Source organism: Xanthobacter autotrophicus, assembly GCF_005871085.1.
In the GTDB taxonomy this organism is placed as follows: domain Bacteria; phylum Pseudomonadota; class Alphaproteobacteria; order Rhizobiales; family Xanthobacteraceae; genus Xanthobacter; species Xanthobacter autotrophicus.
Window position 1 is genome coordinate 55,865 of sequence record NZ_VAUP01000041.1, and the last position, 192,060, is coordinate 247,924.

Annotated in this window: 183 protein-coding genes, 1 tRNA gene and 3 riboswitches (1 of these 187 running past the window's edge); of the genes, 92 read left to right on the forward strand and 92 right to left on the reverse strand. The window is 68.5% G+C overall.

What is annotated here, in order from left to right:
* On the forward strand, positions 1 to 453 hold the 3' end of the coding sequence (locus tag FBQ73_RS20780; protein WP_138401406.1) for an ATP-binding protein. The gene continues 1,083 nt to the left of window position 1, outside the view; only the last 453 of its 1,536 coding nucleotides appear in the window; its start codon lies off the left edge, out of view; its stop codon occupies positions 451 to 453.
* Positions 454 to 688: 235 nt separating this feature from the next.
* On the opposite strand, the gene FBQ73_RS20785 is transcribed toward FBQ73_RS20780, so the two are convergent.
* From FBQ73_RS20785 to FBQ73_RS20800, 4 genes are all read right to left on the reverse strand, one after another.
* On the reverse strand, positions 689 to 1,081 hold the full coding sequence (locus FBQ73_RS20785) for a hypothetical protein (protein WP_138401407.1): 393 nt from the start codon (positions 1,079 to 1,081) through the stop codon (positions 689 to 691).
* Positions 1,082 to 1,306: 225 nt separating this feature from the next.
* Positions 1,307 to 1,966 carry an imm11 family protein gene (locus FBQ73_RS20790; RefSeq protein WP_138401408.1) on the reverse strand — a complete coding sequence of 220 codons (660 nt, stop codon included), beginning with the start codon at positions 1,964 to 1,966 and terminating at the stop codon, positions 1,307 to 1,309.
* Positions 1,967 to 2,090: 124 nt separating this feature from the next.
* A complete protein-coding gene (locus FBQ73_RS20795) occupies positions 2,091 to 2,339 on the reverse strand; it encodes a hypothetical protein (RefSeq protein ID WP_138401409.1) in 249 nt (82 codons plus the stop codon).
* A 204-nt stretch (positions 2,340 to 2,543) separates the two neighbouring features.
* A tRNA-Arg gene (locus tag FBQ73_RS20800) sits at positions 2,544 to 2,620 on the reverse strand.
* Positions 2,621 to 2,835: 215 nt separating this feature from the next.
* Between FBQ73_RS20800 and FBQ73_RS20805 the strand changes: the two genes are divergently transcribed.
* The 4 genes from FBQ73_RS20805 (at position 2,836) to rpsA (ending at position 8,131) form a co-directional block, all read left to right on the forward strand.
* A complete protein-coding gene (locus tag FBQ73_RS20805) occupies positions 2,836 to 3,747 on the forward strand; it encodes a hypothetical protein (protein WP_138401410.1) in 912 nt (303 codons plus the stop codon).
* A gap of 107 nt (positions 3,748 to 3,854) precedes the next feature.
* On the forward strand, positions 3,855 to 5,330 hold the full coding sequence (locus tag FBQ73_RS20810; RefSeq protein ID WP_138401411.1) for a M48 family metalloprotease: 1,476 nt from the start codon (positions 3,855 to 3,857) through the stop codon (positions 5,328 to 5,330).
* 116 nt (positions 5,331 to 5,446) lie between these two features.
* Positions 5,447 to 5,962 carry a universal stress protein gene (locus tag FBQ73_RS20815; RefSeq protein ID WP_138401412.1) on the forward strand — a complete coding sequence of 172 codons (516 nt, stop codon included), beginning with the start codon at positions 5,447 to 5,449 and terminating at the stop codon, positions 5,960 to 5,962.
* Between the two features lie 441 nt (positions 5,963 to 6,403).
* The gene (gene rpsA / locus FBQ73_RS20820; RefSeq protein WP_138401413.1) at positions 6,404 to 8,131 is read left to right on the forward strand and encodes a 30S ribosomal protein S1; all 1,728 of its coding nucleotides are present in this window, start codon (positions 6,404 to 6,406) and stop codon (positions 8,129 to 8,131) included.
* Between the two features lie 112 nt (positions 8,132 to 8,243).
* Here rpsA and FBQ73_RS20825 read toward each other — a convergent pair whose 3' ends face one another.
* The 6 genes from FBQ73_RS20825 to thiO all read right to left on the reverse strand — a co-directional run bounded on the left by FBQ73_RS20825 (position 8,244) and on the right by thiO (position 13,878).
* The gene (locus FBQ73_RS20825) at positions 8,244 to 8,993 is read right to left on the reverse strand and encodes a carbonic anhydrase (protein WP_138401414.1); all 750 of its coding nucleotides are present in this window, start codon (positions 8,991 to 8,993) and stop codon (positions 8,244 to 8,246) included.
* 176 nt (positions 8,994 to 9,169) lie between these two features.
* The gene (locus tag FBQ73_RS20830) at positions 9,170 to 10,828 is read right to left on the reverse strand and encodes an FAD-dependent monooxygenase (RefSeq protein ID WP_138401415.1); all 1,659 of its coding nucleotides are present in this window, start codon (positions 10,826 to 10,828) and stop codon (positions 9,170 to 9,172) included.
* Between the two features lie 64 nt (positions 10,829 to 10,892).
* The gene (locus FBQ73_RS20835; RefSeq protein WP_246089818.1) at positions 10,893 to 11,534 is read right to left on the reverse strand and encodes a thiamine phosphate synthase; all 642 of its coding nucleotides are present in this window, start codon (positions 11,532 to 11,534) and stop codon (positions 10,893 to 10,895) included.
* A gap of 7 nt (positions 11,535 to 11,541) precedes the next feature.
* Positions 11,542 to 12,351, reverse strand: coding sequence for a thiazole synthase (thiG, locus tag FBQ73_RS20840; RefSeq protein WP_170218996.1), 810 nt, complete (start codon positions 12,349 to 12,351; stop codon positions 11,542 to 11,544).
* Between the two features lie 109 nt (positions 12,352 to 12,460).
* Positions 12,461 to 12,670 (reverse strand): sulfur carrier protein ThiS, encoded by a 210-nt coding sequence (gene thiS / locus FBQ73_RS20845; protein ID WP_138401417.1) that lies wholly within the window; start codon positions 12,668 to 12,670, stop codon positions 12,461 to 12,463.
* Positions 12,671 to 12,675: 5 nt separating this feature from the next.
* Positions 12,676 to 13,878, reverse strand: a complete 1,203-nt coding sequence (gene thiO / locus FBQ73_RS20850) for a glycine oxidase ThiO (protein ID WP_210236849.1) — start codon at positions 13,876 to 13,878, stop codon at positions 12,676 to 12,678.
* Positions 13,867 to 13,966, reverse strand: a riboswitch (TPP riboswitch). Its footprint overlaps the gene before it by 12 nt.
* Positions 13,967 to 14,067: 101 nt before the next feature.
* On the opposite strand from thiO, the gene FBQ73_RS20855 reads away from it, so the two are divergent.
* From FBQ73_RS20855 to FBQ73_RS20875, 5 genes are all read left to right on the forward strand, one after another.
* Positions 14,068 to 14,691, forward strand: a complete 624-nt coding sequence (locus FBQ73_RS20855; protein ID WP_138401418.1) for a glutathione S-transferase family protein — start codon at positions 14,068 to 14,070, stop codon at positions 14,689 to 14,691.
* 81 nt (positions 14,692 to 14,772) lie between these two features.
* The gene (locus FBQ73_RS20860) at positions 14,773 to 15,213 is read left to right on the forward strand and encodes an NUDIX domain-containing protein (protein ID WP_138401419.1); all 441 of its coding nucleotides are present in this window, start codon (positions 14,773 to 14,775) and stop codon (positions 15,211 to 15,213) included.
* 199 nt (positions 15,214 to 15,412) lie between these two features.
* The gene (sppA, locus tag FBQ73_RS20865) at positions 15,413 to 16,384 is read left to right on the forward strand and encodes a signal peptide peptidase SppA (RefSeq protein WP_138401420.1); all 972 of its coding nucleotides are present in this window, start codon (positions 15,413 to 15,415) and stop codon (positions 16,382 to 16,384) included.
* Positions 16,385 to 16,484: 100 nt separating this feature from the next.
* The gene (gene ihfB, locus FBQ73_RS20870) at positions 16,485 to 16,769 is read left to right on the forward strand and encodes an integration host factor subunit beta (RefSeq protein WP_012114247.1); all 285 of its coding nucleotides are present in this window, start codon (positions 16,485 to 16,487) and stop codon (positions 16,767 to 16,769) included.
* 6 nt (positions 16,770 to 16,775) lie between these two features.
* Positions 16,776 to 17,096 carry a lipopolysaccharide assembly protein LapA domain-containing protein gene (locus FBQ73_RS20875; RefSeq protein ID WP_138401421.1) on the forward strand — a complete coding sequence of 107 codons (321 nt, stop codon included), beginning with the start codon at positions 16,776 to 16,778 and terminating at the stop codon, positions 17,094 to 17,096.
* Positions 17,097 to 17,242: 146 nt separating this feature from the next.
* On the opposite strand, the gene cysW is transcribed toward FBQ73_RS20875, so the two are convergent.
* From cysW to FBQ73_RS20890, 3 genes are all read right to left on the reverse strand, one after another.
* On the reverse strand, positions 17,243 to 18,115 hold the full coding sequence (cysW, locus tag FBQ73_RS20880; protein WP_138401422.1) for a sulfate ABC transporter permease subunit CysW: 873 nt from the start codon (positions 18,113 to 18,115) through the stop codon (positions 17,243 to 17,245).
* 1 nt (position 18,116) lies between these two features.
* Positions 18,117 to 18,986: a sulfate ABC transporter permease subunit CysT gene (cysT, locus tag FBQ73_RS20885; RefSeq protein WP_138401423.1), complete on the reverse strand. Its 870-nt coding sequence runs from the start codon at positions 18,984 to 18,986 to the stop codon at positions 18,117 to 18,119.
* Between the two features lie 206 nt (positions 18,987 to 19,192).
* Complete coding sequence (locus FBQ73_RS20890) at positions 19,193 to 19,528, reverse strand: hypothetical protein (protein WP_138401424.1); 336 nt, start codon at positions 19,526 to 19,528, stop codon at positions 19,193 to 19,195.
* A gap of 236 nt (positions 19,529 to 19,764) precedes the next feature.
* Between FBQ73_RS20890 and FBQ73_RS20895 the strand changes: the two genes are divergently transcribed.
* Entirely contained in the window at positions 19,765 to 20,799 is a 1,035-nt protein-coding gene (locus FBQ73_RS20895) for an aspartate-semialdehyde dehydrogenase (protein WP_138401425.1), read from the forward strand.
* 84 nt (positions 20,800 to 20,883) lie between these two features.
* Here FBQ73_RS20895 and FBQ73_RS20900 read toward each other — a convergent pair whose 3' ends face one another.
* Positions 20,884 to 21,804 (reverse strand): DMT family transporter, encoded by a 921-nt coding sequence (locus FBQ73_RS20900; RefSeq protein ID WP_138401426.1) that lies wholly within the window; start codon positions 21,802 to 21,804, stop codon positions 20,884 to 20,886.
* 284 nt (positions 21,805 to 22,088) lie between these two features.
* On the opposite strand from FBQ73_RS20900, the gene FBQ73_RS20905 reads away from it, so the two are divergent.
* Entirely contained in the window at positions 22,089 to 22,301 is a 213-nt protein-coding gene (locus FBQ73_RS20905; RefSeq protein WP_138401427.1) for a Trm112 family protein, read from the forward strand.
* A 415-nt stretch (positions 22,302 to 22,716) separates the two neighbouring features.
* On the opposite strand, the gene FBQ73_RS20910 is transcribed toward FBQ73_RS20905, so the two are convergent.
* Positions 22,717 to 24,018 carry a ubiquinone biosynthesis hydroxylase gene (locus FBQ73_RS20910; RefSeq protein ID WP_138401428.1) on the reverse strand — a complete coding sequence of 434 codons (1,302 nt, stop codon included), beginning with the start codon at positions 24,016 to 24,018 and terminating at the stop codon, positions 22,717 to 22,719.
* A 186-nt stretch (positions 24,019 to 24,204) separates the two neighbouring features.
* On the opposite strand from FBQ73_RS20910, the gene tesB reads away from it, so the two are divergent.
* The 15 genes from tesB to FBQ73_RS20985 all read left to right on the forward strand — a co-directional run bounded on the left by tesB (position 24,205) and on the right by FBQ73_RS20985 (position 43,516).
* Entirely contained in the window at positions 24,205 to 25,077 is an 873-nt protein-coding gene (gene tesB / locus FBQ73_RS20915; protein ID WP_138401429.1) for an acyl-CoA thioesterase II, read from the forward strand.
* Between the two features lie 315 nt (positions 25,078 to 25,392).
* Positions 25,393 to 25,731 carry a P-II family nitrogen regulator gene (locus FBQ73_RS20920; protein ID WP_012114237.1) on the forward strand — a complete coding sequence of 113 codons (339 nt, stop codon included), beginning with the start codon at positions 25,393 to 25,395 and terminating at the stop codon, positions 25,729 to 25,731.
* 29 nt (positions 25,732 to 25,760) lie between these two features.
* Positions 25,761 to 27,257: an ammonium transporter gene (locus FBQ73_RS20925; protein WP_138401430.1), complete on the forward strand. Its 1,497-nt coding sequence runs from the start codon at positions 25,761 to 25,763 to the stop codon at positions 27,255 to 27,257.
* A 369-nt stretch (positions 27,258 to 27,626) separates the two neighbouring features.
* Positions 27,627 to 30,719 (forward strand): isoleucine--tRNA ligase, encoded by a 3,093-nt coding sequence (gene ileS / locus FBQ73_RS20930; RefSeq protein WP_138401431.1) that lies wholly within the window; start codon positions 27,627 to 27,629, stop codon positions 30,717 to 30,719.
* Positions 30,720 to 30,726: 7 nt separating this feature from the next.
* Positions 30,727 to 31,260 carry a signal peptidase II gene (lspA, locus tag FBQ73_RS20935; protein ID WP_138401432.1) on the forward strand — a complete coding sequence of 178 codons (534 nt, stop codon included), beginning with the start codon at positions 30,727 to 30,729 and terminating at the stop codon, positions 31,258 to 31,260.
* A 92-nt stretch (positions 31,261 to 31,352) separates the two neighbouring features.
* Positions 31,353 to 32,102: a hypothetical protein gene (locus FBQ73_RS20940; protein WP_138401433.1), complete on the forward strand. Its 750-nt coding sequence runs from the start codon at positions 31,353 to 31,355 to the stop codon at positions 32,100 to 32,102.
* A gap of 212 nt (positions 32,103 to 32,314) precedes the next feature.
* A complete protein-coding gene (locus FBQ73_RS20945; RefSeq protein ID WP_210236850.1) occupies positions 32,315 to 33,724 on the forward strand; it encodes a M16 family metallopeptidase in 1,410 nt (469 codons plus the stop codon).
* A 77-nt stretch (positions 33,725 to 33,801) separates the two neighbouring features.
* Positions 33,802 to 35,094 carry a M16 family metallopeptidase gene (locus FBQ73_RS20950; RefSeq protein ID WP_246089820.1) on the forward strand — a complete coding sequence of 431 codons (1,293 nt, stop codon included), beginning with the start codon at positions 33,802 to 33,804 and terminating at the stop codon, positions 35,092 to 35,094.
* A gap of 204 nt (positions 35,095 to 35,298) precedes the next feature.
* Positions 35,299 to 36,216: a hypothetical protein gene (locus tag FBQ73_RS20955; protein WP_138401435.1), complete on the forward strand. Its 918-nt coding sequence runs from the start codon at positions 35,299 to 35,301 to the stop codon at positions 36,214 to 36,216.
* Positions 36,217 to 36,306: 90 nt separating this feature from the next.
* Positions 36,307 to 36,403: riboswitch (glycine riboswitch) on the forward strand.
* Between the two features lie 3 nt (positions 36,404 to 36,406).
* Positions 36,407 to 36,520: riboswitch (glycine riboswitch) on the forward strand.
* Between the two features lie 97 nt (positions 36,521 to 36,617).
* Positions 36,618 to 37,763: a glycine cleavage system aminomethyltransferase GcvT gene (gene gcvT, locus FBQ73_RS20960; RefSeq protein ID WP_138401436.1), complete on the forward strand. Its 1,146-nt coding sequence runs from the start codon at positions 36,618 to 36,620 to the stop codon at positions 37,761 to 37,763.
* Between the two features lie 3 nt (positions 37,764 to 37,766).
* Positions 37,767 to 38,144: a glycine cleavage system protein GcvH gene (gcvH, locus tag FBQ73_RS20965; protein WP_012114228.1), complete on the forward strand. Its 378-nt coding sequence runs from the start codon at positions 37,767 to 37,769 to the stop codon at positions 38,142 to 38,144.
* A 2-nt stretch (positions 38,145 to 38,146) separates the two neighbouring features.
* Positions 38,147 to 38,620, forward strand: coding sequence for an OsmC family protein (locus tag FBQ73_RS20970; protein ID WP_138401437.1), 474 nt, complete (start codon positions 38,147 to 38,149; stop codon positions 38,618 to 38,620).
* Between the two features lie 12 nt (positions 38,621 to 38,632).
* Positions 38,633 to 39,973 carry an aminomethyl-transferring glycine dehydrogenase subunit GcvPA gene (gene gcvPA / locus FBQ73_RS20975; protein ID WP_138401438.1) on the forward strand — a complete coding sequence of 447 codons (1,341 nt, stop codon included), beginning with the start codon at positions 38,633 to 38,635 and terminating at the stop codon, positions 39,971 to 39,973.
* Positions 39,973 to 41,544: an aminomethyl-transferring glycine dehydrogenase subunit GcvPB gene (gene gcvPB, locus FBQ73_RS20980; protein WP_138401439.1), complete on the forward strand. Its 1,572-nt coding sequence runs from the start codon at positions 39,973 to 39,975 to the stop codon at positions 41,542 to 41,544. Before gcvPA ends, gcvPB begins: the two co-directional genes overlap by 1 nt.
* An 88-nt stretch (positions 41,545 to 41,632) precedes the next feature.
* A complete protein-coding gene (locus FBQ73_RS20985; RefSeq protein WP_138401440.1) occupies positions 41,633 to 43,516 on the forward strand; it encodes an ABC-F family ATP-binding cassette domain-containing protein in 1,884 nt (627 codons plus the stop codon).
* Here the strand turns inward: FBQ73_RS20985 and FBQ73_RS20990 are convergent.
* The 21 genes from FBQ73_RS20990 to FBQ73_RS21090 all read right to left on the reverse strand — a co-directional run bounded on the left by FBQ73_RS20990 (position 43,485) and on the right by FBQ73_RS21090 (position 65,554).
* Positions 43,485 to 44,426: a LysR substrate-binding domain-containing protein gene (locus tag FBQ73_RS20990; RefSeq protein ID WP_138401563.1), complete on the reverse strand. Its 942-nt coding sequence runs from the start codon at positions 44,424 to 44,426 to the stop codon at positions 43,485 to 43,487. The genes FBQ73_RS20985 and FBQ73_RS20990 overlap by 32 nt on opposite strands.
* 132 nt (positions 44,427 to 44,558) lie before the next feature.
* Entirely contained in the window at positions 44,559 to 45,629 is a 1,071-nt protein-coding gene (locus FBQ73_RS20995) for a YeiH family protein (RefSeq protein WP_210236851.1), read from the reverse strand.
* 193 nt (positions 45,630 to 45,822) lie between these two features.
* Positions 45,823 to 46,596 carry a ferredoxin--NADP reductase gene (locus tag FBQ73_RS21000; RefSeq protein ID WP_138401441.1) on the reverse strand — a complete coding sequence of 258 codons (774 nt, stop codon included), beginning with the start codon at positions 46,594 to 46,596 and terminating at the stop codon, positions 45,823 to 45,825.
* Positions 46,597 to 46,606: 10 nt separating this feature from the next.
* Complete coding sequence (fdxA, locus tag FBQ73_RS21005; protein WP_138401442.1) at positions 46,607 to 46,969, reverse strand: ferredoxin FdxA; 363 nt, start codon at positions 46,967 to 46,969, stop codon at positions 46,607 to 46,609.
* 295 nt (positions 46,970 to 47,264) lie between these two features.
* Complete coding sequence (locus FBQ73_RS21010) at positions 47,265 to 48,140, reverse strand: ABC transporter ATP-binding protein (protein WP_138401443.1); 876 nt, start codon at positions 48,138 to 48,140, stop codon at positions 47,265 to 47,267.
* 68 nt (positions 48,141 to 48,208) lie between these two features.
* Complete coding sequence (locus FBQ73_RS21015; RefSeq protein ID WP_246089822.1) at positions 48,209 to 49,198, reverse strand: ABC transporter permease; 990 nt, start codon at positions 49,196 to 49,198, stop codon at positions 48,209 to 48,211.
* Between the two features lie 5 nt (positions 49,199 to 49,203).
* Complete coding sequence (locus FBQ73_RS21020; RefSeq protein ID WP_138401444.1) at positions 49,204 to 50,658, reverse strand: ABC transporter substrate-binding protein; 1,455 nt, start codon at positions 50,656 to 50,658, stop codon at positions 49,204 to 49,206.
* A 181-nt stretch (positions 50,659 to 50,839) separates the two neighbouring features.
* Entirely contained in the window at positions 50,840 to 51,619 is a 780-nt protein-coding gene (locus FBQ73_RS21025) for a Crp/Fnr family transcriptional regulator (RefSeq protein WP_138401445.1), read from the reverse strand.
* Positions 51,620 to 51,844: 225 nt separating this feature from the next.
* Positions 51,845 to 52,264 carry a F0F1 ATP synthase subunit epsilon gene (locus tag FBQ73_RS21030; protein WP_138401446.1) on the reverse strand — a complete coding sequence of 140 codons (420 nt, stop codon included), beginning with the start codon at positions 52,262 to 52,264 and terminating at the stop codon, positions 51,845 to 51,847.
* 153 nt (positions 52,265 to 52,417) lie between these two features.
* Positions 52,418 to 52,654 (reverse strand): hypothetical protein, encoded by a 237-nt coding sequence (locus FBQ73_RS21035; RefSeq protein ID WP_342780542.1) that lies wholly within the window; start codon positions 52,652 to 52,654, stop codon positions 52,418 to 52,420.
* A 135-nt stretch (positions 52,655 to 52,789) separates the two neighbouring features.
* Complete coding sequence (atpD, locus tag FBQ73_RS21040; protein ID WP_138401447.1) at positions 52,790 to 54,226, reverse strand: F0F1 ATP synthase subunit beta; 1,437 nt, start codon at positions 54,224 to 54,226, stop codon at positions 52,790 to 52,792.
* A gap of 48 nt (positions 54,227 to 54,274) precedes the next feature.
* On the reverse strand, positions 54,275 to 55,150 hold the full coding sequence (locus FBQ73_RS21045; protein ID WP_138401448.1) for a F0F1 ATP synthase subunit gamma: 876 nt from the start codon (positions 55,148 to 55,150) through the stop codon (positions 54,275 to 54,277).
* Positions 55,151 to 55,186: 36 nt separating this feature from the next.
* A complete protein-coding gene (gene atpA, locus FBQ73_RS21050; RefSeq protein WP_138401449.1) occupies positions 55,187 to 56,716 on the reverse strand; it encodes a F0F1 ATP synthase subunit alpha in 1,530 nt (509 codons plus the stop codon).
* Positions 56,716 to 57,321 (reverse strand): F0F1 ATP synthase subunit delta, encoded by a 606-nt coding sequence (locus FBQ73_RS21055; protein ID WP_138401450.1) that lies wholly within the window; start codon positions 57,319 to 57,321, stop codon positions 56,716 to 56,718. The genes atpA and FBQ73_RS21055 overlap by 1 nt, the downstream gene beginning before the upstream one ends.
* Before the next feature lie 185 nt (positions 57,322 to 57,506).
* Positions 57,507 to 58,232 carry an amino acid ABC transporter ATP-binding protein gene (locus FBQ73_RS21060; protein ID WP_138401451.1) on the reverse strand — a complete coding sequence of 242 codons (726 nt, stop codon included), beginning with the start codon at positions 58,230 to 58,232 and terminating at the stop codon, positions 57,507 to 57,509.
* Positions 58,210 to 58,869, reverse strand: a complete 660-nt coding sequence (locus FBQ73_RS21065; protein ID WP_138401452.1) for an amino acid ABC transporter permease — start codon at positions 58,867 to 58,869, stop codon at positions 58,210 to 58,212. Before FBQ73_RS21065 ends, FBQ73_RS21060 begins: the two co-directional genes overlap by 23 nt.
* Entirely contained in the window at positions 58,866 to 59,540 is a 675-nt protein-coding gene (locus FBQ73_RS21070) for an amino acid ABC transporter permease (RefSeq protein WP_138401453.1), read from the reverse strand. Before FBQ73_RS21070 ends, FBQ73_RS21065 begins: the two co-directional genes overlap by 4 nt.
* Before the next feature lie 144 nt (positions 59,541 to 59,684).
* Complete coding sequence (locus FBQ73_RS21075; protein WP_138401454.1) at positions 59,685 to 60,494, reverse strand: transporter substrate-binding domain-containing protein; 810 nt, start codon at positions 60,492 to 60,494, stop codon at positions 59,685 to 59,687.
* Positions 60,495 to 60,760: 266 nt separating this feature from the next.
* On the reverse strand, positions 60,761 to 62,122 hold the full coding sequence (locus FBQ73_RS21080) for a S41 family peptidase (RefSeq protein ID WP_138401455.1): 1,362 nt from the start codon (positions 62,120 to 62,122) through the stop codon (positions 60,761 to 60,763).
* Positions 62,119 to 63,540, reverse strand: coding sequence for a murein hydrolase activator EnvC family protein (locus FBQ73_RS21085; protein ID WP_138401456.1), 1,422 nt, complete (start codon positions 63,538 to 63,540; stop codon positions 62,119 to 62,121). The genes FBQ73_RS21080 and FBQ73_RS21085 overlap by 4 nt, the downstream gene beginning before the upstream one ends.
* Before the next feature lie 106 nt (positions 63,541 to 63,646).
* Positions 63,647 to 65,554 carry a M3 family oligoendopeptidase gene (locus FBQ73_RS21090; RefSeq protein ID WP_246089824.1) on the reverse strand — a complete coding sequence of 636 codons (1,908 nt, stop codon included), beginning with the start codon at positions 65,552 to 65,554 and terminating at the stop codon, positions 63,647 to 63,649.
* 218 nt (positions 65,555 to 65,772) lie between these two features.
* Between FBQ73_RS21090 and FBQ73_RS23570 the strand changes: the two genes are divergently transcribed.
* The 3 genes from FBQ73_RS23570 (at position 65,773) to FBQ73_RS21105 (ending at position 70,566) form a co-directional block, all read left to right on the forward strand.
* Positions 65,773 to 66,549: a response regulator gene (locus tag FBQ73_RS23570; protein ID WP_138401457.1), complete on the forward strand. Its 777-nt coding sequence runs from the start codon at positions 65,773 to 65,775 to the stop codon at positions 66,547 to 66,549.
* A 149-nt stretch (positions 66,550 to 66,698) separates the two neighbouring features.
* Positions 66,699 to 68,675, forward strand: coding sequence for a L,D-transpeptidase family protein (locus FBQ73_RS21100; protein WP_138401458.1), 1,977 nt, complete (start codon positions 66,699 to 66,701; stop codon positions 68,673 to 68,675).
* Positions 68,676 to 69,039: 364 nt separating this feature from the next.
* Positions 69,040 to 70,566: a DUF882 domain-containing protein gene (locus FBQ73_RS21105; protein WP_246089826.1), complete on the forward strand. Its 1,527-nt coding sequence runs from the start codon at positions 69,040 to 69,042 to the stop codon at positions 70,564 to 70,566.
* A 135-nt stretch (positions 70,567 to 70,701) separates the two neighbouring features.
* On the opposite strand, the gene FBQ73_RS21110 is transcribed toward FBQ73_RS21105, so the two are convergent.
* Complete coding sequence (locus FBQ73_RS21110; RefSeq protein WP_138401459.1) at positions 70,702 to 70,965, reverse strand: DUF2312 domain-containing protein; 264 nt, start codon at positions 70,963 to 70,965, stop codon at positions 70,702 to 70,704.
* 330 nt (positions 70,966 to 71,295) lie between these two features.
* Between FBQ73_RS21110 and FBQ73_RS21115 the strand changes: the two genes are divergently transcribed.
* Together FBQ73_RS21115 and FBQ73_RS21120 are read left to right on the forward strand one after the other, a co-directional pair.
* On the forward strand, positions 71,296 to 72,264 hold the full coding sequence (locus tag FBQ73_RS21115) for a DMT family transporter (protein ID WP_246089829.1): 969 nt from the start codon (positions 71,296 to 71,298) through the stop codon (positions 72,262 to 72,264).
* Positions 72,265 to 72,299: 35 nt separating this feature from the next.
* Positions 72,300 to 72,857: a DUF1036 domain-containing protein gene (locus FBQ73_RS21120; RefSeq protein WP_138401460.1), complete on the forward strand. Its 558-nt coding sequence runs from the start codon at positions 72,300 to 72,302 to the stop codon at positions 72,855 to 72,857.
* Positions 72,858 to 72,908: 51 nt separating this feature from the next.
* Here the strand turns inward: FBQ73_RS21120 and FBQ73_RS21125 are convergent, their stop codons facing one another.
* From FBQ73_RS21125 to FBQ73_RS21175, 11 genes are all read right to left on the reverse strand, one after another.
* Positions 72,909 to 73,478 (reverse strand): tetratricopeptide repeat protein, encoded by a 570-nt coding sequence (locus tag FBQ73_RS21125; protein WP_246089831.1) that lies wholly within the window; start codon positions 73,476 to 73,478, stop codon positions 72,909 to 72,911.
* A 320-nt stretch (positions 73,479 to 73,798) separates the two neighbouring features.
* Complete coding sequence (ykgO, locus tag FBQ73_RS21130; RefSeq protein WP_012114086.1) at positions 73,799 to 73,924, reverse strand: type B 50S ribosomal protein L36; 126 nt, start codon at positions 73,922 to 73,924, stop codon at positions 73,799 to 73,801.
* Between the two features lie 126 nt (positions 73,925 to 74,050).
* The gene (gene rlmH / locus FBQ73_RS21135) at positions 74,051 to 74,533 is read right to left on the reverse strand and encodes a 23S rRNA (pseudouridine(1915)-N(3))-methyltransferase RlmH (RefSeq protein WP_138401462.1); all 483 of its coding nucleotides are present in this window, start codon (positions 74,531 to 74,533) and stop codon (positions 74,051 to 74,053) included.
* Between the two features lie 30 nt (positions 74,534 to 74,563).
* Positions 74,564 to 74,926 carry a ribosome silencing factor gene (gene rsfS, locus FBQ73_RS21140; RefSeq protein ID WP_041575393.1) on the reverse strand — a complete coding sequence of 121 codons (363 nt, stop codon included), beginning with the start codon at positions 74,924 to 74,926 and terminating at the stop codon, positions 74,564 to 74,566.
* Positions 74,927 to 75,035: 109 nt separating this feature from the next.
* Entirely contained in the window at positions 75,036 to 75,719 is a 684-nt protein-coding gene (locus FBQ73_RS21145) for a nicotinate-nucleotide adenylyltransferase (RefSeq protein WP_246089832.1), read from the reverse strand.
* A complete protein-coding gene (locus tag FBQ73_RS21150; RefSeq protein ID WP_170219013.1) occupies positions 75,716 to 76,957 on the reverse strand; it encodes a glutamate-5-semialdehyde dehydrogenase in 1,242 nt (413 codons plus the stop codon). Before FBQ73_RS21150 ends, FBQ73_RS21145 begins: the two co-directional genes overlap by 4 nt.
* Positions 76,958 to 77,214: 257 nt before the next feature.
* The gene (locus FBQ73_RS21155; RefSeq protein WP_138401464.1) at positions 77,215 to 78,156 is read right to left on the reverse strand and encodes a hypothetical protein; all 942 of its coding nucleotides are present in this window, start codon (positions 78,154 to 78,156) and stop codon (positions 77,215 to 77,217) included.
* A 169-nt stretch (positions 78,157 to 78,325) separates the two neighbouring features.
* Complete coding sequence (proB, locus tag FBQ73_RS21160; protein ID WP_138401465.1) at positions 78,326 to 79,501, reverse strand: glutamate 5-kinase; 1,176 nt, start codon at positions 79,499 to 79,501, stop codon at positions 78,326 to 78,328.
* Positions 79,498 to 79,635: a type II toxin-antitoxin system VapC family toxin gene (locus FBQ73_RS22970; protein ID WP_210236853.1), complete on the reverse strand. Its 138-nt coding sequence runs from the start codon at positions 79,633 to 79,635 to the stop codon at positions 79,498 to 79,500. The genes proB and FBQ73_RS22970 overlap by 4 nt, the downstream gene beginning before the upstream one ends.
* Before the next feature lie 51 nt (positions 79,636 to 79,686).
* Positions 79,687 to 80,721, reverse strand: coding sequence for a GTPase ObgE (obgE, locus tag FBQ73_RS21170; RefSeq protein ID WP_138401466.1), 1,035 nt, complete (start codon positions 80,719 to 80,721; stop codon positions 79,687 to 79,689).
* 48 nt (positions 80,722 to 80,769) lie between these two features.
* Positions 80,770 to 81,774, reverse strand: a complete 1,005-nt coding sequence (locus tag FBQ73_RS21175) for an amidohydrolase family protein (protein ID WP_246089833.1) — start codon at positions 81,772 to 81,774, stop codon at positions 80,770 to 80,772.
* A gap of 158 nt (positions 81,775 to 81,932) precedes the next feature.
* Between FBQ73_RS21175 and FBQ73_RS21180 the strand changes: the two genes are divergently transcribed.
* The 3 genes from FBQ73_RS21180 to pdeM all read left to right on the forward strand — a co-directional run bounded on the left by FBQ73_RS21180 (position 81,933) and on the right by pdeM (position 85,380).
* The gene (locus FBQ73_RS21180) at positions 81,933 to 84,116 is read left to right on the forward strand and encodes a primosomal protein N' (RefSeq protein ID WP_138401467.1); all 2,184 of its coding nucleotides are present in this window, start codon (positions 81,933 to 81,935) and stop codon (positions 84,114 to 84,116) included.
* Between the two features lie 20 nt (positions 84,117 to 84,136).
* Positions 84,137 to 84,598 carry an NUDIX hydrolase gene (locus FBQ73_RS21185; RefSeq protein ID WP_138401468.1) on the forward strand — a complete coding sequence of 154 codons (462 nt, stop codon included), beginning with the start codon at positions 84,137 to 84,139 and terminating at the stop codon, positions 84,596 to 84,598.
* Positions 84,599 to 84,672: 74 nt separating this feature from the next.
* Positions 84,673 to 85,380 carry a ligase-associated DNA damage response endonuclease PdeM gene (gene pdeM, locus FBQ73_RS21190; protein WP_138401469.1) on the forward strand — a complete coding sequence of 236 codons (708 nt, stop codon included), beginning with the start codon at positions 84,673 to 84,675 and terminating at the stop codon, positions 85,378 to 85,380.
* A gap of 3 nt (positions 85,381 to 85,383) precedes the next feature.
* Here the strand turns inward: pdeM and FBQ73_RS21195 are convergent, their stop codons facing one another.
* The 3 genes from FBQ73_RS21195 to FBQ73_RS21205 form a co-directional block, all read right to left on the reverse strand.
* Entirely contained in the window at positions 85,384 to 85,974 is a 591-nt protein-coding gene (locus FBQ73_RS21195; protein ID WP_138401470.1) for a Smr/MutS family protein, read from the reverse strand.
* Positions 85,971 to 87,206: a murein transglycosylase A gene (gene mltA / locus FBQ73_RS21200; RefSeq protein ID WP_246089834.1), complete on the reverse strand. Its 1,236-nt coding sequence runs from the start codon at positions 87,204 to 87,206 to the stop codon at positions 85,971 to 85,973. The genes FBQ73_RS21195 and mltA overlap by 4 nt, the downstream gene beginning before the upstream one ends.
* A gap of 89 nt (positions 87,207 to 87,295) precedes the next feature.
* Positions 87,296 to 88,006: a Tim44/TimA family putative adaptor protein gene (locus FBQ73_RS21205; protein ID WP_246089877.1), complete on the reverse strand. Its 711-nt coding sequence runs from the start codon at positions 88,004 to 88,006 to the stop codon at positions 87,296 to 87,298.
* Positions 88,007 to 88,667: 661 nt separating this feature from the next.
* On the opposite strand from FBQ73_RS21205, the gene FBQ73_RS21210 reads away from it, so the two are divergent.
* Positions 88,668 to 89,609, forward strand: a complete 942-nt coding sequence (locus FBQ73_RS21210; RefSeq protein WP_170218999.1) for a glucokinase — start codon at positions 88,668 to 88,670, stop codon at positions 89,607 to 89,609.
* Between the two features lie 200 nt (positions 89,610 to 89,809).
* A complete protein-coding gene (locus FBQ73_RS21215) occupies positions 89,810 to 90,607 on the forward strand; it encodes an alpha/beta fold hydrolase (protein ID WP_138401473.1) in 798 nt (265 codons plus the stop codon).
* 32 nt (positions 90,608 to 90,639) lie between these two features.
* Here the strand turns inward: FBQ73_RS21215 and FBQ73_RS21220 are convergent, their stop codons facing one another.
* Entirely contained in the window at positions 90,640 to 91,503 is an 864-nt protein-coding gene (locus tag FBQ73_RS21220) for a LysR family transcriptional regulator (protein WP_246089836.1), read from the reverse strand.
* Positions 91,504 to 91,627: 124 nt separating this feature from the next.
* On the opposite strand from FBQ73_RS21220, the gene FBQ73_RS21225 reads away from it, so the two are divergent.
* On the forward strand, positions 91,628 to 92,557 hold the full coding sequence (locus tag FBQ73_RS21225) for a DMT family transporter (protein ID WP_138401474.1): 930 nt from the start codon (positions 91,628 to 91,630) through the stop codon (positions 92,555 to 92,557).
* 2 nt (positions 92,558 to 92,559) lie between these two features.
* On the opposite strand, the gene FBQ73_RS21230 is transcribed toward FBQ73_RS21225, so the two are convergent.
* Entirely contained in the window at positions 92,560 to 93,354 is a 795-nt protein-coding gene (locus tag FBQ73_RS21230) for a hypothetical protein (protein ID WP_138401475.1), read from the reverse strand.
* 310 nt (positions 93,355 to 93,664) lie between these two features.
* On the opposite strand from FBQ73_RS21230, the gene FBQ73_RS21235 reads away from it, so the two are divergent.
* The 4 genes from FBQ73_RS21235 to FBQ73_RS21250 all read left to right on the forward strand — a co-directional run bounded on the left by FBQ73_RS21235 (position 93,665) and on the right by FBQ73_RS21250 (position 97,266).
* On the forward strand, positions 93,665 to 94,450 hold the full coding sequence (locus FBQ73_RS21235) for a Bax inhibitor-1/YccA family protein (protein ID WP_138401476.1): 786 nt from the start codon (positions 93,665 to 93,667) through the stop codon (positions 94,448 to 94,450).
* A gap of 304 nt (positions 94,451 to 94,754) precedes the next feature.
* Entirely contained in the window at positions 94,755 to 95,648 is an 894-nt protein-coding gene (locus FBQ73_RS21240; RefSeq protein WP_138401477.1) for a transketolase, read from the forward strand.
* Between the two features lie 18 nt (positions 95,649 to 95,666).
* Entirely contained in the window at positions 95,667 to 96,659 is a 993-nt protein-coding gene (locus FBQ73_RS21245; protein ID WP_138401478.1) for a transketolase family protein, read from the forward strand.
* Between the two features lie 58 nt (positions 96,660 to 96,717).
* On the forward strand, positions 96,718 to 97,266 hold the full coding sequence (locus FBQ73_RS21250) for a 2,4'-dihydroxyacetophenone dioxygenase family protein (protein ID WP_138401479.1): 549 nt from the start codon (positions 96,718 to 96,720) through the stop codon (positions 97,264 to 97,266).
* Positions 97,267 to 97,332: 66 nt separating this feature from the next.
* Here FBQ73_RS21250 and FBQ73_RS21255 read toward each other — a convergent pair whose 3' ends face one another.
* Positions 97,333 to 98,085, reverse strand: coding sequence for an SDR family oxidoreductase (locus FBQ73_RS21255; protein WP_138401480.1), 753 nt, complete (start codon positions 98,083 to 98,085; stop codon positions 97,333 to 97,335).
* Between the two features lie 138 nt (positions 98,086 to 98,223).
* Complete coding sequence (gene ribA / locus FBQ73_RS21260) at positions 98,224 to 99,336, reverse strand: GTP cyclohydrolase II RibA (RefSeq protein WP_138401481.1); 1,113 nt, start codon at positions 99,334 to 99,336, stop codon at positions 98,224 to 98,226.
* Between the two features lie 132 nt (positions 99,337 to 99,468).
* Between ribA and FBQ73_RS21265 the strand changes: the two genes are divergently transcribed.
* The 4 genes from FBQ73_RS21265 to ptsN all read left to right on the forward strand — a co-directional run bounded on the left by FBQ73_RS21265 (position 99,469) and on the right by ptsN (position 102,522).
* Positions 99,469 to 100,284, forward strand: a complete 816-nt coding sequence (locus FBQ73_RS21265) for a RibD family protein (protein ID WP_246089838.1) — start codon at positions 99,469 to 99,471, stop codon at positions 100,282 to 100,284.
* Positions 100,285 to 100,300: 16 nt separating this feature from the next.
* On the forward strand, positions 100,301 to 100,801 hold the full coding sequence (locus FBQ73_RS21270) for a cytochrome b (protein ID WP_246089840.1): 501 nt from the start codon (positions 100,301 to 100,303) through the stop codon (positions 100,799 to 100,801).
* A gap of 181 nt (positions 100,802 to 100,982) precedes the next feature.
* The gene (hpf, locus tag FBQ73_RS21275; protein WP_138401483.1) at positions 100,983 to 101,564 is read left to right on the forward strand and encodes a ribosome hibernation-promoting factor, HPF/YfiA family; all 582 of its coding nucleotides are present in this window, start codon (positions 100,983 to 100,985) and stop codon (positions 101,562 to 101,564) included.
* Between the two features lie 493 nt (positions 101,565 to 102,057).
* Positions 102,058 to 102,522: a PTS IIA-like nitrogen regulatory protein PtsN gene (gene ptsN / locus FBQ73_RS21280; RefSeq protein WP_138401484.1), complete on the forward strand. Its 465-nt coding sequence runs from the start codon at positions 102,058 to 102,060 to the stop codon at positions 102,520 to 102,522.
* 127 nt (positions 102,523 to 102,649) lie between these two features.
* On the opposite strand, the gene FBQ73_RS21285 is transcribed toward ptsN, so the two are convergent.
* The 6 genes from FBQ73_RS21285 to FBQ73_RS21310 form a co-directional block, all read right to left on the reverse strand.
* Positions 102,650 to 102,919 carry a BQ00720 family protein gene (locus FBQ73_RS21285; RefSeq protein ID WP_138401485.1) on the reverse strand — a complete coding sequence of 90 codons (270 nt, stop codon included), beginning with the start codon at positions 102,917 to 102,919 and terminating at the stop codon, positions 102,650 to 102,652.
* Positions 102,920 to 102,959: 40 nt separating this feature from the next.
* The gene (locus FBQ73_RS21290; protein WP_012114056.1) at positions 102,960 to 103,385 is read right to left on the reverse strand and encodes an Hsp20 family protein; all 426 of its coding nucleotides are present in this window, start codon (positions 103,383 to 103,385) and stop codon (positions 102,960 to 102,962) included.
* Between the two features lie 149 nt (positions 103,386 to 103,534).
* On the reverse strand, positions 103,535 to 105,274 hold the full coding sequence (locus FBQ73_RS21295) for an FMN-binding glutamate synthase family protein (protein ID WP_138401486.1): 1,740 nt from the start codon (positions 105,272 to 105,274) through the stop codon (positions 103,535 to 103,537).
* 174 nt (positions 105,275 to 105,448) lie between these two features.
* Positions 105,449 to 106,372, reverse strand: coding sequence for a sugar phosphate isomerase/epimerase family protein (locus tag FBQ73_RS21300; protein ID WP_138401487.1), 924 nt, complete (start codon positions 106,370 to 106,372; stop codon positions 105,449 to 105,451).
* A 126-nt stretch (positions 106,373 to 106,498) separates the two neighbouring features.
* Positions 106,499 to 107,347: a glutamine amidotransferase gene (locus tag FBQ73_RS21305; protein WP_210236855.1), complete on the reverse strand. Its 849-nt coding sequence runs from the start codon at positions 107,345 to 107,347 to the stop codon at positions 106,499 to 106,501.
* The gene (locus FBQ73_RS21310) at positions 107,331 to 107,810 is read right to left on the reverse strand and encodes a tellurite resistance TerB family protein (protein WP_138401488.1); all 480 of its coding nucleotides are present in this window, start codon (positions 107,808 to 107,810) and stop codon (positions 107,331 to 107,333) included. The genes FBQ73_RS21305 and FBQ73_RS21310 overlap by 17 nt, the downstream gene beginning before the upstream one ends.
* Positions 107,811 to 108,142: 332 nt before the next feature.
* Between FBQ73_RS21310 and FBQ73_RS21315 the strand changes: the two genes are divergently transcribed.
* Positions 108,143 to 108,652 (forward strand): PRC-barrel domain-containing protein, encoded by a 510-nt coding sequence (locus FBQ73_RS21315; protein ID WP_138401489.1) that lies wholly within the window; start codon positions 108,143 to 108,145, stop codon positions 108,650 to 108,652.
* Positions 108,653 to 109,212: 560 nt separating this feature from the next.
* A complete protein-coding gene (locus FBQ73_RS21320) occupies positions 109,213 to 112,221 on the forward strand; it encodes a PAS domain-containing protein (RefSeq protein ID WP_138401490.1) in 3,009 nt (1,002 codons plus the stop codon).
* Between the two features lie 145 nt (positions 112,222 to 112,366).
* Here the strand turns inward: FBQ73_RS21320 and FBQ73_RS21325 are convergent, their stop codons facing one another.
* Both FBQ73_RS21325 and FBQ73_RS21330 read right to left on the reverse strand, forming a co-directional pair.
* Positions 112,367 to 112,666 carry a DUF883 family protein gene (locus FBQ73_RS21325; protein WP_138401491.1) on the reverse strand — a complete coding sequence of 100 codons (300 nt, stop codon included), beginning with the start codon at positions 112,664 to 112,666 and terminating at the stop codon, positions 112,367 to 112,369.
* A 216-nt stretch (positions 112,667 to 112,882) separates the two neighbouring features.
* Positions 112,883 to 113,674: a response regulator gene (locus FBQ73_RS21330; protein ID WP_138401492.1), complete on the reverse strand. Its 792-nt coding sequence runs from the start codon at positions 113,672 to 113,674 to the stop codon at positions 112,883 to 112,885.
* A 347-nt stretch (positions 113,675 to 114,021) separates the two neighbouring features.
* Here FBQ73_RS21330 and FBQ73_RS21335 point away from each other — a divergent pair, with 347 nt between their 5' ends.
* The 3 genes from FBQ73_RS21335 to FBQ73_RS21345 all read left to right on the forward strand — a co-directional run bounded on the left by FBQ73_RS21335 (position 114,022) and on the right by FBQ73_RS21345 (position 117,398).
* A complete protein-coding gene (locus FBQ73_RS21335) occupies positions 114,022 to 115,785 on the forward strand; it encodes a sensor histidine kinase (protein ID WP_138401493.1) in 1,764 nt (587 codons plus the stop codon).
* A gap of 404 nt (positions 115,786 to 116,189) precedes the next feature.
* Positions 116,190 to 116,480 (forward strand): con-10 family general stress protein, encoded by a 291-nt coding sequence (locus FBQ73_RS21340; RefSeq protein ID WP_138401494.1) that lies wholly within the window; start codon positions 116,190 to 116,192, stop codon positions 116,478 to 116,480.
* A gap of 372 nt (positions 116,481 to 116,852) precedes the next feature.
* On the forward strand, positions 116,853 to 117,398 hold the full coding sequence (locus tag FBQ73_RS21345; protein WP_138401495.1) for a sigma-70 family RNA polymerase sigma factor: 546 nt from the start codon (positions 116,853 to 116,855) through the stop codon (positions 117,396 to 117,398).
* Positions 117,399 to 117,530: 132 nt separating this feature from the next.
* Here the strand turns inward: FBQ73_RS21345 and FBQ73_RS21350 are convergent, their stop codons facing one another.
* Both FBQ73_RS21350 and gloB read right to left on the reverse strand, forming a co-directional pair.
* Positions 117,531 to 117,998, reverse strand: a complete 468-nt coding sequence (locus FBQ73_RS21350) for a cupin domain-containing protein (protein WP_138401496.1) — start codon at positions 117,996 to 117,998, stop codon at positions 117,531 to 117,533.
* A gap of 3 nt (positions 117,999 to 118,001) precedes the next feature.
* On the reverse strand, positions 118,002 to 118,775 hold the full coding sequence (gene gloB, locus FBQ73_RS21355) for a hydroxyacylglutathione hydrolase (RefSeq protein WP_138401497.1): 774 nt from the start codon (positions 118,773 to 118,775) through the stop codon (positions 118,002 to 118,004).
* A 168-nt stretch (positions 118,776 to 118,943) separates the two neighbouring features.
* Here gloB and FBQ73_RS21360 point away from each other — a divergent pair, with 168 nt between their 5' ends.
* Complete coding sequence (locus tag FBQ73_RS21360; RefSeq protein ID WP_138401498.1) at positions 118,944 to 119,681, forward strand: class I SAM-dependent methyltransferase; 738 nt, start codon at positions 118,944 to 118,946, stop codon at positions 119,679 to 119,681.
* Positions 119,682 to 119,799: 118 nt separating this feature from the next.
* Here FBQ73_RS21360 and FBQ73_RS21365 read toward each other — a convergent pair whose 3' ends face one another.
* The gene (locus tag FBQ73_RS21365; RefSeq protein ID WP_170219014.1) at positions 119,800 to 121,503 is read right to left on the reverse strand and encodes a heparinase II/III family protein; all 1,704 of its coding nucleotides are present in this window, start codon (positions 121,501 to 121,503) and stop codon (positions 119,800 to 119,802) included.
* 208 nt (positions 121,504 to 121,711) lie between these two features.
* Positions 121,712 to 123,142, reverse strand: a complete 1,431-nt coding sequence (locus tag FBQ73_RS21370; RefSeq protein WP_246089852.1) for an RsmB/NOP family class I SAM-dependent RNA methyltransferase — start codon at positions 123,140 to 123,142, stop codon at positions 121,712 to 121,714.
* A gap of 182 nt (positions 123,143 to 123,324) precedes the next feature.
* Between FBQ73_RS21370 and FBQ73_RS21375 the strand changes: the two genes are divergently transcribed.
* A complete protein-coding gene (locus FBQ73_RS21375) occupies positions 123,325 to 124,620 on the forward strand; it encodes an adenylosuccinate synthase (protein ID WP_138401500.1) in 1,296 nt (431 codons plus the stop codon).
* A 154-nt stretch (positions 124,621 to 124,774) separates the two neighbouring features.
* Positions 124,775 to 126,157 (forward strand): hypothetical protein, encoded by a 1,383-nt coding sequence (locus FBQ73_RS22975; protein WP_210236856.1) that lies wholly within the window; start codon positions 124,775 to 124,777, stop codon positions 126,155 to 126,157.
* Between the two features lie 34 nt (positions 126,158 to 126,191).
* Here FBQ73_RS22975 and FBQ73_RS21385 read toward each other — a convergent pair whose 3' ends face one another.
* Positions 126,192 to 126,821, reverse strand: a complete 630-nt coding sequence (locus FBQ73_RS21385) for a 2-hydroxychromene-2-carboxylate isomerase (protein WP_138401501.1) — start codon at positions 126,819 to 126,821, stop codon at positions 126,192 to 126,194.
* A 346-nt stretch (positions 126,822 to 127,167) separates the two neighbouring features.
* On the opposite strand from FBQ73_RS21385, the gene FBQ73_RS21390 reads away from it, so the two are divergent.
* Entirely contained in the window at positions 127,168 to 127,704 is a 537-nt protein-coding gene (locus FBQ73_RS21390) for a phosphatase PAP2 family protein (protein WP_449353884.1), read from the forward strand.
* A gap of 45 nt (positions 127,705 to 127,749) precedes the next feature.
* Entirely contained in the window at positions 127,750 to 128,979 is a 1,230-nt protein-coding gene (locus tag FBQ73_RS21395) for an argininosuccinate synthase (protein ID WP_138401503.1), read from the forward strand.
* Between the two features lie 123 nt (positions 128,980 to 129,102).
* Here the strand turns inward: FBQ73_RS21395 and FBQ73_RS21400 are convergent, their stop codons facing one another.
* The gene (locus tag FBQ73_RS21400) at positions 129,103 to 130,992 is read right to left on the reverse strand and encodes a heavy metal translocating P-type ATPase (RefSeq protein ID WP_138401504.1); all 1,890 of its coding nucleotides are present in this window, start codon (positions 130,990 to 130,992) and stop codon (positions 129,103 to 129,105) included.
* A gap of 97 nt (positions 130,993 to 131,089) precedes the next feature.
* Between FBQ73_RS21400 and mbfA the strand changes: the two genes are divergently transcribed.
* Both mbfA and FBQ73_RS21410 read left to right on the forward strand, forming a co-directional pair.
* Positions 131,090 to 132,067 (forward strand): iron exporter MbfA, encoded by a 978-nt coding sequence (gene mbfA / locus FBQ73_RS21405; protein WP_138401505.1) that lies wholly within the window; start codon positions 131,090 to 131,092, stop codon positions 132,065 to 132,067.
* 191 nt (positions 132,068 to 132,258) lie between these two features.
* Positions 132,259 to 133,242 (forward strand): zinc-dependent alcohol dehydrogenase family protein, encoded by a 984-nt coding sequence (locus tag FBQ73_RS21410; protein WP_138401506.1) that lies wholly within the window; start codon positions 132,259 to 132,261, stop codon positions 133,240 to 133,242.
* A gap of 19 nt (positions 133,243 to 133,261) precedes the next feature.
* On the opposite strand, the gene FBQ73_RS21415 is transcribed toward FBQ73_RS21410, so the two are convergent.
* The 7 genes from FBQ73_RS21415 to FBQ73_RS21445 all read right to left on the reverse strand — a co-directional run bounded on the left by FBQ73_RS21415 (position 133,262) and on the right by FBQ73_RS21445 (position 140,813).
* Positions 133,262 to 135,016 carry a PHA/PHB synthase family protein gene (locus FBQ73_RS21415; RefSeq protein WP_246089881.1) on the reverse strand — a complete coding sequence of 585 codons (1,755 nt, stop codon included), beginning with the start codon at positions 135,014 to 135,016 and terminating at the stop codon, positions 133,262 to 133,264.
* 354 nt (positions 135,017 to 135,370) lie between these two features.
* Entirely contained in the window at positions 135,371 to 136,246 is an 876-nt protein-coding gene (locus FBQ73_RS21420; RefSeq protein WP_170219001.1) for a CHAD domain-containing protein, read from the reverse strand.
* A gap of 33 nt (positions 136,247 to 136,279) precedes the next feature.
* Positions 136,280 to 137,425 (reverse strand): thiolase family protein, encoded by a 1,146-nt coding sequence (locus tag FBQ73_RS21425; RefSeq protein ID WP_138401508.1) that lies wholly within the window; start codon positions 137,423 to 137,425, stop codon positions 136,280 to 136,282.
* A complete protein-coding gene (locus FBQ73_RS21430; protein ID WP_138401509.1) occupies positions 137,422 to 138,912 on the reverse strand; it encodes an AMP-binding protein in 1,491 nt (496 codons plus the stop codon). The genes FBQ73_RS21425 and FBQ73_RS21430 overlap by 4 nt, the downstream gene beginning before the upstream one ends.
* A complete protein-coding gene (locus tag FBQ73_RS21435; protein WP_138401510.1) occupies positions 138,909 to 139,460 on the reverse strand; it encodes a biotin transporter BioY in 552 nt (183 codons plus the stop codon). Before FBQ73_RS21435 ends, FBQ73_RS21430 begins: the two co-directional genes overlap by 4 nt.
* 10 nt (positions 139,461 to 139,470) lie before the next feature.
* Positions 139,471 to 140,118 carry an energy-coupling factor transporter transmembrane component T family protein gene (locus FBQ73_RS21440; protein WP_138401511.1) on the reverse strand — a complete coding sequence of 216 codons (648 nt, stop codon included), beginning with the start codon at positions 140,116 to 140,118 and terminating at the stop codon, positions 139,471 to 139,473.
* Positions 140,115 to 140,813 (reverse strand): energy-coupling factor ABC transporter ATP-binding protein, encoded by a 699-nt coding sequence (locus FBQ73_RS21445; protein WP_170219002.1) that lies wholly within the window; start codon positions 140,811 to 140,813, stop codon positions 140,115 to 140,117. The genes FBQ73_RS21440 and FBQ73_RS21445 overlap by 4 nt, the downstream gene beginning before the upstream one ends.
* Before the next feature lie 298 nt (positions 140,814 to 141,111).
* On the opposite strand from FBQ73_RS21445, the gene FBQ73_RS22870 reads away from it, so the two are divergent.
* The 5 genes from FBQ73_RS22870 (at position 141,112) to denD (ending at position 146,097) form a co-directional block, all read left to right on the forward strand.
* Entirely contained in the window at positions 141,112 to 141,465 is a 354-nt protein-coding gene (locus FBQ73_RS22870; RefSeq protein WP_170219003.1) for an STAS domain-containing protein, read from the forward strand.
* Positions 141,466 to 141,662: 197 nt separating this feature from the next.
* The gene (locus tag FBQ73_RS21455; protein WP_138401514.1) at positions 141,663 to 143,477 is read left to right on the forward strand and encodes an IlvD/Edd family dehydratase; all 1,815 of its coding nucleotides are present in this window, start codon (positions 141,663 to 141,665) and stop codon (positions 143,475 to 143,477) included.
* A 12-nt stretch (positions 143,478 to 143,489) separates the two neighbouring features.
* Positions 143,490 to 144,236: a GNAT family N-acetyltransferase gene (locus FBQ73_RS21460; protein WP_138401515.1), complete on the forward strand. Its 747-nt coding sequence runs from the start codon at positions 143,490 to 143,492 to the stop codon at positions 144,234 to 144,236.
* A gap of 41 nt (positions 144,237 to 144,277) precedes the next feature.
* Positions 144,278 to 145,021 carry an SDR family oxidoreductase gene (locus tag FBQ73_RS21465; RefSeq protein ID WP_138401516.1) on the forward strand — a complete coding sequence of 248 codons (744 nt, stop codon included), beginning with the start codon at positions 144,278 to 144,280 and terminating at the stop codon, positions 145,019 to 145,021.
* A gap of 98 nt (positions 145,022 to 145,119) precedes the next feature.
* Positions 145,120 to 146,097, forward strand: coding sequence for a D-erythronate dehydrogenase (gene denD, locus FBQ73_RS21470; RefSeq protein ID WP_138401517.1), 978 nt, complete (start codon positions 145,120 to 145,122; stop codon positions 146,095 to 146,097).
* Positions 146,098 to 146,166: 69 nt separating this feature from the next.
* Here denD and FBQ73_RS21475 read toward each other — a convergent pair whose 3' ends face one another.
* Entirely contained in the window at positions 146,167 to 146,631 is a 465-nt protein-coding gene (locus tag FBQ73_RS21475) for an arsenate reductase/protein-tyrosine-phosphatase family protein (RefSeq protein WP_138401518.1), read from the reverse strand.
* A 453-nt stretch (positions 146,632 to 147,084) separates the two neighbouring features.
* Between FBQ73_RS21475 and FBQ73_RS21480 the strand changes: the two genes are divergently transcribed.
* A complete protein-coding gene (locus FBQ73_RS21480) occupies positions 147,085 to 147,897 on the forward strand; it encodes a transcriptional regulator (protein ID WP_138401519.1) in 813 nt (270 codons plus the stop codon).
* A gap of 152 nt (positions 147,898 to 148,049) precedes the next feature.
* On the opposite strand, the gene FBQ73_RS21485 is transcribed toward FBQ73_RS21480, so the two are convergent.
* The 4 genes from FBQ73_RS21485 to FBQ73_RS21500 form a co-directional block, all read right to left on the reverse strand.
* Positions 148,050 to 148,679 carry an OmpA family protein gene (locus FBQ73_RS21485; RefSeq protein WP_138401520.1) on the reverse strand — a complete coding sequence of 210 codons (630 nt, stop codon included), beginning with the start codon at positions 148,677 to 148,679 and terminating at the stop codon, positions 148,050 to 148,052.
* A gap of 14 nt (positions 148,680 to 148,693) precedes the next feature.
* A complete protein-coding gene (locus tag FBQ73_RS21490; protein WP_138401521.1) occupies positions 148,694 to 149,128 on the reverse strand; it encodes a cysteine rich repeat-containing protein in 435 nt (144 codons plus the stop codon).
* A gap of 124 nt (positions 149,129 to 149,252) precedes the next feature.
* Positions 149,253 to 150,611: a multidrug effflux MFS transporter gene (locus tag FBQ73_RS21495; protein ID WP_138401522.1), complete on the reverse strand. Its 1,359-nt coding sequence runs from the start codon at positions 150,609 to 150,611 to the stop codon at positions 149,253 to 149,255.
* Positions 150,608 to 151,099, reverse strand: a complete 492-nt coding sequence (locus FBQ73_RS21500) for a MarR family winged helix-turn-helix transcriptional regulator (protein WP_138401523.1) — start codon at positions 151,097 to 151,099, stop codon at positions 150,608 to 150,610. The genes FBQ73_RS21495 and FBQ73_RS21500 overlap by 4 nt, the downstream gene beginning before the upstream one ends.
* 268 nt (positions 151,100 to 151,367) lie before the next feature.
* Between FBQ73_RS21500 and FBQ73_RS21505 the strand changes: the two genes are divergently transcribed.
* Together FBQ73_RS21505 and FBQ73_RS23580 are read left to right on the forward strand one after the other, a co-directional pair.
* Entirely contained in the window at positions 151,368 to 152,483 is a 1,116-nt protein-coding gene (locus FBQ73_RS21505) for a site-2 protease family protein (protein WP_138401524.1), read from the forward strand.
* Between the two features lie 147 nt (positions 152,484 to 152,630).
* Positions 152,631 to 153,167 carry an NMCC_0638 family (lipo)protein gene (locus tag FBQ73_RS23580; protein WP_449353883.1) on the forward strand — a complete coding sequence of 179 codons (537 nt, stop codon included), beginning with the start codon at positions 152,631 to 152,633 and terminating at the stop codon, positions 153,165 to 153,167.
* Positions 153,168 to 153,384: 217 nt separating this feature from the next.
* On the opposite strand, the gene rpoH is transcribed toward FBQ73_RS23580, so the two are convergent.
* On the reverse strand, positions 153,385 to 154,287 hold the full coding sequence (gene rpoH / locus FBQ73_RS21515) for an RNA polymerase sigma factor RpoH (RefSeq protein WP_138401526.1): 903 nt from the start codon (positions 154,285 to 154,287) through the stop codon (positions 153,385 to 153,387).
* A 138-nt stretch (positions 154,288 to 154,425) separates the two neighbouring features.
* A complete protein-coding gene (locus FBQ73_RS21520) occupies positions 154,426 to 155,547 on the reverse strand; it encodes an RluA family pseudouridine synthase (RefSeq protein WP_246089854.1) in 1,122 nt (373 codons plus the stop codon).
* A gap of 42 nt (positions 155,548 to 155,589) precedes the next feature.
* Between FBQ73_RS21520 and FBQ73_RS21525 the strand changes: the two genes are divergently transcribed.
* Entirely contained in the window at positions 155,590 to 155,937 is a 348-nt protein-coding gene (locus FBQ73_RS21525) for a hypothetical protein (protein ID WP_138401528.1), read from the forward strand.
* 147 nt (positions 155,938 to 156,084) lie between these two features.
* Here the strand turns inward: FBQ73_RS21525 and FBQ73_RS21530 are convergent, their stop codons facing one another.
* Both FBQ73_RS21530 and trxA read right to left on the reverse strand, forming a co-directional pair.
* Positions 156,085 to 156,756: an LON peptidase substrate-binding domain-containing protein gene (locus tag FBQ73_RS21530; protein WP_138401529.1), complete on the reverse strand. Its 672-nt coding sequence runs from the start codon at positions 156,754 to 156,756 to the stop codon at positions 156,085 to 156,087.
* Positions 156,757 to 156,784: 28 nt separating this feature from the next.
* Positions 156,785 to 157,723 (reverse strand): thioredoxin, encoded by a 939-nt coding sequence (trxA, locus tag FBQ73_RS21535; RefSeq protein WP_138401530.1) that lies wholly within the window; start codon positions 157,721 to 157,723, stop codon positions 156,785 to 156,787.
* Between the two features lie 499 nt (positions 157,724 to 158,222).
* Here trxA and FBQ73_RS21540 point away from each other — a divergent pair, with 499 nt between their 5' ends.
* From FBQ73_RS21540 to FBQ73_RS21585, 10 genes are all read left to right on the forward strand, one after another.
* Complete coding sequence (locus tag FBQ73_RS21540) at positions 158,223 to 161,675, forward strand: chromosome segregation SMC family protein (RefSeq protein WP_138401531.1); 3,453 nt, start codon at positions 158,223 to 158,225, stop codon at positions 161,673 to 161,675.
* A 238-nt stretch (positions 161,676 to 161,913) separates the two neighbouring features.
* Positions 161,914 to 162,297 (forward strand): AtpZ/AtpI family protein, encoded by a 384-nt coding sequence (locus tag FBQ73_RS23440; protein ID WP_138401532.1) that lies wholly within the window; start codon positions 161,914 to 161,916, stop codon positions 162,295 to 162,297.
* A gap of 220 nt (positions 162,298 to 162,517) precedes the next feature.
* A complete protein-coding gene (locus FBQ73_RS21550; protein WP_138401533.1) occupies positions 162,518 to 163,270 on the forward strand; it encodes a F0F1 ATP synthase subunit A in 753 nt (250 codons plus the stop codon).
* 54 nt (positions 163,271 to 163,324) lie between these two features.
* Positions 163,325 to 163,552 carry a F0F1 ATP synthase subunit C gene (locus tag FBQ73_RS21555; RefSeq protein WP_138401534.1) on the forward strand — a complete coding sequence of 76 codons (228 nt, stop codon included), beginning with the start codon at positions 163,325 to 163,327 and terminating at the stop codon, positions 163,550 to 163,552.
* 185 nt (positions 163,553 to 163,737) lie between these two features.
* Positions 163,738 to 164,358, forward strand: coding sequence for a F0F1 ATP synthase subunit B (locus tag FBQ73_RS21560; RefSeq protein WP_138401578.1), 621 nt, complete (start codon positions 163,738 to 163,740; stop codon positions 164,356 to 164,358).
* A gap of 158 nt (positions 164,359 to 164,516) precedes the next feature.
* Positions 164,517 to 165,008 carry a F0F1 ATP synthase subunit B family protein gene (locus FBQ73_RS21565; protein WP_210236857.1) on the forward strand — a complete coding sequence of 164 codons (492 nt, stop codon included), beginning with the start codon at positions 164,517 to 164,519 and terminating at the stop codon, positions 165,006 to 165,008.
* A 504-nt stretch (positions 165,009 to 165,512) separates the two neighbouring features.
* The gene (locus tag FBQ73_RS21570) at positions 165,513 to 166,799 is read left to right on the forward strand and encodes an SGNH/GDSL hydrolase family protein (RefSeq protein ID WP_138401535.1); all 1,287 of its coding nucleotides are present in this window, start codon (positions 165,513 to 165,515) and stop codon (positions 166,797 to 166,799) included.
* Positions 166,800 to 166,957: 158 nt separating this feature from the next.
* Positions 166,958 to 167,860 carry an HpcH/HpaI aldolase/citrate lyase family protein gene (locus FBQ73_RS21575; RefSeq protein ID WP_012113997.1) on the forward strand — a complete coding sequence of 301 codons (903 nt, stop codon included), beginning with the start codon at positions 166,958 to 166,960 and terminating at the stop codon, positions 167,858 to 167,860.
* Between the two features lie 26 nt (positions 167,861 to 167,886).
* Positions 167,887 to 168,579: a DJ-1/PfpI family protein gene (locus FBQ73_RS21580; RefSeq protein ID WP_138401536.1), complete on the forward strand. Its 693-nt coding sequence runs from the start codon at positions 167,887 to 167,889 to the stop codon at positions 168,577 to 168,579.
* A 32-nt stretch (positions 168,580 to 168,611) separates the two neighbouring features.
* Positions 168,612 to 168,815 carry a DUF1737 domain-containing protein gene (locus FBQ73_RS21585; protein ID WP_138401537.1) on the forward strand — a complete coding sequence of 68 codons (204 nt, stop codon included), beginning with the start codon at positions 168,612 to 168,614 and terminating at the stop codon, positions 168,813 to 168,815.
* An 89-nt stretch (positions 168,816 to 168,904) separates the two neighbouring features.
* Here FBQ73_RS21585 and FBQ73_RS21590 read toward each other — a convergent pair whose 3' ends face one another.
* Positions 168,905 to 169,813, reverse strand: a complete 909-nt coding sequence (locus FBQ73_RS21590; protein ID WP_170219004.1) for a cation diffusion facilitator family transporter — start codon at positions 169,811 to 169,813, stop codon at positions 168,905 to 168,907.
* Positions 169,814 to 169,973: 160 nt separating this feature from the next.
* Here FBQ73_RS21590 and FBQ73_RS21595 point away from each other — a divergent pair, with 160 nt between their 5' ends.
* Positions 169,974 to 171,035 (forward strand): MaoC family dehydratase, encoded by a 1,062-nt coding sequence (locus tag FBQ73_RS21595; protein WP_138401539.1) that lies wholly within the window; start codon positions 169,974 to 169,976, stop codon positions 171,033 to 171,035.
* On the opposite strand, the gene FBQ73_RS21600 is transcribed toward FBQ73_RS21595, so the two are convergent.
* Positions 171,011 to 172,096, reverse strand: a complete 1,086-nt coding sequence (locus FBQ73_RS21600; protein WP_170219005.1) for an alpha/beta hydrolase family esterase — start codon at positions 172,094 to 172,096, stop codon at positions 171,011 to 171,013. The genes FBQ73_RS21595 and FBQ73_RS21600 overlap by 25 nt on opposite strands.
* Before the next feature lie 336 nt (positions 172,097 to 172,432).
* Here FBQ73_RS21600 and FBQ73_RS21605 point away from each other — a divergent pair, with 336 nt between their 5' ends.
* The 6 genes from FBQ73_RS21605 (at position 172,433) to FBQ73_RS21630 (ending at position 177,368) form a co-directional block, all read left to right on the forward strand.
* Positions 172,433 to 173,122 carry an OmpW/AlkL family protein gene (locus tag FBQ73_RS21605; protein WP_170219006.1) on the forward strand — a complete coding sequence of 230 codons (690 nt, stop codon included), beginning with the start codon at positions 172,433 to 172,435 and terminating at the stop codon, positions 173,120 to 173,122.
* Between the two features lie 257 nt (positions 173,123 to 173,379).
* On the forward strand, positions 173,380 to 173,781 hold the full coding sequence (gene sdhC / locus FBQ73_RS21610) for a succinate dehydrogenase, cytochrome b556 subunit (RefSeq protein ID WP_138401541.1): 402 nt from the start codon (positions 173,380 to 173,382) through the stop codon (positions 173,779 to 173,781).
* A 10-nt stretch (positions 173,782 to 173,791) separates the two neighbouring features.
* Positions 173,792 to 174,199, forward strand: coding sequence for a succinate dehydrogenase, hydrophobic membrane anchor protein (gene sdhD / locus FBQ73_RS21615; protein ID WP_138401542.1), 408 nt, complete (start codon positions 173,792 to 173,794; stop codon positions 174,197 to 174,199).
* Between the two features lies 1 nt (position 174,200).
* Entirely contained in the window at positions 174,201 to 176,036 is a 1,836-nt protein-coding gene (gene sdhA / locus FBQ73_RS21620; protein WP_138401543.1) for a succinate dehydrogenase flavoprotein subunit, read from the forward strand.
* A 105-nt stretch (positions 176,037 to 176,141) separates the two neighbouring features.
* A complete protein-coding gene (locus FBQ73_RS21625) occupies positions 176,142 to 176,927 on the forward strand; it encodes a succinate dehydrogenase iron-sulfur subunit (protein WP_138401544.1) in 786 nt (261 codons plus the stop codon).
* 192 nt (positions 176,928 to 177,119) lie between these two features.
* Positions 177,120 to 177,368, forward strand: coding sequence for a hypothetical protein (locus FBQ73_RS21630; protein ID WP_138401545.1), 249 nt, complete (start codon positions 177,120 to 177,122; stop codon positions 177,366 to 177,368).
* A 22-nt stretch (positions 177,369 to 177,390) separates the two neighbouring features.
* On the opposite strand, the gene FBQ73_RS21635 is transcribed toward FBQ73_RS21630, so the two are convergent.
* Positions 177,391 to 177,774, reverse strand: a complete 384-nt coding sequence (locus FBQ73_RS21635) for a hypothetical protein (RefSeq protein ID WP_138401546.1) — start codon at positions 177,772 to 177,774, stop codon at positions 177,391 to 177,393.
* A 523-nt stretch (positions 177,775 to 178,297) separates the two neighbouring features.
* Between FBQ73_RS21635 and FBQ73_RS21640 the strand changes: the two genes are divergently transcribed.
* The 7 genes from FBQ73_RS21640 (at position 178,298) to FBQ73_RS21670 (ending at position 187,500) form a co-directional block, all read left to right on the forward strand.
* Positions 178,298 to 179,605 (forward strand): lipopolysaccharide biosynthesis protein, encoded by a 1,308-nt coding sequence (locus tag FBQ73_RS21640; RefSeq protein WP_138401547.1) that lies wholly within the window; start codon positions 178,298 to 178,300, stop codon positions 179,603 to 179,605.
* A 144-nt stretch (positions 179,606 to 179,749) separates the two neighbouring features.
* Positions 179,750 to 181,864, forward strand: a complete 2,115-nt coding sequence (locus tag FBQ73_RS21645) for a GumC family protein (RefSeq protein WP_138401548.1) — start codon at positions 179,750 to 179,752, stop codon at positions 181,862 to 181,864.
* A 365-nt stretch (positions 181,865 to 182,229) separates the two neighbouring features.
* Positions 182,230 to 183,090, forward strand: coding sequence for a polysaccharide biosynthesis/export family protein (locus FBQ73_RS21650; protein ID WP_138401549.1), 861 nt, complete (start codon positions 182,230 to 182,232; stop codon positions 183,088 to 183,090).
* 143 nt (positions 183,091 to 183,233) lie between these two features.
* Positions 183,234 to 184,043: a WecB/TagA/CpsF family glycosyltransferase gene (locus FBQ73_RS21655; protein ID WP_138401550.1), complete on the forward strand. Its 810-nt coding sequence runs from the start codon at positions 183,234 to 183,236 to the stop codon at positions 184,041 to 184,043.
* A complete protein-coding gene (locus FBQ73_RS21660) occupies positions 184,040 to 185,458 on the forward strand; it encodes a hypothetical protein (RefSeq protein ID WP_138401551.1) in 1,419 nt (472 codons plus the stop codon). The genes FBQ73_RS21655 and FBQ73_RS21660 overlap by 4 nt, the downstream gene beginning before the upstream one ends.
* A 29-nt stretch (positions 185,459 to 185,487) precedes the next feature.
* Positions 185,488 to 186,516, forward strand: coding sequence for an acyltransferase family protein (locus FBQ73_RS21665; protein WP_138401552.1), 1,029 nt, complete (start codon positions 185,488 to 185,490; stop codon positions 186,514 to 186,516).
* Positions 186,517 to 186,660: 144 nt separating this feature from the next.
* The gene (locus FBQ73_RS21670) at positions 186,661 to 187,500 is read left to right on the forward strand and encodes an FkbM family methyltransferase (protein ID WP_246089865.1); all 840 of its coding nucleotides are present in this window, start codon (positions 186,661 to 186,663) and stop codon (positions 187,498 to 187,500) included.
* Positions 187,501 to 187,597: 97 nt separating this feature from the next.
* Here FBQ73_RS21670 and FBQ73_RS21675 read toward each other — a convergent pair whose 3' ends face one another.
* A complete protein-coding gene (locus tag FBQ73_RS21675) occupies positions 187,598 to 188,407 on the reverse strand; it encodes an FkbM family methyltransferase (RefSeq protein WP_138401554.1) in 810 nt (269 codons plus the stop codon).
* 215 nt (positions 188,408 to 188,622) lie between these two features.
* Here FBQ73_RS21675 and FBQ73_RS21680 point away from each other — a divergent pair, with 215 nt between their 5' ends.
* Complete coding sequence (locus tag FBQ73_RS21680) at positions 188,623 to 189,180, forward strand: HAD family hydrolase (protein WP_138401555.1); 558 nt, start codon at positions 188,623 to 188,625, stop codon at positions 189,178 to 189,180.
* A gap of 191 nt (positions 189,181 to 189,371) precedes the next feature.
* Here the strand turns inward: FBQ73_RS21680 and FBQ73_RS21685 are convergent, their stop codons facing one another.
* The 3 genes from FBQ73_RS21685 to FBQ73_RS21695 all read right to left on the reverse strand — a co-directional run.
* On the reverse strand, positions 189,372 to 190,346 hold the full coding sequence (locus FBQ73_RS21685; RefSeq protein WP_246089867.1) for a glycosyl hydrolase family 18 protein: 975 nt from the start codon (positions 190,344 to 190,346) through the stop codon (positions 189,372 to 189,374).
* An 8-nt stretch (positions 190,347 to 190,354) separates the two neighbouring features.
* Entirely contained in the window at positions 190,355 to 191,773 is a 1,419-nt protein-coding gene (locus tag FBQ73_RS21690; RefSeq protein WP_138401556.1) for an exopolysaccharide biosynthesis polyprenyl glycosylphosphotransferase, read from the reverse strand.
* 177 nt (positions 191,774 to 191,950) lie between these two features.
* Positions 191,951 to 192,060 (reverse strand): NAD(P)(+) transhydrogenase (Re/Si-specific) subunit beta (locus FBQ73_RS21695; RefSeq protein WP_138399652.1); only part of this gene is annotated, 110 nt, incomplete at its 5' end.

Below are 192,060 nucleotides of genomic sequence, written 5' to 3' on the forward strand. Positions count from 1 at the left end.
CTCTATCAGGATTTCCTGGTGCGCTGCCGCATCCACCGCATCGGCGGCGACGCCCTGAGCCTCTCGGCCTTCCGTCGCCGTCTGGCGGTGGCCCATGCCGGCATCGATGCCGCCGAGGCGGAAGCGGAAGACTCCCCGTGGGCGGAGGTTCTGGCCATGGCCGGCACCCTGCCGGAGGACATGCAGGGCGTGTTCCTTTCCCTGGCCCGCGCCGCTTTCGACCACCGCACCTGCCCCTCCGACGCCGACGTGGCCCGCGCCTATGGCAGCCGCTCCCCCGGCCGGGCGCGGCGGCTTCTGGCCTATATGGAAGAGCGCCAGGTGATCGTCTGCCGGCTCGACAGCCAGGGCCGACGGATCGTGGCCATCCCCGGCCTCGCCTGGGAAACCGAGCCCGGCGACCCCAACGCCGCCACCAGCGCAAGTGAGACTGAGGCGACGCCGGCGGATTGAAGCGGGTGGAGAGCAATATTAATCGCGAGATCCCGTACAAATGTTGCGACATACGCAGTTCAAAGCAATCTATACCAACGCGTAGCGTTACGAAAAACAATATTTACCGAAAACAATTGTTTTAAATATATTATATTATTTATAGACTTATATTCTGAAATTTATATTTATTTCATTTTCATAAATTTATAATTACGATAGAATTGTTAATTATATAAGTTTATTTTCCAATTATCTACACGAGCCTAATCCAACCATTTCGAAATCTAATATTTCCGTCGAAAATAGACCTTTCAGTATCAAATATATACAATATCTTACTCTTAGACTCTCTGATAAAAAAATTATGTATAATATTTTCAATATTTTCTTTTTCAGCTGCCCTAAATTCCACGAGATGCTCACTCGAAGTTCCGCCAACTAATTTTTCTGTCTCAAACCCAAACTCATGTATATATATGCAAAAATACTCGCTATAGTCGTATATTTGCTTAAAAGAACCATATAGTTTTTTTCTATTACTTAATTTTATCCAGAATTCGTGAACATCTCCAAATTCTTCACTTCTAACCGTTCCGTTGTAGGCCATTTTTCCATTGTCGAATTTCACGGGGGTAAACGGATCCATCGAAAGTATCCTTTTGTTCAGCTGTATCATTGCACACTAAGTTGCGTCTCCACTATAATTTCGGTCATCCTATTCGGATATCCGCTATGCGTTCACTTTCATTGTCGTATAATTGAAGTCGGAGGTTGCAGACGCTGACGCCTCCCTCACCTCCCCCTCCCCGCATCACGCCTGCACTTGAGCAGTGATTTTTACATTTTGACCTCTGTATTTTATTAACTTCTACTAAACTAAGTCGACCACCATGTATGGGAGTGGCGACAATTTTTGCGACAATAATTTTCCAACAAGCCTTTGAGAGAAAAATAATCTATTTATATCGCTTGTTGATCCGTACCACATGTTTGCATTCCCAATATTATTACGAAAAAATGAAAATTTGAACGGGTCAAGAATATGAATTTTTGTCGCAAAAACGTCATTAGTAGCGCTTTGTACTTTTCTTCTCTCTAGCCTAACATTAGAATTTTCTATATCTATGGCATCTATAGTCTTTACAACATTCATGATGTAGTATGTTTTTTCTATTTTTACTCCGCCTTTTATGTAAGTTTCTGGAATTCGTATGAACTGATGCATTCCGGGATCGAGATTTTCGACAATGTCCACAAATGATTCCGAGACGAGCTGAAATCCACCCCACGGCCCATAACCGAAATCGGGTGGCGATTTTGAGCGGCTGTTTATAGTCAGTCGGAAAGGGGCGGATGCTTCGAGACCGGCCGGCGCCCAAATGCGGAATTGAAAGCAAAGGTCAAGATCAAATTTTCTAATAATTCCATCATACTCGATTTCCTCAACGCAACCTTCATCGCCGCCCGTGAATACGCCGTAAACATAACGCTTTATGTCGACTAAATGATCGATCATATAGGCATGGTCCATGTTATTGGCCCTATTTCTAGCGAACGACAGTCTCGTTGTTCGAGGATTGCATGCTATAATAATAGTGCAGGTTCGTCATGTTGGTTGCGGTCGATGTGCGTGGCATGGCTGCATGAAAAAACTCTCATCTCTCCCTCCCCGGATCATGCCTGTACCTGAGCAGCGGCGACAGCAGGAACTCGATGATCCTGCGCTGCCCGGTCTTGATCGCCGCCGTCACCGCCATGCCCGGTTCGATCGTCCGCCAGCCCTGCTCGGTGTCCATGCCGTCCTCCCGTACGGTGATATGGGCCACATAGGCCGGCTGGCGCGCCTGGCGCTCGGCATCATCGGCTGGCGCCTCGGCATCCGGCGACCTGCTCGTCCTGGCCAAGGCTCTCCACCCGCCCATGCCTCAGCCGGTGAACATGAACGTCCGGACGGAACGGACGCAAGCCGGTCCCGCGCCCCGCACCAGCCAAGCCACCAGCCAAGCCACCAGCCGGGTGGCGCCCGGCCCCACTTGCAGTCGGCAGCAGTGCCCCTACGACAAGCCCCTCGGCGAACCGGCATCCAAGGCCCTGATAAACAAGGATAATGGTGTCCCGGAAGGGATTCGAACCCCTGACCTGCGGTTTAGGAAACCGCTGCTCTATCCTGCTGAGCTACCGGGACACAGCCTCCTTCTAGAACGAGCCGCAGCGGGAGGAAAGAGCGTCGGGCGGGCGGGGGAAAGGGGGCGGTGGAAAGAGGGTGTAAGCAGAGTTGATCGCCGGCACCTTCATGGGCACGCCCCCATGGGCTATCGTTTGGCCATGCTCCTGCGTCCCCACGACACTCCCTTCGACCGCAGCCGCGCGCAGGTACCGGACACGACACGGGGACGGGGCATGCGCCGGAAGGCGACCGGTCTCCTCGCCGTCGCCGCGATGGCGAGTGCCCTTGCCGGGGCCTCCACCGGAGCGGGGGCGCAGGATGGGGCCTGTGCGCAATCAGCCCGGAGCGGTGCGAAAGAGACCGGCTCGAAAGAGGCTTCCGGACCCGGCGGCGCCACCGGTCCTGCTCTGGGCCTTGCGGCAATCTGGTCCGATACGGGTACCCTCCTCCTCTCCGACGGGCGGCGGTTCATGCCGGAGGGCATCGCCCTGCCCTCCCGGCTCGCGAGCGACGCGGCGCTGCCCCGCGCGGCTGAATCCGCGGCATGGGCGGTCCTCGACACCTGCCTCGTGGGGATCGGCAGCGCGCACGTGGATCGGCACGGACGCTTGTCGGGGCCGGGATGGCTCGCCTGCCCGGCACGCAACGCGCCGGCCGAGGAAGATCTCGCCACGGCGCTGCTGCAGGCGGGCGCCGGATATGCCCAGCCAACCGGTCAGGATCGGCAATGCCTCGCCCAAAGGCTCGCCGCCGAGACGCAGGCCCGGACCGCCCGGCGCGGCATCTGGGCAGAGCCGTCAGCCGTAGCACCGGCCGGCGACGAGGAGGCCATGGCCATCCGCGCGGGCCTGTTCACCGTAGCAGAAGGTCGGGTGCTTGCGGCTGGCGGCACACGGGATCGGATTTTTCTCAATTTCGGATCAAGCTGGCGGCAAGATTTCACTGCGATGATGGAAAGGGAGGATTTCGCCACAATCATGGGCGATAGCCTTGAACCAGCCATGTTGCGCGGCACCCTGGTGCAGGTCCGCGGCGTGGTCCGTGCGGAAGGGGGCCCTGCCATCATGCTGCGGCGGCCGGGTGAGATTGCCCTTCTGGCTGGCGCGCAGGCGCGGGCAGCGCGCGGAAAGCGCGGCGGCGAGTGACACATTTGCATGAGGTTTCGGTGCGAGACGTGAGGCAACAACGGCCGGGCGGCAAGACGGAGCGGGCGAGACAGCCTGCGGCCGGGCGCGCTACATGCCGTTGGGGCATGTTCCGCTTGAGCCGCCTTGCACGGGCGCTTCCCCTCCTGTTCCCGCTGTGGCTGGCGGCCTGCGCCGGTCTCGACCTCGATCAGGCGAGCGTGCCCCTGACCTCGGCCGCGCCGGCGTCCGAATACGCCGACATGTCGCCCAACCAGCGCCGCGAGCACGAGCGCCTGGTGGCAAGCTACGGCGGTGCCTACAACGATCCCGAGCTAAAGGCCCTGATCCAGCAGGTGGTGGAGCGCCTGGTCGCTGCCTCCGAGCGGCCGGACCTGAAATATCGCGTCACCGTGCTGAACTCGCCGGCCATCAACGCCTTCGCTTTGCCGGACGGCTCGCTCTACGTCACCCGCGGCCTGCTCTCGCTCGCGAACGACACGTCCGAGCTGTCCTCGGTGCTGGCCCACGAGATGGCCCATGTCATCGCCCGCCATGCCACCATCCGTGAGGACCAGGTGAAGCAGGCGGTGCTGGTGAGCCGCGTCATCTCCGACGTGGTCAACGATCCCGACCTCGGCGCGCTGGCCATGCAGAAGAGCCGGCGGACGCTCGCCTCGTTCTCGCGCGGGCAGGAGCTGGAAGCCGACGCCATCGGGGTGGGCATCGCCGCGCGGGCGGGCTTCGATCCCTATGGCGCCTCGCGCTTCCTCACCGATATGGGCCGCTTCGGCGACCTGAAGAGCGCGGCCTTCTCCGGCTCGTCCTCCACCACGCCGGACATGGACTTCCTGTCCTCCCATCCGGCGACGCCCGAGCGCATCTCCATCGCCATCGCCAATGCCCGGCAATATGCCAACGGCGCCCCCCAGGGCGACGGCGAGCGCGACCGCAACGCCTATTTCTCGGCCATCGACGGCATGGTCTATGGCGACGATCCCAAGGAAGGCTTCGTGCGCGGGCGCAAGTTCTTCCATCCCAAGCTGGGCTTCACCTTCACCGCGCCCGAAGGATTCTCGCTGGAGAACACCTCCCAGGCGGTGCTGGGCGCCACCCAGAGCGGGCGGGAGGCGCTGCGCCTCGACGCGGTGCGGGTCGCCCCGGACCAGTCGCTGGCGCAGTACTTGTCCTCCGGCTGGGTCGAGGGGGTGGAGATCAACACGGTGGAAACCCTCACCGTGAACGGATTTACCGCCTCAACCGCCATCGCCCGCGGCGACCAGTGGTCGTTCCGCATGTTCGCCATCCGCTTCGGTTCGGACGTGTACCGCCTCATCTTCGCGGCGCGGGAACTGACCCCGGAGCTGGACAAGCAGTTCCGCGCCGCTGCCGATACCTTCCGGCGGGTCTCCTCCGGCGAGGCGGAGACGGTGAAGCCGCTGCGCGTGCGCATCGTCACCGCCGGGCTCGGCGACAACGTGGAGAAGATGGCCGCCCGCATGCAGGTGCCGGACCGGCCCACGGAACGCTTCCTGATCCTCAACGGCCTCGATGCCTCAGCCAAGCTCAAGTACGGCGAGAAGGTGAAGATCATCGCCGAATGAGGCCGGGCGCAGGGACGGGCGTTGAAATTCGCCCGCTCCCGCCAAGTTGATCAGCCTCAAGCCGCAGCCGATCCCACGTTTGCTATCATTCTCTCTCCCGAAAGGGGGAGAAGACGATGTACAAGACCCTCCTCGTCGCAACCGACGGCTCGGCCCTTTCCGATCTCGCCGTTGCACAGGCCGTGGACCTCGCCGCAGCGCTGCGCGCCCGCCTCGTCATCCTCACCGCCAGCGAGCCGTTCCATCTGCTCACCACCGAGGCCGAGCAGATCGCCGACACGGAAGACATCTATCGCCGCACCATGCAGCAGCGCGCCGACCGCGTCCTCGGTGCGGCGGCGGAGAAGGCCGCGGCCAGCGGCGTGGCGGCCGCGACCGTACATGTGGAGAACGACCACCCCTTCGAGGCCATCATCGCCACCGCCGCGCGGGAAAAGTGCGATCTCATCGTCATGGCCTCCCACGGCCGGCGAGGCTTCTCTGCCCTGGTTCTCGGCAGCCAGACCACCAAGGTGCTCACCCATTCGACCATTCCCGTGCTGGTCGTCCGGGCCGAAGCGGCAGCGGCCGAACATGTGGCGGCGGCCGGACATGCCTTTCCCGGTGCCGCCTTGTCGACACGCCGGGATTGACCGATCCCGATCCCTCTCGGGGATCTGGATCCTTCCCTTCCCCACTGTCCCCGCAGGTGGGGAAGGGGAGACACGGCTCTCGATCCGGCGCGGGACGGCCGCTCATGTCGCCCCCCGCGCGGTCATCTGGCACCAGCCCTTGCGCTGGAGGGGCTTTTGGACTATCTCAGCGCCGGTCCGAGGCTGCGCTCCTTCAAAAGCAGGAAGCCGCCCGGGCGGGCAGGGGTACGCGGGATACGCGGCCCTGATCGTCGGAGGCAGCCCGCCCTGGCTTTCGCTGAGCGCACAGCGTGACACCCAATTCATCGTCCGTACCGCCCGGCTCATGCGCCGGCCCGCCGCTTTGCCGGCGGCCGTTCGTCCTTCCTCATGGAAAGACGGACACCCGAGCGGTTCGGACCTCGCAACGCGAGATGCCGGCGCAAGAAGTCTGGAGCGTGAATGTCCGCCGTAGAAACCACCCGTGAAGATTTTGCCGCCCTGCTCGACGAGAGCTTCGGCCGCGCCGACATGCAGGAAGGTGCCGTCGTCAAGGGCATCGTGGTCGCCATCGAGAAGGATCTGGCGATCATCGACATCGGTCTAAAGACCGAAGGCCGCGTGGCGCTGCGCGAATTCGCCGGCCCCGGCCGCGAGAACCCCATCCAGGTGGGCGACGAGGTCGAGGTCTATCTCGAGCGCGTCGAGAACGCCATGGGCGAAGCCGTCCTCTCGCGCGACAAGGCGCGCCGCGAGGAAAGCTGGATCAAGCTCGAGAAGGCGTTCACCGCCAACGAGAAGGTCTTCGGCGTGATCTTCAACCAGGTGAAGGGCGGCTTCACCGTCGATCTCGACGGCGCCGTGGCCTTCCTGCCGCGCTCCCAGGTGGACATCCGCCCGATCCGCGACGTCGGCCCGCTGATGCACAACCAGCAGCCGTTCCAGATCCTCAAGATGGACCGCCGCCGCGGCAACATCGTGGTCTCCCGCCGCACCGTGCTGGAAGAGACCCGCGCCGAGCAGCGCCACGAGCTGGTCCAGAACCTCGAGGAAGGCCAGGCCATCGACGGCGTGGTGAAGAACATCACCGATTACGGTGCGTTCGTTGACCTCGGCGGCATCGACGGCCTGCTGCACGTCACCGACATCGCCTGGCGCCGCGTGAACCACCCGACCGAGGTGCTCAACATCGGCCAGACGGTCAAGGTCAAGATCATCAAGATCAACCACGAGACCCACCGCATCTCGCTCGGCATGAAGCAGCTTCTGGGCGATCCCTGGGAGGGCATCGAGGCCAAGTATCCGGTGGAGGCCCGCTTCAAGGGTCGCGTCACCAACATCACCGACTACGGCGCGTTCGTGGAACTGGAGCCGGGCATCGAAGGCCTGATCCACGTCTCCGAAATGTCGTGGACCAAGAAGAACGTTCACCCCGGCAAGATCGTCTCCACCTCCCAGGAGGTCGAGGTCCAGGTGCTGGAAGTGGACAGCGCCAAGCGCCGCATCTCGCTCGGTCTCAAGCAGACCCTCCAGAACCCCTGGGAGGCCTTCGCCGAGAAGTATGCCCCCGGCGCGGTGGTGGAAGGCGAGGTCAAGAACAAGACCGAGTTCGGCCTGTTCCTCGGCCTCGACGGCGATGTGGACGGCATGGTCCACCTCTCCGACCTCGACTGGAACCGTCCGGGCGAGCAGGTGATCGACGAATACCGCAAGGGCGACATGGTCAAGGCCGTGGTGCTCGACGTGGACGTCGAGAAGGAGCGCATCTCGCTCGGCATCAAGCAGCTTGCCGGCGATCCCTTCGCCGAGGCTGGCGAAGTCAAGAAGGGCGCCATCGTCACCTGCGAAGTCACCGACGTGAAGGACGGCGGCATCGAGGTGAAGCTCACCGGCACCGACCTGTCGGCCTTCATCAAGCGCTCCGAGCTGGCCCGCGAGCGCAACGACCAGCGCCCCGAGCGTTTCTCGGTCGGCGACAAGCTGGACGCCCGCGTCACCCTGTTCGACCGCAAGGCGCGCAAGGTGCAGGTCTCCGTCAAGGCGCTTGAGATCGCCGAGGAGAAGGAGGCCGTGGCCACCTACGGCTCGCAGGACTCCGGTGCCTCGCTCGGTGACATCCTCGGTGCCGCGCTCAAGCAGCGTGCCGCCGGCGGCGAGACCGACGAGAAGGAAGAGACCAAGGAAGACTGATCGCATTCTTGCGATCGGCAGAAATGGAAAGGGCCGGCGCGCTGCGCCGGCCCTTTTCTTTTGCATTGGCGCGGCCTGACGACCGATGTCCTTGAGCCTTGGGGCATCAGCCTCAGTTGAGCCGCAGCAGGAAGCGGCGGTTCACCGCCTGCAGCGGCCGGGCGTTCATGGGGAAGATGGCGCGGAAGGCGGCAATGTCGGCCTCCGCCACGGTGATGGGTTCGGCAAAGACGTTCCAGTCCACCACCTCCGAGCAGGGCGGCGTGGTCAGCGAGCCCTCGTAGCGATAGGTGGCCCGCTGCGCCGGCAGCAATGCCGTGGGATCGAGCGGCGCCTTGAGTGCAGCCGCACCCTCGGAACGCGGTGCCGTCGCCATCAGTTCGGAGAAGGCGGCATTGGGCGCGCCCGGCTTCAGGAACACCCCTACCACGAGCAGCCCGCCTCCGGGCAGGTCATGGACGAAATGCGCCTCCATGGCCGTGCGCTCCCCGTTCAGGGCATGCTCGCTCGGCGCGTGGAAATGGAACTGGCGCAGGGTGTAGGTCTTGCCGCCCATGGTGGCGGTTCCCGCATCGCCCACCACGTCGGCCTGGATGGTGTGGCCGTTGTTGACGATTCTGAAGGCGTCCGGCTTCCACGCCAGCGTCGGCCCGTCGCCGGCGGCCTGCACGGCGCCTTCCAGATTGATGGGTGACTGCTGGCTTCCGACCGCGCAGGCTTGGAAGCCGCTTTCGAGCGAACCCCAGTCCTGCGGGCCGCCGTGGCCCTCATACGTCCAGTGCGCACCGGCCGCGTGCGCGGCGCTGGCACAGACTGGGCACGAGACAAGGCCCGCAAGCAAAGTACGACGTGTAACGGCCATGGCGTTTCCCCCTTACGACATCCGAATTCCATCGGTGTCCGAAAGCTAGAGCACGAAAGGTCGGGATGGAAATAGTGTCGGTGCCATGTTGGCGGCAAATCACGCTCGAAATCTTGGCCTGAAGCCGGATACGCTTCGTTGCAGCCCGAAATGGCGCCAGAAGCACCTGCGTTAACCTACCCCGCTCCTACCGCCTGCCGCAGGGCGGCGGCGACCTCCTCCGCATTGCCTCGCCAGGCGAGATAGCCGTCCGGACGCACCAGCACCGCCTCGCCCGTGCCGAGCCCGTAGGCGGCGGCAAAGGCCCCCGCCTCGTCCGCCACCAGGCTTACCCCATAGGGATCGGAAAGGCCGGCTCCCGCCGGCGCCACCGCCACCACCCGGACCGACACGCCGCTTCCGGACAGTTCCGCGCTGAGGGCCTCCGCAGCCGCGAGGGCGTCGCGCGTCCCGTCGAGAGCGACGACCGCCACGAAATCCGTGCCGCGCAGGAGGTCGAACATCCTGAGCGGCGTACCGACCCCCCGACGCCTCAGGCCCAAAGCATCCGGCGCCCGGTCGCCGGCCACCGGCAGCCGGTCGCCGGGGAGCCCTTCGAACGCCGCAGCGCCGCCCGCCAGCGCCGCGCCGGCAAGGCCGGCATAGGACACCCGGATCTGGGTATCGGCCAGCCGGTCACGGGCGCCGCCCGAGCCGCCGATATTCATGCTTTCAGCGACGGTGCGGGCGATCACGTCTTCCGCCACCGGCCGGCGCTCGGCCTCGTAGCTGTCGAGGAGTGATGCGGGCGCCTTGCCCCGCATCACCAGCGCCAGCTTCCAGGCGAGGTTGTAGGCATCCTGGATGCCGGTATTCATCCCCTGCCCGCCGGTGGGCGGATGGATGTGGCTGGCATCCCCCGCCAGGAACACCTGAGCTTCGCGATAACGCGCCGCCAACCGCATGGAAATGCGGAACTGGGATGACCAGCGCAGGTCGCTGGCGATGATCTGCCCCGGCGCGATGCGGTCGGCCACCTCCTGAAGGTCCGCGAGCGAGGGCCCCGGCCGCTCGGACTGGATGCCGTGGGTCTCGCCCGACCCCGCACTCGCCAGGTTCTCCGGCGCCAGCATGGAGACCCGGTAGCGCCCGTGCTCCGGCAGCGGTATGGCGATGAACAGGTCGGGCGCCGTATCCTCGCGCAGGCGCATGAGACGCAGGGCGATGCCGCGCGCCGGCTTCAGGTCGCCCGGAAAGGCGAGATGCACATCGCCCAGCATGAAGGGATAGGGAAAGGCATCGCCCTCGAACGGGATGCCGAGGGCATGGCGCACGAAGCTGTGCGCACCGTCGCATCCCACCACGAAGCGGGCATGGGCGAAATCCTCCCGCCCGTCCGGGCCGACGAGGTCGAGCCGCACCTTCTCCCCCGCCTGCACGAGGCCGTTCACCGCGATGCCCCGCTCCACTTCAATGCCGAAGCCGGCGAGATGGTCCGACAGGATGCGCTCGGTCACGGGCTGGGGGATGCCGAGGGTGCCATAGGGCAGATCGGACAGGTCGGGGGCGATGGTCCGCGCCGGTGCCCCGTCCACCGCCAGGCAGAGCCCGTCGAGCCAGAGACCGGCGTCGATCATGGCGCGGACGACGCCCATGTCCTCATAGACTTCCAGGGTCCGGGGCGTGACGCCCAGCGCGCGGCAGTAGATGGACGGGGCGGCGGCCTTTTCCAGGATGCGGCAGCGCACCCCGTGGCGCGCCAGCTCCGCCGCCAGCGTGAGCCCCACCGGGCCTGCGCCGACCACGATCACATCCGCCGGTGCCTGCGCTGAATCCTGTCCCGATCGCTGCCCCATGCCCGCCTCCCCCGTTTTCGGCAGGGTTCAGCTTTTGGCCCGCGCACGCAAGGGCGTGCCGGGATCAGGCAGGCGCGTTGTTCGGACCCTTGCTGCCCCATGCCGCAAGCAGGGCCGAAAATTCCGCAGCCGGATCCTCGGCCCGCATCACCGAGCCCATGACCGCGAGCCCCGCGGCACCGGCATCGCGGCAGGTGGCGGCATTGGCGGGCGTGATGCCGGCAAGGGCGATCACCGGAACCGGCGAGGCGGCGGCGAAGGCGGCGAGACCACCAGTCCCCAGCGCCGGACCGTAGCCGGGCTTGGACGCAGTCAGAAAGACCGGGCTCACGGTGATGTAGTCGAGGCTGACCCCATCGGCAGCTCGCGCCTCGGCCAGGGTATGGATGGAGAGTCCCACCAGCGCATCCGCACCCAGCATCGCCCGCGCCGCGCCCGCATGCCCGCCGCCGGACAGGTGCACCCCGTCCGCCCCGGCGGCGCGCGCCAGTTCAGCCGGGCCGTGGAGCGTCAGGCGGGGGCTAAAGGCGCGTGTCGCCTCGCGCAGATGGGCGAACTGGACGATCTGCTCCGCCGCCGGCAGGTCCTTTTCCCGAAGGCTGATCCAGCGGCATCCGCCGGCGCAGGCCTCCACCGCCACCTGCGCGAGGCCCCCCCGCGCCAGCGCGCGATCCGTAATCAGCAGCAGGGGCGGCTCGGGCAGCACGCGGCGCTCAGCTCCCCACCAGCCCGAACTCGGGGCTGGAGGCCTCCGCGTGCAGCTTCTTCGGAATGCGGCCCGAGAGCCGGGCGAGGCGGCCGCCCTCCACGGCATAGCGGAAGGCGGTGGCCATGCGGACCGGATCGTGCGCCTTCGACACCGCCGTATTGAGCAGCACGGCGGAACAGCCCAGCTCCATGGCCAAAGCCGCATCGGAGGCGGTGCCGATGCCCGCATCCAGCACCACCGGCACCGGCGAGCGGGCGCAGATCAGCTCGATCATGTGCGGGTTGGCGATGCCGAGGCCGGTGCCGATCATGGAGCCCAGCGGCATCACGGTCGCGGCGCCGAGATCGGCCAGCTTCTGGCAGGTGACGGGATCGTCGTTGCAATAGGGCAGCACCACGAAGCCGCGCGACACCAACTCCTCGGTGGCCTTCAGCAACTCCTCCACATTGGGATAGAGCAGTTCACGGTCGCCGATCACCTCCAGCTTCACCCAGTCCGTCTCCAGCGCCTCGCGGGCCAGCTCTGCGGTGAGCACCGCATCCTTGGCGGTCTGGCAGCCGGCGGTGTTGGGCAGGATATGGACGCGGCCGGAGAGCAGGTCGGTCAGGCTCTCCTCATAGCCGGCGAGGCTGATGCGGCGGATGGAGGCGGTGGCCATCTGCGATCCCGACGCTTCCAGCGCATCCAGAAACACCTTCTGGTTGGGATAGCCCGCCGTGCCGAGGAACAGGCGCGAGGAGAAGGTGCGCCCGGCAATGACGAGCGGATCCCTGGGAGAGGTGGAATCCTTGGGAGAGGTGGAAAAGGCGCTCATGGTGATGCTTCCCGGCGCCGCCGGGGGGCGCCTCTTGGAGTTTCGTCCCGGCGTCGTCCGGCGACGCCTGTTTGTTTTGGCGGGGCGGGCGCGGCAGTCAGCCGCCTGCTTAGCCGCCCTGCTTGGCCTCGATGATCTCCACCGCGTCGCCAGCGGCAAGCGCCGCCTCGCCCCAGGTGCGGCGCGGCACCACGGCGCCGTTCACCGCCACCGCGATGCCCTTGCGCTCGGGATCAAGGCCTTTGGCGCGCAGCAGGTCGGCGACCGTCGCCGCCTGATGATCCTCGGGCGTTCCGTTCACCTTCAGGGCGAGCACCATAATGCTCACTCCGCCGCCGCGCGCGGGGCGAAGCGCGCCGCGCCGAACGGCGCCGCCACGTCCGCCATGCGGCCCGACAGGACATAGTCGGCGATGACCTGCGTGGTTACCGGCAGCAGCAGGATGCCGTTGCGGTGGTGGCCGGTGGCGTAGATCAGGCCGTCCACCTCCTCGCTCGGGCCGAGGATGGGGGCATCGTCCCGGCTGCCGGGGCGAAAGCCGACCCATTGCTCGATGATGGTCAGTTCCTCGAGCGTCGGCAGGGCCCGCCACGCATTGGTGAGCAGCGCGAGTTGTCCGCCGGCGGTGAGGTCGGTGTCGAAGCCCTTCTCCTCGGTGGTGGCGCCGATGATGAGGCGGCCATCGTGGCGCGGCACCAGATAGGCGCCCGGTGCCCACAGCACGTGGGAGAGGATGGGCGCGGCGGGGTCCATCCGCAGCGCCAGCATCTGGCCCTTGATGGGCCGCACCGGCAAAGGCGCGGCGGGGGCGATGTCGATGCCCCGGCTCCAGGCCCCGGCGGCCAGCACCACCACGTCGGCGGGATGAACCGCATCGCCCGCCACCAGGCCGGTGACGCGGCCGCCGACAGTCTCCACCCGCGACACGGGCGTGTGCTCGTGGATGCTTACGCCAGCCTTCAGCGCCGCCACCTTGAGCGCGGCGGCCACCTTGCGGTTGTCCACCTGATGATCCTCACGGGTGAGGATGCCGCCCGCAAGCTTGGGCGAGAGATAAGGCTCGCGCCGCCGCACCTGCGCCGCCGTGAGCCATTCCACCGGCAGGCCAAGGGACTGCTGGAGGGCGAACAGGTGCCGAAGCCGCGCGAGGTCGTCGGCCGTGAGGGCGATGGTGAGGGTGCCTTCGGTGCGCAGGTCCACGGGCGACCCCGCCGCCTGCTCCAGCTCCGCGGCGAATGCGGGCCACAGCACCTGGCTGGCGCGGTTGAGGGCGAGAAGGCCCTCCTCCCCCGGCTCGGCCTCGGCGCAGGCGGCCAACATGCCGGCGGCGGCGCGGCTGGCGCCCTGGCCGGTTTCGCCCGCCTCGAAGACCTCCACGAGGCAGCCTGCCTCGGCGAGCCGCCAGGCGAGGGCGAGGCCGATGACCCCGCCGCCGGCGATGGCGACGCGCGGGCGCGCAGCGCCGTGGCCCGCCGCTGAGCCGGCTGAAGAAGAACTGGACGTAAAGGTCGACAAGCTGGCGCTCATCGGCGTCTCCCTACGCTGGAATGACCCAGACAGGTTCGATGGGTGTGATCTCAGCCGCGCATGATGCGTGGCACCCCAGGCCGTTCTGGTATTATCCATGCCTGAGCCGGGATCGCAAGGCCCCAAAACCGACTCGACGCCGCTATTTGTTCCCTTTATGTTCCAGGTCAACACTAGCGGAGGAGCAGCATGAAACTCTATTGGGCGCCCCACACCCGGGCCTTCCGCATCCTCTGGCTGATGGAGGAGGCCGGCGCGCCCTATGAGCGGCAGTTGGTGGATATCCGCACGGGCGAGCAGGACGATCCCGCCTTCCGCCGCATCAATCCCATGGGCAAGGTACCGGCGCTGAGCGATGGCGATGCCCATCTCGCCGAGAGCGGTGCCATCTGCGCCTATGTGGCGGAGCGGGTGCCGGCGGCCCATCTTGCCCCGCCCGTGGGCGATCCGCTGCGGGCGCGCTATCTCCACTGGATGTTCTTTTCCGCCGGCTGCATGGAGCCGGCCTTCCTGCAGAAGATGAAGGGCATCGAGCTGCCCAAGAGCGCCGCCGGCTGGGGCAGCTTCGACCTCGTGATGGAGGTGGTGGAAGAGGCACTGAAGGACGGCCCCTATCTGCTGGGCGAGGCCTTTTCCGCCGCCGACGTGATGCTGGCCATGGACCTGTGGTACGCCATCCACCTGCTCAAGGTGGTCTCGCCCACGCCGCGGGTGGCGGCCTATGTGGCCCGCTGCACTGCCCGCCCCGCCTTCCAGCGCGCCGAGGCCATCGAGGCAGCGGAACTGGCGGCCCGGGCGGCAGCGGCCTTATAGGCCCATCGGCCCCGCAAGCCCTCTCGCATGCCGTGTGCGAATCGCGAGGCGCACTGAGCCGGCTTCGGCTATGCTTGGATCATGCTTCCGCTCTTCCACTTCCTCCGGCGCCTGCGTCACGGCATGACGCTCGGGGTGCGCGTGCTCGCCGTGGACGATGCGCAGCGGGTGCTGCTGGTGCGCCATTCCTACGTGGCGGGCTGGCACCTGCCGGGAGGCGGCGTCGACGTGGGCGAGAGCGCGGAGGCGGCGGCGCGGCGGGAGCTGAAGGAAGAGGCCAATGTGGAGGCCGACGGGCCGCTCGCCCTGGCCGGCGTCTTCTTCAACCCCCGCGTTGGCGGGCGCGACCATGTGGTGCTGTACCGCACGTGCGGGCTCATCGTCGGGCCCCGGCCGGAGCGCAACATGGAGATCGTTGCCGCCGAGTTCTTTGCGCCCGATGCCCTGCCGGAGGACATGTCCCCCGCCACCGGGCGGCGCGTGGCCGAGTGGCGCGGCGCGCCGGCGGGCGACCGCTGGTGAGCGTCCCGACCACGGTGACGGGACGCCACGCCGCGGGAACTGCTTTGCCGATATGGGGTTCCGGCAGGGTCGCCGACGGACGGCTCGCCAAGGAGTGCCCCGACCACGAGTGCCTTGCCAACCCCGGGCCACCTGCTTAAGTGCGGCCCATCGGTCCTGTCCGCCTCCGGCGGCCGGTGTGCCCTGAAGGAGCTGAGTCATGTCGCTCGACGCGGACCAGATCGTCGAACGCCGCCGCCTGCGGCGGAAGGTCACTTTCTGGCGCACCCTCGGCGTGCTCGCCGCCGTCGCCGCCCTCGCGGTGGGGGCGGCCTCGGTGGCGGGCGACAGCGTCTCGGCCTCGTCCCCCCATGTGGCGCGGGTGACCATCGGCGGCATCATCCGCAACGACCGCGCGCGGGTCGAGCTCTTGGAGGAGATCGGCCGCTCGCGGGCGCGGGCGGTGATCCTGTCCATCGACAGCCCCGGCGGCACCGTCACCGGCTCCGAGCAATTGTTCGACGCCCTGCGCCGCCTTTCCGAGAAGAAGCCGGTGGTGGCTGTGGTGGAAGGCATCGCCGCGTCGGGGGCCTATATCGCGGCGCTGGGCGCCGATCACATCGTGGCCCGGCGCAACGCACTGGTGGGCTCGGTGGGCGTGATCTACCAATATCCCAACGTCACCGAGCTGATGAAGACCGTGGGCGTGACCATGGAGGACATCAAGTCCTCCCCGCTCAAGGCCTCGCCCAATCCCTACACCCCCACCACGCCGGAAGCGCGGGCGGCGGTGGAGTCGCTGGTGAAGGACAGTTACGCTTGGTTCAAGGGCCTGGTGAGCGAGCGGCGCAAGATGTCCGACGACAAGCTTGCCACGGTGACGGACGGGCGCGTCTTCACCGGCCACCAGGGCCTCGACCTTCAGTTGGTGGACGAGCTGGGCGATGAGCGCACCGCCCGGGCCTGGCTTGCCCGCGAGAAGGGCGTGCCGGAAAGCCTGCGGGTGCGCAGCTGGCGCACGCGGGAGGTGGATTCGGAGTTCGGCTGGCTGCTCGGCGCCGCGCGGGGCACGGTGGCGGCGCTGGGCTTCCCCCAGGCGGCCGAGTTCCTCACCCAGACCGCCCGCGGCGCGCTGGAGCGCGCCCAGCTTGACGGTCTACTGGCCCTCTGGCACCCTCGCACCGACGGGTGACAAGAGCTTGAGGCTCCTGCATTAAACGCGGCAATCCGTCGCCGGAAGGCGGCCTTTCCGCCAAACCCAGCGGATCGTTCTCAAGGGACATGCGGCCATCATGATCAAGTCGGAACTCGTCCAGAAGATTGCCGAGGCCAACCCGCATCTTTACCAGCGCGATGTGGAGAACATCGTCAACGCCATCCTAGAGCAGGTGGCCTCCGCCCTTGAGCGTGGCGACCGGGTGGAGTTGCGCGGCTTCGGTGCCTTCTCGGTGAAGAAGCGCGACGCGCGCGTCGGCCGCAACCCGCGCACCGGCAAGCAGGTGGACGTGAGCGAGAAAACCGTTCCTTACTTCAAGACCGGCAAGGAGATGCGCGAGCGTCTCAACACCGGAAAGTAGGCGCCCGTGGCCCGCATCCTCTCCATCCTCATCGGCCTGCCGCTCTCTATCGTGGCGGTGGCCCTCGCCGTGGCGAACCGCAAGAGCGTCACCCTGTCCCTCGACCCGTTCTCGCCGGATGCGCCTGCGCTGTCGGTGACGCTGCCTTTGTTCGCGCTGGTGTTCGCCGCGCTGATCGTAGGCGTGCTGGCCGGCGGCATCGTGGTATGGGCCCGGCAGGGCCGTTTCCGCCGCGCGGCGCGCGAAGCCAAGCGCGAGCTGAAGCGGGTGACACCCGTCCAGCAGCCGTCCTCCACCACCCTCGGCCTGCCGGCCCCGCGCGGCTGAGGCCCAACGGCACCCCGCTCGGACGACGCCGCACTCGCCCCCGCGATCACAGGAATGGCCTTGGTCTGCGACAGAGGCCGGAGGGCATGCTCGGGCGCGGCGCCGGCTCGGACCCAAGGCGGAGCATTCGGCTCAGGGCAGCGGATTCAGTGCCCCGGCCGCCGGGCCGGGGCTCGCTCCCCGCGGGCCCGCTCGGCGCGCTCGATGAGATATTTTGCAACCAGCGTGAACAGTGCCACGCCGGCAAGAACCGTCGCGGCGGCGAAGGCGGCGAGCACGTGGCTGTCCTGGTACAAAAGCTCGATCTGCAAAGCCAGCGTCGAGGTCTGCCCGCGGATATTGCCCGACACCACCGAGACCGCGCCGAACTCGCCCATCACCCGCGCGTTGCACAAGGCCGCGCCATAGAGCAGGGCGAAGCGCACGTTGGGCAGCGTGACCAGCCGCAGCACGTCGAAGCCGTTGGCGCCCAGGCTCACCGCCGCCTCTTCCTCGTCGCGCCCCTGCGCCATCATCAGCGGCACCAGCTCGCGCACCACAAACGGCGCGGTGACGAACATGCTGGCGAGGATGATGGCCGGCAGCGCGAACACGATCTTGATGTCGTGGGCCTGCAGGAACGGGCCGAACAGCCCCTGCCCGCCATAAACGAACAGATAGGCGACGCCGGCCACGATGGGCGAGATGGAGAACGGCAGCTCCACCACCGCCAGCAGCAGGTTGCGGCCGGGAAAGCTGAACTTGGTGACGGCCCAGGCCGCCGCGATGCCGAAGCCGATATTCACCGGCACGCAGACCAGGGCGGTGATGAGGGTGAGACCGATGGCATGCAGCGTATCCGGCCGCACCAAAGCCTCGGCATAGGCTGAAAAGCCGCGCGCGAACGCCTCGGAGAAGATGACCGCGAGCGGCGCGATGAGCGCCAGCGCCGTGGTGGCGAGCACCAGCGTGAGCAGCACCGCCCGCGTGCGCAGCCCATCCCCCACGCGATGCCGATTGCGGTTGACCGGAGCCGCCATCTCAGCCCTCCCCCATGGCGCTGCGCTGGTGCCAGGTCTGCACTGCGTTGACCACCAGCAGCATGAGGAAGGCCAGCCCCAGCATGGTCACCGCGATGGCGGCGGCGGCGGCATAGTCATATTCCTCCAGCCGGATGAAGGTGAGCAGGGCCACGATCTCGGTGCGGAAGGGCTGGTTGCCGGCGATGAACACCACCGCGCCGAACTCCCCCAGGGAGCGGGCGAAGGCGAGCGAGGTGCCGGCGAGGAAGGCGGGAAACAGGGTGGGGAAAATCACTCGGCGGAAGATGGTGAAGTCCGTGGCGCCGAGCGTCGCCGCCGCCTCCTCCAGCTCCGGCTCCATGTCTTCCAGCACCGGCTGCACCGTGCGCACCACGAAAGGGATGGAGGTGAAGGCCATGGCGCAGACGATGCCCGCCGGCGCATAGGCTACCTGGATGCCCCACTGGGCCAGCGGCGCGCCGAACCAGCCGTTCTTCGCGAACAAGGCAGTCAGCGCGAGGCCCGCCACCGCCGTGGGCAGGGCGAAGGGCACGTCCACCATGGCGTCCAGCAGGCGCTTGCCGGGAAACTCGTAGCGCACCAGCACCCAGGCCAGGCCCAGGCCGTAGACCGCATTGAACAGGGCGGCCGCGGCAGCGGTGGTGATGGTGATCTGGAACGACGCCAGCGTGCGCGGCGAGGTGATGATGGCGATATAGCCCCAGAAGCCCACATCCGCCGCCTTCAGCAGCAGCGCGCCGATGGGCAGCATCACGATCAGGCCGAGGTAGAGCAGCGTCAGCCCTAGGGAGAGGCGGAAGCCGGGAATGACACTGCGCGGGGCCCGGCGGCCGGCCCCGGCCGGAAACGCGAAACGAAGGCGGGGCATGAACGCGGCCCTGTCGGCTGTCTGGCTGGGAGAGCGCGGCACGGCCGCAATCGAACGCTCGTTATGGCGTGGCGTGCGCCAAATGTCATTCCGCTACGGGAGAAAAATCATCTCACGTAAGATTCATGTGTTTATGAGGCCTAAAAAAGGGCCGCGTCCTTGCGGCCCTCCTTCCGCGCATCCCAGCCGGATGGCGTTACGCCGGATCAGTAGCCCGGCAGATCGAACGGGCCGGGCAGCGGTGAGCGGATGCCGCTGATGGGGCCGGTGCCGGAAGCGCCGCCGCCGTCATAGGTCGGGTAGAACCAGCCGGGGGGCAAGGCGTAATCCAGGTAGGACTTGGAGCCGGGCTTCACCACGGTGCCGGGATCCAGGTAGGAGCGCCGGGTAATCTCGATGCGGCTGCGCTTCTTGACGGTGGTCTGCGCCGATGCGCTGTCCGCCGACATGACCGAAGCAACGCCCGTCAGCGCCACGGCGCACGTCAACGCAAGCGCAACCCGGAACGCCGCGGCGATGGTGAAGTACGGCGCGACACGCATGACATCCTCCCGAAACGGCACAGCCGCCGCCCCTGCCTGAATTAGGACACTCCCGCCCGTCGCGCAAGGAAACGCGGAGGCGGCAGGGGATGTTCCCCGAGCGTGGGGCGCCGCGCGTTGCGCTGGCGCAACAGTTCGCCGTGCGCATGCACGCGATCTTGAGATTTGCAAGCGCGTGCCGTTCGGCCTAAAACCCCCGTTCCGGCCAACAGGGCCGGCAGATTCCGAGGACTATCATGGGTTACAAGGTCGCCGTCGTCGGCGCCACGGGCAACGTGGGCCGGGAGATCCTCTCGATCCTCGCCGAGCGGGGCTTTCCCGCGGACGAGGTTGTGGCGCTTGCTTCGCGCCGCTCGCAGGGCGTGGAAGTCTCCTTCGGTGACAAAACCCTCAAGGTGAAGGCGCTCGAAACCTACGACTTCTCCGACACCGACATCTGCCTGATGTCGGCGGGTGGAGCCGTGTCGAAGGAATGGTCGGAGAAGATCGGCGCGCAGGGCTGCGTCGTCATCGACAATTCGTCCCAGTGGCGCATGGATCCCGACGTGCCGCTGATCGTGCCCGAGGTGAATGCGGACGCCATCGTCGGCTTCACCAAGAAGAACATCATCGCCAATCCCAACTGCTCCACGGCGCAGCTGGTGGTGGCGCTGAAGCCGCTGCACGATGCCGCCACCATCAAGCGCGTGGTGGTCTCCACCTACCAGTCCGTCTCCGGCGCCGGCAAGGATGCCATGGACGAGCTGTTCTCCCAGACCCGCGCCATCTTCGTCTCCGATCCGGTGGAGCCGAAGAAGTTCCCCAAGCGCATCGCCTTCAACCTCATTCCCCAGATCGACGTCTTCCTCGATGACGGCTCGACCAAGGAAGAGTGGAAGATGGTGGTCGAGACCAAGAAGATCCTCGATCCGAAGATCAAGCTGACGGCCACCTGCGTGCGCGTGCCGGTGTTCATCTCCCACTCGGAATCGGTGAACGTCGAATTCGAGAAGGAGTTGTCGGCCGAAGACGCGCGCAAGATCCTGCGCGAGGCCCCGGGCATCATCGTCATCGACACCCGCGAGCCGGGCGGCTACGCCACCCCGCACGAGGCCGCCGGCGAGGACGCAACCTTCATCTCGCGCCTGCGCGATGACCCCACCGTGGACAACGCCATCAACTTCTGGTGCGTGTCCGACAACCTGCGCAAGGGCGCCGCGCTCAACGCGGTGCAGATCGCCGAGGTGCTGGTGAACCGCAAGCTCATCACCGCCCGCAGCAAGGCGGCCTGAGCCCACACGCTGAGCCAGCCTTGCGCTTTCAGGCAAAACCGTGAACGGCCCTCCCCCGGAGGGCCGTTTTCGTTTGGACAGCCGTCAGGGGATCGGATCTCTGGCAACAGGAGCCGGCCCCCGCCGACCCAGCCGCTGAGCCAGCGCCACCACCACCGCCACGGCGCCGGCAAAGAGCAGCGTCTCGGCATCGGGCCGCTCGCCGTTGATGGGCCAGGCAAGGCCGACCGTTACGAAGGTCTGGAGCAGTTGCACCTGCCCCACCCGCGCGATGCCGCCCAGCGCCAGCCCGGCATTCCAGAAGAAGAAGCCGATGAACTGGCTGAACAGCCCGAGATAGAGCAGCGCCGCCCACGATTCACCGGCCACCGTCCGCCCCCACGGAAAGGTCAGGAGCGCCGCCGGCGCCGTGACCGGCAGGGCGAGGATGAGCATGAAGGCGATCACCTCCCAACCCGCCATGCGCCGGGCCAGCCGCCCCGAGACCGCATAGCCCGCGGCGCAGACCACCACGCCCAGGAAGAGCAGCGTGTCGCCGTAGCCAAACCCGCCGGCCGCGCCGTTGCGCAGGGCGAAGGCGGCCACCAGCCCGGCGCCGACAGCGCTCGCCGCGAACAGGCCAAGGCCGGGACGCTCCCCGGCGAGCACGGTGGCGGCGATGGCCGTGCATAGCGGCAGGAGGCCGAGCACGATGCCGCCGTGTGCCGCCGGAACGGTCTGCGTGGCGATGCCGATCAGGATGGGAAAGCCGAACACCAAAGCGAGGGTGGCCAGCAGCAGGTCGCGCCGGGTCTGGCGCGACCCGAACGGCCACGGCCGGCGCAGCACCAGCACCACCGCGAGGGCACAGAAGCCGGCCAGCGCCGCGCGGCCGAAGCTGATGAACCAGGGACTGAGATCGTGCAAGTCGAGCCGCGTCATGGGCAGCGTCGCGCCGAACATGACCACGGCGACGAGGCCGAGGACGAGCCCGAGGGACGATCGGCGGTGGGGGCGGCGGTCCATGGATGCCTTCGAGCGGTTGATGTCACCCCGCTGCTTAGGCGACCGGCCGCCCCGGCGACAACGAATCCGGCTGATGGCAGCATCAGCGCGCCTGATGGATGGGCGAGAAACAGGGTGAAACAGCCGCTTGCCCCCGCTATGGTGGCGCCGCCTCGCCCAGACGCGGGGCGACCCGGCGTAGCGGCGTGGTTCCGTGAATCGCAAGCGCGCGCCGGCGGGTTTCCAACGCGGTTTCGCGCGAGCCGGTCTGCGCCGCGCCTGAAAACGCCCTGACGAGTGATGCGATGATCCAAGCCCAGCGCCCCGGCCACGACGTGGACCCAAAGCTGCTCGAAATCCTGGTGTGTCCCCTCACCAAGGCGCCGCTGGAGTATGACCGCGACCGCCAGGAACTGGTCTCGCGGGCCGCGCGGCTTGCCTATCCCATCCGCGACGGCATCCCGATCATGCTCGCGGACGAGGCCCGCAAGCTCGACGAGAGCGAACTCACCCGCTGAGGGCACGTTGGCCGTTCAACCGAACGGCAGACTGAACGGGTCGCGCTCCGGCGCACGACCCGTTGTCCTTGCGACGGGCTGGGCGCTCAGCGCGGCCCGCAATTGTCCGGCGCGGGCTGGCCGGCGAATCGCGCGGCCATCCAGGCCACCGCATCGGCTGCGGTGCGACTTTGACTGGCATGAGAATGACCCGCGCACCCGAAGGCGCAATTCTCATATGGATTTCCCTGCCGGAGGCGCGCGCCCGCACCAACACACGGCAACCCGCGCCGACGCGCGTTCGCCGCTTGAGCGCGATCTCGCCAGGTGGAAGCAATCTGACCGGTGAAACGCCCTCTCACTCCAAGATGGCGCCCGCGTTTTCTGAACGCGAACCGGTATTCGCTTCGCGCGAAATCGCCCTCTCGAAAACGCGCTACAGCGCCTCGCCGCGCAGCAGCTTCGGCACCTGGCCGGTGAGGCCTGCCGCGTCGCGGATGAACAGGCCCTTGAGGCGCGGCATGCGGTCCACCAGACCCAGGCCCAGGTCCCGCACCGCGCGCAAGGCGTCGGAGCGGTTGGAGAACAGGCGGTTGAGCCCGTCTGTCGCGACCCCCATGGCCAAAGTGTCGAACCGGCGCCAACGCTGGTAGCGCTCCAGCACTGCCGGGCCGGCGAAATCGAGCCCGACCCGCGCGGCATCCGTCACCGCCTCGGCCAGCGCCGCCACGTCGCGCAGGCCCATGTTGAGCCCCTGCCCGGCGATGGGGTGAATGAGATGGGCCGCGTCTCCCACCAGAGCGAGGCGCTCGCCGATGAAGCTGCGGGCCATGGCGAAGCCCAAGGGATAGGCACGCGGCTTGGTCACCGGCTTCACCCAGCCGAGCCGGTGGCCGAAGCGCTGCTCCAGCTCCTCCTGGAAGATGATGGACGGCAACGCCACGATGCGGTCGGCGTCTTCGGTGCGCTCGGTCCACACGATGGACGAGCGGTTGCCCGGAAGCGGCAGGATGGCGAACGGGCCGGGGGGCAGGAAATGCTCTTCGGCCCGGCCCTCGTGGGGGCGCTCGTGCTCCACCGCGAAGGTGATGCCGCTCTGGCCATAGCCCCAGGCCACATTGGCGATGCCGGCCATGCCACGGATGCGCGATTTCGCGCCGTCGCAGGCCACCAGAAGCTGGGCCGAAAGTTGCGGCGCGCCGGCGGCGGACAGGCTCACGCCGGAGCGGTCGGCGGTGAAATCGTCCACCGACTGGGCGCGCAGGTCGATACCGGCGGAGCGCGCCGCATCGATGAGGGCATATTGCAGGTCGGCGTTGGGCACCATGTGGGCGAAGGCCTCGCCCGGCTCCACATCACCGTCGAAGGTGAGGAAGGTGGGCCGCGCCACGTCCTTGGTGCGGCTGTCGGTGACCACCATGGTCTGGATGGGCTGCGCCTTGGCGCCCACATGCTGCCAGACGCCGAGGGTGGTAAGCATGCGCCGCGCGCCGGCGGCGATGGCCGAGCAGCGACCGTCATCCACCGTGGCGTGGGACAGATAGGGGTCGAACAGTACGATGTCGGCATCCGGCCCGAGCCCCTGGCGCAGGGCCAGCGCGAGGCTGAGGCCGGCGAGCCCGCCTCCGACGATGGCCACATCCGCTCGGGCCACATCCGCCCGCGGCACGGCCGTGGCGGCGGAAAAGCCGGTTCCGGTGTGCCCGGCCTGGGGCTCGGACATGTTCAGCCCGGTCATCGCTTCACTCCCTGATCCTATGGTCCGGCCTGCGCCGATCCCGTATCCGCTTCGTCCCGGCTCCCACCCTATACGGAAGGCACCTGACCAAAAGGGTCTTGACGCAATCCGCGCGAGCATGGCGTGTTCGGACGACCCCTTCCCTCCGGAGCGCGCCGCGCGCCGGCCTTCAGCGAGCCAAGCCCTATGACCGGATCACCGTCCGACGTGGATGCGCTTTTGGGCATCCTCGACCTCGAACCCCTTGAAATCAACCTGTTCCGCGGTCGCACCATCACCCCGGACGGGGGACGGGTGTTCGGCGGACAGGTGGTGGCGCAGGCGCTGGTGGCAGCGCGGCGCACGGTGGAGGCCGAGCGAGTCACCCATTCCCTCCACGGCTATTTCCTGCTGGGCGGCGATCCCCGCGTGCCCATCATCTTCGACGTGGACCGCATCCGTGACGGGCGCTCCTTCACCACCCGCCGGGTGGTAGCGATCCAGCACGGGCAGGCCATCTTCAGCATGTCGGTGTCGTTCCAGGTGGTGGAAGAGGGGCTGCAGCACCAAGGCGCCATGCCCGACGTGCCGGCGCCGGAGGACCTGCCCTCCGACGATGCATGGCGCGACAAGCTGATGGCGCGTTTTCCTTCCGCCGCCAAGCGCGACTGGATGGCGCTGCGGCCGCTGGAGGTGAAGCCCACCAGCCTCGACCCCGCCTACCTGGGCGCGCCCGGCGCGCGGCCCAGCATGTGGCTGCGCACGCGCGGCCCGCTGCCGGACGATCTGCCCACGCATCAGGCGGTGCTTGCCTATGCTTCGGACCTTGCCCTGCTCCAGGCCGCCCTTTTGCCCCACGGCAAGTCGGTGTTCGACCGCGACTTGCAGGTGGCCAGTCTCGACCACGCCCTGTGGTTCCACCGCCCGTTCCGGGCCGACGACTGGCTGCTCTACACCCAGGAGAGCCCCACGGCCGCCGGTGCACGCGGCTTTTGCCGGGGTGAAATCTTCACCCGCGACGGCGCACTGGTAGCTTCAGCGGCACAGGAAGGCCTGATGCGGCCCGTCAGTCCTCGCTGAAGGCTCTAGAATGGTATTATAAAACCCTATTTCGCGACCGCGAAGTCGCAATGCTGCTATATTGCTCATGACGATTAATAGATAGGCAAAAATAACGGCAAGGCGGCGGCAAACCGACGGCCTTCCGTTGCGTGGCCTAAAAATAGGCACGCCGATTGCCCGCCCCTATGACTTGGCACGGTACTTGATTCCCTCCTGCGCAGGCTTGCCAGCCGCGGCGTGGATCTCCTCGACCCGCTCAGCGAAGCCGCCGCGAGAAAACAGCCGAAACGCGTCATCTGCGGCGCATCGGCATCAGGGAACAGGGACCGATCCATGAAGATCGTCATGGCCATCATCAAGCCATTCAAGCTGGAGGAGGTGCGCGACGCCCTCACCGGTATCGGTGTGCACGGTCTGACCGTGACCGAGGTGAAGGGATACGGCCGTCAGAAGGGCCACACCGAGATCTACCGCGGCGCCGAATACGCCGTGAGCTTCCTGCCGAAGCTGAAGATCGAGGTCGCAGTGTCCGCCGACCAGGTCTCCAAGGTGGTGGAAGCCATCACCGCTTCCGCCAAGACCGGCCAGATCGGCGACGGAAAGATTTTCGTGCTGCCGATCGAGCACGCCGTGCGCATCCGCACGGGCGAGACCGACGCCGACGCGCTTTGAGCCTTTCTCATTCGACGGAGCTTTCATCCATGACGTCCAAGACGTGGTCCCGCGTGGGCATTCCCGCGCTTCTTCTGGCAACGGCATTTGCCTTGCCGGTGCTGGCCCAGACGGCCGCACCTGCTGCCGACGCCACCACGACCGCCGCAGCCGCCGCGGCGGCCCCCACCGTGAACAAGGGCGACGTGGCGTGGATGCTCACGTCCGCAGTCCTCGTTCTCATGATGTCGGTCCCCGGCCTGTTCCTGTTCTACGGCGGCCTCCTGCGCGCCAAGAACATGCTGTCCATGCTCATGCAGGTTGGCTACTGCGTGGCCATCGTCGGCCTCATCTGGGTGCTGTACGGCTACTCCCTCGCCTTCACCGGCGGCTCGCCCTTCATCGGCGGCTTCTCCAAGGCCTTCCTGTCGGGCGTGACCGGCGAATCGCTGGCCGCCACCTTCTCGGTGGGCGTCGCCATCCCCGAGTTCGTCTACATCGCGTTCCAGATGACCTTCGCCATGATCACGCCCGCGCTGATCTTCGGCGCGTTCGCGGAGCGCACCAAGTTCACCGCCGTGGTGCTGTTCGTGCCGCTGTGGGTAACCTTCGTGTACTTCCCGGTCGCGCACATGGTCTGGTACTGGGCCGGCCCGGATGCCATCGACGCTGCCGCCAAGGCCGTGGCTGCCGCCGCTGACGGCGCCGCCAAGACCGCCGCCCAGGCCGCCCTCGACGGCGTGCTCGCCGACGCCGGCTACATCTTCTCCCTCGGCGCCATCGACTTCGCCGGCGGCACCGTGGTGCACATCAATGCCGGCATCGCCGGCCTCGTCGCCTGCCTCATGGTCGGCAAGCGCCTGGGCTACGGCAAGGAGGCGCTCTCGCCCCACTCGCTGACCCTCACCATGGTCGGCGCCTCCCTGCTGTGGGTCGGCTGGTTCGGCTTCAACGCCGGCTCCAACCTCGAGGCCAACGCCGTCACCGGCCTCGCCATGATGAACACCTTCATCGCCACCTGTGCCGCGGCCGTCTCCTGGATGTTCGTGGAATGGCTGGTGAAGGGTAAGCCCTCCATGCTGGGCCTCGCCTCGGGCATCGTCGCCGGCCTCGTGGCCGTCACGCCGCCGTCGGGCTTCGCCGGCATCATGGGTTCGCTGGTGCTGGGCCTCATCGTCAGCCCCATCTGCTTCATCTTCTGCACGGCCATCAAGAACGCGCTCGGCTATGACGACGCGCTCGACGTGTTCGGCGTGCATGGCGTGGGCGGCATCGTCGGCGCCATCGCCACGGGCATCCTGGTGAGCCCGGCCCTCGGCGGCACCGGCATCTTCGACTACACCACCGGCGCCGTTGCCCCCTACGACATGGCCACCCAGGTCATTGCCCAGCTCAAGGCCGTCGGCGTCACCGTCGTGTGGTCGGGTGTCGGCACCGCGGTGATCCTGTTCATCATCTCCGTGGTCGTCGGCCTGCGTCCCACCACCGACGTGGAGCGCGAGGGCCTCGACATCAACGAGCACGGCGAGCGCGCCTACCACTCGTGATCTTTCCGGGGCGACGCGCCTTCGGGTGCGCCGCCCCGCCGGACTAAAAAGAGGGGAACGAAGAAGAGCCTCGGCACCTTGGTGCCGGGGCTTTTTTCGTTGCCGTGAAGGGGACCCGGACGGGGCGCCGCTTAGGCCGAGCCCCTTCGCCGGCTCCCGCTGCGCTCATCTGCGGGCTTTTCGCGGCGCGGGGCGCCTGCTAGAAGCCCGACCATGTGTGGATCTTTTCAGTGCGGCGGGGTGCCTCCCCGCCCTGGCGCGCGCCGTGTGGCGCGAATTATCGGCCCGGCCCCCCGCCGGCGCGCCTGAGCGCGCGGGGGCCGCCGGGTTTGTTTCGCCTGATCCGACATTTCATGCCCCGAGCATTCCATGACCTCACCTGACACTTCCGTATCTGACACTTCCGCGGCCGAGGCGTCCGCCGCTCCGGACTATTCCAAGACCCTGCTGCTGCCGCAGACCCCATTCCCCATGCGCGCGGGCCTGCCCAAGCTGGAGCCGGAGCTGCTCGCCCGCTGGGCCCGCACCGACCTCTACGGCCGCCTGCGCGAACAGGGTCGCGGCCGCGCCCGCTTCGTGCTGCACGACGGCCCGCCCTATGCCAACGGCAACATCCATATCGGCCACGCGCTCAACAAGATCCTGAAGGACGTGGTGACGCGCTCCCAGCAAATGCTGGGCTATGACTCGAACTACGTGCCCGGCTGGGACTGCCACGGCCTGCCCATCGAGTGGAAGATCGAGGAAGACAATTACCGCAAGAAGGGCAAGACCAAGCCCGACTTCACCGACGCCGCCGCCATGGTGGCCTTCCGCCAGGAATGCCGCGCCTATGCCGAGCACTGGCTCGACAAGCAGCGCGAGGAATTCAAGCGCCTGGGCGTGGAAGGCGACTGGGACCACCCCTACACCACCATGGCGTTCGCCGCCGAAGCCCAGATCGCCCGCGAGATCATGAAGTTCGCGCAGAACGGCCTGCTTTATCGCGGCTCCAAGCCGGTGATGTGGTCCGTGGTGGAGAAGACGGCGCTGGCCGAGGCCGAGGTGGAGTATCAGGATTTCACCAGCGATACGGTGTGGGTGAAGTTTCCGCTGAAGAATAATCCCGGTGCTTTTGGCGTGCACGGGGACTCAGAGCAGGTGCTCAAGGACAATGATCTTTGGGCTGCTATGCGTGGCGCTTCTGTGGTCATCTGGACCACCACGCCCTGGACGCTCCCCGGCAACCGCGCCATCTCCTATTCGTCCAAGATCTCCTATGGCCTGTATGAGGTCACGGACGCTGCCGCTGACAATTGGGCCAAGGCCGGCGACAAGCTCATCCTCGCCGACAAGCTGGCGGAAGATGTGTTCAAGCAGGCGCGCGTCACCACGTTCGAGCGGCGCGGCGACGTGCCGGCGGACGTGCTCGGACGCCTCATCACCGCCCACCCTCTCTCCGCCCTCGGCTACAGCTTCCAGGTCCCCCTGCTCGACGGCGACCATGTCACCGACGACGCGGGCACCGGCTTCGTGCACACGGCGCCCGGCCACGGCCGCGAGGATTTCGAGATCTGGACCCACCACCGCCGCTGGCTGGAGGAGCGCGGCATCAGCCCCGCCATCCCCTACACGGTGGACGCGGATTCGTTCTACACCGCGCAGGCCCCCGGCTTCGAGGGCAAGCGCGTCATCACCGAGAAGGGCGAGAAGGGCGATGCCAACCCGGCCATCATCGACGCCCTGATCGCGCAGGGCAACCTGTTGGCGCGCGGGCGGGTGAAGCACCAGTATCCCCACTCCTGGCGCTCCAAGAAGCCGGTGATCTTCCGCAACACGCCGCAATGGTTCATCGCCATGGACCAGGACATCCGCTCGGCGGACGGCACCCTCGCCCCGCGCCCGGCGACGCTGGCCGGCAACGCGCCCGACACCCTGCGCGAGCGCGCGCTTGCCGGCATCAAGACGGTGGAATGGGTGCCGGCGGCAGGCGAGAACCGCATCACCGGCATGATCGCCAACCGGCCGGACTGGGTGGTCTCGCGCCAGCGCGCCTGGGGCGTGCCCATCGCCGTGTTCGTGAAGGACAAGGGTGACGGCACCGTCGAGATCCTCAAGGACGCAGCAGTCAACGCCCGCATCGCCGAGGCCTTTGCCTCGGAGGGTGCCGACGCCTGGTTCAAGGAAGGCGCGAGCGCCCGCTTCCTGGGCGAGCGGGCCGGCGAGGGCTGGGCCAAGGTGGACGACGTGCTGGACGTGTGGTTCGACAGTGGCTCCACCCACGCCTTCACGCTCGAAGTGCGCGCGGACCTGAAGGCGAACCGGCCGCCCGAAGGCAACGACCGGGTGATGTATCTGGAAGGCTCGGACCAGCATCGCGGCTGGTTCCATTCCTCGCTTCTGGAGAGCTGCGGCACCCGCGGCCGCCCGCCCTACGACGTGGTGCTGACCCACGGCTTCGTCCTCGACGAGGACGGCCGCAAGATGTCCAAGTCGCTGGGCAACGTCACCTCCCCGCAGGATGTGATCAAGCAGTCCGGTGCCGATATCCTGCGCCTATGGGTGTGCGCCTCCGACTATGCAGACGATTTGCGCATCGGCCCGGAAATCCTGAAGACCACCGCCGACACCTACCGCAAGCTGCGCAACACCATCCGCTGGCTGCTGGGCTCCCTGCACCATGACCGGCCGCAAGAGCATGTGGCCTTCGCCGAGATGCCGGCGCTGGAGCGCTACATCCTCCATCGCGTCGTCGAGCTGGACGGCGAGATCCGCGCCGCCTACCGCGCCTTCGACTACAAGAAGGTCAATGCGGCGCTCACCCAGTTCATGAACATCGAGCTGTCGGCCTTCTATTTCGACATCCGCAAGGACGCGCTCTATTGCGATCCCCTGTCCTCGGTGACGCGGCGGGCCTGCCTCACCGTGCTGGACGCGGTGTTCGCGCGGCTCATCACGTGGCTCGCGCCCATCCTGCCCTTCACCTGCGAGGAGGCCTACATCGCCCGCACCGGCGATGAGGAGGGCTCCGTGCACCTGCTCGGCTTCCCGGACACCCCGGCCGACTGGCGCGACGACGCGCTGGCGGACCAGTGGCGCCGGGTGCGCCTCATCCGCCGGGTGGTGCTGGGGGCACTGGAGGTGGAGCGCGCCGCCAAGCGCATGGGCTCCTCGCTGGAAGCGGCGCCGGAGGTCTATGTGAGCGATTCCGCGCTGGCCGATGCCCTCGACGGGCTGGACCTTGCGGAAATCACCATCACCAGCGCCGCTACCCTTATTCGGTCCGAGGGGCCGGCGGACGCCTTCCGCCTGCCCGACGTGCCGGGCGTGGCGGTGGTGCCGGTGCGCGCCGAGGGCCGCAAATGCGCCCGCTCCTGGAAGATCTCCGCCGAGGTGGGCACCGACCCGCAATTCCCGGACGTGACCCCGCGTGATGCCGACGCCTTGAGGGAATTCTACGCCGCCCAGGCCGCGGCTCAGTGAGGTGACGATGGGCCGACGCCACATCCTCTTCGGCCTTTTCGTCGCGGTCCTCGTCCTGGTGGCGGACCAGGCGACCAAGAGCCTTGTCCTTTCCTGGTCGCGCCAGTGGGTGGATCCCCTCCACCCGGTGGCGCCGGGGGTTGATTTCGTGGCGCTGTGGAACAGCGGCATCAGCTACGGCCTGTTCCCGCAGGGCGAGACCGGGCGCTGGGTGCTGGTAGCCATCAAGGTGGCCGCCGCCCTGCTCTTCACGGTCTGGCTGACGCGATCGCGGGGGCGGCTGGAGGCTTTCTCCCTCGGCCTCCTCATCGGCGGCGCCATCGGCAATGCGGTGGACCGGGTGGTCTATGGCGCGGTGTTCGACTTCGTCTCGCTCCATGCCATGGGCTACCGGTGGTACGTGTTCAACCTGGCCGACGTGGCCGTGGTTGTGGGGGTGGGGCTGCTTCTTTATGATGCGTTTTTAGGTCGCGCCTCAAAATCGCCGCCCTCGGTCTCGCCAATGGCGTCGAAATCCGAAGCCGAGCGTGAGCGAGGCTGAGCGCGGGCTCGATGGCCAGTTCTGAAAGCCAGTTCAGAAAGGCCGCCAGGGACCTCGGGGAAACAGGACATCGGGGAACAGGAACCATGCACGTGAGCCCGAATTTTTCACGCGGCATCGCCGCCGAGCGGGCCGCAGGCGATCCTTCCGCCTTCTCTCTTTCCACTCCCGCCGGTGATGGCGCGCGGACGCTGTTGCGGCATGCCCGCCTTCTGGCTGCGGCCCTGCTGGGCGCGGGCCTCCTCACCACGGTGGCCCACCGGCCGGCAGCCGCCCAGACCTTCGACGGGTCTTCCAGCCTGATGGAGAGCACCATGCAGCTCCTCGGCCTGAAGGACGAGGAGCCCAAGCCCGAGATCGACTATCGCGAGCGCGCGCCCCTGGTGGTGCCGCCCAAGGTGCCGGAAATCCTGCCCCCGCCCCAGGCGAGCGCGGCGGACGCCCATCCCAACTGGCCGAAGGATCCCGACGTCCAGCGCCGCAAGCGCGAGGCGGAGACATCCAAGACCCCCATCGTGCGCGACGATCCGGGCCGGCCGCTGCTGCCGTCCGAGCTGAAGGGCGGCAAGCACAAGAACCTCGGCAACTCGTCCTCGCCGACCGAGCCCGTCGGGGCGGAATCCAAGCGCGACGTTCTGCTGCCGTCCCAGCTCGGATTCACCAGCTGGATGGGCGGCCTGGGCGGCAAGCAGGAACAGCTCTCCTTCAACGGCGAGCCGGAGCGCGAGAACCTGATCCAGCCCCCGCCGGGCTACCAGACGCCGGCCCCCAACGCCCCCTACGGCGTGGTGGAGCCGAAGAAAGAGACCTTCAAGCTCCCGACCCTGTTTGATCGCCAGTGACGCACCAGCCGTGTGGTTCGACCGGAACAGATGGAACTCATCCGTCCCGGTCGGACCACAAGACTTTGATCTGGTGGATCAACTTTTCAAAGCGGATGGGGACCACCGGTTTCGGTCGATCCACCAGGCGGGGCGATCTTGACGGGCGCCGCCTTTGCGTCCGCGCCCGGCTTCCTATCTTTCCTTGACGTGCCCGTCGTTCGGCGCGTCGAATGACGGAAGATCGCCACGTGTTCATGAGCCGCCTCACCATGATTGCTATTCTCGCCGCCACCGCGGCCACAGCCGCCCCCCGCATTGCTGACGCGGCGGGGCCGGAAGTTGCCCAGTTCCAGCTCGACAACGGCCTTCAGGTCATGGTCATCCCCGACCACCGCACCCCGGTGGTGACCCATATGGTTTGGTACAAGGTGGGATCGGCCGACGAGCAGGCCGGCAAGTCCGGCATCGCCCATTTCCTCGAGCACCTGATGTTCAAGGGCACCGACGCCCACCCGCAAGGCCAGTTCTCGGCCGAGGTGGCGCGTCTCGGCGGCCAGGAAAATGCCTTCACCTCGCAGGACTACACCGCCTATTTCCAGCGTGTCGCCAAGGAGCACCTGGAAAAGGTGATGGGCTTCGAGGCTGACCGCATGACCGGCCTCAAGCTCTCCGACGAAGTGGTGCTGCCCGAGCGCGACGTGGTGCTGGAAGAGCGCCGCATGCGCACCGACAACGATCCCGGCGCGCGCCTCTCCGAGGTGCTGCAGGCCACCACCTACATGAATCACCCCTACCAGCACCCCATCATCGGCTGGGAACACGAGATCAAGGGGCTGAACCGCGAAGACGCCCTCGCCTTCTACCGCCGCTATTACGCGCCCAATAATGCGCTGCTGGTGGTGGCCGGCGACGTGGACCCGGAGGCGGTCCGCACCCTCGCCGAGAAGACCTACGGCAAGGTGGCCCGCGCCGACACCCCGCCCCGCAACCGGCCGCAGGAGCCCGAGCCCCAGGCCCACCGCCGGGTGGCGCTGTCCGACCCGCGCGTGGCCCAGCCCAGCCTGCAGCGCTCCTACCTGGTGCCCTCCTCCCGCACCGCCCAGCCCGGCGAGGCCGAGGCGCTGGAAGTGCTCGGCCAGATCCTCGGCGGCGGCCAGACCAGCCGCCTCTATCGCACCCTGGTGGCCGAGAAGGGCATCGCCGCGGGTTCCGGCTCATGGTATCAAAGCACCGCATATGATGCGACCCGCTTCGTCACCTACGCCTCGCCCCGCCCCGGCGTGAGCCTGGAGGACCTTGAGGCGGCCGTGGACGCGGTGATCGCCGAGTTGCAGGAGAAGGGCGTGGACGACCTGGAACTGGCCCGCGCCAAGACCAGGCTCACCGCCGACACCATCTATTCGCAGGACAACCAGGCCACCCTCGCCCGCATCTATGGCGCCTCCTGGGCCACCGGCATGTCGGCCGACGATGTGCGGGCCTGGCCCGATCGCATCAAGGCGGTAACCGCCGAGCAGGTGAAGGATGCCGCGCGCCGGTATCTGATAACCGATCGCGCTGTCACCGGCTACCTGAAGCAGGCCGAACCGAAAAAGGACGCCGCCCCGAAAAGCGAAACCAAGAAGGACGACCGCTCGTGAGGGCTGGCCCCGCCCCCCTTTCCGACCGGACCGGCAGCGCCATGCGCGCCGGTCGTCTCCTCTTTGCGATGGTAACCATGGCCCTTTCCCTTCTTTCCGCCACCGCGGCCCAGTCCCAGTCGAGCCGCATCACCGAGGTGACGAGCCCCGGCGGCATCAAGGCGTGGCTGGTGCATGACACCACCCTGCCCCTGATCGCCGTGGAATTCGCCTTCATCGGCGGCGCCTCCCAGGACGGCAAGGAGCTGCCCGGCCTCGCCAATCTCACCGCCTCCCTTTTGGACGAGGGCGCCGGCTCCCTGGACGCCGCCGCCTTCCAGACCGCCCTCGCCGACCACGCGGTGGAGCTGCATTTCGATGCCGGCCGCGACGAGATCCGCGGCTCCCTGCGCACCTTGTCGGAGAACCGGGAAAAGGCGTTCGACCTGATGCGCCTCGCGGTCAGTTCGCCGCGCTTCGACAGCGAAGCGGTGGAACGCATCCGCGCCTCGCAGATGGCCATGTTGCGCCGCCGGTCCACCGAGCCCAACGCCATTGCCAACGACCGCTGGTTCGCCCTTGCCTTCCCGGACCATCCCTATGGCCGGCCGGTGGACGGCACGCTGGAGACCGTCGCCCGCATCAGCCGCGACGACATCGCCGGCTTCGCCAAGCGCGCCATCGCCCGTTCCAACCTGCGGGTGGCCGTGGTGGGCGACATCAGCGCGGAGGAACTGGGCAAGCGGCTCGACGCCGTGTTCGGCACCCTGCCGGCCACCGCCACGCTGGTCCCCGTGCCCCAGGTGGAACCGCAGAAGATCGGCACCGTGGAGGTCATCCCCCTCGACGTGTCCCAGTCGGTGGTGGTGATGGGCACCGGCGGCCTGGAGCGGCGCGACCCCGACTTCATCCCGGCCTTCGTGCTCAACCACATCCTCGGCGGTAGTGCGTTTTCCTCGCGCCTGTTCAAGGAAGTACGCGAGGCCCGCGGGCTGGCCTATTCGGTCTATTCCTACCAGGTGGCCCTCGGCCATACTGGCCTGTGGTTCGCCGGCACCGCCACCAAGAACGAGCGGGCGGGTGAATCCATCGCCATCATCACCGACGAGTTCCGCAAGATCCTGAAGGACGGGCCGAGCCAGACCGAGCTGGACGAAGCCAAGAGCTATCTGGTGGGGAGCTATGCCCTGCGCTTCGACACCTCCTCCAAGGTGGCCGGGCAGTTGCTCCAGATCCAATTGGACGAGTTGGGCATCGATTATGTGGACCGGCGCAACGCCCTCATCGGCGCTGTCACCCTCGACGACCTGAAGCGCGTGGCGGCGCGCCTCGCCACCGCCCGCGACGCCCTCGTTGTGGTGGTGGGCAAGCCGGTGGGCCTGGGCGGCTAGCCTTCGTGGTGGCAGGGATGCCGGGACTTCCCGGCATCCGGTCGCCGTGCGATCCGCCCAGCCGCGGCGGACGGGTTCGCTGGGTAACCTTAATCCGCACGAGAACCGGTCGCACCCGCCTGAAACGCCGGGGGGCGGTTCCCGAGCCCTTGCCCCCTTTGCTATAAGGCAATCTGATCGGGGGCGCCCACGGAGTTGATGGACATGGTGCGCGCACAATTGGCCGGTGCATACGGAACGGCTGCGGACACTCGCGCGGCGGATGGCGCGCGCGCCCGCCGCTTTTCGCGCCTGCCTCAGCTCGCGCTGCCGGCGCTGCTCGCCATGGCACTCGCCGGCTGCGCCGGGGGCGAGGGGCTGGACGGCGCGTTCGGCGCGCAGGACACCGGCGTCGCCCGCACCGGCACCTCCTCCGCCGGCGTGGTCAACAGCGCCACCACCGACGCCCTCGTGGTGGGCACCGGCCCCGAAGCTCTGACCTATGACTGCCCGCCGGTGACCGTGCGCACCGGCGCCGGCTCCTGGCAGGTCACCGCCGGCGGCGGCCTGCGCTACCAGGGCACGCTCGGCCGCCTCGCCCGGGAATGCTCGATCTCCGGCGGCACCATGATGGTCCGCGTCGGCATCGAGGGCCGCGTCCTGATGGGCGAGAAGGGCACGTCCGGCCAGGTCAAGGTGCCGATCCGCATCGCCGTGGTGCAGGAGGGGCCGTCCCCCAAGACCATCACCACCAAATTCTTCAACGTGGCCGTGGACGTGCCCGCCGATCCGGGCCACGCCGCCTTCACCGTGGTGGAGGAACAGATTGCCTTCCCGCTGCTGAAGCCGGGGGAGATGGAGCGCCACGTGATCTATGTGGGCTTCGACCCGCAGGGGAGCGAGGTGAAGGAGCGCAAGCCCGCTCCGGGCGCCAAGCCGAAGCCCAGACCCAAGCCGGCTGCAGACACCTCCGAAGCGCCGGCGGCCACCCCCGCCAAGAAGCCGGCCGCCACCAGCGGCGCCCCCCAGGGCGACGTGTTCGGCCCGCCGCCCGGCAGCAGCGGCACCCTGACGCCGGCCCCCTCCACCGGTGGCTTCGAGGCGCCGCCCTCCACCAGCACCTTCTCGCCGCCACCGCGTTGAGGTTGGGCGCGTTGAGGTTGGGCGCGTTGACGCCCGTCGCTATTGGCTTATGCTGCACGCACGCCCAGGCTTCGGCTTGGGCGTGATCGGACGATCCCTGCGGGAGAGACCGGCGGCCGCAAGGTACGCCGGCGCCGAAGGCGCAACCGCCCCGGAACCGCTCAGGCCAAAGGACCGCAGGGGGACGAAACTCTGGAAAGCAGCGCGGGTGCTGCGCGGCAGCGCGCGTCCCTGGCGCTCACCGAAGGAGTAAGCCGTGCCCTTCCACGAGGCGCGGTGAAATCTCTCAGGTCCTAAGACAGAGGGGGCGCCGCGCGGACCCGCGTCTGTGTCGCGACGACGTGATGTGTCGTGGCGCAGGGACCGGTCCGGAAATTGGCGCTGTCGTCCGGGAGTCCCCCTTGGATCATTCCGAGCCTCTGCTCGAAACCCCGCTGTTCTCTGCCCATCGCGCCCTCGGCGCGCGCATGGTGCCCTTCGCCGGCTACCAGATGCCGGTGCAATATCCCGATGGCATCCTCGCGGAGCACGGCTGGGCCCGCATCCATGCCGGGCTGTTCGATGTCTCCCACATGGGCCAGGCCCTGCTGAAGGGGCCCGACCACGCCACCACCGCCCGCGCCCTCGAAGCCCTCGCCCCGGCGGATTTTCTGAACCTCTCCCCCGGCCAGCAGCGCTATTCCCAGTTGCTGGCTGAGGACGGCGGCATCATCGACGACTTCATGGTGACGCGGCCGCTGGCGCCGGAATGGGACGGCACCCTCATCCTCGTGGTCAACGCCGCCTGCAAGGTTGGCGATTTCGCCCACATCGCGGCCCACCTGCCGGCGGGCGTCACCCTCATCGAGCGCCCGGAACGCGCGCTGCTCGCCCTGCAGGGGCCTGAGGCAGCGGCCGTGATGGCTCGCCACTGCCCGCAGGCGACGGCGCTGGACTTCATGACGTCCATCCCCACGGATTTCGACGGCATCCCGGTGGAGGTCTCCCGCTCCGGCTATACCGGTGAGGACGGCTTTGAAATCTCGGTTGAGAACGAAAGCGCCCCCCTGCTCTGGGCCGCCCTGCTCGCCGAGCCGGAGGTGAAGGCCATCGGCCTCGGCGCCCGCGACAGCCTGCGCCTGGAGGCCGGGCTCTGCCTCTATGGCCACGACATCGACCTGTCCACCTCCCCCATCGAGGCGGTGCTGAACTGGTCCATCCAGAAGCGGCGACGCAGCGAGGGCGGCTTTCCCGGCGCCGCGCGCATCCAGGACGAGCTGACGCAAGGCCCGGCCCGCGTCCGGGTGGGGCTGAGGCTTGAGGGTCGCGCCCCGGCCCGCGAGGGGGCCGAGATCGCATCCGATGGCGCCGTGGTGGGGCGCGTCACCTCCGGCGGCTTCGCGCCGACGCTCGGTGCCCCCATCGCCATGGGCTATGTGCCGCCGGCCCTGTCGGCGCCCGGCACCCGCCTCGACATCCTGGTGCGCGGCAAGGCCCTGGCGGCCACCGTCGCATCCCTCCCGTTCGTGCCGACGCGCTATGCGCGCAAACCTAAAACTGGGGCCTGATCCATGACGAGCGTGCGCTACACGAAGGACCACGAATATGTGCGCGTCGAGGGCGACGTGGCCGTAGTGGGCATCTCCGACTACGCCCAGCAGCAGCTGGGCGACGTGGTGTTCGTCGAGCTGCCGGAGATCGGCAAGGTCGTGACGAAGGGCGGCGAGGCCGCCGTGGTGGAGAGCGTGAAGGCGGCGAGCGAGGTCTACGCCCCGCTCTCCGGCGAGGTGGTGGAGGTCAACAGCGAGCTGGAAGGCGCCCCCGGCCTCGTCAACGAGGCTCCGGAGGGCAAGGGCTGGTTCATGAAGCTGAAGCTCTCCAACCCCGCCGAGCTGGACGAGCTTTTGAACGAGCACGCCTACAAGGACTTCCTGGACACCCTGGCCTGACCATGGCGAGCGACCACAAAGCGACCATACGCTGGGCGCGGGGCGATGCCGTCTTCACCGATGGGCGCTATGCTCGCGCCCATGTCTGGGCCTTCGACGGCCTCGAAGTGCCCGGCTCGTCGGCGCCGTCCTCCGTGCGCGTGCCGCTCTCCCGTGAGGACGCGGTGGACCCGGAAGAGGCGCTGGTAGCCTCGGCCGCCAGCTGCCACATGCTGTTCGCTCTGGATTTCGCCCGACGCGGCGGCTTCCGCGTGGACAGCTACGAGGATGCCGCCGTGGGCGAGATGACGCCCAACGAGAAGGGCAAGCTCTTCATCTCCCGCATCACCCTCACGCCCGTAATGGTCTTCTCCGGCGACAAGCTGCCCACCGCGGCAGATGTGGAGGCCATCCATCACAGGGCGCACGAGGAATGCTTCATCGCCCATTCCGTGCGCGCGGACATCGTCATCACGCCGCGCTTCACCACCGCCTGACCCGGGATTCCCATGCGCTATCTCCCCCTCACCCCCGAGGACCGCGCCGAAATGCTGGCGCGGATCGGCGTCGCCTGCGTGGATGAGCTGTTCGCCGATATCCCCGCCGACAAGCGCGAGACCGCGCTGCCGCGCCTCGCCCTCCACAAAAGCGAGCTGGAGGTGGAGCGGACGCTGGCCCGCCTCGCCGGGCAGAACGTGACGGCGGGCTCCGTGCCGTTCTTCGTGGGCGCGGGGGCTTATCGCCACCATGTGCCGGCCACCGTGGACCACCTGATCCAGCGCTCGGAATTCCTCACCTCCTACACGCCGTACCAGCCCGAGATCGCCCAGGGCACGCTGCAATATCTGTTCGAGTTCCAGACCCAGGTGGCCGAGCTGACCGCCATGGAGGTGGCCAACGCCTCCATGTATGACGGCTCCACCGCCGCCGGGGAGGCGGTGCTGATGGCCCACCGCGTCACCAAGCGCCGCAAGGCGGTGCTGGCAGGCAACCTGCACCCGCACTATCGCGCCACCATCGAGACCCTGTCGCGCTACGCCGCCGACGCCGTGGTGGCGCTGCCCCCCGCCCCGTTCGGCGAAGAAGACCTCCTCACCCCCATCGACGACACGGTGTCCTGCGTGGTGGTGCAGTCGCCGGACGTGTTCGGCAATCTCGTCGACCTGAAGCCCATCGCCGAAGCTGCCCACAAGGCCGGCGCGCTGCTGGTGGCGGTGTTCACCGAAGCGGTGGCGCTGGGCCTCATCGAGCCGCCGGGGGCGCAGGGCGCCGACATCGTGGTGGGCGAGGGCCAGTCCATCGGCAATGCGCTGAATTTCGGCGGGCCCTATGTGGGCCTGTTCGCCACCCGCCAGAAGTTCGTGCGCCAGATGCCGGGGCGGCTTGCCGGCGAGACGGTGGACGCGGAAGGCCGGCGCGGCTTCGTGCTGACGCTCTCCACCCGCGAGCAGCACATCCGCCGCGAGAAGGCCACCTCCAACATCTGCACCAATTCCGGCCTGTGCGCGCTGGCCTTCACCATCCACATGAGCCTGCTGGGCAAGGCCGGCCTCACCCGCCTCGCCCGCGCCAACCACGCAGCGGCCTCCGACCTCGCGGACCGGCTGGCGGCGGTGAAGGGCGTGAGCGTCATCAACGACACCTTCTTCAACGAATTCACCCTGCGCGTGCCCGGCTCGGCGGCGGACGTGGTGGAGAAGCTGGCGGCGAAAGGCATTCTCGCCGGCGTGCCCTATGCGCGCCTCGCGCCGACATCGGGGCTCGACGACCTCATCCTCGTCGCCGCCACCGAGACGACCACGCAAGACGACCGCGCCGCCTATGCCGCCGCCCTGAAGGAGGTGCTGTGATGAACCGCGAAGGCCGCGGCGCCACCACGCCGCATTCCATTGCCCTCTCCGGCCCCGAGACCTTCACCGGCAACCGCGCGCTGGACCTGGAGGAAGGCCTCATCTTCGAGATCGGCCGCATAGAGGTGACCGGCGTCGACATCGCCGAGCCTGCGCCGTTCCGCGACCGCCTCGGCACCCAGGCGCGCACCGCGCCGCTGGACCTGCCCGGCCTCAGCGAGCCCGAGGCCATGCGCCATTACGTGCGCCTGTCGCGCATGAATTACGGCATCGACAGCGGCCTGTTCCCGCTCGGCTCGTGCACCATGAAGCACAATCCGCGCCTCAACGAGAAGATGGCGCGCCTGCCGGGCTTTGCCGATATCCATCCCCTCCAGCCGCAATCCACGGTGAAGGGCGCGCTCGGCCTGATGGCGGAGCTGTCGCGCTATCTGCTGGAATTGACCGGCATGCAGGCGGTGGCGCTCACCCCCAAGGCCGGCGCCCACGGCGAACTGTGCGGCATGATGGCCATCAAGGCCGCTCATGCCGCCCGTGGCGATGGCGACGCGCGCCACGTGGTGCTGGTGCCCGAGAGCGCCCACGGCACCAATCCCGCCACCGCCGCCCTCATCGGCTATCAGGTGCGCGCCATCCCCGCCCGCGCCGACGGCACGGTGGACCCGGAGGCGGTGAAGGCGGCACTCGGCCCCGAGGTGGCTGCGCTGATGCTCACCAATCCCAACACCTGCGGCCTGTTCGAGCGCGACGTGGTGGCCATCGCCGAGGCGGTGCACGCGGCGGGCGCCTATTTCTATTCGGACGGCGCCAATTTCAACGCCATCCTCGGCAAGGTGCGCATCGCCGACCTCGGGGTCGATGCCATGCACATCAATTTGCACAAGACCTTCTCCACGCCCCATGGCGGCGGCGGGCCGGGCGCGGGGCCGGTGGTGCTCTCCGACGCCCTCGCCCCCTTCGCCCCGGTGCCGGCTTTGGTCGCCACAGCGGACGGGCTGGTGCTGGTGGAGGACGAGGGCGCGGACGGTGCCGAGCAGGCGCTGGGCCGCATGAGTGCCTTCCACGGCCAGATGGGCATGTTCGTGCGGGCGCTCGCCTGGATGCTCTCCCACGGCGCCGACGGCATGCGGCAGGCCTCGGAAGACGCGGTGCTGTCGGCCAATTATATCCGTGCCTGCCTCATGGACCTCATGAGCGCGCCCTTCGCCGAGCGGCCGGCCATGCACGAGGCCCTGTTCGACGACACCTGGCTCGCCGGCACCGGCCTCACCACCCTGGACGTGGCCAAGGCCCTCATCGACGAGGGCTACCACCCGATGACGGTCTATTTCCCGCTGGTGGTGCACGGGGCCATGCTCATCGAGCCCACGGAGAGCGAATCCAAGGCGTCGCTGGATCTGTTCATCGCGGCGCTACGGGATCTCGCCATGGCTGCCAAGGCCGGGGACAAGGAGCGCTTCCTCGGCGCTCCCTATTACGCCCCGCGCCGCCGCCTCGACGAAACCCGCGCCGCCCGCGCCCCGGTGCTGCGCTGGGTGAAACCGGCCCAGGTGGCCGACGCGGCGGAGTGATAGGACGCAGAACAACACAGGTGCATTGCAAGGGGCGGCGCTCCCCGCCCCTTGCCCCCGGTGCCCGCGCCTGCGAAAAGGCGCGACCATGATCGTTCTCGACGATATTTCCCTGCGCCTCGCCGGGCGCCTGCTCATCGACCATGCCTCTGTCGCCATTCCGGAGAATGCGCGGGTGGGCGTGGTGGGGCGCAACGGCTCGGGCAAGACCACCCTGTTCAAGGCCATCGTCGGCGAGCTTGAGCTGGAGAGCGGCGCGGTGCGCCTGCCCAACCGCACCCGCATCGGCCGCGTGGCGCAGGAAGCGCCCGCCGGTCCCGACAGCCTTCTGGAGCGCGTGCTCGCCGCCGACACCGAGCGCGCCCAGCTGCTGCACGAGCGCGAGACCACCCATGACCCCATGCGCATGGGCGAGATCGAGATGCGGCTCCTCGACATCGACGCCCATTCGGCGCCGGCGCGGGCGGCCACCATTCTCGCCGGCCTCGGCTTCGACGAGAGCGCGCAGCAGCGGCCGTGCTCGGAATTTTCCGGCGGCTGGCGCATGCGCGTGGCCCTCGCCGCCCTGCTCTTCACCGAGCCGGACCTGCTGCTGCTCGACGAGCCCACCAACTATCTCGACCTTGAAGGCACCCTGTGGCTGCAGGACTACCTGGCGCATTATCCGCGCACGGTGATCCTCATCTCCCATGACCGCGACCTGCTCGACGAGAGCGTGGACCACATCCTCCACCTCACCGGCAAGAAGCTGACCCTCTACAAGGGCGGCTTCACCGGCTTCGACCGCCAGCGCCGCGAGCGGCTGCTGCTCGACCAGAAGGCGCGCAAGAAGCAGGAGATGCAGCGCGCCCACATGGAATCCTTCGTGGCCCGCTTCCGCGCCAAGGCCACCAAGGCCAAGCAGGCCCAATCGCGCCTGAAAGCCCTCGCCCGCATGGAGCCTTTGGCCGCCCAGGTGAGCGAGGAGGCGGCCGCCATCTCCATCCGCCACCCGGAGCGGCTGCTGTCCCCGCCCATCCTGGTGATGAACCATGTGTCGGTGGGCTATGTCCCGGGCAAGCCCATCCTGCGCAATCTCGATCTTCGCATCGACGAGGACGACCGCATCGCCCTGCTCGGTCCCAACGGCAACGGCAAGTCCACCTTCGCCAAGCTCATCGCCGGCCGGCTGGAGGCCGAAAGCGGCAGCGTGGTGCGCGCCGACAAGCTGGAAGTGGCCTATCTCGCCCAGCACCAGATCGACGAATTGATCCCCGGCGACAGCCCGGCCCAGCATGTGCGCAAGCTCATGCCCGACGCGCCAGAGGCGCGGGTGCGCGGGCGGGCGGCGGAGATGGGCTTTTCAGGCGGTGCCGCCGACACCAAGGTGTCGGCCCTCTCGGGCGGCGAGAAGGCGCGGCTGCTGCTGGGCCTTGCCACCTTCCACGGGCCGCACCTCCTGATCCTCGACGAGCCCACCAACCATCTGGACATCGAGGCCCGCGCCGCCCTCATCGAGGCCATCAACGACTATCCCGGCGCCGTCATCCTGGTCTCCCACGACCGGCACTTGCTGGAAGCCTGCGCCGACCAGCTCTGGCGGGTCTCCGGCGGCACCGTGAAGGCCTATGACGGCGACCTCGACCAGTACAAGCGCGAGGTGCTCTCCAAGTCCGACGGCGACCGCATGACCGATGCCGGCCGCAAGGACAAGGCCGAGCTGAAGAAGGACGGCACCCCGGCCGACGGCAAGCGGCGTGTCGCCACCGGACCCTTGAAGAAGCGCATCCGCGAGCTGGAAGCGGCCGTGGAGAAGCTGGAGAAGGAGATCGCCGGCATCGACGTTAAGCTTGCCGTGCCGGACCTCCACGCCAAGAAGCCCCTGGACGCCGCCCGCTTCGCCAAGGCCCGCGCCGAGGCGGTGGAGAAGCTGGCCCAGGTGGAAGAGGAATGGCTCGCCGTCAGCGCCGAGCTCGAGACCGCGGGCGGCTGACCGGCGCCGCCGCCGCGGCTTGCGCCCCCTCCGGTTCGCGGATCAGCGCCATCAGCGCCTGCGCCGCCCGCGAATGATAGCGGTCGGCATGCCGCAGCACATAGAAGCGCCGGGCCGGAAAGGTCAGGGGCAGCTGGCGCAGGGTGCCGGTGGCGAGGCCCGCCGCCGCCACGAGATCGGAGATCACGGTCGCCCCCGCTCCCGCCGCCACCGCGCTCACCACCGCCTCGTTGGAGGGCAGCTCAAGCACCACCTTCAGCCCGCCGGGGTCGAGCCCGGAGGCCCGCAGCGCATCCTCGAACACCTGCCGCGTGCCCGAGCCCGGTTCACGGAGCACGAACGGCATGTCGAACAGATCGGCCGGGGCGATGGCGCGGCGTTCGGCGAAGGGACTGTCCGCCGCCACCACCAGCACCAGCCGGTCGCCGGGCACCGCGGTGCGGGCGAGCAGGGGCTCTTCCACCTCGCCCTCCACGAAGCCGAGGTCGGCGGCGCCCTCCCGCACTGCCGCGGTCACCTGCGTGGTGTTGCCGATGACCACCGACAGGGTGATGTCGGGATAGAGCGTGTGGAAGCGGTTGAGCACCGGCCCAAGCCAATAGTTAGCGATGGTCTGGCTGGCCTCCAGCGCCAGCCGCCCCCGCCGCAGGCCCGAGAGATCCGCGAGCACGGTCTCGGCGGCGGCGGCGCGGGCGAGCACCGCCTCGGCTTCCGGAACGAAGGCTTGGCCGGCCTCGGTCAATTCGATCCGCCGCCCCACCCGGTGGAACAAAGCGACGCCGCAGGACGCCTCCAGCGCCGCCACCGAGGCGCTCACCGCCGACTGGGTCATGTTCAGCCCTTCGGCCGCGCGCGTCATGTGCAGGGCGCGGGCGACGGCGACGAAGACCTTCAACTGCTCCAGCGTCATGGACGCGCTCACTTTGCTTCGCTCAGCCGCCGCGCGGGCTCTTGCCTCGCTCAAGCGCCGCGCGGGCTATCTTATGCCAACGGCCCCGGTCTGCGACCGCGCCGAGAGGGCACGCTCAGGCGCCGCGCGGGCTCACATGAGCGTCTTGATGAGGATAAAGCTCAGCGCCGAGATGAACAGCCAGGCCACGGCGCCGAGCAGCAGGGGCTTTGCCCCCTTGAGGCGCAGCTTGGCGATGTCGGTCTCCAGCCCCATGGCCCCCAGCGCCACCGCCAGCAGGAAGGTGGTGACAATGGCGATGTTGGCCTTCACCTCCTCCGGCACCACGCCGGTGGAATTCAGCATGACCATGCCGATGAAGCCGAACACGAACCACGGCATGGGCGGGCTGGCGTGGCCGGCATCCTTGTCGCCGCGGGCGCGCCAGATGGCGGCGGCGCCGAGGCCGATGACGAGGGGCGCCAGCAGCATCACCCGCGAGAGCTTGGCCACGGTGCCGAACTCGCCGGCCTGCTGGCCGCCCTGGAAGGCGGCGGCCACCACCTGCGCCACCTCGTGGATGGAGGCGCCGGTCCACAGGCCGAAGGCGTGGGCATCGAGGCCGGTGTAGGGCAGCAGCGCCGGCATGATCAGCATGGAGAGCGAGCCGAACACGGTCACACAGGCCACCGCATAGGCCACATCCTCGTCCGATCCGCGCGTCACCGTATTGGTGGCGATCACCGCCGAGGCGCCGCAGATGGCGGTTCCGGCCGCGATCAGTTCCGACAATTGCCGGTCCACGCCCATGAGCTTGCCAAGCCAGCGGGTGGCGAAGAAGGTGGCGAACAGCGTTCCGGCCACGATGGAAAAGCCGACGAACCCGACCGAACGCACCTGCGCGAAGGTGAGTTGCAGGCCCAAAAGCACGATGGCGAAGCGCAGGATGCGGCGCAGCGCGAACTTCACCCCCGGCCTGGCGATGGCGGGCGTGCCGAAAATGTTGTGAAGGCCCATGCCGATGACGATGGCCAGCACCAGCGGGCTCACCAGCCCCATGCCGGGGATCTGCCGCAGGCCATAGGCCGCCGCCGCGATGAGCACCGTCAGCCCCAGCCCCGGGAGGATGCCACCGAACGCTCCGGTCAGGAAATGGGGCGCGCGGGGAAGCGGCGGAGCAGCTTCCACGATGGCGGCGGGATCGGACAACGGCTTGTCGGTCATGACGGGCTCCTCGGACGCCGCGAGGATCGCGCCGCAGCAAGCATCGATCAAATGAGTTATATTTCTACAATTAATCGAAATTAATGGTTATTCCAGCATCGCTCCGAGATGCCTGACGGCGCGCAGGCACCGCCGTCATCCCCGGACAAGCCGGGAGTATGACGGCGGTATCAAAGCGCAAAGCGCCAGGCCCTCACCGCTCGGCGAAGGCCTTCTCCACCACGAAGGTCTCGGGCCGGTGCCCCGCCCCTTCCGCAAAGGCGCGGCGCTCCAGAAGGTCGCGGGTGTCGGCGATCATCTGCGGCGAGCCGCAGAGCATCACCCGGTCAAAGGCCGGGTCGAGGTCGGGCAGGCCGAGGTCGGCGAAGAGTTGGCCGCTCTCCATCAGGTCGGTGACGCGGCCACGGTTGCGGAACGGCTCGCGCGTCACAGTGGGATAGTGCAGCAGCTGGGTTGAGGCATAGTCGCCGAGGAAATCGTGGGCCTTCAGCGCCGCCACCACGTCCTCGCCATAGGCCAGCTCCGCCACCTCGCGGCAGCCGTGCACCAGGATGATGTGCTCGAAGCGCTCATAGGCCTCCGGATCCTTGGCGATGGAGACGAACGGCGCCAGCCCGGTGCCGGTGGCCAGAAGATAGAGCCGCTTGCCCGGCTTCAGATTATCGAGCAGCAGCGTGCCCGTGGGCCGCCGCCCCACCAGGATGGGATCGCCCGGCTGCAGCATCTGCAGGCGCGAGGTGAGCGGGCCATCCGGTACCTTGATGGAGAAGAATTCCAGCTGATCCTCGTGGGGGGCGCAGGCCAGCGAATAGGCGCGCAGCAGCGGGCGTTCGCCCTCCGGCAGCCCGATCATGGTGAACTGGCCGCTCTTGAAGCGGAACGCCGGATCGCGCGTGGCGGTGAAGGAGAACAGGCGGTCGGTCCAGTGGCGAACCTCAAGGACGGTCTCGGTGTTGAGAGTGCTCATCGCCGCCCCCTCACGCCGCACCGGACGCGGACGGGCTGGTCGCCTGCCCCGGCGCGGGCGAGAACGCGCTCTCGAACTTGTCGGCCACGTCCATCCACCGGGCGGCGTCCGCCGGCGGCTCCTTCTTCTCGGCGATGTTGGGCCACAGGGCGGCATACTGCGCGTTCAGCGCGATCCACGGCCCGGCCTCCGGCGCGGTGTCGGCAGCGATGGCGGCGGCAGGGCATTCCGGCTCACAGACGCCGCAGTCGATGCACTCGTCCGGATTGATGACAAGCATGTTCTCGCCCTCGTAGAAGCAATCCACCGGGCAGACGGCGACGCAATCCATGAATTTGCAGCGGATGCAGCTGTCAGTAACGACATAGGCCATGGGGCAGGTCCTGTTAAGTCTGCAACAAGACTAGCCCGGCGGCGGCGCAAGACTGAGTGTTAAGGCCCTGCGGGGTCAATTAATTGCAGTCTTTTATCTTGGGACAAACCGGACGGCCGTCATCATCCGGCGCAGCCGCCGCGTCCGGCGCGCAAGAGCTGAAGAGGCGCAGCAAGCGGAGGGGTGGACCCTCCGGTCGAGCCGGAGGGTGACGGAGGGATAGGGGAATAGGGGATTTGGGGGGCGGCAGGCGGCCGCGCCCCCCCAATCGCGGCGGCGCACGCCAACCCTGCCCTCACACCACCTGGGCGAGGTTCGAGCCGTTCAGGTTCACCGCGAGGCCCTTCAGGGCATCCTCGTTCAGCTCGCCACCCATGGCCTTCAGGCTTTCCTCGCGGATCAACGCCCCGAGATCGGCCCGCAGGCGGATGAATTCCGGCGAGAGCTGCAAGGCCGCATCGCGCGGGCGGGGCAGCGGAACCGTCACCTCGGCCTTGATGCAGCCGGGGCGCGCGGTCATCACATAGATGCGGTCGGAGAGGAAAATCGCCTCGTCGATGTCGTGGGTCACGAACAGCACCGAGATGCCCAGCCGCTGCCACAGGTTGGTGAGGATCTGCTGCATGATCACCCGGGTCTGGGCGTCGAGCGCGCCGAACGGCTCGTCCAGCAGCAGCACCTTCGGCCCCGTGGCGAGCGCCCGCACGATGCCCACCCGCTGCTTCATGCCGCCGGACAGCCGGTCGGGATAATGGTTCTCGAAGGCCGACAGGCCGGCGAGCCCCAGCAGGGTGCGCGCGGCCACCGCCCGCTCGGAGCGGCCCATGCCGCGCATCTTGAGTCCGAATTCCACATTCTCCCGCACCGTCTTCCACGGAAACAGGGAATATTGCTGGAACACCATGCCCCGGTCGGCGGAGGGGCCTTTGACCGCTTCCCCGTCCACGGTGACCTGGCCGGCGGTGGGCTTCAGGAAGCCCGCCACCGCATTGAGCAAGGTAGACTTGCCACAGCCCGAAGGGCCGATGATGGACACGAACTCGCCGGGGTTCACCACCAGGTCGGCGTCGCTCACCGCGATCACCGCGCCGTCGATGGTGTCGTAGGCCAGCTCGAAGCCGGTGACCTCGATGAGCCCAGTCTGGGTGGGGGCCGTTGCGGGAATGGCCATGGCGCGCCTCGCTTTCAAAGAACTCGCGTCTGGAACGCTCATCCGGGGAGCGCTCATGGGGGTGGCGCTCATTTGGTGCGGGACCACGGCGTCACCGCCCGCCCGGCCAGCCGGATGAGGAAGGAGGAGGCGAGCCCCAGCACGCCGATGGTGATCATGCCCAGCGCGATGTCCGGATACTGCACCAGGGAGTAGGCTTCCCACGTGAAGTAGCCGATGCCGAACTGGCCGGAGATCATCTCCGCCGCGATCAGCGACACCCAGGCCACCCCCATGCCCACGGTGAGGCCGGTGAAGACCTGCGGCAGCACCGCGGGGAAATAGACCTCGCGGAAGGTGGCGCGCTCGCTGGCCCCGAGACAGCGCGCGGCGCGCACCAGCACCTCGTCCACATTCGCCATGCCGTGCAATGTGTTGATGAGGATGGGAAAGAACGCGCCGAGGAAGGTGATGAAGACGATGCTCTGCTCGTTGGTGGGCCACAGCATGATGGCCATGGGCACCCAGGCGATGGCCGGAATGGGCCGCAGCACCTCGCACACGGGGAATACGAACGCCTTCAGCAGCGCGAACCGTCCCATGAGCATCCCCAGCGGCACCGCCACCAGCGCCGCAATGGCGAAGCCGATGAAGATGCGGCGGCACGACATGGCGATGTGCTCGAAGAACGCACCGGTGGAGAAGGCGGTGCGCGCGCTCTCCAGCACCTGCTCCGGCGAAGGCACGTTCAGGAAGCGCACGTACAGGTCCATGCGGTTCACGGTGACCACGTGCCAGGCGAGGATGAACAGGCTGATGGCCAGCGCCCCGAGCAGCGTCGCCCGGATCGCCGGCATGTTCAGCCTCAGCCAGCGCCGGGCAAGGCCGGGCAGCGAGCCGTCCGCCGTCACCACCTGAGCGACCGGCGCACGCTCCGGCCGCAGCAGGATGGCCCCCGACGCCGTGACCGGCGCCGACGGCGCGGCGGAAGGCACGCAGGGTGCGCCGTCCGCCGGGGTACCGGCAACATGCAGGGGCGTGTGCATCTTCACGTTGGATTTCACCGCTGCGCGCGTCATGGCGCTCACCCGCGCCCGGCGGTGGCGGCCTTCAGCGCATCGCCGAAGCTCATCACCTTGCCGCCGCCCTTGGCCGCCGCCGCTTCCGCGTCGACCTTGAGCATGAAGGGCTTGATGTCGCTCTTGCCGTCCTTCGCGGTGACCGCATAGAAGGCGTCGGACGCGAACAGCTTGATGCCGCGGGCGGTATCGAACAGATAGGTCATGTTGGCCTTCTTGCCCTGGGCGGTCAGCTCGGCCAGCGCGCCCAGCGTGCAGGCGGCGCTGGAATAGGGCTTGATGCCCTCGCCCTCGATCCAGATCTCACCGGCCTGGCGCGGCTCGGTGATCTTCACCTTGCAGAAGCTGTCGTCCCCGCTCACCTCGTAATTGGCGAGGCTCTTGAGCTGCGCCTCGTAATCGAGGCCCAATTCCTTGAAGGCCTGGCGCACATAGGTGTCGTTGACCCAGGCGTTGACGTCGAATTCCTTCATGCGGCCAAGCTTCTGCAGCACGGCGGCATCTTCGGCCGCGTCGGCCACGAGCTGGGGCTTGATGGTGGGATCCATGGTCATGATGCCACCCGGGCCGAGGAAGATGTAGACCACTTCCTTGTCGATGCCGGTCCACTTGGCGATCTTCTCGGCAGCGCCCTGCGGATCCTTGCGGACCCAGTCATTGGCCTCGATGACCGCCTTGAGATAGGCCACCACGACTTCCGGATACTTCTGCGCGAAATCGGTGCGCACCACCACGCCGTGCCAGGTGGGGGCGTTGGTCTCCACCCCGTCGAAGATCTTGCGGGCGAAGCCGCGGAACGGCAGCAGCTCGGCGAAGGGGACGAAATCGGCGTGGGCGTCGATCTTCTTTTCCTGGAGGTTGGTGGAGCCCACCTCCGGCGACTGGCTCACCAGCTTGAAATAGTCGTTGGGCCAGCCCTTGTCCTGCATGGCCTTGAGAACCATGCCGTGGGCCGCCGAGCCGAACGGCACACTCAGCACCTTCCCCTTCAGGTCGGACAGCTCGTAATAGGGCGAATCCTTGTGCACCACCACGCCGTTGCCGGAGCCATGGATGTTGTAGGCCGCCACCGCGATGAGCTGCGACTTGGACTGCGGATTGGACTGGAAGGTATAACCGTTCACCACCAGCGGAAAATCGCCCATGCCGCCGAACTGGAGCTTGTCCGCCATCATCCCGTTGGTAACGGGCGGGCCGGAGGTGAAATTCTGCCAGTCGATGGTGTAGGCGACGTTGGCGTACTTGCCGTCCTTCGGCAGGTACTTCTCCAGCAGCTTGAGCTCCTTGATGACCACGCCCGTGGTCACCGTGTTGGTGGTGGTGTCCTGGGTGCCGATGCCGAAGCTGATGGCGGTCTGGGCCTGGACGGGGGCAGCAGCAAAAGCGCAGCTCGCGGTGAGGGCGAAGGCAAGGGTGCGAAGCAGGCGGGAGCGAAAAGGATTGGCGCAAAATGGGGTCATCGGATCCACCTCTTGGGGCAAAGACGGCTCTCGACGGTGATCTTCGGGCGCCAGCTTCCATTCATTCAAAGGAAGAAGCGGCCGGGCTGTCGATTAGTTGCCTCCTTTAAGGACCCGCCTCTTTCTTCATCACTGGATGCCTGCCTGACCGGCTCAGTGTCCGCACACCGAGGCCGCGCCCTCAGCGATCGCCGCGCATGGCGTGGAGCGCCGCCACGTCGTAGATCACCATCCGGGCCTTTTCGGCCTTCAGAATCCCCTGCTCTTGCAAACGCTTGAGGCTGATGGTGACCCATTGGCGCGTCGCCCCCACCATGTGCGCGAGGTCGGCATGGGTGAAGGCCGACCCGATGACGATGGCGCCATCTTCCCGCACGCCATAGGCGTCCGTGAGATGCAGAAGCAGGTGCGCGAGGCGCTCCGTCACCGAACGGGTGCCCAGCATCTGGGCAAGGGCCGAATAGCATTTTCCCTTGAAGGTGAGCCCCTCAATGAGGCCGATGGCGAAGGACGGGATCTGCGCGATGAGGCGGCGCAGGGTCTTTCCGGTCAGATGCACGACCACGGAATTGGTGGCGGCGACGCCGGACCACACATGATGCCCCTGCCCGAACAGCTCGGGCCCACCGACGAAATTGCCCGAATTCCAGTAAGCCAAAGTGATCTCGCGGCCCGAGGGCGCGATATAGAAGACACGGATGCGGCCGCTCTCGATCAGGAAGATGCCGTCGTGAGGCGTGCCCTGCGAGAACAGCATCTTGCCGCGATAGACCACGCGCTTCTGGCCTTCGCGCAGAACCTCCTCCCGCTCCTTGGCGGTGAGGCGCTGGAACAACAGTGGCGGCCCGTTGGTGAGGGCAGCATTTTCCGTGAGCAGGAGCGCCTGCGCGGGCGCGGCGCCCGCCAGCAGCGGCGACGTGGCGACGACGGGAAGCTGCCCGTGGGGCGGTGCATTCAGCATGGCATCTCTCCCGGTTGGATCAATTCTCAACCGCAAGAAGCGTACCATTACATATTTAAGCTAATCCATAGTTTTAATTAATTTTAGTGCGATGCCTCGAAACGAGAAACGGCGGCCCTGCGGCCGCCGTCCGACTGTTCTGGTGTATCGCCACGCCGATCCCCCGCCATGAGGCCGCGTCCGGTTATCCGGCCCGCAAAACCCAACCGCGGAGCGCGAATGGCCTCAATGGCCGCCGGCGGCCCGTCCGCCCTCAAGGACGGCATAGACCTGCTCGAGATCAGCGAGCTGCCGCGACGCGCGCTGGCGGGTCTCGTCGGTGGTGGCGTCGGCCACGTCTTCCTTGGCATCCTGGATCTGCTGGTGAAGGGCGCCGAGATCCAGCTCATCCAGCGGTTTCGCCTCTTCCGCAAGGATGGTAAGGCCGGCCGGGTTCACCTCGGCAAAGCCGCCCCGCACGAAATAGGCGCGCGGCGCCCCGTCACCCTTGATGGTGAGAATGCCGGGCTTGAGCATGCCGATGAAGGGGGCATGGCCCGCCAGCACGCCGAATTCGCCTTCCGCGCCGGGCACGATCACCTCGGTCACGGCACCGGAAAACACGAGCCGCTCGGGCGAGACCAGCTCAAAGGGTAAGGTCGCCATAATTCTCGTCTCCGGGTCGTCCCGAAAGGGAGGCGCCCCAAGATCGGGTGCTCCTCCGGGCGCCATCCAGCCTGGATGGACGCCCCCACTCCATGAAGGAAGACGGCTTCACCGCACAGGCCGATCAGCCCGGGCGCAGCCGCTTCCGTGACATCAGCGCCGACGATCGGCCACGAAGCCGACGCCGAGCCCGATGATCGCCCCTACCACGGCGGCCAGGCCAATGTGCCGGCCCTGCTCCGAGGTCAACCCGCCGCTCGGGCTTTCACCCTGCAGCTCGATGTTGAGGCCCGGCAGCCGGATCTCGGCGACCTGCGGCCGGGTGAGCCAGCCGGTGATGCCGCCGGCCAGAAGTCCCAGCACAAGGCCCAGGACCTTAATGTTCATCATTCCCCTACCCCTGATTCAAATTTGCCACGTGAGGACAACACTCTGAGCGGCAAATTCGTCTCAACCCCTGGCAGGTAATTCCTGCGCTCCGGTCACATTGCGAACGTGACCGGAGCCATTCTTGCGATCGTTCGCTCAGGCGGCCTCGGCCGCGAGCTTCTTGCCCTTCTCGATGGCTTCTTCCATGGAGCCGACCATGTAGAAGGCCTGCTCGGGAAGATAGTCATACTTGCCTTCCACCAGGCCCTTGAACCCGGCGATGGTGTCCTTCAGGTCCACGAGCTTACCCGGGGAACCGGTGAACACTTCCGCCACGTGGAAGGGCTGCGAGAGGAAGCGCTCGATCTTGCGGGCGCGGGCGACCGTGATCTTGTCCTCTTCGGAAAGCTCGTCCATGCCCAGGATGGCGATGATGTCCTGGAGCGCCTTGTAGCGCTGCAGGGTCTGCTGGACCTGACGCGCGGTATTGTAGTGCTCGTCGCCGAGGATGGCGGGGGAGAGCATGCGCGAGGTGGAGTCCAGCGGATCCACCGCCGGGTAGATGCCCTTTTCCGCGATGGAGCGCGACAGCACGGTGGTGGCGTCCAGATGGGCGAAGGAGGCGGCGGGCGCCGGGTCGGTCAGATCGTCGGCCGGCACGTAGATGGCCTGCACCGAGGTGATCGAGCCCTTGGTGGTGGTGGTGATGCGCTCCTGAAGCGCGCCCATGTCGGTGGCCAGAGTCGGCTGGTAGCCCACCGCCGAGGGAATGCGGCCGAGCAGAGCCGACACTTCCGAGCCGGCCTGGGTGAAGCGGAAGATGTTGTCCACGAAGAACAGCACATCCTGGCCCTGGTCGCGGAAGTGCTCGGCGACGGTGAGGCCGGTCAGCGCGACGCGGGCGCGGGCGCCCGGAGGCTCGTTCATCTGGCCGTACACCAGGGCGCACTTGGAACCGGCGGCAGAGCCGTTGTTCTCGTGCGGGTCCTTGTTCACGTTGGACTCGATCATCTCGTGGTAGAGGTCGTTGCCCTCGCGGGTGCGCTCACCCACGCCGGCGAACACGGAATAACCGCCGTGCGCCTTCGCCACGTTGTTGATCAGCTCCATGATGAGCACGGTCTTGCCCACGCCGGCGCCGCCGAACAGGCCCACCTTGCCGCCCTTGGCGTAGGGGGCGAGGAGGTCCACTACCTTGATGCCGGTGACCAGGATCTCGGCCTCCGTGGCCTGCTCCGCATAGGAGGGAGCCGGCTGGTGGATGCCGCGCATGGCCTCGCCATCGATCGGGCCCAGCTCGTCCACCGGCTCGCCGATGACGTTCATGATGCGGCCGAGGGTGGCCGCGCCCACCGGCACCTGGATCGGCGCGCCGGTGTCGGAGACTTCGCGACCGCGCACCAGACCCTCGGTGGCGTCCATGGCGATGCAGCGCACGGTGCTTTCACCGAGATGCTGCGCCACTTCGAGCACCAGCCGGTTGCCCTGGTTGGTGGTTTCGAGCGCGTTGAGGATTTCCGGGAGATGGCCGTCGAACTGCACGTCCACGACGGCGCCGATGACCTGGGTGATGCGTCCGAGCTTGTTCGCCATTTTCGTCGTCCTCGTGTCCTGGTTCCGACCGAGCCTTGGTCCCGGGCCTCAGAGGGCCTCGGCGCCGGAGATGATCTCGATGAGTTCCTTCGTGATCATGGCCTGGCGGGTGCGGTTGTAGATGAGCGTCTGCTTCTTGATCATGTCGCCCGCATTGCGGGTGGCGTTGTCCATGGCGCTCATCTGAGAGCCGTAGAAAGACGCCTGATTCTCAAGCAGGGCGCGGAAGATCTGCACGGCGATGTTGCGCGGCAGCAGGTCGGCGAGGATATCCTCCTCGGCCGGCTCGTATTCATAGACCGGGCCGCCCTCGCCCTCGTCCTGCGCCTCGAACACGGCGGGGATGATCTGCTGGGCGGTGGGGATCTGCGAGATCACGCTCTTGAAGTTGGAATAGAAGAGCGTGCACACGTCGAAGGCGCCCTGGTCGAGCAGGGTGAGGATCTTCGACGCGATGGCCGAGGCATCCTTGAAGCTGAGGGTGCGCACGCTGCGCAGGTCCACCAGCTCGATGATGCGGTCGGGATAGGTCCGGCGCAGCTGGTCGTAGCCCTTGCGGCCGACGCAGAAGAACGTCACGTCCTTGCCTTCGCCGATCAGCTGCTGCGCCTTCTCGCGCGCCAGGCGCACGATGGAGGTGTTGAAGGCGCCGCACAGGCCGCGCTCGCCGGTGCAGACCAGAAGCAGGTGCTTCTGCGACTGCCCCGTGCCGGCGATCAGCACCGGCGCCTGACCGGCGCCGACAATGCCGGCGGCAAGGTTACCCAGCACCGTATCCATGCGCTCGGCATAGGGACGGGCCGCTTCCGCCGCCATCTGGGCGCGACGCAGCTTCGCCGCGGCGACCATCTGCATCGCCTTGGTGATCTTCTGCGTCGCCTTAACCGAGGCGATGCGGTTCCTTAGGTCTTTCAGGCTCGCCATGGTGCCCGTCCGTCAGGTTCGAGGAACAGGCGCCGCTCAGGCAAAGCTCTTGGCGAAGGCGTCGATGGCCTTCGTCAGCTTCTCGGTGGTGTCCTTGGAGAGTTCCTTGGACGAGCGGATGGCTTCCAGGATTTCCGGGTGCTGGGAGCGCAGGGCCAGCAGGAGGCCCTGCTCGAACTCACGCACCTTGGAGACCGGCAGCGGGTCGAGATAGCCGTTGGTGCCGGCGAAGATCACCGCCACCTGCTCCTCGACCTTGAGGGGCGAGAACTGGCTCTGCTTCAGCAACTCGGTGAGGCGGGCGCCGCGGTTGAGCAGCTTCTGCGTGGAGGCGTCCAGGTCCGAGCCGAACTGGGCGAAGGCGGCCAGCTCGCGGTACTGGGCAAGCTCGCCCTTGATCTTGCCCGCCACCTGCTTCATCGCCTTGATCTGGGCCGAGGAGCCCACGCGCGACACCGACAGGCCGACGTTCACCGCCGGGCGGATGCCCTGGTAGAACAGGTCCGATTCAAGGAAGATCTGACCGTCGGTGATGGAGATCACGTTGGTCGGGATGTAGGCGGACACGTCGTTCGCCTGGGTCTCGATCACCGGCAAAGCGGTGAGGGAGCCGGCGCCCAGCGAGTCGTTCAGCTTCGCCGCGCGCTCCAGCAGGCGGGAGTGCAGGTAGAACACGTCGCCGGGATAGGCCTCGCGGCCCGGCGGGCGGCGCAGCAGCAGCGACATCTGGCGATAGGCCACGGCCTGCTTGGACAGGTCGTCGTGGATGATCAGGGCGTGCATGCCGTTGTCACGGAAATACTCGCCCATGGCGGTGCCGGTGAACGGCGCCAGGAACTGCATGGGGGCCGCGTCCGAGGCGGTGGCGGCGACCACGATGGAATATTCCAGCGCGCCCTGCTCTTCCAGCACCTTCACGAACTGCGCGACGGTGGAGCGCTTCTGGCCCACCGCGACATACACGCAGTAGAGCTTGGCCTTCTCGTCCGTGCCCTGGTTGATGGGCTTCTGGTTGAGGATCGAGTCGAGCGCCACGGCGGTCTTGCCGGTCTGGCGGTCGCCGATGATCAGCTCGCGCTGGCCGCGGCCGATGGGGATGAGCGCGTCGATGGCCTTGAGGCCGGTCTGCATGGGCTCATGCACCGACTTGCGCGGGATGATGCCCGGCGCCTTCACGTCGACCCGGCGACGCTCGGTGAACATGATCGGGCCCTTGCCGTCGATCGGGTTGCCGAGGGCATCCACGACGCGGCCGAGCAGGCCCTTGCCGACCGGAGCGTCCACGATGGCGCGGGTGCGCTTGACGGTCTGGCCTTCCTTGATCTCGCGGTCCGAGCCGAAGATCACGATGCCGACGTTGTCGATTTCGAGGTTCAGCGCCATGCCGCGCGTGCCGTTCTCGAACTCGACCATCTCGCCGGCCTGGACATTGTCGAGGCCGTAGACGCGGGCGATGCCGTCACCGACGGAGAGAACCTGACCCACCTCGGAAACCTCGGCCTCCTGGCCGAAGTTCTGGATCTGCTCCTTGAGGATGGCGGTGATTTCAGCGGCTCGAATGTCCATCAGCGGACCTCTTTCATCGCATGCCGGATAGAATTGAGTTTGGTCTTGAGAGAGGCGTCGACCATGCGGGAGCCGAGCTTCACGATGAGACCACCGAGGATGGACGGATCGACGGTCACGTCGAGAATCACGTCCTTGCCGGTTTGCTGGGCCAACGCCTCCTTGAGCGCGGAGAAGTGCGCATCACTCAAGGGAGCCGGCACCGTCACCTGCGCCGTCGTCTCACCGCGCTGGGCGGCGACGAGGGACGCATAGTCGGCAACCATGCGGGGCAACGCGAACAGGCGGCGGTTCTGCGCCACCCGCCTCACGAAATTCCCGGCGAGACCGGAAATGCCCGCCTGATCAAGTACCGCCGAAATGGCCTTGAGCTGCTCCTCGGCCGAAAAGACCGGGCTTTTGACCAGCCGCGCCAGATCCGCGCTCTCTGCAATAAGGGCCGACAAGCGATCGAGATCCGTCTTCACGGAATCGACGGCGCCGGCCTCTGTCGCCAGTTCGAATAGCGCGGTCGCGTAGCGCCCCGCCATGCCTGACACGATCGTATCCGCCACCCCGCACCTCTCTCGAACTTGCAGCCCATGCTGCGCGCCTTGCGCAGCCATTGCCCAAGCCCTTGATCTGTTGGGAATAATCTAGTGCGACCCCGCGAGAGGGCTGAACCCGCCTCTCGAAATCTCGGTGTGCCTAACACAGGCAGAAGTGGGCGGCAACATGACCGAACGATGGCGCCTAGGCCGCATTGCCGCACCGCGATGCCCGGATACCACCGGAGCCGCCACGCGCCGCCTTATGCCACACCGAGAAACTGCTTCAGCTCGGGCGTCCGGGGGTGCGCGAACACGTCTTCGGGCGGCCCGATCTCATGCACCCGGCCCTGGTGCATGAACACCACGCGGTCGCAGACCTCGCGGGCGAAACGCATTTCGTGCGTCACCATGAGGAGCGTCATGCCCTCCTCGGCCAGGGCCTTCACCACGGCGAGCACCTCGTTGACCAGTTCCGGGTCGAGGGCGGAGGTGATCTCATCACATAGTAGGGCCAGCGGCTTCATGGCCAGCGCCCGGGCGATGGCCACGCGCTGCTGCTGGCCGCCGGAGAGCTGGTCCGGGTAGGCATCGAACTTGTGGCCGAGGCCCACCTGTTCCAGCCGCACCCGGGCCTCCGCCTCCGCCTCCTTGGCCGAAACCTTCTTCACCACCATGGGCGAGAGCATCACGTTGCGCCCCGCCGTGAGGTGGGGGAACAGGTTGAAGCCCTGGAAGATCATGCCGACCTTGAGCCTGAGCGCCCGCAGGTGCAGCTCGTCCGGCGCCAGCTGGGCCCCGGCCACCACGATGGAGCCCTGGTCGATGGTCTCCAGCCCGTTGACGCAGCGCAGCAGGGTGGACTTGCCGGAGCCCGACTTGCCGATGATGGCGATGACCTCGCCCGGCTCGATGTCGAGGTTGATGCCCTTCAGCACCTCGTTCTGGCCGAAGCTCTTGCGCACCTCAGTGATGGTGATGAGCGACATTCAGCTTCCTCTCCAGGATCTGGCTCGACTTCGACAGGGGCCAGCACAGGGCGAAATAGATCAGCGCCGCGAAGCCGTAGACCGTGAACGGTTCGAACGTGGCGTTGGTGATGATGGTGGCGGCCTTGGACAGCTCCACGAAGCCGATGATGGAGGTGAGCGCCGTGCCCTTCACCACCTGCACCGAGAAGCCCACCGTGGGCGGCACGGCGATGCGCATGGACTGGGGCAGGATCACGTAGCGCAGCTGCTCCACGAAGCTCATGGCCAGCGAGGACGAGGCCTCCCACTGGCCCTTGGGGATCGATTCGACGCAGCCGCGCCAGATCTCGGCGAGGAAGGCCGAACTCCACAGGGTGAGGGAGACGAACGCCGCCGCCCAGGGCGACACGTCGAGGCCGAGCAGCGGCAGGCCGAAGAAGATCAGGAACAGCTGCATCAGGAGCGGCGTGCCCTGGAACAGCTCGATGTAGAGGCCGGCGGCGCGGCGCAGCCACGCCCTGCGGGCGATTCGGGCATAGAGCACCACCAGCCCCACCACGCCGCCGCCGACGAAGGCGAGCAGCGAGAGCAGCACGGTCCAGCGGGCGGCCAGAAGCAGGTTGGAGACGATGTCCCAGGTGGAAAACGCCGTCATCGCGCGACACTCCTGCGGGGGAAGACCAGGGCGCCGATGCCCCGCATGACCTGCCGCACCAGCACGGCAAGGACGAGGTAGAGCACGGTCGCGACGATGTAGGCCTCGAACGCCCGGAAGGTGCGGGACTGGATGAAGTTGGCGGCGAAGGTCAGCTCCTCCACCGAGATCTGCGAGCACACCGCCGAGCCGAACATGACGATGACGATCTGCGAGGACAGAGCCGGCCAGATCTTCTGCAGCGCCGGCACCAGCACCACGTGGCGGAAGGTCTGCAACCGGCTCATGGCGAGGGAGGCCCCGGCCTCGAACTGGCCCTTGGGGGTCGCCTCGATGCCAGCGCGGATGATCTCGCAGGCGTAGGCGCCGAGATTGATCACCATGGCGAGGATGGCGGCCTGCATCTCGGTGAGCCCGACACCGATGGCCGGCAGGCCGAAGAAGATGAAGAACAGCTGGATCAGGAACGGCGTGTTGCGGATCAGCTCCACATAGGCCTCCACCAGCGGCCGCAGCCAGCGCGGCCCCTGGGTCTTGGCCCAGGCGCAGGCGATGCCGAGGGTGACCCCCAGCGCGCCACCCACGGCGATCAGCTCCACCGTGATGGCGACACCCTTGACCAGCACCGGCACATAATCGGCCAGGGAGGAAAAATCGAAACTGTAGGCCATCTGTGCCCTTCCCCCATTGGCGGCACCCAACACCGGTCCCGGGCGCCGGACCCCGGGCCGGCGCCTCGAAACTCACTCCTCTCCCGCAAGCGGAGCGAGCTGCCGCGCGCCGGCCGAAGCTGCGCGCGCTTGAACCTCAGGCCCTCACAGATCCGCCGGGAGCGGCGCGCCGAGCCATTTCTGGGAGATCTTCTCGAGCGAGCCATCCGCCTTGGCGGCGGTGATGATGGCGTTGACCTTCTCCAGCAGCTGGGGCTCGTCCTTGTTGAGGCCCACGAAGCAGGGGGAGTTCTTGATCAGCACCTTCACCTGCGGCTTCTTCGGCGGGTTGCGGGCGAGGATGGCCGCCGCCACCACGTTGCCCGTGGCCACCACCTTCACCTGGCCGGAGAGGAAGGCAGAGATGGTGGAGTTGTTGTCCTCGTAGCGCTTGATGTCGGCGGTGGGCGGGGCGACCTTGGTCAATTCCAGGTCCTCCACCGAGCCGCGGGTGACGCCCACCGTCATGCCGGCGATGTCCTCCACCTTCTCCACCTTCACGTCGGCGGGGCCGAAGATGCCGTTGAAGAACGGGGCATAGGCCACGGAGAAATCCATCACCTTCTCGCGCTCGGGATTCTTGCCGAGGCTGGAGATGACGAGGTCCACCTTCTTGGTCTGGAGATAGGGAATGCGGTTGGCGCTGGTTACCGGCACCAGCTCCGCCTTCACGCCGAGCTTGGCGGCGATGAGGTTGGCCACGTCTATGTCATAGCCGAGCGGCTTGAGGTCCACGCCCACCGATCCGAAGGGTGGGAAATCCTGCGGCACGGCGATGCGAATCACGCCGGCCTTCATGATGCTGTCGAGGGTGTCCGCCCGCGCGGCCGTCGAAAGCGCCGCCGGGGCCATGGCGCCGAGAAGGACGCCGGCGGCGAACGCCATCTGAAGGAAAGTCCTGCGATCTGAGCGCATGTCGCGCCTGCCTCCCTGACACGGCGCCACAGCGCCTTTCGTCCAAGGGTTGAGCAAGGCCTATGCCAAGGTGATCGGGGGGCGCGCCTTTCCCGCAGGAGGCGAGGTGTCACGCGGCGGTCACACGACGCATGGGATCCGGGGCGGCATGCCGTGACGGGATGGAGCAGGGCGGGACACACTAAAATGCCCCGCCCGATGTCTCGGACGGGGCATTTGCATAAATTTCAGGCGCCCAGGATTAGGGCAGACCCCTTCAGGGAACCTCAGTTCGCCTGGGAGGCCTTGTTGGGGCTCGCCGGGAAGGCGGCGTTCTTGACGGTGCCCTTCATCAGTTCGACGGCGAGCTTCAGCTGGGTGTCGTCCTTCGGATCCGGCGGGACGTAGGAGGGCGAGCCCGTCGCTTCGTCGTCGCCGTTCTTCAGGTGGCCCTTGAGGGAGGCTTCCCCGCGGGTGGTATCAGCGGCGGCACCGAGCTTCTGCTTCATCTCGTCCGGCAGGTCCTGAACCAGGACGATGTCCGGCTCGATGCCCTTGGCCTGGATGGAGCGGCCCGACGGCGTGTAGTAGCGCGCCGTGGTCAGGCGCAGCGCACCATTCTGGCCGAGCGGAATGATGGTCTGCACCGAAGCCTTGCCGAACGAGCGCGAACCGAGGACGGTGGCGCGCTTGTGGTCCTGCAGGGCGCCGGCCACGATCTCCGAGGCCGAGGCCGAGCCGCCGTTGACCATCACGATCACCGGCCGGCCCTTGGTGAGGTCGCCGCCGCGGGCGTTGAAGCGCTGCGTCTCCTCGGCGTTGCGGCCGCGGGTGGAGACGATCTCGCCACGCTCCAGGAAAGCGTCGGACACCGCCACCGCCTGATCCAGCAGGCCGCCGGGATTGTTGCGCAGATCCAGGATGTAGCCCTTGATCTTGTCCGGGCCGATCTTGGCGGTCAGCTCGTCGATGGCCTTCTTCAGGCCCTCGTAGGTTTGCTCGTTGGTGAACGAGTTGAGGCGGATATAGGCGATATCGTCCGATTCGACCCGCGAGCGCACTGTCTGGATCTTGATGGTGTCGCGCACCAGCTTGATCTCGATGGGCTTCTCCACGCCCTTGCGCAGGATGGTCAGCGTGATCGGCGTGTTCACCGGGCCGCGCATCTTGTCCACGGCCTCGTTCAGGGTCAGGCCCTGCACCTGGTCGTTGTCCAGCTTGGCGATGAGGTCGCCGGAGAGGATGCCGGCCTTGCTCGCCGGGGTGTCCTCCATGGGAGTCACCACCTTCACGAGGCCGTCTTCCATGATGACCTCGATGCCGAGGCCACCGAATTCGCCGCGCGTCTGCACCTGCATGTCGCGGTGGTTCTTCGCGTCCATGTAGGAGGAGTGCGGATCAAGCGACTGGAGCATGCCGTTGATGGCAGACTCGATCAGCTTGGCGTCGTCGGGCTTCTCCACATAGTCCGTGCGGACGCGCTCGAACACGTCGCCAAACAGGTTGAGCTGCTTGTAGGTGTCCGAGGACGCAGCCTCGGCGGCGGTGCCCAGGAAGAAAGGCGCCAGCACACGCGGCTGGACCGCTGCAACGGCCACGAGGGCGCCAGCCGCCACGCCGAAAAGAAATAGAGACGTCCGACGCATCATCCACGTACCTTCTGACTGTCCGTTGCGGCCCACCACGGGGTAGGATCTATGGAGATCCCGTCTTTTCGGAACTCGACATATAATTGGGGCTGTCCCAAGGCTGTGCCAGCCTCATTGCCAAAACGTAATCCGGCTGTCGGAACAACGCTCGGAGCCTGACCTGCGGCCAGCGTCGGCCCCTGGCTTGAAGCCGGTACCGCCGCGCCGCGCGCCGCCGGTCCCGCGGTCCGCGACAGGCCGCCCATCACCCCCACCGGCTCGCCCGCGAGAACGAACTGTCCAAGGTCGACGGTGATCCGCTCCATGCCTGCCATCAGGATATGGTAGCCGCCGCCCGCGTTGATGATCAAGAGTTGTCCGTAGCTGCGGAACGGCCCGGCATAGACCACCCAGCCATCCGCCGGCGCGCTGACGGGGGCGCCGGCGCGGGTGGCGATGGTCATGCCCTTCTCAGCCCCGCCCACGCTGTCGGGGGCGCCGAAAGTCTTCACCGTCACGCCGGCAACCGGCAATGGCAGCAAGCCCTTAGCCTGGCTGAAGGCGATGGCGGGGGTAATCCGTGCCGGATTGCGCAAAGCGGTGAGGTCCGGCTTGCCCGGTTCGACGGGGCGGGTGACGGCTTTCGCGGCGTCGGCGGCGCGGGCGGACGGCCCCACTTCCGTCTCCAGTCTCGTCACGAGATCGTGCACGTCGCCGGTGGCCTTGGCGACGGTCTCGGCCTGGCTTTTTTCGGCCTGCGGAACCGGCTGCTCCTCGGCCTGGCGGCGCTGACGTTCCGTCACCAGGATAGAGAGCCGCTTGCGGTCGTCGTCCAGCTCTGCCTTCAGGCGGGTGAGGCTGTCGCGGGCGGCGGTCAGCTCGCCGCGCACCCGCGCCTGCTCCGACAAGTCGGCCGCCAGCGTCTCCGCCTCCACCCGCAATTCCGGCAGCAGCGCGCCGAGAAGAATGGCCGAGCGCACCGCGTCCAGTGCATCGTCCGGGCGCATCAGCAGGGCCGGCGGCGGTTCCCGGCCCATGCGCATCAGCGCCGCCAGCACCTGGGCCAGCACGCCGCGCCGCTTGGCGAGGGAGGCGCTGAGGTCCGCGGCGGAGCCGTCGAGCATGACGATCCGCCCCTCCACGTCGATAAGCTGCTGCTCGACGGAGCGGGTGCGGGTGGCGGTTTCCACCAGCATCTGGTTGAGCCGGGCGCGATCGCCCTTGGCCGCCTCCAGCTCCACGCGCAGGCGCTTCTGCGCCTCCTCGGTGCCGCGCAGGTCGGATTTCAGCGCATCGGTATCAAGGCCGGAGCGCGAGGGTACGGGGGGCGGCAGCGGCACCACGGCGGGCGCAGCGCCCGGTTGGCCAAGCGCCGGCATCGCCGCCGGCAGCAGGCCGGCGAGCGCGAGCGACAGGAGCAGGGCGGCCCTTGCGGTCATGGCCCCGATCCTCGGGGAAACAGGGTTTAGGAGACGTTAACCTTCGCGTTCCGGCCGGCACATCCGACGGGGTTTCCCCCGCCGGATGCAAGGCCGGGTGCTGCGATCATCCCTCCATGCTCTCCAGCTCGGAGATCATGCGGTCGATGAGGGACAGGCCGGTCTGCCAGAACGCCGGGTCGCGGGCGTCGAGGCCGAACGGGGCCAGCAGCTCGGCATGGTGCTTGGTGCCGCCCGCCGAGAGCATCTCCAGATAGCGGTCGGCAAAGCCGTCCGCCGCATTCTCGTAGACCGCATAGAGCGAGTTCACGAGGCAGTCGCCGAAGGCATAGGCGTAGACGTAGAACGGCGAGTGGATGAAGTGGGGGATGTAGGTCCAGAACGTCTCGTAGCCCGTGCCGAGGTGGATGGCCGGGCCGAGGCTCTCGCCCTGCACCTTCATCCAGATCTCGCCGATCTTCTCGGAGGTCAGCTCGCCCTGCCGGCGCTCGATGTGGACGTCGCGCTCGAAAGTGTAGAAGGCGGTCTGGCGCACCACCGTGTTGATCATGTCCTCCACCTTCTGGGCCAGCATGATCTTGCGGGCGCGAGGCGTCTCGGCGCCGTCCAGCAGCCGGCGGAAGGTGAGCATCTCGCCGAACACCGAGGCGGTCTCGGCCAGGGTCAGCGGGGTGGGCGCCATCAGCGCGCCCTGCCGGGCGGCCAGCACCTGGTGCACGCCGTGGCCCAGCTCATGGGCGAGCGTCATCACGTCCCGCGGCTTGCCCTGGTAGTTGAGCAGCACATAGGGATGAGCCGAGGGCACGGTGGGGTGCGCGAAGGCCCCCGGCGACTTGCCGGGGCGCACCGGGGCATCGATCCAGGACTTCTCGAAGAAGGTGCGGGCGATGTCCGCCATCTTCGGCGAGAAGGCGCCGTAGGCCGAAAGCACCGTGTCCTTGGCCTCGCCCCAGCCGATGTCGCGGGTCTCCACCTTGGGCAGCGGCGCGTTGCGGTCCCAGAACTCCAGCTTGTCCTTGCCGAACCAGCGGGCCTTCAACGCGTAATAGCGGTGGGACAGGCGCGGGAAGGAGACGCGGATCGCCTCCACCATGGCGTCCACCACCTCCTTCTCCACCCGGTTGGCGAGATGGCGGGAGGAGGCCACGTCCGTAAAGCCGCGCCAGCGGTCGGAGATTTCCTTGTCCTTGGCCAGGGTGTTGGTGATGAGGGTGAACAGACGCAGGTTCTTGCCGAAGGTGTCGGCCAGCGCCAGCCCGGCGGACTTGCGCACCTCTTCCCTCGGGTCCTGCATCAGGTTGAGGGTGGGCTCGATGGCAAGGTCCTGCCCGTCCACGGTGAAGCGCAGGGACGAGATGGTCTCGTCGAACAGCCGGCTCCAGGCGCCGCGGGAGGGGTTCGACTTCTCGTGGAACAGCTGCTCGATCTTGTCGTCGAGTTGGTAGGGCTTGTCCTTGCGCAGGTCCTCCACCCAGGGGCGGTAATAGGCGAGCGCCGGATCGGCCATGGCGGCTTCGAGGGCCGCGTCGTCCAGCCGGTTCATCTCCAGCGTGAAGAACAACAGATGCGTGGAGGCGTCGGTGAGGCGCTCCTGGATGTCGCCGTAGAACTTGGCGCGGGCCGGGTCCGAGGTATCGCCGGCATAGATCAGGCTGCCGTAGGAGGCGATGCGGCCGAGCAGGTCGTCCACTTCCTCGTAGCTCTTCACCGCCGCGCCCAGCGCCGCGCCGCCGTCGGGAAGGGCGAGCAGGGCGGCAAGCTTGCCCTTGAACGCGGTTTCGAACGCGGTGCAGGCGACATCGGCCTTATCCAGGTCCGCCTTCAGCTCGGGCGAATCCATGGCCGGGTAGAGGTCGGTCAGGTTCCATTCGGGCAGGCGCTCGGCGGTGGGCACCGCTGCGGCGGTGGCTGGCGCGGCGTGACGGGCGGCGGCAAACGCGCTCTCGAAGTCGGCCGAAAGAACGGGATGGGCGGACGCGCGCAAAGCGGGCGAACGGAAGAATGGGTGCAACATGGAACCTCCGGACCGTGGCGGCGCGCGCGGCTCGCACCGCGGGCGCCGGTCGTCGGGGACAAAATCGCCGCATTGGGCCGGCGCCGCAAGCCGGCCCCGACGCGCCGGTGTGAATGCAGGGCCGGGACGGGGAGGCCGGAGGTGCTCAGGGGTTCTTAACCATCCCCCGCCAAGCTCCCGGTGATTCTCTCTTCCGTCCTGCCGCAAGCGATTCCTGAATGACCCTGCCCCTGCTTCTGGTCGAAGACGACCCCGTCGAGGCCCGTCGCCTCTCGTCGGCCCTCGCCGGCCTCGGCTACGAGGTGACCTTGGCCGAGGACGGCGACGCGGCGCTGGACCAGCTGGCCGTCCGCGCCTTCGACGTGGTGCTGCTGGATCTGGTGGTGCCCGGCCTCGACGGCATGGGCGTGCTCGACGCCATGGCGGCGCGCGGACTTGCGGTTCCGGTGGTGGTGCAGGTGACGGCGGCCGGGCTCGATGCCGCCTCGGGCGCCATTCGCTCCGGCGCCCGGGATTTCGTGGTGAAGCCGGCCGGCGTGCTCCGCCTTCAGGTAGCCCTTGCCAATGCGGTGGCCCTCGGCCGCGCCGCGCCACCGGCGACCCGGCCCGCGCGGACCCAGCCGGACGCTGTGCAGCCGGAAAACGCGCAGCCGGACAATGTGGTGGCCTTCACCCCCGCGTCCGGCCCGTTCGCCGTGGCGCAGACCGTCCGCGACAGCAGTCCCGACGCCCTGCTGCCCCCGACGCTGCGCAGCGACAGCCTGGCCTATGCCCGCCTCGATGCCGCCGGCCATGCCCGGCGGCTGGAGCAGATCGAGGCCGAGGCCATCCGCTTTGCCTGCCACCTCTACGGCGGGCGCATGGCGGAGGTGGCCCGCCGTCTCGGCATCGGCCGCTCCACCCTCTACCGCAAGCTCGCCGAGCTGGACCTTGACGCGGTAGGCCGCAACCGCGACGGGGAACCATCCGTCGAGCGGTTTGTTGCCGCTGAGTGACAAGTGAGTGAAAACCTTTGCCCGCTCAAGCTTGTGAGTTGATCGGAACCCCGGAGCGGGGCACCAACGGGCGGGGCTGCGGCGAGGAGAAGGCCATGTTTGGGGCCAGTAGGTACGGGGCTAAAGGGTTTCGGCACCAGGACGAGGGGGTGGCGGGACCACTTGCCCGGCTGATGGCCCGGGGCCTCGTGGGCGCATCGCTCGCCGCTTCACTTGCCGTGGCCATGCCCGCCTGGGCGGAGCAGCCCGACCCGCCCGCCGCCGTGCCGGTCACCAGCAATGCCGGCATGGGAACGGGCGACGCGCCTCTCACCACGCCGCTGCCTCCCGTGACGGCCTCCGCCCCCCGCGCTGCCGCCGCAACGCCTGCACCCGTCTCCGCCCCGACATCGTCCGCGCCCGTGCGCGGTGGCGTGGATTCGGCCGGCGATACGCCGCAGATCCATCCGTCGCACCCGTCCGCGCCCGCGCAGCCCGCCCACGCCGAGACGGCGCCCGCCCCGGCACAGCCGGCTGCAGTGCAGCCTGCTGCGACAATCGCCGCGCCCGCACCGGCCGTGACCCCGGCCCCCGCGACGCCCCCGGTGACGGTCGCCGCCGAAGATCCTCTCGCCCCCGTGGCCGAGGCCATCGCGGCGCTGCTGGCCACGCCCGAGAGCGTCACCTCATCGAAGAAGGAGCAGGAAGCCCTCGTCGCCTTCTACGGCGCACGGCAGAACATGCCGGTGTTCGTGGGCCTGAAGGGCGTCGACGCCCGTGGCAAGGCGGCCATCGCCCGCTTCGAGGCCGCCGGCGAGGACGGCCTTGAGCCCACCGATTATGCGGTGCCCCTGCCGAGGCCCGGCGCCACCGCCGCAGATCTCGCCCGCACCGAGCTGAAGCTCGCCGTCGCCGTCCTCACCTATGCCCGCCACGCCCAGGCCGGCCGCTTCGATCCCGGCCGCATCTCGGCGCTGGTGACGCCGGTGCGCGATATTCCCGATCCCACGGCGGTGCTGGCCAAGGTGGCCTATGCCCCCGATGCCAATGCGGCGCTGGCCGCCTTCAACCCGACCCATGCCGGCTATCGCGCCCTGAAGGCGCAGCTCGCCCGGGTGACCGGCCAGACCCCTGGCGTGGTCGCCGTTCCGCCCGGCGCGCAGATCCGCCCCGGCGCCAGCGACCCGCGTATTCCCACCCTGCGCACCCGCCTCGGCATCACCGGCCGGGCAGCGGACGACAACGCCTATGACCCGGCGCTGGTGGATGCGGTGAAGGCCTTCCAGGAGGCCGCCAAGATCAAGCCCACGGGCATCATCGGCCCCTCCACCATCGCCGCCCTCAACGCCGGCGCCACCCCGGGCGGCGGCAGCCTGAAGTCGGACGTGATCGCCAACATGGAGCGCTGGCGCTGGCTGCCGCGTGACCTCGGCGAAGCCTATGTGATGGTGAACATTCCGGAATTCCTGGTCCGCATCTACCAGAGCGGCCATGAGATCCACGAGACGCGCGTAGTGGTGGGCAAGCCGGAGACGCCGACCCCCCTGCTCACGCGCGAGATGCAGTACATCGTGGTGAACCCGGCGTGGAACATCCCGCCGTCCATCGCCCGCAACGAAATGATGCCGCTTTTGCGCTCCGACCCCTCGGCGCTGGCGCGGCGCGGCATCGAAGTGGTGCGCAACGGGTCCGGCGGCTATTCCTTCCGGCAGGTGCCCAGCGAACGCAACGCCTTGGGACGCATCAAGTTCATGTTCCCCAACGACCATTCGGTCTACCTGCACGACACCCCGTCCAAGGCGCTGTTCCAGAACGACCGGCGCGCCTACAGCCATGGCTGCGTGCGGGTCTATGAGCCGCTCAAGTTCGGCGAGGTCATCTTCAATCTCGGCCTGCCCAACGACAACTGGACCCAGTCGCGCATCGGCAAGATGTTCGGCAGCTCCGAGCGCTATGTGAACCTGAAGCAGCGCTTCCCGGTGCACATCGTCTATTTCAACGTGGTGGTGGACGATGCCGGCCGCCTTGCGGTGCGCGAGGACCTCTACGGCATCAATGCCGAGACCAAGACCCTGCTCGGCCTCACCAGCAAGCAGCGAATCGCCGACGGCACTTCCACCCGGGGTACCGCGCCCAAGACGCGCTGACCCTTCACACCATACCGCCACGACAGGGACGGCCCAACGGCCGTCCCTTTATTTTTCAATGATTTGAAACATATCGCGCTGCGATAGCGCGTCAGTCTGCCGCATTTTGACCCTGTGAATATCGCACGTAACAGGTTGCCTGGTGCGGCAAAGCCACAGCCTGCCGAAAGGAGCGGCACGTTTTTGCCACACTCCGCCGATAACTCACGGACCCGTGACCGATCAATGGGGGAAACCTCGGCGGCGGCCGCATGGGGGCGCGGGGTGTCAACTCACCCTTAACCGAACCCGACAAGACTCTCATCCCATAGCGTCGCGGCAACAGTCGCGGCGTCCTTGACATCTGAGCCTCGGGTTCGAGACATTGGCCATCCGTTCCGCGACCACCGCCGCCCGATCCCTGCGCGCAAAAGCCTTGCGCTTCGCAGGGCTGCCTGCGCTCCGGGCGGTCGCCATCGGGACGAGCCTGCTGATCGCCGGCACCTCGTCGCTGCAGAATGCGGTGGCCAACGGCGACACCCGCACCATCACCCTGCACCACACCCATTCCGGCGAGAGCGGCAGCTTCACCTTCAAGAAGAACGGCCGCTATGACGGCGAGGTACTGGCCCAGCTCAATCATTTCCTGCGGGACTGGCGCAACCAGAAGTCCACGCAGATGGATCCGGCCCTGTTCGACATCGTATGGGAGGTCTATCGCGAGACCGACGCCACGGCGCCCATCCAGATCGTGTCCTCCTACCGCTCGCCCGAGACCAATTCCATGCTGCGCGCGCGCTCCAGCGGCGTGGCGAAATTCTCCCAGCACATGCTGGGCCGGGCCATGGATTTCTATATTCCGGGCGTGAACCTCACCGAGCTGCGCGTGGCCGGCCTTCGGCTCCAGCGGGGCGGCGTGGGCTTCTATCCCACCTCGGGCTCGCCCTTCGTCCACATGGACACGGGCAACGTGCGCCACTGGCCGCGCATGACCCATGACCAGCTCGCCCGCGTCTTCCCCGACGGCAAGACCGTGCATGTGGGCACCGATGGACGCCCGCTCTCGGGCTATGCGGCGGCCCTCGCCGAAATCCAGGCCCGCGGCTCCAAGGCCGGCGTCGCCGTGGCTTCGGCCGATGGCGGCAAGGGCGTGAAGAACTTCTTCTCCGGCCTGTTCGGCAAGAAGGATGCGGAGGACGACGAGGGCGGCGAGACCACCACCGTCGCGGCCGCCGCCAGCGCCCAGGAGCCCGCCACCCAGGAAACCGCGCCCGCCCGCGCCAGCGCCAAACCCGCGCCGGCCACCGCCGCCGTCCAGGTGGCGACCGCGCCCGTGCCCCCGTCCCGTCCGGCCGAGATCGCCGCCGGAGCGCTGGTGGCCGCCAATGCCAGCCTGTTCGCCCCTCTGCCCCAGCGTCGCCCGGCCGAGGCCGGTGGTCGCGACGCCCGGGTGGCGAGCCTGACCGCGCCCGGCTCCAATGCCGGTGCGGCGCCGTTGCCCGCCGTCATCACCCGCGGCGTGGCGAGCGAAGACGGTCCGGCGCTGGGCTATGCCTCTCCGGGCCCCCTGAGCGAGCAGCGCAGCGCCCTCTCGGGCGGCATGATGCCCAACGCCCCTACCCCGACCGTGGCCCACGCGCCCGCGACCCCCGGAAAGCCGCGCGCCCGGGTCAGCGAGATCACGTTCGGCCGGCTGTTCCTGTCGCCGAGCCTCGCCACGGAACTGTATCTGCGCACGCCGGAGCTGCGGCAGCTCGCCACCTTCATGGCGCCGCCCCACGAAGTGGTGGCCACCGCCTTCTCGCGGGATGCCTCGTTCGGCCTGAAATCGCGCTTTTCCGGCACCGCGGTGGCGGACCTGCCCACCTATGTGTTCCGCGCGCCCGCCCTCGCCTATACCCAGCGCATGTGAGGGGCGAAGGCGCCCGCACCTGAGATAGGCGGCTGACGCGGCGGGGCACTCCCCGCCGCCCTGAATTGCTCCAGAAGCTTGTGTTAACGCGCTTTTTTTTCAAGCGAAGCGCTGTCCGCTTCGCTTGAAAATGCCCTAGACGAAGATGCCCAGCGCCTGGAGATAAAGCTCCACGATCGCTTCCAGCTCCTTGCGCTCCTCCGCGTCTTCCTTGCGGATCTTGAGGATGGCGCGCAGGGCCTTCACGTCGAAGCCGTTGGCCTTGGCCTCGGCGAACACATCCTTGATGTCGTCAGCGATGGCCTTCTTCTCCTCCTCGAGGCGCTCGATGCGCTCGATGAAGGACTTGAGCTGCTCCTTGGCAAAGCCCGCGGGGCCGTCTGATACGTCTTCAGCCACCTGGCCGGTCTCCTTGGCTCGAAAGCGCGCTCCAAAGGCCAAGCCAGCCTGCGGAACGCGCGAAATACGGGTCCGAAGCCGGCACGGCTCCAGAACGGGAGGAAGATAGAGGCCGCCGCGCGGGTCCGCGTCAAGGATGCGTCCCCGCTATCCACGCCGCAGCCGGGATAGGACGGCAACTTATGGTATCTCGATCCGAAATGCCGGTCCGATGGCCCCACCACCCGGGAGAAACCGGCCCTGTTGCGGCGGGCCGGGATTGGCGCGATACCCCGCCCAGCCTCGACCGCCGCTTCCGGCGCGCCTGATGCCCCGAACCCGATTCCATCCGTGACAGCCCAGCCCTTCCCGCGCCTCGCCCTCGGCATCGCGACACTGACCCTCGGCGCGCTCGCCATGGGCGCCTCGGTCCTGTTCGTGCGGCAGGCGGATGTGGGGCCGTTCGCCAGCGCCTTCTGGCGGGTGGGCCTCGCCTTGCCCGTGCTCGCCGCCTGGGCCGCGCTGGCGGAGGGGCGCCGAGCGTTCCGGCCGGATCGCGCCTCGCTGCTGGCCGGGGGCTTCTTTGCCGGCGACCTCATCTTCTGGCACCTCGCCATTCTCGGCACCACGGTTGCCAATGCCACCGTGCTCGCCACCACCTCCCCGGTCTGGATCACCGCCTTCGCCGTTCTGGTGCTGCGCCAGAAGGTCTCCCGCGCCGGCTGGACCGGGCTCGGCCTGTGCGGGCTCGGGGCGCTGGCGCTGGTGGGCCGCAGCTGGCAGTTCGATCCCGCCCACCTGCCGGGTGACGCCGCCGGACTGGTCACCGCCCTGTTTTTCGCCGGCTATTTCCTCGCCCTGAGCCGCGCCCGACTGACGCGGAGCGCTGCGGCAGCGACGCTGGTGTCCACCGCCGCCACGACAGTCATCCTGTTCGGGGTGGCTCTTCTCGCCGAGCTGAACCTGTGGCCTGCGAGCGCCGGAGGGGTGGCAGCGCTGGTGGCCTTGGCCCTCGTCGCCCAGGTGGGCGGGCAGGGGCTGATGGCGGTGGGACTCGCTTTGGTGCCGCCGGCCTTCGGCGCGCTGGTGTTCTTCCTGGAGGTGGTGTCGGCGGCGGTGCTCGGCGCCGTCCTGCTGCACGAACCCATCGGCGCCCTTCAGGCGGTGGGCGGGCTGCTCATCCTCACCGGGCTGGTGGTGGCCCGGCCGCGGCAGGCCGAGGGGCGAGCGCTGCCTCGCTCGCGCCCCGATCCGGCGGCAGAAGGGGCGGCAACGGCCCAAGACCGCCCGCCAGACCGCCCATCCTCGCGCGGGCATTGACGGGCCGGTGCCGGAGAGGCACACACCATCGCGACATGTCCTTCCCCTCCGACGGCATGACCCGTTTCTTCCCCCTGAGCCAGCGCCTCGCGCGTGCGATGTCGCGCGACAGCCGCCGTTTGTGCCAAGCGCTGCTCGTGCTGTGCGCGGCGGTGCCGGCCGTGTCGCTCTTTCCCGATGCCGCCGCCGCCGAATTCCGCCTGTGCAACCGCACCCAGAGCCGGATCGGCATCGCCCTCGGCTACAAGGACGGCGATATCTGGACCACGGAAGGCTGGTGGAACGTCTCGGCGAACAGCTGCGAGACCTTGCTGCGCGGCGAGCTGACGGCTCGGTTCTATTACCTCTACGCCGTGGACTACGACCAGGGCGGGGAATGGGCCGGCAAGGCCTATATGTGCACGCGGGAAAAGGAATTCACCATCAAGGCCGCCGACGACTGCCTCGCCCGCGGCTTCGATCGCACCGGCTTCTTCGAGGTGGACACTCAGGAGCAGAAGGCCTGGACCGTGCAGCTGACCGAATCGGGACAGAGCAAGCCGGCACAGGCGAACGTGCCTCCGCCGCCTCCCCCGCCGCCCAGACCTAGATAGGCAATCCCAGATAAGGCGGGCCCGGCAAGGACGGCGCCGGGGCGGTCGGCCTCAGATGCCGCGACCTTCCACCTTCAACGACAGCTGGCTTTCCATCTCTTCGGCGCCGTCGAGGCGCGGATTGACCTCGCGCGCCTTGCGCACCGCCTCCAGCGCGCGCTTGTCGTCGCCCAATTCGCGCATGATGAGGGCGAGGCCGTAGAGCATGGCGTATTGGCGCGGCTCGCGGGCCAGCACCTCGCGGATGTCGGCGAGGGCGCCGCCATAATCGTCGCGCATGTAGAGAATGGTAGCGCGCTTGCTGCGGGCGCCCAGATCGTCGGGCTCGATCTCGATGACCTGGTCGAGGATCTGAAGGGCGAGGTCGAACGCCTTGGCCTCTGCGGCCGCGCCAGCCCGCGCCATCAGCAGGTCCACGCTCGGGCTGCCGGACTCGGAGAACAGCTGGTCGAGCCGGTCGGCGATCATCTTGGAGCTGCGGTCGTCCGGCGCCACTTTCAGCGCGGCGAACAGGCCTTCGAGCTGGGTGCGCTTGTCCTTGGGCAGGCGCGGGCGCGCGGGGGCGGCCTCTGCAGGCGGGCGGGCCTCGGACGGCCCCGTGGGCACGCCGGGCAACGGCACGGGAATGCGCTCTCCCGGCAGCACGGATTGGGCTGCGGCACCTGTGGACAACGCGACCATGAGGGGAAGAGAGAAAAGAAGCGCAGCCGGCCAAGCGCGCCTCTCCCATCTGCGGAAAGTGCGGATGAAAGGGGCGGGAATGGGCGGCGTGTCCTCGGTCATTCCTGAAGTTTCCGCCCAAGCGCCGATCACGTCAACTCACCCGCCGGCGGGAAGCCGGGCGGGGCGGTCACGATGCGGGGAGACGGCAGGCGACAGAGGCTAGCACAGAACCCGGTAGGGCAAGCAATGGCGCGGGCAGAGGTGAACGCCCGCGCGGCTCAGCCCTGGCGCGCCTTGTAGCGCTTCTGGGTCTTGTTGATGATGTAGACGCGGCCCTTGCGGCGGACGAGACGGTTGTCCCGGTGGCGGCCGAGCAGCGACTTCAGCGAATTGCGGATCTTCATGACAAACTCTTTCCGGCCGACCGCTGCGCGTTTCCGCGCGGCCCGTTTCGACACCGTGTTGCTGGATCGAGCCGGCGTGATAAGGGGCGAAGGCGCCGATGTCAATGCAGGCGGGCCGCCATCGCCTCATGCCCGGTGGTAAGGATGGCCCGAAAGGATGGTCACGGCGCGGTAGATCTGCTCCGCCAGCATCACCCGCACCAATTGATGGGGAAAGGTGGCGGTGCCGTAGGCGACCATGAGCGTGGCCTTGTCCCGCACCGCGTCGCACAGCCCGTCCGCACCGCCGATGACGAAGGCGAGGGCCGATAGCCCGCCGTCGCGCTGGGCCGCCATGCGCGACGCGAAATCCTCGCTGGAGAGCTGGCGCCCGCGCGGATCGAGCACAATCAGCCCCGCCCCCGCGGGCAAGGCCGCGAGCAGCGCCGCGCCCTCCTCCGCCATGCGGTCCTCGGCACGGCGGGCGGCGGATTCGGAAATCTCGATCATGTCGCAGGGGCCGAGGCCCAGGGCCCGGCCGGCAGGACGGATGCGGTCCACGTAGCGCGTGACGAGGTCACGTTCGGCCCCGGCCTTCAGCCGGCCGACACAGGCAAGAACGAGGCGCACGCGGCTCTCAGCAAGCCGTGCCGGGGCGCATCAGGGGCGCGTCCCGGACCACATCTTCTCGATGTTGTAGAAGCTGCGGACCTCGGGCTGAAAGACGTGGACGATCACGTCGTTCGCGTCGATGAGCACCCAGTCGCAGGCCGGCTGGCCCTCGACCCGCACGTGCTTGATCCCAGCCGCCTTCAGCGCCTCGATGAGGTGCTCGGCGACAGCACCCACATGCCGCTGCGAGCGGCCGGAGGCGATCACCATGTAGTCGGCGATGGAGGTCTTGCCACGCAGGTCGATGGAGACGATGTCCTCGGACTTGTCGTCTTCGAGCCGGGCAGTGACGAGGGCGAGAATCTCCTCGGCGTCGGGAAGCGCCCGGGAGACCGTGGCGGGCGGTGTCATCTCAGCGGCCGCCAGAAGTGCCGTCGTGGACAGGGGTCCAAATCCTCTTGATGGAGGCGACGGCACAAACCGTCGCACCCCCGCACAATGGGGCTAAATCAACGAAAATTCAAGATGTTTGGCGGACCGGCCCGTCGAGCCCCCCGCGCGCGGCCCGTATTCCCGTTGAAGACATGGGGGATTTCAGCCCGTGGAGGAACACCCAGGCGGGCGGTTTCAGCTCCGCCAGCAGGGGCGCATCGGTCTCCTCGATGCGGTAGCGCCCCAGCGCCTGGGCCGCCACGGAAGCGGTGGCGGCCAGGCTCTCGCCCATGCGGTCCACCACCGCCATGGGCATGAGATCGGCGATGGCCCGCCAGCGCTGCCAGCGATCGAAACGGGCGAGATTGTCCGCCCCCATGATCCACACGAAGCGCACCGTGGGCAGGCGCCGGGCCAGATATTCCACGCTCTGGTAGCTGTAGCGCACGCCCAGATCCGCCTCGAAGCCGGTCACGTCGATGCGCGGATGGCGCGCCACCCGCCGCGCGATGGCGACACGCTCCTCCAGTGGCGGCAACGCCCGATTGTCCTTCAGCGGATTGCCCGGCGTCACCAGCCACCACACCCGGTCGAGCCGCAGCCGCCGCAAAGCGAGCAGGCTCGCCGCGCGATGGGCCTCATGGGCCGGGTTGAAGCTGCCGCCGAACAGGCCGACGCGCAGGCCATCGGTCACCCACGGCATGTGGCGCGCGGCGCGGGGGCTCACCGCGCCGCCGTCCCGCGTCCCCGCGCTGGCGGGTGGAAAGCTCACGGACGGGTCTGCCCCGAGCCGTGGATGCGGTATTTGAACGAGGTGAGCTGCTCGGCGCCCACCGGGCCACGGGCATGCATGCGCCCGGTGGCGATGCCGATCTCCCCGCCGAAGCCGAACTCCCCGCCGTCGGCGAACTGGGTGGAGGCATTGTGGAGCACGATGGCGGAATCCACCTCCGCCAGGAACCGCTCCGCCGTCGCCACGTCCTCGGTGACGATGGAATCGGTGTGGTGGGAGCCGTGGGCCTCGATATGAGCGACGGCGCCGGCGAGCCCGTCCACCACTTTGGCGGCGATGATGGCGTCGAGATATTCCGTGTCCCAGTCCAGCGCCGTGGCGGGCTTCACCCGCGCGTCCACCGCCTGTACGGCCTCGTCGCCGCGCACCTCGCAGCCGGCGTCGATCAGCATCTCCACCAGCGGCTTCAGGTGGGTGGCGGCCACCGCCTGGTCCACCAGCAATGTCTCGGCGGCGCCGCAGACGCCGGTGCGGCGCATCTTGGCGTTCAGCACCACGGTCTTGGCCATGTCGAGGTCGGCGGCCTTGTCCACATAGACGTGGTTGATGCCGTCCAGATGGGCGAACACCGGCACCCGCGCATCGCTCTGCACCCGCGCCACCAGGCTCTTGCCGCCGCGCGGCACGATGACATCCATATTATTGTCGAGCCCGGCCAGCATCAGCCCCACCGCCGCGCGATCGGCGACGGCGACGAACTGCACCGCATCCTCCGGCAGGCCGGCGGACTTGAGGCCGGAGACGAAGGCGCGATGGATGGCGCCGGACGAGGCGATGCTGTCGGAGCCGCCGCGCAGGATCACGGCATTGCCGGCGCGCAGGCACAGAGCGGCGGCGTCCGCCGTCACATTGGGCCGGCTCTCATAGATGACGCCGATGACCCCCAGCGGCGTGCGCACGCGCTCGATCTTCAAGCCGTTGGGGCGGGTCCAGCTCTCGGTCACCTCGCCCACGGGATCGGCCAGAGCCGCCACCTGCTCCACGCCCTCGGCCATGGCCGCGATGCGGGCGGGGGTAAGGGTGAGGCGGTCGAGGAACGAGCCGGTCATGCCGTCCGCCTTTGCCTTGGCCACGTCGCCGGCATTGGCGGCGAGGATCTCGTCGGCGGCGGCGCGGATGGCGGCGGCGGCGGCATGGAGCGCCTGCGTCTTCGCCTCGGGCGCGGTGAGGGCGAGGGCGCGGGAGGCGGCGCGGGCGCGCCGGCCCATGTCGCCCATATAAGCGGCAAGATCCGCCCCGGTATCCGCCGGCGGCACGGACCGGCCCGCGACGGCGGAAACATCGGTACGGGCGGCGGAGGCGGTGGCCATGGCAGGGTCTCGCTGACGGATAAGACGATGGTGCCTCATAAGATAGGCATCACCATCCTGATTAGCACGTCAGAGGCGAAATGCGACAGGCCGGAGCAGGGTACCGGACTGGCGGCGTGGTCGTTGGTCGCCAAGGCGATGCTGGCGATGCGGCGGCCTCCCGATCAGAAACGCGGATCGACCCTCGGGAGCGCCGGCGGCTCCTGATGTATCCGCTTCAGCTCGGCATAGGACACGGACAACAAGGCGAAGAAGAAGACCGACTCCGCGAGAGCCAGGAAATTTCCAAGCAACGCAAGCAGCGCGCCCCAGACGGAGGGTATCGATCCGCCGGTCAAACTGAAGGTCTCGTTCGCCATAAAGCTCCACTGCCCCTGAATGGGCACCTGCGACTGAACCGTTATTGTCTCCTGGCTCAGGTCCGCAAGCCCCAGCATCGATGCCAGAAACTGAGCCGCCAGCAGGAGCAGTGCCACGCCAATCAGCGCGAGAAACAAAAGCCCATTGGCCAAGAAAAGGCGTATCGAATTGCCGCGCCCCAGGCGCCAGGCCTCGCGCCACGGTATGGGCCGCCCCAGCGCCCGGGAGGGCAGGCGAAGCATGAGGCGAACCCCAACGAAGACGGCGGCCAGCCACGCCCCGATCACCGACACGAAGATCAGCGCTTCCGGCATAAGCGGGGAGACAAATTGCCGGAACAGGCTGTCCACCCCCATGAACGCGAAGAGCAGGGGAAACATCACCAGCAGGCCAAAAAGCATAAGCACCAGGGAGTCGAGGGCATAGCCGACAACGCGCCCCGCCCCCCACCCCAGCGTCTGCGCATTCAGGCCGGCGGCTCCGCGCAGCACCTCGTTATGGGTCAGCAGCGCAATCACGATGGACAGCACGCTCAGGAGGACCCCGTCGGCAAGCGATAGCAGGCTCAAGCGCACGCTCGGCACCTGCACCTGCCCTTGCGCCACCACCGCGATCTGGGCGAAGGATATGGCCACAAGGGCTACGGCGAAGATCAGGATGATCAGCCAATGCCGCTGCACGACGAAGACGCCCCAGCGCAGCGCGAGCTTCACCGTGTCGAAAACCGGAAGCTTTTCATGGTCCATGGCCGCCCTCGACGCTGGGTGACCAATCGCGACAGGCGACAGCCGGCCCCCTCAACCGTCGCGGGCACAGCCGGTATTGGAGGATGTGCAACCTGTCGAGCGCGGGACGGTGCGGCAACTTGCCGATCACGCAGCGGCAGCATGGGCCTTCGGGCTTAGGAAGGCCCTCTCACTCCACCCCCAGCGCCATGTCGTCGCGGTGGATCATCTCCGAGCGGCCCTGGCCGCCCAGCATGGCCTCGATCTCGGGGGTGGTGCGGCCCATGATGCGGGCGGCGTGGGTGGAATCGTAGGCCACCAGCCCCCGGCCCACCTCGGCGCCGTCCGGACCGCGCAATACCACCGCATCGCCGCGGTCGAACAGGCCCTCCACCCGCTTCACCCCGGCCGGCAGAAGGCTCGCGCCACGGCGCAGGGCCGCCACCGCGCCGTCGTCCAGATGCAACGTGCCGCGCGGCTCCAGCGCCCCGGCAATCCAGCTCTTGCGGGCCCGGACGGGGTTGGCGGAGGTGAGGAACCAGGTGCAGCGCCCGCCCTCCACGATGCGCTTCAGCGGGTTCTTCACGTGGCCGGAGGCGATGACCATGTGGGTGCCGGCGGAGGTGGCGATCTTGCCGGCCTCGATCTTGGTGCGCATGCCGCCGCGCGAGAGTTCGGAGCCCGCATCCCCGGCGATGGCCTCGATCTCGGCGCCGATGCGCGGCACCACCGGGATGAGGGTGGCGTTGGGGTCCTGCGTCGGCGGGGCGGTATAGAGCCCGTCAATGTCCGAGAGCAGCACGAGGAGGTCGGCGCTGGCCATGGTGGCGACCCGGGCGGCGAGGCGATCATTGTCGCCGTAGCGGATCTCGGTGGTGGCCACCGTATCGTTCTCGTTGATGATGGGCACCGCCTTGAGGTCCATCAGCCGGCCGAGGGTGGAGCGGGCGTTGAGGTAGCGCCGGCGCTCCTCGGTGTCGCCGAGAGTCAGCAGCACCTGTCCGGCGGTAATTCCGTAGTGACCAAGGATCTGCGCCCAGGTGCGCGACAGGGTGATCTGGCCCACGGCGGCGGCGGCCTGGCTGTCCTCCAGCTTCAGCGGTCCCTTGGGCAGGCCGAGCACGGTGCGCCCCAAGGCGATGGCGCCGGACGACACCACCATCACCTCGCAGCCGCGGGCATGGAGCGTCGCGATGTCCTCCACCAGCGAGGTGAGCCAGGCGAGCTTCACCCGCCCGTGGTCGCGGTCCACCAGCAGGGCGGAGCCCACCTTGATGACGATGCGGCGGAAGTCGGTGAAGACGGGGGTCTTCGTCGCCGTCGAATTGGGCGCCGTCGGATCTGATGTTGAATCTGTCGATGTCATCGAAGTTCTGGAACCTTCAGCACGCCGGCGGACGGGCGGCACGCGCCGGCGCGTGAGAGGTCATCCCCCTTGAAGAGAAGCGGCGCGACATGCGCCCCGGCGACGGCATAGGCCATCGGGTCGCCGAAGTTCAAGCCCGCCGAATCCCTCCGATGGCATGGCCGCGGTGGATCACTGCCGCCAGATCACGGCCTCCACGCGTCCCGCGGTTCCTCTTCCTTTTCGGCGCCGCGCTCCTGCTCCACCACGGAGAGCAGCAGGCGCAACGCCTCCTGAACCCCTTGCCCCGACTGGGCCGAGAGCAGAAGCGGCGTCTTCTTGGCGGCCCGCTTCAGGCGCTCCTTCTGCTGCTTGAGCAGCTCGGGGGAAAGCGCATCCACCTTGGACAGGGCCACGATTTCCGGCTTCTCGTCGAGGCCGTTGCCATAGGCGGCAAGCTCGGCCCGCACCGTCTTGTAGGCCTTGCCGGCGTGCTCGGAGGTGCCGTCCACCAGATGCAGCAGCGCACGGCAGCGCTCCACATGACCGAGGAAGCGGTCGCCGATGCCCACCCCCTCGTGCGCGCCCTCGATGAGGCCGGGAATGTCGGCCAGCACGAACTCGCGCCCATCCACCCGCACCACGCCGAGGCCGGGATGCAGCGTGGTGAAGGGATAGTCGGCGATCTTCGGCTTGGCAGCCGTGGTGGCGGCGAGGAAGGTGGACTTGCCAGCATTGGGCAGGCCCACGAGGCCGGCGTCGGCGATCAGCTTCAGGCGCAGCCAGATCCACCGCTCCTGGCCCTCAAGGCCGGGATTGGCGCGGCGCGGGGCCTGGTTGGTGGAGGTCTTGAACTGGGCGTTGCCGAAGCCGCCATTGCCGCCTTCCAGCAGCTTGATGCGCTGGCCCACCTCGGTGAGGTCGGCGAGGACGGTCTCTTCCGTCTCGTCAAGGATCTGGGTACCGGCAGGCACCCTCAGCACCACGTCGGCGCCACGAGCGCCGGTGCGGTTGGCGCCCTTGCCGTGGTCACCCTTCTTGGCCTTGAAATGCTGCTGGTAGCGATAGTCGATGAGCGTGTTGAGGCCATCCACGCACTCGATCCACACGTCGCCGCCGCGTCCGCCGTCGCCGCCATCGGGACCGCCGAACTCAATGAATTTCTCGCGCCGGAAGGAGACGCAACCCGCCCCCCCGTCGCCGGAGCGCACATAGACCTTGGCCTGATCGAGGAATTTCATGGCTTGGAGGTAGACGGGAGGCGCCGCAAACGCAAGGGCGGCGCGCCCTCACAGCTTCAGGATGCGCTCGGCATTGGCGTGGCACACCTTGGCGCGCACGGCTGGATCCAGCGGCGCCGCCTCGATGAAGGCGGCCGCGGTGGACGTGTCCTCATAGGGATAATCGACCGAGAACATCACCGCATCCTCGCCCAGGGCCGCGATGGCGGCGGCCAATGCGATCGGATCGCACACCCCGGACGTGGTGATGGCGAAGTGGCGCCGGATGATGGCCGACGGCAATTGCTCCGGCGGCAGCGTCTCTCCCAGGGTGCACTGCCAGCGGCTGTCGAACCGCCACAGAAGGGAGGGCAGCGTCTCCCCCATGTGACCAAGAATGACCTTCAGGGTCGGGAACCGGGTGAAGGTGCCGCCGAAGACCAGCCGCAGGGCGTGGCTCGCCGTCTCCGCGGTCCATGCCCAGACCGCCCCACCCAATTCCGGTCGCCCGGCGAACATGGCCGGCGCATCCGCCAATTCACCGGGATGGAGGTAGACCGGCACGTCGAGGTCGGCCACCCGCTCCCAGAACGGGAGAAACCTGTCGGCATCGAGATACTGGCCGTTGGTCTGCCCGTTGATGAGGGCGCCCTTGAAGCCGAGCTGGCGCACGCACCGCTCCAGCTCGTCGGCCGCCACCTTGGGATCCTGCATCGGCAGGTGGGCAAAGCCGGCATAGCGCTTGGGCTGACGGCGCACCTCCTCGGCCAGCGCGTCATTGGCCTTGCGCGCAAGGCCGATGGCGGTCGCCGTGTCCTTCTCGGCCTGCACGCCCGGCGTGGTGACCGACAGCACGCACAGCGAAATGCCCGCCCGGTCCATGGTATCCAGCCGCAGGTCGCCGAAATCCACCAGCCGCCGCTCGATGTCCGCGAACAGCGCATCGCTGCGGGTCGGCCGGGCGACGTTGCGGCTGGCGAGGTCGGGGGTGGTGAAATGTTCTTCAAGGGCGATCTTGCGGATGGGACCGGCGGCGGGCACGCCCTCACCGGGTTGTTCTGCAGAAGCAACCACTCCCACCTCCCATTGGACATGAACCACGGCCAAGCTATTGCACCTTGAGCCTGCATTCCATGGAAATGCAGGCCGCCCCCGGAGCGCGCCTTCGGCCCGCATCGAAGCGCGTTTCAGGCGCCTTTGACCTTTCCCGCCGGACGGACCAAAACACCGCCATGAGTGCGCGCACGGTCGATGTCCTGCTGCCCTTGGGCCTCGACACCCCCTATTCCTATCTCGTGCCCGAGGGGATGACGCTCTCCCCCGGCGACCTCGTGCACGTGCCTCTCGGCGCGCGCGGGATGATCGGCTGCGTCTGGCCGCGTCCCCCCGGCGGCGGATCCGGCAAGCCGGTGGATGTGGCCAAGCTCAAGGCCGTGAAAGCGAAGCTGGACTATGTCCCGCTGCCGCCGGACCTCCTGAAGCTGGTCGACTGGATGGCCGACTACACCCTCGCCCCGCGCGGCATGGTGCTGCGCATGGCCCTGCGCCACGGGGAAAGCCCCGGCGCCTGTCGCGAGCGGGTGGGCGTGCGTGTCAGCGGCCCCGCCCCGGCGCGCATGACGGCGGCCCGCGCCCGGCTGCTCGACCTCCTCGCCGACGGCTTCGTGCGCGGCAAGTCGGAGGCGGCGCGGGAGGCCGGGGTCTCCCCCTCCGTAGTGGACGGGCTGGTGGACGAGGGCGCGCTCGAAACCGTGGTGCTGCCCCCCGAGCCCGCCGCCTATCCCCCCGACCCGACCTTTGCCACGCCCACGCTCTCCGAGCCGCAGGCGAAGGCCGCGCACGCGCTCAGCGGGGCGGTGGACGCCAGGGGCTTTGGCGTCTTCCTGCTGGATGGCGTTACCGGCTCGGGCAAGACAGAGGTTTATTTCGAGGCGGTGGCGCAGGCCATCCGCGACGGCCGGCAGGCGCTGATCCTGCTGCCGGAAATCGCCCTCACCCAGGCCTTCCTCGACCGCTTCACCACCCGCTTCGGGGTGAAGCCGGCGGAATGGCATTCCGGCGTCTCCACCCGGCGGCGCGGGCGCATCCTCAACGAGGTGGCCTCGGGACAGGTGAAGGTGGTGGCCGGCGCCCGCTCAGCCCTGTTCCTGCCGTTCCGCGACCTCGGCCTCATCATCGTGGATGAGGAGCACGACCCGGCCTACAAGCAGGAGGACGGCGTCGCCTACCACGCCCGCGACATGGCGGTGGTGCGGGCGCGGCTGGCCGCCGCCCCCATCGTGCTCGCCTCCGCCACGCCCTCCATCGAGACCGAGGTGAACGCCCGGCGCGGGCGCTACCACCGCCTCGCTTTGCCGGTGCGCTTCGGCGGCGCCAAGGTGCCGGGCCTCCTGCCCATCGACCTGCGCAAGGAGGGTCCGCCCAAAGGCCGCTGGATCGCGCCGCGCCTCGAAGCGGAGATCACCGATACGCTGGAGGCGGGCGGGCAGGCGCTTTTGTTCCTCAACCGGCGGGGCTATGCGCCACTCACCCTGTGCCATTCCTGCGGGCATCGCATGCGCTGCCCCTCCTGCACCGCGTGGCTGGTGGAGCACCGCTTCCGCCGCCGTCTCACCTGCCACCATTGCGGCTATCAGGCCCCGGTGCCGGAGGCCTGCCCCGCCTGCGGCGCCAAGGACAGCCTCATCCCCGTGGGGCCAGGCGTGGAACGGCTTCAGGAGGAGGTGCAGGCGCTGTTTCCCGCCGCCCGTTCCCTCGTCCTCTCCTCCGATCTCGCCGGCGGGGTGGAGCGCATGCGCGCCGAACTGGACGCGGTGGCCAAAGGGGAGGTGGACGTGGTGGTGGGCACCCAGCTGGTGGCCAAGGGCCACAATTTCCCCGGCCTCGCCCTCGTGGGTGTGGTGGACGCCGACGTGGGCCTCGGCCAGGGCGACCCGCGCGCGGCGGAACGCACCTTCCAACTGGTGCATCAGGTGGCCGGGCGCGCCGGGCGCGGCAAGACCGAAGGGCGCGGCTTCATCCAGACCCACATGCCCGAGCATCCGGTGATGCGGGCGCTGGTGACCGGCGACCGGGACGCCTTCTACGACACCGAGATCGCCGCCCGGGAGGAGGCCCAGCTTCCGCCATTCGGCCGCATGGCGAGCCTCATCGTCTCCGCCAGCGAAGGCCATGTGGCGGAAGGCCATGCCCGAAGGCTTGCCGCCTCCGCGCCCATGGTTGCGGGGGTGCGCATCCTCGGCCCGGCGGAAGCCCCGCTTGCAATCCTGCGCGGGCGCCATCGCTGGCGGCTGCTGGTGCGCGCCCCCCGCGCCTTCGACCTGTCCCGCTATTTGCGCGACTGGCGCGCCACGGCACCGAAGGTGACGGGCAACATCCGCGTCGCCATCGACGTGGACCCGCAGAGCTTCTTCTGAACCATCGCCCGGCTGAGCCCATGAGACAGCGCCCCTCCTCCCGCCTGCTGGTCGTGAACGCACAGGGCCGCCTGCTGCTGTTCCGCTTCGTGCACCGGACCGGCGCGCTGGCCGGCTCCATCTTCTGGGCGCCGCCCGGTGGCGGGCTCGATGCGGGCGAGAGCTTCGAGCAGGCCGCGTGCCGGGAACTCCTTGAGGAAACCGGCCTTCGCATCGCGGACCCCGGACCGCAGGTCGCCCGGCGGATTGTCACCTTCACCATGCCGGACGGGATCGCGGTGAAAGCCGACGAGCGCTACTTCCTCATCCGCGTCGCGACGCTGGAGGTGTCCTCGGCGCTGTGGACCGCCGAGGAGCGGGCGGTGGTCGCGGAGCACGCCTGGTGGTCGCAGGCCGATCTGGCGCGGGCAACGGAGCAAGTGTGGCCGGACGACATGGTCGGGATGCTGGTGGAGGCGGGTGTGTGGGGCAGTTCCCGCTGAATAACCCGCATGGGTTACGCATCCCCGCCAATGCAACGCTTGCCCGCCGGCGGACATTGGGCACAATCCCCGCCATGCTCGCGCGCGCCGAATCAGTCGTATCGCCCCTTGCCACCATCATCCTCGCGGGCGCGGAGCTGGTGCTGGATCCCTCCGGCGCTCTGCTGTGGCCGGACGAGCGGCTGATGGTGGTCGCGGACCTGCATCTGGAGAAAGGCTCCGCCTTCGCCCGGCGCGGCCAGATGCTGCCGCCCTATGACAGCATCGACACCCTGAAGCGCCTTGGCGCCGCCATCGCCGTGCACCAGCCGCGCCTGGTGATCGCCCTCGGCGACAGCCTGCACGACCGCTGGGCGGTGGAGCGCATGGCCGATCCGGTCCGCGAGGAGATCCGCCGCATCCAGGCCGGCCGCACGTTCGTGTGGATCGCCGGCAACCATGATCCCATGCCCACCGATCTCGGCGGCGAGGGCACGGCCGCGCTCACCCACGGCCCGCTGCTGTTTCGCCACGAGCCGTCGGAAGGGCCCGCGCCGGGCGAAGTCTGCGGCCACCTGCATCCCGCCGCCCGCATCGCGCTGCGCGGGCGGGGCGTGCGACGGCGCTGCTTCGTCACCGATGGCAGCCGCATGGTGCTGCCGGCGTTCGGTGCCTATGCCGGTGGCCTGAGCGTGCGCGATCCCGCTATCGCCGGTCTGTTTCCGCCGCACGGCTTCACTGCCCACCTTCTGGGCGACGGGCGCACCTTCGAGATGCCCGCCTCCGCCTGCATCGGGGATTGAGGCTCAGGCCTTGCGCCGGCGGATGCGCACATAGAGCGCGCCTTCCCCGCCATGGCGGCGGCCGGCGGCTTCAAAGCCCACCACAACCATCCGCAGATCCGGCTCGGCGAGCCACAACGGCACCGCGCGCTTGAGCACGCCCCGCCCCTCGCCGAAGGCTGGGCCGGTGCTCATGAGCCGGTCGGGATCGCCCTTGCCGGTGATGACCAGCACCAGCCCATGGCCCAGCGCCTGCGCCTCGATCAGGAACAGCCGCAGCCGGCGATGGGCGGCGGCCTGGGTGAGACCATGCAGGTCGAGGCGCGCATCCACCTCCGCCCCGCGGGTGAGCCGCCGGCGGGTCTTCGGCTCCAGGGAGGCGAGGGGCGGCGCGGGCGGGGGAGCGGGCGGCGCCTTGGAGCGGACGGCCTTGGCGGCCTTGGCCGGAGGAGCAGCGGCAGGCGGTTCCGGCGCCACCGGCGGTGTGTCGGGCACCAGCGGAGCGACATCCTGCGGCACGGCGGGCAGTTTCAGCGGCGTCACCGACCGCACCACATGGTCCCAGAGCGCGCGCTCCTCCGCCGAGAGGTGGCGTCGCCGTCCGCGCCGGGTCATCGGGGATGTCCCGGCGTCCCGGCGGGCGCGAAGCGCGGCACCAGCAGGGTGAAGCTACCGGGATGGCGGATGCGCCCGGCCACCGCGCCGGCCTCGGGACCGGTGCCAAAATAAAGGTCCGCCCGCGCCGGTCCGACGATGGCTGAGCCGGTATCCTGCGCGATCATGAGGCGGCGGAACGGCTCGCGGTTGCCCGCCGCGGACAGCGGCAGGTCCGCCGCCACGAACACCGGCGCACCATAGGTGTGCAGCTTGCGGTCCACTGCGATGGAGCGGCCGGCGGTCAGCGGCACGCCCTGGGCACCCATGGCGCCAGCCTCGCCGCCGAGGTCGAGGGCCTTGAAGAACACATAGGACCGGTTCTCGCGCCGGAGCGCCCGGCCCGCCTCCGGATCCGCCTCCATGAAGGCGCGGATGCGGTCCATGGACATCTCCTCTCGCGGCACGAGGCCACGCGCGATGAGGAGCCGGCCCACGGGCAGGTAGGGATGGCCGTTATATCCGTCGTAGTTGAGGCGCAGCACCCTGCCGTCCGGCAGGCGGACCCGGGCCGAGCCCTGGATCTGCATGAAAAAAAGGTCGATGGGGTCCTTCAGCCAGGCGACTTCCAGCCCGCGTCCCGAAAGCGCACCATCCTCGATGGCGGCGCGGTCGAAATAGGGCACGAGGGCATCACCCTCCCGCCTCACGGCGCCGCCCGAATTGGGGGTCGGGCCGCCGCCGCTCATGAGCAGGTCGGACGGCCGACTATAGACAGGCACGTCAAAGCCGTTGCCGGGTGCCAGCGCGCCTTCCACCTCCGGCTCGTAATAGCCAGTGAAGAAGCCTTCACCGCCCTTGTCCGGCACCACGCGATAGGGGCGGAAATTGGCTTCGAAGAAAAGCCGCGCCACCTCCCGCGACGGGGCAGCGGTGCCCAGCCGCGCGGCGGCGGCGCAGGCATGGGCGAGGCCGGCAGCCAGCGTCGGAGCGGACGCGGGGCCCACCTCGGCCGGCGGCGCGCGGCGGGCAGCGCAACTGGTCAGGAAAGTCTGGAAGGCGCTGGCATGGTCGTCAGCCGCCCAGCCGCCGATGACACCGAAGGCGGTCGGCACCAGCGTCGATCCGGCGATATCAGGCGGGGCGACTTCGCTCAGCATGGCCAGCCTCGGCAGGTCCGCACGGGCCGGCGCGACTGCAAAAACCACCAGGGCGAGGACCGCAGCCGCCATGCCGCGCAGACGGTGCGACATGCTCTCGCCCGCCACATCGGGACAGGCAGGGTCGCGACCCGCATCCCGGCCATCGTCCACACTGAAAGGGCCGTGCCGCACCGGACGCCTCACTGGGCGGCTTCGGTAGCCACCAGCTTCCAGTTGGGATCACGCGTGCCGAGCTCGCGGGCGAAGGTCCACACGTCGGTCACGTCGGCGACCGTGTCCGGGCTGCCGTCCACCACGGCGCCATCGGCGCCGCGGGTGACCGAGATGAGCTTGGACACGAAACGCACCGTAAGCTGGGCATTGCGGTCACGAACGGTCACGTCCTGAAGCTCGGCCTGCTCGATGGCGACGAAACGCGATTCCATGGTCTCGTGCCGGCTCTCGCGGTCGGTGATGGCGGCAACGAAGCCGTCATAGACATCCTTGGCGAGCAGGTCCTTCAGCGCGCGGCGATCGCCGGCGGCAAAGGCGGTCACGATCATTTCATAAGCGGCACGGGCGCCGACCAGGAAATGCTTGGCATCGAAGTCGGGCTCGAAGCGGGCGATCTCGTCGAGCGCCGCAGCGGTGGCGGACCCCTTCTCGGCCACGCCCTCCCAGCGATAGGCCGGCGGGGTTTCGTCCTCCGGGGCGACGGCGCCGGGCGGAGTCACCGGACGCTCAGGCAGGGGCACCACCTTGTCGGAGGCTTGCTGCGGCGGGCGGGCGGTGTCGCGGGAATAGGGATCGTAAGGCGGGCGCTCGCGCCCGGTCCTTTGTCCGAGCACGCTGCGCAGACGCACAAAGATGAAGACCGCGAGGGCCAGGAAGATGATCGTGTAAATGTCCAGCACTGCGCTTCGCCATGCCTTTCGGGCGCCGCGGCAAAGCCGCATCGCCGTGTTGCCCCGTACCGGCATCTCCCGCCGACCGCGCCGCGGACCGAAGCCGATCTCAGCTTATGTACGTCGAAGCTGCGGTCCCGCCAGCCCCCATCTGCATGAGACGCACAGTTTGGCCGGACACACAATTTCAGTGTGAGCTTACGGCACGTGAAGGCACGGCGCCACCTTACCCATGGCCGCAGGCGGCCGGGCCCCGCCGGGAGCCGTTCCGCGCCAACTGTCCGAACGGTTTCACCGGGGTCGCGCAGAGCGGATCCACCGTACCGCGCGGCCGCCGCGGCATGGATCGCTCCGGTTCTCCTGCGATCATTTCGGTTGGCAGGTCTCGGGGACGTGACCGGCCTGAGCCGATCCTGTCGCTATGGTCGACTGTCCGCAGCCGCCATGCCCCGCCCTGAGAAGAACGGGCAAGCCATCTCAGTAGCCGGAACGGATGGCAACCGGCGCTTGCGTCCGGCCGGCGCTTGGCGCAGTAGAGCACGCATCCGACCGGCTCCGACAGGCCGGGCGGTTCGGGCTTAAATTACAAGGCGCTGAGCGCAGCAGGCCTCGATCGCGACTGCATCGGCGTCCCATGCGCGAGGCGCCCTATCCATCGGACTCTCCCATGGCTCCCACCGTATTGCTTGCGGACATCGGCGGAACCACCACGCGCATCGCCCGCGCAGGTGTGGACGGGGTGCCGTTCGACATTCGCCTTGAGGCCAACGACTCCTACGGGTCGATCGAGGACCTGCTCAAGACCTATCTTGATTCGCTTGGTGGCGAGCCGCCCCGCTGCGCGGCGCTCGCCGTTGCCGGTCCCATCGACGGCGACACCGTGCGGTTGACCAACCGGAACTGGCGCTTCTCCAGCGAGGCCCTCGCCCGGGAACTGTCCTTCCTGCACCTCACCGTGCTCAATGATTTCGAGGCCCTCGCCCACGGCCTGCCGCTGCTGACCCGCGACGACCTGATGGAAGTGGGCACCGGCCGCCGCGTCGCCGGCGCCCCCATGCTGCTGTCGGGCCCCGGAACCGGGCTCGGCACCGCCCTCATCCTGCCCCGGGAAGACGGCTACGAGGTGCTTCCGAGCGAAGCCGGCCACATGCGCCTTGGCGCGGTGACCACGGACGAGGCCCGCATCGTCGCCCATCTGGTGCGCGACCTGGGGCCGGTCTCGGTGGAGCACGTCCTGTCCGGGCCGGGACTGGTGCGGCTGCACCGGATCCTCTCCGGCGAGCAGTTGTCGTCCCACGCCATCATCAAGGCGGCGCTGGACGGCCAGTGGCAGGAAAAGGAAAGCTGCCACATTTTCCTGCGCCTGCTCGGCCGGGTGCTGGGCGACCTCGCCCTCGCCTTCGATGCCAAGGGCGGCGTCTATGTGGGCGGGGGCATCGGCCGGGCCATGGCGCCCTTGTTCACCGAAAGCCCGTTCCGTGCCGCCTTCGAGGAACATCCGCCCTATCTCGACCGCCTGTCGCTCATCCCCATCCATGTGGTGACGCACGCCACCCCCGGCCTGATCGGCATCGGCGAGATCGGCCGGCGGCTGCTGGTGAGCGAATAGGATACCGGTCGGGCCTCCCGGAGAGTGGAGGCGCTCACGCTCGTGCGGTCAACCGGAGCCAATCGCGGCACTCGCGGCTGGACGCCCTGCGATCCCGCAATCCGCGGTGTGACGCGAAAGACCCGATGGGCCGGCCCCCTTAGCTTTCGAGGCACGCGACACCCGTCGCGCTGCAACCTCTGGGGGGGAAGGAACACATCATGGATATGAACCGACGTGCGTTTTCCACAGCCCTGATAGCCGGCGCGGCGGCGTCCCTCGTTTCCAGCCGCGGCATGGCCGCGACCGCTGCTACCGCTGCTACCGCTGCCGCGGCGGTATCCCGCAATATCGTGCTCGTGCACGGTCTGTTCGCCGACGGGTCGTGCTGGTCGGAGGTCATCGCCCGGCTGCAGGCGGCCGGGCTCAATGCCACATCCGTGCAGAACCCCCTCACGACGCTGCCGGATGCCGTGGCCGCGACCCTGCGGGTGCTGGAGCGGCAGAATGGTCCGACGGTGCTGGTCGGACATTCCTTTTCAGGGATGATCGTCACCGAGGCCGGCCTGCATCCCAACGTATCGTCGCTGGTCTATGTGGCCGCACGGGCCCCCGACGCCGGCGAGGACTACACGGCTCTGGCGAAGACCTTTGCGACCCCACCGGCAACCGCCGGCATCGTCTTCGACGGCGATGAGGGGCGCCTCACCGAGGAAGCGTTCCTCCGCGACTTCGCGGGCGACCTCCCTCCCGCCCAGGCGCGGGTGCTGTACGCCGTCCAGCAGCCCTTCCGGAAGGCGCTGCTCACCGGCAGGACCACGCAGGCGGCCTGGCGCTCGAAGCCGAGCTTCTATGCCGTCTCCACGGAAGACCGCACCATCAATCCCGACCTCGAGCGGTTCATGGCGCGGCGCATGGGTGCAAAGACCATCGAGGTGAAATCCAGCCATCTGTCGCTGATCTCCCACCCGCTGGAAATCACCAACCTGATCCTGGAAGCCGCCGGGCATTCCGCCTAGGCGGTTGTGGCGCCGCCTCGGCGCGGTCGCACTCAGGCGGCGTGTTCGAGGCCGGCCTCCCGGTCGCAGAAGGAGATGATCAGCCCGGCGAGGTCGCGCGTGGCGGCACACGGGCGTTCCGCCACCAGGAGGGTCAGTTCGGTGGGCGGCACCGGCGGCCAGAGGTCGGGATCGTCCAGCACCCGCAGCCGCGGGCCGATAGACCGCGCATTGAGCACGGCCACGCCGAGACCTCCGGCCAGCGCCGCTTCGATGCCGATGAGGCTCGGGCATTCATAGGCGATGCGCCACGGACGACCGATCTTCTCCAACGCCTGGACCGCGCGGTTGCGATACAGGCAGCCCTGCCGGAAGGCCACCAGCTCCACCGTTCCGGGGGCCGGCGCCGCGTCGCGCCCCGCCACCCAGTAGAGCCGCTCGGGCCACACCGCCTCCGCCGGGCCGCTGCCAGGCTCGCGCTTCATCAGCACGATGTCCAGCTCGCCGCGCACCATGGCGGAGGACAGGTCGCGGCTGAGGCCGCAGGTGACGGCGAGCCGCACCCCCGGCAGGGCCCGGACGAATTCGGCGATGACCCCGGTCAGCGCCACCAGGGCGAAATCGTCGGGAATGCCGAGCCGCACCACCCGGGGCGGCGGCGCCCCCGTGAGCGCGGCGCGCGCTTCCGCCCCCAGGGCGAGGATCTGCCGGGCGTAGCCGAGCAGCCGCTCGCCCTCGGCGGTCGGGGTCACGCCGCGCGTGTCCCTCACCAGCAACTGATGTCCGAGCTGGTCCTCCAGCCGGCGGATCTGCTGGCTCACCGTGGACTGCGTGCGGTGGACGCGCTCTCCGGCGCGGGTGAAGCCGCCGGCATCCACCACGCTCACGAAGGCTTTCAGCAGATCCATATCGAGCATGGTGGCCTCATTCGATTATCCACTAGTCAACATCATGACATTCAATTTTTCAATTCCCTCATTTCGTGGTCTCTGGCCAAGGCGGGTCCCCAACACGGTGCCCTCGGCGGTCAAGGAGGTCCCCGTGAGTTTGCCCCTCCGCGCCATCGAAGCGCCCCCTGCCGTCGCCGGCCGACCCAACGCCCTGCCGCTCCTGATCATCCTGTTCTGCCTGATCTGGAGTTCGGCCTTTGCCGTGGCCAAGATCGCGTTGGCGGATTGCCCGCCTTTGCTGCTGCTGGCGTCCCGCTTCCTCATCGCCGGCAGCATCGTGCTGGCAGGCTGCGCCCTCCTTTTGCCGCGCGCAGAATTCTCGCGGCTCACGCGGCGCGACCTCATGGCCCTGGCGCTGATGGGGATCCTCAACAACACCTGCTATCTCGGCCTCAGCTATGTGGGCATGACCCATGTGTCGTCGGGGCTGACGGCGGTGCTCATCTCCGCCAATCCGCTGCTCACGGCGCTGGCGGCGGCGCCCCTGCTGGGAGAGCGGCTGACCGGCCGCAAGCTCGGCGGCCTGGTGCTGGGCATGGCGGGGGTGGCGCTGGTGGTGCGCTCGCGCATCGTCTCCGGTCACGAGGACCCGGTGGGGGTGGCCTATGTGGCCGGCGCTCTGGTGACGCTGGCGGCGGCGACGCTGCTGTTCAAGCGGGTGCGCACCTCCGCCTCCCTGTGGGTGGGCAGCGGCATCCAGTCCCTTGCCGGCGGGCTCGCTTTGCTACCGGTCGCGCTGTGGCGTGAGGACCTCGCCGACGTGCATCTCACCGTGCCGCTGGCCTTGTCCTTCGCCTACCTGACGCTTGCCGGATCGGTGGGGGCGTTCAGCCTGTGGTTCTTCATCCTCGGCCGCACCAGCGCCACCCGCGCCAGTGCCCTGCACTTCCTGATGCCGCCCCTCGGGCTGATGTTCGGCTGGCTGCTGCTGGGGGAGAAGATCCCGCCTTTCGACCTCGTCGGCATCGTGCCCATCGCCCTCGGCATCCGCCTCGTCACCACGACGCCTGAAAAGCGCTGAAGTCAGAAGCGATAGAAGCCGGTGAGCACCACCCCATTCTCCTGCGGCGCGTTGCGGGCAAAGACCGTGGAGACCAGGGCGACGCCCAGCGTCACGGCCTCGCTCAGGTCATAGGCGGCGCCGAGCTGGAGCTTGTAATATTCATACGAGGTGCCGAAATACGGCCCCTCCCCTGCTCCTTCCGAGATCACGTTGAAGGACTGGAACAGGACCTGCCAGCGCTCGGCCACCCGCACGCCGAGCGTCAGGTCGAGGTGGAACTCGTCCGGCGGATCGCCGAAGCGCAGGCGCTGCGCCGCCTCCAGGTCGAGGAAGGCGGCTTTGCCGAACAGCGGGAAGGACCAGCCGGCGAGCAGCCTCAGGTCCAGTTCGGCGTCCTCATAACCCACCGCCGCCGCGCTCTGGGAATTGCCGGTGCCGGGCAGGCGGCCGACCACCTGCGCCGAGACCACCACGTCGTTTTCGTTGTAGATCCGCACCCGCGCGCCCGCGTCCGTATAGCCCGGTCCGGCATAGGAGGTTGGCGCCGGCGCGCCCAGGTCCACCGCGAGGAACTGCGGAGCGATGATGAGGGTCAGCCAGTCGGAGGCGCCATATTCGAAGACGAGGGTCGCCTCCACCTTGTCGTAAGGCCGGCTGTCGTAGAGTTTGGAGGACGGGCCGAACTCGGAGCCGGAATGCACCGCGCTGCCCTGCAGGATGACTTGGCCGTGTCCTTCCTCCTGGGTCCACGCCCCCGCCCGGGCGGGCAAGGCGGCAAAGAGCATGAGGGCCCACACGGACAAGACGAGACGCATTGGCGCACCCCACCGGGCGGCAAAGGCGACAAGCCGGCAAAGCTCCCGCCCGCCGCGATGCGGTGCAGCGAACGCCTCTCCCCTGCGCGCTTCGTCGGCCCCCTGCGTCCCCATCGCGCCTACACCCCAGCCCGGTTGCAATTATATGCAGGTGCGAAGGCGGGTCACCACCTGACGTAAAGTGACCTTGCGTAAATTTCATCCTGGCTTGTCTTGCCGCCCTTTCGCGAACCCACCATATTGACCTCGGACGCGTAGGCTTGGCTCCGGTCGGCTGGCGCGTCACTCGATTTCTCAAAGGGGAACGACGATGTCCGATTATGATCGCAACGTCGCCGGGCGTTTCAACCCGTCGGTGGCACGCTCGCAGGCCGCGATCGACCAGGGCCTCCGCACGTATATGCTCAGCGTCTACAATTACATGGCGCTGGGCCTCGCCATCACCGGTGCGGCGGCGCTCGGCATTTACCTGCTGTCGGTGACCACCGATCCGAGCCAGGCGGCCGGTCGCGTGGCGGGCGGCATCATGCTGACTCAGTTCGGCTACGCGCTGTTCGTGAGCCCGCTCAAGTGGGTGGTGATGTTCGCGCCGCTCGCCGCTGTATTCTTCCTGAGCTTCCGCATCGAGCGCATGAGCGTATCGGCGGCGCAGATCACCTTCTGGGTCTATGCGGCCCTGGTGGGAACGTCCCTGTCCACGATCTTCCTCGTGTACACGCACGAGAGCATCGTGCGGGTGTTCTTCATCACCGCGGCCACCTTCGGCGCTTTGAGCCTCTACGGCTACACCACGAAGAAGGATCTGAGCGGCATGGGCTCGTTCCTGATGATGGGCCTGTTCGGCATCATCATCGCCTCGGTGGTGAACATCTTCCTCGGCTCGACGATGCTGCAGTTCATCGTGTCCGTGGTGGGCGTGCTGGTGTTCGCGGGCCTCACCGCCTACGACACCCAGCGCATCAAGGAGATGTATTTCGTCGGTGACGACGGCACGGTGGCCGGCAAGAAGGCCATCATGGGCGCGCTCTCGTTGTACCTGGACTTCATCAACATGTTCATGATGCTGCTCCAGCTGTTCGGCAACCGTAACAACTGACGCCACAGCGTTTTCGAGCAAAGTGGATACCGGTTCGCGTGAAGAAGACGCGTTAACGCTCTAAGGTCGCGGCGGCAACGTCGCGATCCTCGCTCTGAAGGTTTAAGGCCCCGGCACCCGCCGGGGCCTTTTTCGTTTCACACGTCCCCAAGCGTTCTCTCCCCAGCCCGCTAGGCACGCGTCTTGATAGATGATATATCATATTTTATTGAACCGGAGCCGATGCCGCTCATCCGCCTCGCACCCGCCGGGCGTGAAGGCGACAGGCGGCCGGTCCCGGGGAACGCCCAGACAGAGAGCCTTCATGAGCGCACGCGAACGCACCCTGCCCTCCGACGCGCGGCCCGCGTCCAACTTCCGCCCCACCGCCGAAACCCTTGCCCTGCTGCGGGAGAAGGCGCGCTTCGTGCGGCTGGAGACCATCCGGCTGATCGAGGTGGCGAAGGTCGGCCACTACAGCTCGGTGTTCTCCGCCGCAGAGATCTTCGCCGCGCTCTATTACGACGTGATGGACATCGCCCACGGCGACCCGCGCCGGCCCGACCGCGACCGCTTCCTGATGGGCAAGGGCCACGCCGCCGTGGGCCTGTTCCCCATCCTCGCCGAGTTCGGCTACATCGACCGCGAGACGCTGGACAACTACACCCGCCTCGGCAATCCGCTCGGCGACCACCCGGACATGCGCAAGGTGCCGGGCATCGACTTCTCCTCCGGCTCCATCGGCCACGCGCTCTCCGCCGGCCTCGGCATGGCGCTGGGCGGACGGATGCAGGACCGGGCCTTCAACGTCTTCGTCATGCTCGGCGACGGCGAGATGCAGGAGGGACAGGTGTGGGAAGCGGCCATCTCGGCGGCCCACCACAAGGCCTCGAACCTCGTCGCCATCATCGACCGCAACGGCTTCCAGCTCGACGGCGCGGTGGACGACGTGATGGGCATCGAGCCGCTGGACGAGAAATGGCGCGCCTTCGGCTGGGAGGTCCACACCGTGGATGGCCACGACCTCGACGCCCTCACCACCCTGCTGCGGCAGGTGAAGGCGGATGAGGCGCGCACCAGGCCCTGCTGCATCATCGCCCGCACCCTGAAGGGCAAGGGCGTCTCCTACATGGAGACCGAGCCCGGCTGGCACCTCGGCTATCTCGACCCCTCGGACGCTGCACGGGCTGTCGAGGAAATCATGAACCGCACCATCTGAGCCGAGGACGTCCCTTCCATGAACCGGCCCCTTTCGCCCAATTCCTGGCAGTACCGCGAACTGAATGCCAAGACCCCCGGCCTCAGCCATCTCTCCGACGCCCTCATCTCCCTGGTGGAGGCGGGCGAGCCGGTGGTGGCAGGCTCCGCCGACCTGCAATATTCCAACGGCCTCAACAAGTTCGCCGAGCACTATCCGGACCGCTACATCCAGTTCGGCATTTCCGAGCAGAACATGGTGACCGCCGCCGCCGGCCTCGCCACCACCGGGCTCAAGCCCTATGTGGCGACGTTCGCCTCCTTCCTCGGCCTTTTGTGCTGCGAGCAGATCCGCATGGACGTGGCGTATTGCGCCCAGCCGGTGCGGCTCATCGGCCATCACACCGGCATCTCGCTGGGCTTCTACGGCACCTCCCACCACGCCACGGAGGACATTGCCACCATGCGGGCCATCGCCGACCTCACGGTGGTCTCGCCCGCCGACGGCCCGCAGCTCGCGGCCGCCATCAAGGCATCGGCGGACTATCCCGAGCCCATCTATTTCCGCATCGGCCGGGGCCGCGAGCCGGACGTGTACCCCCTCGACACCCCCTTCACCTTCGGCAAGGCCATCGAGCACATGGTGGGCGAGGAGATCACCATCATCGCCTGCGGCATGACCGTGCATCCGGCGCTCGAGGCGGCGCGGACGCTCAACGCGCAGGGCCACAGCGTGGGCGTCATCGACATGCCCACCATCAAGCCCCTCGACCGCGCCGCCATTCTCGCCGCCGCCGGCCGCTCGCAGGTGCTGATGAGCGTGGAGGAGCACAATGTGTTGGGCGGGCTGGGCAGCGCCATCGCCGAGGTGTTGACTGACGAGGGCGCCGGCGTTCGCCTGGTGCGCCACGGCATCCACGACGAATACAGCCTGATCGCGCCGCCCACCCACCTCTATGCCCATTACCGCCTCGACGCGGCGGGCATCGCCGAGGTGGCGCGCTGCGCCATGGGCATCCGCAAGGCGGCCTGATCACGACAATAGCGCCCCCAGGCACGGGCCACGGGGGCGCTCATGGGAGGACTCAAGAATGACCACCGCTGAACAGCGCGCTTCTGCCCCCGCTCCCGTCGACGAGCGCTGGCAGCCATACCGCAAGCCCCAGCCCGCCGAGGCCGTCCCCGAGTTGGTGATCGCTGCGGCGGTGCCACAGGACGAGCGGCTGTGGGTGCCCATCGAGAAGAATGTCTGGTTCCGCCCGCTGCTGCTGTCCGCCTCATCCGGCTACTGGATGAGCGTGCTGCGGGTGCGCCGGGCCGGCGTGCTGTCTCGCCATCGCCATCCGCAGCCGGTGCATGGCTACGTCATCAAGGGCTCGTGGCGCTATCTGGAGCACGACTGGGTGGCGAGCGAGGGCGGCTATGTCTACGAGGCGCCGGGGGAAACCCATACGCTGGTAGTGGACCCGCATGTGGACGAGATGATCACCCTGTTCCAGGTGAACGGGACCATGATCTACGTGGACCCGGACGGCGCCGTCACCGGCTTCGATGATGTCTTCACCCGCATCGACAAATGCCGCGCCCACTATGCGGCCGCAGGCCTCGGCGCGGGCTTCGTCGACCAGTTCATCCGCTGACGAGGCTTGTCCCTGATGACGCGCCCGGGCCGGCACACTGCCCGCCCGGGCGCGTCATAGGTGGGATCAGCCGCGGCCGATAAGGGGCATCTTGGTGGCCATGATGGTCATGAACTGCACGTTGGCATCCAGCGGCAGGCTGGCCATGTAGACCACCGCGCTCGCCACATGGGCCACGTCCATCACCGGCTCCACTTTGATGGAGAGGTCCGCCTGCGGCACGCCGGCCTTCATCTTCTGCGCCATGGGGGTATCGGCATTGCCGATGTCGATCTGCCCGCAGGCAATGTCGTGGACGCGCCCGTCCAGCGAGGTGGACTTGGTGAGCCCGGTGATGGCGTGCTTGGTCGCCGTATAGGGCGCCGAATAGGGCCTCGGCGAGGTGGCCGAGATGGAGCCGTTGTTGATGATGCGCCCGCCGCGCGGCTCCTGCGCCTTCATCACCCGGAACGCCTCCTGGGTGCACAGGAACGGGCCCGTGAGGTTGGTGTCCACCACCTGCTTCCACTGGGCGAAGGTGAGGTCTTCCATGGGAATGGCCGGGGCGCCGGTGCCGGCATTGTTGAAGAGCAGATCCACCCGGCCGAACTTTTCCACCGTGGCGGTGAACAGGGCGCGGACCGAATCAGGATCGGTCACGTCGGTGGGCACGCACAGGGCGTCGGAGCCGATCTCGGCGGCGGTCTCCTGAAGGGCATCGAGACGCCGGCCAGCCAGGGCCACGCCATAGCCGGCCCCAGCCAGCGCCACCGCCACCGCCCGCCCGACGCCCGAACCCGCACCGGTCACGATGGCGATCTTCTTCCCCGTCTTGCTCATGGCCGCTTCTCCCAGTCTCTCGACGTGTCTCGTACCGAGCTCTCGTCCCACGTCTTGCCGTGCGTGACTGGTGCGGTTTTAAATCGTTTTGAATACCCCCGACAACCGGTCTGGCCGCTTTTTTCGCGTGCCGGAGCGTCAGTCCGGTGCGCGGGCGGCCAGGGCGTCGAAATCGATATAGTGCCCGGCACGGTCGCGCTTGGAGGCGAGGTAGCGCACATTCTCGGCGGTGGGACGACCCAGCACCCGCTGGTCGGAGACCACGTCGAGGCCCGCCGCCTTCAGCGCCGCGATCTTCTGCGGATTGTTGGTGAACACCCGCACCGCCTTCACCCCCAGCTGGCGCAGCATCTCGGCGGCGAAGTCGAAGCGCCGCTGGTCGAGGTCGAAGCCCAGCGCCGCGTCCGCGTCATAGGTGTCGTAACCCTGGGCCTGCAGGGCATAGGCCCGCATCTTGTTGGAGATGCCGTTGCCGCGCCCTTCCTGGTCCAGATAGAGCAGGATACCGCCCTCGCCCTCGGCCATGCGGCGCACGCTGTCGCGCAGCTGGTCTCCGCAATCGCACTTCAGCGAGCCGAACAGGTCACCGGTGAGGCAGGCCGAATGCAGCCGAACCGCCACCGGGGCGGACAGGTCTGGACGGCCCACCACGATGGCCACCTGGTCGCGCAGGCCCTCACCGCCTCGGAACACCACGAATTCGGTCTCCGGCGCGCCTTCCAGCGGCACCGGCGCGCGCCCGACGATGGCAAGCCGAGCCACCTGGCTGGCGCGATAGGCCATCACGTCCGCCGCATCCACCGTGAGGAGGCCGGCAACCGCCTCGCCCGGCACCACGCACACCACGGCGGCGGGCAGGACGAGGGCAAGGCCCAGAAGCTCCAAAGCGGCGTGGTCGAGGGCATTGGCTGGCGCAACCGGCGCATCTACCCGTGCCTCGACACGCAGCGCGAGGGTCGCGACGCGTTCGGCATTGAGGGTGGGAATGGACACCGAACCCGCCTGGGCGCGCGGGGCGCCCAGCTTCAACAGGCGCGGCGCCGGCAGCACGAGGCGGGCTTCACTGGCCCCTGCGGCCGCAAGGGCGGCGGCGGTCCTGGCATCGAAGGTTTCGGCGCCGATGACCAGCACCACCGCGCCGATGGCCACAAGGCGTACGCCACGGCCGGCACGCACTTCCGCCAAGGCCCGCTCCACCGCCATCTCACCGGCGCCATGGCCAAGGCCGAGACCGTCAACCACCGTTGTCATGAAGACCCCTTACAGGCAGAGGCGGCGCCGCAACGCGCCAGAAAAGATCCACAAACGCAGCAGGGTCGTAACAAACCAGAGCGTATGGCGTTCCTGCTCCACATGCTCCATCTCTACGGCGGGCGAGAACCGATGGATGACACGACCCGGCACCGGTCGCCGCATCAGGCGACCACCGCCTCTGAAGTGGCGATATATCATCCTGTTCACAAGGGCGAACGGCTCTTCGTGGTGGCCCAGCTCGGCCAATCCCTGGACGGGCGGATCGCGACGCCCTCCGGCGAATCCAAATATATCAACGGTCCGCACGCCCTCGACCACCTGCACGCCCTGCGCGCCGGCGTGGACGCCGTGGTGGTGGGGGTCGGCACCGTCGTCGCCGACGACCCGCTGCTCACGGTCCGCCGCGTGGCGGGACAGAGCCCGGCGCGGGTCATCATCGACCCCTCCGGCCGCGCCGATCCTTCCGCCCGCTGCTTCGCGGCCGACGGCGCGCGCCGCATTGTCGTGCGCCGGGCCGGAGTCGCTGCGCCCGTCGCCGAGGGGGTGGAAGTCATAGCCATGGAGGGGGCGGGCGCCTTCGAGCCCGCCGCCATGCTGGAGGCCCTCGCCGCCCTTGGCCTGACCCGCATCCTGGTGGAGGGCGGGGCGCATACGCTCTCGGCCTTCCTGGAGGCGGGATGCCTTGATGCCCTTCACGTTTTCGTGTCCCCGGTCATCCTCGGCGCCGGCCGGATCGGACTGACGCGCAAGGCGTGCGACACTCTGGCGGACGCCTTGCGGCCCGCCGCACGGGCGCATGTATTTCCGGACGGGGACGTACTGTTCGCGTGCGATCTCGCCCGAGCCGCCGGGAGGGAGGCCCAAGCCGACGATGCCCAATCCAGCGATTCCAAATCAAACGCCGTCCGCACCGCCCGCGCCCGCCGCCTACGGGCTGCCGGCTAGGGCGCTGCACTGGATCATGGCGCTGCTCGTCCTCGCCGTGATCCCTGCCGGCTTCGCCATGATGAACCTGCCGTCGGGGCCGGCGCAGGACTGGTTCTTCGACCTGCACCGATCCATCGGCTTCACCATCCTGTGCCTCGCGGTGGTGCGGGTGGTGGTGCGCATCCTCAATCCGCCCCCGCCGCGCCCCGCGAACCTGCCCTTCGCATTGTGGCTGGGAGCCGAGATCGTGCATTACGCGCTTTATGTGCTGCTGCTGGTGATGCCGCCACTGGGCTGGCTCGCCTCCAACGCCTTCGGTGCGTCGGTGAGCGTATTCGGCCTGTTCACCCTGCCCAACCTGGTAGGCAAGAACGACGCCCTCGCCGACATGTTCGGTGCATGGCACCAGCGGCTCGCCTATCTGATCACCGCGTTGGTGATCCTGCACATCGCAGCCGGCCTTTGGCACGGCATCATCAAGCGCGACGGGGTGCTCTCACGCATGCTGCCCCACCTCTCGCGCCGGCAGGCCTGAGCCGGGCGATCAGGCGAAGGCGACGCATGACAGGCGGCATGACGGGAGCTGTGCGGGGCCGGCGCTTCGCATGCGTCTTCCGTTGACACGTCGGCAAAGCACTCCTACCACTTAGATAGCCGGCCGGTTTGTAATGCAGGATGGGTCGAGTACTCGGCCCCTCCATAGGGGATCAAATCGCATGGCCCTACGCGTGTCCGGAAAGAATATCGACGTGGGCGAAGCCCTTCGTCTGCGTCTCACCGAGCGGGTCTCCGAAGTCCTCGCCAAATACTTTGATGGCGGATGGTCGGGACATGTCACCGTCTCCAGGGACGGTTCGGGCTACCGCTCCGAATGCCTGCTCCATCTCGATTCGGGTGTAAACCTGCAAGCGCATGGCAGCGCCCAGGACGCCAACTCCTGTGCCGATTCGGCGGTGGAGAAGATCGAGAAGCGCCTGCGGCGCTACAAGCAGCGCCTCAAGGATCGACACGGCCATGGCAATGGTGGGAACGACTTCGCCGCCCAGAGCTACGTCCTCAGCGCCGCCCCAGAGGGGGAGACCGACGAGGAACTGGAAGGCTGGAGCCCCACCGTCGTCGCCGAGCAGGTGAGCCGTCTGCGATCGCTCTCCGTCGCCGATGCCGTGGTCGAGCTCGACATCACCGGCGCGCCGGTGGTGGTGTTCCGCCACGCCGGGCACGGGCGGGTGAGCGTGGTCTATCGCCGCCCGGACGGTCATGTGGGCTGGATCGATCCCGCCGCTGAAGATCTCCACTAGGGCACTCGCCAATCAGCGCGCACCGCGTGCTGATTGGCGAGCGGCGTTCTCTGTCTTAAAGTTAAGAGGGCGCGTGCCGGTCGGGTTGCGCCGCAATCTGGCCGGCCACCGCGTTCCCCAAGCTGGATTTTGGTCTGGATTTTGGCAGTTGCTCCGGGTCGGAGCCCCTTCGCCGCAGCGGCATCGCCATCGCGTCGAAAATCTGGGCTCTTTGCGTGAACCGGAGACGGATTTACCGTTCGGATCGAACCCATCCGGACGGCTCTGGCCCGAAGCCGTTCGGCCCGCCAGCGGACCGTGGCTTGAGCGCAGAGCACGATCCCAGTAATGGAGGCCGCGACGACGACCTCCGGGAGGGGGTGACCCTCCGCGTGTTGAACAGAGACGGATCGAGCCGGGAGGGGAAGCAGAGGCCTGCTTCTTCGCCCGTCGTCCGGCTCTCGCGTCCGCCGCTTATTTCGAGCCTCGGCCGCTCGCCGCAGGGATCCGCTCCATGCCTCTCGCCGACCTACTCGCCCCGGAAGCTATTTTCCCCATGCTGCGGGCGAGCAGCAAGAAACAGGCTCTCCAGGAATTGGCGCATCACGCGTCCGTCCTGATGGGCCGCGACCAGCGGGAGATCTTCGAGACCCTCCTCCAGCGCGAGCGCCTCGGCTCCACGGGGGTGGGCAACGGCATCGCCATTCCCCACGGCAAGTTGCCGGGGCTGACCAAGCTGTTCGGATTATTCGCGCGGCTGGAGAAGCCCATCGACTTCGAATCGCTGGACGGCGCGCCAGTGGATCTCGTCTTCCTGTTGCTCGCACCTGAGGCCGCCGGCGCGGACCATCTGAAGGCCCTCGCCCGCGTCGCCCGCATGCTGCGGGACCCGGATGTGGTGGAAAAGCTGCGTGCCAACCGCGACGCCGCGTCCATCCATACCCTGCTTACGGCGGCATCGACCTCCAACGCCGCCTGAGCGGCACGTCAATCCCGCCTCAAGCCATCCCGATCAAAGGGCACGAATCAGCGCCGCGCACCTCCGCCCGAATAGGACCAACAGCGCGCGGCACCTCAGCCTTCCAATGCTCAGCTTGAAAGCCTGCTCAATGCACGCTCACAGGCACCAGCTGGTGCTCCATGGCATTGGCGAGGGCTGCTTCGCGGCTGTCCGTGAGCATAATCGGCGTGCCGTCCGCCGCATGCAGGGTGAAAAGCTTCATCCCCGGCGCAATCTGCGGCGCCTGCGGGAACAGGGCCTGCACGTCCTCCGAGCGGATGGAACGCACATAGGCGATCTCGCCGCCGCCCAGAACCGCAAGGGCTTCGGGGGTGATTTCCGCCGGGGTGATCTGGTGTTCGGTATCGTGTGTCATCTGATTACTCCTCACTCCGGGCAATGCGGCACGGCTCCCCTCACGGGCGGGAGACGATGTCGATGCGCTTGGCGTGGCGAGCGGGTTCCGGGCGAACCAGATCCACCGAGAGCAGCCCGTTCTTCAGTTCGGCTCCGAGCACATTCATGCCCTCGGCCAGAACGAAGGTGCGCTGGAACTGCCGGGCTGCGATCCCCCTGTGCAGGAATACGCGACCCTGGCCATCCTCGACCTGGCGGCCCCGGATGGTCAGCTCCTTCTCGTCGAGGACGACTTCCAGCTGTTCCGCCGTGAAGCCCGCCACCGCCAGGGTAATCCTGAGGCGCAGCGGCTCGCCGGCGGCTTCGATCCTCTCCACATTGTAGGGAGGATATCCCTCGGCACTCTTGGCGACCCGGTCGAGCGCCCGCTCGACCTCGTCGAACCCCAAGAGAAACGGGGACGACAGCGAAGACATCCGCGACATCGGTCAAAGCCCTCGTCAAGCGACTTTGCATTGCCGGGCGCGCACCGCTCCGGCCGCGCCCGCCGGGGCCCTTACGGCACCCCGACCGACCGGATATGGGAGGCAAGTCCCATTCCCGCAAGACGGCGCCGGTCGCAACGCACCGAACGTCATGCCGCCCGGCGCGGTCCCACGGCGGCACGGGGGGCGAAGCTGTCCGCATCCGCGGCCTGCCAGTCGGCGCCATAGAATGTCTCGTCCGGCGCCTCCAGCAGCGCACCGGCGGCAAGGAACGGATAGAGCCGGTCCAGCGGCTTCACCTCGATGGGGCTCACCCGGTGCCACACATGGTGCGGCAGCAGCTCGCCGGGGTGGGAGAGACCGGCGGCCGCCACCAGCTCCGCCAGCGCATGGACAGTGTGGCGGTGGAAGCTCTCCACGCGCTCCGCCTTCTCCGGCACCACCAGGCCGCGCTGAAGATGGGGATCGTTGGTGGTGACTCCAGTGGGACAGGCGCCGGTGTGGCAGCGCATGGACATGACGCAGCCCAGCGAGAACATGAAGGCGCGGGCCGCGTTGCACCAGTCGGCGCCGATGGCCATGTTCGCCGCCATGGAGAAGCCGGAGGTGACCTTGCCCGAGGCGGCAAGCCGCACCTCGCGCCGCAGCCCGGTGCCTACCAAAGCGTTGCGCATGAGGATGAGGCCTTCGCGCAGCGGCATGCCGAGATGGTCGGCCAGCTCCGGCGGCGCCGCGCCGGTGCCGCCCTCGGCACCGTCCACCACAATGAAATCCGGCCGGATGCCGGTTTTCAGCATGGCCTTGGCAAGGGCGAACACCTCGCTGGGATGCCCCACGCACAGCTTGAGCCCCACCGGCTTGCCGCCCGACAGATCGCGCAACCGGGCGACGAATTCCATCATCTGCACCGGCGTGGAGAAGGCGGAATGGCGGGCGGGGGAGATGCAATCCTCGCCCATGGGGATGCCACGGGTCTCGGCGATCTCCGGGGTCACCTTGGCGGCGGGCAGGACACCCCCATGGCCGGGCTTGGCCCCTTGGGAGAGCTTGATCTCCACCATCTTCACCTGGGGGTCGGCGGCGCGGTCGGCGAAGCGCTCGGGGGAGAAGGTGCCGTCGCGGTTGCGGGCGCCGAAATAGCCCGAGCCCAGCTCCCACACGATGTCGCCGCCATGGATGCGGTGATAGGGCGAGAATCCGCCCTCCCCGGTGTCGTGGTAAAAGCCGCCGGTCTTGGCGCCGAGATTGAGCGCCTCGATGGCATTGCGTCCCAGCGAGCCGAAGCTCATGGCCGAGATATTGAGAACAGAGGCGGAATAAGGCTTCGCACAGGCCGGCCCGCCCACGCTCACGCGGAACGGCTCATGGGCCACCGGCTCCGGGGCGAGGGAATGGGTCATCCACTCATATTCGGCAGAATAGGTGTCCAGCTCGGTGCCGAAAGGCTGGCGGTCTTCCTCATTCTTGGCCCGGGCATAGACGATGGAGCGCTCATCACGGTTGAACGGGCGCTCGGAGAGGTCGTCCTCCATGAGATACTGGCGCAGATAGGGCCGCAGCGCCTCGAACACCCAGCGCGCCGAGCCGATGACCGGATAGTTGCGCAGCAGCGAGTGCTCGGACTGGGTGATGTCGAATACCCCCACCAAAACCAGCGGGAACAGCACACAGAACACGATCAGCCACGCCACTTGGTCCGTGAAGGACAGGACCAGGCTCAGGAGGGCGCCGGCCACCAGCGCGATGAAGACGCTGTAGCGGGCGAGCAAGGCTGCGAGGCTGGGGGAGATCAGGCGGCGGCTTGGGTGGACAGGGGCCAGGATGGGGGCCGTGGATGCAATCGTTTTGGCTTTCGGCGCGGCAGCTAATGGCTCTTCGGCTCTGTGCATGGCGGCGATCCTCCCGGCGCCAAGCTAGAGCAATTTCAGCGCATGTGTGAAACGCTTTCACGTCCGAAATTGCGTTAAAACAACAAGATAGGACGTTTCGCGGCCCAACGGATCACGAAACGCCCTAGCCCTTTGTTTTGACGCGCATTCTCCGCGCCCGGCGCAGAGGCCGCCTCAGGCCGGGACGCCGGCGGTCGCCGCGAAGCGGGCGGCGAGGGCGCGGACCACCGGGATCTGCGCGGGCAGCTCGCTCCAGTAGCGGCGATGCAGCTCCAGGTTCACCACAGTGCCGGGGGCGAAGCGGCAGCGGGCGGCCACGTCGTCCCATTTGATGGCGCCCCAGCCCACCGGCAGGTGCAGGTCGCCTTCGCCCAGAGCCAGGCGCTCGGCCTCGTCCATGGTCCAGCTTTCCAGCGGCCGGCCGAAGCTGTCATGCACGTGGACGTGCCGGCAAAAGGGGGCCAAAACACTGATCTCGTTTAGGAAATCCACCCGAGCCTCGGTGGTGCGGAGCAGGGCGTGGCTCACATCCAGAGTGGCGCGCACATGGGGGTGATCCAAGGCGTCCAGCTCACCGGCAAGGCGCGAGGGCAAGGCCGTCTCGCGCATGGGCTCGAAGCGGAAGATATTTTCAACGCAAAGGGTTACGCCCACTTCTCCCGCCTTGTCGCCGGCCCGGGCGAGGGCGTCGCGCTGGCGGGAATAGGCCACGTCCACATCGTCGTCGCCGCGCACGCAGCCGGTGTGGAGGACGAGGTTGACCGCCCCCAGGGCGCCGGAGATGGCGATCATGGCATCCAGCAGCGCTTCGTGGCGGGGCAGGCGGGCCTTGGGGGACATGAGATTGATGGCCAGCGGCCCGTGGACCGTGTAGCCGAAGGGCCGATCCTGGGTCATGGCGACCAGCCGCTCGAGCCGGTCCTCCAGCACCCGCCCATCCACCACCAGCGTCCAGGCAAAGGCGGGAAGCTCAACAAAATCAACGCCTAGTGCCTCGGCCTCGTCGAGCTTCGCGGGCAGGTCCTCGAACTCCGGCGCGGAGGCGCGGATGGAATAGCCGATGCCGGCTATGGCGGCGGCGGGCGTGCGGGCATCCATGGTGGATCTCCAGATCAGCGCCGCCGGGCCGGCGGAAACAGCATCGCTACGCTACCATACCCCATGTGGATGACAGTCGTGCGGCCCCCGGCGCCATATCGGGAGGTTCGTCACCATCGGCCCTGTTCAGGCCGAGTTCGGTTCGGTTTGCCCGCCCGGCACGAGGCCCGATCCACGGCGCGGCCCGAGGAACGCGTCGAGGAAGGCATCGAGCCAGCGGCACACCGCCCCGTCATAGCGCCCCCAGCCGTCGAGGTGCGCCTCGCGAGGCTGGGCGCCGGGACTGGTGAGGCGGTGGGCGCCGCGCTCGGTCCAGGCGCACATCATCTCCCGCGTCACCTCGGGATGGAACTGGAGGCCATAGGCGGTGCCGCCATAGCGGAAGGCCTGGTTGGGGAAGGCCGATCCGGTGGCCAGCAGTTCCGCCCCCGCCGGCAGGTCGAAGCCCTCCGAGTGCCAGTGATAGACATGGCTCGGCCACGGCATCAGGGCGGCGCCGGCCGTGGTGGCTTCCAATGGGTAATAGCCGATCTCGCAGGCGCCTTCCTCATGGGGGGCGACGCGGGCGCCGAGGGCCTTGGCCATGAGCTGCGCGCCAAGGCAGACGCCGAGGCTGGGGGTGGCGCAGGCCAAGGCCCGCTCCAGAAGGCGGATCTCTTCCGTGATGAAGGGGGTCGGGTCGTTGGCGCTCATGGGGCCGCCGAACACCACCACCCCGTCATGGCCGTCGAGGCGCTCCGGCAAGGCATCGCCCAGGGCCGGGCGGCGGACATCAAGGGCATAGCCGCGCCGCGCGAGGCGTTCGCCGATGCGGCCGGGGGTGGAGCGCGCCTGATGGAGCACCACCAGAACGGTGCCGGCTGCGGGCGGCCCGCCCGCCGGGGTGGAGCGATCCGTGCGCCCCTCCGGCTCCAGACCGGTCGGTTCCAGACCTGCCGGCACGAAGCCTTTGCCAGAGCTATTCGGGTTGCTCACCGCCTGTTTCCGTCTCCTCCCGGACCTCGCGGCGAATGCGGATGCGATCGCGCGAGCCGACGTTCAGAAGTTCGGCCGCGCGCCACACGAGGTTGTCCTCGAATTCGCTCAGGCCGCCATCGGCATAGGCGACCTCGAACATCATCTCCACGATGCGGCGGCGACCCTCGTCGTCCAGCGCGCGATTCAGCACGCTGGTGAAGGCATAAAGATCCACCGCCTCGGCATCCTTGGCAATGGCAAGCTCGACCAGGGCCTCGCTCTCCTTCTCGTCGAGCCCGAAGCGGTTGGCGAGGATGGTGCGCAGCACAGCCTGCTCCTCCACCGTCACCGCCCCGTCGATGGACATCACGTGCACCAGCAGGGCGGCCGCAGCCAGACGATAGTCGTTCTCGTCGAAAGCAGCCGCCTCGCGGGCGCCGCCGGTGATGTCGGTGATGAAGTCGGAGAGGGTGCGGAACATGCGCCTTCAGTCCTTGGTCGGGGCTGATCCGGCTGTGCCATGCCGCCTTTCGCCGCGCAAGAGCGGCGCGCGCGGTGACACCGGTGCATCGGGGCATCGGAGCGGCGCCGGCCACCACCCCAAATTAAGGTTGGAACCCCTCCCCGTGCGCAGAGTTTACCCTGCAGCAGACCGAAGATGAACGTCTTCGTCTGTCCATAAAATTGAGACGGATGATTGTTCAGTGTCCGGATCACGAGCGCAGAGGTTTCCTGAAATTTCGGTGAAGCTTCTGTCCTGATCACCTCGACCTGAGCCATTCGTGCATCCGCAACTTCTGCGAGGAGAAAATCATGAACAAGATGCCGATTTACGCCGCTGCGGCGACCATTCTTCTGTCCACCACCGCCATGGCCCAGACCACGGTTCCGCCGGCAATGCCCAACACCCCGGCCGCCACCACCCCGATGACGCCGGGTGGGACCTCGGGCCATTCGGCCTTTATCCAGCAGCAGCGCGCCGACCAGCATCTGGCGTCCAACCTCATCGGCATGAACGTCTACGGCGGCGCCGACGAGAACCTGGGCGAGATCAATGATCTGGTCCTCGACCGCACGGGCACCGTGACGGCCGCGGTGATCGGCGTGGGCGGCTTCCTGGGTGTCGGCCAGAAGGATGTCGCGGTGCCGTTCCAGGCGGTGGAGGTGACCCGCAACGCTGACGGCAAAAACCGCCTGGTGCTGCGCAAGACCAAGGACGAGCTGAAGGCGGCGCCGGAATTCGCCAAGTATGAGGCGGCGCCGGCCACCACCGGCAGCGTGACGCCGACCCGTCCCGCCACCACGCCGCCCGCCACCCGCTGATCAGGCGGCTGAACACCGGGCATCCCGCAGCGCCGGTCTTCCGGCAGCGGATGTCCGGGCGGGGAGACGGGAGCCGGAGGCTCCCGTTTTCTTTTGAAGGCCGAGGCTTCTCGGGCCAGCGCCCGGTGGTGTCTCAGTTTGGAAATCCAATGCTCCGGCCGGGCCGGCTGAAAAACCTCTCCCGCTTGCGGGGAAGGCAGGGAGAGGGGCTGAACCCGTCCGCCAACCCGCCGCCGGCGTTCTGCCCCGGCACCGTGCCCCCTCCCCATCCCGCCCCCGCACGCGGGAGAGGGAGCAGGCCGGCGCTTCCCACGCGTTGCCCTCCGGCTTGACCGGAGGGGCCGTCTCGCCGCTTTCCAAGCCCTCGCCGCGTCATCCCCGCCGCATTGTCCCGGCCTCTGACATGGGCCCGTCCGGTCAAGCTGGACGACGACGGTGCTCCATCGTCTCAGGGCGCCGCATCCTTGATCACCCGCCGCGAAACCCTTGCGGCGGCTCGAAGGTTGAATCTGTCGCCCGATCAGGGGCATTGTGGCGACCCGTTCGCTGCAGGAGCATGGATGAACCTGTCCAGCCGGGGCCTTGCCGGCCTTTTCCTCAAAGTCATTTCAGAGCCGCGCACGCTCGCCTCACGTCTGGGCTTCGCATCGGTGGTTCTGGCGGCGGCGTTCGGGCTGCGCTACGGGCTCAGTCTCTCGCTGCGGGAGCTGGCGCCGTTCCTGTTCCAGCTGCCCGCCGTGGTCGTGGTAACGCTGATCAGCGGCGCGCGGGTGGGCTTTGTCGCCGTGGTCGCGCTGGTCCTCGCCAATGGCGCGCTGCTGCCAGCCAGCGCGTGGAGCAGTCTGGGCAGCAATCTGGGCGGCCCCGCCGAGGGTAGCTTCGGCGCGGTGGCCGGCCTGTTCTCCTTTACGGTGAACGCCCTGGGCCTGTGGCTGATCGGCACCTTGATGCGGGTGAGCGTTCGGCGCCTGAACGCCACCCACGGCGCGCTGCTGACGGCGGTGACCGAGCAGAACACGGTGGTGGCGACGCTGGAAGCCCTGCTGCAGCACGCTCCAGTTGGCTTCGCCTTCTTCGACCGCCGGTTGCGCTTCATGCGGGTCAACGAGACGTTGGCGCGGATGGTGGGCATTCCCGCCGGCGAGCATGTGGGCCGCTCCCTCGTCGACATGCTGCCCCAGCTCTCCAACGCCATCACCCCCGGACTGGAACAGGTGCGCGCCACCGGCACCGTCCTCGCCGACGTGGAGGTGGAAGGCGCCACCCCGGCGGCACCGGGCGTGTGGCGTCACTTCCTGGTGAGCTTTTTCCCGGTGCGCACGAAGGGCGCGCCCGCTGGCCGGAGCACGGCGAAAAGCGAAACGGGCGAAAGCCCCTCAAGCGGCGAGGCCATCGACCAGGAGCCCGAGGCCATCAGCCTCGTGGGCATGATCGTCACCGAGATCACCGGGCGCAAGACCGCCGAAAAGGCCCTGGCCGGCAGCGAGCAACGCTATCGCCTGCTCGCCGAGGCCCTGCCCAAGATGGTCTGGACCGCCACGCCCGACGGCAAGGGCGATTACTACAACCGCCGCTGGAGCGAATATACCGGCGTCACCCCTCCCCCCGGCGAGGTGTCGGAATGGCATACGCATCTCCATCCGGAAGACCAGGGGGCGGCGCTCGATGCGTGGAAGGGCTCGCTCTCCTCGGGGGCGCCCTATTCGCGCGAATGCCGGTTCCGCGCCGGCGACGGCAGCTATCGCTGGTTCCTGTGCCGCGCGGTCCCGGTGCGCGACGACGACGGGCGAATCGACCGCTGGTACGGCAGTTGCACCGATATTTCCGAGATCGTCGCCGCCCGCGAGGCCCTCGCCCGCACCAATGAGGACCTGGAGCGCCTCGCCGGCGCCCGCACCGTGGAGCTGGCCCAGGCCAACGCTCTGCTCAAGCAGGAGATGGAGGACCGCCTGAAGGCCGAGGCGCAGTTGCGCCAGGCCCAGAAGATGGAGGCGGTGGGCCAGCTCACCGGCGGCATCGCCCACGATTTCAACAATCTGCTCACCGTCATCATCGGCAACCTGGAGGCGGCCGAGCGGCGCGTGTCCAAGGACGAGGCCAACACCGACGCCGCCGAGATCCGCCGCTTCCTCGACTATGGCCGCCAGGGCGCGCTTCGGGCCGCGACCCTGACCCAGCAATTGCTCGCCTTCTCCCGCCGCCAGCCGCTGGATCCGCGCCCCACCGACATCAACAAGCTGATCACCGGCATGTCCGACATGCTGCGCAGCGCTTTGGGCGAGCGGGTGACGGTGGAGACCGTGCTGGCCGGAGGGCTATGGCGCGCCGAGATCGACCACAACCAGCTGGAGAATGCGATCCTCAACCTGGGGGTCAACGGCCGCGATGCCATGCCCTTCGGCGGCACGCTGACCATCGAGACCGCCAACGCCTATCTGGACGAAGCCTATTGCGCCGCCCACGAGGACCTGGAGCCGGGGCAATATGTGGCGGTGGTGGTGAGCGACACCGGCACCGGCATGGCCGAGGAGGTGCGGGCGCGGGCGTTCGAGCCCTTCTTCACCACCAAGGGCCCGCGCGAGGGTACCGGGCTCGGCCTCAGCCAGGTCTATGGCTTCGTCAAGCAGTCCGGCGGCCACGTGATGATCTACAGCGCCCCCGGCGCCGGCACCACGGTGAAGCTCTACCTGCCGCGCCACCCCAACGACGTGGCAAGCGAGCCGGTGCCGCCCCACGCCCATCGCCCGCGCGGCGCCGGCGCCGCCAGCGTGCTGCTGGTGGAGCGTGACGCAGCGCTCCGCGCGCTCTCGACCGCCACCCTGCGCGCGGCCGGTCACACGGTGGTGGAAGCCGCCGACGCCGCCAGCGCCCTCGCGGCGCTGGAGGCGGGGGCCGCGCCCGACCTGCTGTTCACCGACCTGCGCCTCGGCGCCGGGCCGGATGAGCCCGACGGGGACGGCGGCCCCATGGACGCGCACCACATGGACGGGCGCCATCTGGCCGACGAGGTGCGGCGGCGGCTCACCACGGTAAGGGTGCTATTTTCAACCTGGCAGGCGAAGAATGCCGCGATTCATTATGGACGGCTGGACCACGGGGTGCGCCTCCTGACCAAGCCGTTCACCCAGGCTGAACTGGTCGCGAAGGTGACGGACGTGCTGGAGGCTCCGGGAAACCGCGGCACCGTTCTCCTGGTGGAGGACGAGCCGTTCGTCGCCATGGTGGCGCGGCAGATCCTGGAGGATCACGGCTTCGAGGTCACGGTGGCGTCCCACGGCCACGCCGCGCTTGCCCATGCGGAGGCGGCGGTGGCCGACCTGTCGCGCAATGCCCTGGTGCTGGCGGTGGTGGATGTGGGTCTGCCGGACATGCGCGGCGACGAGGTGGTGCGCCGGCTCGGCGCCATCGCGCCCGGCCTGCCGGTGATCATCGCCACCGGCTACGGCACCCAGGAGCTGGAAGGCGAATTCGGCGCCTCGCCCCGGATCGCGCTGATGGGCAAGCCCTATGACGGCGCCACCCTGCGCAATGGCCTGCGCAAGCTCGGCTTCGACATCGAAAACGAGTGAGGGCGCGGGCACCGCCCGCGCCCATATGGAAGCGCCCGCGGCGCACTCTTAGCAAACTGTTGGGCGAACCCCAGCGCCGGGCCCGGCTCTCCTCGGGCCGGCGCGCCCGTCGGCGGGGGGCGCCGGATCGGGCTGAAGGGCCGGCTCACCGCCGCAGCAGGATCTGTCCCAGGATGACGCCGACGCCGGCGGCGATGGCGCAGGCGGTGATGGGCTGCTCGCGGATGCTCTCGCGCAGGGTCAGAAACTGACCCTCGGCCCAGTCGGTCACGTCCTCGGCGGCATTCGAGGCCTCGCCCTTGGCGCCCTTGACGCCGTGCTTGGCGGTCTTGCCGAGGGTGTCGATCAACTGGGCGAAATCCGCCCGCAGCTGGTCGAGGTCGGCGCGGACGTCGCTCAGGCTCGGCTCGGCGGTGGTGCTCACGATCTCGGGCTTCTGGGCCATATGGTTCCTCCACGGGTGAACTCGGATGATGAAGGGGTCACGAACCGTAGGTCGCGAACCGGACCGCACGAACAGCCGCCCCGGCGGGCGGTCGGGCGCCGCAATTCGGGAGCCGCAAGTCGCGGTGAGATGACAGGCGGGGCCGGACATGCCGGCCGCACCCTTCCCTATAGAGACGATTCTAGCGGCCCGCTGGTTCCAGCGGAACCGGCCCCTTCAGGCACTCTTCGCCTTGAGGTTCTCGGGCTCGGCCTTCGCCTCGTGGAAGAACAGCGCCTGGGCGATGGTGGCCTTCACCGTCTCGGTGAGGAACGGCTTGGTGATGAGATAGGTCGGCTCCGGCCGCTCGCCGGTGAGCAGGCGGTCGGGGAAGGCGGTGATGAAGATCACCGGCACGTTGAAGCTCTCCAGGATCTCGGTCACCGCCTCGATGCCCGAGGAGCCGTCGGCGAGCTGGATGTCGGCCAGAACCAGGCCGAAATTGCCCGCCTTCGCCAGCTCCACCGCCTTGGAATGGGTGGGGGCGACACCGATGACCTCGTGGCCCAGCTCGGTGACCAGGGTCTTGAGGTCGAGGGCGATGACCCATTCGTCCTCGATGATGAGGACGCGGGTGGCGATCTGTCGGTCGATCTCGCGCTGCGCCGCCACCACCTGGGCCTCCACCTCGTCGAGGGAGGTGCCGAGGATGTTGGCGGTCTCGGCGAAGGAGAAGCCCTCCATGGCGGTCAGAAGCAGCGCCACGCGGGAGGACAGGTCCATGGCCTGGAGGCGCTGGTCGGCGCGCGAGGGCACCGCGCCGCCCTGCGGCTGGCGGTTCCACACCTCGTGGAACGCCTTGTAGAGCGCGACGCGGGGCGAGACGGCGGAATCCACCGCCACCTTGCGATCCAGGATGGCCTGGAGCGTGTTCTGCACGAGGAGATCGCCGGCCGACTGCGAGCCCACAAGCGCCCGCGTATAGCGCCGCAGGAACGGAAGCTGCTTGACGAGCGAGTTCAATGCCATGCCAAATCCCTTGGAACTGACGTGTTGAAATCCGGTGTCCGGACCAGCCGGCCGGCTTGCCAGGACCGCCCGATGAAACCCAGCTTCCGCAACGCCGAAACGTGCAGAACCCAGATTTTGCCAGACGCCGGACGGCAAGCTGAAGCGACAGCTGTCAAACCCACGTAACGCCTGCGAAGCGCATGAAGTTCCCGCGCCTTGGGAACCTCGGACCGCGCAGGGCATTATACTGCGTGCGCAGGCGAGCTTAAGGGGCGAGTTGCCGGTTTCGGCCAGGGCTCGTCAAAAAGAGGCGCAGGCGCGGGATTCCGGTCGGTCGGAGCACCCGCGGTCCATGCGGAGCGATCATGGATTTGGGCAAGGCGGAGGCTGCACGGGCACGTCACAAGGAGCGCAGCGCCATATTTGCCTCGGCAATCGGGCAGCCACGGACCCTCTTCGACAGCGTCCGGCGCCGCCTGCTCCTGGTCGTGCTCCTCGCCCTGGCACCCATCGCCGTGCTCAATATCGTCCAGGGCCTGGCGCAGCTCTCCAACGCGGAGGAAGACGCGCGCCAGCGCCTGCTCCAACAGGCCGTCGCAGCGGCGGGCACCCAGCAGAACATCTTCGCCTCCACCGAAAACGTGCTCTATGCCCTCAAGAACGTGGAGGAAGTGCGCCACGCGGGCGCCACCTGCACCGCCACCTTGCGGGGGGCGACCATAAGCCTGCCCTTCGCCGCCAATATCGGCGTGCTTGATGCCAGCGGCGCGGTGACCTGCGCGGCGCTGCCCTTCCCCGGCCGCTCGGTGGGCGAGGAGCCCTGGTGGCGGGAGGCCATCGCCAAGACCGGCTTCAGCCTGGTGGGGCCGGCGCGCAGCCCCGGCGCCAATCTGGATGTGCTGGTGGGCATCCTGCCCCTGCGCGACGCCGCCGGACGGCTGGAAGGCGCCATCGCCCTCGGCATCGACGTCAGCTGGCTCGACACCCTGCTGAGGCAGCAGACCCCGCCCTCCGTCGGCATCGTCGCCCTGTTCTCCAGCCGCGGCCAGGAGCTGGTGTCCAACGCCCGGACCATGAGCGCCGCTTTGTTCCAGCGCGACCTGTTCCGCACTGCGGGGCGCGACCTGCCCAGCAGCCTCCACGAAAGCACCGACCCGGCCGGCGAGAGCTGGACCTTCGCCACCGCGCCCCTGGGCCGCGATGGGCTCACCGTCGCCTTCGCCATGCCCTCCGACCGGCTGTTCGGCTGGACCTTCGTGACGGTGGCGGCGAGCATCGCCCTGCCGGCGCTCATCATCATCCTGTCGCTCATCGCCCTGTGGGTGGCGGTGGACCGCATCATCTTGCGCTGGCTGCTCTATCTGCGCCGGGTGACGGCGGTCTACGCCCAGGGCCACTACGGCTTCCGCCCGACCCGGCTCGATGCGGCGCCCTCGGAATTCCGCGTGCTCGGCCATTCGGTGGAGAACATGGCCTTCGCCGTACGCCACCGCGACGCCCGCCTGCGCGAGAACCTGGCCGAGAAGACCGCGCTGGTGCGCGAGATCCACCACCGCATCAAGAACAGCCTCCAGGTGGTGGTGAGCCTGCTCAGCCTCTACGGATCTGGGATCGGCAAGAGCGAGGACCGCCGCCGCTTCGACCAGCTGCGGCTTCGGGTGAACACCCTCGCCCTGGTGCATCGCATCCTCTACGAGGCCAATGACGGCTCGCAGGTACACCTGCGCGAGCTGCTCGGTGAACTGGCCTCCCTGATCGAGGGCAGCACCGACGCCAGCGTGCGCATCACGGTGGAGGCGCAGGATGCGCCTTTGCCCACCGACATGGCGGTGCCGCTGGCCCTCATGGTGGTGGAAGTGGTGCTGAACCTCGGCCTGCCGCCAGGCACCTCCCCTGCCCCCCTGGTGCTGAGCGGGAGCCGCAGCGGCGAACGCCTGCACCTCGCCCTGCGCAGCGGCGCCGGACGCTGGGGCGAAAACGGCATGCCCCTCGACCTCGCCGCCGGCTTCGCCGCCCAGCTCGGTGGCAGCCTCAGCCGCCGGGACGAGCCGAGCGGCGCCATGGTGGTGGCCGGCGACTTCCCCTGCCGCCCGAACTCAGCGCCCAAGGCCGCCGCCCGGGTCGATTGAGGGGCGCGCGGCGCGGGCCGCCCCCCGGTGCGCTCCGGTGAAACCGGTTGCAGGACCGCACAGATGCACCATCGGACCGCGCGCCGGCTCGATCGCGGGCTCCGCCGCTCACAATCGAACCCCGGACGGGCGCCTCCATCGGCCCTCAATGCCTTGACTCCGTTTATGAAACGACCCCGCAGCCGGCGCCCCCGCCGGCGAATTTCATCCAGTGGCTCCGGTTATCGGAACCGGAGCCGCTCTGGCTCGTTGTCCTAGGAGCACGCGCTGACCGGCCTGCGCATCGAGCCGACCGGGCAATGCGGTGTTTTGGATCGGGAGACGGATTCGCCGAACACCCCTCGGATCCGGCTCCAGGGGTATCGCCGTGGCGATACGTTTCCCATTGGCAGGAGCGAGAGCACATGGACAAGGCTCGAACCAAGGGCACGTCGCAACGCGGGTTCGCCGCCATGGACGCGGAGAAGCAGAAAGCCATCGCCCGCAAGGGCGGCGAGAGCGTCCCCGCCGAAAAGCGCAGCTTCTTCCAGAACCGCGCTCTGGCGGCGGAAGCCGGACGCAAGGGCGGCCAGAGCGTCGCCGACGAGCATCGCAGCTTCTCGCGCGACCGTACTTTGGCCTCGCAGGCCGGGCAGAAGGGCGGGCAGAAGAGCAGCCAGTCGGGCGGCACCCCTCCCACCGGCGGCACCTCCTGAACACCGCCGCCGGATACCGACGCCGGGGATGGAACCGGCAGGCCCCCGGCGACGTTGACTGAACGCGACCCGCCACGCTTGCGGGCAAGGTCGCTGTCGGCACCGTTCCACGGCCGACATCCCGTTCGGCAAGCGCCGGTCGGGCAACCTGATTTGGGGAGGGCGACACCATGCGAGCACGTTTTTCCTGCCCGGGAGCCTGTGGCCGGCGCGCTACAACCGCGGGTAGCCGTTAAGAAGATCGCGCAACGTGACCGATCGCCGCTTTTGCCACACCCCGAGTTGCCCACCCGACTCGCCCGAAAGATAGGCCGCCGAATGGACTTGCTCGCGGATCGCGAAAGGGATCTCCCGGAAAGGGGTCGTCGAGAGATGGACGCCGCCGCCCTGCGCACGCAGGTGCTCGAATTCCTTCCGGCGCTGCGCGCCTTCGCGCGGTCGCTGACGCGCAATCGCACGGAAGCTGACGATCTGGTCCAGGAAACGCTGCTCAAGGCCTTGTCCAACATGGACAAGTTCGATCCGGGCACGAACCTGCGCGCCTGGCTGTTCACCATCCTGCGCAACACCTATTACACCGAGATCCGCAAGCGCCGCCGCGAGAATGACGGCATGAGCGCCTTGGCCCAGCAGGACACCAATATCGGCCCCAGCCAGGAATGGTCGGCCACCCTCTCCTCCCTGAAGGAGGCCCTCGCCAAGCTGCCCGACGACCAGCGCGAGGCGCTGGTCCTGGTGGGGGCGGCGGGGCTCTCCTATGAGGAAGCGGCGGCGGTCTGCGGCTGCGCGCTCGGCACCATCAAGAGCCGGGTGAACCGCGCCCGCGCCAAGCTGCTCGTGCTCATGGGCGCGGAAAACACGGCGGACGTGGTGGAAGGCGACGCCATCGCCATGTCGGCCGCCCGCAGCATCGGCTAGGTGGCCACCGGATAAGTGACATCAGACCGGCTGTCGCCGGTCTGCGCGCGCCGGGGTTTTGCTCCGGGTCATCGACGGGACGAGCCGGCCTCCGAAACCCGCGCGTCTTGCGCGAACTGTATCGCGCGAGCTTCAGTCCGGCTCCCAGCCGGGCGGGGCCAGCTCGAAGCCCTCGAACAAGAAGGCGGGCGCCACGGTGCAGCCCACCAGCGTCCAGGCCCCCCGGCTTTCCGCTGCCTGCCACGCCAACGGCGGCACCACCGCCTGCGGCCGCTCTCCCCCCTTGAGATCCGGCCCCAGCGCCACCTCGCGCCGTCCGTCACCATCGGCGATGGCGAGCGTCAGCGGCGCGCCGGCATGCCAGTGCCAGACCTCGGCCGCATCCACCCGATGCCAGCGGGAGCGCTGGCCCGCCTTCAGCAGAAAATAGATGGCGGTGGAGGCGCCGCGCGCTTCACCCGCAGCATCCCGGCCCGCAACATCCCGGCCCGCAGGCGCATCCCGGAACGTCTCGCGGAAATGCCCGCCCTCCGGGTGCGGCTGGAGCTGAAGCAGGGTGACCACCTCCTCGGCGGTCAGCCCATTGAGCGCATCAGTCACCGGTCAGCCCTTGAAGGCGTTCTTGCGCAGCCGCAGCTCGGTGAAGACGAGGGCCGGCTCCGCCCCCACCATGCCGAGACGCTCCGCCATGGCGGGATCGTCCGCGCGCAGGAAGGGGTTGGCGGCCAGCTCGTCGCCCAGCCGCGAGGGGATGGTGGGGGCGCCGGCATCCCGCTTCCTCTGCGCGTCGCCATAGAGGCGGATGAGGGTGGCATTGTCCGGGTCCACCGTGGCGGCGAAGCGGGCGTTGGCGAGGGTGTATTCGTGGCCGCTGTAGACCTGAAGATCCTCAGGGAGCGCCCGCAGACGCTGGAGCGACTCCCACAGCACCGGCGGCTCACATTCCAGCGGCCGTCCGCAGCCGAGCGTGAACAGGGTATCCCCGGAGAACAGCAGCTTTTCGCCCTCGAACAGGTAGGTGGCGGGGCCGACGGTGTGCCCCGGGGTCTCCAGCACCCGGCCCACCAGCGAGCCCACCGCCACCGGATCGCCATCCACCACCGCCACGTCGAGGCCGGGGATCTGGTCGGCCTCGGATTTCGGGCCCACCACGGTGGCGCCGAAGCGCGCCTTCACCGCGAGGATGCCCTGGGTGTGATCAGCGTGGTGATGGGTGACGAGGATGTGGGTGAGGGTCCAGCCCTCTTTTTCCAGGGCCGCGATCACCGGTGTCGCCTCGGGCACGTCCACCACGGCGGTCGCCTCGGTGACCGGATCGTGGATGAGGACGGCATAATTGTCGGAAAGGCACGGGACGAGGCGGATTTCGGCTGACACGGTCTGGAGTCTCCGGAGCGCGAGCGGAACGCTGTTCGACTGGACGTCCGAATGGGTTGCGGACGCGGCCGGCATGATCCTCTATTAAACCGCCGAGCGGAAGAGCGGCCGGCGGGGTGTGCACACCCCGCGTTCGGCAGACCGGTGGCGGCCGGAAGAAGGGGATCCATGTTTCTCGACGTCGTCGACCTGCGCAATTTCTACGCCCAGCCCCTCGGCATCATGACACGGCGCCTGCTGGGGCGGGCCATCCGCGCGCGCTTCGACAACGTCACCAGTATGCGGGTGCTCGGCCTCGGCTATGCGACGCCCTATCTCGGCGTGTTCCGTGAGGAGGCCGAGCGCTGCCTCGCGGTGATGCCGGCGGCGCAGGGGGTGGTGCGCTGGCCCTCCGCCGCGCCAACGCTGGCCACGCTGGCCGACGAGACCCTGCTGCCGTTTCCCACCGCCAGCATGGATCGGGTGGTGGCGGTGCATGCCCTGGAGATGACCCCCAACGCCGCCGAGATGCTCAACGAGGTGTGGCGGGTGCTGGCCCCCGGCGGGCGGCTGCTGGCCGTGGTGCCCAACCGGCGCGGCGTCTGGGCGCAGATCGACACCACGCCCTTCGGCCATGGCCGCCCGTTCTCCCGCGGGCAGGTAGTGACGCTGCTGCGGCAGGCCCTGTTCACCCCCGTGGGCTGGAACGAGGCACTGTACGCGCCGCCGAGCCGCTGGTTCCTGCGCACGGCGGTGGCCTGGGAGCGGGTCGGCGCCCGGCTGTCCCTGCCGTTCTCGGGGGCGCTGGTGGTGGAGGCGACCAAGCAGCTTTACCGCCCCATCCCCGCCCGCAAGCCCCGCCTCGCCCCGGTGCTGGAACCCGCCCTCGACGGCCGCCTCGTCGGGGGAGCGGCGCCGGCGGGGTGAAGGGGGGAGCCGGCGGTCTGTGGTGTTGTCGCGATTTGGCAGCCCGCTGCCCCGGCCGGGAACGATGTTACCCCTCCCCCGCAAGCGGGAGAGGGAGCAGCTGCGGCGATCTCCCGCCCTACCCCCGCCCGCTCGGTCGGCCCGGCGGCACGCTCTGGGCCTCGCGGGTGCGCACGAAGGTCCAGATGACGCGCGGCGTGCGCACCACCTCGCCCGACAGCACCAGCTGCGCGGTGCGGCGCGGGCCGCCGGCGGCGGCGAGGTCCACACTTTCCTCCACCCCCAAAGGCACGTGGGGCGCGGCGAAGGCCCAGGCCTCGCCGTTGGGCAGGCTGAGCAGGGCGGTGTGGGGATCGTCCAGCCGCTCGACGGTCACGGACGGGTGCAGGTGGAAGCGGATGGCGAAGGTCTCCGCCGGGAGCTTCGCGCCCTCCTCGGCGGCCTTGAACACATCCTCGCCGTCCAGCCGGTTGCCTTCCATGGCCAGGCGGAACGAGCGCTGGTGGATGAGGCCGAACGGCTCGGCATAGCCATCGTGGCTGGCGCGCAGCAGCAGGGCGTTGTTGCGAGTGCCGCGCTGCACCTCCACGTGCTTCGGCCCGGAGACAATGGGCGCACCGAAGATGCGCGTCATGGAACCGCCCTGCAGGAAGCGGCAGGACGAGGTGTCGGCGATGACGGCGGTGGAATGGGCCGCCGTGGAGCGCGCCACCTGCCGCCACATCTCCCGATGCACCTCCGGCACCCCGCAATTGATGACGATGCGGTGCCGGCCGGACGAGAATTCGAAGGCCAGGCAGCTGGCATGGGCCTCCCAGCTCGCCATGGCGGGGGGCGGCGGGCCGGTGTCGGCGATCACCATGAGGGTGCGGGCATCGAGCCGCTGGTAGCCGGAATAGGGCGCGTTCGCCACCGGCGCGCCGCGGGCGTCGTCGAAGGCGAGGATGGTGGCGAGCTGGTCCGCCGCCGTGTGTCCCATGCCGTGGAAATGGGCGAAGGCCCCGTCGCCGTGCCGGAAGAAGCGCAGCATGGGCATCATCCGGTCCACCGCGTTCATCAGCGCGGGGGGCGCCGGCTGGTTGCGCGCGGTGAAGGCCTGGCGCAGCGGCAGAAGATCCAGCAGCAGCTCGATGAGCATGCCGGGATTGCGGGTGAGCGGGCCGCCGTCGGGCAGGATCTGGCGGTCCAGCTCCTCGGAGAGACGCTTGTCCGCCGCCTTCAGCAGCCGGCCCTGATCCGACATGCACAGGCCGGCGAAGACGAGGGCGGTGATGGCCAAAAGGCGCGGCTGGCCGTCCGGCGCGTCATTGGCCATGCGACGCAGCTGGCGCACCTGCCGGGCCAGCGAGCGCATGAAGCGGCGGTAGAAATCGTGGTCGGCGTCCTGCAGCAGGAACGTCGCCTGGGTGAGCCAGGAGATGATACGCCGCGCCGCCACATCGGGCCGCGCCGCCACCGCCCGGGCCTTGCCGGGATCGCGCATGAAATCGCCCACCAGGGAGCGGGCATTGGCGCGCGCGATGGTGGTGCCGGCGGCCTTCAGGTGCCGGAGCCAGCCGAAGCCGTGCAGCGCCTCGGCCCATTCCACAGAGGGCGGCACCAGCTCGAACGGGGTGCGCCCGTCCAGCAGCATCACCTTGCCGGCGAAGGCAAAGCGCCCGGAATAGATTTCGCTCGCCAGCGTCGCGTCGCCGGTGCGCAGGTCCTGGGGGGCGATGAGCAGCCGCTCGGGCACCGGCACCGGCACGTAGCCGAGCGCCATGGTGCGGCCGCCGAGGCGCGCAAGCACCTGCTGCGACCACAGCTCCGCGAGGAGGGCCATCAGGCGCGTGCGCTCTTTGAGGCCGCTTCGGCTCACGGATCTCCCCGCCAACGGGGCGAGACCCTTGGCCAGGAAGCCTTTGGCCAGGTAGCCTCTGGCCACGGCCTGAAGGGGGCCCGCCGCTCCATTCCAAATCCGCATGCGCTCGTCTTCACCGACTGATTCGCAACGGATGGGAAGGCCGGTCGAGCCGCGTGGGCCTGAGACCTCAGGCCCGGCGCTTCAGCCGGGCGGCGAAGAAGCCGTCGAGACCCGACCGCTCCGCCTCCCCCCGCATCCAGTGACTGGGAAGAGTGCGCACATCCCCTTGAGGAGTTATGAACGGATCGATGCCTTCCACCTCTCCGGGCACGATTGGTGCGCGGATAAGGTCGCTGCGGGCCGCCAGAAGCCTCTCCACCTGCTGTTCGCCCTCTTCCGGCTCCAGCGAGCAGGTGGAATAGACCAGCGTGCCGCCGGGCTTCAGCAGGTCCGCCGCATGGGCGATCAGCCGGGCCTGGAGGGCGGCAAGGGTGACAAGATCTCCCGGCCGCTTGTTGACGGCGATGTCCGGATGCCGGCGCAGGGTCCCGGTGGCCGAGCACGGCGCGTCCAGCAGCACCGCATCGAACGGGCCGCCGGCAAAGTCCGCCGCATCCCCGGCCACCACCTGGGCGGAGAGCTTCAGCCGCTCCAGGTTTTCCTTCAGCCGGGTGAGGCGGGACGACGAGCGATCCACGGCGGTGACGATGGCCCCCGCCGCAGCAAGCTGCGCCGTCTTGCCGCCCGGCGCGGCGCACAGGTCCGCCACCTTGAGTCCGTTCACATTGCCCAAGAGCCGGGCCGGCAAGGCGGCGGCGGCGTCTTGCACCCACCAGTCGCCCTCGGCGAAGCCCGGCAGAGCGCGCACGGGGCCGGCCTGAAGGACGCGCACCGAGCCGGTGGGCAGCACCTCGCCCGACAGGCGCTCGGCCCAGAGCGCCGGGTCGGCCTTCACGGTGATGTCGAGGGGCGGCTCCACCTTATGCATGGCGGCGATGGCGCGGGTGGTCTCCAGGCCATAGGCCTTGATCCAGCGCTGGCCCATCCATTCCGGCGTGTCGGCGAAATCGGGGCTGATGCCCACCATCAGCGCGTCCGCCTCGCGGGTGAGGCGGCGCAGCACCGCATTCACCAGACCGGCGAACCCGGCGGTGTTGCGGTCGGCGCGGGCCACGTCCACGCACAGGCCCACGGCGGCGTGGTTGGGCACGTCCATGAACAGGATCTGCGTCGCCCCGGCCAGCAGCACGGATTCCAGCCGCGGCGCCGATTTCGGCAGGCCGCGCTCCATCAGCTTGGCGATGAGGGAGCGCAGGGTGCCGATGCGGCGCAGGCTGGTGGCGAGGATGCGGTAGGCGAGCGCCCGGTCGCGCGGGTCGAGGGCGACATCGGCGTCGAGGGCATCCTCGAGCGCGGCACCGTGGCGCAGCACCTGCTCAAGGCCGTCCACGGCGAGGATGCGGGCGGCAAGGCCGGGCGTCGCGGCGGCCGGTTTCCCAGGAGCAGGTTTCCCAGGAGCCGGCTTCCCAGGAGCCGGGGCGGGTCCTGAACCGGGGCGGCGGGCGGGCTTTTGGGCGCGGGAGGGCGGTTTCATCGCGCCAGATAGAGCACGAACCATGCCCCCGCGCCAACGGCTTTGCCATGCCGCGCCTTCACAGCGTTCGCCGCGCCTCGTTTACCTTGCCTCGCCAGCGCCGATCCCTTAAGACGCTCGGGTAACGCCCCGGACCTGAGCCGGGGCTTTCCTTTGTGCGCGCGTGCGTTGCGATGCACCCGCGCCGGACCGGGAGGCGCCTTAAGGTGGCCAACGTGGTGGTAGTCGGCTCCCAATGGGGCGACGAAGGCAAGGGTAAGATCGTCGATTGGCTGTCGGAGCAGGCGGACGTGGTGGTCCGCTTCCAGGGCGGCCACAATGCGGGCCATACGCTGGTCGTCGGCGGTGTCACCTACAAGCTCTCCCTCCTGCCCTCAGGCGTGGTGCGCGGCGGCAAGCTCTCCGTGATCGGCAACGGCGTGGTGCTGGACCCACAGGCGCTGGTGGACGAACTCGCCCGCCTCGCCGCCCAGGGGGTCGAGATCGGTCCCGACCGGCTGCGCATCGCCGAAACCGTTCCGCTCATCCTGCCGCTGCACCGCGAGCTGGACGCCCTGCGCGAGAGCGCCACCGCCGAGGGTGCGCGCATCGGCACCACCAAGCGCGGCATCGGCCCGGCCTATGAGGACAAGGTGGGCCGCCGCGCCATCCGCCTCGTGGACCTGTCCGATCCGACCAGCCTGCCGGCCAAGGTGGATCGGCTGCTGACCCATCACAACCTCATCCGCCGCGGTCTCGGCATGGAAGAGGTGAACCGCGACGCCCTGGTGGCCGAGCTGCTCGCCATCGCCCCCAAGGTCCTGCCCTTCATGGACCGGGTGTGGGAGCTGCTCGACAAGGCCCGGCGCGACGGCAAGAAGATCCTGTTCGAGGGCGCGCAGGGCGCGCTGCTCGACATCGACCATGGCACCTATCCCTACGTCACCTCGTCCAACACGGTGGCGGGATCGGCGGCGAGCGGCACCGGCATCGGCCCGGGCGCGCTGGATTACGTGCTCGGCATCACCAAGGCCTACACCACCCGCGTGGGCGAAGGCCCTTTCCCCACCGAGCTGACCGATGAAGTTGGCCAGACCCTGGGCAGCAAGGGCCGCGAGTTTGGCGTCGTCACCGGCCGCGCCCGCCGCTGCGGCTGGTTCGACGCGGTGCTGGTGCGCCAGACGGTGCGCACCTGCGGCATCCATGGCATCGCCCTCACCAAGCTCGACGTGCTGGACGGGTTTACCGAACTGAAGGTATGCGTGGGCTACAGGGTTGACGGTAAGGAAATCGACTACCTGCCGGCGGAGAGCGGGGCGCAGGCGCGCGCCGAGCCCATCTACGAGACCATGGAAGGCTGGCAGGATTCCACCGCCGGCGCCCGCTCGTGGGCGGACCTGCCGGCGGAAGCGGTCAAGTATGTGCGACGGGTGGAGGAGCTCATCGGCTGTCCGGTGGCCGTGCTCTCCACCAGCCCGGAGCGCGATGATACCATTCTGGTCCACAATCCGTTTCAGGCCTGATCTTCGGGCGTGACGCGGGTCCGGAGCATTTTCACGCGGCGCGAACTCCGGTTCGCATCGAGGAAATGCGGCATATAAATGCGATAGGGCGTCTTGCGTGACCTTTGGTCACAAAATGCCGCCCTAACGGCTCAAGGCGAAGCGCACGTCTCTCATGGCTGACTACTACCCGCTGCTGGTCCGCGCGATTTCGAGCCTGCCCCAGAAGACCGGGGAGGGTCGGCGCGCGGTCTATGACCGCGCCCGCACGGCCCTCATGCGGCAGTTGCGGGGGGTGGACCCGCCCTTGCCCGAAGGCGAGATCACCCGCGAGCGCATGAGCCTCGAGGAGGCCATCCGCCGGCTTGAGGCCGATTACGCCCAGCAGGACAATTCAGCCGACACCATCGCCGACGAGGCGGAAGACAACGAGGCCCCCGCTCCCAGGAACACCGCCGAGGACGAAGACACGGACGAGCCGGACGAGCCGGCCCCACCCGCCGCCCCCGTTGCGGCAAAGGAGACTCCGCGCCCGCCGGCTCCGGCCGCGCCGCTGCCAACGGCGCCCGCCGCCCCCGAACCCAACGGCCGCGCCGAGCGCCGCCTCCCGCCCCGCCAGCGCAGCGAGGAGGAGGACGACGAAGCCGACAGCCGCCCGCCGGTGCGCGGACGCGGCGAGGTGCGCAGCCGTGTCGCCGCCGCCAGCGGCGCCCGCCGCCCCGCCAATGGGGAGGGCGGCCCCTCGTGGAAGAAATTCGCCCTGTGGCTGGCGCTCGCCCTGCTGGTACTGGGCGGCATCGCCTTCGCGGTGGTGTATCGCGACATGTTCCTGGGCGGCACCGCTGAGCAGCGCGCCGCCGCGCCGACCGCGTCCGGGTCCAGCGACCAACCCAAGATCGCCGACCGGGTGGTGCGCTCCTCGGGCGACGCCGCCCGGCGCGCCCCGACCGCGCCCCCCCGGACCGGCGGAGGTTCCGCCCGCGCGGTGCTGTTGGAGGAGACCCCCGGCGGCGCCCAGCCGCAGGTGTTCGAGGGCACGGTGGTGTGGAAGACAGAGACCGTGAACGCCGGTCCCGGCCTGCCCCCCGACATCGGCCTGCGCGGCGACGTGGTCATCCCCGAGCGCAAGATCAACATGAGCTTCGTACTGCGCCGCAACACCGACCAGACTCTGCCGGCCTCCCACACCATCGAGATCGGCTTCCGACTGCCGGACGACTTCCCCTTTGGCGGCGTCTCCAATGTGGACGCGGTGCGCATGAAGCCGAACCAGCAGGCCCTCGGCACCCCGCTTGCCGGCCTCGCGGTGCGGGTGAACCCGACCCTGTTCCTGGTTGGCCTCTCCGAGAAGGCGGCCGATCGCCAGCGCAACGTGACCCTGCTCCAGGCCTATCCGTGGCTGGACGCGCTCATCACCTACACCAACAACAAGAAGGCGGTTCTGGCCTTCGAAAAGGGTCCGGCCGGCGAGCAGGCCTTCAACGACGCCTTCTCCGCCTGGGGCGAGTTGCTCCAGCGCCCGCCGGCCCAGGCCGCCCCGCAGCAGAACGGCGGCTGACGCCGCGCGGCCTGCCCGCCGAGGCGCGCGCCGGTCATTTGCCTTTGGCGAGGCTTCCCCTGGCGAGGCTGCGGGCGTGGTCGAGGGCCATCTCCAGCCGGTCGTTGCCCCAGAACAGCTCGCGGTCCGCCGTCACGAAGCTCGGGGCGCCGAAGATGCCGCGGTGCTTGGCCTCCTCGGTCTGGTGGCGCAGGCGGTCCTTGTTCTCCTGCTGCTCCGCCTCGGCGACGACATCGCCGTAGAAATGGCCGAGCCCGGCCAGGATCTGGCGCAGGGTCTCGCGGTCCGAAATGTCGCGGCCCTGTGCGAACTCCGCGAAGAACACCGCTCGGGTGAAGGACGGCCGGCACGCATCGTTGAGATAAACCGCGAGGCGCGCCGCCAAAAGCCCGTTGGCCGGGAACGGGTCTGGCCTGGTCACCGGCGGCAAGCGCGCCAGCACGGCGAGCCGGTCCAGGTCCCGCCACATGTGGGCGCCCTTGAGCGGATAGGTGTTGAAGGGCGAGGTCGTATAGCCCTGTCCCGCGAAGATGGGCCCGAGCAGGAACGGCTTCCACACCACCTGCACATCCGCCAGCTCGGCCAAGGCCGTGATACGGGCGGCGGCCAGATAGGAGTAGGGCGAAGCGAACTCGTAATAGAAATCGAGGGTGCCGCTGGCCATGGGCGCGTCCTGCCTGTACATCGCTGCCTCAATCTGCGGCGGGGCACGGCCTTTCCGCAAGCGGTTGGATCAAAGTGGCTGGAGGTCGGGTGACGCCTTGAAGTGGGTGCTGTTCTTCGCGCTGGTGATCGGCGCCGCGGTGGCGATCCTGTTCACCGTGTTCCCGGACTGGGACATGGCCATCGCCAGCCTGTTCTGGGATGCGCAGGGGCGCCATTTCGTCCTCGCCGGCGCGCCCTGGGCGCAAACCGTGCGCAATCTCGCCAACTGGATCCCCTGGGCCATCGCCGCGCCGGCCTTCGCCGCCATCGTGCTGAAGCTGCTGTTCCCGCGCCGCAAGATGTTCATGCCGGCGCGGGCCGCCGTGCTGCTCGCCTTCACCATGGCGGTGGGGCCGGGCCTGCTCGTCAACGGCATCCTGAAGCAGGAATGGGGGCGGCCCCGACCGGTGCATGTGGATACCTTCGGCGGCCGCGACGCCTTCAAGTCCTGGTATGAGACCGACGGCACCTGCCCCGGCAATTGCTCCTTCGTCTCCGGCGAGGGCGCGCTGGGGTTCTGGATGACGGCGCCCGCCAGCCTCGTGCCCGGCCCGGCCGGGGCGGTGGCCATGGTGGCGGCGGTGGTGTTCGCCAGCGTGGCGGGGGGGCTGCGCATCGCCTTCGGCGGCCACTTCTTCACCGACGTGGTGTTCTCCGGCGTGCTGGTGATCGTGCTCGTGGTGCTGACGCGCTATTTTCTCTACGACCGCAAGGGCGCCCCGAGCGACGCAGCAGTCGAACTCATCATCGGCCGGACCGGGCTGAAGCTGCGGACCCTCATCCAGCGCGTTTGGCGCAGGGTCCGGCGCCGGCCCTTGCCTCCGCCTCGCACGGGCCTATAGTCCGCGCCGCCCTTTCCCATCCCTGCAAAACTCCCGAGAGACCTGATGGCGCGTGACGTGAAGAAGGTGGTGCTGGCCTATTCCGGTGGCCTCGACACCTCCGTGATCCTGAAATGGCTCCAGACCACCTACAATTGCGAGGTGATCACCTTCACCGCCGATCTCGGGCAGGGCGAGGAGCTGGAGCCGGCGCGCAAGAAGGCGCAGCTGCTCGGCATCAAGGACGAGAACATCTTTATCGAGGACGTGCGCGAGGAATTCGTCGCCGAATACGTCTTCCCCATGTTCCGCGCCAATGCGGTCTATGAGGGGCTGTACCTGCTTGGCACCTCCATCGCCCGGCCCCTGATCGCCAAGAAGCAGATCGAGATCGCCCGCAAGATGGGCGCCGACGCCGTCTCCCACGGCGCCACCGGCAAGGGCAACGACCAGGTGCGCTTCGAGCTGGCCTATTATGCCCTCGAGCCCGACATCACCGTGATCGCCCCCTGGCGCGAATGGGACCTCACCTCCCGCACCCGCCTGCTGGAGTTCGCCGAACAGCACCAGATCCCCATCGCCAAGGACAAGCGCGGCGAGGCGCCGTTCTCGGTGGACGCGAACCTCCTGCACTCCTCCTCCGAGGGCAAGGTGCTGGAAGACCCGGCCGAGGACGCGCCGGACTATGTCTTCCAGCGCACCATCTCCCCCGAGGAGGCTCCCGACGAGGCGACCCTCATCACCATCGCCTTCGACAAGGGCGACGCGGTGGCCATCAACGGTGAGGCCCTGTCCCCCGCGAGCCTGCTCACCAAGCTCAACGAGCTGGGCAAGGCCAACGGCATCGGCCGCCTGGACCTGGTGGAAAACCGCTTCGTGGGCATGAAGAGCCGCGGCGTCTACGAGACCCCCGGCGGCACCATCCTGCTTGCCGCCCATCGCGGCATCGAGAGCATCACGCTCGATCGCGGCGCGGCGCACCTCAAGGACGAGCTGATGCCCCGCTACGCGGAGCTGATCTATAACGGCTTCTGGTTCTCCCCCGAGCGGGAGATGCTGCAGGCCGCCATCGACCATTCCCAGGCCTATGTGACCGGCGAAGTCACCGTGAAGCTCTACAAGGGCAACGCCACGGTCATCGGCCGCAAGAGCCCCTATTCGCTCTATAATCAGGAGCTGGTCACCTTCGAGGAAGGCGCGGTCGCCTACGACCACCGCGACGCGGCGGGCTTCATCAAGCTTAACGCTTTGCGCCTGCGCACCCTCGGCAGCCGGGCGCGCAAGATTTCCGAGTGAGCGTCTCGGAGTGATCTGACCTGCGAAAGACCAAGCGCCGGCCGTCCGAAGGGGCGGCCGGCTTTTTTTTGTGCCTCATGCCATCGGCCTTTTGTCTTCGCCCGATGCCAAGTGGGTAGGCCCTCACCCCTCCCCCGGCCCGGGGATCAGCACTCGCAGGGCGTTGAGGATCACCGCCACGTCGATGGCTTCCTGCAACAGCGCCCCCGCCACCGGCTCCAGAAGGCCGAAGGCCGCGGCCAGCATGCCCACGAGCGACAGGGCGATGCCCACGAACACGCTCTGCCGCGCGATGGCGAGCGCCCGCCGGGCGATGGCCATGGCTTCGGCGAGCCGATCCAGGCGGTCCACCAGCAGCACCACGTCCGCCACCTCGGCGGAGGCGGCGGCGCCGCGCGCGCCCAGCGCCACGCCCACGTCGGCGGCGGCCAGCGCCGGGGCGTCGTTGACCCCGTCCCCCACCATCATCACCGTGCCCGAGGCGAGCCGCGCATGAGCGCGGGCACGGGCATCGGTAACGTGGGAGACCTTGCCGCCGGGCTGAAGGTCGCCGGCCCAGCTGTCGAGGTCGAGGCTGCGGCCCAGCGCCTCCACCGCCTCCACCCGGTCGCCCGAAGCGAGGGCGATGTGGTCCACACCGCCGGCCCGGAGCGCCCGCACCATCTCGCCCGCATCGTCCCGCACCTGGTCGGCGAGAATGAGCAGGCCGGCAAAGCATCCGTCGATGGCCACCGCGACCACCGCGCTTGCCGCCGGCAGGCTGGCGCGCAGGGCGTCCCCGTCGCCGGTGGCCCGCGCCGCGACGAAGGCATAGCCGCCCACCGCCACCTCCCGGCCTTCCACCCGCCCGGTGACGCCGACACCGCCTTCTTCCTCCACACACTCCGGCACGGCGAGAGCGAGGCCGCGCGCCTTGGCCGCCGCCACCAGCGCCGCCGCCACCACATGGCTGGAGGCCTGGTCCAGCGCGGCGGCGAGGCGCAGCACCTCGTCGGGGGCGAAGTCCGGCGCGGCGCGGATCTCCTGAAGCTGGGCCCGGCCGTGGGTCAACGTACCGGTCTTGTCGATCACCAGCGCCCGCACGGCGGCAAGCTTCTCCAGCGCGCCGCCGCTTTTCACCAGCACCCCGCGTTTGGCCGCCCGCGACAGGCCGGCCATGAGCGCCACCGGCACCGCGAGGATGAGCGGGCACGGGGTCGCCACCACCAGCACCGCCAGCGCCCGACGCGGATCGCCGGAGAGGAACGCCGCCGCCAGCGCCAGCCCCAGTGACACCATCAGGAAGCCGAGGGCATAGCGGTCCGCGAGGCGCGCCATGGGGGCGCGGCTGGCGGCGGCGGCCTCCACCAGGCGGACGATGGCCGCATAGGTGCTCTCGTCCGCCGGCCTCAGCACCCGCACGTCGAAGGCGCCGCCCACGTTCACGGCGCCGGATGGCCCCTCCTCCCCCTCCTCGAGCCGCACCGGGTGCGCCTCGCCGGTGAGGGAGGACTGGTCGAGCACCGCCGGCCCGCCGCAGATGCGCCCGTCGGCGGGGATGGTGTCGCCTTGCCGCACCACGATGAGGTCGCCGCCCTTCAGCACCCCGATGGGGACCTCGCGCAGCGTGTCGCCCTCCCGCAGCAGTGCCGAGCGCGGGGCGCGGGCGGCGAGCGCGGTCATCTCCCGCCGGGCGCGGCCTTCGGCGAAGCGCTCCAGCTGCTGGCCGCCCGCATACATGAGGGCGACCACATTGCCCGCCAGCGGCTCGCCGAAGGCCAGCGCCGTGGCCATGGAGAGGGCCGCGAGCAGGTCGAGGCCGAACCGCCCTTCCCCCAGCGCCCGCGCGATGTCGAACACCAGCACCGCGAGCACCGGCAGGGTGCCGGCCACGAAGGCGAAGAACGCCGCGCGATCCTGCCCCGCCACCAGCAGGCCGAGGCCGACGACCAGGGGCAGCACGGCGGCCGTCAGCAGGAGGTAGCGGTTGCGCGCCAGGCCGACGCCCATCACTGTCGGTGCCGCCCCGGGCATCCATCTCTCCCTGCCCGTGGCCATGCGGTCGCATTGCCTTTGCGAACCATCGCTAGTCTAATGATATTAGAAATATTCTAATTTGGAGTCATCCGGGATGTCGCGCTTTTTCCCCGGGCGCCGTCGGTTCGCCGATCTGTCCGAACAGGAAATCCTCGCCCTCGCCATCTCCTCGGAAGAGGACGACGCCTACACCTACACCGATTATGCCGAGACCCTGCGCAAAGACTATCCGGACACCGCCAAGGTGTTCGAGGCCATGGCGGCCCAGGAGCGCGGTCATGCCACCAGCCTCACCCGCGAATATGAGCGCCGCTACGGCCCCCACGTGCCGCTGATCCGGCGCGAGAGCATCGCCGGCTATTACCATCGCCGCCCGGTGTGGGCGGTGGTCAATCTCGGCCTTGAGCGCGTCCGCGCTGAGGTCGGGCGGATGGAAGATGAATCCGCCAATTTCTACCTTCAGGCCAAGAAGAAGGCGACCGATCCCGGCACAGCTAAGCTGCTGGAAAGCCTCTATCAGACCGAATTGCAGCACGAGGAGATCGCCGGCGCGCTGGCCGACCGCTACCTGCCAGTGGACAAGCGTTCCGAGGAGAACGAGAAGGCCCACCGCCAGTTCGTGCTCACCTGGGTGCAGCCGGGCCTGGCCGGCCTCATGGACGGCTCGGTCTCCACCCTTGCCCCCATCTTCGCCACCGCCTTCGCCACCCAGGATTCCCACACCACCCTGCTGGTGGGCCTCGCCGCAGCGGTGGGCGCGGGCATCTCCATGGGCTTCACCGAGGCGATCCACGACGACGGCGTCATCTCCGGCCGCGGCTCGCCCATCAAGCGCGGCATCGCCTCCGGCGTGATGACGGCGGTGGGCGGCCTCGGCCATGCCCTGCCCTACCTGATCCCCGAGTTCTGGACCGCGACGGTCATCGCCATCATCGTGGTGTTCATCGAACTCTGGGCCATCGCCTTCATCCAGAACCGCTTCATGGAAACGCCGTTCTGGCGCTCGGTGATGCAGGTGGTGCTGGGCGGCGCGCTGGTGCTGGCGGCAGGCATCTTCATCGGCGGCAGCTGACGCGGCGCACGCCGACGCAGCTTGCTCAAGATCATTGGCGCCATGGCCGCAAGGGTGCGAACCTTGCCCTTTATACCATCGGCCTCGGTGTTCGACCGACGCCGAGCGGGTTACGCTCAAACGCCGCGCGGGCTTGACCGATGGCGGGTGAGCTTCTCTCACCCGCCATCGGTCTATTCTCGGAGGTCCGCATGCTCGCCATGGTCCTGAAGCGCAGCGGCGACAGGTTGGTCGCGCAGGAGCGGCCCGATCCCGTCGCGGGGCCGGGCGAGGTGGTGATCAAGGTCACCGCCTGCGGTGTCTGCCGCACCGACCTCCATGTGGTGGACGGCGAACTGCCCCAGACCCTGCTGCCCATCGTGCCCGGCCATGAGATCGTCGGGCGGGTGGCGGCCCTCGGCGCCGGTGTGTCCCATCTCAGGCTCGGGGAGCGGGTGGGCGTGGGCTGGCTTGGCCACGCCTGCGGCACCTGCCCCTATTGCGCCGCGCAGGAGGAAAACCTCTGCGACACCCCGGTCTTCACCGGCTGCACGCGGGATGGCGGCTTCGCCACCCACACGGCGGCGGATGCCAGCTTCGTCTATCCCCTCGGCGAAGGGGGTGACGACACCGCGCTGGCGCCGTTGCTCTGCGCCGGCCTCATCGGCTGGCGCACCCTGAAGATGGCGGGGGAGGGACGGCGCCTCGGCCTCTACGGTTTCGGCGCGGCGGCGCACATCATCGCCCAGGTGGCCCGCTTTCAGGGCCGGGAGATCTATGCCTTCACCCGGCCCGGGGATGAGGCGGCGCAGGATTTCGCCCGTTCCCTCGGCGCCGTCTATGCCGGCCCCTCCGACGCCCCCGCTCCCGAGCTGCTGGACGCCGCCCTCATCTTCGCCCCGGCGGGGGAGCTGGTGCCGCAGGCGCTACGGGCGGTGCGAAAGGGCGGGCGCGTGGTGTGCGGCGGCATCCACATGAGCGACATCCCCTCCTTCCCCTACCGATGGCTGTGGGAGGAGCGAAAGATCCTGTCGGTGGCGAACCTGACCCGGGCGGACGCCCACGAATTCCTGGCGCTGGCACCCAAGGCCGGCGTCACCACCCATGTGACGCCCTACCCGCTGGCACAGGCCAACGAAGCCCTCGACGACCTGCGTCACGGCCGGCTCAAGGGCGCGGCCGTGCTGGTGCCGTGACCCCCGGAGCGGGAAGCCCTCAGCGCTGCATCACATAGGTGCCCGGCGCCGGGCCGAGCGCGGGATAGCCGGGGCCGCCGATCTTCGGCAGGCCCACCGGCCCGGTGGAGCGCGCTGCCAGCCAGGCCTCCCAGGCGAGCCACCAGGAACCATCCTGCGGCTTCGTCGCCTCCATCCATTCGTCCGGACCCAGGTGCATGTCGCCATACCGGGTCTCATGCAGGCGGAAGTGCCGGTGCTTGTGCCCCGGCTCGCTCACGATGCCCGCATTGTGCCCGCCGGAGGTGAGCACGAAGGTCACGTCGGTGTCGGTGAGCTGGTGGATCTTGAACACCGACCGCCACGGCGCCACGTGGTCCCGCTCGGTGCCCACCACGAACAGGGGCACCCGGATATCCAGCAGCGACACCGGCCGCCCGTCCACGCGATAGCGGCCGGCGGCGAGGTCATTGTCGAGGAAGAAGAAGCGCAGATAGTCCGAATGCATGCGATAGGGCATGCGGGTCGCGTCGGCGTTCCAGGCCATGAGGTCGTTCATGGGCGCGCGCTCGCCCATGAGATATTCGTGGACGAGGCGCGACCAGACGAGGTCGTTGGAGCGCAGCATCTGGAATGCCCCGGCCATCTGCCCGGCGGCGAGATAGCCCTGGTCCCACATCATGCTTTCCAGCGTATAGAGCTCGCTGGGATCGACGAAGAGCTGGAGTTCGCCCGCCTCGGAGAAGTCGGTCTGCGCCGCCAGAAGCGTGACCGAAGCAAGCCGCGCATCGTTGGCGCGCGCCATGGCGGCGGCGGCCACCGACAGGAGCGTGCCGCCGAGGCAATAGCCCGCCGCATGCACCTTGCTGCCGGGCACGATGGCCTCGATGGCCTCAAGCGCCGCCATGACGCCCTGCGTCCGGTAGTCGTCGAAGCCGAGGTGACGGTCCTCCTGGGTCACGTTCCGCCACGAGATGCAGAACACCGTGTGGCCCTTCGAAACCAGATGGCGCACCAGCGAGTTCTCGGGCGACAGGTCCAGGATGTAATATTTCATGATCCAGGCCGGCACGATCAGCACCGGCTCGGCCGCCACCTCGCTGGTGGTCGCGCGATACTGGATCAATTCGATGAGGTGGTTGCGGAAGACCACTTCGCCGGGCGTCACCGCCACGTTCTGCCCCGGAGCGAAGGCTTCCGCCCCCACCGGCGGCGCGTCGCTCGCCTTGCGGGCGAAATCGGCCAGCGCGTTGCGGACACCCTCCACGAAATTCATCCCGCCCGTCTCCCGGGTGCGGCGGATGACCTCCGGATTGGTGAGGGGCGAGTTGGAGGGCGAGAACACGTCCAGTAATTGCCGCGCCATGAAGGCCACCAGCGCCTCGTCATGGGGCTTGACGCCGGGCACGCCATGGGTGGCGTTGTGCCACCACTGCTGGTTCAGCAGGAAGCCCTGGTACCAGAGGCGAAAGGGCCAGTCCTGCCACACCGGGGCGCTGAAGCGGTCGTCGCCCGGCAGAGGGGTGATGCAATTGGGCAAGGTCCGGTCGAGGCTGGAAGCCACCGCATAGGAGGCGAACCGCGACGCCTTGCGCCACGCCTTCAGCGCCAGCTCCGCCCGCTTGCCGGGGGCCGCTGCCAGATGCATCCACCAGTCGAGATAGGCCAGCGACAGCGCCGCCGGCGACATGCCGCTGGTAGCCCGCGCCACCAGCGCGGCCGCCGCCCGGTCCACAGCGCGGAACGCCTCGGGACCGGAACCCCGGTCGAAATCCTCGTCGTCCTGGCAAGTCATGCGCGCCCACACCTGCGCCAGCATCCGGGCGGACTCCGGCAGGCGGGAGAAATCCAGGGCGGGACGCTCCGGCACGGACGCGGGGGACGAAGAAGCGGACGGAGCCGCGACCAGCCCGGCTTTCGGGGCCACCCCGACGGGCGCCTCCGATGGCGCTGTCGGGACGAGGGTCAAGGACGGAACGCGGGTTTCGAGGGGCATCGGCCGGTCTCTTCGCAAACTCGGGAGCCGCCGGGCGGGTCGCCAGCGGCGCACATCTGTTCCTTGCCCGTGCTCGGGGCGCTTTCATGGCGCGGGAGAGGGCGATCCAAAGATAGAGCATGCGCGACGCCGATTAAGGCACCTTGACCCTCATCAAATGGATGCGACCGGCCCGAGAGACTTCCGATAGCGCGCAAGAAACGCCTTGGGCCGCAGCCGGAACAGCGCCTTGTGCCGGCGCTCGGCCTTCTTCTTCAGCCGCTTCTGGGCGAGGCCCATGGCGAAGTCGAGCCGGAGCCGCGTCCCCTCCGCCAGATCCGGTGCGCTCTGAAGCATGGGGCGCAGGATCTCGATATCCTGATGGGCGCCCAATATGTCCCGCAGGCGCTGCGCCTTGCGGGCGCGCTTGGCCCCCCGCCCCCCGAAGGCGGAGGCGATGAAGCTCATCTGGTAGCGATGGGCCACCACCCTTTTGCGGGTCTCGTGCAGGACGTGCGGGTCGGCGAAGTGCGCGCGCCGGGCCTGGCGGTAGGCTTTCACAAGCCCGGCCCCCACGTCGGCGGCGGCCACTTCGGCACCGAAATCCCCCGCGAGCGTTGCCCGCACCTCGGCCCCGAAGGCGGTGAGGGCGGCGCGATGGCGCTCGGCCTCCTCTGGCGGCTCCGCATCGGGACCGATGGCGGCACGGGCATCCGCCGCGTCGCAGGCGATGAGCAGGCCGGCGGCCTCGATCACGTCGATGGCCTCGAAGGCCGCCGCCTTGTCGCGGGCGCCGGACAGGGCACGCGCCACCTCCGCCGTATGGCGGCGCAGGGCCGAAGCGGTCTCGCCGGGCACGAGGCGCAGCAGGGCCCGCAATTCCTTCATGGCCTTGCGGGCGTCATGGACCATCTCCACCGGGTCCGGATCCTCGATCGCCTCCTTCAGGGTGTCGAGCACGTCGATGAGCGCGAACACCAGCGCCTGTCCTGCCGCCGAGGCGGGGGCCGGGGCCACAGCGGGGCCGGCGGTGTCCGGTTGCGCATCCATCTGCGGTTCAGCGTCCTGTCCAGATCCCATCCTTCAATCCTGCCACGGCCGGAGGGTTTCGTCTTGCCGTGATACCACCATGGCGCTGGCGATGCCGCCCGCCCCGGCGATGGCCACCAGCGCCCGGCCGCCCGCCGCCCGGAGCCGGTGGAAGGCCCGAACCGCCAGCACCGCTCCCGAGGCCCCGATGGGATGGCCCCGGGCCAACGCGCCGCCCTGCGCATTCACCCGCGCCGGATCAAGGCCCAGCCGCCCGATGCCGGCCAGTGCCTGGGCGGCGTAGGCCTCCATCAGTTCCACATGATCCATGTCGCGCGCATGAAGGCCGAGCCGCGCGCACAGGGCGTCCACCGCCGCCACCGGCGCCAATGCCGGCATCAGCGGATCACCGCCCCGCGCCAGCGCGCCGACGATCCGGATCCGTCCTTCGCCACCCGGACCGAGCAGCACGAGGGCCGCCGCATCCGCCTCCACCGCCGTGGTGGCGGCGGTGACGCCAAAGGCCGCCTCCCCTGCGATCACCGGCAGACGCGCGAGCAAGGCCGGGGACAAAGCCCGCGCGAATGGGTCCGTGGCCATGGCGTTCACCGGCACGATCTCGCCATCCGGCGGCGCGGCGGCCAGCGCCCGGCGATGGCTTTCCATGGCAAAGGCTTCCTGCGCCTGCCGGGGGATGCCCTCGGCGCGCGCCAGCGCGGCGGCGGCGGCGGCAAGGTCCGGCTCGCGCTCCGGCCAGGGGGTGAAGGCCGGCTGGCGGTAGAAAAGCGGCGCCTCGTCTTTCGCGCGCGGGCGATGGGCGCGCAGCGGGGCGCGGCTGAAGCTTTCCACGCCGCCGGCGAGCACATAGCGCGCCTCCCCCGCAGCGATGCGGGCCGCGCCCATGCGGATGGCGTCGAGGCCCGAGCAGCACTGGGTGTCCAGCGTCAGCGCCGGGATGTGCTGCGGCAGGCCGGCGGCCAGCGCCGCCACCCGCGCCACATTGCCGCCGCCGGACAGGGCATTACCGAGGATCACCTCGTCCACCGCCTCGGGCGCGATGCCGGCCTCGGCGAGCAGCGGGCCGATCAGGGCCGCCGCCAGGGCAAAGGGCTCGATGTCCCGGAACGCGCCGCCGCGCGGCACCACCGCCGTGCGCCTGGCGGCGAGAAGAGCGACGCGGCCCTGCGTGACACCGGTCATGGGATCAGCTCGCAATCGTTCGGCCACAGGCGGGCGACGGCGGCGAAATCAGTCTTACCGGAGGCGGTCAGCGGCCAGCGGGCGACCCGCGCATAAAGCCGCGGCACCTTGAACAGGGCGAGACGCGGCCGTAGCCACGCCACGAGGTCCGCCCGTGTCACCGATGCCCCCATCTGCGCCCCTTCCTCCGGCTGGAGGAAGGCCACCAGCCGTTCGCCGCGCTTGCCATCAGGCACGCCCATCACGGCGGCGGCGGCGATGGCGGGGTGCAGCTCCAGCTGCCGCTCCACCTCTTCGGGATAGAGGTTCTTGCCGGAGGTCACGATCATACGCTTGGCCCGCCCCGCCAGGGTGAGGAAGCCGGCGGCGTCCAGCCGGCCCATGTCACCGACGCTGATTTCCGGGCCGTGGCGCAAAAGGTCGGCGCTGTCGCCGGTGGCATAGTCGAGGAACAGGAACGGGCTTTCCACGAACACGAGGCCGGTGCGCCCCATGGGCAGGCGCCGGCCGGCCCTGTCGCGGATGGCGAGGCGCACGCCATCGAAGGCCCGGCCCACGGAGCCCTCTGGCACTGGCTCGTCGCCCTTGGCCACGGTGATGAAGGAGAGTTCCGACGCGCCGTAGAATTCGGCGAAACCGGCCCTGGGCAGGTGGATGGAGAAGAGCGCCTTGCGTCCCGCCGGCCATTTGGCGCCCGAGCACAGCACGAGGCGCACGTGGTCCAGCCGTGCGCCCTCCGCCGCAAGATGATCCAGCAGCAAGGCGAGCTGGGTCGGCACGCCAAAGAGCACGCTGGCCTTATGCCGCCGCGCGAGGTCCGCCACCGCGCGGGGGCGGAAGCTTTTCGACAGGATCACATGGGCGCCGGCATCGAGGCCCCGCGCCAGCGCATAAAGGAACAGGGAATGGGTGAGCGCCCCCGGCGCCAGCACCACGTCGCCGGGGCCGATGCCGAATTCGCGGGTGTCGGCATCGAAGCTCTCGGTCCAGGAGCGGTGGGTGCGGCGATAGCCCTTGGGCAGGCCGGTGGAGCCGGAGGTGAAGCCCACATAGAAGGGCAAGTCCGGGAAGGGTAGGTCCGGATCCGGCGGCGCCGTCACCGCGTCCGCGCCGGCACCGATGGCCTCGGCAAGGCCCGCCAGCCCTTGTGTCGGGGACAGGCGCACATCCGCATCCGCACCGCACGACACCAGCAATCCCGGTCGGATGCGGGCGAGGATGTCCGCCCTTTGTCCCGCCGGCCAGGCGGGGTCGAACACCTGCCCCTCCCGTCCCGCATGGGCGGCCGCGAGGAACAGCACCGCCAGCGCCGCGCCGTTGGGCAGGTCGAGCGCGATACCGCCTTCGGGCGCGTCCCCGAAGCGGGCGGCGATACGCTGCACCAGCGCGGCGAGGGCGCTGTAGGTGATGCTCTCGCCCTCGCAGGTCAGGGCCGGCGCGTCGGGGCGCTCGGGGCCGTGGCGGGCGAGATGGCGGGTGATGCTCACGGGCGCGGCTGCGCCGCCACCGACCAGTTGCGCAGCACGGTGGTGACCAGCACCGAGGCGCCCACCGCCTTGATCAGGTCGCCCGGCAGGAACACCGCCGCACCAATCACCGCCTTGGACAGGCCGATGCCCGCCGCCGCCGCCAGCACCGGGATGCCGAACAGGTAGACCACGCCGATGCCGCCGACCACCGACGCCACCAAGGCCGAGGCGAAAGCCGGCAGCTTCAGCCGTTCGGCCAGGAGCCCCGCCACATAGGCCCCGGCGATGTAGCCGATGAGGAAGCCGGCGGTGGGCCCGGCGAGGATGCCGAGGCCGCCGCGCCCGCCCGCGAGCAGCGGCGCGCCCAAAAGCACCACGAAGACGAACAGCGCCACCGCCGCCGCCCCGGCCCGCGCCCCCAGCAGCAGGCCGGCGAGCATCACGCCGAGGCTCTGGGCGGTGATGGGCACCCCGGCCGCCAGCGGCATGTAGATAGGCGGCACGAAGCCCAGCGCCGCGATGAGGGCGGCGATGAGCGCGATGCGCACGAGGGTGCGGGTGTCCATGGTCGATCCTTCAGGGGTTCGGGCGCGACGAGGTGGGCGGGGCGGGCGGCTCCGGCTGATCGGGCATGCCGAAGCCCCGGGCGTCGAGGGCTTCCGCCACCTGGTCGGCGGTGGAAAGCGCGCCGGAGAAGAAGGCGCCGATGAGCACCAGCCCCGGCCGGCGCGGGCTGCGGGCGCGCCAGGCCTCCTCGCGTCCCCGCCAGCTTTCCAGCAGCACCGGCACGAAGCGCAGCACCAGAGCCACCGCCAGCGACAGCCGCTCTGGATCGACCCCGAACCGCGCCAGCGGCTTCAGCGGCACGGCGATGGCGTCCATCATGTCCTGCAGCCGCGTGGACAGGGTGACTAGATCGGCGATGAGCACCATCACCGCGATGCGCAGCACGCTCGCCACCGCCACCGACAGGGAGGCGGCCCACACCTGAAGCGCGAAGATGATGGCGAGCAACGGCAGCAGGCTGCGCCATTCCAGGATGCGCAGCACCCCGCGCCGGCCGAAGCTGGCATAGACCAGCAGCACCGCCGCGAGCACAAAGGCCAGCACCAGCGGATCGCCGATGGGCAGGATGAAGACCGACAGCACGGCGAGCGCGATCAGCTTCACCCCCGCCGGCAGCCGGTGCAGCAGGCTGGTGCCGGAGAGATAGCCGGCGATCACGGCAGGCCCCCCGCGGCCGCGCGGGCGCGGGCATCGGCCTCATAGAGCGGGATGACTTCCCCCGGCGCGCCGTCGGCGGCGATGATGCCGCCCTTCAGCCACAGCAGCCGGTCGAAGCCATCGAACAGGTGCAGATCGTGGCTCGCCATGACCACCTGGAGGTCGAGGTCGGCGAGCCGCGCGGCGAAGCCGAGGCGGGTGGTGAGATCGAGGCTGGAGAAGGGCTCGTCCAGCAGCAGGATGCGCGGCCCGGCCGCCAGCGCGGCGAGGATGCACACCAGTTGCTTCTGGCCCTCGGAGAGGTCGGCCACCGCCCGCTCGCCCCAGCCGGCGCAGCCGTGGCGGGCCAGCAGAAGATCGGCGGCGGCATTGGCCTCGGCCTTGGGGCGGCCCTGGGCGATGGGGCCGAAGGCGATCTCCTCCCGCACCGTGGGGAAAATGATCTGGTGGTCCACGTTCTGGAACACGAAGCCCACGGTCGCCGGCAGGCGTCGGCGCTCCTTGCGGGTGTCGAGGCCGGCTACGGTGACGGTTCCCGCATCGGGCAGGAGCAGGCCGTTCAGCAGCCGCAGCAGGGTGCTCTTGCCCGAGCCGTTGTCACCCACCAGCCCGATGCGGCGCTCGGACAGGGTCAGGGACAGGCCGGCGAAGACCGAGCGGGCGCCACGATCGAGCACCACACGGTCGAGCACCATGCCGGCGGCGCGACCGGGACTGTCCGCGGCGGGCAGGGGGCCGGCGTCGGGGCGGTTCGGCTGGCGCGCGGGGCGCGCGGATCGTGAAGCGGTGAACATCGCGGGTGCGAGATGGATTATACGCTTCCCGGCGTGGTGCAAACCCCTGGGCAAGCTCCCGGGGCAAGCTCTCGGCGAGCGCGAGGCGGAACCGTCCGGCCCGCGACACACAACTGAAACATGCCGATGGAATAGAGGCCGGCAACTCCCTGGACGCGATCCACGCGGTCGCCGCCGCCCTTCAAGCCCGGTCACCTCCATGAAAATCGAAACCCACGCCCTTGGCCCCGAACAGGTTCTCATCATGCTTGACGGTCGGCTCGACATCGAAGGCACCGCGCAGATCGAGGTCGCCTTCAGCGCCGTGTCGAGCCACGCCAAGGCGACCCTGGTGGACCTGTCGGCGACGCCCTTCGTCGCCTCGATCGGCATCCGCCTGTTCATCAGCAACGCCAAGGCTCTGGCCCGCCGGGGCGGGCGCCTGATCCTGTTCGGCGCGGCGCCGACGGTGGAGGAGGTTCTGCTCACCACCGGCCTGGGCGAACTGGCCACTGTGGTCGCCACCCGCGCCGACGCCGACGCGGCCCTCGCCACCCTCGGCGCTGCCTCCTGATCGCGGGCACGGACTTTGACTTGAAACGCGGACGTACCGCGCTTGGCTCAGGGCGGCTTCGGCCGCCCTTTTCTGTTTGTTGCCGCTCCAATCCTGATTGATTTCCGGCGCGCCGAGGCGCATATATCGCCAAAATCAAATCGATTAGAACCGGCGCGTCGGAACGCCGGAGCACACAGATTCCCATGGAGACGCCCATGTCCGGTCAAGGCGACCAGCCCGAGAAGCACGGCCTCAAGCTCAGGTCCCAGCTCTGGTTCGACAATCCCGACAACCCCGGCATGACGGCGCTGTACCTGGAGCGCTACCTCAATTTCGGCCTCACCCGGGAAGAGCTGCAGTCGGGCAAACCCATCATCGGCATCGCCCAGACCGGCTCGGACCTCTCCCCCTGCAACCGCCACCACCTCGACCTTGCCAAGCGCGTGCGCGACGGCATCGAGGCCATGGGCGGGGTGCCGTTCGAGTTCCCGGTCCATCCCATCCAGGAGACCGGCAAGCGGCCCACCGCCGCCCTCGACCGCAACCTCGCCTATCTCGGGCTGGTGGAAATCCTGTACGGCTATCCGCTGGACGGTGTCGTTCTGACCACCGGCTGCGACAAGACCACCCCGGCCTGCATCATGGCGGCGGCCACCGTGAACATCCCGGCCATCGTCCTGTCCGGCGGCCCCATGCTGAACGGCTGGTGGAAGGGCGAGCGCACCGGCTCCGGTACCGTGGTATGGAAGAACCGCGAGCGCTTCGCCGCCGGCGAGATCGACTATGACGAGTTCATGGACGTGGTGGCCTCCTCCGCCCCGTCGGTGGGCCATTGCAACACCATGGGCACCGCCTCCACCATGAACGCGCTCGCCGAGGCGCTGGGCATGTCCCTGCCCGGCTGCGCCGCCATTCCCGCCCCCTACCGCGAGCGCGGCCAGATCGCCTACGACACCGGCAAGCGCATCGTGGACATGGTGTGGGAGGACCTGAAGCCCTCCGACATCCTCACCCGCGAGGCGTTCGAGAACGCCATCCGCGTGAATTCCGCCATCGGCGGCTCCACCAACGCCCCCATCCACCTCAACGCCATCTCCCGCCATGTGGGCGTGCCGCTGAACGTGGACGACTGGCAGGCGGTGGGCCACAAGATCCCGCTTCTGGTGAACCTCCAGCCCGCCGGCGAATATCTTGGCGAGGAATTCCACCGCGCCGGCGGCGTGCCGGCGGTGGTGGCGGAACTGATCGAGAAGGGCAAGATCCACGAGGGCGCGCTCACCGTGAACGGGCGCTCCATCGGCGAGAACTGCAAGGGCAAGCTCTCCTGGGACCGCGAGGTCATCAAGACCTATGACGCGCCCCTGAAGGAGGATGCCGGCTTCATCGTGCTGCACGGCAACCTGTTCGACAACGCGGTGATGAAGACCTCGGTGATCTCGCCCGAGTTCCGCGACCGCTTCCTCTCCAACCCCAACGATCCCGAGGCCTTCGAGGGCCGCGCCGTGGTGTTCGAGGGGCCGGAGGACTACCACCACCGCATCGACGATCCCTCCTTGGGCATCGACGAATACACCCTGCTGTTCATCCGCGGCACCGGCCCGCTGGGCTATCCAGGCGGCGCCGAGGTGGTGAACATGCAGCCGCCCACCGCCCTCATCAAGAAGGGCATCCATGCCCTGCCCTGCATCGGCGATGGCCGCCAGTCCGGCACCTCCGGCTCGCCCTCCATCCTGAACGCCTCGCCGGAAGCGGCGGCCGGCGGCGGCCTCGCCCTGCTGAAGACCGGCGACCGGGTGCGCATCGACCTTAATACCTGCACCGCCGATATCCTCATCTCCCCGGAGGAGCTCAACCAGCGCCGGGCCGACCTGCAGGGCCACGGCGGCTTCCCCATGCCGCAGAGCCAGACCCCCTGGCAGGAGATCCAGCGTTCCATGGTGGCGCAGTTCGACGAGGGCATGGTGCTGAAGCCGGCAGTGAAGTACCAGCGGGTGGCCCAGACCATGGGCGTTCCCCGCGACAACCACTGAGCGAGCAGACCCATGAGCCAACAGGCGGCGTCGGGCATCCGTTCCGGCGCAGTCCCCGGTGAGGTCGCCGACGCGGTGCCCTTGGGCGCCCCTGTGGAGGGCGGCCCGGCCCGGCGGCCGGCGCCCGTGACCCTACAGGGGCGTCACGTCGCCATCGTGCCGTTCGACGCCGACCGGCACGCCGCTTCGCTCTACGCCCTCTCCCACGGGCCGGGAAAAGAGGCGCTGTGGGCCTATCTCTCCGCCGCCCCCTTCCCGGACGAAGCCGCCTTCACGCGCTTTTACGCCGAGGCCGCCACCAAGGCCGACCCGCTGCTGTTCGCCATCGTCGAGGCCGCGACCGGCCGCGCGGTGGGCCACGCCACCTACATGCGCATCGAGCCGGCGCACCGGGTGATCGAGGTGGGCAACATCCTCTACACCCCGGCGCTCCAGCGCACCCCGGGAGCAACGGAGGCCATGTATCTCATGGCCCGCCACGCCTTCGAGGATCTCGGCTATCGCCGCTACGAGTGGAAGTGCAACGCCCTCAATGCCCCCTCGCGCCGGGCGGCGGAGCGCCTCGGCTTCAGCTACGAGGGCCTGTTCCGCCAGCACATGATCATCAAGGGGCTGAGCCGCGACACCGCCTGGTACGCCCTGCTCGACCATGAATGGCCGTGCGCCAGGGCCGCCTTCGAGGCCTGGCTCGATCCCGCCAATTTCGACGCCGAAGGCCGTCAGAAGCAGCGGCTGGAGGACATCCGCGCCGCATTGTGAGGCATCGCCTCACCAACCCCAAAAAGCTCAAGAGGAACGCCATGGCTGGACGACTTCAGGGTAAGACCGCGCTGGTGACGGCGGCGGGACAGGGCATCGGCCGGGCCATCGCCGAAGCCTTCGTGCGCGAGGGCGCGAGCGTGATCGCCACCGATCTCGACACCGCCAAGCTCGAAGGCTTTCCCGGCACCGCCCGCAAGCTCGACGTGCGCTCCAGCGAGGCCGTCGCCGCGCTGGCCAAGGAGATCGGCCCCGTGGACGTGCTGGTGAATGCCGCCGGCTACGTCCACCAGGGCAACATCTTCGACACCTCGGAGAAGGACTGGGACTTCTCCTTCGACCTCAATGTGAAGGCCATGCACCGCACCATCTCGGCATTCCTGCCGGGCATGCTGGAGAAGGGCAAAGGCTCCATCGTCAACATCGCCTCGGCGGCGTCCTCCATCCGCGGCGTGCCGAACCGCTATGTCTACGGCGCCTCCAAGGCGGCGGTCATCGGCCTCACCAAGGCGGTGGCGGCGGACTTCATCCTGAAGGGCGTGCGCGCCAACGTGATCTGCCCCGGCACCATCCAGTCGCCCTCGCTGGACGAGCGCATCGCCGCCGTCTCGGCCCAGACCGGCCGCTCGCTGGACGACGTGCGGGCCGATTTCGTCGGCCGCCAGCCCATGGGCCGGCTCGGCACGCCGGAGGAGATCGCGACACTCGCGCTCTATCTCGCCTCCGACGAGAGCGCCTTCACCACCGGGCAGATCCACATCATCGACGGCGGCTGGGCGCTCTAGGCGCCCGCCCCCGCGACGTTCCCTGAACCTTTAGCCAAACGCCGTCTTCGAGCGATCCGCGAGCCGCTTCGCTCGAATGGCCCTGAGGGACCCCTGACATGCATATTCTCGTCATCGGCGGCGCCGGCATGGTCGGCCGCAAGCTCATCGAACGCCTCGCCCGCGAGGGACGGCTGGGCGGCAAGCCCATCACCCGCCTCACCGCCCATGACGTGGTGCCGCCCAAGCCGCCGCAGGCGCCCTTTCCCATCGACACGCGGGTGTCGGACCTCTCCGTGCCCGGCGAGGCGGCGGTGGTGGTGGCGGAAAAGCCCGACGTGATCTTCCACCTCGCGGCCATCGTCTCCGGCGAGGCCGAGGCGGATTTCGACAAGGGCTACCGCATCAATCTCGACGGCACGCGCCATCTGTTCGATGCCGTGCGCCTCATGGAGGGCTACACGCCGCGCCTGGTCTTCACCTCGTCCATCGCGGTGTTCGGCGCGCCCTTCCCGGATGCCATTCCCGACGAGTTCTTCGCCACGCCGCTCACCTCCTACGGCGCGCAGAAGGCCATGGGCGAGCTGCTGCTGGCGGATTACACGCGGCTCGGCTTCTTCGACGGCATCGGCATCCGCCTGCCCACCATCTGCGTGCGCCCCGGCCTGCCCAACAAGGCGGCTTCCGGCTTCTTCTCCGGCATCATCCGCGAGCCGCTGGCGGGACAGGCCGCGGTGCTGCCGGTGTCGGAGGATGTCATGCACTGGCACGCCTCGCCCCGCTCGGCGGTGGGCTTCCTCATCCATGCCGCCACTCTCGACGGCGACAAGGTCGGCCCGCGCCGCAACCTCACCATGCCGGGCCTCGCGGTGACGGTGGGCGAGCAGATCGAGGCGCTGCGCAAGGTGGCCGGCGACAAGGCGGTGGCCCGCATCACCCGCGCACCCGATTCAGTGATCGAGAAGATCGTGTCCGGCTGGCCGCGCAAGTTCGAGCCCCGCCGCGCCACCGAGCTGGGCTTCGTGGCGGAAAGCTCCTTCGAGGAGATCATCCGCATCCATATCGAGGACGAACTGGGCGGCAAGATCGCCGACTGAGCCCCGCTCTGGGCGCTAAGCCTGGGATTTGACCGAAGGCCGATGAGCCAGGCTCATCGGCCTTTTGCATCAGGCGGCGGCGCGGGCCATGCGCAGGGCGATGCGCTCTTCCAGCCGGCCGATGGCGCCGTCGAGGTCGGGAAGCAAGGTGCGATAGGCGGCACGCCGGGCGGCAAGGCCTTCGTCCCGCGCCACCTCGGGCAGCTGCCAGAATTCAAAGCGCAGCAGGCCGATGAAGGGCTGGCGCCGCAGGGCGCGCCAGGCCTGCGCCCCGAGCGCCACCACCACGTCGAGCCGGGGCGCGCCGGACAGGCCGAACACGCCCGCCGGCTTCGCCGAAAGGCCATCGGCGGGAACCCGCGCGGCCTGAAGGCAATCGATGAGCGCGGGGTCCACTGCGCCGGGCACCAAGGCGGCGGCGCTGAACGGCCGTAGCCCCCGGTGGCCGTGAAGGGCGATGGCTTCCGCCATCAGGCTCGTGCCCGCATTGTCCGGGCACACGAAGAGAACGGTGGGCCGTCCGGTCATCGGCATGGGTCTTTCTCTCGCCCCGAAAGATGGAGCCCGCGTCAGGATGAAGATCGGGATGCCGGGATACGATCACGATGCAATGTGAGCGGCGCGCTCTGGCGCGCCTTCGTCCCGCGAACCGATATCCACCTGGCTCGAAAACGTTGCGGCGGCATCCCGCCCGCCGAATCGCACCCTACGCCACGCAGCCGACGCGGCTGTGACAGCCGCGCGCCCACAGGCACACACCTGCCGCGCGGCGCGAATCATTCTGGCTTCCTTGCCCGCGCCAGCGGCCGAGAAGATGGCCGCACGCCCGTCCGACGGCGTCAAGCCGCCTATCCAACCCTTTGACGAACATGGTGAAAAATTGCCGTTAACCATTCTGAAAATCTATCCGGAGATGGATCGACTGCTGGCGGGCGTCTTGATTCGACCGAAGGTTCTGCGCCGGCGCGTTGAATTCGGAGATGAGTCATGGCCAAGAAACTGGCGAAGAAGCCGGAAGTGACGAGCGACAAGGTGAGCACCATCGCGGCGAAGGCGCTGAAGGATCCCTCCAGCCTGTCCCACGACGAGATCCTGGCGCTGGCCGGCTCCGCCCTCACCCAGGCCCCGGACAAGCCCAAGGCCGTGGCGCCGACTCCCGCCGCCACGCCTGCCGCGAAGCCCGTGACCAAGGCCAAGCCGGCGCCGAAGGCCGCCGAGCCGGCACCCGCCGTCAAAGTCGAGGCGAAGGCGCCGGCCAAGGCCGCCAAGCCCACGAGCAAGCCCGCAGCCAAGACCGCCGCCAAGGCCGTCGCGCCGAAGGCGGATACCCCGGCCAAGGGCGTTGCCAAGAGCCCGGCGAAGACTGCCCCGGTGAAGGCCGCTGCCAAGACCGCCAAGGCACCCGCCCCGAAGATCGAGGCTGAACCGGCCAAGACCGCGCCGAAGGCGACGGCCAAGGGTGCTGCCAAAGCTGCTACCAAGGGCACCCTTGAGACGGCGGCAAAGGCCCCAGCGGTAAAGGCTACTGCCGCGCCGAAGGCGGCTCCCAAGGCTGCAGCTTCCAAGCCAGCCGCCAAAGCTGAAGCCAAGGTCGCCGCCAAGCCGGTCGAGGCGAAGCCCGCGAAGCCAGCCGCGAAGACACCGGCCGCAAAGACCTCTGCCGCAAAGACCCCGGCCAAGGCTCCGGCAGCGAAGGCCGTGAAGGCCGAGGTCAAAAAATCCGAAGTGGCGAAGGCCCCGGCCCCGAAAGTCGCGGCGAAGGCCGCCACCAAGCCCGGCAAGGCTCGCAAGCCGTCCTGACCGGCACGCCGACGGCCGGGAGCACGCGCCGATCGGCTTGATTCAATCTGATCGGATCACGCCCTGAGCCAGCGTCATCACCGGCCCAAAACGCAAAACGCCGCCGCCCGGGCCTTGGTCCGGGCGGCGGCGCTGTTTTCAGGATCGGACCGTTACTGCTGCGCGAGCGCGCCGGCGCGGCCGACGTTGAAGATCTGCACCCGGCGATTGATGGCTGCGTCGGGATGCTTGGGATCCTGAAGCGCCTCCTCGCCGAGACCCACGGACTGGAGCCGGCGCGGGTCCACCCGGAAGGTCGTGGAGAGCGCCTCGACCACGGCGTCCGAGCGCTCCTGGCTGAGCTTCATGTTGAGCTCGCGGGTGCCGGTGGCATCGGTGTTGCCGACCACCAGGAACTTGTAGCCGAGCAGCACCGGATTGTGCATGGCGTCCGCGATGGAACCGAGGGTGCGGTAGGATTCCGGCTTGATCATCGCGGAGTTGAGGTCGAACACGATCTCCACGTTGATCTGGGCCAGCTGGTCGAGCTGGACCGCCAGCGGCGGGCGGCTTTCCGGCGGACCGGTATACTTCATGTGCGCCTGGGCGAGGCCGCGCAGGGCCTCGGCCGACACCTGCGGCACATCATCCACGGAGGTTTGCAGCCCCTGGACGATCTGGGCGTTGGGGGTGAACACCTGGGCCGCAGCGGGCTGCACGCCCACGAGCGCGGGAACCACGGCGGTGCCGGCGAGGAGCAGGGCCGCGCCAAGGCGGGTTTTGGCGTAACGGAACATGGTCATGCTGAGCCCTCCCTTCACTGGCCGTAGCCGGCATTGACGAGCGAGGCCGTGCAGGTGGCGCTCACCACCTTGGACGCCTCCAGCAGGCATGAAACGATGTTGCCGTCGCCGGGCACGAGGCCGGGGCAGAACTGGGCGGCGTCGCGGTCGCAGGTCTTGTAGACCTGCTTCTGCGCCGCGGCCCGCGCCTCGGTCATCTCGCGGATTCCGGCATGGTTGGCAGCGCAGGCCGGCGTCAGCTGCGCGGCGTTCTGGGCCAGGCAATTGCCGACGGCATTGTTGCCGAGGTTGAGGCCACGGCAGTGCTTCATGATGTCCCCGCCGCAATGCTGCGCGAGGAGGCCGGCCGCCTGCGCGTAGCTGACGGTCTGGGCCTTGGCCGGTCCCACGGCAAGCTGCCCCCCGGCAAGCGCCAGCACGGCGGCCAGAGCTAGTCCCGCAAATCTCATACGATATCCCCCCAGCAGCCCGATGCTCCGGGCGCGCCGGCATTGACCATCGCCGATCGGCCGGGGTCAACCTGTGACATCGCCTCTGTGGCGCGAACGGTATCGTGTGGCCGCAACCTCTGCTTCAGAAGGGCTTTTTGTAGGTTCCGACCTCGATTTCGTCGCCGGCGGCGCCCACCACGCCCAGCGGATCGGCGGCCAGTTCCAGATCGGCGGCTTCCACGCCGGCGGCCCCCGCGGCCAGGGCGGGCTCCCGGCGCGGCGCCAGCAGCAGGTGGGCGCTGGCGGCCGTGACGGCAAAGGCCGGCAGCAGCGTCACCATGGCGGCCAGCGGCGAGGGAAACAGCACCGACAGCGAGGTACCGAGGAAGCCGCTGCCGATCTGCAGGAAGCCCATCAGTGCCGAGGCCGCCCCCGCGATGGGCGCGAATCCCGCGAGGCCGGCAGTGGTGCAGCCGGGAAGAATCAGGGCGATGCCGCAGGCCCAGAGCGAGATGGGCAGCATGACGCTGGCGGTGGTCAGCGGCAGCACGAACGGGCCGAACCCCAGCCCCATGGCGCCGGCGAGCACCAGCAGCAGGCCGGGCAGGATCAGGGCGTGGGCGCTGTGACGCTTCAACAGCGGCCGGGCGATGAGGGTGCCGGACATGAAGGCGCCGGTCTGCATCAGCATGGCGAGGCCGAAGCCGGTGGGCGAGAGCCCCACCCGCTCGATGAGGATGAAGGGCAGCAGCGCCGACAGGGTGTAGATGCCGCCGAGGCTGAGGCCGGCGGTGAGCGCCGCGCGCATGAACAGGCGGTCGGTGAGGAGGCGGCGATAGCTGGTGGCCACCCCGCGTGGGGAAGCCAGCGCGCGGTCCGGCCTCAGGTTGGTCTCCGGCACCCGGAAGGCGAGGACCGCCACCAGCACGAGGCCATAGGCCGCCATGGCGATGAAGATCACGTGCCAGCCCGCGGTGCCGAGAATGAGCCCGCCCAGGGTGGGTGAAACCGCAGGGCCGATGGCCAGCATGGTACCGATGAGGTTCATCACCCGCGCCGACGCCTGGCCGGTATATTGGTCGCGCACCAGCGCGCGGGACAAAGCAATGCCGGCGGCGCAGCCGATGCCCTGCAAGGCGCGCCCGGCGATCAGCCAGCCGATGGTGGGCGCCAGCATGGCGACGACACTGCCGGCGAGATAGATGCCGAAGAAGCCCAAAGCCACCGGGCGCCGCCCGTAGCCGTCCGACAGCGGCCCGCAGACCAGCTGGGAAAAGGCAAAGCCCATGAAGAACACGGTGAGGGTGAGCTTCACCGTGGCGATGCTGGTGCCGAAGACCGCGACCAGCGTCGGCAGGGCCGGTGTGTACATGGCGAGGCTGATGGGCCCCAGCATCACCATAAGTCCGCCGATGACCGACACTTCCCGCTCACTCATGAGCGGCGCGGCGGCCCCCCCGGCGGCCGGCGCCGGCGACGTGCCGGGGCGGACGACCGTCATTTCTCGTCCCTTGAACGATGCTCCCGCGCGAGATTGTCGCGCAGCCGGACGAGAAGATCCCGCAGCAGCGCCTGCTCGGCCTCCGAGAAGCCGCAGGTGGCCTCCCGGCGCGCGTCCGCCGCCGCCGCAAGCACGCCGGCAAGGCAAGGTGTCGCCTCGGGCGTGACCGTCACGATCTTGGCGCGGCGGTCCTTGGGGTCGGCTTCGCGCGTGACGAGGCCGGCGGCCTCAAGCCGGTCGAGGAAACCCACCAAAGTCATGGGCTCCACATTCATCTTCTCGGCCAGCGCCGATTGCCTGAGGCCCGGATGGAAATCCACATAGGCCAGCGTGCGCGCCTCCCCGGCGGTGAGGCCGAGGCCGGTGCCCTCGAACGCGCGGTCGATGCGCGCGCGATACAGCCGCGCCGCATCCACCAGGACGAAACCGAGGGGTGGCTCGCTGGGCGCAGGGCGGGCGGGGGGGCAGGCGGAGGCGGGAGCAGTCATAATAAGGGAGCAATATAGTAAATAATCCTTACTATCAAGAGCGAGGGATGGTCGACGCGAACGCCGACCGCGGAGCGAAGTCCGCGCCCGGCGGAGGGGGCGGGACCACGCGGCGAGCCCTGCCGCGCCGGCCCACTGGTGCTTTCCGCCCGCGCGCCCCCGATTCTGCGCTTTGCACGTGTACCTGCGCCCTTCCCGGTCTAGACCGAAGCAGACCGTTGTCCCCCCGCGCCGCCGCCCACCCGGCGCGGCGCACAAGGAGATTCCCATGCCCTGGTCCCTCACCGTCGGCCGGCTCGGCGAGACCGCGATCCGCATCCACGTCACGTTCCTGCTGTTCCTGGTGTGGATCTGGGCGGCCTATTACCGGTCGGGGGGCGCCTCCGCCGCTTGGGAAGGCGTGCTATTCGTGGCGCTGCTGTTCGCCTGCGTGCTGCTGCACGAGCTGGGTCACGTCTTCGCCGCCCGCCGCTACGGGGTGAAGACCCCGGACATCACCCTGTGGCCGTTCGGCGGCATCGCCAATCTGGAACGGATTCCGGAGAATCCGGCGCAGGAGCTGGTGGTGGCCATCGCCGGGCCGCTGGTGAATGTGGTGATCGCGCTGGTGCTGCTCGTCATCCTGAGCGCCACCCTCGGCGGCACCGACCTCACGGCGGACAGCCTCGCCAAGATCGAGGATCCACGCACCTCCATCCTCGTGAAGCTGGCCGGCGCCAACATCTTCCTGGTGGTGTTCAACCTCATCCCCGCCTTTCCCATGGACGGGGGACGGGTGCTGCGGGCGCTGCTCGCCATGAGGATGGGCCATGCCAAGGCCACCGCCACCGCCGCCTCCATTGGTCAGGGCCTCGCCATCGGCATGGGGCTTCTGGGCATCTTCACCAATCCCATGCTGATGATCATCGGCGTGTTCGTGTTCCTCGCCGCGTCCGGCGAGGCCGGTCAGGTGCAGCTGAAGGAAGCCTCGCGCGGCCTGCTGGTGTCGGACGCCATGATCACCCATTTCGAAACGCTGGGGCCGCAATCCACCGTGGACGACGCCGCCGACGCCCTCATCCGCTCCACCCAGAAGGAATTCCCGGTGGTGGACGGCGCCGGCCACCTGCGCGGCGTGCTCACCCGCGACGCCATGATCCGCGCCATGAAGGACCAGGGGCCGCAGACCGCCGTGATCGAGGTGATGCAGGCCGACATTCCGGTGGTGGAGGCCCGCTCGAAGCTCGATGCGGCGCTCAAGCTGATCACCTCCGCCCAGGTCCCGGCCGTGGGCGTGGTGGATGAGGCCGGCAGGCTGGTCGGCCTGCTGACGCCGGAGAACGTGGGCGAGCTGATGATGCTGCATGTGGCGCGCGGCGAGCGGCCGGCGGCACAGGGCTCCTGAAGGCAAACGGTACCTGAATGTGGATAGACCCGGGCATCCCCGGTTGCCGTCCTATCCTCCGTAACCTCGGCGAGGCGGGCGCTCGCCTTGCCATGGCACCCTCTAAAATTGTAATGCAGCAGAATACCAAATCTGGAGTGCAGGGCAATGGCTGGGAACCGACCGCGGGCAATCCTCGCGCTCACAGCGTGGTTGATCGGCGTCGCATCCGCGCAATCGCAACAGCCTCAATCCGACAGCGCAGATCAAGCGGTGGGCCTGTTTTCCCAGGCTTGCCTCCGGCACCTCGGGAACCCGACCCGGGTGCGTCAGTTCCTTGCCTCCCACAACGTTCCCCCGCTCAGCGCTGAGGCGAGTGCCGTGTTCATGCGCAACAGCGAGGGCGTGGGCTTCGATGCGTCGAACAAGATCACCCGCATGGCGTTGATCTCCGAAGACGTTGGCGTTTGCAGCGTATTCGCAGAGAATGCGGACATCACACGGGTGGACCCGCTGCTTCAGTCGACCCTCGAACGGGCCGGCCTCAAGGCACACCTCTCTGAGGAGCGGAAAAGGGATGGCCTGACAAGCCGCACCTACGAATTTGCCTTCGCAGGTCGCCCGTTCTTCATCGTGGCAAGCACCGGAAACGATCCCGGCAGGGCGTTTCATGTGGCCATTACGCTTTCGCGCAAGCCAGAGTAGGGGCGGCGAGAGCGGGAACCTGCCCCTCAGGGGATCGTCGCCAAAAGAGCGTGTCGAACACCTTCGCCGCCGACGGCACCGCTGCTGAAGGCTTCCGCCTGAGCCGAGGCAACATGCCTCGCCCGGCGGGCACGAAAAAACGGACGCTGCATCCCGCTGTCCGTTTCGACGTTCCGCGCGAATGCCGTCCGCCCACGCCCGTCAGGCGCCCACGACCTCACGCCCCCACCGCTTCCGCCGTGGGAGCCTCGGCCTGGCGGACCTTGTCCATGACCGCCTTCTGCACCTTCTCGAAGGCGCGCACCTCGATCTGGCGCACCCGCTCGCGGGAGACGCCGAACTCGGAGGCGAGGTCCTCCAGGGTCATGGGGTCCTCGGAGAGACGGCGGGCCTCGAAAATGCGGCGCTCGCGGTCGTTCAGCACCGAGAGGGCGCCGGACAGCGCGGCGCGGCGGTTGTCCAGTTCCTCGCTCTCGGCGAGCTGCTCCTCCTGGTCGAGGCGCTCGTCCACCAGCCAGTCCTGCCACTCCCCGCCCTCGGAATCCTCGCGGATGGGGGAATTCAGGGAGGCGTCGCCGGAGAGGCGGCGGTTCATGTCCACCACGTCCTGCTCGGTGACGCCGAGCTTGGTGGCGATCTGCTTCACGTGCTCGGGGCGCAGGTCGCCGTCTTCCAGCGCGGAAATCTGGCTCTTGGCCTTGCGCAGGTTGAAGAACAGCTTCTTCTGCGCCGCCGTGGTGCCCATCTTCACGAGGCTCCACGAGCGCAGGATATATTCCTGGATGGAGGCGCGGATCCACCACATGGCATAGGTGGCGAGGCGGAAGCCCTTCTCGGGCTCGAACCGCTTCACCGCCTGCATGAGGCCCACATTGCCCTCGGAAATCACTTCGGAGATGGGAAGCCCATAGCCGCGGTAGCCCATGGCGATCTTCGCCACGAGGCGCAGGTGGCTCGTCACCAGCCGGTGCGCGGCATCGCGGTCCCCGTGCTCGCGCCAGCTTTTGGCGAGCATATATTCCTCCTGCGGCTCCAGCATGGGGAACCGCCGGATCTCTTCGAGATACCGGGAGAGCCCGCCTTCGGCGGACGGAATGGACATGGACTTCGGCTGGGCCATGACGAGGCCTCCTTCTCCCGCGGCCCCCGTCCGGGCGACCGCCTCAGCGGCCGCATGACGCCGACCGCGACGCATCATGATATAGATACGAGCGGAATGCGGATAGGTTTCATCCTCTCACGTCGATGAGAGAGAAATTTACGCGGATGCACGCCCGCCCAGAACCTCGGCGAGGGCGGCAAGGTCTTCCGGCAACGGGCTTTCGAACGACAACGTCTCCCCCGTCACCGGATGGGCGAAGCCGAGCCGGGCCGCATGCAGCGCCTGCCGGCCGAGGCGCGCGAGGTGTTCGCGGGCGGCCTCCGGCAGCAGCGTTTCCTTGGTGCGGAAGCCCTGGCCATAGACCTCGTCCCCCAGCAGCGGATGGCCCACATGAGCCATGTGGACGCGGATCTGGTGGGTGCGCCCGGTCTCCAGCTGGCATTCAATGAGGCTGGCCACCCCCTCCTCCATCTTCACCTCGCCCTTCACCTGGCCCTTGTTGCGCAGGTTGGTGCGGCCGTGGCCGACAAAGGCCTCCTGCACCTCCCAATGGGTGATGGCTTCCCGCCCGGAGAGGCGCACCGCCATCTTCTGGCGGTGGCTGGGATGCCTGTCGATGGGTGCGTCCACCGTACCATGCGCCTCGGGCACCCCCCAGACGAAGGCGAGATAGGCCCGATCCAACGGCCCGGTGCGGCCATGGTCGGCGAACTGGGCGGCGAGGCCCTTGTGGGCCACGTCGGACTTCGCCACCACCAGCAGGCCGGAGGTGTCCTTGTCGATGCGGTGGACGATGCCCGGCCGGCGCACCCCGCCGATGCCGGAGAGGCTGTCGCCGCAATGGTACAGGAGCGCATTCACCAGCGTGCCGGAGGCGTGGCCTGGCGCCGGATGCACTACCAGCCCGGCCGGCTTGTCGACGACCACGAGATGGGCATCCTCGAACACGATGGTGAGCGGCAGGTTCTCCGCCACCGGCTCGGCCGCCTCGGGGGGCGGCAGGAACAGGGTATAGACATCAGCGGCATTGACCCGGCCCGCCGCGTCCCCTACCACACGCCCGCTGACCGAGACCCGGCCTTCCGTTACGAGACGCTGGATGCGGGTGCGGCTGAGTTCCGGAGCCTCAAGCGCCAACCGGCGCGCCAGGACACGATCCAGCCGGTCGCCGGCGTCTTCCGCCGCGATCTGGACCGTGAGGGTGAAGCCCTCGTCCAGGTCCTCTAGGCCGGTCTCGGCCTGGTTCATCTCGGCCTGGTTCACTTGGGCCTGGGTCATGGTCGCGTCCATTCTCGATCCGTCAGGAGCCACGGCCCCTTCATGTTTCATCGCCCATCCCCCACCGAGACCCCGGAAGAGGCGCTGACCCCGGAGCAGGAGCGCATCATCCAGCGGTTTCGCCGTTTCTCCAGCCTGTCCATGCTGGTCATGGTGCTGGGGGTGGCCGCGGTCTTCGGCGTCATCGGCTATCGCATGATACGGGCAAAGCCCATCGCGACCGGCGAAATGACCGCGCTTCTGCCCAAGGGCGCCAAGATCACCGCCACCGCCGTTTCCGGCGACGTGGTGGTACTGACCCTCGACGTGGGCGGCGCCGTCGAGATCCGCACCTTCGACGCCCGCACCCTCGCCCCCGCCGGCCGCCTGAGGTTCGCCGAAGAGCCGTGAGCCGACGCCGGCGCGCTTCACGCGCACCAGTTCATCACGTTTGTGGCGGTAACAGGTCCGCGCCCGCCTTCGGCATCCATGAGTGAAGGCGAAGGCGGCTTTTCAATCGGCGCCGACGCGCGGCGCTCTTCGCCCGACAGCCCGCCCCTATTGCAGCGAGCCTTCGCCGTCGCCGGGCATGCGGGCCAGCATCATCTGGGTGATGGCCACCAGCATGTCGGCGCGGGCCTTCAGATTCTCCGCCTCCAGCAGCGCCTGCTTCTCCAGCGCGCCATAGGGCGACATTACCGACAAAGCGTTCACCAGCGTCTCGGTGCCGGCCTCGCGGATGCCGTCCCAGTCCGCCTCCAGCTTGTTGGCGTCGAGAAACGCCGCCAGCGCCGACAGCAGCGCATCGCGGTCCACCGCCGCTTCGCCGGCCTCCGCCTCGAAATCATGGGCGAACGGGAGGGCATCGACCTTGAATTGGCGGTAGGGCGTGGTGGTATCCAGCTCTTCCACGATGCGGAAGCGGCAGATGCCGGTGAGCGTGATGAGATAGCGGCCGTCCCCGGTCTCGCTGAACTGGGTGAGGCGGCCGAGGCAACCCACCTTGTACACGCCGGGACCACGCGCCGAGACTGGCGCCGCCTCGTCGGGCTGCACCATTCCGATGAGACGGCCCCCGGCGAGCGCGTCGTCCACCATGGCGAGATAACGCGGCTCGAAGATGTTGAGCGGCAGGTCGGCCCGCGGCAGCAGCAGCGCGCCGGTGAGCGGAAAAACCGGGATCACCGGCGGAATCTCCGTCGGCGACAGATAGGTGCGATTGGCAGCCAAGACGAAAAATCCTTAAAAACAACGCCCGTCAGGCGAACATGATCGCCGACAATTTCTTACGGCCTGAAATGGTGAGCGGATCGGTGGGGCCCCACGCCTCGAACAGCTGCACCAGCTGCTTGCGGGCCGCATCCTCGTTCCACGCGCGGTCGCGCTTCACGATATCGAGGAGATGGATCAGCGCCTGCTCGCGCCGGCCCTTGCCGTTCAGCGCCAAGGCGAGGTCGAAGCGGGCCTGATGGTCAGAGGGGTCGAGGTCCAGCTTGGCTTCGAGCGTCGCGAGGTCGCCGAGGGCGGCGGCCTGCTCGGCCACGTCCAGCGCGGCACGGGCGGCGTTCACCAGCGGGTCGTTCTGCTTGTCGGCCGGTACCATTGCAAGCGTCGCCTTGGCCTGCTCCAGCGCGCCGGCGGCCACCTGGGTCCGCACGAGCCCGGTAAGGGCCTTGAGATTGTCCGGCTCCTCGCCCAGCACGCCCACGAAGATCTCGGCGGCGGCGGTGAGGTCGCCCTGGGCCAGCGCCCCGTCAGCGGCGGCCAGCGCTTCCTCAAGGCCGTCATCGGCGGGACCGATGAGACGATCGATGAAGGCCTTCACCTGACCCTCCGGCAGCGCGCCCTGGAAGCCGTCCACCGGCTGGCCGTTCACGAAGGCATAGACGGTGGGCACGGACTGGATGCCGAGCTTGCCGGGGATCACCGGGTGATCATCGATGTTGAGCTTGGCGAGGCGCACCTTGCCCTTGGCGGCCTTCACCACCTTCTCGATCACCGGGGTCAGGGTCTTGCACGGCCCGCACCACGGCGCCCAGAAATCCACCAGCACCGGGCGGCGCTTGGATTCCTCCATCACCTCGGCCATGAAGGTCTGGGTGGTGGTATCGATGATGTCGCCGCCGGCCGCCCCGTTGCCGGCGCTCGTGCTCGCGCCTGCTCCCGCGCCCTTGGCGCCCGCCTGGTTCAACAGCATGTGTCGCAATCCCCGAAATCGTCAGCCCGCCCGGCTTGGCCGGGGCGGACAGCCCATAGATGGGCGTTCGCCGCGCGCTTGCAATCGGCATTTTACCAAACAGCGATGAGCCTCACTCACCGCTGTTTGGTTCAGCCCGCGCGGCGCTCGGCTCCGGCTTTTGCCGGAACCGGTCTTAAAATCCGCAACTCGGGAACACCCGAGTTGCGGGGCGAAGCCCTCTCGGCTCCGGTCGCAGACCGGAGCCGTCGGCATGAGACCCGACTTCTAGCGCTTTCGGCCCGGCAAGTTAAGGCGGCCCGCCGGTACAACCTTGCATCGTGCGCCGTCTCGGGCACAAGCCGTCCCACCCGCGCCCCTCTGTGGATCGTTGCTCCACCGAGGCTTGCGTGGGTCCCCAAGGGGGGGCACGCTGATTTGACCAAACCCTCCAAAGGCTGGCACACCCTGCGCTGATGACCCCCTCCCCCCTTTCGCCCCTCCGGACGCGCGCGATCGCATGAAGTTCGACCGCCTGCGGCTCGTGGGCTTCAAGACCTTCGTCGAGCCGACCGATCTCCTGATCGAGCCCGGCCTCACTGGCGTCGTGGGGCCGAACGGATGCGGCAAGTCCAACCTCGTCGAGGCGCTGCGCTGGGTCATGGGCGAAAGCTCGTACAAGGCCATGCGCGCCAACGACATGGAGGATGTCATCTTCTCCGGCACCACGGGGCGGCCGGCGCGCAATTCCGCCGAGGTGGTGCTCAGCCTCGACAATTCCGACCGCACCGCCCCCGCCGCCTTCAACGAATGGGACCAGCTGGAGATCGTCCGCCGCATCGAGCGCGGGCAAGGATCCAGTTACCGCATCAACGGCAAGGACGTGCGCGCCCGCGACGTGCAGCTCATCTTCGCCGACGCCTCCACCGGCGCACGCTCCCCGGCTTTGGTGCGGCAGGGGCAGATCGGCGAGATCGTCGGCGCCAAGCCCAATGCGCGGCGCCGCATCCTGGAGGAAGCCGCCGGCGTCGCCGGCCTCCACGCCCGCCGCCACGAGGCCGAGACCCGCCTGAAGGCCGCCGAGCAGAACCTGCTGCGGCTGGAAGATGTCATCACCCAGCTCGGCGGGCAGGTGGAGAGCCTGCGCCGCCAGTCGCGCCAGACCGTGCGCTACAAGGCGCTGGCCGCCGAGATCCGACAATGCGAGGCCACGCTGCTGTGGCTGCGCTGGGGCGAGGTCACCCGCGCGCTCACCGAGGCCGAGCAGGCGGTGGAAGCCGCCCACCGCGACGGCGCCGAGCACACCCGCATGCAGGCCGAGGCGGCGCGCCTTCAGGCGCTGGCCGCCCACGCCCTCCCCGCCCTGCGGCAGAAGGAGGCGGAGGCGGCCGCCGCGCTCCAGCGCCTCACCCATGCCCGCTCGGAGCTGGATGCCGAGGAGGCCCGGCTTTCCGCCCGCAAGGACGAGCTGGAGCGCCGCCTGATCCAGCTCGCCCAGGATACCGAGCGCGAGCGGGCCCTCTCCGCCGACGCCGAAGGCGTGCTGGAGCGCCTCGCCACCGAGGCCGAGACCCTGCGCTTCGAGCAGGAGGAGGCGGCGGAGCTGGAGGCCATCGCCGCCGACCGGCTGGAGGAAGCCGCCGCCCACCTGGAAGAGGCCGAGCGAGCGCTGGAGGAGAAGACCGCGCATTTTGCCGACCTCGGCGCGCGGCGGGCCAGCCTGGAGCAGGCGGTGCGCGAGATCCGTGACCGGCTGGTACGCAACGCCGCCGAGCGCGCCTCGGTGGAGGCGGAAGAGTCCCGCCTGAAGCAGCAGGCCGGCACCGAGGCGCTGGAGGGCATCCGCATGGAGGCGGAAGCCGCACGCGACGCCCTCGCCGAGGCTGAAGAATCCAGTATCGAGGCCGAGGCCGCCCATCAGGCCGCCCGCCGCGCCATGGAGGAACTGCGCCCGGCCCTGTCGGAGGCGCAATCGCGTTTCGGCCGCCTCGACACCGAGGCGCGCACCCTCGCGAAGCTGCTGCAATCCACCGACCATCGCTTCCCGCCGGTGGCCGACCTCGTCTCCGTCGCCAAGGGCTATGAGACCGCCTTGGGCGCGGCGCTGGGGGACGACCTCGACCTACCGGTGGATGCCGCCGCCCCGGCGCGCTGGGCGGGCGCTCCCGCCGACCCCGCCGACCCGGCCCTGCCGGACGGGGCCGAGCCCTTGTCCCGCTTCGTTTCCGGCGCACCGGCCCTCACCCGCCGGCTGGCGCAGGTGGGCATCGTTCCGCGCGCGCTGGGGGCGGGGCTCGTTCCCCGCCTCAAGGCCGGGCAGCGCCTCGTCTCGGTGGAGGGCGACCTCTGGCGCTGGGATGGGGTGGTCGCGGCGGCGGATGCCCCCACCGCCGCCGCCCGCCGCCTTGCCGAGCGCAACCGCCTCACCGACATCGAGGCCGAGGCCGCGGTGGCCGAGGCCCATCTGGACGAGATCCGCGCCGCCCTCGCCGACCGCGACAGCGCGCTTCGCCACGCGGCGGAGGCCGAGAACACCTCCCGCGAGGCCCGCCGCGCCGCCCAGCGCGCCGCCGAGGCGAGCCGCTCCGCGCTGGAAGCGGCCGAGCGCCGCGCCGCCCAGCACCTCGCCCGCCTCTCGGCGCTGGCCGAGGCGCGCACCCGCCTGGCCTCGGTGCGCGAGGAGGGGGAGGCGCGCATGGAGGAGGCGCAGGGCGAGCTTATCGCCCTCGACACCCCGCAGATCCTGGAAGCCGAGATGGCCCGCGCCCGCGCCGAAACCGCCGAGCGCCGCGCCGCCGTGTCGGAAGCCCGAGCCCGGCTGGACGCGGTGCGCCGGGACAATACCCAGCGCCAGCGCCGGCTGGAGGCCATCATCGGCGAGGAGCGCTCGTGGCGGCAGCGCGCCGGCGGGGCCGGCGACCGCCTCGCCGCCGTCGCCGCCCGCGAGGCCGAGGCCAGGACCGAGCTGGACGCGCTGGAAGACGCCCCGTCCGAATTCATCCGCCGCCGCCGGGCGCTTATGAACGCACTGGAGGCGGCGGAAGGGGCCCGCCGCGACGCTGCCGATCACCTCGCCGAGGGCGAGGCGGCCCTTGCCGCCGCCGACCGCGCCGCCCGCGATGCGCTGGAGGCCATGTCCGGCTCGCGGGCCGAGGCGGCACGCTCCGACGCGCGGCTGGAGGCTGCCCGCCAGCGCCGCGACGACCTGCTGCGCGAAATCTCCGACATTCTGGAAGGCCCGCCGGAGCTGGCCCGCGAACAGGCGGGCATCGATCCCGACGCGCCGGCGCCCAACGTCGCCGCCATCGAGGCGACGCTGGAGCGGGCCAAGCGCGACCGCGAACGCCTCGGCGCCGTGAACCTGCGCGCCGACGTGGAACTGGAGGAGACCGAGGGCCAGCACATCAAGCTGGTGGGCGAGCGCGACGATTTGGTGGAGGCCATCAAGCGCCTGCGCGGCGCCATCCTCAGCCTCAACCGGGAAGCCCGCGAACGGCTTCAGGCCTCCTTCGTGGTGGTGGACGGCCATTTCAAGAAGCTGTTCGACACCCTGTTCGGCGGCGGCGAGGCTCAATTGGTGCTCACCGAGGCCGACGACCCGCTGGAAGCCGGCCTCGACATCATCGCCAAGCCGCCGGGCAAAAAGCCGCAGACCCTGTCGCTGCTGTCGGGCGGCGAGCAGGCGCTGACCGCCATGGCGCTGATCTTCGCGGTGTTTCTGACCAATCCCGCGCCCATCTGCGTGCTCGACGAGGTGGACGCGCCCCTCGACGACGCCAATGTGGAGCGCTTCTGCACCCTGCTGGAGGAGATGACGAAGCTCACCGACACCCGCTTCCTCACCATCACCCACAACCCCATCACCATGGCCCACCAGAACCGGCTGTTCGGCGTGACCATGGCGGAACGGGGCATCTCGCGCCTCGTCTCGGTGGACCTGCAGCGCGCCGAACGGCTGCTGGAAGCGGTCTGACCCTGCCCCATCCGGGCACCGGCGCCCCCATCGATCGGGTGAAGGGTGGGGCGCCCAAACGGAAAGCGGCGGGCGATCGTGGCGAAGCACGATGTCGCAGCCACAATTTTTTCTTTTCGTTTCAATTGTTTAATATGAGCGCCGCGCGCCTTGACACTCAATTTTGACGCAACTATGGTGCGCCGCGGTTTCAAGGGGAAGGGCCGCACGCCCTTCACCGAAGCCGGGGTTTTGCGCCATGTCCGGACCTGACGATGCCTCCCATGGGAGGAAGCAAGGACCAGGCGGGGCGGAGGGCTCCCGGCCCAGTGACACCGAGCTTTCCGCAAGGCTCGAAAAGCTCAACTCATCGTTGGGCCAGGTTCGCTCGAAGACCGAGACAGCCGCTCCGAAGGGGCGGGACACCTCGGCCTCATCGGGGGCCGCGCTCGCCTTCCGGCTGGGCGCGGAATTTGTGTCAGGCGTACTGGTGGGCGCGCTCATCGGCTATGGCCTCGACCGGCTTTTCTCGATCGCGCCCTGGGGCATGATCGTTTTCACGCTGTTCGGCTTTGCCGCCGGTGTGACCAATATGCTGCGGGCCTCCGGCGAAGGCCGGAACCGTGGCAAGACCGGGACCTGACGAGCGCCAATCCTTCAAGGATTTCAAGGCGCGGTGGGGCCGGATGATTTGTTCGCGGCGAAATGCCGCCTTTTGTTTGCGGCCGGATCCGTTCATGCGGCCCGTGCCGGTTGGGCAATTTGACGATCGTTCCGGTCGTCTCGTCTATTTGGCCGTCGCGGCTTCTCGCCGTGATCTTTGGTTCCAGCGGCTTGGCCGCATTGGCAGGGGGCGCGTTCGGATGACCGTCGATCCGATCCACCAGTTCGAGATCAAGCGCTACGTGGACCTGCTGAATTTCGGCGGCGTGCAGTTCTCTTTCACGAACGCCGCGCTGTTCATGTTCGGCATCGTAGCCATCATCTTCTTCTTCCTCACTTACGCCACCCGCGGCCGCACCCTGGTGCCGGGCCGGGCCCAGTCGGCGGCAGAGATGAGCTACGAGTTCATCGCCAAGATGGTGCGCGATTCGGCCGGCTCGGAAGGCATGGTGTTCTTCCCGCTGGTGTTCTCGCTGTTCACTTTCGTGCTGGTGGCGAACGTGGTGGGGCTCATTCCCTATACCTTCACGGTCACAGCCCATCTCATCGTCACCGCCGCCATGGCGCTGCTGGTGATCGGCACGGTCATCGTCTACGGCTTCATGCGCCACGGCACCCACTTCCTGCACCTGTTCGTGCCGTCGGGCGTGCCGGCCTTCCTGCTGCCGTTCCTGGTGATCATCGAGGTGGTGTCCTTCCTCTCGCGTCCCATCAGCCTGTCGCTGCGTCTGTTCGCCAACATGCTGGCGGGCCATATCGCCCTGAAGGTGTTCGCCTTCTTTGTGGTGGGCCTGGCCTCGGCGGGCGTGGTCGGCTGGTTCGGCGCGACACTGCCCTTCTTCATGATCGTGGCGCTCTACGCCCTCGAGCTTCTGGTGGCGATGCTGCAGGCCTACGTCTTCGCGGTGCTCACCTCGATCTACCTCAACGACGCGATCCACCCCGGTCACTGACCGGGCGGCGCATCTTCGATCCCTAAATCCAAAACATTCTCAAGGAGCAGTCCCATGGATCCCGCAGCTGGAAAGTTCATCGGTGCCGGTCTCGCCTGCCTCGGTATGGGTCTCGCCGCCGTCGGCGTCGGTAACATCTTCGGCAACTTCCTTGCCGGCGCCCTGCGCAACCCGTCGGCCGCCGACGGCCAGTTCGCCCGCGCGTTCATCGGCGCGGCGCTCGCGGAAGGTCTCGGCATCTTCGCGCTCGTCGTCGCCCTCGTCCTCCTGTTCGTGGCCTGATCGCCCGGACGAACGAGGTTCCCGGGCGGTTCCGCCCGGGTGCCGTGATGCTTAAGGTCAGGTGCGAAGGCGGGCAAACCATGATGAAGTCGTGGAAAATGACTGTCGCGCTGGCGATGACGGGTGCGGCCCTCTGGGGCGCTCCCCTCTTTGCGGCGAGCGATCACCCTTCCGCTCCGGCGGCCGTGGTGGCGCAGGCGGCCCCGCCGGTCGGAACCGCAGGCCAGGGCACCCATGAGGCGGCCCCGGCGGCGGCCCACGGTGCTGCCGCGGGCCATGCGGAAGACGGGCATGGCAAGAAGAGCCACTTCCCGCCCTTCGATGCCACCACTTTTGCCTCGCAGCTGCTCTGGCTCGTCCTGAGCTTCGGCCTCCTCTACCTCCTGATGAGCCGCGTGGCCCTGCCGCGCATCGGCCGCATCCTGGAGGAGCGCCACGACCGCATCGCCGACGACCTCGAGGAAGCGGCGAAGCACAAGGCCGAGAGCGAGGCCGCCCAGGCCTCCTACGAGAAGGCCCTTGCCGAGGCTCGCGCCAAGGCCAATTCCATCGCCGGCGAAACCCGCAACCGGCTCGCCGCCGATTCCGAAGCCAACCGCAAGTCGCTCGAAGCCGGGCTCGCCGCCAAGCTTGCGACCGCGGAACAGAGCATCGCCTCCACCAAGACCGAAGCCCTCACCCATGTGCGGGGCATCGCGGTGGACGCCACCCACGCCATCGTCTCGACCCTCATCGGCACCAGCCCTGCGCAGGCCGACGTGGAAAAGGCCGTGGACGGGGCGCTCGTCAAGAAGGACGCGGCCTGATCGGGCCGCACTTCGGCCGCGCCATCGCGCGGCCGTTCGAATTCTCCGCCGCGGCATAATCCGCGGTTGTTGCCCCGCCGCTCCGGTGGACCAGCACGTAAGGGGCATTGCCCCGCAGATGCGGCCCTATGGCCGCCGACGGATCTGAGGACCCTGCGATGAACGAGATGAGTCTGGCCGAGCTTTGGGTCGCCGTCGCCTTTCTGCTCTTCGTCGGCATCCTGATTTATGTGGGCGCCCATCGCACCATCGCTTCCGCCCTCGACAGCCGCGGCCAGCGCATCGCCGCCGAGCTTGAGGAGGCCCGCCGCCTCAAGGAAGAGGCCCAGAAGCTGGTGGCTGAATTCAAGCGCAAGCAGCGCGAGGCCGAGGCCGAGGCCGAATCCATCGTCACCGCCGCCAAGGCGGAAGCCGAGCGCCTCGCCTCCGAGGCCAAGGCCAAGCTTGAGGATTTCGTCACCCGCCGCACCAAGATGGCGGAAGACAAGATCGCCCAGGCCGAGCTTCAGGCCGTGGCCGACGTGAAGGCCATCGCCGCCGACGCCGCCGCCAGGGCCGCCGAGGTCCTTTTGGGCTCCGCCGCGCGCGGCGATGTGGGCGATCGCCTCATCTCCAACGCCATCGGCGAAGTGAAGACCAAGCTGAACTGAGCGCCTCAGGGTCTCTTTTGAGCTGACATGCGGGCCGCCTTCGGGCGGCCCTTTTCGTTTGGGCCCCTCGCCGTCCCGCCAAACCGCCCGGACGCGCCAAGCCCTGCTGGCGCGTCCTCGGCTGGCAGAGCCAGTTCCATGAGGCACGGGCTCCACAGAGTTCAAGTCCACAGCGCCCCGATCCACAGAGGCTGAATCCACGGGATCCAAGTCCACGAGATCCAAGTCCACGGGATCCAAGTCCAAAAGGCGCCAATCCACCAGCCCCCAAGGCATGAGTACCCAAGGCACGAGTAGCCAAGCCACGAGTTCCGCCGAATCCTGGTCCGGCGGCCCCCTGTCGGGTCTGCCCCGCTCCACTAATGTGCCCGCGTCGCCGCCTGCGGGCCTGAGGAACACGCCACCCTTTCAGCACGTGCTTTGCGCGCTCCCGCAGGCCGGACCCCCGCCCTGACTGCTGCACCGCGCCTTGAAACCGACGCCGGGCTGGTCCATTGCTAGCGCATGTGCCGTCAGGTTCAGATCGCATCCATTGGCCAGCCGGCATGGCGGCCGGAGTCCCGATGCCGCCGCAGCGGCTCGCACACGGCCGCTCGCCTGTCCGGATGCCCCGGCCCGCTGCGCGCCGGCCTCGCCGTTCTGGTCGCGCTCTTCACCCTTGGGCTTGCCCTGGCGTGGGACGCCGGGCGGCCGGCCTCTGCACAGGCCGATTTCTTCTCTTTCCTGCGCCCCCCGGGCTCGGTTCCGCAGGCCGCCCCCCGGCCGCAACGGCCCAGCCAGAACTCGGGCTGGTGGCCGTTCCAGCCCCAGCCCCAGTATGAACAGCCCCAGCAGCTCCCGCAGCAGCAGCCCAAGCGGCCCCCCACCCCCGCCGAGCCGGAAGGCGTCGTCTACGGCTCCGCTGACGCTGCCGTTCAGGGCAAGCGCGCCGCGCCCAACCAGTTCGTGCTGGTGATCGGCGACCGCCTCGCCACCCAGCTCGCCCAAGGCCTCGCCGATTCCTACGCGCCTGACCGCGCCCGCATCGCCGTCATCGACAACACCGCCGACGACAGCGGCTATCTGCCCGCGCCGGTGGACTGGATCGCCCGCGCGCCGGACGCCATCGCCGCCGCGCGCCCCTCGGTGACCGTGGTGGCGCTCGGGTCCGAGGATCTCCAGCCCATCAAGGACGGCGACGCCTTGGTCCAGCCCCTCACCGAGCGCTGGCTGGAACTCTACGGCAAGCGCGTCGACGAGGTGCTGACCGCTTTGCGCGACAAGGCCGGGCGGGTGATCGTCACCGGCCTCGCACCGGTGGCGAACACGTCGCTCTCCGACGATTACGCCAAGCTCAACGAACTGCTGCGCACCCGCGCGGCACGGGCGGGCCTCACCTTCGCCAATGTGTGGGACGGCTTCGTGGACGAGGACGGCAAGTATCTCGCCAACGGCCCGGCGGTGGACGGCCAGCGTCGCCGCCTGCGCTTCAATGATGGTGTTCGCTTCACCCGCGCCGGCGGGCGCAAGCTCGCCTTCTTCGTGCAGAAGGACATCAACCGCATGCTGGAGGAATCGGGCAAGTCCCAGCCCGCGGTCGACGCCACCAGCCCCGCCAGCACGCGCCCTGCCGCCCTCGCCGGCCCGCCGGCCCCCGCGAAGGGCGCGGACCCCATCGCCGTGTCGGCCAGCGCCAAGGCGGCCTCCCGGGTGCTGAAGGAGGGCATCGCCCCCACCCCGGTGCGCGGCCGGGCCGATGATTTCACCTGGCCCCCACCAGGCAGCGAGCCCGCTGCCGCCCCCGCGCGATAGGTTCGCTGGCCGGCACGAGATCCGGGCGCTCCGGCGCGCCCGTCCAAGGTCGCATGCCGGAGCCCGGCCGAACCCCTTTTCAAAGCACAGGCGTCGCTTTACCGATTCGGTACGATAAGGTGCGGCAAGACCCGCATCGATGTGCGAAGGGAGTCCCCATGGGTGCCGAAGCTGGAGCCGCCATTGCCATCCGCCCGCGCCGCAGCGTGCTCTACATGCCGGGCTCCAATGCCCGCGCGCTGGAAAAGGCCCGCACCCTGCCCGCCGACGCGGTGATCCTGGACCTTGAGGACGCGGTGGCGCCCGACGCCAAGGCGGAAGCCCGCGCCCGCATCGTGGACACGGTGAAGGCCGGCGGCTTCGGCCCGCGCGAGGTGGTGATCCGCATCAACGGCCTCGACACGCCGTGGGGCTCGGACGACCTGGAAGCCGCCGCCGGCGCCGCGCCCGACGCCATCCTGGTGCCCAAGGTGCAGACCGTGGAACAACTGGTCACGGTGGGCCGCCGGCTGGAGGCGCTGAAGGTGCCGCAGACCACGCGGGTCTGGGCCATGATCGAGACGCCCCTCGCCATACTCGACATCAAGGCCATCGCCCAGGCGGCTCAGGACCCGCTGACGCGGCTCACGGTGTTCGTGCTCGGCACCAATGACCTCGCCAAGGAGACGCGGGCGGCCCTGGTACCCGGCCGAGCGCCCATGGTGGGCTGGCTGAGCCTGGTGGTGGCCGCAGCAAGGGTCTATGGGGTGGACGTGCTCGACGGGGTGTGGAACCAGTTCCAGGACCTCGACGGCTTCAAGGCCGAATCCGCCCAGGCGGTGGAATTCGGCATGGATGGCAAGACCTTGATCCATCCGAGCCAGATCGAGCCCTGCAACATCGCCTTCTCGCCGCCCGAGGCGGAGGTGGCCCGCGCCCGCGCCATCATCGCCGCCTTCGCGCTGCCGGAGAATGCAGGCAAGGGCGTCATCACCCTCGACGGGCGCATGGTGGAGCTGCTGCACGCCGAGATGGCCAAGCGCACGGTGGCCCTCGCCGACGCCATCGCCGCCCGCGCCTGAGGCCAACAGCACGAGGTCCGAGCATCATGTCCCAGCCCGCCACGGCCCCGTTCCGCATTGTCATGCTCGCCTATCCGCGCATGACCCAGCTCGACCTCACCGGCCCGTTCGAGGTGTTCGCGCGCCTGCCCGGCGCGCGGCTGGAGATCGTGGCCGAGAGCTGCAGGCGGCCGGTGGTGGATGTGGCGGGCCTCGCCATCACGGCCAATTCCACCTTTAACGAGGTCGCCGGCTGCGAACTGCTGTTCGTCCCCGGCGGCCCCGGCCAGCTGGAGTTGATGGATCACGGGCCGACGCTTGATTTCCTGCGCCGCATGGCGGTTCAGGCGCGCTACGTCACCTCGGTTTGCACCGGCTCGCTGATTCTCGGTGCCGCCGGGCTGCTCACCGGCTATCGCGCCACCAGCCACTGGCTGTCGCTGGACCAGTTGGCCCTGCTCGGCGCCATTCCGGTGGAAGAGCGGGTGGTGGTGGATCGCAATCGCTTCACCGGAGCGGGTGTCTCCTCCGGCATCGACCTGGCGCTGGCTCTGGCCGCCGAGATCGCCGGCGAGGACGAGGCGCGTCGCATCGCCCTCGCCATCGAATACCAGCCGGCGCCCGCCTTCCCGCCCCGCGACAAGGAGGACCCCCGCCTCGTCGCCGAGGTGCGCGAAAACACCCGCGCCTTCCAGGAGAAACGCGTGGAAGCCGCCCGCCGCGCCGGCGCACGGCTCTGACGCGCCCCGCCCTTCGTCCCAGGACAAGACCCATGAAGCTCTACCGCTACCTCACCGGCCCCGACGATGCGGCCTTCTGCAAGCGTGTCTCCGCCGCCCTGAACAAAGGCTGGCAACTTCACGGCGCTCCGACCCTGACCTTCGATACGGTGCAGGGCCGCGTCATCTGCGGCCAGGCCATCATCAAGGAGGTGGAGGGCGAGTGGTCCGACGACGTGGTGCTGTCCGAGCACTGATGGGCTGATGCATTGGCGCGCGGGCGTGCGCACTCGGGCTCGCCCCCAGGGAGGGGAGCCTCGGCCCGCGCCCGCCCCGGACCTCGAGGTCAGGCAGCTTCCACCGCCAGCCCGTGGGCGGGGATGAGCACCACGGCCACGTCCACCTCGTCGCCCGCCTGCCTGAACTCCTGCTTCACCGCTTCGGTGAGCCGGGCGACGACGGCCCGCGTCTTCGCAACCGTCCAGTCGGCCTCGAAGCCGAGGTGCAGTTCCACGAACATCTTTCCGCCGAACTGCCGGGTGCGGATGTCCCCGAGTTCGTCGAAATCGTCGAAATGGCTGGTGAGCACCTTGAGGATGCGCAGTTGCCCCGCCTCGTCGATGGCCTGGTCGAGCAGCGAGGCCACCGAATTCGAGAGCATGGCGAAGATGTTGTAGATCATGAAGCCGATGACCACGAACGACGCAGCCGGATCGAGATAATACATCCAGGTGACGTCGTTGAAGATCGACAGCACCACCGTGACGACAAACACCGAGCCCGAGGCGGTAGCCGAGACCAGATGCACCCGTGCCTGCGCCGCCAGCACCGGCGAGCGCGTCTCATGGGCGAGGCGCGTGGCCTTGCGGTTCAAGATCGCGTTGCCGATCACCGCTGCGGCGGTCACGAACAGGCCCAGTTCCGCCCCGCTCACCCCTTCGGGATGGATGATGCGCATGATGGCATTGGAGCCGGCGATGAAGACCAGCACGGTCTGCAGCAGGGCGATCATCAGCTCGGCGAGGTTTTCCAGCTTGCCGAGGCCGTAGGCATATTTGCCCGAATGGGAATTGTGGGCGATCCGCAGCACCAGCCAGCAGGCGGTGAGTGCGGTGAGGTCGAAGGACGTCGCCAACAGGTCGGTCAGGATCGCCGCCGAATTGGTGAGCGTCGCAGCGAGAATGTAGAAGGGAAACAGGCAGGCCGTGAAGATCATGGCCTGGAACGACAATTTCTGGCTCGCCGAACCCGACACCCTTGCCCCCTTTGTCGAATGGCGGCGCCGCCCACAGCGCCTTACCCCCATGAGGACCATCACGCGGGCCGCGTCAAGCGCTCGGCGCCGACCACGATCGGCTCGGCTGTTGCGTCGCACCGCGCCGCTCTGCAACATGGCGGGACACGGGGGGATGAAGATGAGCAAGACCAACCGGGGCAATTTCTTCGAGGACTTCAGCGTCGGCCAGGTGATCCGCCACGCGACGCCGCGCACCGTCACGGTCGGCGACGTGAGCCTTTACAGCGCTCTTTATGGCACCCGCTTCGCCGTACAGTCGGCCGACAGCTTCGCGCAGGCCATCGGCTATCCGCGCGCCCCGGTCGACGACCTGCTGGTCTTCCACGTGGTGTTCGGTAAGACGGTGCCAGACATCTCCCTGAACGCGGTGGCCAATCTCGGTTATGCCGGCGGACGCTTCCTCGCCCCGGTCTATCCCGGCGACACCCTCACCGCCGTGTCGGAAGTGATCGGCCTCAGGGAAAATTCCAACGGCCAGAGCGGCGTCGTCTATGTGCGCTCGGTGGGCTTCAACCAGGACGGCACCGAGGTGCTGGACTATGTGCGCTGGGTGATGGTGCGCAAGGCCGACACCTCCCGCCCCGCCCCCGAGACCGTGGTGCCCAAGCTGCCGGCGGCGCTGGCCCCCGACGCTTTGGGCGGCGCCGTGCCGCTGCTCGACATCGAGGGATGGCGCAACGACCTCGCCGGCTCGGAGGCGCGCTTCGCCGATTATCAGGTGGGCGAGCGCATCGACCATGTGGACGGCATGACGGTGGAGGAGGCGGAGCACATGATCGCCACCCGCCTCTACCAGAACACCGCGAAGGTGCATTTCAACCAGTTCACCGAGGGCCAGGGCCGGTTTGGCCGGCGGCTGATCTATGGCGGGCACGTCATCTCGATCGCCCGCGCGCTGTCCTTCAACGGTCTCGCCAACGTGTTCCACGTGGCCGCCATCAACGGCGGGCGCCATGTGGCGCCGCTGTTCGCGGGCCTCACCGTGCACGCCTGGACCGAGGTGCTCGACGCCCAGCCCCTGCCAGGCCGCGAGGACGTGGGCGCGCTGCGCCTGCGCACCATCGCCACCAAGGACCGCCTTACCGGCGACTTCCCCGCCAAGGTCGCCACCGAGACCGGCGAGGACTATGACCCGAGCGTGATCCTCGACCTCGACTACTGGGCGCTGATCCCGCGCTGATCTGCGGACGCCGCCGGGCGCACCACGGCGTCCGTGCGGTTCCCCCGCAGCGGGGACTGCGGCGGCAATGGCACCGCGACCGGCCGCGACGGGGCGGCAACCGCCCCGGGCCGCGACGCAGGAGTGACCGCGCCAAGGCGCGGCGGGACTGCGCCGGTGCCGCCGAAAGCGGACATGAAGCGCCAGATCTCCTCACCCGAATCCACGTCGCGGCCGCGCAGGCCGAGGAAGGGCGTGGCGAGGTCCGGCTTGGTGTCCACCCGCGCCGGCGGCTGGTGGCCACCGCGTTCGATGCTGATCAGTTCCACCGCCGACCCGTCGCGGCAATTGTCCCAGCGCCGCAGCGTCGCGGCGGTGACGTCGGTCAGGTCGAGATGGGGCAGCTCGCGCTGGGTCGAGGCGCCGCACCCGTTGATGCGGGCGAACAGGCGCGCGCTCTCGGGCGCCGACAGGGTCGCCCCCACCGGGGTCCAGAAGCCGGAATAGGCGATGACGGAATCCGCCGTGCCGTGGATGAACTGGATGGGGACCGGCCGGTCGGGCTTGCACTCCTCGCGATAATTCGCCGGCGCCGTGGCCATGATGGACGAATAGGCGGCGAACAGCTCGGCATGTTCGCAGGCCATGCGCTGCACCATGAAGCCGCCGTTGGAAATGCCGGTGAGATAGATGCGCGCCGGATCGGCGATGCCCTGCTCCGCCAGGCTGCGGGCGAGCGCCACCAGGAAGGCCACGTCGTCGCCGGGCCTCAGCACCATCTTGAGGCGCATGGCGGCGGGCCGGCCGTCGTTCCACACCCGGCCCTCGCCTTCCGGATACACCGCGACGAAGCCGTGGGCCGCGGCCGCCGCATCAAGCCCGAAATAGGCGCGGAAACTCTCCGGCGTCTGCGCCGCGCCATGGAGCGCGATCACCACGGGCACCGGCCCGCTGACGCCCTCGGGCGTGACCACCACATAGCGCCGGTCCTCGCCGTTCACCGAAAGCCGCAGGTCCCGCACGCCATCCGCCACCGCGGGGGGAATCGTGAACACCGCCCCGAACAGCGCAAGAACACCCATGATCTGGCAGATCCCGTGCCGGACGCGACCTTGGCGCGATTGACGCTGGGTCAAGGTCGAGCGACCGCCCGCCGGGGGGCGCGGCGGGGCCGCGGCAGAACAGGACATGAGCGAAGAAGCCATTCACGAAAAAGAGGAATCAGCAGCGGGACCGAACCTGATGCCTAGGCCTGAGCCATGCCCGGAAAATGCGGCAGGCGGGGGGCGGGTCTGTGGCCGCCGCGCCACACTTCTGCCCCGATAGGCTCAGAATTGACATAAATCAAACTTTTGGAGGATCGGCGGAGTGAAGTGTTGCCCTATGGTTTGTTGAATCAAGTTCGCGGGAGCGGGGCAATGAAGAAGTTCGGTCTGGGTGCTATTCTTGCGGCGGGCATCGCCGCCTTTTCGGTTGGCGGCGCGTCTGCTGCGGACCTGTCGACGCCGGCCTACAAGGCGGCCCCGGTGGTCGAGGCGCCCCTCAGCCCCTGGCAGATCCGCGTTCGCGGCCTCTATGTGATGCCGGAAAACGGCGGCTCGGTGAACGGCATCCTCGGCTCCGACCTCACCTATTCCGACGCGGTGGTGCCTGAACTCGACATCACCTATTACTTCACCAAGAACATCGCGGCCGAACTCATCCTCGGCGTCACCCCGCACGACATCAACGGCTCGGGCACCATCTCCAGCCTCGGCCAGGTGGGCAAGGTGTGGCTGCTGCCGCCGACCCTCACCCTGCAGTACCACTTCACCGACTTCGGGCCCTTCAAGCCCTATATCGGTGCCGGCGTGAACTACACCGTGTTCTTCAGCCAGGACGCCACCAACCCGGCGTTCGCCAGCGTCGACGTGCATGACACCTGGGGCCTCGCGCTCCAGGCCGGCTTCGACTGGATGATCGACCGTCACTGGGGCATCAACGTCGACGTGAAGAAGCTCTTCCTGGAGCCCACCTTCACCCTGCAGACCGTCGGCGGCAGCTACCTCACCGGCGGCGCCGACCTGAACCCCTGGATCTTCGGTACGGGCATCACCTACCGCTTCTGATCGGTCCTTTCAGACCTGACCTTAAGAACAGCGCCGGTCCTCCGGCGCTGTTTTTTTTTCGCCCGCTGCCGGGCCCGTCCTGAGCCCGGACCGTTGGCAGCGCAGCAATCCGCCGCGACGCGAACGCGGCATGCAACGATCATCCAATTGCGGTACGCGACGTATCCGGTTTTAAAGCCCCGCCAAGGTGCTTTGGAATCGTTGCGAAGTGACGACGATTGAGATACCTGATCGGTCGATTTTTTGGAGGAGGCCCCATGGCCGACAGCCCTCAGCGTATTGATCGCCCCCTTTCGCCCCACCTACAGATCTACCGTCCGCTGTTCACGATGGTGATGTCCATTGTGCATCGCATCACCGGCGTCGGGCTCTATTTCGGGACCGTGATCCTGGTCTGGTGGCTGCTCGCCGCCGCCGCCTCCCCCTCGGCCTTCGAGAGCTTCCGCTCGGTAGCGGGCTCGCCCATCGGGCTCATCGTGCTGTTCGGCTACACCTGGGCGCTGCTGCACCACGCCCTCGGCGGCGTGCGCCACTTCATCTGGGATTTCATCCATGGCTTCGGCCCGCAGGAGCGCGTGCTCCTCGCCAAGGCCAGCCTGGCCGCCTCTGTGGCGCTGACCGTGATCCTCTGGGTCGTCGGCCTGGCCGTGAAGGGCTGAGGAGGATCACATGAGCACCACCCCGTCCTCAGGACACACCCCCATGCGCACGGCCCTCGGCCGCGTACGAGGCCTGGGCTCCGCCCACTCCGGAACCGACCACTTCTTCAAGCAGCGCGTCACCGGCCTCGCCAACCTGATCCTGATGATCGCCTTCATCGCGATCGTCATCAGCCTCGCCGGCTCCAGCTACGCGGCGACGCGCGCCACCCTCGGCAGCCCGTTCGTGGCAGTGGTTCTCCTGCTGACGCTGCTTTCGGTCACCACGCACATGCGCATCGGCATGCAGGTGGTGATCGAGGACTACATTCACACCGAGTCCCTCAAGGTGCTGCTCATCGTGGCCAACACCTTCTTCAGCATCGCCATTGCCCTCGCCGGCGCCTTCGCCGTGCTCAAGATCAGCATGGGAGGCTGACATGGCCGACACCGCAACCAACGGGACCGCCGCGCCCGGCTTCAACGGCTCTGCCTACCCCATCGAGGACCACACCTACGACGTGCTCGTGGTGGGCGCCGGCGGCGCCGGCCTGCGCGCCGTGGTAGGCTGCTCGGAAGCCGGCCTGCGCACCGCCTGCATCACCAAGGTGTTCCCCACCCGCTCCCACACGGTGGCCGCCCAGGGCGGCGTCGCCGCCTCCCTCGCCAACATGGGCGAGGACAAGTGGGAATGGCACATGTACGACACCGTGAAGGGGTCGGACTGGCTGGGCGACCAGGACGCCATCGAATACATGGTGCGCAACGCGCCGGCCGCCGTCTACGAGCTGGAGCACTGGGGCGTGCCCTTCTCCCGCACCGAGGACGGCAAGATCTACCAGCGTCCGTTCGGCGGCATGACCACCCACTACGGCAAGGGCACCGCCCAGCGCACCTGCGCCGCGGCGGACCGCACCGGCCATGCCATGCTGCATACGCTCTATGGCGCCGCGCTGAAGCACCACGCCGAATTCTTCGTCGAATATTTCGCCATCGACCTCATCATGGATGAGGACGGCCGCTGCCGGGGCGTCATCGCCATCAAGCTCGACGACGGCACCATCCACCGCTTCCGCGCGCACCTCACCGTGCTCGCCACCGGCGGCTATGGCCGCGCCTACTTCTCCGCCACCTCCGCCCATACCTGCACCGGCGACGGCGGCGGAATGGTGCTGCGCGCCGGCCTGCCGCTGCAGGACATGGAATTCGTGCAGTTCCATCCCACCGGCATCTACGGCTCGGGCTGCCTCATCACCGAGGGCGCCCGTGGCGAGGGCGGCTACCTGACCAATTCCGAGGGCGAGCGCTTCATGGAGCGCTACGCCCCCTCGGCCAAGGACCTTGCCTCCCGGGACGTGGTCTCCCGCTCCATGACCATGGAGATCCGCGAGGGCCGCGGCGTCGGCAAGAACAAGGACCACATCTTCCTGCACCTCGACCACCTGGACCCCGCCATCCTCCACGAGCGCCTGCCCGGCATCTCGGAGAGCGCGAAGATCTTCGCTGGCGTGGACCTGACGCGTGAGCCGATCCCGGTGATCCCGACCGTGCACTACAACATGGGCGGCATCCCGACGAACTATTACGGCGAGGTGCTGGACAAGCGGAAGGGCGATCCCGACACCGTGGTGCCGGGCCTGATGGCCATCGGCGAGGCCGCCTGCGTCTCGGTGCACGGCGCCAACCGCCTCGGCTCCAATTCGCTCATCGACCTCGTGGTGTTCGGCCGCGCGGCCGGCCTGCGCGCCGCCGAGCTGGTGAAGCCCGGCGAGAAGCACCGCGAACTGCCGGTCGGCAGCGCGGACCTCGCGCTCTCCCGCCTTGACGCGGCCCGTTACGCCTCCGGCGGCACGCCCACTGCCGAGCTGCGGCTCGCCATGCAGAAGGTGATGCAGAGCAACTGCGCCGTCTTCCGCACCGGCGAGGTGCTGGAGGAAGGCTGCAAGCTGATCCACGACGTCTACAAGGGCGCCAGCGACATCGGCGTCACCGACCGTTCGCTGGTGTGGAATTCGGACCTGGTGGAAACGCTGGAGTTCGAAAACCTCATCGCCCAGGCCATCGTCACCATGGAGGGCGCCAACGCCCGCCAGGAAAGCCGTGGCGGCCACGCGCGCGAGGACTTCCCGGACCGCGACGACGTGAACTGGATGAAGCACACGCTTGCCTACTTCGATACCGCATCCGGCGATGTGCGGCTCGAGGACCGGCCGGTGCACACCTACACGCTGTCCAACGACATCCAGTACATCGAGCCCAAAAAGCGCGTGTACTGATCGTGTCATCGCGACCGCGCGCGGCGAGGGCGGAAAAGCCCACCGCGCGCGGCCATGGCCAGAAATCCTGCGGGCGGTTACCGCTCCAGCGTTCCAGGACGTCCCATGGTTGAGCTCACCCTCCCGAAGAACTCCCAGATCACGCCCGGCAAGGTGTGGCCGAAGCCGCAGGGCGCCAAGAAGCTGACCGAGTTCCGCGTCTATCGCTGGAACCCGGACGATGGCCGCAATCCGCGCATCGACACCTATTATGTCGACCGCGAGGATTGCGGGCCCATGGTTCTCGACGGCCTGATCTGGATCAAGAACACCGTCGATCCGACCCTCACCTTCCGCCGCTCCTGCCGCGAGGGCGTGTGCGGCTCGTGCGCCATGAACATCGGCGGCACCAACACGCTGGCCTGCACCAAGGGCATGGACGAGGTGCTGGTGAAGGGCGTGGTCAACATCTATCCGCTGCCGCACATGCCGGTGGTGAAGGATCTGGTGCCGGACCTCACCCATTTCTACGCCCAGCACGCCTCCATCGAGCCGTGGCTGCAGACCGACAGCCCGCCCCCCGAGAAGGAGTGGCGCCAGGCCAAGGACGACCGCGAGAAGCTGGACGGCCTCTACGAATGCATCCTGTGCGCCTGCTGCTCCACCTCCTGCCCGAGCTACTGGTGGAACGGCGACCGCTACCTCGGCCCGGCGGCCCTGCTCCAGGCCACCCGCTGGCTGAAGGACAGCCGCGACGAGCGCACCGGCTCCCGGCTCGATTATCTGGAAGACCCCTTCCGGCTGTATCGCTGCCACACCATCATGAACTGCGCCCAGGCGTGCCCGAAGAGCCTCAACCCGGCCAAGGCCATCGCCGAAATCAAGAAGATGATGGTCGAGCGCCAGATCTGACGGCAGGTCCTTCCCGGATCACGCCTTTTCAAAAGGCCGCCCGCCCTTGGCGTGGCGGCCTTTTGCTTGGCCGGCGCCTCGCAAGAGGGCCGGCGGCGCCCCGTTTCCGGCCCGGGCGCACGGTGCTTCTCAACCCCGCGCATTCCGTGTTAAAAATCTATCGTCAACCTTGAGAGTGCCGGAGGAGGCGAGATGTCAGTCATTCGCGTTCTTGTGCCGGCGATCCTCGGCCTTGTATTCCTCGTGGTTCTGATCGCCCGTCCCTCGGAGGCGTTCGTGATCCTCGGCAGCGCCGTGCTCACGCTGACCACCGCCAGCAGCATCGTGTTCTTCGGCTTCGTGGCCATCGCCGCCCTGATCGGGCTGGAACGCAACTCCGGCCGCCATCTGGCGCCGGCCGCGCCGATCCACATCCACCGTTCCCTGCGCGACGAAGTCTGAAGCTTGCAGCGCCGCGCTGGCGTCAGCGCCGACAGGTGGCCGCAGGCCACGGGGCCTGGCGATAGAACGGCCGCAGCTCCACCACCTGGATGCGCTCCCACAGCGTGCTCGACGGTTCCGGGCACAGGCGCAGCATGGCCGAAGTGGGGTTGCCCCGCCAGCTTTCGGGAATATGCACCACCACCACGAAGGCGCCGGCCTCATAGGACGGGTCGCGCGCCCACCAGCCCGCCGGCAGGCGCTGCCTGAGGTAGCTGCGCAGCGAGAGGAACGGATCGAACGGATAGGGGTCCACGTCCGGATTGACGGGCGGGCGCGCCGGTAGGCCCTCAAGGCTCTGCATGGGGGCTTGCTGGGCGATGGCCCCACCGGCTCCGACCAGCGCGGTCACAAGCGTCAGCATCATCAGCGCCTGCGTCACGATCGCCTGCCACGCAAGCCCGCGCACCGGGTCCCGCCGACCTGCCGCGCGCCGCTGCGTGCGCCGCGCGCGCCCTGTCCCCATCCTGATCCCCACGACCATTCCAGGCCCCGTTCCCCTGCTGCACCACGATCACCAATCCCGGCCCGGCCGCTTTCCTCCGCCGCCCGCGGGCATTATGGCGCCCTTGGGAGAGCCGGACCCGGCGTTGGGCAATCCCAGTCTGCGCCAAGCCCCGTCCGGCACGAAGGCGCCGGCCGCAGTGTAGAGCGCCGCGCGCGTATTTTCCGTTCACGCCAGTTCATCGGACATGCTCTATCTCTCCCTTCATCGCACGTTCGTCACCCGAGCCGGCGTGCATTTCGCGCCAACATGCTCCAGATCAAGGCCACGGACGGGGAACAGGGGTGAGCAAGGCCGGCATGATCACGAAACCATCCCGAGCCGGGTTCACCCGGACCTATCCGCCTGACGCGCGGCGCGCCATCGCCGCCGGCCGGACACAGCCGTGACCGCGACGCCGTCCCCCTCCTTCGTCACCCTTGTGCGGACCTATGGCACCTATGCCGGCGCCATGATGGCCCGCGGCCTCGAACTCGTGGGCAAGCTCGGGCTCTACATGCTCGGGGCAAGGGCGCTCGGGGTGCATGATTCGGGCTATTTCTTCCTCTGCCTCACGGTGGTGGGGGTGCTGGCCACGGTGTCGCGGGGCGGGTTCGAGCGGGCGGTGGTGCGCCATCTGGCCGCCGAGCTGGCCGTGGGCAAGGGCCGGGCGGCAGGGCATGCCTTCCTTGTCGGCCTTGGCGCGGTGCTGGGCCTCGGTCTTGCCGTCACGGCGCTCACCGCCGCCTTCGCCCAGCCACTGGCGGACTATGTGTTCCGCGACCCCGAGGCCGCCCGCCCGCTGCTGCTCTCCACCTTCGTCATCCTGCCCCAGGCCGCCTGCTATTTCATCGGCAACGCACTGCTCGGCCTCCACAAGGGCGCGGCGGGGCAATTGGTGCAGAACGGCCTGTGGCCGGTGCTGACGCTGGCGGCGGTGGTGGCGGGCGTCACCTCCCTCGACGGTCTGCTCTATGCCCTCGCCGGGGCCAATGTGGCGGCCACGGTGGTGGGCGCGGTGCTGCTCTTCCGCGAGCGCCATCGCTTCGTGGACACCCACACGGATACGCCGCCGGGCGCGCCGGGCGCAGCACCTTTGCCCGCCCTGTGGCGCACCGCCGCGCCTCTCTCGGTGGTGGAGATCGTGCAGATCCTTTTGCCGTCCCTGCCGGTGCTGCTGCTCGCCACCTTCGGCCTGCCCGCCCAGGTGGGCGCGTTCAGCGTGGCGAACCGCATCTCCATGCTGGTGTGGGTGGTCAGCACCTCCATCGGCAGCGTCGCCGCCCCCTCGTTTGCCGCCCGGCACCGGCAGGGACAGTGGACCGAGCTGCGCCAGCTCAACCGGCGGGTGCGGCTCGCGGTGGCGGTCTTCGGCACCCCCGTGGTGGCGGTGATGGTGCTGGCCCCGGCGCAGGTGCTGCATCTGGTGGGACCGGGGTTCGAGATCGCGGCCACGGCGCTGGTCATCCTCGGCGTCGGCCAGTTGGTCTATTGCCTGCTGCCGTGCCAAGAGATCGTGCTGGCCATGGCCGGCCACGGCAGCGTGCTGCGCTGGCTCACGCTGGCGCAGACCGTGGTCTGCGGCGCCCTGTGCGTGCTGCTCATCCCGCCCTTCGGCATGATCGGGGCGGCCATTGCCACGGCGGTGTTCGCAGCCCAGCTCGCCATCGGCGCCAGCCTCATGGTGCGCCGGCTGATGCCGCAGGCGTTCTGATCCATCCAGACCGGTCGCGCCTCACGCCGGACGCAACCCTCTCTTAACGGTAAAGTAAGCGCGGCGTTGCAGGGTGGGAAAAGCCTCCCGTCCGCGCCGCAGCAAGGGTCAGACAGGGGAGACGGGCGTGAAGCAGGGGGACGCATGTTGATGCCGCAGGCGGCCCAGACCGGCGCCACGGAACCGGCCACGGGATCCACGCCGCCCGCCTTCACCCTGCGCGATTTCCTGATCGCCGCCTTCTACCACATCCGCATCGTGCTGCTGGCGGGGCTGATCCCGCTCGTGGTGGCGCTGGCGGTGGCCGCGACCAGCCGCACCGAATACACCGCCTCCAGCCTGCTCATGGTGATCGTGAGCCGCGAGGTGTCCAACGCCCAGAATGTGACCGACACCGGCCCGGCCGTGCTCAGCATCGAGGGCCTGAAGCAGGTCGAATCGGAAGTGCAGATCATCGAGAGCGCCGACGTTGCCCGCGCCACGGTGGTCGAGATCGGCACGGACCGGCTGTTCCCGCCGGGGCGGCTCGCCGCCATCACCCGCCTGTTCAGCTCCGACAAGGATGTGATGGACAAGGCGGTGGAGCGTTTCCAGGCCAGCCTGCGGGCCTCGGTGCAGTCCGGCTCCAACGTGATCAAGGTGAGCTTCACCAATCCCGACCGCGACGTGGCCATCGCCGCCGCCGACGCGTTGGTGAAGAATTATCTCGCCGCGCGCCGCCGCCTGTTCGAGAACCCCACCGCCAAGATCCTGATGCTGGAGGTGAACCGCTTCCAGAGCGACCTTTCCGCCGTGGACCGAGAGATCGAGCAGCTCAAGGTCAAGGCCGGCATCATCGATTTCGCCCAGGACGCCATTCTCGCCTCCAACCAGGTGGACAGCATCCTCCAGCGCCGCCGGCAGGTGGCCGAGCGCGAGGTCGCCGTCGCCGCCCAGGTGACCGAGGCCGAGAAACAGTTCGCGGCGCTGCCTGATTCGGTCTTCGATTTCTCCGAGAAGACCGACGCCCTGCCCGGCGACGAGGACAACAACACCCTCTCCAAGCTGTTGCTGGAGCGCGACCGGGTGGCATCCCAATATGCCCCGGGCAGCCAGTTGCTGCGCGACCTCGATCGCCAGATCGCCACCATCCGGGCGCGCATCAAGACCCGCTCGGAGCGGCGCTATTCCACCGACCGGGCGGTGCGCAACCCGCAGGTCAACTACATCCAGAACATGATCCTGAGCCTCAAGGTGGAGCAGGATTCCCTCGGCCGGCAGAAAGGCGAGCTGGTGCAGCAGCAGCGCCTCGCCGAGGAGCGCCTCGCCGCGCTGCGCGCCGCCGAGACGCCGCTCATTGAGCTGAACCGCAAGCGCGATTCGCTGGGCGAAGGCTTCCGCGAATATCAGCGCCGGGCCGTGGCCGCCGCCATCGAGGAGGCAGCTGCCCAGTCCCGCCAATCCGCGGTGCGCGTGGTCCAGGAGGCCGGCTCGGCGGTCACCAAGCGCTCGCTGGCGCTGCCGCTGGTGGCGGCGGGCCTGTTCGCGGCGATCCTGTTCGGCGGCGCGGCCGGGGCCCTTGCCTCCACCCTGCGCACCTCCTTCGTCACCCCCGCCGAGGCGGAGCGCGCGCTCGGCCTGCCGGTGCTCGCGGTGTTCGATGCCGAAGCGGATCGGCCCGGCAATGCCGCCACGGATGAAGCCATCGGCAGTTGCGCCACCCTGCTGCTCGACACCCGCATCGACGAGGAGCCGCTGCGGGTCCTGCATTTCCTCTCCCCCGATGCCGACGACGCATTGCCCTGGCTTGCCCGGCGGCTGGCGGAGGAGTTCGCCGCGCGGCGCCAGTTGCGCACGCTGCTGATCGACCTGTCGAGCGCCGCGCCCTACCCGCTGGCCGCCGGCGGCGGCGACGTGCGCGGCGGCATCGCGGTGACCGGCACGCCGGTGCCGCTGCTGTGGGCGGCCGCCGACGCGGAACGCTCGCCGCTTCTCGACTTCCGCCTGCCCATCGCCGAAGCGGAACTGATGATGGCCGAGCTGCGCCGCGCCTTCGACTGCGTCGTCATCTCGTCGGACCTGCCCGGCGCCTCCCTCGTCACCCAGCGCTTCAGCCAGCTGGTGGATGCCAACATTCTCGCGGTGCAGGCGGAAAAGTCGCGCAAGCCGGCGGTGCTCCGCCTGCGCGACCAGGTGGCGGAGAGCGGGGGCCTCACCATCGGCCTCGTCTTCCTCGGCCGGCGCTATTACCTGCCGAACTGGCTCTATCGCCGCGCCTGAGCACGCGTCGACCCGCCTGGGCCGCACGCTGATCGGATAACGCGTGCTCTATCCTCAAGTTAGAGTGCGCCAACCGCCCCCATTCCCACTCCGAGAACCACAGCGCCTGTCCGATCCCCCATCGTTCCCGTCGGCGGAGATGGGTCGCCGGGGCGCGCAGGCCTCATCACGGCCGCCCCCTCCGACATCGGTTTCTCGGCACCATCGTTAAGCGTTTCGTTAACCACGCCGCTTTAGGGTCGCTTTACCACGTTCGAGGGTTTTCGCCGGAGATTTGCCATTGGCGCACCGTGCAGAGCGGTCCGCCCATGCCGGAAAATCTTCGCATTAACCTTTTGAATACGATTAGGCGCGGGAGTTGGTCGATGGTCTTGCCAGAATGCGGCGTGGTGAACACCGCTCGCGGCCCGGCCCGAAACGACCGACTTCGGGCGCGGGGGGCAAGGCGCAGGGCCGCGCTCGCCCTCCTCGCATTGGGCCTCGCGCTCAATGGCTGCGCCGCCATCGCCACCTCCCAGAGCACCGGCACCGAGCCGTTCACCACCGGCCACGAACTGCGTTTCACCGAGGTGAACGTGGAGCGCTTCAAGCCGTGGAACGACCAGGTGCCGAGCTATCGGCTGGGACCGGGCGACAAGATCAAGATCAAGTATTTCATCACCCGCGAGATGGACGAGGACCTGACCGTGAGCCCCGACGGCTCCATCGCGCCGCGCGCCATCGGCCAGATCCGGGTGGAGGGCTCCACCCTGTCCGGGGTGCAGGACTATGTGCGCCGCGAATCACGCAAGGAACTGACCGACCAGAAAGTGGTGGTCTCGCTGGAGGAAGCCTCCTCGGCCCGCGTCTATGTGGGCGGCATGGTCGCCCATCCTGGCGCCTTCAAGCTCGCCGACATGGGCACCAGCGTGCTCCAGGGCATCCTGCTCGCCGGCGGCTTCACCGAGGAATCGCGCACCGGGCAGGTGGCACTCATCCGCCGCGGCCCCAACAACGAGCCCATGCTGCGTCTCGTCAATGTGCGCGACGTGATCCAGACCGGGTTCGACGCCAACGACGTTCCGCTGGTGAGTGGCGACATCATCTATGTGCCGCGCTCGTCCATCGCCGAGGTCAATCTGTGGATCGACCAGTTCATCAACAAGGTGGTGCCGTTCCAGCGCCAGTTCAGCTATACGATCGGCTCCTATTCCACCACCGGCGGCGGAACCTCGATCCTGCAATAGAACACGCGTCCATCGGCTTGCATCGCACGCTCATGGGATACTGCGGTTCCGTTTCCTGAAGTGAGAGGGCGCGCCTGCCCCTGCGCCCCCGGTTCGTGACAGTCCGGCGCCGGGAGGGTGCGGACCAGAGGCGTCGAACACCCATGCGCGCGGCATTCCAAACGCCACCAGACTACCGCACCGAGACCTTCCTTGGCGCGCCGTTCGCCTGCCTTGACGTGCCCGGCGCCGCACGGGTCCTCGGCGCGCGGCCCATGGGCGCGCCCTTCAGCTATGTGATCACCTCCAACGCCTCCCATCTGGTGCGGCTCAACACCCGCAAGGACGAGCGCTTTGCCGCTGCCCTCGCGGACGCCGGCCTCAACGTGCTCGACGGGGCGGTGCCCCATCTACTGGCGGAACGCCTGTTCGGCCTCGACATTCCGCTGTGTCCCGGCAGCGACCTCACCGCCGAGTTGTTCGAGCACGTGATCCAGCCCGACGACCCGGTGACGGTGATCGGCGGCAGCGAGGAGATGAAGCGCCGGCTGATGGCGCGCTACGGCATCCGCACGCTCAATCTCCACGTGCCGCCCATGGGCTTCATCAACGATCCAGCCGCGGTGGAAGCGGCCATCCGCTTCGTCATCGAGCATCCCGCCCGCTACGTGTTCCTGGTGGTGGGGGCACCGCGCTCGGAATATCTGGCGCACATGATCGCCCGGCGTGGCGGCGCCGTGGGCACGGGGCTGTGCGTGGGCAGCGCGCTCAATTTCCTCACCGGCCTCGTCCAGCGCGCCAGCCCCGCCTTCCGCCGGCTGGGCCTCGAATGGCTGTACCGGCTGGCGCAGAGCCCCAGCACCCATTTCGAGCGGGTGTTCGTGGATTCCCTGCCCATCTTCCTCATCGCCGCCAAGGCGAAGCTAAATCCCGCCGCCTACGGCATGCAACGCGGCGGAGACGGGGAACCGTGACCGACCAGCCCGCGAGCCGGGACCCGCCCCAACGCCGCGTGGTCATCCCCCTGCGCCGCAGCGCCACGGGCATGGCGCCCACGCTCGATGGGGGCGCGCACGTGCTCGCCAAGCTCGCCTTCGCGGCGACGCTGCCGCTGTTCGCGCAGGTGTTCTACTATCTCAACGAGTATCCGGCGCCGTACCTGCTGTCGAAAGCTTGGCCGTTCCTCACCCTGCCGCTGGCGCTCTACGGCATGATCCGGCTGAAGCTGCCGGTGGGGCGGATGTTCCTGGTGGTGCTGGCCTACGGGCTCGGCTTCACGCCGCTGGTGTCGGTGATCCAGCTGGGCAACGGCTTCCTCGACGCGCTGACCACCACCATCAAGGCGTGGCCCTTCACCTATTATTTCAGCCTGTCGGCGCTGCTGGCGCTGCTGGCCGTGCCGCCGGAGAGCATCCGCAAGGCGATGCTCGGCCTCGGCGCGGCAACCTTCTTCCTGATGGTGATCATCTATCTGGTCGCGCCCACGTCCTGGTATGCGGACAATCCCGCCGACAGCAAGCTGCTGCTGTTCGACCTGGAACGCGGCTACCGGGTCTACATGCCCATGTTCTTCGGCATGATCCTGGTGTTCTTCCTCTCCCGCGCCTTCGTGCTCAGGCGCAACATCGTCTACGGGCTTTGCGTCGCGCTGGCCTTCGCACCCATGCTGTTGATCTACAAGCAGCGCGCCGCCATCGCCGCGGCGCTGGTAGTGGTGGCGTTCGGCATGACCATGTCGCTGCCGCAACGGGCGCGCCGGATCGTGATCGGGCTTGGGCTGGCGGCGGTGGCCGTGGGCGTCTTCCTTGTGGGGCGCAAGCTGGGCCTGCTCCCCGGCGGCGCCGCGCCCGGTGATGCGCAGGACGCGTTCGGCGCCTCGCTCTCGGTGCGGCAGAACTCCTCGGCGCTGGCCTTCGCCTTCCTCGGCGACGATCCCATGCGCTGGATCTTCGGGGTCGGCGCCACCACGCGCTTCAGCACGGTGACGCTCAACGACATCTTCGGCAACGACCAGTTCTTCATCGCGGATCTCGGATGGATCGGCGTCGTCTTCGAATACGGGATCATCGGCGCCGTCCTGCTCGCGGCGCTGCACTTCGGGTGCTTTGTCACGGCGTTCCGGCTGACGCGGGGCCTCGACGACCCCTTCGCCCTCGCCCTCAGCGACTACGTGCTGTATCTGATCATCAGCTCCGCCGTGTATTCGGTGGTCTTCACACCCGGAGAGCTTGGCGTCGTCATGGCGCTCACCATCTATCTCGACCGGCGCCGGCGCGCACTGCCGCCCGGCCCGCCGCCGGGCGACCCTCGCCTGCTCGGCATCGGCCGCACTTCGGGAGACCGTCGCGTGATCCTCGGACGCTCGGGAGCAACCGCACGTGCCGGCTGACCGCGCCGAGCGCGCCGCAGGGATGCGGCATGCTTGAATCCCTGCAATATCTGCGGGCGGTGGCCAGCCTCATGGTGGTGGTGTTCCACCTCGGGGCGCCGCTGTCGCGCCTCGGGCTCACGGCGCCGTGGCCGCAGTCGGGCGCGGCAGGTGTCGATATCTTCTTCGTGCTCAGCGGCTTCCTGATGCTGGTCACGACCCGCGGCCGGGACGGCTACACGGCGACCTTTTATGTGAAGCGCATCGTGCGCATCGTGCCGCTCTACTGGATCGTGACCACGGCGAGCCTCGCGCTGCTGCTGGCGGCGCCGCAGCTGGTGAAGAGCGGCAAGGCGGACGCCTGGCACATCCTCGCCTCCTACCTGTTCCTGCCGGCGCGCCATCCCGTGCTCGGCACGCTGGAGCCGCTGGTGGTTCCGGGCTGGACACTGAATTACGAGATGTTCTTCTATCTGGTGTGGGGCATGGCGCTGCTGCTGCCCGATCGCGTCCGCTTGACCGCCATTACGCTCTTCCTCGCCGGGCTCGCCGTCCTCGGGCGCCTTGTGCCGAGCGAGAACCCGTTCCTCGCCTTCTACACCGCGCCCATCATGCTGGAGTTCGTCTTCGGCCTCGCTCTGGGCCTGTGGTATCTGGAGGGTCCGGCACTGGCGCGCGGCTGGGGCTTTGTCTTCCTCGCCGCCGGCTTCGTGTCGCTGCTCGCGCAGGGCGATGTGCCGGCGGGGACGCGGGTGATCCAGTGGGGCATTCCCGCCGCTTTGATGGTGGCCGGCGCCCTGGTGCTGGAGCGGGCGCGGCCGGTGAAGCGCATCGGAGCGTTCGTGCTGCTGGGCGATGCCTCCTATGCGCTCTATCTGGTGCACGGCATGGTACTTTCGGCCGTGGGACAGGTCTTCGTCCACCTTCCACTGCCGGCGCCGCTCGCGTTCATCGCCTGCGCCGTCGCCGGGGTGGGCGGTGCAATCATCATAGCCATCGCGGTGCATCTGGCGGTCGAAAAGCCATTACTGCGGCTCATGAGCCGCAAGCCCCGGGCCAACCGGGCCGCAACATCATGACCGGCAATGGGCTGGCGCGCGAAAAAAGCGGTTGCACGCGCTTGCCGAAGCGTTGCGGGGGCTGTCTATTCCCGGCGTCCGGCTGGGGGCACCGTGCGGGCCGGGCGATGTCGAAGCCAAGGGGTCAGTGACATGTGGAGACGCGTGAATAAGCTCGTGAACGAGCCGGCCTTCCGCGAGGCCCCGCTCACCGTCACCGGCCGGGCCATCTCGCTCGCGGCCCATGTGGCGCTGGGCCGCAGCCCCGTCGCCGAGATCACCCCGGGCGGCGCCCGCGTGAAATTGCCGGCGGACCTGCGCTTCACCACCACCAGCGTGTTCCTGCTGCGCGACAAGGTGGAGCCGGAGGTGCGCTATCTCGAGAAATTCCTGCGCTCCGGCGACGTGTTTGTGGACGTGGGCGCCAATATCGGCCTGTTCACCCTGAAGGCGGCGACTTTCGCCGGCCGGGTGGTGGCCGCCGAACCGGGTGCCGTGGCCGGCCGCCAGCTCGCCGACAACCTCGCCCTCAACGGCTTCAAGAACGTCACCATCGTGCCCAAGGCCATCTCGGACACGGAAGGCAAGGCGGTGCTGTTCCACAATCCCCTTGGCGACGACCCACAAGCGTTCTCTCTCATCAATGACGGCACCAGCAGCGAGAGCGAGGAAGTGGAGATCACCACCCTCGACCGCCTCGCCGCCGACCTGCGGCTGGAGCGGGTGGATTGCCTGAAGATCGATGTGGAGGGCGCGGAGGACCGTGTGATCAAGGGCGCCGCCGGGACGCTGGGCCGCTTCCACCCTGCCGTCATCTTTGAGATGAACTGCCCCACCCTACTGAAGGACGGCGGCGATCCGGCGGCGGCCTGGGTGGCGCTGGGCGCGCTCGGCTACGGCTTCTTCCAGCTCCAGGACGACGGCACGCTGACCCCGCTCGCAACCCGCCCCACGCGGTTCGGCAACTACGTGGCACTCCACCCGCAGGGCCGCCCCCTCGCCTGACGGCGAGGGCTCAGACCATCGGCCTTTTAATGGCCGGAGCCGGGCGCCGCGCGGGCTTGACCAACCGCCCACGAGCAAGGCTCATGGGCCGTCGGGCTCAGCCCCGCCAGCGCTCCAGGCGCGCGATGATGTCGGGCCGAGCAGCGAAATAGAAATCATTCAAATAGAGCGTGCCCTTGCGGGGGCGCGCGCCATCCGACGTCAAAGACGCGATCGGCTGGTGAACGGCGGGATCGAACTCGGCGATGGGCCGCATCTCGCGCCCCAGCCGGAAGAAGCCGCGATAGCCGAAGGGTTCCAGCACCTGCCGGACCGCCGCCACGGCGCCGGGCCGGTGGCGCTCCTCGGCCTCGATGAGGAAGGTGGGACGGGTCGCCGTAATGATGCCCCTCGCGCCTTCGAGCACCTTCACCTCGTGCCCCTCCACATCGAGCTTGATGAAGCTCACCGGCACGCTCACGCAGGCGTCGAGCCGCGCGATGGGGACGCGCACGTTGTCCGTCGGCCCCTCGACCTGCTGCGCGAGGTCTCCGTCGAGGGTGGCAAGCGGCGACAGATCGCGTGGAATGTGCAGCACCGCCGCACCCGCGTCGGCGCTCAACGCGGTCTCGAACAGGGTCAGCGCACCGGACCCGATCTCGCCGGGAAACCGCAGTTTCAGGATGCGCACCAGCCGGGGATTCGGCTCGAAGGCCAGCACCCGGGCGCCGCGCTTGAGCAGCCAATAGGTGAAGAACCCCCGGTTGGCGCCGATGTCGCAGACCGTGTCGCCGGGCGCCACCAGCAGCGGCAGAAGCCGGACCTCGCTGTCGGGGTCATGGGCGGCGCGCGCATCCACCAGCGGACACAGCAATGCGAATGCCCGCGGCATCCGGCGCTCGAGGATGGCCTTCAATGATCTCAGCATGCGCTCTGTTCGCAGGCCGCCACGCCTCGCTGGAAAAGGCGTCTTCGCCACCCTGACGCTTCCTCATAGCAGAGGCGGGAGGGAAGACAATGGAGGCAAAGGCAGGGGAACTGCCGGCGACAGCGCCTGCCGTGCGGCGCCAGGGCGGCGCGGCGGCGACGCTTCAACGCACGGCTTAAGAGGGGACGGGCTGGCGGGGGAAGCCGCCGTTTTCTATGGTCGCGCCCGATAGTGCAGGAGATGGTGCAGTGAACACCCCACGCCCGCCCCGCCCGGCGGTGTTCCTCGACCGGGACGGCGTCCTCAACGTGGATACGGGTTATGTCCACGCCCCCAAGGACTTCCGGTGGGTGGACGGGGCCCGCGAAGCGGTGAGGCATTTCAACGCGCTCGGCCATCTCGTCTTCGTGGTGACCAACCAGTCCGGCGTCGCGCGGGGCTTTTACGGGGAAGCGGAGGTCGCGGCCCTGCATGGCTGGATGGCGCAGGAGCTTGCGGCCGTCGGTGCCCATGTGGACGACTGGCGCTACTGCCCCTTCCATCCCGACGCGACGGTGCCGGCCTATCGCGCGGTCCATCCCTGGCGCAAGCCGGCGCCGGGCATGATCCTCGACCTTATGGACCACTGGCCAGTGGCGCGCGGCCGCAGCCTGCTCATCGGCGACCAGCCCTCCGACATGGAAGCGGCGGCGGCGGCCGGCATCGCCGGGCATCTGTTTCCCGGCGGCGACCTCCTCGCCTTCGCGCGCGGCCTGCGCTCCGCGCAGGTTTAATGCCATCGGCCTCGGTCTTCGACCGATGCCGAGTGGACAACGCTCAAATGCCGCGCGGGCTCGGCCAATGGCTCATGCGCCATTGGCACAATGCCATCGGCCTCGGTCTTCGACCGATGCCAAGTGGGCAACGCTCAAATGCCGCGCGGGCTCGGCCAATGGCGCATGCGCCATTGGCCTGATGCGAGCGCTCACGGCACCGGCGCGTCGCACCCCGCAAGGCTGAGGCTGACGCAGATGGCCCGTGTGAGGCTGCGATAGTCGGGATTGTCCGGGCCCGTGGGGCCGGGCGGCACCAGGCCGAGGCCGTAGAGCATGGCGCCGGCCTTGGGATCGGCCAGCACCTCCTGAAGCAGCGTCACCGTCCGCGCCACCGTGAAGCGCGCCCCGCCCGATTCAGACGGCATGACCTGAATCCCCAGCGCCAGCGGTCCCGGCCACAGGCTGCGATAGGCTCGGAAAGCCTCCAGGGGCTGATAGGCCGGACCGGCGTCGTAGGACATGACCGAGACCAGATCGAGCCCCCGCGCCGCTTCCGATTTCAGCACCGCCCGCATCATGCCGACCCAGGGGCCGAAGCGCGGCGCCGCGGCGGCGAAGGCGCCTTCGCCATAGGCGCCGACGCTCCAGCCGGCAAGGCTCACCACATGAGGCCGGGGCAGCGCCGCCCGAAGATCGCTCAGTACCGCGATGGCGCGCGTATCGTCGGCGCAGGCGATTCGGCCGTCCGGCGTGTGGGCGCAGCCGGAATCCGCCGTCTCATAGTCGAGGTCGACGCCGTCGGCGCCGAGATCCTTCACCAGTTGCGCCAGGACTCGGAAATCCCGCGCATCCCATCCGAAATAGCCCCAGCCGCCCACCGCCAGCAGCACCTTCGTATTCGGGTGTTGAGCCTTCAGCGCGGCGATGGCCTCCTTGAGGACCGTACCGGAAAAGGGGAAGGCGAGGCCGGTGCCCGAGAGGTCGAGGTCGCCGGCATAGGCGAGGTCCGGCTTCACGAACCCCAGCGCCACATGGGAGATGGCGCCGGGCAGCCGGGCGAGAAGGGTCTTCTCGGGGTCCTGCGTTGCCACCTCAGCCCAGGAGGCGAGATAGGCGAGGAACGGCCGTCGCTCCGCCTCCACCGCGCCGGCGCGGCCGGGCGGCAACCCAAGAGCCAGAACCACCAGGGCGATCAGAACACCGCAGGCCCGGCCATGCCCTTGGTGATGGTGAGCAGCATGATTCTGATGTCGAACCATATGGACCAGTGCTCGATGTAGAAAAGGTCGAGTTCCACGCCCCGCTCGGCCTTTTCGAGGGTGTTGATGCCGCCGCGCATCCCGTTGATCTGGGCCCAGCCGGTGATGCCGGGCTTCATCCGGTAGCGCGCCACATATTGGCGGATCGCCTCGTAGCGCACGTTGGTGGCGACCTGCATGTTGGGCACGTGCGGCCGCGGCCCCACCACCGACATTTCTCCCCGCAGCACATTGAAGAGCTGGGGCAGTTCGTCGATGGAGGTGGAGCGGAGGAAGGCGCCCACCCGGGTGATGCGCGGATCGTCCTTGGTGGTGCCGCGCGAGCCGTCGTCGGCGAGGTCCACCCGCATGGTGCGCAGCTTGAAGCAGGGGAACACGCGGTTGTTGAGGCCCACGCGCGGCTGGCGGAACAGGATGGGGCCGGGAGAATCCAGCTTGATGGCGGCTGCGGCGGCCAGCAGGATGGGGGCCGTGAGGATGAGTCCGACAGTGGCAACCACATAGTCCTCGACACCCTTCAACAGCCCCAGCGAGCCCTTGAGCGGCTGCTGCTGCACCTGAAGCGCGGGCTCGCCGGCGATGCGCGTGAGCCGGGCGTCGTTGAGAATGAAGCGGTCGGGATCCATCTCGACGATGACATCGGCGGCGATCTGGTACATCTGGTTGGCGATGGTGCTGATGGCGGCGGGATCTTCCCAGCTCTTGGCGACCACCACGATGTCTACCGGGTTGTGCTTTACATATTCCAGAAGGTCGGCGAGCCCGCCCATCAGCGGAACGCCCGGGGGCGCCGGCGGCGGGGGGGTCATCTCGCCCGGCAGGTGTCCCGCGTCGAACATGGCGACGAAGGTGATAAGGCCGTTCGCGCCCTCCTCCTCGCGGTAGCGATGCACGAAATCGCGGGCTCTCGCCGGATCCCCGATGATCACCGCATTGCGCCGCAGGACCCCTCGGGTCTGCACCAGCGCCACGCCGGTGCGCACCAGCACCAGGCGGCCGAAGATCAGGGCCACCGCGGTGAGGACGCCCCAGCCGAGCAGCGCGGCAAGGTTGGTCGAGCCGATGGGGATGATGGCGTAGTAGCAGATCGCCAGCAGCGCGCCGGCCGGTACGCCGGCCACCGCCAGGTGCCCGAGCTGGCGCAACGGGCGGTCATAATGCTCGACCCGATAGGCCCGGCCTGCCTGCAGGATCTGCACATAGGCGAAGACGCCGATCGCCCAGAGAATGGCGATCTGGCTCCAGGACAGGAAGTCCCACCGCCCATGGGCGATAATGGCGGCCAGCGCCGCCATGACGATGTCACATAACAGGACGAGGCGGTTGACGAGCCCGTGGGTCCAACGTGTCATCGCCCAATCCCTGACGCGCCCGAATTTATTGAGCCGGACCGCGATTGGAGTTCGTTTTGCGGAAGAAGCCGTGGGCAGTCAAGCCGGGGAAAGCACAGATGTACACCAATGAAAAGAGCCGCCCGGCTGGCACCGGGCGGCTCTCTGGCGGGTCATGCGGCCGTGCCAGGCCTTTGTTCAGTGTCCGAGGGCCTTTACGACCTCTTCGGTGACCTTCTTGGCGTCGCCGAAGAGCATCATGGTATTGTCCTTGAAGAACAGCTCGTTCTCGACGCCGGCGTAGCCCG

Bases quoted from the DNA above. Each gene is read 5' to 3' on its own strand.
- FBQ73_RS21625 (WP_138401544.1), top strand. From the start codon at position 176,142: ATGGTTGAGCTCACCCTCCCGAAGAACTCCCAGATCACGCCCGGCAAG.
- atpA (WP_138401449.1), bottom strand. From the start codon at position 56,716: ATGGACATTCGAGCCGCTGAAATCACCGCCATCCTCAAGGAGCAGATC.
- FBQ73_RS21080 (WP_138401455.1), bottom strand. From the start codon at position 62,122: ATGATGCGTCGGACGTCTCTATTTCTTTTCGGCGTGGCGGCTGGCGCC.
- FBQ73_RS20990 (WP_138401563.1), bottom strand. From the start codon at position 44,426: ATGACGCTGGAGCAGTTGAAGGTCTTCGTCGCCGTCGCCCGCGCCCTG.
- FBQ73_RS20815 (WP_138401412.1), top strand. From the start codon at position 5,447: ATGTACAAGACCCTCCTCGTCGCAACCGACGGCTCGGCCCTTTCCGAT.
- fdxA (WP_138401442.1), bottom strand. From the start codon at position 46,969: ATGGCCTATGTCGTTACTGACAGCTGCATCCGCTGCAAATTCATGGAT.
- FBQ73_RS21250 (WP_138401479.1), top strand. From the start codon at position 96,718: ATGACCACCGCTGAACAGCGCGCTTCTGCCCCCGCTCCCGTCGACGAG.
- mbfA (WP_138401505.1), top strand. From the start codon at position 131,090: ATGTCGCGCTTTTTCCCCGGGCGCCGTCGGTTCGCCGATCTGTCCGAA.
- FBQ73_RS21485 (WP_138401520.1), bottom strand. From the start codon at position 148,679: ATGACCATGTTCCGTTACGCCAAAACCCGCCTTGGCGCGGCCCTGCTC.
- FBQ73_RS21410 (WP_138401506.1), top strand. From the start codon at position 132,259: ATGCTCGCCATGGTCCTGAAGCGCAGCGGCGACAGGTTGGTCGCGCAG.
- FBQ73_RS21585 (WP_138401537.1), top strand. From the start codon at position 168,612: ATGAAGCTCTACCGCTACCTCACCGGCCCCGACGATGCGGCCTTCTGC.
- FBQ73_RS21520 (WP_246089854.1), bottom strand. From the start codon at position 155,547: ATGACCCAGGCCCAAGTGAACCAGGCCGAGATGAACCAGGCCGAGACC.
- FBQ73_RS21445 (WP_170219002.1), bottom strand. From the start codon at position 140,813: ATGGTGCTCGACCGTGTGGTGCTCGATCGTGGCGCCCGCTCGGTCTTC.
- FBQ73_RS21475 (WP_138401518.1), bottom strand. From the start codon at position 146,631: ATGCCGATGACCGGACGGCCCACCGTTCTCTTCGTGTGCCCGGACAAT.
- sdhD (WP_138401542.1), top strand. From the start codon at position 173,792: ATGAGCACCACCCCGTCCTCAGGACACACCCCCATGCGCACGGCCCTC.
- FBQ73_RS21455 (WP_138401514.1), top strand. From the start codon at position 141,663: ATGTCCGGTCAAGGCGACCAGCCCGAGAAGCACGGCCTCAAGCTCAGG.
- FBQ73_RS21180 (WP_138401467.1), top strand. From the start codon at position 81,933: ATGAGTGCGCGCACGGTCGATGTCCTGCTGCCCTTGGGCCTCGACACC.
- FBQ73_RS21245 (WP_138401478.1), top strand. From the start codon at position 95,667: ATGAACCGGCCCCTTTCGCCCAATTCCTGGCAGTACCGCGAACTGAAT.
- sdhA (WP_138401543.1), top strand. From the start codon at position 174,201: ATGGCCGACACCGCAACCAACGGGACCGCCGCGCCCGGCTTCAACGGC.
- cysW (WP_138401422.1), bottom strand. From the start codon at position 18,115: ATGGCGGCTCCGGTCAACCGCAATCGGCATCGCGTGGGGGATGGGCTG.
- FBQ73_RS21340 (WP_138401494.1), top strand. From the start codon at position 116,190: ATGGACAAGGCTCGAACCAAGGGCACGTCGCAACGCGGGTTCGCCGCC.
- sdhC (WP_138401541.1), top strand. From the start codon at position 173,380: ATGGCCGACAGCCCTCAGCGTATTGATCGCCCCCTTTCGCCCCACCTA.
- FBQ73_RS21575 (WP_012113997.1), top strand. From the start codon at position 166,958: ATGGGTGCCGAAGCTGGAGCCGCCATTGCCATCCGCCCGCGCCGCAGC.
- FBQ73_RS21090 (WP_246089824.1), bottom strand. From the start codon at position 65,554: ATGTTGCACCCATTCTTCCGTTCGCCCGCTTTGCGCGCGTCCGCCCAT.
- FBQ73_RS21570 (WP_138401535.1), top strand. From the start codon at position 165,513: ATGTGCCGTCAGGTTCAGATCGCATCCATTGGCCAGCCGGCATGGCGG.
- FBQ73_RS21330 (WP_138401492.1), bottom strand. From the start codon at position 113,674: ATGGCATTGAACTCGCTCGTCAAGCAGCTTCCGTTCCTGCGGCGCTAT.
- FBQ73_RS23440 (WP_138401532.1), top strand. From the start codon at position 161,914: ATGTCCGGACCTGACGATGCCTCCCATGGGAGGAAGCAAGGACCAGGC.
- cysT (WP_138401423.1), bottom strand. From the start codon at position 18,986: ATGCCCCGCCTTCGTTTCGCGTTTCCGGCCGGGGCCGGCCGCCGGGCC.
- FBQ73_RS21010 (WP_138401443.1), bottom strand. From the start codon at position 48,140: ATGGCCATTCCCGCAACGGCCCCCACCCAGACTGGGCTCATCGAGGTC.
- ptsN (WP_138401484.1), top strand. From the start codon at position 102,058: ATGCCTCTCGCCGACCTACTCGCCCCGGAAGCTATTTTCCCCATGCTG.
- FBQ73_RS21185 (WP_138401468.1), top strand. From the start codon at position 84,137: ATGAGACAGCGCCCCTCCTCCCGCCTGCTGGTCGTGAACGCACAGGGC.
- FBQ73_RS21465 (WP_138401516.1), top strand. From the start codon at position 144,278: ATGGCTGGACGACTTCAGGGTAAGACCGCGCTGGTGACGGCGGCGGGA.
- atpD (WP_138401447.1), bottom strand. From the start codon at position 54,226: ATGGCGAACAAGCTCGGACGCATCACCCAGGTCATCGGCGCCGTCGTG.
- ribA (WP_138401481.1), bottom strand. From the start codon at position 99,336: ATGACAACGGTGGTTGACGGTCTCGGCCTTGGCCATGGCGCCGGTGAG.
- FBQ73_RS21300 (WP_138401487.1), bottom strand. From the start codon at position 106,372: ATGGATGCCCGCACGCCCGCCGCCGCCATAGCCGGCATCGGCTATTCC.
- FBQ73_RS21555 (WP_138401534.1), top strand. From the start codon at position 163,325: ATGGATCCCGCAGCTGGAAAGTTCATCGGTGCCGGTCTCGCCTGCCTC.
- sppA (WP_138401420.1), top strand. From the start codon at position 15,413: ATGTCGCTCGACGCGGACCAGATCGTCGAACGCCGCCGCCTGCGGCGG.
- FBQ73_RS20970 (WP_138401437.1), top strand. From the start codon at position 38,147: ATGGCGAGCGACCACAAAGCGACCATACGCTGGGCGCGGGGCGATGCC.
- obgE (WP_138401466.1), bottom strand. From the start codon at position 80,721: ATGAAATTCCTCGATCAGGCCAAGGTCTATGTGCGCTCCGGCGACGGG.
- FBQ73_RS21390 (WP_449353884.1), top strand. From the start codon at position 127,168: ATGCCGGCGCGGGCCGCCGTGCTGCTCGCCTTCACCATGGCGGTGGGG.
- thiO (WP_210236849.1), bottom strand. From the start codon at position 13,878: ATGAGCGCCAGCTTGTCGACCTTTACGTCCAGTTCTTCTTCAGCCGGC.
- FBQ73_RS21400 (WP_138401504.1), bottom strand. From the start codon at position 130,992: ATGCCCGGGGCGGCACCGACAGTGATGGGCGTCGGCCTGGCGCGCAAC.
- FBQ73_RS21270 (WP_246089840.1), top strand. From the start codon at position 100,301: ATGGCGCTGCTCGTCCTCGCCGTGATCCCTGCCGGCTTCGCCATGATG.
- FBQ73_RS21680 (WP_138401555.1), top strand. From the start codon at position 188,623: ATGGTCGCGCCCGATAGTGCAGGAGATGGTGCAGTGAACACCCCACGC.
- FBQ73_RS21525 (WP_138401528.1), top strand. From the start codon at position 155,590: ATGTTTCATCGCCCATCCCCCACCGAGACCCCGGAAGAGGCGCTGACC.
- FBQ73_RS21065 (WP_138401452.1), bottom strand. From the start codon at position 58,869: ATGACGGCGTTTTCCACCTGGGACATCGTCTCCAACCTGCTTCTGGCC.
- gcvPA (WP_138401438.1), top strand. From the start codon at position 38,633: ATGCGCTATCTCCCCCTCACCCCCGAGGACCGCGCCGAAATGCTGGCG.
- rpoH (WP_138401526.1), bottom strand. From the start codon at position 154,287: ATGGCCCAGCCGAAGTCCATGTCCATTCCGTCCGCCGAAGGCGGGCTC.
- FBQ73_RS21395 (WP_138401503.1), top strand. From the start codon at position 127,750: ATGGCGCGTGACGTGAAGAAGGTGGTGCTGGCCTATTCCGGTGGCCTC.
- FBQ73_RS20855 (WP_138401418.1), top strand. From the start codon at position 14,068: ATGAAACTCTATTGGGCGCCCCACACCCGGGCCTTCCGCATCCTCTGG.
- FBQ73_RS20805 (WP_138401410.1), top strand. From the start codon at position 2,836: ATGCGCCGGAAGGCGACCGGTCTCCTCGCCGTCGCCGCGATGGCGAGT.
- FBQ73_RS21460 (WP_138401515.1), top strand. From the start codon at position 143,490: ATGAGCCAACAGGCGGCGTCGGGCATCCGTTCCGGCGCAGTCCCCGGT.
- FBQ73_RS22870 (WP_170219003.1), top strand. From the start codon at position 141,112: ATGAAAATCGAAACCCACGCCCTTGGCCCCGAACAGGTTCTCATCATG.
- FBQ73_RS21195 (WP_138401470.1), bottom strand. From the start codon at position 85,974: ATGACCCGGCGCGGACGGCGACGCCACCTCTCGGCGGAGGAGCGCGCG.
- FBQ73_RS21230 (WP_138401475.1), bottom strand. From the start codon at position 93,354: ATGCGTCTCGTCTTGTCCGTGTGGGCCCTCATGCTCTTTGCCGCCTTG.
- FBQ73_RS21690 (WP_138401556.1), bottom strand. From the start codon at position 191,773: ATGACACGTTGGACCCACGGGCTCGTCAACCGCCTCGTCCTGTTATGT.
- FBQ73_RS21370 (WP_246089852.1), bottom strand. From the start codon at position 123,142: ATGGTTCGTGCTCTATCTGGCGCGATGAAACCGCCCTCCCGCGCCCAA.
- FBQ73_RS20900 (WP_138401426.1), bottom strand. From the start codon at position 21,804: ATGGACCGCCGCCCCCACCGCCGATCGTCCCTCGGGCTCGTCCTCGGC.
- FBQ73_RS21345 (WP_138401495.1), top strand. From the start codon at position 116,853: ATGGACGCCGCCGCCCTGCGCACGCAGGTGCTCGAATTCCTTCCGGCG.
- trxA (WP_138401530.1), bottom strand. From the start codon at position 157,723: ATGCTGTTGAACCAGGCGGGCGCCAAGGGCGCGGGAGCAGGCGCGAGC.
- FBQ73_RS21070 (WP_138401453.1), bottom strand. From the start codon at position 59,540: ATGGCCTACAGTTTCGATTTTTCCTCCCTGGCCGATTATGTGCCGGTG.
- gcvH (WP_012114228.1), top strand. From the start codon at position 37,767: ATGACGAGCGTGCGCTACACGAAGGACCACGAATATGTGCGCGTCGAG.
- thiG (WP_170218996.1), bottom strand. From the start codon at position 12,351: ATGAGCGCCTTTTCCACCTCTCCCAAGGATTCCACCTCTCCCAGGGAT.
- FBQ73_RS21255 (WP_138401480.1), bottom strand. From the start codon at position 98,085: ATGAGCAAGACGGGGAAGAAGATCGCCATCGTGACCGGTGCGGGTTCG.
- ihfB (WP_012114247.1), top strand. From the start codon at position 16,485: ATGATCAAGTCGGAACTCGTCCAGAAGATTGCCGAGGCCAACCCGCAT.
- FBQ73_RS20945 (WP_210236850.1), top strand. From the start codon at position 32,315: ATGACGGAAGATCGCCACGTGTTCATGAGCCGCCTCACCATGATTGCT.
- FBQ73_RS21500 (WP_138401523.1), bottom strand. From the start codon at position 151,099: ATGACTGCTCCCGCCTCCGCCTGCCCCCCCGCCCGCCCTGCGCCCAGC.
- FBQ73_RS21360 (WP_138401498.1), top strand. From the start codon at position 118,944: ATGTTTCTCGACGTCGTCGACCTGCGCAATTTCTACGCCCAGCCCCTC.
- FBQ73_RS20995 (WP_210236851.1), bottom strand. From the start codon at position 45,629: ATGACCGACAAGCCGTTGTCCGATCCCGCCGCCATCGTGGAAGCTGCT.
- FBQ73_RS21435 (WP_138401510.1), bottom strand. From the start codon at position 139,460: ATGGACACCCGCACCCTCGTGCGCATCGCGCTCATCGCCGCCCTCATC.
- FBQ73_RS21490 (WP_138401521.1), bottom strand. From the start codon at position 149,128: ATGAGATTTGCGGGACTAGCTCTGGCCGCCGTGCTGGCGCTTGCCGGG.
- FBQ73_RS21540 (WP_138401531.1), top strand. From the start codon at position 158,223: ATGAAGTTCGACCGCCTGCGGCTCGTGGGCTTCAAGACCTTCGTCGAG.
- FBQ73_RS21600 (WP_170219005.1), bottom strand. From the start codon at position 172,096: ATGGGTGTTCTTGCGCTGTTCGGGGCGGTGTTCACGATTCCCCCCGCG.
- FBQ73_RS21235 (WP_138401476.1), top strand. From the start codon at position 93,665: ATGTCCGATTATGATCGCAACGTCGCCGGGCGTTTCAACCCGTCGGTG.
- FBQ73_RS21420 (WP_170219001.1), bottom strand. From the start codon at position 136,246: ATGGATGCGCAACCGGACACCGCCGGCCCCGCTGTGGCCCCGGCCCCC.
- FBQ73_RS23580 (WP_449353883.1), top strand. From the start codon at position 152,631: ATGGCTGGGAACCGACCGCGGGCAATCCTCGCGCTCACAGCGTGGTTG.
- FBQ73_RS21000 (WP_138401441.1), bottom strand. From the start codon at position 46,596: ATGAGCACTCTCAACACCGAGACCGTCCTTGAGGTTCGCCACTGGACC.
- FBQ73_RS21365 (WP_170219014.1), bottom strand. From the start codon at position 121,503: ATGGCCCTCCTCGCGGAGCTGTGGTCGCAGCAGGTGCTTGCGCGCCTC.
- gcvPB (WP_138401439.1), top strand. From the start codon at position 39,973: ATGAACCGCGAAGGCCGCGGCGCCACCACGCCGCATTCCATTGCCCTC.
- rpsA (WP_138401413.1), top strand. From the start codon at position 6,404: ATGTCCGCCGTAGAAACCACCCGTGAAGATTTTGCCGCCCTGCTCGAC.
- FBQ73_RS21550 (WP_138401533.1), top strand. From the start codon at position 162,518: ATGACCGTCGATCCGATCCACCAGTTCGAGATCAAGCGCTACGTGGAC.
- FBQ73_RS21240 (WP_138401477.1), top strand. From the start codon at position 94,755: ATGAGCGCACGCGAACGCACCCTGCCCTCCGACGCGCGGCCCGCGTCC.
- FBQ73_RS21385 (WP_138401501.1), bottom strand. From the start codon at position 126,821: ATGGCCAGCGGCACCCTCGATTTCTATTACGAGTTCGCTTCGCCCTAC.
- FBQ73_RS20890 (WP_138401424.1), bottom strand. From the start codon at position 19,528: ATGCGTGTCGCGCCGTACTTCACCATCGCCGCGGCGTTCCGGGTTGCG.
- mltA (WP_246089834.1), bottom strand. From the start codon at position 87,206: ATGTCGCACCGTCTGCGCGGCATGGCGGCTGCGGTCCTCGCCCTGGTG.
- thiS (WP_138401417.1), bottom strand. From the start codon at position 12,670: ATGGTGCTCGCCCTGAAGGTGAACGGAACGCCCGAGGATCATCAGGCG.
- FBQ73_RS20860 (WP_138401419.1), top strand. From the start codon at position 14,773: ATGCTTCCGCTCTTCCACTTCCTCCGGCGCCTGCGTCACGGCATGACG.
- FBQ73_RS21505 (WP_138401524.1), top strand. From the start codon at position 151,368: ATGCCCTGGTCCCTCACCGTCGGCCGGCTCGGCGAGACCGCGATCCGC.
- ileS (WP_138401431.1), top strand. From the start codon at position 27,627: ATGACCTCACCTGACACTTCCGTATCTGACACTTCCGCGGCCGAGGCG.
- FBQ73_RS20950 (WP_246089820.1), top strand. From the start codon at position 33,802: ATGGCCCTTTCCCTTCTTTCCGCCACCGCGGCCCAGTCCCAGTCGAGC.
- FBQ73_RS20910 (WP_138401428.1), bottom strand. From the start codon at position 24,018: ATGACCGGGCTGAACATGTCCGAGCCCCAGGCCGGGCACACCGGAACC.
- denD (WP_138401517.1), top strand. From the start codon at position 145,120: ATGCATATTCTCGTCATCGGCGGCGCCGGCATGGTCGGCCGCAAGCTC.
- FBQ73_RS21085 (WP_138401456.1), bottom strand. From the start codon at position 63,540: ATGACCGCAAGGGCCGCCCTGCTCCTGTCGCTCGCGCTCGCCGGCCTG.
- FBQ73_RS21035 (WP_342780542.1), bottom strand. From the start codon at position 52,654: ATGATGAACATTAAGGTCCTGGGCCTTGTGCTGGGACTTCTGGCCGGC.
- FBQ73_RS21310 (WP_138401488.1), bottom strand. From the start codon at position 107,810: ATGTTCCGCACCCTCTCCGACTTCATCACCGACATCACCGGCGGCGCC.
- FBQ73_RS23570 (WP_138401457.1), top strand. From the start codon at position 65,773: ATGACCCTGCCCCTGCTTCTGGTCGAAGACGACCCCGTCGAGGCCCGT.
- FBQ73_RS21290 (WP_012114056.1), bottom strand. From the start codon at position 103,385: ATGTCGCGGATGTCTTCGCTGTCGTCCCCGTTTCTCTTGGGGTTCGAC.
- FBQ73_RS21020 (WP_138401444.1), bottom strand. From the start codon at position 50,658: ATGACCCCATTTTGCGCCAATCCTTTTCGCTCCCGCCTGCTTCGCACC.
- FBQ73_RS21495 (WP_138401522.1), bottom strand. From the start codon at position 150,611: ATGACGGTCGTCCGCCCCGGCACGTCGCCGGCGCCGGCCGCCGGGGGG.
- FBQ73_RS20955 (WP_138401435.1), top strand. From the start codon at position 35,299: ATGGTGCGCGCACAATTGGCCGGTGCATACGGAACGGCTGCGGACACT.
- FBQ73_RS22975 (WP_210236856.1), top strand. From the start codon at position 124,775: ATGGCTGACTACTACCCGCTGCTGGTCCGCGCGATTTCGAGCCTGCCC.
- FBQ73_RS21030 (WP_138401446.1), bottom strand. From the start codon at position 52,264: ATGGCGACCTTACCCTTTGAGCTGGTCTCGCCCGAGCGGCTCGTGTTT.
- FBQ73_RS21155 (WP_138401464.1), bottom strand. From the start codon at position 78,156: ATGGACCATGAAAAGCTTCCGGTTTTCGACACGGTGAAGCTCGCGCTG.
- FBQ73_RS21635 (WP_138401546.1), bottom strand. From the start codon at position 177,774: ATGATGCTGACGCTTGTGACCGCGCTGGTCGGAGCCGGTGGGGCCATC.
- FBQ73_RS21630 (WP_138401545.1), top strand. From the start codon at position 177,120: ATGTCAGTCATTCGCGTTCTTGTGCCGGCGATCCTCGGCCTTGTATTC.
- FBQ73_RS20905 (WP_138401427.1), top strand. From the start codon at position 22,089: ATGATCCAAGCCCAGCGCCCCGGCCACGACGTGGACCCAAAGCTGCTC.
- FBQ73_RS20985 (WP_138401440.1), top strand. From the start codon at position 41,633: ATGATCGTTCTCGACGATATTTCCCTGCGCCTCGCCGGGCGCCTGCTC.
- hpf (WP_138401483.1), top strand. From the start codon at position 100,983: ATGGCCCTACGCGTGTCCGGAAAGAATATCGACGTGGGCGAAGCCCTT.
- FBQ73_RS20920 (WP_012114237.1), top strand. From the start codon at position 25,393: ATGAAGATCGTCATGGCCATCATCAAGCCATTCAAGCTGGAGGAGGTG.
- FBQ73_RS21210 (WP_170218999.1), top strand. From the start codon at position 88,668: ATGGCTCCCACCGTATTGCTTGCGGACATCGGCGGAACCACCACGCGC.
- FBQ73_RS20810 (WP_138401411.1), top strand. From the start codon at position 3,855: ATGTTCCGCTTGAGCCGCCTTGCACGGGCGCTTCCCCTCCTGTTCCCG.
- rsfS (WP_041575393.1), bottom strand. From the start codon at position 74,926: ATGACACCGCCCGCCACGGTCTCCCGGGCGCTTCCCGACGCCGAGGAG.
- FBQ73_RS21220 (WP_246089836.1), bottom strand. From the start codon at position 91,503: ATGCTCGATATGGATCTGCTGAAAGCCTTCGTGAGCGTGGTGGATGCC.
- pdeM (WP_138401469.1), top strand. From the start codon at position 84,673: ATGCTCGCGCGCGCCGAATCAGTCGTATCGCCCCTTGCCACCATCATC.
- FBQ73_RS21480 (WP_138401519.1), top strand. From the start codon at position 147,085: ATGGCCAAGAAACTGGCGAAGAAGCCGGAAGTGACGAGCGACAAGGTG.
- FBQ73_RS21025 (WP_138401445.1), bottom strand. From the start codon at position 51,619: ATGCTGAATGCACCGCCCCACGGGCAGCTTCCCGTCGTCGCCACGTCG.
- FBQ73_RS21605 (WP_170219006.1), top strand. From the start codon at position 172,433: ATGAAGAAGTTCGGTCTGGGTGCTATTCTTGCGGCGGGCATCGCCGCC.
- FBQ73_RS21650 (WP_138401549.1), top strand. From the start codon at position 182,230: ATGGTCTTGCCAGAATGCGGCGTGGTGAACACCGCTCGCGGCCCGGCC.
- FBQ73_RS21045 (WP_138401448.1), bottom strand. From the start codon at position 55,150: ATGGCGAGCCTGAAAGACCTAAGGAACCGCATCGCCTCGGTTAAGGCG.
- FBQ73_RS20895 (WP_138401425.1), top strand. From the start codon at position 19,765: ATGGGTTACAAGGTCGCCGTCGTCGGCGCCACGGGCAACGTGGGCCGG.
- FBQ73_RS20790 (WP_138401408.1), bottom strand. From the start codon at position 1,966: ATGGACCATGCCTATATGATCGATCATTTAGTCGACATAAAGCGTTAT.
- FBQ73_RS21665 (WP_138401552.1), top strand. From the start codon at position 185,488: ATGCTTGAATCCCTGCAATATCTGCGGGCGGTGGCCAGCCTCATGGTG.
- FBQ73_RS21265 (WP_246089838.1), top strand. From the start codon at position 99,469: ATGGATGACACGACCCGGCACCGGTCGCCGCATCAGGCGACCACCGCC.
- FBQ73_RS21675 (WP_138401554.1), bottom strand. From the start codon at position 188,407: ATGCTGAGATCATTGAAGGCCATCCTCGAGCGCCGGATGCCGCGGGCA.
- FBQ73_RS21285 (WP_138401485.1), bottom strand. From the start codon at position 102,919: ATGACACACGATACCGAACACCAGATCACCCCGGCGGAAATCACCCCC.
- ykgO (WP_012114086.1), bottom strand. From the start codon at position 73,924: ATGAAGATCCGCAATTCGCTGAAGTCGCTGCTCGGCCGCCACCGGGAC.
- FBQ73_RS21580 (WP_138401536.1), top strand. From the start codon at position 167,887: ATGTCCCAGCCCGCCACGGCCCCGTTCCGCATTGTCATGCTCGCCTAT.
- FBQ73_RS21120 (WP_138401460.1), top strand. From the start codon at position 72,300: ATGTCCTTCCCCTCCGACGGCATGACCCGTTTCTTCCCCCTGAGCCAG.
- FBQ73_RS21315 (WP_138401489.1), top strand. From the start codon at position 108,143: ATGAACAAGATGCCGATTTACGCCGCTGCGGCGACCATTCTTCTGTCC.
- FBQ73_RS21415 (WP_246089881.1), bottom strand. From the start codon at position 135,016: ATGACTTGCCAGGACGACGAGGATTTCGACCGGGGTTCCGGTCCCGAG.
- FBQ73_RS21295 (WP_138401486.1), bottom strand. From the start codon at position 105,274: ATGCACAGAGCCGAAGAGCCATTAGCTGCCGCGCCGAAAGCCAAAACG.
- FBQ73_RS21595 (WP_138401539.1), top strand. From the start codon at position 169,974: ATGAGCAAGACCAACCGGGGCAATTTCTTCGAGGACTTCAGCGTCGGC.
- FBQ73_RS20785 (WP_138401407.1), bottom strand. From the start codon at position 1,081: ATGGATCCGTTTACCCCCGTGAAATTCGACAATGGAAAAATGGCCTAC.
- FBQ73_RS20825 (WP_138401414.1), bottom strand. From the start codon at position 8,993: ATGGCCGTTACACGTCGTACTTTGCTTGCGGGCCTTGTCTCGTGCCCA.
- FBQ73_RS21645 (WP_138401548.1), top strand. From the start codon at position 179,750: ATGTTGATGCCGCAGGCGGCCCAGACCGGCGCCACGGAACCGGCCACG.
- FBQ73_RS21655 (WP_138401550.1), top strand. From the start codon at position 183,234: ATGCGCGCGGCATTCCAAACGCCACCAGACTACCGCACCGAGACCTTC.
- FBQ73_RS20830 (WP_138401415.1), bottom strand. From the start codon at position 10,828: ATGGGGCAGCGATCGGGACAGGATTCAGCGCAGGCACCGGCGGATGTG.
- FBQ73_RS21325 (WP_138401491.1), bottom strand. From the start codon at position 112,666: ATGGCCCAGAAGCCCGAGATCGTGAGCACCACCGCCGAGCCGAGCCTG.
- FBQ73_RS21335 (WP_138401493.1), top strand. From the start codon at position 114,022: ATGGATTTGGGCAAGGCGGAGGCTGCACGGGCACGTCACAAGGAGCGC.
- FBQ73_RS21015 (WP_246089822.1), bottom strand. From the start codon at position 49,198: ATGACGCGCGCAGCGGTGAAATCCAACGTGAAGATGCACACGCCCCTG.
- lspA (WP_138401432.1), top strand. From the start codon at position 30,727: ATGGGCCGACGCCACATCCTCTTCGGCCTTTTCGTCGCGGTCCTCGTC.
- proB (WP_138401465.1), bottom strand. From the start codon at position 79,501: ATGACATCGACAGATTCAACATCAGATCCGACGGCGCCCAATTCGACG.
- FBQ73_RS21060 (WP_138401451.1), bottom strand. From the start codon at position 58,232: ATGTCGCTCATCACCATCACTGAGGTGCGCAAGAGCTTCGGCCAGAAC.
- tesB (WP_138401429.1), top strand. From the start codon at position 24,205: ATGACCGGATCACCGTCCGACGTGGATGCGCTTTTGGGCATCCTCGAC.
- FBQ73_RS21425 (WP_138401508.1), bottom strand. From the start codon at position 137,425: ATGACCGGTGTCACGCAGGGCCGCGTCGCTCTTCTCGCCGCCAGGCGC.
- FBQ73_RS21320 (WP_138401490.1), top strand. From the start codon at position 109,213: ATGAACCTGTCCAGCCGGGGCCTTGCCGGCCTTTTCCTCAAAGTCATT.
- FBQ73_RS21565 (WP_210236857.1), top strand. From the start codon at position 164,517: ATGAACGAGATGAGTCTGGCCGAGCTTTGGGTCGCCGTCGCCTTTCTG.
- FBQ73_RS21055 (WP_138401450.1), bottom strand. From the start codon at position 57,321: ATGGCTGCGCAAGGCGCGCAGCATGGGCTGCAAGTTCGAGAGAGGTGC.
- FBQ73_RS20925 (WP_138401430.1), top strand. From the start codon at position 25,761: ATGACGTCCAAGACGTGGTCCCGCGTGGGCATTCCCGCGCTTCTTCTG.
- FBQ73_RS21215 (WP_138401473.1), top strand. From the start codon at position 89,810: ATGGATATGAACCGACGTGCGTTTTCCACAGCCCTGATAGCCGGCGCG.
- FBQ73_RS21150 (WP_170219013.1), bottom strand. From the start codon at position 76,957: ATGGGCGACATGGGCCGGCGCGCCCGCGCCGCCTCCCGCGCCCTCGCC.
- FBQ73_RS21075 (WP_138401454.1), bottom strand. From the start codon at position 60,494: ATGCGCTCAGATCGCAGGACTTTCCTTCAGATGGCGTTCGCCGCCGGC.